Source organism: Shewanella sp. AC91-MNA-CIBAN-0169, from assembly GCF_040310165.1.
Classification (GTDB): domain Bacteria; phylum Pseudomonadota; class Gammaproteobacteria; order Enterobacterales; family Shewanellaceae; genus Shewanella.
In genome coordinates this window covers 1-170,527 of sequence record NZ_JBEOPM010000008.1, presented here as the reverse complement: position 1 = coordinate 170,527, position 170,527 = coordinate 1, and the positions used below count along the sequence as shown (strand labels likewise).

134 protein-coding genes, 1 tRNA gene, 2 pseudogenes and 2 riboswitches are annotated in these 170,527 nt (G+C 41.2%); of the genes and pseudogenes, 82 read left to right on the top strand and 55 right to left on the bottom strand.

The annotated features are described in order from the left end of the window. Positions 1-281: 281 nt before the first annotated feature. The 4 genes from AAEY98_RS09550 to AAEY98_RS09535 form a co-directional block, all read right to left on the bottom strand. On the bottom strand, positions 282-1,739 hold the full coding sequence (locus tag AAEY98_RS09550; RefSeq protein ID WP_351016545.1) for a sensor histidine kinase: 1,458 nt from the start codon (positions 1,737-1,739) through the stop codon (positions 282-284). Next, a complete protein-coding gene (locus AAEY98_RS09545; protein WP_162022223.1) occupies positions 1,739-2,473 on the bottom strand; it encodes a response regulator transcription factor in 735 nt (244 codons plus the stop codon). Before AAEY98_RS09545 ends, AAEY98_RS09550 begins: the two co-directional genes overlap by 1 nt. A 110-nt stretch (positions 2,474-2,583) precedes the next feature. After that, positions 2,584-3,303, bottom strand: a complete 720-nt coding sequence (locus tag AAEY98_RS09540; protein ID WP_162022224.1) for a spondin domain-containing protein — start codon at positions 3,301-3,303, stop codon at positions 2,584-2,586. 11 nt (positions 3,304-3,314) lie between these two features. After that, on the bottom strand, positions 3,315-4,016 hold the full coding sequence (locus AAEY98_RS09535) for a spondin domain-containing protein (RefSeq protein ID WP_351016542.1): 702 nt from the start codon (positions 4,014-4,016) through the stop codon (positions 3,315-3,317). 182 nt (positions 4,017-4,198) lie between these two features. Here AAEY98_RS09535 and AAEY98_RS09530 point away from each other — a divergent pair, with 182 nt between their 5' ends. Further along, positions 4,199-4,750: a GNAT family N-acetyltransferase gene (locus AAEY98_RS09530; protein WP_351016540.1), complete on the top strand. Its 552-nt coding sequence runs from the start codon at positions 4,199-4,201 to the stop codon at positions 4,748-4,750. Positions 4,751-4,787: 37 nt separating this feature from the next. After that, on the top strand, positions 4,788-6,128 hold the full coding sequence (locus AAEY98_RS09525) for an NAD(P)/FAD-dependent oxidoreductase (protein WP_351016537.1): 1,341 nt from the start codon (positions 4,788-4,790) through the stop codon (positions 6,126-6,128). 34 nt (positions 6,129-6,162) lie between these two features. Here AAEY98_RS09525 and nhaC read toward each other — a convergent pair whose 3' ends face one another. The 4 genes from nhaC to purH form a co-directional block, all read right to left on the bottom strand. After that, positions 6,163-7,662 carry a Na+/H+ antiporter NhaC gene (gene nhaC, locus AAEY98_RS09520; protein ID WP_351016534.1) on the bottom strand — a complete coding sequence of 500 codons (1,500 nt, stop codon included), beginning with the start codon at positions 7,660-7,662 and terminating at the stop codon, positions 6,163-6,165. A gap of 359 nt (positions 7,663-8,021) precedes the next feature. Next, positions 8,022-8,240: a hypothetical protein gene (locus AAEY98_RS09515; RefSeq protein ID WP_162022228.1), complete on the bottom strand. Its 219-nt coding sequence runs from the start codon at positions 8,238-8,240 to the stop codon at positions 8,022-8,024. A 256-nt stretch (positions 8,241-8,496) separates the two neighbouring features. Beyond that, positions 8,497-9,798, bottom strand: a complete 1,302-nt coding sequence (gene purD / locus AAEY98_RS09510) for a phosphoribosylamine--glycine ligase (protein ID WP_351016531.1) — start codon at positions 9,796-9,798, stop codon at positions 8,497-8,499. 219 nt (positions 9,799-10,017) lie between these two features. Continuing rightward, complete coding sequence (purH, locus tag AAEY98_RS09505) at positions 10,018-11,607, bottom strand: bifunctional phosphoribosylaminoimidazolecarboxamide formyltransferase/IMP cyclohydrolase (protein ID WP_182743523.1); 1,590 nt, start codon at positions 11,605-11,607, stop codon at positions 10,018-10,020. 307 nt (positions 11,608-11,914) lie between these two features. Here purH and zntR point away from each other — a divergent pair, with 307 nt between their 5' ends. After that, on the top strand, positions 11,915-12,376 hold the full coding sequence (gene zntR, locus AAEY98_RS09500) for a Zn(2+)-responsive transcriptional regulator (RefSeq protein ID WP_162022231.1): 462 nt from the start codon (positions 11,915-11,917) through the stop codon (positions 12,374-12,376). A 2-nt stretch (positions 12,377-12,378) separates the two neighbouring features. Next, a complete protein-coding gene (locus AAEY98_RS09495; protein WP_351016528.1) occupies positions 12,379-13,899 on the top strand; it encodes an SO_0444 family Cu/Zn efflux transporter in 1,521 nt (506 codons plus the stop codon). A gap of 211 nt (positions 13,900-14,110) precedes the next feature. Here the strand turns inward: AAEY98_RS09495 and AAEY98_RS09490 are convergent, their stop codons facing one another. Then, positions 14,111-14,917 (bottom strand): S1/P1 nuclease, encoded by an 807-nt coding sequence (locus tag AAEY98_RS09490; protein WP_351016525.1) that lies wholly within the window; start codon positions 14,915-14,917, stop codon positions 14,111-14,113. A gap of 286 nt (positions 14,918-15,203) precedes the next feature. Here AAEY98_RS09490 and AAEY98_RS09485 point away from each other — a divergent pair, with 286 nt between their 5' ends. Then, positions 15,204-18,377 (top strand): TonB-dependent receptor, encoded by a 3,174-nt coding sequence (locus AAEY98_RS09485; protein WP_351016522.1) that lies wholly within the window; start codon positions 15,204-15,206, stop codon positions 18,375-18,377. A gap of 142 nt (positions 18,378-18,519) precedes the next feature. On the opposite strand, the gene AAEY98_RS09480 is transcribed toward AAEY98_RS09485, so the two are convergent. Both AAEY98_RS09480 and AAEY98_RS09475 read right to left on the bottom strand, forming a co-directional pair. Continuing rightward, the gene (locus AAEY98_RS09480; RefSeq protein ID WP_011635985.1) at positions 18,520-18,642 is read right to left on the bottom strand and encodes a hypothetical protein; all 123 of its coding nucleotides are present in this window, start codon (positions 18,640-18,642) and stop codon (positions 18,520-18,522) included. 270 nt (positions 18,643-18,912) lie between these two features. Next, positions 18,913-19,851, bottom strand: coding sequence for a LysR family transcriptional regulator (locus AAEY98_RS09475; protein ID WP_351016519.1), 939 nt, complete (start codon positions 19,849-19,851; stop codon positions 18,913-18,915). 96 nt (positions 19,852-19,947) lie between these two features. Between AAEY98_RS09475 and AAEY98_RS09470 the strand changes: the two genes are divergently transcribed. From AAEY98_RS09470 to AAEY98_RS09455, 4 genes are read left to right on the top strand one after another with little or no spacing between them, the layout of a single operon-like run. Further along, on the top strand, positions 19,948-21,042 hold the full coding sequence (locus AAEY98_RS09470; RefSeq protein ID WP_101086230.1) for an HlyD family secretion protein: 1,095 nt from the start codon (positions 19,948-19,950) through the stop codon (positions 21,040-21,042). Positions 21,043-21,088: 46 nt separating this feature from the next. Beyond that, positions 21,089-22,675: a DHA2 family efflux MFS transporter permease subunit gene (locus tag AAEY98_RS09465; RefSeq protein ID WP_351016560.1), complete on the top strand. Its 1,587-nt coding sequence runs from the start codon at positions 21,089-21,091 to the stop codon at positions 22,673-22,675. A 46-nt stretch (positions 22,676-22,721) separates the two neighbouring features. Then, the gene (locus tag AAEY98_RS09460) at positions 22,722-23,180 is read left to right on the top strand and encodes a GNAT family N-acetyltransferase (protein WP_351016516.1); all 459 of its coding nucleotides are present in this window, start codon (positions 22,722-22,724) and stop codon (positions 23,178-23,180) included. Between the two features lie 14 nt (positions 23,181-23,194). Continuing rightward, on the top strand, positions 23,195-23,512 hold the full coding sequence (locus tag AAEY98_RS09455) for a putative quinol monooxygenase (protein ID WP_351016513.1): 318 nt from the start codon (positions 23,195-23,197) through the stop codon (positions 23,510-23,512). Positions 23,513-23,685: 173 nt separating this feature from the next. On the opposite strand, the gene AAEY98_RS09450 is transcribed toward AAEY98_RS09455, so the two are convergent. Continuing rightward, the gene (locus AAEY98_RS09450) at positions 23,686-24,705 is read right to left on the bottom strand and encodes a porin (protein ID WP_351016510.1); all 1,020 of its coding nucleotides are present in this window, start codon (positions 24,703-24,705) and stop codon (positions 23,686-23,688) included. Between the two features lie 828 nt (positions 24,706-25,533). Between AAEY98_RS09450 and tcdA the strand changes: the two genes are divergently transcribed. Then, entirely contained in the window at positions 25,534-26,337 is an 804-nt protein-coding gene (gene tcdA / locus AAEY98_RS09445; RefSeq protein ID WP_174839622.1) for a tRNA cyclic N6-threonylcarbamoyladenosine(37) synthase TcdA, read from the top strand. 22 nt (positions 26,338-26,359) lie between these two features. Here the strand turns inward: tcdA and AAEY98_RS09440 are convergent, their stop codons facing one another. After that, the gene (locus AAEY98_RS09440; RefSeq protein ID WP_350977141.1) at positions 26,360-27,940 is read right to left on the bottom strand and encodes a sensor histidine kinase; all 1,581 of its coding nucleotides are present in this window, start codon (positions 27,938-27,940) and stop codon (positions 26,360-26,362) included. A gap of 228 nt (positions 27,941-28,168) precedes the next feature. Here AAEY98_RS09440 and AAEY98_RS09435 point away from each other — a divergent pair, with 228 nt between their 5' ends. Next, entirely contained in the window at positions 28,169-28,780 is a 612-nt protein-coding gene (locus AAEY98_RS09435; RefSeq protein WP_101086225.1) for a superinfection exclusion B family protein, read from the top strand. Between the two features lie 435 nt (positions 28,781-29,215). Here the strand turns inward: AAEY98_RS09435 and AAEY98_RS09430 are convergent, their stop codons facing one another. Continuing rightward, positions 29,216-29,347 (bottom strand): DUF3149 domain-containing protein, encoded by a 132-nt coding sequence (locus tag AAEY98_RS09430; protein ID WP_101086224.1) that lies wholly within the window; start codon positions 29,345-29,347, stop codon positions 29,216-29,218. 373 nt (positions 29,348-29,720) lie between these two features. Between AAEY98_RS09430 and AAEY98_RS09425 the strand changes: the two genes are divergently transcribed. After that, positions 29,721-29,805, top strand: a tRNA-Leu gene (locus tag AAEY98_RS09425). A 95-nt stretch (positions 29,806-29,900) separates the two neighbouring features. Here the strand turns inward: AAEY98_RS09425 and AAEY98_RS09420 are convergent. Further along, positions 29,901-30,047: pseudogene (locus tag AAEY98_RS09420) on the bottom strand (YegP family protein); the annotation flags it as partial. A 472-nt stretch (positions 30,048-30,519) separates the two neighbouring features. Between AAEY98_RS09420 and AAEY98_RS09415 the strand changes: the two are divergent. Then, positions 30,520-31,218, top strand: coding sequence for a hypothetical protein (locus AAEY98_RS09415; RefSeq protein WP_101086223.1), 699 nt, complete (start codon positions 30,520-30,522; stop codon positions 31,216-31,218). Positions 31,219-31,319: 101 nt separating this feature from the next. Here the strand turns inward: AAEY98_RS09415 and AAEY98_RS09410 are convergent, their stop codons facing one another. From AAEY98_RS09410 to AAEY98_RS09390, 5 genes are all read right to left on the bottom strand, one after another. Then, positions 31,320-35,186 carry a S8 family serine peptidase gene (locus AAEY98_RS09410; protein ID WP_192115404.1) on the bottom strand — a complete coding sequence of 1,289 codons (3,867 nt, stop codon included), beginning with the start codon at positions 35,184-35,186 and terminating at the stop codon, positions 31,320-31,322. A 292-nt stretch (positions 35,187-35,478) separates the two neighbouring features. Next, complete coding sequence (gene asnC / locus AAEY98_RS09405; RefSeq protein ID WP_011636002.1) at positions 35,479-35,940, bottom strand: transcriptional regulator AsnC; 462 nt, start codon at positions 35,938-35,940, stop codon at positions 35,479-35,481. A gap of 100 nt (positions 35,941-36,040) precedes the next feature. Further along, positions 36,041-36,718: a bifunctional tRNA pseudouridine(32) synthase/23S rRNA pseudouridine(746) synthase RluA gene (gene rluA, locus AAEY98_RS09400; protein ID WP_351016506.1), complete on the bottom strand. Its 678-nt coding sequence runs from the start codon at positions 36,716-36,718 to the stop codon at positions 36,041-36,043. Positions 36,719-36,812: 94 nt separating this feature from the next. Continuing rightward, positions 36,813-37,103, bottom strand: a complete 291-nt coding sequence (locus AAEY98_RS09395; RefSeq protein ID WP_351016503.1) for a hypothetical protein — start codon at positions 37,101-37,103, stop codon at positions 36,813-36,815. 34 nt (positions 37,104-37,137) lie between these two features. Then, complete coding sequence (locus tag AAEY98_RS09390) at positions 37,138-37,557, bottom strand: hypothetical protein (RefSeq protein ID WP_101086219.1); 420 nt, start codon at positions 37,555-37,557, stop codon at positions 37,138-37,140. 577 nt (positions 37,558-38,134) lie between these two features. Here AAEY98_RS09390 and AAEY98_RS09385 point away from each other — a divergent pair. Then, a complete protein-coding gene (locus tag AAEY98_RS09385) occupies positions 38,135-39,124 on the top strand; it encodes a 2-hydroxyacid dehydrogenase (protein ID WP_101086218.1) in 990 nt (329 codons plus the stop codon). 100 nt (positions 39,125-39,224) lie between these two features. Then, positions 39,225-39,962 carry a dienelactone hydrolase family protein gene (locus AAEY98_RS09380; protein WP_101086217.1) on the top strand — a complete coding sequence of 246 codons (738 nt, stop codon included), beginning with the start codon at positions 39,225-39,227 and terminating at the stop codon, positions 39,960-39,962. 365 nt (positions 39,963-40,327) lie between these two features. On the opposite strand, the gene AAEY98_RS09375 is transcribed toward AAEY98_RS09380, so the two are convergent. Beyond that, the gene (locus AAEY98_RS09375; RefSeq protein WP_101086216.1) at positions 40,328-40,891 is read right to left on the bottom strand and encodes a mechanosensitive ion channel domain-containing protein; all 564 of its coding nucleotides are present in this window, start codon (positions 40,889-40,891) and stop codon (positions 40,328-40,330) included. 150 nt (positions 40,892-41,041) lie between these two features. Here AAEY98_RS09375 and AAEY98_RS09370 point away from each other — a divergent pair, with 150 nt between their 5' ends. The 9 genes from AAEY98_RS09370 (at position 41,042) to AAEY98_RS09330 (ending at position 54,939) form a co-directional block, all read left to right on the top strand. Continuing rightward, a complete protein-coding gene (locus tag AAEY98_RS09370) occupies positions 41,042-41,785 on the top strand; it encodes a spermidine synthase (RefSeq protein ID WP_101086215.1) in 744 nt (247 codons plus the stop codon). A gap of 242 nt (positions 41,786-42,027) precedes the next feature. Then, the gene (gene ahpC / locus AAEY98_RS09365; protein WP_101086214.1) at positions 42,028-42,597 is read left to right on the top strand and encodes an alkyl hydroperoxide reductase subunit C; all 570 of its coding nucleotides are present in this window, start codon (positions 42,028-42,030) and stop codon (positions 42,595-42,597) included. Between the two features lie 113 nt (positions 42,598-42,710). Then, complete coding sequence (gene ahpF, locus AAEY98_RS09360; protein ID WP_351016500.1) at positions 42,711-44,276, top strand: alkyl hydroperoxide reductase subunit F; 1,566 nt, start codon at positions 42,711-42,713, stop codon at positions 44,274-44,276. Between the two features lie 475 nt (positions 44,277-44,751). Then, positions 44,752-46,353, top strand: coding sequence for a methyl-accepting chemotaxis protein (locus tag AAEY98_RS09355; RefSeq protein WP_351016497.1), 1,602 nt, complete (start codon positions 44,752-44,754; stop codon positions 46,351-46,353). 349 nt (positions 46,354-46,702) lie between these two features. Next, the gene (locus AAEY98_RS09350; RefSeq protein WP_351016494.1) at positions 46,703-50,422 is read left to right on the top strand and encodes an ATP-binding protein; all 3,720 of its coding nucleotides are present in this window, start codon (positions 46,703-46,705) and stop codon (positions 50,420-50,422) included. Continuing rightward, positions 50,422-51,075, top strand: coding sequence for a condensin complex protein MksE (locus AAEY98_RS09345; RefSeq protein ID WP_162022246.1), 654 nt, complete (start codon positions 50,422-50,424; stop codon positions 51,073-51,075). The genes AAEY98_RS09350 and AAEY98_RS09345 overlap by 1 nt, the downstream gene beginning before the upstream one ends. After that, complete coding sequence (locus AAEY98_RS09340) at positions 51,072-52,292, top strand: phosphoenolpyruvate carboxylase (RefSeq protein ID WP_182743532.1); 1,221 nt, start codon at positions 51,072-51,074, stop codon at positions 52,290-52,292. Before AAEY98_RS09345 ends, AAEY98_RS09340 begins: the two co-directional genes overlap by 4 nt. Then, on the top strand, positions 52,280-53,272 hold the full coding sequence (locus AAEY98_RS09335; protein ID WP_351016491.1) for a DUF7281 domain-containing protein: 993 nt from the start codon (positions 52,280-52,282) through the stop codon (positions 53,270-53,272). The genes AAEY98_RS09340 and AAEY98_RS09335 overlap by 13 nt, the downstream gene beginning before the upstream one ends. 407 nt (positions 53,273-53,679) lie before the next feature. Next, complete coding sequence (locus AAEY98_RS09330; RefSeq protein WP_101086208.1) at positions 53,680-54,939, top strand: dicarboxylate/amino acid:cation symporter; 1,260 nt, start codon at positions 53,680-53,682, stop codon at positions 54,937-54,939. Between the two features lie 238 nt (positions 54,940-55,177). On the opposite strand, the gene AAEY98_RS09325 is transcribed toward AAEY98_RS09330, so the two are convergent. Next, positions 55,178-56,389 (bottom strand): hypothetical protein, encoded by a 1,212-nt coding sequence (locus AAEY98_RS09325; protein WP_351016488.1) that lies wholly within the window; start codon positions 56,387-56,389, stop codon positions 55,178-55,180. Positions 56,390-56,595: 206 nt separating this feature from the next. Continuing rightward, a complete protein-coding gene (locus tag AAEY98_RS09320) occupies positions 56,596-57,588 on the bottom strand; it encodes a class 1 fructose-bisphosphatase (protein ID WP_162022250.1) in 993 nt (330 codons plus the stop codon). A gap of 172 nt (positions 57,589-57,760) precedes the next feature. On the opposite strand from AAEY98_RS09320, the gene AAEY98_RS09315 reads away from it, so the two are divergent. Continuing rightward, positions 57,761-60,058, top strand: a complete 2,298-nt coding sequence (locus AAEY98_RS09315; protein ID WP_502959638.1) for a S9 family peptidase — start codon at positions 57,761-57,763, stop codon at positions 60,056-60,058. Between the two features lie 89 nt (positions 60,059-60,147). Here AAEY98_RS09315 and arcA read toward each other — a convergent pair whose 3' ends face one another. Next, positions 60,148-60,864 carry a two-component system response regulator ArcA gene (arcA, locus tag AAEY98_RS09310; RefSeq protein WP_011636021.1) on the bottom strand — a complete coding sequence of 239 codons (717 nt, stop codon included), beginning with the start codon at positions 60,862-60,864 and terminating at the stop codon, positions 60,148-60,150. A gap of 675 nt (positions 60,865-61,539) precedes the next feature. Between arcA and AAEY98_RS09305 the strand changes: the two genes are divergently transcribed. The 3 genes from AAEY98_RS09305 to AAEY98_RS09295 all read left to right on the top strand — a co-directional run bounded on the left by AAEY98_RS09305 (position 61,540) and on the right by AAEY98_RS09295 (position 65,071). Beyond that, positions 61,540-62,019: a DUF3293 domain-containing protein gene (locus AAEY98_RS09305; RefSeq protein WP_101086204.1), complete on the top strand. Its 480-nt coding sequence runs from the start codon at positions 61,540-61,542 to the stop codon at positions 62,017-62,019. A gap of 240 nt (positions 62,020-62,259) precedes the next feature. Then, positions 62,260-62,434, top strand: a riboswitch (Lysine riboswitch). Positions 62,435-62,568: 134 nt separating this feature from the next. Further along, entirely contained in the window at positions 62,569-63,948 is a 1,380-nt protein-coding gene (gene lysC, locus AAEY98_RS09300) for a lysine-sensitive aspartokinase 3 (protein WP_182743536.1), read from the top strand. Between the two features lie 4 nt (positions 63,949-63,952). Then, the gene (locus AAEY98_RS09295) at positions 63,953-65,071 is read left to right on the top strand and encodes a succinylglutamate desuccinylase/aspartoacylase family protein (protein ID WP_351016484.1); all 1,119 of its coding nucleotides are present in this window, start codon (positions 63,953-63,955) and stop codon (positions 65,069-65,071) included. A 71-nt stretch (positions 65,072-65,142) separates the two neighbouring features. Here the strand turns inward: AAEY98_RS09295 and AAEY98_RS09290 are convergent, their stop codons facing one another. From AAEY98_RS09290 to AAEY98_RS09245, 10 genes are all read right to left on the bottom strand, one after another. After that, on the bottom strand, positions 65,143-66,279 hold the full coding sequence (locus AAEY98_RS09290; RefSeq protein WP_101086201.1) for a site-2 protease family protein: 1,137 nt from the start codon (positions 66,277-66,279) through the stop codon (positions 65,143-65,145). A gap of 219 nt (positions 66,280-66,498) precedes the next feature. Beyond that, entirely contained in the window at positions 66,499-66,861 is a 363-nt protein-coding gene (locus AAEY98_RS09285) for a DUF4144 domain-containing protein (RefSeq protein WP_351016482.1), read from the bottom strand. A gap of 43 nt (positions 66,862-66,904) precedes the next feature. Beyond that, on the bottom strand, positions 66,905-68,572 hold the full coding sequence (locus AAEY98_RS09280; RefSeq protein ID WP_351016479.1) for a flagellar assembly protein A: 1,668 nt from the start codon (positions 68,570-68,572) through the stop codon (positions 66,905-66,907). A 177-nt stretch (positions 68,573-68,749) separates the two neighbouring features. Then, positions 68,750-69,796, bottom strand: coding sequence for a methyltransferase (locus AAEY98_RS09275; RefSeq protein WP_162022254.1), 1,047 nt, complete (start codon positions 69,794-69,796; stop codon positions 68,750-68,752). A gap of 102 nt (positions 69,797-69,898) precedes the next feature. Continuing rightward, positions 69,899-71,173 carry an alkaline phosphatase gene (locus tag AAEY98_RS09270; RefSeq protein ID WP_351016554.1) on the bottom strand — a complete coding sequence of 425 codons (1,275 nt, stop codon included), beginning with the start codon at positions 71,171-71,173 and terminating at the stop codon, positions 69,899-69,901. A gap of 101 nt (positions 71,174-71,274) precedes the next feature. Then, positions 71,275-72,228, bottom strand: coding sequence for a glutathione synthase (gshB, locus tag AAEY98_RS09265; RefSeq protein WP_101086196.1), 954 nt, complete (start codon positions 72,226-72,228; stop codon positions 71,275-71,277). A gap of 38 nt (positions 72,229-72,266) precedes the next feature. Next, on the bottom strand, positions 72,267-73,007 hold the full coding sequence (rsmE, locus tag AAEY98_RS09260) for a 16S rRNA (uracil(1498)-N(3))-methyltransferase (RefSeq protein ID WP_101086195.1): 741 nt from the start codon (positions 73,005-73,007) through the stop codon (positions 72,267-72,269). 49 nt (positions 73,008-73,056) lie between these two features. Beyond that, positions 73,057-73,758 (bottom strand): endonuclease, encoded by a 702-nt coding sequence (locus AAEY98_RS09255; protein WP_335690895.1) that lies wholly within the window; start codon positions 73,756-73,758, stop codon positions 73,057-73,059. Between the two features lie 157 nt (positions 73,759-73,915). Further along, positions 73,916-74,527, bottom strand: a complete 612-nt coding sequence (locus AAEY98_RS09250) for a SprT family zinc-dependent metalloprotease (RefSeq protein ID WP_351016477.1) — start codon at positions 74,525-74,527, stop codon at positions 73,916-73,918. A gap of 82 nt (positions 74,528-74,609) precedes the next feature. Then, positions 74,610-75,791 (bottom strand): PA0049 C-terminal domain-containing protein, encoded by a 1,182-nt coding sequence (locus AAEY98_RS09245; protein ID WP_351016475.1) that lies wholly within the window; start codon positions 75,789-75,791, stop codon positions 74,610-74,612. A gap of 571 nt (positions 75,792-76,362) precedes the next feature. Here AAEY98_RS09245 and AAEY98_RS09240 point away from each other — a divergent pair. The 6 genes from AAEY98_RS09240 to AAEY98_RS09215 all read left to right on the top strand — a co-directional run bounded on the left by AAEY98_RS09240 (position 76,363) and on the right by AAEY98_RS09215 (position 82,457). Further along, a complete protein-coding gene (locus AAEY98_RS09240; RefSeq protein WP_335690596.1) occupies positions 76,363-77,688 on the top strand; it encodes a sigma-54 dependent transcriptional regulator in 1,326 nt (441 codons plus the stop codon). Positions 77,689-77,908: 220 nt separating this feature from the next. Further along, a complete protein-coding gene (locus AAEY98_RS09235) occupies positions 77,909-78,526 on the top strand; it encodes a FapB/FapC family functional amyloid domain-containing protein (RefSeq protein WP_101086190.1) in 618 nt (205 codons plus the stop codon). Between the two features lie 25 nt (positions 78,527-78,551). Then, complete coding sequence (locus tag AAEY98_RS09230) at positions 78,552-79,622, top strand: FapB/FapC family functional amyloid domain-containing protein (protein ID WP_101086189.1); 1,071 nt, start codon at positions 78,552-78,554, stop codon at positions 79,620-79,622. A gap of 54 nt (positions 79,623-79,676) precedes the next feature. Next, the gene (locus AAEY98_RS09225) at positions 79,677-80,381 is read left to right on the top strand and encodes a C39 family peptidase (protein WP_351016472.1); all 705 of its coding nucleotides are present in this window, start codon (positions 79,677-79,679) and stop codon (positions 80,379-80,381) included. A 10-nt stretch (positions 80,382-80,391) separates the two neighbouring features. Next, complete coding sequence (locus tag AAEY98_RS09220; protein WP_101086188.1) at positions 80,392-81,105, top strand: hypothetical protein; 714 nt, start codon at positions 80,392-80,394, stop codon at positions 81,103-81,105. A 29-nt stretch (positions 81,106-81,134) separates the two neighbouring features. Continuing rightward, entirely contained in the window at positions 81,135-82,457 is a 1,323-nt protein-coding gene (locus AAEY98_RS09215; RefSeq protein ID WP_351016469.1) for a transporter, read from the top strand. A 162-nt stretch (positions 82,458-82,619) separates the two neighbouring features. Here the strand turns inward: AAEY98_RS09215 and AAEY98_RS09210 are convergent, their stop codons facing one another. Beyond that, entirely contained in the window at positions 82,620-83,531 is a 912-nt protein-coding gene (locus AAEY98_RS09210; protein WP_351016466.1) for a LysR substrate-binding domain-containing protein, read from the bottom strand. 129 nt (positions 83,532-83,660) lie between these two features. On the opposite strand from AAEY98_RS09210, the gene AAEY98_RS09205 reads away from it, so the two are divergent. From AAEY98_RS09205 to fusA, 3 genes are all read left to right on the top strand, one after another. After that, positions 83,661-88,214, top strand: coding sequence for an ATP-binding protein (locus AAEY98_RS09205; protein ID WP_162022261.1), 4,554 nt, complete (start codon positions 83,661-83,663; stop codon positions 88,212-88,214). Between the two features lie 153 nt (positions 88,215-88,367). Beyond that, positions 88,368-89,837, top strand: coding sequence for a diguanylate cyclase (locus AAEY98_RS09200; protein ID WP_351016551.1), 1,470 nt, complete (start codon positions 88,368-88,370; stop codon positions 89,835-89,837). 393 nt (positions 89,838-90,230) lie between these two features. Next, positions 90,231-92,324: an elongation factor G gene (gene fusA, locus AAEY98_RS09195; protein WP_101086185.1), complete on the top strand. Its 2,094-nt coding sequence runs from the start codon at positions 90,231-90,233 to the stop codon at positions 92,322-92,324. 106 nt (positions 92,325-92,430) lie between these two features. Here the strand turns inward: fusA and AAEY98_RS09190 are convergent, their stop codons facing one another. Beyond that, a complete protein-coding gene (locus tag AAEY98_RS09190) occupies positions 92,431-93,315 on the bottom strand; it encodes a LysR family transcriptional regulator (protein ID WP_101086184.1) in 885 nt (294 codons plus the stop codon). 94 nt (positions 93,316-93,409) lie between these two features. On the opposite strand from AAEY98_RS09190, the gene AAEY98_RS09185 reads away from it, so the two are divergent. Further along, positions 93,410-93,562, top strand: a complete 153-nt coding sequence (locus AAEY98_RS09185) for a hypothetical protein (RefSeq protein WP_174839623.1) — start codon at positions 93,410-93,412, stop codon at positions 93,560-93,562. A 134-nt stretch (positions 93,563-93,696) separates the two neighbouring features. Here AAEY98_RS09185 and AAEY98_RS09180 read toward each other — a convergent pair whose 3' ends face one another. The 7 genes from AAEY98_RS09180 to serA all read right to left on the bottom strand — a co-directional run bounded on the left by AAEY98_RS09180 (position 93,697) and on the right by serA (position 104,075). Further along, positions 93,697-94,128, bottom strand: coding sequence for a nitrate reductase cytochrome c-type subunit (locus tag AAEY98_RS09180; RefSeq protein ID WP_351016462.1), 432 nt, complete (start codon positions 94,126-94,128; stop codon positions 93,697-93,699). Positions 94,129-94,229: 101 nt separating this feature from the next. Continuing rightward, positions 94,230-96,713, bottom strand: a complete 2,484-nt coding sequence (gene napA / locus AAEY98_RS09175) for a nitrate reductase catalytic subunit NapA (RefSeq protein WP_101086182.1) — start codon at positions 96,711-96,713, stop codon at positions 94,230-94,232. A 377-nt stretch (positions 96,714-97,090) separates the two neighbouring features. Beyond that, positions 97,091-98,269: a lipocalin-like domain-containing protein gene (locus tag AAEY98_RS09170; RefSeq protein WP_351016459.1), complete on the bottom strand. Its 1,179-nt coding sequence runs from the start codon at positions 98,267-98,269 to the stop codon at positions 97,091-97,093. Next, entirely contained in the window at positions 98,266-100,863 is a 2,598-nt protein-coding gene (locus AAEY98_RS09165; protein WP_351016456.1) for an ABC transporter permease, read from the bottom strand. The genes AAEY98_RS09170 and AAEY98_RS09165 overlap by 4 nt, the downstream gene beginning before the upstream one ends. 4 nt (positions 100,864-100,867) lie before the next feature. After that, positions 100,868-101,572, bottom strand: coding sequence for an ABC transporter ATP-binding protein (locus AAEY98_RS09160; protein WP_101086180.1), 705 nt, complete (start codon positions 101,570-101,572; stop codon positions 100,868-100,870). A gap of 145 nt (positions 101,573-101,717) precedes the next feature. Further along, positions 101,718-102,680: a tRNA-modifying protein YgfZ gene (gene ygfZ, locus AAEY98_RS09155; protein ID WP_351016453.1), complete on the bottom strand. Its 963-nt coding sequence runs from the start codon at positions 102,678-102,680 to the stop codon at positions 101,718-101,720. A 165-nt stretch (positions 102,681-102,845) separates the two neighbouring features. Further along, positions 102,846-104,075 carry a phosphoglycerate dehydrogenase gene (serA, locus tag AAEY98_RS09150; RefSeq protein WP_101086178.1) on the bottom strand — a complete coding sequence of 410 codons (1,230 nt, stop codon included), beginning with the start codon at positions 104,073-104,075 and terminating at the stop codon, positions 102,846-102,848. A 192-nt stretch (positions 104,076-104,267) separates the two neighbouring features. Here serA and AAEY98_RS09145 point away from each other — a divergent pair, with 192 nt between their 5' ends. The 5 genes from AAEY98_RS09145 to katB all read left to right on the top strand — a co-directional run bounded on the left by AAEY98_RS09145 (position 104,268) and on the right by katB (position 108,810). Next, the gene (locus AAEY98_RS09145; RefSeq protein WP_162022264.1) at positions 104,268-104,891 is read left to right on the top strand and encodes a DUF2238 domain-containing protein; all 624 of its coding nucleotides are present in this window, start codon (positions 104,268-104,270) and stop codon (positions 104,889-104,891) included. Positions 104,892-105,372: 481 nt separating this feature from the next. Next, positions 105,373-106,041, top strand: a complete 669-nt coding sequence (locus AAEY98_RS09140; RefSeq protein ID WP_101086176.1) for a helix-turn-helix transcriptional regulator — start codon at positions 105,373-105,375, stop codon at positions 106,039-106,041. A gap of 145 nt (positions 106,042-106,186) precedes the next feature. After that, positions 106,187-106,624, top strand: coding sequence for a PaaI family thioesterase (locus tag AAEY98_RS09135; RefSeq protein WP_351016450.1), 438 nt, complete (start codon positions 106,187-106,189; stop codon positions 106,622-106,624). 219 nt (positions 106,625-106,843) lie between these two features. Continuing rightward, complete coding sequence (locus AAEY98_RS09130) at positions 106,844-107,086, top strand: YgjV family protein (protein ID WP_101086174.1); 243 nt, start codon at positions 106,844-106,846, stop codon at positions 107,084-107,086. Positions 107,087-107,349: 263 nt separating this feature from the next. After that, the gene (gene katB / locus AAEY98_RS09125; RefSeq protein ID WP_182743548.1) at positions 107,350-108,810 is read left to right on the top strand and encodes a catalase KatB; all 1,461 of its coding nucleotides are present in this window, start codon (positions 107,350-107,352) and stop codon (positions 108,808-108,810) included. 154 nt (positions 108,811-108,964) lie between these two features. Here katB and AAEY98_RS09120 read toward each other — a convergent pair whose 3' ends face one another. Continuing rightward, entirely contained in the window at positions 108,965-110,449 is a 1,485-nt protein-coding gene (locus AAEY98_RS09120) for a CYTH domain-containing protein (protein ID WP_182743549.1), read from the bottom strand. Between the two features lie 236 nt (positions 110,450-110,685). Between AAEY98_RS09120 and AAEY98_RS09115 the strand changes: the two genes are divergently transcribed. From AAEY98_RS09115 to putA, 4 genes are all read left to right on the top strand, one after another. Then, entirely contained in the window at positions 110,686-111,366 is a 681-nt protein-coding gene (locus AAEY98_RS09115; protein ID WP_059747637.1) for a TIGR00153 family protein, read from the top strand. A 25-nt stretch (positions 111,367-111,391) separates the two neighbouring features. Beyond that, positions 111,392-112,660, top strand: a complete 1,269-nt coding sequence (locus AAEY98_RS09110; protein WP_351016445.1) for an inorganic phosphate transporter — start codon at positions 111,392-111,394, stop codon at positions 112,658-112,660. Positions 112,661-112,800: 140 nt separating this feature from the next. After that, a complete protein-coding gene (locus tag AAEY98_RS09105; protein ID WP_101086170.1) occupies positions 112,801-113,382 on the top strand; it encodes a TIGR04211 family SH3 domain-containing protein in 582 nt (193 codons plus the stop codon). A gap of 402 nt (positions 113,383-113,784) precedes the next feature. Continuing rightward, complete coding sequence (gene putA / locus AAEY98_RS09100) at positions 113,785-116,979, top strand: bifunctional proline dehydrogenase/L-glutamate gamma-semialdehyde dehydrogenase PutA (RefSeq protein WP_351016442.1); 3,195 nt, start codon at positions 113,785-113,787, stop codon at positions 116,977-116,979. 105 nt (positions 116,980-117,084) lie between these two features. Here the strand turns inward: putA and AAEY98_RS09095 are convergent, their stop codons facing one another. Next, on the bottom strand, positions 117,085-117,369 hold the full coding sequence (locus AAEY98_RS09095; protein ID WP_101086168.1) for a hypothetical protein: 285 nt from the start codon (positions 117,367-117,369) through the stop codon (positions 117,085-117,087). A gap of 367 nt (positions 117,370-117,736) precedes the next feature. Between AAEY98_RS09095 and AAEY98_RS09090 the strand changes: the two genes are divergently transcribed. From AAEY98_RS09090 to AAEY98_RS09080, 3 genes are all read left to right on the top strand, one after another. Beyond that, positions 117,737-119,080 carry a Na+/H+ antiporter NhaC family protein gene (locus AAEY98_RS09090; RefSeq protein ID WP_101086167.1) on the top strand — a complete coding sequence of 448 codons (1,344 nt, stop codon included), beginning with the start codon at positions 117,737-117,739 and terminating at the stop codon, positions 119,078-119,080. Between the two features lie 251 nt (positions 119,081-119,331). Continuing rightward, positions 119,332-120,024 (top strand): hypothetical protein, encoded by a 693-nt coding sequence (locus AAEY98_RS09085; protein WP_351016439.1) that lies wholly within the window; start codon positions 119,332-119,334, stop codon positions 120,022-120,024. Between the two features lie 62 nt (positions 120,025-120,086). Further along, a complete protein-coding gene (locus AAEY98_RS09080; protein WP_351016548.1) occupies positions 120,087-120,794 on the top strand; it encodes a 23S rRNA pseudouridine(2604) synthase RluF in 708 nt (235 codons plus the stop codon). A 3-nt stretch (positions 120,795-120,797) separates the two neighbouring features. Here AAEY98_RS09080 and AAEY98_RS09075 read toward each other — a convergent pair whose 3' ends face one another. Beyond that, on the bottom strand, positions 120,798-122,954 hold the full coding sequence (locus AAEY98_RS09075; RefSeq protein WP_350977000.1) for a S46 family peptidase: 2,157 nt from the start codon (positions 122,952-122,954) through the stop codon (positions 120,798-120,800). Between the two features lie 215 nt (positions 122,955-123,169). After that, positions 123,170-124,372, bottom strand: a complete 1,203-nt coding sequence (locus tag AAEY98_RS09070) for an aromatic amino acid transport family protein (RefSeq protein WP_101086163.1) — start codon at positions 124,370-124,372, stop codon at positions 123,170-123,172. 258 nt (positions 124,373-124,630) lie between these two features. After that, a riboswitch (yybP-ykoY riboswitch) is annotated at positions 124,631-124,742 on the top strand. A gap of 95 nt (positions 124,743-124,837) precedes the next feature. Between AAEY98_RS09070 and AAEY98_RS09065 the strand changes: the two genes are divergently transcribed. The 3 genes from AAEY98_RS09065 to AAEY98_RS09055 all read left to right on the top strand — a co-directional run bounded on the left by AAEY98_RS09065 (position 124,838) and on the right by AAEY98_RS09055 (position 127,462). After that, complete coding sequence (locus AAEY98_RS09065; protein WP_351016436.1) at positions 124,838-125,392, top strand: TMEM165/GDT1 family protein; 555 nt, start codon at positions 124,838-124,840, stop codon at positions 125,390-125,392. A gap of 11 nt (positions 125,393-125,403) precedes the next feature. Continuing rightward, the gene (gene mdtD / locus AAEY98_RS09060) at positions 125,404-126,813 is read left to right on the top strand and encodes a multidrug transporter subunit MdtD (protein WP_162022276.1); all 1,410 of its coding nucleotides are present in this window, start codon (positions 125,404-125,406) and stop codon (positions 126,811-126,813) included. Between the two features lie 268 nt (positions 126,814-127,081). Further along, positions 127,082-127,462 (top strand): SpoIIAA family protein, encoded by a 381-nt coding sequence (locus tag AAEY98_RS09055; protein ID WP_162022277.1) that lies wholly within the window; start codon positions 127,082-127,084, stop codon positions 127,460-127,462. Positions 127,463-127,562: 100 nt separating this feature from the next. Here AAEY98_RS09055 and AAEY98_RS09050 read toward each other — a convergent pair whose 3' ends face one another. Next, positions 127,563-127,757: a cytoplasmic protein gene (locus AAEY98_RS09050; RefSeq protein WP_101086160.1), complete on the bottom strand. Its 195-nt coding sequence runs from the start codon at positions 127,755-127,757 to the stop codon at positions 127,563-127,565. Positions 127,758-127,920: 163 nt separating this feature from the next. On the opposite strand from AAEY98_RS09050, the gene ohrR reads away from it, so the two are divergent. From ohrR to lysS, 6 genes are all read left to right on the top strand, one after another. Continuing rightward, positions 127,921-128,412: a transcriptional regulator OhrR gene (ohrR, locus tag AAEY98_RS09045; RefSeq protein WP_351016432.1), complete on the top strand. Its 492-nt coding sequence runs from the start codon at positions 127,921-127,923 to the stop codon at positions 128,410-128,412. Beyond that, a complete protein-coding gene (gene rlmC / locus AAEY98_RS09040; protein ID WP_351016429.1) occupies positions 128,402-129,535 on the top strand; it encodes a 23S rRNA (uracil(747)-C(5))-methyltransferase RlmC in 1,134 nt (377 codons plus the stop codon). The genes ohrR and rlmC overlap by 11 nt, the downstream gene beginning before the upstream one ends. A 192-nt stretch (positions 129,536-129,727) precedes the next feature. Continuing rightward, positions 129,728-130,879 (top strand): chromate efflux transporter, encoded by a 1,152-nt coding sequence (chrA, locus tag AAEY98_RS09035; RefSeq protein WP_351016426.1) that lies wholly within the window; start codon positions 129,728-129,730, stop codon positions 130,877-130,879. Between the two features lie 140 nt (positions 130,880-131,019). Further along, positions 131,020-132,684: a methyl-accepting chemotaxis protein gene (locus tag AAEY98_RS09030; RefSeq protein ID WP_351016423.1), complete on the top strand. Its 1,665-nt coding sequence runs from the start codon at positions 131,020-131,022 to the stop codon at positions 132,682-132,684. Between the two features lie 299 nt (positions 132,685-132,983). After that, positions 132,984-134,082 (top strand): peptide chain release factor 2 gene (gene prfB, locus AAEY98_RS09025; protein ID WP_162022282.1). Its coding sequence is split into 2 segments (ribosomal slippage): positions 132,984-133,058 and positions 133,060-134,082, totalling 1,098 coding nucleotides; the frame shifts between segments, so codons are not numbered across the junction. A gap of 54 nt (positions 134,083-134,136) precedes the next feature. Continuing rightward, positions 134,137-135,639 carry a lysine--tRNA ligase gene (gene lysS, locus AAEY98_RS09020; protein ID WP_351016421.1) on the top strand — a complete coding sequence of 501 codons (1,503 nt, stop codon included), beginning with the start codon at positions 134,137-134,139 and terminating at the stop codon, positions 135,637-135,639. A gap of 124 nt (positions 135,640-135,763) precedes the next feature. Here lysS and AAEY98_RS09015 read toward each other — a convergent pair whose 3' ends face one another. From AAEY98_RS09015 to AAEY98_RS08995, 5 genes are all read right to left on the bottom strand, one after another. Next, positions 135,764-136,192, bottom strand: a complete 429-nt coding sequence (locus AAEY98_RS09015; RefSeq protein WP_351016419.1) for a PaaI family thioesterase — start codon at positions 136,190-136,192, stop codon at positions 135,764-135,766. Positions 136,193-136,254: 62 nt separating this feature from the next. Beyond that, on the bottom strand, positions 136,255-137,964 hold the full coding sequence (locus AAEY98_RS09010; RefSeq protein ID WP_192115438.1) for an FAD-dependent oxidoreductase: 1,710 nt from the start codon (positions 137,962-137,964) through the stop codon (positions 136,255-136,257). A gap of 39 nt (positions 137,965-138,003) precedes the next feature. After that, positions 138,004-138,447 (bottom strand): transcriptional repressor, encoded by a 444-nt coding sequence (locus tag AAEY98_RS09005; protein ID WP_351016415.1) that lies wholly within the window; start codon positions 138,445-138,447, stop codon positions 138,004-138,006. A 45-nt stretch (positions 138,448-138,492) separates the two neighbouring features. Further along, positions 138,493-138,774 (bottom strand): DUF134 domain-containing protein, encoded by a 282-nt coding sequence (locus AAEY98_RS09000; RefSeq protein ID WP_059747677.1) that lies wholly within the window; start codon positions 138,772-138,774, stop codon positions 138,493-138,495. A gap of 350 nt (positions 138,775-139,124) precedes the next feature. After that, positions 139,125-140,030 carry a WD40 repeat domain-containing protein gene (locus AAEY98_RS08995; RefSeq protein WP_351016412.1) on the bottom strand — a complete coding sequence of 302 codons (906 nt, stop codon included), beginning with the start codon at positions 140,028-140,030 and terminating at the stop codon, positions 139,125-139,127. A 316-nt stretch (positions 140,031-140,346) separates the two neighbouring features. On the opposite strand from AAEY98_RS08995, the gene pyrC reads away from it, so the two are divergent. Then, positions 140,347-141,384 carry a dihydroorotase gene (gene pyrC, locus AAEY98_RS08990; RefSeq protein WP_101086150.1) on the top strand — a complete coding sequence of 346 codons (1,038 nt, stop codon included), beginning with the start codon at positions 140,347-140,349 and terminating at the stop codon, positions 141,382-141,384. A gap of 127 nt (positions 141,385-141,511) precedes the next feature. On the opposite strand, the gene AAEY98_RS08985 is transcribed toward pyrC, so the two are convergent. Beyond that, the gene (locus AAEY98_RS08985; protein WP_351016409.1) at positions 141,512-144,946 is read right to left on the bottom strand and encodes an EAL domain-containing protein; all 3,435 of its coding nucleotides are present in this window, start codon (positions 144,944-144,946) and stop codon (positions 141,512-141,514) included. Between the two features lie 622 nt (positions 144,947-145,568). Between AAEY98_RS08985 and AAEY98_RS08980 the strand changes: the two genes are divergently transcribed. The 3 genes from AAEY98_RS08980 (at position 145,569) to AAEY98_RS08970 (ending at position 148,822) form a co-directional block, all read left to right on the top strand. After that, entirely contained in the window at positions 145,569-146,012 is a 444-nt protein-coding gene (locus AAEY98_RS08980) for a DUF2057 family protein (protein WP_157822782.1), read from the top strand. An 828-nt stretch (positions 146,013-146,840) separates the two neighbouring features. Next, positions 146,841-148,430: a S41 family peptidase gene (locus tag AAEY98_RS08975; protein WP_351016406.1), complete on the top strand. Its 1,590-nt coding sequence runs from the start codon at positions 146,841-146,843 to the stop codon at positions 148,428-148,430. Then, on the top strand, positions 148,430-148,822 hold the full coding sequence (locus AAEY98_RS08970) for a hypothetical protein (protein WP_351016404.1): 393 nt from the start codon (positions 148,430-148,432) through the stop codon (positions 148,820-148,822). The genes AAEY98_RS08975 and AAEY98_RS08970 overlap by 1 nt, the downstream gene beginning before the upstream one ends. A gap of 369 nt (positions 148,823-149,191) precedes the next feature. On the opposite strand, the gene AAEY98_RS08965 is transcribed toward AAEY98_RS08970, so the two are convergent. Then, positions 149,192-150,640, bottom strand: coding sequence for a DUF4892 domain-containing protein (locus tag AAEY98_RS08965; RefSeq protein ID WP_351011387.1), 1,449 nt, complete (start codon positions 150,638-150,640; stop codon positions 149,192-149,194). 328 nt (positions 150,641-150,968) lie between these two features. On the opposite strand from AAEY98_RS08965, the gene AAEY98_RS08960 reads away from it, so the two are divergent. The 19 genes and pseudogenes from AAEY98_RS08960 (at position 150,969) to AAEY98_RS08870 (ending at position 169,941) form a co-directional block, all read left to right on the top strand. Beyond that, positions 150,969-151,241: a Flp family type IVb pilin gene (locus AAEY98_RS08960; protein ID WP_502959438.1), complete on the top strand. Its 273-nt coding sequence runs from the start codon at positions 150,969-150,971 to the stop codon at positions 151,239-151,241. 61 nt (positions 151,242-151,302) lie between these two features. Next, positions 151,303-151,614 carry a Flp family type IVb pilin gene (locus AAEY98_RS08955; protein WP_350997814.1) on the top strand — a complete coding sequence of 104 codons (312 nt, stop codon included), beginning with the start codon at positions 151,303-151,305 and terminating at the stop codon, positions 151,612-151,614. A gap of 32 nt (positions 151,615-151,646) precedes the next feature. Further along, positions 151,647-153,029: a hypothetical protein gene (locus tag AAEY98_RS08950; RefSeq protein ID WP_350997811.1), complete on the top strand. Its 1,383-nt coding sequence runs from the start codon at positions 151,647-151,649 to the stop codon at positions 153,027-153,029. After that, entirely contained in the window at positions 153,029-153,889 is an 861-nt protein-coding gene (locus AAEY98_RS08945; protein ID WP_350997808.1) for a hypothetical protein, read from the top strand. The genes AAEY98_RS08950 and AAEY98_RS08945 overlap by 1 nt, the downstream gene beginning before the upstream one ends. A gap of 3 nt (positions 153,890-153,892) precedes the next feature. Next, positions 153,893-154,564: a hypothetical protein gene (locus AAEY98_RS08940; protein WP_350997805.1), complete on the top strand. Its 672-nt coding sequence runs from the start codon at positions 153,893-153,895 to the stop codon at positions 154,562-154,564. 1 nt (position 154,565) lies between these two features. Next, on the top strand, positions 154,566-154,760 hold the full coding sequence (locus AAEY98_RS08935; protein WP_350997802.1) for a hypothetical protein: 195 nt from the start codon (positions 154,566-154,568) through the stop codon (positions 154,758-154,760). Between the two features lie 9 nt (positions 154,761-154,769). Beyond that, complete coding sequence (gene cpaB / locus AAEY98_RS08930; protein WP_350997799.1) at positions 154,770-155,669, top strand: Flp pilus assembly protein CpaB; 900 nt, start codon at positions 154,770-154,772, stop codon at positions 155,667-155,669. Next, entirely contained in the window at positions 155,666-156,976 is a 1,311-nt protein-coding gene (locus AAEY98_RS08925) for a type II and III secretion system protein family protein (RefSeq protein WP_350997796.1), read from the top strand. Before cpaB ends, AAEY98_RS08925 begins: the two co-directional genes overlap by 4 nt. 12 nt (positions 156,977-156,988) lie before the next feature. Then, positions 156,989-158,710, top strand: a complete 1,722-nt coding sequence (locus AAEY98_RS08920) for a TadA family conjugal transfer-associated ATPase (protein WP_351016402.1) — start codon at positions 156,989-156,991, stop codon at positions 158,708-158,710. Next, positions 158,707-159,558: a type II secretion system F family protein gene (locus tag AAEY98_RS08915; RefSeq protein ID WP_351016400.1), complete on the top strand. Its 852-nt coding sequence runs from the start codon at positions 158,707-158,709 to the stop codon at positions 159,556-159,558. The genes AAEY98_RS08920 and AAEY98_RS08915 overlap by 4 nt, the downstream gene beginning before the upstream one ends. A gap of 8 nt (positions 159,559-159,566) precedes the next feature. Next, entirely contained in the window at positions 159,567-160,430 is an 864-nt protein-coding gene (locus AAEY98_RS08910; protein ID WP_351016398.1) for a type II secretion system F family protein, read from the top strand. A 1-nt stretch (position 160,431) separates the two neighbouring features. After that, entirely contained in the window at positions 160,432-160,770 is a 339-nt protein-coding gene (locus AAEY98_RS08905; protein ID WP_350997785.1) for a DUF192 domain-containing protein, read from the top strand. Beyond that, positions 160,764-161,249, top strand: a complete 486-nt coding sequence (locus tag AAEY98_RS08900) for a tetratricopeptide repeat protein (RefSeq protein WP_350997782.1) — start codon at positions 160,764-160,766, stop codon at positions 161,247-161,249. The genes AAEY98_RS08905 and AAEY98_RS08900 overlap by 7 nt, the downstream gene beginning before the upstream one ends. Then, entirely contained in the window at positions 161,249-161,935 is a 687-nt protein-coding gene (locus AAEY98_RS08895; protein WP_350997779.1) for a TadE family protein, read from the top strand. Before AAEY98_RS08900 ends, AAEY98_RS08895 begins: the two co-directional genes overlap by 1 nt. 72 nt (positions 161,936-162,007) lie before the next feature. After that, entirely contained in the window at positions 162,008-166,174 is a 4,167-nt protein-coding gene (locus AAEY98_RS08890; RefSeq protein ID WP_351016396.1) for an IPT/TIG domain-containing protein, read from the top strand. Positions 166,175-166,176: 2 nt separating this feature from the next. Continuing rightward, positions 166,177-166,605, top strand: coding sequence for a hypothetical protein (locus AAEY98_RS08885; RefSeq protein WP_351016394.1), 429 nt, complete (start codon positions 166,177-166,179; stop codon positions 166,603-166,605). A 62-nt stretch (positions 166,606-166,667) separates the two neighbouring features. Next, a complete protein-coding gene (locus tag AAEY98_RS08880; protein ID WP_351016391.1) occupies positions 166,668-167,549 on the top strand; it encodes a hypothetical protein in 882 nt (293 codons plus the stop codon). An 82-nt stretch (positions 167,550-167,631) separates the two neighbouring features. Next, entirely contained in the window at positions 167,632-168,609 is a 978-nt protein-coding gene (locus tag AAEY98_RS08875; protein WP_350997762.1) for a transposase, read from the top strand. 288 nt (positions 168,610-168,897) lie between these two features. Beyond that, positions 168,898-169,941, top strand: a pseudogene (locus AAEY98_RS08870) (IS110 family RNA-guided transposase). Positions 169,942-170,527: the final 586 nt, after the last annotated feature.

The following is a 170,527-nucleotide window of genomic DNA, read 5'->3' as shown; positions in this document are numbered from 1 at the left end:
AGGGGTGATCCAAGAGGGGATTGCTGTTGATCCCCTTTTGGCCCGTGCAGGGTGGAACCTTGCGATGTTAATCTGGTGTGGGCGAAGCGCCACGACGTTAGTGGCCGCAGGCCATATTGTTAACTCACAGTAACTCAAATTTTTGTTAGGACTTAGTTCTAATTCTTCTGTTTAGATATAATTGATTTTGTTTACTTTGAAGCTTAATGATAAACAAACCTGAGTCAGTACCAATTGAATATATGATGAAATCGCTGATCATTTGCGATTCAAAAATGAGATTAACCCTGCGTTACAAGCTCTATCTTAAATTCGCTGCCTACGCCTGGTTGGCTGTCTATTTCAATTCTGCATTTCAATAAGCCTAATAATTGCCTGACAATGGCGAGTCCGACGCCGAGTTGTGGCAGGCTTTGATTCGCTTCAAACGACAACCTTGTCATCGACAATTGCTTCAGGGCATCAACTTCATGCTTGTGCATGCCTGCGCCTGTGTCACGCACGGTTAACCATTGTTGGCCATTGTGTTGTGCATTGATGATTTGTATCTTGCCACCTGCGGGAGTGTAGCGCAGGGCGTTATCGACCAAGTTGTTGAGTATGCGGCGCATTAGTGCAGGGTCGGTATAGATTTGGCTAGCATGGTTGATGTCAAAATCTAATTGAACCCCGAGCTTTTTGGCTCGAGGAGTAAAGGTTTGTTCAATATCACTAAGCAGTTCGCTTAGGTTGACTTGTTGCAGTTGCGCATCGATTTGGCCATTTTCTAGGGCGGCCAATTCTAATAATTGTGCCAGTAGCTGCTGTAAGGTTTGGCCTGAGTTTGCAGCATATTGGATCAGCGCCTCGTCGCGCTCGTGCTCGGGTAATATTAACCAAGTATCGATATAACCTAACAATGCGGTAAGCGGGGTTTTTAAGTCATGTGATAAATGCAGTAAAAAGTCGTGTTTGGCCTGTTGTTGGCGTTTAACTTGCTGTTGTTGCAATTGGATTTCTTGCAATAAATGATTGATATGATGGCTGAGCTGGCTTATTTCTAAGCTGCCACGATAGCGCTGGGGGAGCATCAGTTCGTCAGACATCGGGGTGTTTTTAAGCTCGGTTAAGTCTTGAGCGAGTTTTTGGATTGGGCGGGTAAAATAGCGCAATAAAATCACGAATAGCACTAAAGCAAAAATAATCCAAAAACCGATTGTAGCGCCCCAGATTTTAGGTTGGTTTTCGGCGTTAATCAGTGCCTGCCAGCTGTCGTAATCTTCACCGCCAATGATCACATACAAATAACCACTGTGCAGTCCATCTTCGGTGATGAGTTTACTAGCGGAAAAAATCTTGTGGGTATCTTCGCTGCGCGGATCTGTGCCAAGCACTGGGAGGTTGTCGCCATTTAGAAACTGCTGAATGATTGTGGTATCGACTCGATGAGTTTTAATTTTTTCTTCTTTGGCGTCATAAGCAATCACTTTGCCATCTGGATCTAAGGTGTAAATTTCAAAGCTTGGCCCTAACAGCATAAAGTCGTGAAAGGCTTCTTTAAGCGCGGCGTCTGACGTGATCCCTTGCGATAACAAAGGGTTGATATGTGCCATGTGTTCAGCAAGTTGTAGGTGCAGTGATTGCTGAATTTGATTACGGCTGAATTCATGGTTAAGTTGCAACCATTGCCATAACGCCACAAACAGTAATAACACGATGATTGTGGATGCTAAAAACAACCGATTAAATAAGCGATTCATTAGTTGGTTTGCACCTCTGGTGGTGAAAATTTGTAGCCTACGCCCCACACTGTTTTGACAAGATCATGTTCAGGTGAGCACAAAGAAAGCTTGTTACGTAAACGGTTGATGTGACTGTTTACTGTGTGCTCATAGCCGTCGTAGTTATAGCCCCATACTGCTTCTAACAGTTGCATGCGGCTAAAGACTTGTTGCGGGTGTTTGGCTAAAAATAGCAGTAAATCAAATTCGCGGGCGGTGAGGGTTAACGCTTTATTAAACGCGGTAACTTCACGCGTACTGGAGTTAATGGTTACGCTGTTAAATTCAATTTGTTGGGTTTGTTCATGTTGGGCTTTGCCGCGTCTTAATAGTGCTTTTACTCGTGCGCGCAGCTCTAATACGCTAAAGGGTTTGACGAGGTAATCATCTGCCCCTGCTTCAAGGCCTAGTACCACATCTGCTTCTGAATCTTTGGCGGTTAATAGCATCAACGGGACTTCCTTACCGTCTTGGCGTAGTTGCTCACACAACATAATGCCATCACCATCGGGGAGCATGCGGTCCATTAATATGAGGTCGAGCTTTTTATGCTCGATTATGTGCATGGCTTGCTTCAAGGTGGTGGCGTGGTCGACGCTGTAGTTGAGTGCTTTGAGGTTAAGTATGATTAACTTAGCCAAGTCTTGTTCGTCTTCTACTAACAAAATATGTTGCGGACAAACATGGCCATTATGTTTCGCGTTTCCATTCATGGTGACTTCCTCAAAGCAAATCCAGTAATTGCATTAATACTTAGACCCGCTTTGAGGAGAATAAATTTCAATGTGGTTGAAATTCATTCAGTCAATACGACCGATTAAAATTATTCAGTACGCATAATGGTGACGGCTAATACTGGGTTATCAAAACGATGCGATGCACCCAGTACTGAATCAGCTAAGCCGTCGTACATTGAAATAACACCAGGATGAATATGCACAAAGTCGACATCATCACGGCTAGCGTTAAAACCTTCGCCGCCATCAGCAGGTCCTGGCATAGTACCTTTGGCTTCGCTGTTGGCTTCAGTGCCAGCATCATAAGCCATAAACTTCATCGCGGTTGTTGCATCCACTTCCATGCCGGCAATGGTGTAACTGTTAATACCAGTAAAGGCATCGTTAGTGTTAACCAACATGGTGGCCAAACTAATGCTAGCTACGTCGGCTTCATCTAAGGTCAAGGTCAATGTTTCTGACATACCAGGCATTAATAAGCCTGTGCCGTTAACGCTGCTATTGATCACGCTTAGTGCTGCTATGTCGGCAGTATCACCACCTTCAGCCATTTTCTCGAGTGCTTCGCTGGCCATTTCACCGGCGTTCCATAACATGGCATCACTAGCATGAGAGGCTAAGATAACGGGCGACATTGGTTGGTTAGCCGTCAAGTTAGTCACGGTTACCGTGAAGGTTTGCATCACTGGAGCTGGTGGGGTAACAACAACGGTATCGTCATCGTCATCACCACAGGCAGTAAGCAGTGTTGCAGCAGCCAGCATGGCGATTAAGCTGGGCTTAAGTGTAAAGTCAGTGCGTTTCATGGGCTACCTCCTTATTTTACTGTCACCACAACTTTGGCTACAGGGTTCAACCAGCGATGTACGCGACTGTCTAAGTCACTCATACCACCAGCAGGATCCATGTCACCTAAAACACCAGGGTGAGTATGTACATTGCTGTTGTCAGCATTATCCATCACGCCTGTGCCATTGGCTCCACCGTCACCACCAGGGGCTGCAGGAATACCCGGTACGCCAGACATGCCGCCGCCATTAATGATTTCATCATTGGCTTCTGTGCCTGCATCATATGCATTGACGTACATAGTATACGTGCCTGCTTCGGTAGGAATTTCCCAAGCGTCTAAGCCCATAAAGGCATCATTAGTGGGTAACACCATCGCTACGATAGATAAATGGGTGTTGTCGCCAGTATCAAGCATTACTCCACTTACATTGGCACCCGCAGCAAGCAAACCCATTGCCGGATTTGCTGATGTTACGCCTGCATTACCGGTTACAGCTGTATCTAAGTCGGCAATGTCACCGCCTTCAGCCATTTTTTGTAACGCTGCAGAAGCTTCGGTACCGACTTGAAACAGGTGGCTGTCAGCGTCGTGGGCTGCGATCAAAATAGGGGTGAAGTGATTTCCGTGAGTTAAGTTTGTCACGCTAACTTCAATATCAGCAGCGAAAGTTGGAAGGCTGAATAATCCAGCAGCCATAAGACTTGCAGTCACTAGTGTACGTTTCATAACCGAGCTCCTTTGTTTAATTGCAACCAGTATGAACAATGGATCTCACCTACTTATCGCCAAATTATCACAAAAGATTAACATCGTTAACTTACCGATAATGACGTGTGATATGGTGTGCTAAAACCAACAATAAGAGCACACCTCAAGTTGAATTAAGGTGTGAAGAAAATAGGTTAATAATGATTAGACAACTGACTCCCGCTGACTTTGATGCAGTGATAACCCTAGGTGAAATAGTCCACGGCAGTGGTTATATGGATATCGCTGAACTGACAGCGATTTATCACAAAGGCATTAAAAATGGCATTAATGCCAATTTTGTCGCGCTTGAAAATGAACAACTTATTGGCTTTCGGTTAACGTATGCCGCGGGACAATGGCCGCAAGATCAATGGTGCACGGTTAATCAGTGGGGCGTTGATTTTAACGATGTGTGTTATTTCAAATCAAACACCATTGCAGAATCTGCCCGTGGTCAAGGGCTTGGTGGGGAGCTATTAGCCGCCTCTAAAGCTGCGGTAATTGCTCAAGGGGCTAAAGCGGGGGTCAGCCATTTATGGCAGCAAAGTCCTAATAATGCTGCGGTGCGGTATTTTACTAAGGCGGGAGGGAAATTGATTGCTCAACACCCACAACGCTGGCATCAACGTTATATGGGTGATGATTACATTTGCGTAATATGCGATGAAGACTGCCATTGCGTTGCCAGTGAAATGCTACTGATTTTTTAACGACATTCTAATAATCAATAATAACAAGAAGATGAATATGTACGATCCGCTGATTAACTCTCATCCTAATAATCAAACGTTTGCCCCTAGCTATTGGGCAAGCACTCAAGTCTTACCCGCACCAACTGCTGCCTTGTCTGGCCGCCAACAAACCGATGTCGCCATTGTGGGTGGTGGCTTCACCGGCCTGTTAACTGCCTATTATTTGGCAACCGAATTCAATATAGATTGCCATGTACTAGAGGCCAACCAAGTCGGTTTTGGTGCCAGTGCCCGCAATGCCGGATTTGTATTAAAAGGTTCGGGTCGATTAGGTTATGCCGCCATGACCAAGCGTTGGGACTTAGCAACGACCAAGGGCATATACGACGAATTCACCCAAGCGGTGGCTAGAGTCGATGGGTTAATCAAACAACATAATATCGCCTGTGAACCGCAAGAAGCGGGCTACTTAAAGGTGGCCCATAATCCCAAAGCATTGGTCTCGCTGCAAAATGCCGCTAATTATATTCAACAACATTTAGCCGACAGCCAAGACTCAGGTGCCGAGTTTATTTCAAGCCAAGATTTTAGATCCCAGTATTTAGATCATCATCAAGCTTTTGGCGCGCTGCGTTTAAAAGACGGTTTTGGTCTTAATCCGCTTAAATTGTTATTAGGTTATAAGGACATGGTACAAAACCAAGGCGTGACTATTTCTGAGCAATCTTGCGTATTAGAGTGGATTGAAGAGGGCGGTAAACATCGTTTAATTACCGATAAAGGTGAGCTGATTGCCAATAAAGTCATTATGGCGGGCAATGCTTATACGCCTAAACGGTTTAACCCGCGCATAGACGATAAGTTTTTGCCGATATTAAGCAATGTGATTGTCACCGAGCCGCTTACCGCTCAAGAGCTTGCACAGGCAGGTTTGCATACTCATCAAGTGACCATGGACACCCGTATTTTAAAATACTATTACCGTTTATTACCCGACAACCGTTTATTGTTTGGTGGCCGCGGCGCGGTGTGGGGCAAAGATGCTGCGAACCCTGTTTACGGTGAGCGTTTAAAAATGGCGCTCAATAAGTGCTTTCCAAGCTTAACCAATAAAGCCGTGGCCTATAATTGGACCGGGTGGATTGCTGCTGCCATGGATGACATGCCCCATGTGTACAGTAAAGGTGGCGTGGGTTACAGCTTAGGATATTGCGGTGCTGGAGTGTCTTTTAGTAGCCAAGCTGCGTATCGCTTAGCACAAAGTATTGCCGGTGAAACCTTACCCAATTTGCCTTTGTATCAGCAACCCTTGCCTAAATTCCCCTTCACCCAAGCAAGACGGCTTGGGCAATGGGGTTATTATCATTATGGTTGGTTAAAAGACCGTTTTGGTTAATCGCCCATTTCTAGGTTAATAGACGGCTTGTTAATTAACCAACGACTTCGCCAGTGCTTATTTTAGTTTCGTCTAATGGTTCAATTTTGAAATTGAAATAAGCATAAGATGCACTAATAAACGGACAGACTAAGTTAAAGAAGGCGTAGGGCAAGTAAGCGATAGTGGCTACGCCAAGTGTACTTGCCATAAAGGCACCACAGGTATTCCAGGGTACTAACGGACTGGTTACGGTTGCTGAGTCTTCTAGCGCGCGGCTTAAATTAACAGCTGCTAATTTACGGCGGGTGTATTCCACCTTTAACATTCTGCCTGGCAGTACTATGGCAATGTATTGATCGGCAGTAATAATGTTCGCGCCAATACACACGCCCAGGGTGGTAATAATCAAGCTGGCCGTGCCGGTGACGACGGTAAGAATACTTTCTAAAATACGGTTTAATAATCCGGTGACTTCCATCACGCCGCCAAATGCCATCGCACAAAGAATAAGCCAAACGGTTGTTACCATGCTGCTCATGCCACCACGGCTTAATAAATTATCTAATACTTCATCGCCTGTGTTGGCGACATAGCCGTCAAACATGGCTATCCATAAACCTTTCACTAGCGCGACCATTGGCAATAATGTGTCGTCGTGTACAAAGGCAATCACGTTATCAAACTGAAATAATGCTGCGCACACCGCGCCAGCTAACGTACCTAATATGACCGTTGGAAACGCTGGCATTTTGCGGTTAGCTAAATACAACACCACTAATAACGGGATCAATAAATGTATTCCTGGGCTATAGGTCTTATCCAATAAAGCCAAGGTATCTGCGAGTTGGTTTTCTATCGGGGCAGCCTCTGCTGTAAGGCCTAAAAAAGTAAACCCAATGAGGGCAATGATAATGCTGGGTACTGTGGTCCATGTCATATGGCGGATATGGCTGAAAATATCAGTACCCGCAACCGCAGGGGCAAGGTTTGTGGTATCAGACATTGGTGACATTTTGTCGCCAAAATACGCGCCACTAATAATAGCGCCGGCAGTAATGTTAACGTCTAGCCCCATTGCTGACGAAATACCCACTAAGGCAATACCTAAGGTGCCTGCAACGGTCCACGAGCTACCAATACTCAGTGCAACCACCGCACACAACAAACAGCAGGCAGTATAAAAGTAGTCTGGGTTAAGGATTTGCATACCATAATAAATCATCGTCGGCACTGTACCGGCTAAAATCCACGTACCAATCAGTGAACCCACACTAAATAAAATTAATAATGCGCCCGTCGCAACCCCAATACTTTTGACGATACCGCGTTCCATTTGATTCCAGCTATAGCCATTTTTATAACCGATGATCATTGCAATACATGCCGCTAACACTAATGCGATTTGATTGGCGCCTGATGAGCTATCCGATGAAAACAGATAAACCGCTGCCGCGAGCATAAGAATAAGGGCAAAAACGGGGATTAGTGCATCAAGTAAGCTGGGTTGCTTGTGCTCCGATGAAGACGGTTTGAACGACGCCGATTGAGACATACTACTTCCTTTGTTGTTATTATTTTTGACCAATATCTCATTCGTGTGAGTTGGCTAAGTGTTATTATAATAAGTTAGTAACTTATTTGTAACAGAAGCACATCCTGACATAAAAATGCCTGTTAAGTCGAACATTGTTAGGCTTGAGTAATAATTTATAGATGGGCAGATTGCTGCAGCTTTTGAGTAGTATGCTTGGTTAATTACTTTGCGTGGTTATATATGTCAAATAGGTCGGTTAATGTGAATAAATAGCCGCTGAGGATATCTGGTGGGACCAGAAGTATCCTCATGAAAACGTGCAGATTTGATAGATTTAGATACGCAGTTTATGGCTATTAATGGCAATATTAAGCAAGTTATTTATTTAAATGTTTTAAGATGGCATTTTCGGCATCAGTTTTAGTGGCTTCACCTTCAGCAATATCAATTTTTTCTAGGGCTTTATGGCCTGTCATATCTTCTGCAATATGTAACCAATCTGGATGCCAATAGAAAGAGTTGCCCGAGAAGGTATTCCAATTATGTACGCCTGATTTTTCACCTTGATAAATTAGGTCGCTGGTATTAACTCTCATTTAATCCTCCAATAATCATTACGAGTACGTTAGCTAAAGTGCAGGAGTTTGAATAACAGCAAAGGTAATCACACTCCCTTTCAGTTACTAGCTTGCGCCTTGAACAGAGTCGTTTTTGTGATCTAAATCATAAAAATTGCGGGTTATGGATAATGTAAACAGTAATTAATCTTCAGCATTACAAGCGGATATAAAAAATCCCTGTGATGTTGTTGCCATCACAGGGATTTTTCAACGAACTAAACCCAATGTACTATTAGCTTTTAGCTTGTTCACGAGCAATAGCGCGATAAGCAATATCAGTACGGAAGTACACGTCATCCCAATGAATGGCATCTACTAATGCATAAGCTGATTGCTGTGCTTCAGTCACAGTGTTGCCTAATGCGGTGGCGCACAATACGCGGCCGCCGTTAGTGACAACATGGCCGTCTTTCATGCTAGTACCCGCATGGAACACTTTACCGTTAGTGTCGCCAAGGGTTAAGCCGTCAATAACGTCGCCTTTGTTGTACGCGTCAGGATAACCACCTGCAGCCATGACTACCCCAACAGCTGCACGAGGATCAAATTCTGCAGTGACTTTATCTAACTCACCACGAGTTGCGGCTAAGCAAAGCTCAACAATATCTGACTGCAAGCGCATCATAATTGGTTGGGTTTCAGGGTCACCAAAACGGCAGTTGTATTCAAGCACTTTGGCGCTACCGTCTGGTGAAATCATCAGGCCTGCGTATAAAAATCCAGTATAAACATTACCTTCAGCTGCCATACCATCAACCGTTGGGCGAATAACATTAGCGATAGTCCAATCGTGTACCGCTTGTGTTACCACTGGAGCTGGTGAGTAAGCACCCATTCCGCCGGTGTTAGGACCTTGGTCAGCATTGTCACGAGCTTTATGGTCTTGGCTGGTGGCCATAGCAAGAATGTTTTTGCCGTCTACCATCACGATAAAGCTGGCTTCTTCGCCTTTTAAAAACTCTTCAATCACCACGCGTGAACCGGCATCACCAAACTTATTGCCCGCGAGCATGTCATCAATCGCGGCATCCGCTTCTACTTGGTTAGCTGCGATGATGACACCTTTACCCGCTGCTAAGCCATCGGCTTTAATCACGACAGGGAAGCCCGTTTTAGCGGTTAATATTGCCGCATAAGTTTTAGCCGGTGCAATCTCAGTGAAGTTTGAGTAGTCAGCAGTAGGAATGTTGTGGCGCGCTAAAAAGTCTTTAGTAAAAGCTTTTGAAGATTCAAGCTGTGCCGCGCCTTTGGTTGGGCCAAAAATGGCTAATCCAGCTGCATTAAAGGCATCAACTACGCCTAGCGATAATGGCACTTCTGGGCCGACGATGGTTATCGCTATGGCGTTATCTTTGGCAAAGGCCACAAGTGCGTCAATTTGTTCGACATCAATCGCAACGTTTTCTAACTTAGGTTCTAAAGACGTACCAGCATTACCGGGTGCAACAAACACTTTTGTTACTTGAGCAGACTGAGCCGCTTTCCAAGCTAGAGCATGTTCACGACCGCCACCACCAATTATAAGTACCTGCATCTTTAATCCTTTTATAGCTGCGCTATGTTCTCTATTTCTGCTTCAAGCATGCTCACTTATAATTATAAGTTGCGCGTGCTTTCATTGAACTAGAAAAAATAGCTATGCTCTAATTCGTTTAAACAAAATTTAAAAAGTATCGCTTGTTATCTATTTTTGCAAAAGCATTTAGCAAAAACATGATTGATAAGCGATACCCATATTTGATATTAGCGTTTATTAGTGGCGGAAGTGACGCATGCCAGTAAACACCATTGCCATACCGTGCTCGTCTGCTGCGGCGATGATTTCTTCATCGCGAATTGAGCCACCAGGTTGGATGATACAACTAATACCTGCAGCAGCAGCAGCGTCGATACCATCACGGAATGGGAAGAAAGCGTCAGATGCCATGACTGAGTTTTCAACTACTAGGCCTTCATCGGCAGCTTTTATTCCCGCTATTTTAGCTGAATATACGCGGCTCATTTGGCCAGCACCGACACCGATAGTCATGCCGTCTTTGGCGTAAACAATGGCGTTAGATTTAACAAATTTAGCCACTTTCCAGCAGAACATTAAGTCTTTTAACTGTTCAGCGGTTGGTTGACGCTTAGACACGACTTTAACGTCTTCTAGGTTCACCATGCCTTGATCGCGATCTTGTATTAACAAGCCACCATTAACGCGTTTGTAATCAAGTGAAGTTGTTTTTGTATTCCACTCACCACATTCTAGTAAACGAACGTTTGCTTTAGCGGCAATGATGTCGCGTGCGGCTTGGCTCACTTTAGGGGCAATGATGACTTCAACAAACTGGCGGTCAACAATGGCTTGCGCCGTTTGTGCATCTAACTCTTGGTTAAAGGCAATGATGCCCCCAAACGCTGATGTTGGGTCGGTTTTAAATGCGCGGTCGTAAGCTTCTAATAAGTTAGCGCCTAATGCCACACCGCAAGGGTTGGCGTGCTTAACGATAACGCAGGCAGGGCCTTCAAATTCTTTAACGCATTCAAGTGCTGAATCTGTGTCGGCGATATTGTTGTAAGACAACGCCTTACCTTGTAGCTGAATCGCGCTGGCAACAGACGCTTCATCAATTTGCGTGTCGACATAAAACGCCGCTTTTTGATGGCTGTTTTCACCGTAACGTAAGTCTTGTTTTTTGACAAACTGACTGTTGAAAGTACGTGGGAACGTTGAATCGTCATGACATTCGTCGTTACTGTGCGCAGGCACCATAGTACCGAAGTAGTTGGCGATCATGCCGTCATAAGCAGCGGTATGTTCAAAGGCTGCAATGGCTAAGTCAAAACGCGTTTCTAAGGTGGTGCTGCCGTTGTTGGCTTGCATTTCTGCAATCACGCGGCTGTAATCTTTTGCATTAACCACAATCGTAGTGTCTTTGTGGTTTTTAGCGGTTGAACGCACCATCGTTGGGCCGCCAATGTCGATGTTCTCAACAGCATCCGCTAAGGTGCAGCCTGGTTTGGCAACGGTTTCAGCAAATGGATACAAGTTAACCGCAACCAAATCGATTGGCTTAATGGCGTTTTGTTCCATGACGATTTCGTCAATGCCGCGGCGAGCAAGAATGCCACCGTGAATTTTTGGGTGCAGGGTTTTAACACGACCATCCATAATTTCTGGGTGACCCGTGTAGTCAGACACTTCCATTACCGGGATATTATTGTCTGCAAGTAACTTTGCAGTACCGCCCGTAGACAAGAGTTCAACACCTTGTGCATGCAGCGCTTGTGCAAACTCAAGGATTCCAGTTTTATCTGATACGCTTAATAGCGCGCGACGAATTGGTCTGACATTATTCATGTAGGTACAGGTCCGCTAGTTTGATTTTAAGGAGCTTTAGTAAAACAGAGTCAATTAAAGTCTGCTTTACCAAAGTCCCTCATAGTGTTTTTTAGATTGCTTAACACCGTCGAGGCTTACTGTGTTGTGATCAGGCGGGCGTATTTTATCGTAAACCGCTTCTATTGGGTGTTTTTTCTGTGTGATTTCACAATATTGAAATAAGAACAAAGGTACGCAAAAATAATCACCCAATAACCCTTGACCTTGGATTAAACTCCAAGGTTTATACTCAGGTAAAATTCAGATGACGATGGTGAATTAACATATGTATCGAATAGGCGAACTTTCAGCCTTGTATGACATCAAAGCTGACACATTACGATTTTACGAAAAACATGGTTTGCTGTCGCCATCAAGCCGATCTGATGCCGGATATCGGTTGTATAACCACAGCGACTCCGAACGACTTAAATTTATTTTACGTGCCAAAGCGGTGGGTTTCTCACTTAAGGATATCGCCGATTTGCTATCTATTGAGGTTGATAAGTCTAATCGAGCCTGTGCCGATGTTAAAGGTTTAGTCGATACTAAGCTTGAGCAAGTAGAAACGAAATTAGCTGAGCTACAACATTTTGCGACATCGCTAAAAAGTTTATCAAATACCTGTTGTGGTGGCCCAGATAGCGCCGAGCATTGCTCGATACTCGAAGCGTTAGAGTCGTCAGACAAGCATATTATTGCTAAAAAAGAACATCATCATTTTGCTAATTTGGGTCATAAGGATTAAGTATGTTATTGACCAATTTCCTTCATTTATTTTTAGAGTCTGCCCCTTGGTTGTTACTGGGCTTAGTGCTGGCCGGTTTGTTAAAAGTATTTGTGCCGATGGCATGGATGCAAAAGCAACTCGGCGGCCATGGAATGAAAACGGTGGTGAAGGCGGCATTATTAGGTGCGCCTTTACCTTTGTGTTCGTGTGGCGTTATTCCGGCAGCAGTAGGTTTGCGTCGAGCTGGCGCCTCAAAAGCCGCGACAACCTCTTTTTTAGTGTCTACCCCAGAAACTGGCGTTGACTCAATTACCGTATCCTATGTTTTACTCGGGCCTTTTATGGCGATTGTGCGCCCGATTGCGGCGATTACCAGTGCGATAGTGGCGGGTTTATTAGTGGGCCGTGATGACGATGATGGTATTCCTGCTTCAACATCTACTAAAGTAAAAACAGCCACTGATTCATCAGCGAGTGCCAAGCCGGTATCATCATGCTGCGCAGCTAAATCAACTGCTAGCTCAGACGCCAGCTCTGAAGCGACATCAACATGTAAAACAACTGCTGGTACAATGCAAAATGCTAGCGTAAAAATGACAGCGATTAAATCAGAATCAGTTAATTCAGGATCGATATTGAGCCCGATGACAGCTGCGCAATCAATCGGTGGCAGTCGTTCGCAAGTAAAGAAAAGCAGTTGTTGTGGTAGTAAAGCTGCGGATAAACCAGCCGAGTCTGCACCTGCTGCGTGTTGCAGCACTAAAGCAAAAGATGACGTAAAAGATGAAACACCAGCTGCAACCGTTACATCAAGTTGCTGCAGTAGCAAAGCTGAGCCAAAGGTCGAAGCGATATCGACAAGCTGTTGCAGCACAGCAACGACAGTAAACCCAGCAACAAGTGAAAGTAGTGATGAAGCCAGTTGCTGCGCATCGACTCAAGATATGGCAACAGAGTTGAAACACAACAGTGTATTCAGCCGTGTGTTATCGGGTTTGCATTACGCCGCCACAGATTTAGTCAAAGACACCACCTTGTGGTTATTAGTCGGGTTATTTTTTGCCGCCATCGTGCAGACTTATGTGCCGGCTGACTTTTTAGTTAAGTGGGGTGATGGCATTCTGGCGATGTTAGTGATGGTCCTCGTGTCGATCCCAATGTATATCTGTGCCACCGCTTCAACCCCCATTGCTGCAGGATTGCTATTAGCTGGAGTATCACCAGGTGCTGTACTAGTCTTTATGATGGCAGGCCCTGCGACCAACATTGCAACTTTAGGTGTGGTAACTAAAGAGCTAGGTAAGCGTGCATTATATGGCTATCTAGGTGGTGTTATCGGTGTGGCGTTAGTATTTGGTGTATTGGTCAATTATCTAGTTGATACCTTTGGTTTTGAAGTGATGCCGCAGATTGGTGAAGAGCATGCCTTATTACCTCAAGGTGTAGTGGCGGTTTCTGGTATCGTGCTAGCGGTGTTAATGGCCAAAGTATTGTGGGACATGATCCCAAAAGGCAATAAAGAGAAAGGTTGTTGCTCGTAATAAGTTAAACCAAATGTTAACCATAGCGAGTTAACCATAGCGAGTTAACTATAGCGTGTTAGCTAAAGCGTGTTAACCATCGCGAATTAAGCACATAAAAAAGCCAGTGATAAATATCACTGGCTTTTTATTAGGCTAAAACATTATTAATTCACAATATAGTGTCAGTCGAAACGAGTACTGGTAAGCAATAACGCTAGTCAGAAAAGTGCTAGTTAAAAATAGCGTTGAGTTTTTCAGCCAATCTAATGCCAGCTTGCTGCAATCGCTGCTCGATAATGGGTTTATGGGTAAATACATAGTTAAAACGTAAATCGTCTTCACCTTGATAATTCTGTTCGAGCTGGTAAGCCCTTTGCCTTAATGCTTTCGACTCATCAGCCCATTGATAATAGCTTTGACCACTCCACATTTTGCGTTGTTGTTCGCTAATACGCGTTAAAAAATCACTGTACTCTGTAAAGCTTAACTGCTGCTGTTCAATTAGTTTGCTGTCCCACACAGTATGCAAATTTGTGTGCTCACCAAACCACTTGAGTTTAATTGTATTCCCACCTTTATCATGGCTGTGACCCACATGTAGTGGTTGATGAATGTCGCCGACAAAATGTACGTAAAATGCCAATGCTTGCCATTTCTCTTGTTGGCTGGCTTTAGGGTTTACTAATATTTTTTCAAATCGTTGCAAACTTTCGATGATATCGCCATCAGCATTGCGCTTAACCGTTTTCCACGACTCATCGTCTTCAATTGAAATGTAATGCCATGGCGCAGCGCGATCCCAAGCGTTGTCTGAGCGGATTTCATCAGCCCAAGTTGACATTTGCGCTAAGCTTTCGCCACCTGTCAGTTGGTTTATTTTCTGTTGAGCTGTCGGGGATAAATTGGCTTGAGCGATTTGGCCTACAATTCTGTGGCCTAATTGACCAAATGCTTTGGCAGGTAGGCTGAACGTTAAGGTGAACAATACACTGCCCACTAGCAATAACATGTTATTCAGTAAAACAGACGATTTCATAAAACTTCCAATTCATTGTTGTTAAGGCAATCACAGCGTCTTTAATGTGCCAGTGTATGAAATTATTGTTACGTGACACAGACTTGAGTCGCGACTATATAGCAACAATATGACATTTATGTGTTACTCCAAAGTTGTTTTGCGGTTAATTTTTTCGTTTAAAAATGACATTAAAATGCAACATATCGTCCTTAGACTTCGCCCTGAAGTTTTTGCTCTATTGATTTACTAAGCCCGATAAACGGGTAACTAAACATTAAAATATAAAAATATTCAGGGGTTTGAAATGTTGCTTAATCATAAAATCAGTCGTCTCGCGCTCGCGACATGTTTTGCTATGGGAATTGCTTTACCTGCAATGGCGGCAGATACCGCATCTGATATTCGTGGTCAGATTATAGGTCCTGCTGGTAATGCTGTTACTGATGCAAAAATTACTATTATCCATCAGCCTACCGGTACCGTTACCGAAGTTCCTGTTTCTGATAATGGGCAATTTACTGCCCGCGGTTTACGTGTCGGTGGTCCTTACATTATTAAAGTCGATTCTGATGTGTTTGCTGACACAGTTGAAGACAATGTCTACTTAGGATTAGGCGAAACATTCCGTTTTAACCGCACACTAGAAGCCACTTCTACGATTGAGCGTGTTGGTGTCGTTGGCAGTGCAAGCTTTCATCGCAGCGCCGGCGGTAACAGTGACTTTGGTGAGCAAGATATCGCTAACGCACCCGGTATTAGCCGTGATTTAAAAGATGTGTTGCGCCAAAACCCAATGGCTGTTGTGGGTACCGACGGTATTTCAATGAGCGTGGCGGGCATGAACCCACGTTTTAACACTTTTGTGGTAGACGGTATTTCTCAAAACGATGATTTTGGACTTAATTCAAATGGCTACCCAACTCAGCGTTCACCTATTTCTATCGATGCAGTGGAGAGTGTAGCGCTTAACGTATCGCCTTACTCTGCTCGTAGTGGTGGTTTTACCGGCGCACAAATTAATGCAGTAACTAAGTCGGGCACCAATGATTTATCCGGGACTGTTTTTTGGGAAACCACCAACGACAGCATGGCGGGTGATGGTAAAGACCAGGACTCTGGTGACACCTTAACCCAAGATTTTGAAGAGACCACATTCGGCGGCACGGTTGGTTTTCCTCTAATTAAAGACACTTTGTTTTTCTTTGGCTCATATGAAAACTTTGATGCACCAAAGTCGGCAGAGTGGGGGCCAAAGGGCGCTGGTTTTGCCAATGAGTCAGATGTGACTTCAGAAGATCTAATTCGAATAGAACAAATTGCTCAGTCTATATATGGTCTTGATAGCATTGGCGGTTACACCACCTCACCACAAGAAAAAGATGAAAAAATCTTAGCTAAAGTGGATTGGAATATTAACGACCAACATCGTGCCAGTTTTACTTATCAATCGACCATAGGTAATGTAACCAACAACATGTCATCAGGTGATTCGTTATTAAAATTATCAAGCACTTGGTATGACAAAGAAGAAACTTTAGAAACCTACGCGGCCAACTTATACAGCGATTGGACTGACGATTTTAGTACTGAAATCAAAATCGCTTACAAAGATACCACCACTAAATCGAAAACCATTGATGATTTAGGCATAGGTATGGTGTCGGTACAAACCTTCGAAAAGTCAGGTGACAAAGTCATTTTTGGCACTGACAGTTCTCGCCAAGCAAATGAATTAAATAACCAAAATCTTGAGCTACGTTTTGTGGGTGATTATTACCTAGGCGACCACGATATTGGCTTTGGTGCTCAGTACAATAGCGTTGAAATATTCAACTTATTTGCTCAAGATGTGTTGGGCAATTGGGAGTTTGATTCTATTGATAACTTAGCGGCAGGCGCCGTCGATAGTTTCCGTTATCAAAATGCGGCTTCGGGTAATCCAAATGATGTGAGTGCCAGTTTTAACATGGACACCTTGGCATTATTTGTTGAAGACTCATGGGATATTACGGCCGATTTAGAGCTCACGTTCGGTATGCGTTATGAAACCATTAGCATGTCAGATACTCCAGCCATTAATGAAAACTTTGTTAATCGATATGGGTTTGCTAACAACGAAACCTTAGATGGCCAAGATATTTGGTTACCTCGTGTAGGGCTTAAATACCTATTAAGTGATGATGTGACCTTATACGGTGGTGTAGGCCGTTACAGTGGTGGCTCACCATCTGTTTGGATTTCAAATAGCTTTTCAAATGATGGCAACAGCTTATTAAGCTATAACGAAGGTTGGAACCCAGCATGGGGCACTCCAGATTTTGGCAATATTCCAGCAGATGCTCAAGCGGGTTTAGTGGGTGGCGACGGTAATGTTAATGCCATCGACCCTAACTTTGAGTTACCTTCAGACTGGCGTGCAAGTATTGGTTTTGACAGTACGTGGGATTTAGGTGCCTTAGGTGATAATTGGTTTGTGGGTGGTGAGTTTTTATACATTCAAAAAGAAAACGACTTAGCGTGGGTTGATTTAGCCCGTCGCCAAGTGAAAACCGATGCCACTGGCCGTGTGGTTTATGAAACCTGGGACCCATTGGCAAATAATGGTGCTGGTGGTAATACCGAGCGTTATGACCTCATGTTAACCAATGCTGAAGATGATGGCTCCAGTAAGACGTTAAGTTTGTCGATTGCCAAAGAGTGGGATATGGGCCTTAGCATGCGTGCAGGTTATGCTTATAACTCAGTTGAAGAAGGCAACCAAGGCTCGTCGTCTACTGCAACGTCTAACTATCAATATACCCCAGTACAATATGATCGTAATGGCACCACTATGGGCACTGGCTATTATGAAACACCGCATCGATTCACCTTTAGCTTGGGTTATGACGTAGAGTTTGTTGCAGGTTACAACTCTAGCTTTAACTTATTCTACGAAGCGCGTGAAGGTAACCCATTAACGTGGACACTAGGTTCATATCGTGATGGCAATTTAGGTGACCAAAGCAAGTTTGCTGGCGCATCATATTATCTACCTTACATTCCAACAGGTGCTGATGATACTAATGTTGAGTATGCTGGTGGATTAACTTATGAGGAGTTTAAAGCGGCAATTGATGAAATAGGTTTAGGCCAATATGCCGGCGGTATAGCACCAAAAGGCACCGACAACCAACCATGGATACATCAGCTAGACTTCCGCTTTACGCAAGAATTACCAGGGTTTACTGACGAGCATAAAGGTATTTTATACTTCGATATCAAAAACGTACTTAACCTAGTTAATGAAGATTGGGGCGTGGTTGAATACCAAAGCTTTAACAGCGCTAAGTTGGTTGATCATGACTACAATGCGGCGACGGGAGTTTATACTTATTCTGTTCCATTTGGCCAAGATGGTATTGAGACTAACAATTACGATACTTATGACATCAACAAATCAGCTTGGCAGCTTAAAGTGGGCGTGAAGTACAAGTTCTAATACTTTGTTAAGTAGAGTGCTGGTGCTGTATCTAGAGTGCTAATCAATAGGTTCCAAACAAAAATACCGAGCAATTAGCTCGGTATTTTTATGTGCTCAATATGGTTACATCAAGCTATTTATTCGCTAAACGACGTATAAATTATTTGATTTTACTGGCAAAATTTTCAGGTGAATTTTTCGACTGCTTAACCGCACGTTTCTCTTTTAAAGATAATGCCGGCTTTTTCTTCGCTTCTTTTGAATTATTACGTTCTTTGCTCATTTGTATGACTCCTAGCACGCATAATGCGTAACTAATAAATGGTAATTTTTGTTGTTAGTATCGAAGGTGCTAATGAATCAGCCACTTAGTACTTACTTAGCCTTTGAACAATTTACTGAACCAAACTTATCATTGATATTGCGAATTAATGATGTGCGAGAACTTACCTCTATGATCTAAATTAATCACCTTATTAAGTTGATACTAGCACCTAGTCAGTTAAAAATATCTATTTATTCTATAGATTATTTTGTGCTTAAAAACTCATCTTTAATTATGATTGCTTTGTTGGACAAAATCGGGGATCTCAAGTACACCTTCGCCCCAATGCTCAAACAAGGCGGCGTATAAAAACTCTACAAACACTCGGTATTTACGGGGTAAATATACGCGCTGTGGAAAACTCAGGGTGACCTTGGTTTGCATCATTGGAAAGTCTTCTAATATCGGTATCAGTTGCTTACTGTCGATGGCTTCTTGTGCAATAAAAACCGGTACCGCAGTAATGCCTAGACCTTCAATAGCAGCCTCTCGGGCAAAGGTGACATTATTGACTTTTAGTTGTGCAGGGGGATCGAGATCAAGCCATTGGCTGCCATCAAAAATACGCCAGCCACCATCAATGTGGGCCGACTGTAACTTAATTGCGGTGTGGAACATTAAATCTTGCGGTATTTGTGGTGTGCCATGACGCTTAAGGTAAGTTGGGCTTGCCATTAACAACCGGCTAGCAGTGACTAACGAGTAGCTTTGCAGCTTAGGATCACGTTGTTCGGTAATTTGAAATAGAAAATCGACCCCTTCTTCAATCACATCAATTTTACGGTTAGTCAGTTCTGCATCGATGGTGATATTAGGGTAAGCCGCCAGAAACCGCGCAAGAATACGACCTAAAAATAATTGTCCTAGCTCGATAGGGCAAATCACTTTTAAATTGCCTTTGATGTCTTGCTGGCTCGCACTGAGAAGATCTTCGGCATTTTGTAAATCTTGTAGAATTTTACTAATGCGATGGTAATAACTTGAACCCGCTTCAGTGAGTTTCAATGACCTTGTGGTGCGAAACAGTAATTGCACACCGGCATCGGCTTCTAGATCTGCGATTTTACGACTCACAGTGGCTTTGGTTATTCCCAGTGCTCTGGCTGCACCGGTAAAACTACCTTGTTCTACGACTTGCGAGAATATTTGAACGCGATTGAGATCCATATTGTTACACCTGTGAAACAGTGGGTTGAATTTTTACTATCTAATAAACCTAAGGAAACAGTAGTAAACTAGAGCAGAATAAATTAGGAGTCAAATATGTCTATCAATAAGCGGTTAGTGTTAGTGCCAGGTATTATCGTTGTGTTAGTTGTTGCAGGCGTTTATTGGTGGTCGCAAGTTCGATATATCGAGTCAACGGACAATGCTTATGTTGAGGCTGATATTTCCAATATCAGTGTAAAAGTTCCCGGCTATATTGTGCAATCTGCTGTGGTTGATAATCAACACGTCAACAAAGGTGAACTGCTGGCTCAATTGGAAGACAGCCAATTTGTTGCCAAGCTAGCTCAAAGCAAAGCTGTGTTAGCGAGTACCCAAGCAAACTTGCAAACTCTAGCGGCAAAGGTTGATTTACAACAGGCATTAATTAATCAAGCGAAGGCTACCGTTGTGGCTTCACAGTCAGAGCAGTTAATTGCGCAACAACAATTGAAGCGTTCACAGAAATTAAAAATCAGTAATTACAGTTCACAAAATGATGTTGACCAACTTCAGGCAGGTTTCGATTCAGCATCGGCTCATGTCGATGAGGCGCAAGCCGCATTAGTGGCTAAACAGCGTGAATTGTCGGTATTTAATGCGCAATTATTACAAGTACAAGCGGATGTCGATCAGGCAATGGCCAGTGTCGAGTTGGCTAATATTCAATTGGTGGATACACGTGTTACTGCACCTTTTGCAGGGATTATAGGTAAGCGTGGTGCAATGGTGGGCCAGTATGTTCAACCAGGGCAAGCATTGTTTAGCTTAGTGCCAGATGCACAAGTGTGGATTACGGCTAACTTTAAAGAAACTCAAATTGAGCACATGCAAGCCGGACAAGCCGTTAAGGTGAGTTTAGATGCTTATCCTGATGATGTGTTTAGCGGATTTATCGACAGTTTAGCACCTGCATCGGGTTCTAAATTTAGCTTGTTACCCGCAGAGAATGCGACCGGTAACTTTACCAAAATTGTTCAACGTATTCCGGTGCGTATTCGTCTTGAACGTGATCAACCCTCATCTGCTATTGGGCGTATTTTACCAGGATTAAGCGCTGTGGTTGAAGTCGATACTGAGTCTGCAACCCAATCTCACGAACTCGCTAAGGCAACAGCTGGTCAAGCAATGTCTGTGACTGCAGGGCATTAATATGAGCCAGTCAGCCACTGAGGCAGATGTATCACCAGTCGGCCCTATGAGTACTGTGAGTGATAAACCGACGGGGTATCAGCGCGGTAGCAAACGTTCTTGGATAGCTGTTGCGGGCGGCTTAATCGGTGCCTTTATGGCTATTTTGGATATTCAAATCACCAATGCGTCGATGAAAGAAATTCAAGGTAGTTTAGGCGCCACTTTAGAAGAAGGCAGTTGGATTGCTACCGCTTATTTAGTCGCTGAAATGATTGCCATTCCTTTATCTGGTTGGTTAAGTACTGGGTTATCGACTCGCCGTTATTTACTGTGGACTACCGCTGCCTTTATTGTGGCCTCTATATTGTGCTCAATGTCTTGGAACCTTGAGTCAATGATCGCTTTTCGTGCCTTGCAGGGATTTTTTGGCGGGGCATTAATTCCGTTAGCATTTCGATTAATTCTTGAGTTTTTACCCGACAATAAACGCGCCATGGGTATGGCTCTGTTTGGGGTAACCGCAACATTTGCCCCTTCCATTGGACCGACGCTAGGTGGTTGGCTAACCGAACAATTTAGCTGGCATTATTTATTCTATATCAATGTTCCACCAGGCTTATTAGTGATGGCGATGTTGGCTTATGGTTTAGAGCGCAAACCAATCATTTGGGATAAGTTAAAAGACGCTGATTATTCAGGCATTGTTACCATGGCGTTGGGTATGGGCTGTTTAGAAGTTGTGCTAGAAGAGGGCAACCGTAAAGACTGGTTTGGCTCTGATCTTATTCGTAACCTCGCCATTGTTGCCGCGATCAATATCAGCTTGTTTATTTGGATCCAGTTACGTAAAGCTCAGCCATTAGTGAATATTCGTCTGCTTGCGCAGCGCGATTTTGCTTTATCCACTGTGGCGTATTTTTTACTGGGAATGGCGTTGTTTGGGGCGATTTATATGATCCCGCTGTATTTATCACAAATTCATGATTATACCCCGTTAGAAATTGGTGAAGTGATTATGTGGATGGGCTTTCCGCAGTTGCTGGTACTGCCATTAGTGCCTAAATTAATGCAGAAGTTTGATCCGCGATATTTGGCTGCACTTGGGTTTGCTTTATTTGCGACCAGTTATTATATGAATAGCCATATGACCATGGATTACGCTGGCGATCAAATGATTGCTTCGCAAATAGTACGAGCGTTAGGACAGCCGTTTATTTTAGTGCCTATTGGTATTTTGGCGACAATGCATCTTCAAGCACATGAAAATGCCTCGGCATCGACAGTGCTCAATGTGATGCGTAATTTAGGTGGGGCTTTTGGTATCGCGCTGGTGGCAACGTTAACCGATAATTTGGCTCGAGTTCATTTGGCCCATATTAAAGAGACGTTGCCAGCAGTCAGTGCCCAAGCTTATAACTATATTCAGCATACCAGTTTGATACTGCAAATTGCGGGTTCTGATGCGGTGAGTGCTAACTCACAAGCCTATGCTTTACTTGCTAAAAACATGTCACAGCAGGCATATATTCAAGCCTATAATGATGTGTTTCTTATCATGGCATGTTTTCTATTGATTGCAGTTGTTGCGGTTTTATTGATCCGTAAACCCGTGGCGAAAAGTGATTCAGATCAGCCTAATGAAATGCATTAATCATGTTAGTATTATCTTAATTGATAGCAATAAATTAAGGTGAGAGATGACATTAACGTGGCTAGATGTTGGTTTTACTGAGCTGTCTTTAGAGCAGCTTTATGGCTTATTGCAATTGCGTGTAGATGTCTTTGTGGTTGAACAAAATTGTCCTTATCCTGAATTAGATGGAAAAGATAAACATCCGCAAACCAGGCACTTATTGGGAGTGAATGAACAGGGTGATATAGAGGCTTATAGCCGCGTGTTAGCGCCCGATATTAGTTACCCTCAAGCGAGTATTGGCCGTGTTGCTGTTGCAAAATCTGCCCGTGGTCAGGGCGTGGCCAATCAATTAATGCTAAGTGCCATAGCCATTGCAAAACGGCATTGGCCAACAGACAATATTCAGATTGGGGCACAAGATTATTTACGTCATTTTTATCAACAACTTGGCTTTATTGTCAATTCAGATGTGTACCTTGAAGACGGAATTGAGCATCTTGATATGTTATTAATTTATTAATGTAAGGAAAAATAATGTCAAATTACGCAATTAACACCCAGCAAATTGTTTGTGTCGCTCAATTTGTGGCTAAAGCAGGAAAACGTGATGAGTTAGTGGCGGTATTGGCAAGCTTGATCCCTGATACTCGTCGTGAATCTGGCTGTATTCGTTATGAATTGAATGTCAGTATTGATGACGACAACAAAGTTGCCTTTGTGGAAAAGTTTGTCGATCGTGCTGCGTTTGATCAGCATTGCGCCAAAGAGGCTATTCAACATTATTTTCACCATGTGATGCCAGAACTGGTTGAGTCACATCATGTTGAAGTGTTTAATCAAGTGATCGCTTAACCGGACTCTTTTACTGCACAGTTTATTATCCCCGTTTAACATTGGCAATCATCAGTTGAGATTGCCAATACGGTATTGCGTACACAAATATTGCACACACAAAAATGCCAGTCTTCACAGACTGGCATTTTTTAACTCATTTAGGTGTTAAGCCGAAGCTAGTACCAGAATGATTAGAAGTCGTAACGTACGCCAACAGTAAAGATGTTGTCATCTTCTAAATCAATTTTTGCTAAGGCAACTTTATGATCGCCTTCATACATTGCATAGTGACCATAAAGTAACGTTGACTTAGATACACGGTAATCTGCACCCACAGTTATTTGGGTCACATTTACGTCAGTGCCAGTAACCGATCCAGCATTAGAAACACTGTTTTTGAAGTATTTACCATAACCTGCATCGTCTTGACCGTATTCAGCTTTTAGATTTACGCCGTTTAGGTTGTAAGATACATTAACTAAGAATGAATCACCTTCTTGGTCAGTTGTTTGGCTTTCAGTATTTTGGAATAAACCACCAACTTTAAAGTCACCTAATTTAACTTGTGCCACACCACGGTAAGAATCAGTACCGTTAATAGTGTTATAAGCGGCTGCTAGGTAATAAGGGTGTGCTTTAAGACCTTTATCACCAATGGTTGCACTTAATGCATATTGATCTTCATCAGAATCTTCGTAATTGCCATCCATTAAATAAGTCGCATTTAACGTTACTAAACCGCCAATCATTGGAGAGTAGTACCAAACACCATCAGCTACACGATCTTGGTCATCGACTAAACGGTCGATATCGGCATTTGAGTTACCGAATAAATCAATACCACCTTCTGACTGTTTAAATACAGTGTCATTACGACCCACTAATACAGTACCTGCGTCAGATTTCAAACCTAAGAATGTGTTACGCGCTTTAAATACTTCATCATTTTGAGTGGTGCTTTCAACTTGGAATTCCATTTGGTATAAAAGCTCAATACCGTTGCTGATTTTTTCACTACCTTTCACACCTAAGTTAGAAAAGTTGTTTTCAAATACAGTACCTTCTTTACCGTTTTGAGTCGTAGTGCCTTCATCAGAGTTAGTTACTGATAAATCTAAACGACCATAGAAACTTGGGCCTTCAGCAAGTGTAGCGAAAGAAACTAATGTAAGTACAGATGCTACCGATGCAGAGATTAAGGTTTTTTTCATCTTTCATGCTCCCTAGAACGTTATGTTCTATATTCCATTTTTCATGGTTTTAGTTAGTGAAGTTTGTCGCAGATTCAATTCTGTAACAATCTGGTGCAGATTTTTACAGATTTGATACCTTCAGAGTGTGGCCTAGATCAAATAAACAAGGCCTACTTGAAATTTTGTGTATAAATCTGTGATAACTGCGACCATTTGTATAAAAAAATCACCATATGGCGTGGATCTACCTCTTTAGGGATGTTCCTATTCGATTAAAAATAGGCTAGCGCACAACCATAAAAAGTTGCAAAATTGTATGTTAGCCCATGTTAATTTAATCATTGTGAATATTCGATGTTAATTTTTATATCTTTAGTCTAATAAGGTTATAAATTAAGCATATTTTAATGTTTGTTGTGATAGGCACATTGGCGCTAGGACATAAAGACATTTAGCTCAATCTGCCTCTGCTGAGTAATAGATTGCTATCAAACGGCTCTTTATCCTGCTATCGAGATGGTATGGTTTACCATAGATATAGGTACACTATTGACGTGTTAATCCTCCGGTCAGCTTGATCTGTTAAGCTGCAATAAACCGATTTTATTACTTTATCCCACATCCCACATCCCACATCCCACATCCCACATCCCATGTTTCATATCTCATATACCAAAACGAGTGAGCAGAATTACTCGCTATAAATACGAGCATGTGGTGCTTGTTATTAAACCAAAATGCACCCTTAACCAAATTCATCTAGAGTGAATTGTGACAAACGTTTAGCTTTGAGGATAAATCATATAAAATTGGTCGCGAAAATAGTCGTTAATTAGGGCGTAACCCATGTTGTCAGAATCTTATACTCATCGTTTTGCTGGTGTTGGCCGTTTGTATGGTCAAGCCGCACTAACGACTTTTTCGCAAGCCCATGTTGTGGTTGTTGGTATTGGCGGTGTAGGCACATGGGTTGCCGAAGCATTAGCAAGAAGTGGGATAGGGCAGATTACGCTAATTGATTTAGATGATATTTGTGTTACCAACACCAATCGCCAAATACATGCATTAATTTCGACTATTGGCCAATCAAAAGTTGAGGTTATGGCAAAACGCATTGGCGAAATTAACCCAGAGTGTGTGGTTAATGAAGTAGAAGATTTTATTACCTTAGATAATCTTGCTGAGTATTTTAAGCCGGCTTCACAAGGTGGCAATATTGATTATGTGGTTGACTGTATTGATGCTGTGAAGCCTAAAGCAGGTTTAATCGCTTGGTGTAAGCGTAATAAAATTCCGCTAGTGACCATAGGTGGTGCGGGCGGACAAACCGATCCGACTTTAATTCAAGTGACTGATTTGGCTAAAACAGTACAAGATCCATTATTGGCAAAAGTGCGCAACATATTACGCAAAGATTACAATTTCACTAAAAATATTCAGCGCCGTTTTGCTGTAGATGCGGTGTTTTCGACCCAACATCTCGTCTATCCTCAAGCTGATGGCAGTGTATGCAACACTAAAGAAAATGCAGAAGGCAGTATGCGAATGGATTGCGCCTCCGGTTTTGGCGCCATTACTATGGTAACGGGAACGTTTGCGTTTGTTGCGGTTAGTCGTGTGCTGACTAAATTAGCCGCTAAACCCGCTTAACATTGTTGTGTAAATTTGTCGGTTATCTCGGCACACTAATCACGAACATTGGCCCACCTAGTGGTGACGTAGCAACATAACAGATATTACCCTTGAGCTGAGTCACCGCGTTAAACGCTGCCGCGAGCCCTAAACCTACTCCTCCTTTGTGACGAGCTGTGGTGAAGAAGGGTTCGAAAATATGTTCGACGATGTCATTAGGAATAACCGCGCCATTATTTTGAATTTCGATTTGAATACTGTCTGGCTCAGCAACGACATTGATGTGGATTTTCGCTTGCGAAACATCCTTAAACGCATGCAAAAAGGCATTTGATACCACATTAGTGATAGCTTGGCTTAATAAACTGGCATTATTATTAAGTTGCAACTGCTTATCCAAACTGGTGGTTATTTCGACGTCTTGCGGTGAAAATATCATTAATGTTGAATCAGTAATATCACGTAATAGATTGCTCAAATTAAAGACGGTGTTTTTCTCGTGGCTTTGTTCTGCGGCAATAGATTTAAATTGTTGGATCAAATAACTGGCACGAGTGATATTACTGACGATTAACTGACTGCTTTGTTGGTATTGCTCTAAAATCCCATTAATTTGTTCTAAAGTGGCATCATCGCTATGGATTAATTTGATCAACTCTTCTATGTGAGACAATTGCGAGCTGGCAGCCGTTAAGCAAATACCGATAGGGGTATTAATTTCATGAGCTACGCCGGAAACTAACCCACCTAGTGCCGCCATTTTTTCTTTTTCAACGAGAACTTGTTGTGTTCGTTTTAACATTTGCAATGATTGTTCAAGTTCTCTGGTTTGTTCTTTTACCTGGCGCGCGAGCTCATCTTTATAGCTGCGTTCTAATAGCAGTAAGCGATCGCGATCTTCAAGTGCGTGCTGAAGATCGATTTTTGATTGGTGCAATGCTTGATAAGAGCCTCTTATTTGCCGTTGCATGGTATTAACCGCATCGGCTACCAAACTGAATTCATCATGTTGCGGCTTACGATTAAAATCCAAAGGTGTAAAGTCGTGGTCTAAGCTAATATCATCGCAATATTGGCTTAGTTGACGAAGATGTTTGGTCACATTGAACCACACCAGAAGCAAGATAAAGCCAGCCACTAAGAAGGTTTTGATCGCGTTGGATAATAAAATCAGTATTGCTTTATCATACAAACGATCATATATGACATTTAGATCAGCTTGTACGATGAGTGTCCCAACAGGAATATGTTCATTATTGGTATAAATTAATGGGTATTGTTTCTCAATAACAGCCGTTTTCTTATATTCACCAAAGTGCCATTCTTGATTAGTGTCATCACGGATAGAAATATAGTTTATGTCAGGTAATTGACTTAAACCACGGAGCTGCGTGTCGATTAAATGTTCATCTATTACCCATATACTGGCTGCCAGCACTTCTAAATTTACCGCTTCTATATTCGAAAAAACGCGATCAATTCTACTTACATCACTTTGATAATCACTTACGAGCTGATAAGCCGTCGTCACGAGGGTAATTAAAGAACTAAAGATCACGATAGAAAGCGTCAGTTTTCGAGCTATTGGACTTCGCAGTAACTGTTTTATGGATATCAGCATAGTTTCTTCATTGTGATTTATAAATAGGGAGGATCTACCGATGAAAGTATTTATTCTACAATGCATTTCGCCAGTGTTAGTTTGGGTTACATACCTTGGTTCAAGCATAGCCTGATAGGCCATATATAGTATGAAAAAATAAATAAATATCAGCTAATCAATTATTTTTTCTGGCATATATTTTGCTTTGCCTTAGTAAGCTCAAAAATCTGACACTGCGGGTAAGCTATGATGAAAATGAAAGTAGGTTCAATAAAGTTATTGAATAGTAAGCGTTTGTTCGTAAGTTCTATGTCATGGCTTATTGTAACATGTGCTAGTTTATTGTTTGCGCCTAAAGATTTATTGGCGTTTTTATCGTTAGACCAACTCGTTAATCAATATGGTCAGTTTATTGGCTTAGGGTTGATTATGGGAGTGGCATATTTTTTAAGCCAGATTTTTGCCTTTGTCGTCGATGAGGCCATCGTATATTTACGTCAAAAACGTACCGTAGAAACTATTGACGCAAAAGTGAAACTACTGGACCCTGCTGAAAGAGCCTTGCTACGGGAATTCTTTTTACAAGGACAAACTATTTTAACCTTGCCACAAAATGAATTAGCGGTTAAAAATTTAGTTAATACCAGCATACTTGAAATGCTTGGAAACGAGCGTCACTATGCGATTCAAGGGCCAACGGCTGAATACAAAATTTCGATGCAAGCACGTAATTATTTAAATCGTGATGTACTCCGTTTACCAGCGGGTGAACCCAGTGCAGAAGAAATGAGTTACCTGATTAAAACGCGACCACATTTTATTAATGGATTGATTCAATCACGTAAGCATGCAGTGTAATACCAATCTCATTAAATATCTGTTCAATTCAGAGTCTCTCAGGTTTTTCAATTCAAGGCGTATTGATGTAGAAATGGTTGTTCCCTTTTTAATCGATACAACACAGAAGTGGAATACCTGAGAGACTCCATTCTGGCGGGTTTCAAAGTCCTTTATGCTTCGTTAGATGTTTTCAAAATAGAATCACTATTCGCTTCAATCATCAGCCTTGCCTACAGCACTTTGAACTCCCGCTGAAAGATCACATATTTAATAGGATTGGTATAATAGCGCGGAAAATAGTGCTGTAGATGAATAAAAAAGATGGGGGCGTATAAAGCCCCCATTCTGGCATAAAAACACATCATGTGTTTTGTCGCCAATGTATCATTCACAAGGAAGTATCCATATTGGATATGAATAATAAGCAGTAAAAAACTTAACCTATTAAGAGACTCACTTAGTAGGTGCAGACTTCACAATAAACATCCACATTAGATAAGACATTATTCCAAAGGTACAAAAAATTACCATCATAGAAAGTAATCCTATTGCGTTACCAAACATTAAATCTAACCAAAATGCCATGATATTTATCCTTTAGGTTGTGAAGACGTGATCATCATAAAGTCAAAATAACGTCGTTATACTGATCTTGATCAATCTTCAGCCGTCATGATGTTAACTTAGTGTAAAATTGCCAATTAGCTCACAAAATAACACAATCCATCTTAATAGAGGGTGATGAATGACTTTTGACCAATTGAGTGTTTTTTATAGAAAATAATAGGTAAAGGGCTTGCCATTATTAAATGCAACGGTATAATCGCCAGCACTTAATCGTGACAATGATTGTTACGAAAAGTATTGCTTGGTTAGGATTAAATTACGAGTGTTGTTTTGCAAAGATATTTGGATTTCTCAGATTACTTTGCAAAGCTAACATAGCTACTAAGTCTTTGCCTGAGTGATGAAATTGGTATACATGGGGGATTCAAAATCCCCTGCTTCGCGGCGTGTCGGTTCGAGTCCGACCTCAGGTACCATCATTTGAAAGCCCTGTTCTTAATTGAACAGGGCTTTTTAATGCTTTAAATTCAATGATAACAGATACAAATTAACCTGCTTTGGATCAACAGCACTAAGTCTCATCTGTGAATCGGCAAGCCGTTAGATTTTTGTTTGTATCTGTATTGCCATTCTCCACAACAGAACGTATTCCAGTATCTTTGATAGACATTCTCGAATACATTTGATTAGTACAAATGACTTGATGATTAGCGGCTTTGAGGTTGAAATAGGCTTATCGTTCTTTACTGTTTCTTTAGCAAGGATATTTTGGCTGTGAGAGTTTTTATGCTGACTCAATACTATTCTTTACGCCACTTTTAACTGTTTAAAGTTCACTTGTCAGGGTGACTTCTCCTTTTCTGCCTTTGACTCAATTTGAACTATAATGATGAATCATTATAGGGTTTCTTCGCATTATCTCATTCCATTTCTGTTTAAGATAAAATGGCTTAAAAATGTGAGTTGATTCATTTATAAGCTAAATTAATATCATATAAACAAAGTTTAATATAATTGTTAATATATTTAATTTTTAATAAAGCATTATAAATCAAATTATTATGTTTATTCGGTGGTCTATCGGTATGACATTTTTTGTTTTTGCTCTTATACAGTATTGCGATTGCACATGTTGGGTATTAGTTTGACCTATCTTCGTCACTTTTTGACGCTTATAAGAAGGAGTTTCCATGCAAGCACAATTTAATGTTCAAATTGGTTCTTTTCGTAAAATCAATAAGATCCCGAATGCTTGGTCAAATGAAGACTACCTTCAGTTGATGGCTATTATGGGCTTAGATGATGGCCTAGAAGGAATGGAGGCTACTGAACTTAGAGAAATGTGCATGATGTCTCTAAATGATTTAGAGGCCAATGAAGCAGCTAAAATCATCTTGACGCATTTATTCAGTGAATTAACTGAAGGTAAAATTGATCAGTTAAGTAATGACATGATCGGTGACAGAATGTGGGAAGAATATTCTGATTGCTTGCTCCATGAAGGTTTTTTTAGCGCTTATGCCTTATTGAGAGAAGCATTTAATGGTGTTTTTGCCGAGCCTACCGGTGTTGAGTTTATGGTTAATGTCACTGCAACTGACGCTGCAGAGTTAACTATTTTTGATGCGTCATTACATGCCTCGATGGTACGTCTTCTCGCATCTGGGTTATCTCCTGATGCACTATTGCATCGATTATATGAAGACCAAATTACCGGGACACAATTTCCAGAAGCCTTAGGGATATTGTGGAAGCTAGAATTAGTATCAAATGAAGGTTTATCTCGTCAGTTTAAGATGGTGAGTTCAGACTTCTGGTTTGGACAATTGGCGAATGTAGAGCAGTTTGAAGCTTCTGCTCATGCTGATGAATCGGATGAAGATGAATAACTAAGGTTATCTAGTTTGATATTTTTACCCAATAAAAAAACCAGCTGATAACAGCTGGTTTTTTTTACATCATTTAGGCTATGCCAAATTAATGATTACTATTATGAGTGCTTACGACGACGTAATGCAGCTAATGGTAGTAATAGTGCAGTTAACCAACCCATAGAACCACCAGAAGATTGCTCTACTTCCTCGGTAACATTAATGGTTGCTGTACCTGGTGCACTTGTCAGCTCACCGTCAGATGCAGTTACTGTGAAAGTGAAGGTGTCATCACCTACTGGAGCAGTAAACAGAATTGATGGACCACCGTTAGTAAAGCTAACACTCTTACCACCAGTTTGAACCCAATTATAAGTTAAAGCATCACCATCGATGTCTTTACCATTTGCTTTTGCTGTTACTACAAATCCACCAGCGCTATTCATTCCTGAAGGCGCAACCGTTGGAGCATCATTAACGTTATTAACAGTAATAACGACTTGTGTAGGCGTGCTCAAATTCCCTTCTTCATCAGTTGATGTATAAGAGAATGTATCCGTGCCAGTGAAGTCAGCTGTTGGTGTATAAGTAAATGCACCATCTGCTGCTAACGTCAGTTCGCCATTAGTCACTTTATCAACAAGAACAACAGTGTCTAACTTTCCAGCAGGAGACACATCGATTAAGCGTTGAGCCTTAGCCGTCATGCCATCACCCGTTACTTGAGTACGAGCTACTTTTTGGTCTGGCTTAGTATCATTATCTAATACATTACCTTCCATAGAAGTATCTTCATCAAGTGAAGGGGTGTCAGTTTGGCCGAAGCTAAACTCAGTAACCATTGCTTTATAAGCAAGTTCAACACTACCTGCAGTTGTTGATCTTACTTCAACCCAGTCATCATTAGTAACAGATGTGCCTGCACCGTTAAAGTAATGAGTTGTACCTATGCTACCACTGATGTTTTCAGCGCCAATCGTTACGTTAGCTGGCATACCAGGAATATCGTAATAATTGAATGTGACTTCTTCAGTATCGCCAGTTTTTAACCACACGCTAAAGCTATACTGATCACCTGAAGGATCGCCCCAAAGTTGCGCATCATTCCATTCAACAACTAAGAATGAAGCTGTTCCAGTGCTCACGACACCAAGAGAGATTGCTCCACCACCAGTATCGCCAACTGTACCATCACTTAAATCAAAATCTGACCAGAATGGTGCAAGGATATTATTTGGATTTGAGCTATCAGGTAGTTCTTTATTAGCATAAGTGCCTGCAGTTGAACTATTACCAGGAATGACTATGCCGTTATCCGAAATAGTGATTTCTGTATAAGTTTGTCCATTGTACTTATAAGCTGGAACTGTAAATACAAATGTAGTTTCATCACAACCGTCTAAACAAGCAGGTGTTTGACTTAAGCCAAGAGCGGTAATATTAGGATATGTACCTGTGCCACTAGTCGTGACCATTTCAGGTAAATCCATTGAACCAACCCAAGTGACTACGCCAGTGTTTTCATCAACAGATAGACCATTTTGCGAGGCGCCGTTCAGGACCACAGATACATCATCTTTTGATGTAAGCTTAGTGCCTTTAGGAGCCGTAGCCGTAAGAGTTACCGTGTTTTCAAACATAGTGTTATTCACAACAGATTTTATTGTGAAAGGATCAGCAACAGAAATATCAGTGTCAGTTGTAAAAGCTGATATTAATGATGAATCACTTGACTCTTTAGCGAGTACAGCCAATGGAAGATGAGCATTTTGCTTTCCTTCAGTGCTGCTAATCATCACATTACCGAATATCCAATCACCATATTCACTAAATGTTGAATCAACAGTGACAGTGAAGGTTGCTGATGCACCCGCTTCAAGTTCAAGTGTTGATGGTGAAATCATTAGACCAGCAGTACCAGAACTTGCAGAAAGCGCCCAAGATGATTTTTCATCACTCTTGTTGTAAACCGTACGAGTAAAGGTACAGATACCGACACAAGAGTCTGCTGCAATTGAAGGCTTATCAAATGTTAATACTGCTTTTGCTGCAGCATCAAGATCCATGCGACCCGCACCCATATCAAAAGGAGTAGCCGGAGTTGATGCATCATAATCTAAAATACCATCAATTGTAGATGTGGACGTTAATGCTGTTTTAATGTCAATTGATGACCAATCTGGATGTAACTGGCTTAATAAAGCAGCAGCACCCGCCACATGTGGGCTGGCCATACTGGTACCAGTAATCATGTTAAAGTTTTCTCCACCATCGTCTGGTGAGAAAGCTGATAAAATATCTGTTCCTGGAGCTGCTAGATCAGGCTTAAGAATATTTTCATTACCATTTGGGCCACGAGAGCTAGACTGATTAATTGTATCTGCTAGGTTGCTTGCGACAATACGTTTAATTTCAGAACCAATAGTACCTTGAGTCGCTGTATCACCCATTGAATCAATAATTGCCATGGCATCATCTTGTGAGATCATAGCAGAAGGGAATGTAATGCCTGGAACTGACATAGATATTGGAGCACCAGCACGGTTGTTATAAACAACAACGGCAGTTGCGCCGGCAGCTTCAGCGTTGGTCACTTTATCGCTAAAGTTACAAGTACCACGTGAAATTAGTGCGATACCATCTTTAAATGAATCTGCAGCGAATGGATCACAACCTTCAAAGTTTTCGGCATCAATATTGAGTGCTGAAATAACTGGAGCAGTAATATCCATTTCAATAATGGTATCAGATCCTGGAATCGCTAATAAATCATCACCACCAACATTGAAGCTGTTAGCAAAATAACGGCCAGTCGTGCTGTTAGCTACAGTGATACCAGATTCAATACAACCAGGACAACCTACTGATTTAGCTGCGTTACCATCGTTACCAGCAGCACTTACTACAACAACACCAGCAGCTTCAGCAGCTTCAAACATTGTTTTATATGGGCTGCTTGCTGGATCTGCACCGGCTCCACCACCCCATGAGTTATTGATTACGTCTGCACCGTCATTAACAGCATGCTCTAATGCTTCCATCAGCATGATGTTAGAACCGCTGCCACCAGAACAATCTTCTGTAGAATACAGCGCTTTATAAGCCATTAAATATGCGGCTGGAGCAACGCCTGATAATGTAACATCAACACCTTGGAATGTTGTTTCTACCTTGTTGCCTACAGCAGTACCGGCAACGTGAGTACCATGACCACCAAACCCTAATGGGCTCATGTATTCATCTGCACATACCGCAAATGTTGGTTGTGACCAACGTGCAACAATTAATTTGTCGTTACAAAATGAACTATCAACAGTTGAACAGTAGTCATCTGTTGGCATCATCCCTGTTGGCGCTTCAAAACCTTCGCCTGAGAACATTGGGTTTTCAGGACGAATACCACCATCAATAATGGCAACACGAATACCTTTACCAGCATTTTCCATGCCCTCAACAGCATTCCACATAGCTTCACTGTTGATTATTTCATGTGAAGCATCCATGTTAGTGCTGTACATAGCTTCAGGGTATACAGAGATAACCCCTGGAATAGCCATTATTTGTTCAACAGTTAACCCTTGGCCAACAATAGTGACACCGTTAAATAATGTTGTAAATTGACGTTCAACTTTAGCATTTGAAGCAACCTTTGAAAGGGCCTTTGTAAATGCAGCTTGCTCGGCCTGCAGATGAGACACATAGCTTTTAACTGGAGCTGATTGAATGTCTAATTTGCTATTTTTATCTTTAATCGCGGTAGAAGCATAAGTTGAAATACCACCTTGATATTTTGCAATAGCAGGTGATTCTAGTTCAATAATATAACGCTGAGGAGCTTTGACATCGTTAATTTTAACCGCAGGTTTTTTGTTATGGTCAGTAGAAAGCAGTTCAATGCCTGCATGGTTAGAGCTATATTGAGTATTTGCATAAGTAGCACTTGATATTAGTGCTGCCGAAATGGCTAGGGCTAATTTTGTCTTCACAACTTCTTCCTTGTTTTTAGACACCACTCAATTTGAGGGGGATATCGCTGTAACACGATGAATATTAAGTGATGGTGTTTATAATATGTTCAGTTTTTTGCTGCACTCTATGGCACATCAGTAGCATTTGTAGCACAAAGATTTAACAAAAGTAATACTGTAACTTAAAAAAACGGCAATCAATTGTTAATAAGTATGTGCAGGTTTGTGATTGAAGTTGTGTTATTCACTAGTGGGAGTTGACAATTTAGGGGTTGATGCAGGGCTTGAGGGCTACTTAGCCCTCCATAATCTAGGGCTTTACAGATCTTACGATAGGGTTTTGTAGACTAATAAGTGTTTCAGTAGACTGGATTTCATCAATAGATTGGATACGATTAATCAGCACATGCTGCAACCCGTCGATAGATTGGCACATTACCTTTACAAATACCGAGTAATTTCCGGTGGTGTAATAGGCTTCTACCACTTCTTCTAATTCATTTAGCTTGGCAATAGCAGCCGGATAATCGCCTGCACTTTTTAAATTGATACCGATAAAGCAGCAAACATCATAACCGAGCGCTTTGGGATTTACAGTAATTTGCGCACCAGTAATAATGCCAGCTTGTTTCATTTTTTCAACGCGAACATGGATCGTCCCAGCACTGACGTTAAAACGTTTCGCCAGTTCCGCAAAAGGTGTTCTGGCGTCTTGCATAAGTGCGGTAAGTATATGATTGTCTAATTCATCACGTTGAAATGAGCTATCCACGGTATAAAGCCTAATAAACCATTAATTGGTCATAAATCTACGACTTTCATTGCATAATAGCTACTAAAATTAGCATGGTTATTAACAATGTTTAATTTTGTTATTGATCCGCCGTTGGGGCCATGAACGTGACGGGAGACTCAAAATGCATTACTTGTTGAGAGTAGGGGTGAGTTATCGATAATGCCGCGGCATGAAGGAGTAACCTAGGTGATAAGCTTTTTGCTAAAGCATCGGCATAAAATCCATCACCAAGGATAGGGTGGCCTAATGCCATCATATGGACTCGAAGCTGATGCGATCGTCCAGTAATTGGAGTGAGTTTGACTAATGTTGACTTAGCACCATAGCTCACGACTTCAACTAACGTCACCGAAGGTTTTCCAACAGTGTGGTCTACTTTTTGTTTGGGTCTATTAGGCCAATCACAAATTAGCGGTAAATCGACTTTAGTGATATTGGTTTTCATATGACCAGCCACTCGAGCAAAATAGGTTTTGGCTGTTTCTCTATCACGAAATTGACGTTTTAATTCTCGTTCAGCACTGCGTCGTAGTGCTACGACAATAACCCCAGAGGTAGCCATGTCTAATCGGTGTACAATTTGCGCATTTGGATGTTCAGCTAAAACCCGAGAATAAATACTGTCATGATAAATAGCCTCTCTTCCTGGAACCGATAGTAGTCCAGAGGGCTTGTTTGCGACCAGAATATCCTTATCTTGATACACAATATCTAGCCAAGGAGTGGTGGGTGGGTTGTAAATGAAATCAGCCATAGTTGCTCTCGTGAGTCAATTCGCGGCAAAGATACCGCTAGGGCTTATGATGTGCAAGTATAGAATGGTATTGCTGAAAGACTAAAACGACGATTTAAGAGAATGCATTGCCGTTGACGTGCATGATGGTGAATGTCCACACTACAAACGCAAGTGGGATATGTACCAATGCATAAAAGCATTGATCAAGACGACTCATACCTTTTGCTTGCCAAATTAAAAAAAGGTGCGCACCAATGACAGTCGGAAAGAGTACTAATAATGGATAAAGTGAAAATGGGCTAGCATCGGTGAAAATGGCGTGACTCATCAACGCCCAAGCCACCATAAAAGCGGTAGTCAATGGCGGCATAGCAATGCGATATTGGTCTGGGTAAGGGTACATCCAGTGTCCTTAGAGTCATCTCTGTTGTGGTGTATTAACCTTTTATTTCTTTTTTGCTCTGGATCACTTTTCGATGAACTATCGAGTAATGGCGTAATCCAGCGGGTCCATGAGATACAATAACAGATAATAAAATAATAAAGATGACTAATTCAGAATGACACTGACTTATTTGAATAAAAAATCCTAGTAGGATGACTTTTAGTAAGGTTAACACTCCTTTGAGTTGTATTAGCCAGCGCCAATCTCTAATGATCTCCCAACTCATTAGTAATACACCGGATACGATTGCAATAAGCCAATAATTAAACCACAGAGATAACTCAAGATTAAAGATAATGCCACCACCACTGCCCACTACACCAATAATGTGCAGTGCTCTGAGTGCAGTTTTGCTTATCCGTTCAATCCAAAATCGGCGGTTTGATACTGGCAAATTCTTTTTCTGATTCATAGTGTCGTTGCTAGGTTAACATAGCAGTAACATTAGCAATTTTACCCCGTTAAAACAGTGATGGGTACAGCAGTTTTTTTTATTTTCAATGTGATTATTCAATTTAATAAATGAATGCCTTAAGTAGATGTTTTTTATCATGTGTTCTAGCTTACTAGGTATCTCTTAAGAGCGTCTCTACTCTAGATTATTTGAAGTAGAGTGAAATGAGAATATGTTGATGAACAAATGAAATCGACATTCGCTATGTTTAGTTTCCGGCTGTATCAAGGCGTCACGAATGTGGCTCCAGAGAACTTGGCTAAATCCGTGTTGATATGGGCAAGAAATGGATGAGGTTTATAACGCTAAAAGGATGTTTTTTGTGGGCGTTACAAGCAAACTATACTGCAGAGTGATTATTGTTGTCGTTGCTATTAACAAGGGAGAGTCTGGATCACAATTTCATCTTTATCCCGTGTGATATTGACGACAATAACTGTTAATTCACATACAATTAGCCTCTGTTTTGAGCGTGACTATTGCATTCAATAGTAGTAAACGATCGCGATAGCGCCATTAACGCATTTGGAGCCTTATGAGAATTGGATTTTTTAGCGCAAAGCCTTACGACATTCGCCATTTCAATAGTATTAACGAAACCTTTAAGGTTGATATTGAATTCTTTGATTACCGACTTTGCATGCAAAACGTAAAATTAGCAGAAGGCTATGAAGTCGTGTGCGCGTTCGTCAACGACTCTTTATGTGAAGAAGTGTTAGTTGAGTTGGAAAAAGGCGGTACAAAAATAATCGCCATGCGTTGTGCTGGCTTTAATAATGTCGATCTGATTGCTGCCGAGCGATTAGGGATGAGAGTCGTTAACGTACCAGCATATTCACCTGAGTCAGTCGCCGAGCATTCAGTGGCCTTAATGTTGACCTTAAATCGTAAAATTCATAAAGCTTATCAACGCACTCGTGATGCCAATTTTGCGTTGTCGGGTTTAGTCGGATTTAACATGTTTGGCAAAACCGTTGGGGTGATTGGTACAGGTAAAATTGGTTTGGCGACCATTAAAATTTTATTAGGTTTTGGCTGTAAAGTGATCGCCCACGATCCTTATCCAAACCAAGCGGTAATTGATCTTGGCGTCGAATATGTCTCATTAGAAAGCCTGTATCCTCAATGCGATATCATTAGTTTGCATTGTCCGTTGACCAAAGATAACCATCATTTACTCAACAAGGTCAGTTTTAGCCAAATGAAGCAAGGTGTGATGGTGATTAACACCAGCCGCGGCGGACTATTAGACGCTTTTGATGCGATGGAAGCGTTAAAAGATGGCCAAATTGGCTCGTTAGGGCTTGATGTATATGAAAATGAAAAAGGATTATTTTTCGAAGATAAATCAAATGAGATTATTCAAGATGATATCTTCCGTCGTTTGTCTGCTTGTCATAATGTGATTTTTACCGGTCACCAAGCCTTTTTAACTGAAGAGGCATTAAATGCGATAGCCTCAACAACATTAACGAATGTGACTCAGTTGACCACAGGGCAAACCTGTAATAATGAGCTATTTTAATTCGTACGGGTTAACCGGAATATTTACGAGTACATAGACTATAATCACACTCTGCCCAGCTTGATAAATCTTAGGCGCAGTGCAAAATAAATGGAACATTATGATTACAACAACTGAAATTCACGACATTAAAACGGCTACGGGCTTAATGCGTACCACGCTTTATCGTCCAGACACTAAAGGCCAATTTGCGACCATTATTTTCTACTCAGAAATATTTCAGCAAACCGCGCCTATTGCTCGCTCAGCGGCAATCTTAGCCGGTCATGGTTTTGTTGTATTAGTACCAGAAGTGTTTCATGAGCTAAATCCTATCGGAACCGTGTTGGCTTATGATGAAGCCGGTAAAGATAAAGGTAATGCAGACAAGTGGGCCAAGCCTTTGGAACATCATGACAGTGACACTTGTGCGTTAGTTGACTTTGCACGGGCACAGTCATTTTGCAGTGATAAAGTCGGCGCTATGGGTGTTTGTATCGGTGGTCACTTAGCTTACCGCACCGCACTTAATCCAGACATCAGCGGTGCTTTTTGTTTATACCCAACCGACATTCATTCAAACACATTACCTTGCCAAGAAGGCAATGATTCATTAACCCGTACTGGTGATATAAAAGGCGAGTTAGTGATGGTGTTTGGTAAGCAAGATCCGCATGTCACTAAAGAAGGTCGTAAGCTTATTTATCAAAAGCTTGAACAGGTAAATGCAAACTTTACTTGGCTTGAAGTCAATGCACAACACGCTTTTATGCGTGATGAAGGCGAGCGTTACGATGCCGCTTTAGCATTGCAAATGTATTTACAAGCGGTGGCATTTTTTCATCGAGTATTAAACTAGTCTTATTGCATGTCTGCGTTGAGCTTAAGTACACATATACCCAAGCCACTCCAACATGCTCGCTTCAGAGCTCCCGTAGGATAACGGAACAAGGTAGTGATTGAACAGAATGGTGACGCTCTGTTTAATATCACTATTTCTAGGTTCTAGGTTCTAGGTCGCTTCGCGGCTAGATCCTATAAAATCTTAGCAGCGAAGCGGTCCCATCCCTGAGCGCAGCGTTCGCTTGTTATCTCTTGCTATCGAGTCTGAAACAGCCCGTAGGCGCGCTATTCCTAGACCCTTGAACTCTGTCACTTCTGGGCATGCACAATCTTGTATTTCGAGGTCGTTTGGGTATAAACCATCAAGTGGCTGCCTGGGGATTACTTTAACCACCGCGCTCGGTTTGCATTAATCTTCGCTTTAGTTTTGTTGCTTGTTGAAAGCGCGCTTGATGTTCGAGGTTCGGGTAATTTAATCACCGCTTTTTGTAGCATTAAGCTATTAGGGTAAGTCATTACATCGCCGATATCTCGTTTGATCAATACGTGAAACAAACTGATTTCAACAATAATGCCACTCATATCTTCTTCTTTATCAACAATTTTTATTCGATCGCCAATACGATACGGAAATGCAAAAAAGATTAATACACCAGCAGTGATGTTGCTCAATATCGACCATTGAGCAAATAGCGCCACGCCTAATACCGCAAAGGCTGAAGACACAAATAGCGACACCTCTTGATAGCCTAACCCTAATGACACCGCCATGACGGATATCGTCACAAAAAACAACAAATAAGAAATCAAACGGGTAATTAAACGGCTACGTACTTCACTGACTTGTTTCTTTTCAGCTTGCAAATGGATCCATTTATTAACCTGACGTTGGGCAAAAAAGAACACCGCCAAATAAATAAAGATCATCAATAAATGGTTAAACATGTCAATTCCCTATCTCGTAATGATAATAAAACATTGTGTTACATACGCTATTTGACGCGAACTTCGGCCAGCATTCTGGGGTATAATAGAGTTTTAAAGTAGAAAAATCTTGCTGTCGTATATTAAGCAAGACTCCTCACTGAGTGAAGTATGTCCGATTATAAAGTATTGCACGTCGACGGTGATAGATTTGGTGATTTTTGTGTACTCGACGATGGCGATTATCGGGTTTTATCATTTGGTGATAATGATGAACAAAGTAAAATGGATAAGAGCCAACCACATGTACCGCAACATACCTATGTTCAAGCCATGTTGGCTGTGTTGTTATTTTCGCAACCGAAAAGTGTCATTATTTTAGGCTTAGGAGGCGGGGCATTAGTGCATTCTCTGAGGCATTTTGATGCGGCAATTAAGATTACCGCCGTTGAATTGCGCCAACAAGTTATTGAAGTCGCTAAGCGCTTTTTTCAATTACCCTTGAGTAAAAAGCTCACTGTATTACATCAAGATGCGTATGAGTTTTTAGCCCAAGCAGAGCACAAAAAAGTGGATGTCATTTTTGCCGATATCTACAGTGACAAAGGCGTAGATAAACAACAACTGTCTACTCAATTTATTGAACAAACAAAACAGCTGCTCAAAACCGATGGTTTTTTAGTGTTAAATTGCTGGAAAGAACACAGCCGTGATTTACAGTTACGTGACACACTTCATGCACATTTTAACCAAGTCTTTGCATGTTTAACTGGCGGCGGAAATTGGGTGGTGTTTGCCACTAATAAAGCGAATTGTTTTTCTGCTGCTAATAATAAGCAGGAGCTCCAAACGCTTTCACAAAAACTTGAAATTAATGTCAGTCGCGTACTGACAAGATTTGGTCCTTGGGAATAATTCCCGCCTGTAAGTATCATTAAGCGAATACCGACCTATGTCGGTATTTGTTTTTTACGCTCTAGGATTTATCTAACCAGATAGTTCAATATGAAAAACCGATTAAGGTGATAGTTTTTATCCGTTATACTTAATTGATGTCGATCGCTATTATGACTACATCAGATGACGAGCACAGTTTGTTTGCCATCACCGAAACCATATTGGTATCGGGTTTAATGTAAATCTAAATGGAGCATGACATGACACAATCTATCATCAATAGCACTATCAAACCTTTCAAAGCAACTGCATTCCACAATGGTGCTTTCGTTGAAGTTACCGAGCAAGATTTATTAGGCAAGTGGGCAGTAGTATTTTTCTACCCAGCTGACTTTACTTTTGTATGTCCAACTGAATTGGGCGACATGGCTGACCATTATGAAAAGTTACAAGCAATGGGCGTTGAAGTTTACTCAGTATCAACTGACACTCACTTTACCCACAAAGCTTGGCATTCAAGTTCAGACACAATCGGCAAAATTACTTACCCAATGATTGGTGACCCAACTGGTGTTATCACTCGCAACTTTGGTGTAATGATTGAAGAAGATGGTTTAGCACTTCGTGGTAGTTTCGTTATCAACCCTGAAGGCCAAGTTAAAGTCGCTGAAATTCATGACCTAGGTATTGGCCGTAGCGCTTCTGAACTAGTTCGTAAAATTCAAGCTGCACAATATGTTGCAACTCACGATGGCGAAGTATGTCCAGCTAAATGGCAGCCAGGTGAAGAAACATTGGCTCCTTCAATTGACCTAGTGGGTAAAATCTAACCACTAAGTTTACCCTTAGGTTAGTAATATCATCTCCAGCTAGTCGGTGTTCCCCCCGGCACTGACTAGCACTTTTAAAATTATCGATTATTACCCATTTTTTAGGAGTTGTTATGTTAGATGCGAATGTAAAAAATCAACTGAAAACCTATCTGCAAAACCTCAAGCGCCCAGTTGAACTTGTCGTATCTGCAGATGACTCAAACAAAGGCAAAGAATTAACCAGCCTAGCCCAAGACATTATTGACTCATCAGACTTAGTTTCAGTCACGTATCAACAAGGTCAGCGTACACCAAGTATGAGTGTGATTAACCCACAAGCTGCAACCAACATTACCTTTGCTGGATTGCCAATGGGTCATGAATTTACCTCACTGGTGTTAGCGCTATTACACAGCGGCGGACATCCGATTAAGTTGGATGCGGATATCATTGAACAAATCCGCCAATTGCCTGGTGAATTCCATTTTGAAACCTATATTTCGTTAAGTTGCCAAACCTGTCCTGAAGTGATCCAAGCACTGAATATGATGGCGGCAATTAACCCAAATATTACTAACGTGATGATTGACGGTGCGCTTTTCCAACAGGAAGTGAGCGATCGCAATATCATGTCAGTGCCATCAGTATTTTTAAACGGCGAAGCCTTCTCTGTAGGTGCTATTAGCGTTGTTGAAGTACTGAATAAGTTAGATAAAAATGCTGCAGGCAGACAAGCTGAGCAGTTAAACCAAAAATCAGTTTTTGATATGTTAGTGATTGGTGGCGGCCCAGCAGGTGCTGCAGCGGCAATTTATTCTGCTCGTAAAGGGTTAAACACCGGTATCGTAGCGGAGAAATTTGGCGGCCAAGTTGCCGAAACCGTAGGTATTGAGAACTTTATTTCAGTGTCTAAAACCGAAGGCCCTAAACTAGTTGCTAACCTTGAAGCCCACGTTAAGGATTATGACGTCGACATTATGCAAAACCAACGAGCGTTGAGTTTAGCTAAAAATGGCCTGCTTGATGTGACCTTAGAAAGTGGCGCAACCCTAAGCAGTAAAACGATAATTTTGGCAACTGGTGCACGTTGGAGAGAAATGAACGTTCCTGGTGAACAAGAGTACCGTAATAAAGGCGTAGCGTATTGCCCACACTGTGACGGCCCATTATTTAAAGGTAAGCGTGTTGCGGTTATTGGTGGCGGTAACTCTGGTATTGAGGCGGCTATCGATTTAGCCAATATCGTTGAACACGTCACCGTACTTGAGTTTGACAGTAAGTTACGTGCCGATGAAGTGCTACAGCGCAAAGCTAAATCAATGGGTAACATCACCATTATTACCCAAGCGATGACCACTAAAGTAAAAGGTGATGGTACCCGTGTAACCAGTTTGATCTACACCGATCGTGCAACAGGTGAAAGCAATACCGTTGTCTTAGCCGGTATCTTTGTCCAAATTGGTTTAGTTCCTAATACTGAATGGCTAAAAGGTGTGGTTGATATGACCCCTCGCGGCGAAATTATAGTCGATGAGCGTGGCCAAACATCTATCCCTGGTGTATTCGCCGCAGGTGATGTAACCAATACCCCGTTTAAGCAAATCATTATTGCTATGGGCAGCGGCGCAACTGCATCACTGGGTGCATTTGATTATCTCATCAGACATTCAGAAGAAGAGGATGTAAAAGCTGCATAGCAGATTGTAAGATTTGTTATATGTGGTTTTATATCAACTACCGAATAAAAATAGCCTGCATTTTGCAGGCTATTTTTTTGTATTTTCATTTACAACCTTACATTGTATGGATTGGTTGTTTATCAATAACGGATAAAGAAATTGATATATTAGAAAATTTTCAAGTATATTGAACTTAGGTCGATAGCCTTTACGTACACCTTTACGTAAATATAAAAATAGATAGTCATTTACACATGAGCTTTATCTCGTTAGATAGTATTTTTATAACAATAAAATACTATCAGCTGTAGTGAATTGACTAAGGGTTGATGTTAAACGGTATCCGTCGCAACACAATAATAGCCTCAAGGATTGAGACTCGGTATCACGGTTCTCAATAGCAATATCTCTGTAGTTGTATTGATAAGCTCTACATTTGTTTTATCTTCATTTGATTATCGCTTGGGGGCGGAATATGAATTGGTTTAGTAACATGTCAATCTTCAAAAAGGTTGGATTGATTTTTGTTTTATCGGTTATTATTTTTGCCGTTAACCTTGGTATTAGCACAGTTGCGATTAATAAAAATCGCGACACCTTGTCTTTCATGGAAACCAAGGTGGCAAACCGGGTTGAACTTGCAAACCAAAACGTCATTTATGTACAACGCTTAGATGAGTTATATACCCAAGCGGTATCGTTTGCAGATGAAGATTTGCTCGAAAACGCCAATAAAACGTTTGTTTCACTTAACGATAATTTAACCGACTTATCAACTACCGATCAGCAAGAGACTGCCGCTTTATCGCAATTATCTAACAGCCTCAATGAATACAATACCATGACACTGTCATTGGCAAGAGGCATGCTTGATGGCACGATCGATATGGCAGATGTGGGACAAATCAGTCAGAAAAAAGCTAAAATTTTCGATAAACTGACCAACGGAATTACTGTTTATAAAGCCGACAAAGTGGATGAGTTTAGCTCTACCATTAAAGAGGCTGGCGACCGTTCAGAGCAAAGTTTATATCTTTCATTTAGCATCGGTATCGCATTATTGGTGTTTATGGCGCTTGCTACTATTTCGATTGCTCGTTCCATCAGTGGTTCTGCTGGTGATGTGGCAAGTTCATTGGGTGAGTTAGCAGATGGTAAAGGTAACTTGCGTCATCAATTGACGGTTGCAGGTACTGATGAACTAGGACAAGTATCAAGCAATTTTAACCGTTTTTTACGTTTATTGGCGGACTCTATACAACAAGTCGTCAGTGTTACCAGTCCATTATTAGACAGTGCGTCATCGTTAAAAGAACGTATGGCTGTTGCGACTAAGGCAACCAAGCAACAAAGCCACGATGCTAAAGCCGTGCATATGTCGATGGAAGAAATGCGCCACTCGGTGAATGACATTTCACACAGTGCCCAGCAAGCGGCAGAAGCGGCGCAAGTTGCTGAGCGAGAAGCGACCGAGGGCTTAGCTGTAGTACAACGTACAGTGAGAATTTCACAAGAACTCAACTCCGGTATTGAGCTGGCATCGAACTCAATTCATGAGTTAGCTAAAGACACTGAAAGTGTCGGCTCAATTTTGAACGTGATTACCTCTATTGCAGATCAAACAAACTTATTGGCGTTAAATGCTGCCATTGAAGCCGCTAGAGCGGGTGAGCATGGACGTGGTTTTGCTGTTGTTGCTGATGAAGTTCGCGCACTGGCGTCTAAAACGGCAGACGCGACTAAAGAAATCCGTGGCGTATTAGAAAAGCTTAAAATCGCAGCTGAATCATCGGTGAGCACCATGGATGTGGCGATTACTAAGTCATCAGAAAACGAGCGTTATGCTAAAGACACCGGTGAAGTCTTAAGCTCAATTCAATCTAAAATTGTCAGTATTAATAGTATGAATACTCATATTGCTTCAGCGACTGAACAACAATCTTTGGTTGCTGCACATGTGGCGAATAATGTGATTGAAATGAATGCATCGTTTGAACAAACACTGGGGATTCTTGCCGAAGTGCAGGGTATTTCAGAAGGGTTAGACGGTTTTGCTAATGAGCTTAACCACGCTACCTCACAGTTTAAATTGTAATATTGCTGACAATTCAGATCCAAATGTGAGTGGTACACGATAAAAAAACGCACAGAGAAATCTGTGCGTTTTTTATTTTATCCAGCACCAAAAAGCCTTCTGCTCCGCAGTGTTTATCCTCTCTGCCTGACGACATATGTTGCACATAAACAGTTTCTGGCTGTTTGCTGCATTGTTAGCCGCCATTTTTGAATTATTTAGCGTATTATAAAGCCAATTTTTGTGGGGGAAAATTGCCTCCAGCCTGCGTTTGTTTTACTTTATTTAAATTGAATAAATAGACGTTATTTTTTCATCCGTATTTTGCTTCTTTGTCACTGCAATGTGAGCTGTTTGGAAAAGGATTATCATGCCAAGCTTGATTAGAATCGTGTTAATTAATACCCACCTACCCGGTGTGGTCGAACTGTTATTAAATGGTCACACTAATATTTGTGGTACCAATGCCTCTGGTAAAACAACCTTACAACGGTTAGTGCCGGTATTTTATGGCGAGTACCCTAGCCGTGTGGTGCCGTCAACGCGTGACAGTTTCGAACGTTGGTATTTACCCCATGACTCAAGCTACATTATCTATGAATATCAAAAAGATGATGGTTTACTTTATCAAGCGGTTTTAGCATCAGCGGGTGACGGTAAAGGGGTAAATTACCGCTTTATTGGCCGTGCTTTTGAGTTAGAGCATTATATTAAGTCGCGTAATGGCGACACCATCATTTGTCATTCAATGGCAGAGTTGGGCCGTGAAGTAAAACGTGATGGCGTAGCCCATACAAACTTGTTAAACACTCGCGAGTTTCGAGCGATAATCCAGAACGATCGTAGCTTATTAAATACCGGCAGTAACCGCAATGAGCTGCGGACTTACGCGCGTCAGTTCTCTTTGTGTGACGGCGAACATAGCTTGCGTCATATCGAAAAACTCGCTAAAGCCGTGCACTCGAAAGAGGGCAAAATGGAAACGGTTAAATCAATGATCGCAGCCATTTTAGAAGAAGATGGGGTAAACCCACCGACGTCTAGACTGAATCCACAACGAGTAGAAACGTGGATCCGTGAAAGTCAGCTGGTGCAAGGTTTTGAACAAATCCGCCCCGAATACGAAAAGCTCGAACAAGAATTTAATCAGCTATTAAGCGCAGAGTTACGCTTAGCCAGTTTATCGCGCGGTTATCGCGCTGACGAAACCTTAGAAGCTGATCGCCAAGATCGTAACCAAACTCATGGTAAAGAACTAAACCTCAAGTTGCGTTTATTAGATGATGAGTGGAAAGATGTTCGTGATGAGTTAAACCAGGAATTATCTGCCGCTAAAGGTGACGCTGGCAAATTTGAAGATGAACTCAATGCCATTGAAGACCAGCATGCTGCTTTTTTAGATGCCGACATTGAACAAGCCAAAGCTGATTTAGATAATTTGCCTAATTGGCGCAGTGATGTTGAAAACCTTAACGAGCGTCATAAATTACAAACCGAAAAACACCAAGATATTGAAGCCGCCTTTAATGCCCGCCGTAGCAAAATTGCTGAGCAATTACATCGCGAACTTGAAACGCTACATCTTGAGCAAGACACCCAACGTGAAGCGCGTGATAAGCAACGTGAGCTTGCCAATGACGACATTGCTAAACTAGAGCTGCAATGGCGTGAACAAACTGATGCTGGTAAAGCTAAATTTAGCGAACAAGAATATCAACTTAAATTAACCGCTGCCGAGCTTAAGCATCAAGTTGATGGTGTGACTTACACCGAAGATGAAAAAATGCGTTTAGCGATTTTCGATGAACGCATAAGCCTAGCTGATGAAGAGCAAGAAACCTGTAATCAAAAGGTCGATCGTTTAACCACAGAAGAGCGTAAACAACGGGCCAAGCGCGACCAAGCTAACGAAGCGCTGCGTATATCCAGTATTCGCGTTAGTGATAGAGAAAATGCCAAAGAAGAACTGCACCATATGTTGTTCCCACAGTCGCATACCTTGTTGGAGTTTTTGCGTAAAGAAGCCCACGGTTGGGAGCACACCTTTGGTAAAGTTATCGCGCCAGAGTTGTTGCATCGCAGCGATCTACACCCAAGCCTAACCAAAGACAGCAGTGAAGCATTATTTGGGGTTAACCTCGATCTTAAAGCCATTGATGTTCCAGAGTATGCTGCCACAGAGCAAGATTTACGTATTCGTTTAGCTAAAGCAGAAGAAGCACTAAAAAGTGCTCAAGAAATGCATGCCGAAGCGGAAGATCAACTGGTTGCTATGAATACGGCGCTCGATAGCATCACCCGCGAACTGACCTTTGCCCGTACAGCGTACAAAAATAGCCGTGAAGATTTACGCCGTCTGTTTGACGAGAAGCGTAACGAACAACAAAAAATCAATCAAGCTGTGGCAGATCGTAAAGCCGATTCGAGCAAGCGATTAGTACAACTTGATAATGAACTTAAGCTGCTTAGCAATCAGCACCTTGGTTGGTTAAGCGAGCAAAAAGAGCAGGCGCTTGAAGCGCGCATGGAAAAAAATGCCTATTGGCAAGAAGTGGTCGGCGCCATTGATAATCAATTAGGCCAGATTAAAGCCAATATTGAACAACGCCGTGCAAATGCAAAAATCGAGCAAAAAGCAGGTGAAACCTGGTACAAAAATGAGCTTAAGTCGCGTGGTGTTGATGAAGGCACCATCTTGGCGCTTAAAAAACAGATCCGCGATCTTGAAGCCTGCATCAGTAATGCTGAACAACGCCGCAGTGAAGTGCTGCGTTTTGATGATTGGTATCAACATACCTGGCTTGTTCGAAAGCCTAAAGTGCAAACGCAATTAACTGATGTTAAGCGCGCTACGCTGGAATTGGAGCAACTGCTAAAAGCGAAAACGGCAGAAATAAAACACCGAAGAGACAGCTTAGAAACCGAACGTAAAGCCTGTGATGCAGCCCAAGTAGAGGCGTCTGAAAACCTCACTAAGCTGCGCGCCGTGATGCGCAAGTTAGCTGAGCTCAAATTGCCAGCTAATAACGATGAAGCGATGGGCAGCATTGGCGAGCGTTTGCGCCAAGGCGAAGATTTATTGCTAAAGCGTGACTACTTAATGGGTTCTGTTAAGCAATATGTTGAACACTTTGACTCGGTCATTGCCAGCAAATCTGGTTCAAATTTGGCCGAATTTTGGGAGCGGGCCCGTGATGAGTCGAGCTTTGTTAACGACAAAGGTATTCGCCTTCTCGACTATCGCAAGTTAGTCCCACAGCTTGAGCAGTTATTGAATGTGATGGTGCCGCAATCGTTAATGGCGATTCGCGAACAAGGGCGTATTTTTGGTATCGACTTAACCGCATTCTATGATGTATTAACCGATATTGACCGCCGTATTGCCAGCCAAAGCGCGCGTATTACCCGTGAAGTGGGTGAAGAGCTATTCCTCGAAGGAGTATCAGAGTCGGCAGTGCGAATTCGTTCACGTATTAGCGAACTTGAGTTTTGGCCTGAACTTGAAGTGTTTGTTAAAGCCTTTAAAGCGTGGAAAGCAGATGGTTTCAGCCAACTACCGGACGAGCATTACACTAACTCAATGCGCCGAGCATTAGACATTATTGGCCGCGCAGCATTAACCGGCGGTATTGCGAAACTGTTAGAAATAGAACTGCGTTTAAAAGAAGGTAACAGCGACTTAATTATTCGTACCGACCGTCAGTTAAACGAGTCTTCAAGTCATGGTATGGCGTACCTTATTTTATGTAAGTTCTTATTGGCCTTCACCCGTTTATTGCGCGGCAAAGCCAATGTCACGATCCATTGGCCAATTGATGAGTTAGGTACGCTACATCACACTAACGTGAAGAAAATCTTCGATGCCTGTGAGAACAACAATATCAGTGTATTAGGGGCTTTCCCAAATCCTGAATCTGAAGTGCTAAGTCTATTTGCTAACCGTTACATCATTAATAAGCAAACTAAAAAGCTGCAGGTCGTTAAACCTAAAGCCAATCCGTTAGCGGCCCGTTTATCGCAACGTAACACTAAAACCGAAATGCCTACGGCGGAAATGACTCGCGCTGAAACTGCTAAGGAGCACATCTAATGTCTGAATCGACTGAAACTATCTTAGTAGGTACTGGCGCATTAATAGAGCAATTGTTGCGTGGTGAGTTTATTTGCCGAGTGACCAATGAAGACGGTTGGCGGGCATTAAAAAACAACAGCACTCGCGACAGAGTTGAAACCTACCTAAACCAAATTAATCGCACCATTGCCAGTGCTGGTGAGGGTGAAGTCTTTTTTTGTGGTTATTTGCAGCTCGGCGAAGTTGAGCGCAAAGTTATTTCATCGCAATTTAAAGATATTTGTTCAGGCCTTATTCCATTAGTGGAGTGGCTGGTATTAGTGCAAGAAGCCAGTGGCCAAGATGCACCGCTGAGCGAAGGCGCGCCGATCCGCTTAACCGATTTACAAGCGCGTATTGAAGACACGCCAGCTTTTAGAGAGCAACTCACTAAGTTGAGCCATTACCGATTATTCGGTTCAAGCAGTACTAACGTTGACGGCCAAATTAAGTTGGTGTTTAAGCGCTTAGTGGAACTGGGTTATTTAACCAAACCCAATAGCGAAAAACAGATTTATATCGCCACGGGTAAGTTAGATTATCTATACGAAGTGATCCGCTTTATTGATGAGACCGAAGGCTTAAGTCTTGAGGCTCAGGCAGAAACCGCGACCCAAAGGGACTTGATATGAGCAGTAACTTACACCAAGCCGGGGTAAAGCTGCTCAAACAACTTGGGCGTCATGCCGATGTTGTCATGGATGCATATTTGGCAGGATCGGTTAACGACACAGCTCATGATGCTGGCGTTATCGAAAAGCTGAAAAAAAGTGGCATTTTATGGCGACCAGAACCGGATCAAGAACTGCGCTTAAAGCGTTCGGTGCGGGCATTATTGGAAGAAGCATTAAGCGACGAACGTAATCGACAGATTGATGCCAACGTCGGCTCCGCGCTAGCGACAATAAAAACCTTAGCCGATCATTATAAAGAGGCGCGCCGTGATGTGGATTTTAGTGCTGCAGAAGCCTATTTAGCCGATTTAAATGAACATGTGTATAGCTTTACCGACAGTTTACGTTATTCAATTCGGGTGCTATGGAGCCGAATTAACAACGAATTTGGTTATGTTGGGACTATAAGTGCCAAAATTCGCGAAAACGAGTTAGCCCAAAGCCAGGTGTCAGAGCTACTAAACGGCTTAGAGATGTTTCAATTTAGCGAGTTAGGTGAAATTGCTGGCGATATCCGTGAATTGCGCCGTTTATTGATGACCAGTTTGCAAGAAACCTTAAGTCAATGTACCCAAGAGTTGAGTATTGTCCAAGCGAGATTATATGAGTTACTTGGGCGATTTAGGCAAATACAAGGGCGCACCCGATTACTAAAAGGTTGGTTACTGCACACCAGCATGCATCCTGATTATCAACCTGAAAACCATGTAGTGCATAAAGCAGTACCGGTATTATTTAATTGTGCTGAGGCGCTTATAGCCCCTGCAAGTGTTGATGTGTCTAACCCTCATCACGAACTAGAACTGATGGGGTTAGTGGCACAAGTTAAAGCCATTAGTCGCGACTCATTACCAGCGGCATTGCGTGAGCATAATGTGACCTTTGAAATGGGTGACAGTGAGGATTTTGATATCCCTGAAAACCCACTTAAAATAGCCGTGGATGAATATTTTTGTGAAGTGATTGATTCCGGTTTACGTCAATCGGCATTAAGCTATTTGCAAGAGAAGCAATTAACATGGGATGCTGAAAGTTGGCTTTATCAAGTCATTGGCGGTTATGAAGGCCTAGCCGATGAGCATAAAAATTATTTTGAGCTTGAACCGATAGGAAAACCCGATCCGGTTTATAGCGGTAACTTTATCATTAACGATGTTGAGTTATGGCTAGCCTAAGCAAAAGACAGTTACAGCTAATGGAACACGCGGCAAAGCAGCGCTTGCCGCGGGTGAAGTTCACTGCCGATTGGAAAAAATTGTATCAATTGTGGCAAATAGGTGAGACCGATGGTACTGACAAATACCTGTATTTGACCGCCAACGATTATGTTTTACTGCGTAACATGGCCCAAATTGATTCGGGTTTAGATATTCTGGCCCTTGATTTTGATGTGCCCCGCCAGCAGATGTCACAACTCAGTGCTAATGAGAAATACGCTAATATCAGCCCTGAAGCTGACTATGTATTAATTAAGCTGGCACCTAACTTATCTCAAGACCAAGTGACTGATTTAGCGTCAGGTTCAGTTGCCGATTTATTATCTGTACATAATTGTTCACTGCGGTTAAAGGTCGATAGTGCAATCGCGCTTTGCCAACGACTCAATCTAACGAACCTCATCGTGGTCGAAAATCTCGACAGTTTTGATCACTTTTTTGCCAACTTATTTACCCCAGAGTTACAGGCTGTCATCAATAACTGCATGGTGTTGTATCGAGGTAGCCATGACTATTCGCCAGCAGGCCGAAAACGTTTTTTACACTTACTTGAATCACTCAATATCAATGTCATTGGCTTTACTGACCTTGATCCAGCAGGGTTAATGATTGCCAATACCCTTGAGTCTTGCTGCAGCATAATAGTGCCGCAACTTGCATTAGAGTCGCCTGATAAGTTATTAGCGTTAGCCCAGATAAATTCGACGGATGATTTTCATAAACAACACAAGCAATGGGCTTATCTTAATAATTTGTATCGAAATGCACATTCTGGCGATAAATCAGATTCTCAATTTTCCGTCCAATCAGTCATATATAATCCGCAGTGGTTAGCGTTAGTGCAATGGCTCGGACAACATTGCGTGAGCATTAAACAGCAGCACATGTTAGCCAAATCGATGTCACTGACGTTACTTAATATCCACTGTTCAGAATAAAACCACTGTGCAGAATAAAAAAACACTACACTGATTGAGCCAGCTAACCCCATTTATTAAACCGAGTTGAGCTCACTCAACCGCCAAGTAAAACCTTCAAATTGATTGTTACTCTCGCTGTCTGCTTGATTTTTATGGCTATACGCACAGATTTTAGCCGTTTCCGTCCTAAATCTATTACTGGTTATACCATCGTTAGTGATTAACTAAGTCTATAATCTATTGTTATTTTTAGCTTTTATATTGCATGCTTGTTAAGCGACGATTAAGTCATCACTTTTGTTCATAAGGTGATTGAAATATATTGCGCTATGTCTCAGTATTTCAGCGCTCGAAAAGAATAAGCACCAGGATTGGTATAACAATAATTAGCAACAGAAGTTGCCATTTCGAAGGGAAATTTATAGATGACAAAATCACTTTCAGCACGGATCTTTATCGGTCTATTTTTTGGGGTTCTGCTTGGTAGCATGGTACAGTTTTTACTGGCCGATAATGCTTTTTTTGGTGGCACGTTAGTTAGCCTAGCAAGTGGTATTGGCACCATGTTCGTCAATATGATTATGATGCTAGTAGTTCCACTGGTGTTTGTGAGTATTGTGTGTGGTGTGTGTGAGTTACAAGATTTAAAAAGCTTTGGTCGTTTAGGGGGTAAAACCTTTGGGTTTTATATCATTAATACCATGGTCGCGATTTTAGCTGCTTTTACCGTCGCAATGATATTTGAGCCCGGTAAAGGCGTGGATATGTCGAGCAACGGTTCACTGGATATTACCGCCACAGAACTGCCTGATTTAATGTCGTTAATTGTGAGTATAGTACCAAACAATCCGTTTTCAGCTTTTACCTCTGGCAATATGTTGCAAGTGATTTTTATGGCGCTATTAATGGGTGGTGTCATTAAATCAATGGGGCAATCGGTTGAGGGAGCAGTTAAAGGATTTCAAACCGCCAATAAAATAATGATGCGCTTAATTTCAGTGGTAATGAGTTTAGCGCCATACGGTGTATTCGCCTTAATGTTTAAATTAGGCGCAACCTTAGAACCTGAAATTTTTGTCAGTGTTGTTGAATATTTAGTGCTTATTTTGGCTCTGTTATTGATTTGGATTTTTATCGTATATCCATATTCGGTCAGCCTGTTCACTCCTATTTCAGCGAAGACTTTCAGAGAAAAAACTCAAGAACAAATTCTCTTTTCATTGTCTACTGCTAGCTCAAACGCCACTATTCCGGTAACCATGCGTACCCTTACTGACAAGCTAGGTGTGAGCAAAGCGGTGGCTGGTTTTGGTGTGCCACTGGGTGCAACCATGAACATGGGCGGGGTGTCGATTTATATTACTATTGCGATTTTCTTCGTTGCGAACGCCTTTGGTATGCCAATCAGTAATGATCAAATTCCATCGTTATTGTTTAGCGTATTTTTACTTTCGGTGGGTGCTGGTGGTGTTCCTGGTGGTGGAATGGTGATGATTGGGGTATTGATTTACCAATTAGGCTTACCAGCAGAAGCATTTGTGATTGTTGCTGCATTAGACCGTATTATTGATATGGTGTTAACCTCATGTAATGTGGTCGGTGATACTGCGGTATTAACCATTGTTGATCAAACTGAACAAGCGCATCAGCTTGAGGCTGCAAAAACTACCGCTGAGGAAGTGTAAGATCCGTTTAGCAGTATGAATAAAATGGCCTGCATAGCAGGCCATTTTTATGTCTAAGGTGTTTTTTTAAGGCCTCATGTCTAAGGCCTCATGTCTAAGGCCTCATGTCTAAGGCCTCATGTCTAAGGCCTCATGTCTAAGGCCTTCTGTCTAAGATCTTATGTCTAAGGCCTTATGTTTAAGGTCATATGCTTAAGGCTTTAAATTGACGAACCTGTTGTGTCGAATATAGTAGATGCTATCTATGCTGCATTTTATTTTCTATCTTAGTCATCAGCTTGAATGTCGTTTTTTCTAAATCATCTAAACCGCGATGAGCGACCTGTTCATAAGAGCGATTAATATAGCGATAAGCTTGTGGGTAGTTAAACTCAATCACCTCAAGTTCAGCCAATTCATTCAGCGCCTGTGTTTGCCCGATGGGATAGTTCATCATTTGATGATATTCAATGGCTTTTTTAAACTGCTCTCTGGCTTCATCATTGCGACTTATGCGCTGGTTTATCATGCCGGCAAGCTGTGAAATATAACCTAATGTTAGCCAGTCTTTCACTTTAGCAGCATTGGTTTTGGCAATGGTAAGTACACCTAATGCTTGTTCTATCCTGTCGGTTTCGGTATAGCTTTGCGCTAATAACAATCTTAGTCTGGCTAGCTCTCGCTCATCTTGCTGATGTGTAGCTAGATCGATTGCTGCTATCAATGTGGTATTAAGCTGTTGATATTGATGTTGCTGCAATTGGATGCTGGCTAGCAGACGTATGGCAACTAAGTTATCGGGTGTGGATTTTATGAGCTTGGATAAGTGCTGCTCAGCAGCTTTAATGTCGCTAAGTTGTAGTTGTGTCATTGCATTGAACAACAGGGGGGAACTAAGACGTGAATGGTATTGAGTTTCTGTCTTGTTATCTTGTTGATTCTGTTGTAAATTATTTTGTAAACTGTGTTGTGGATTGAGCCGCTGAGTAATCATCTTTGCTGCAGCTGATAATACTTGCTCGATGCTTGAAGCGTTAACGACTCCTGCTTCTGTATGATGCTGCTGATGTAATGTAAACGCTAATTGATATTGATTATTGGCGCCGGTAATGTTGGATTCAATCACCAGTCCCGCACCGGAGATGGCCATTAATTGCTTAATATCGGCAGCTTGGCTCAAGTGGTCATTAGCGATAAGCGAGATGATATTTATAATATCTTCGGTTTGCAGTAATGGGTAACTAATACCGACATTTAGCTGATGGATAAGCACATCCATTGCGGCATAGCGATTCCATTGCGAGTCTGTGTTGTCTGTCGCGAGTTGCACCGGAAGTACTAAAATAGTGCCAATTTCTATTGCAGGGGCTTTAGTGGACATCAGATAAGCATAAGCACTCATGCTAATAAGCAGTAAGAGTAAAATAGCCGCAATATATTTTTTTTTATTCGATGGTTTGGCGGGCGGCATCGTTATATTCCTTAATTAATATCCTGAAAATAACTTAGTGGGTATTTAAGTTATTGTAAAGAAATGATTCTTTACTGGTGCCTAATGATTCAAATTTGTATTTTGGTTAACTGTGTTTATTCGCGTCAGTGAGATCATCAATGAGCTCAACTGCAGCGCATAAATGAAAAAACCGCCAAAAGGCGGTTTTTTTACAGCATAATCAATTAATCAATTGATGGCTCTTCGCTGTAATCAATACCGTGATAGCTCAAGCAAGTATCAACTTCGTTTGCGCTACCTAAAATTACCGCAACGCGCTGATGGATTTCGGTTGGCTGAATGTCCAAAATAGTTTCATAACCTGTTGATGCTTTACCGCCAGCTTGCTCAACTAGTAATGCCATTGGGTTGGCTTCATACATTAAGCGTAACTTAAACGGTTTGGCTGGGTTTTTATTGTCTGTCGGGTAAGAGAAAATCCCACCACGACACAATACCCGATGCACATCACCTACCATTGCAGCAATCCAACGCATATTAAATGATTGCGCTCGAGGTCCTATTTCTCCGAGTAATAAATCGGCAATATAGGTTTGCATTGGTGCTTCCCAAAAACGCTGGTTTGACATATTAATGGCAAACTCGGCGGTGTCCGGGGTTATTTGCACGTTATTGTCGGTCAGAAGAAACTCTTGGCTGTCTGGAGCAAGAGTATAAAACTGAGTGCCTTGACCAGTGGTTAGCGCCATCATGGTTGATGGGCCATACAACACATAACCCGCAGCAACTTGTTTGCGGCCAGCTTGTAAAAAGCTTTGTTCGTTTAACTCTCCGGTAGGTGCTGGTAATACCGAAAAAATAGTGCCCACTAATGAGTTTATATCGATATTTGATGAGCCATCGAGTGGATCAAAACACACTAGGTATTCACCTTTAGCGTTCACCTCAACCACATAATCTTCTTCTTCAGACGCTAAACCACGTACATTGCCATCGGTTTTAAGGGCATCTTTAAGCATGTCATTGGTGATCACATCCAGTTTTTTCTGGGTTTCGCCTTGAATGTTTTCTTGCTCTGTTGCACCCAAAACACCCGCTAATGCACCGTGACGAACCGCACCACTAATGGCTTTTGAGGTGTCAGCTAAGGTTAATAGTAGTTGTGTTAAAGAGGCGTTTACGGCTTGTGCGCTAAGGGTTTGTGCCAAAGTCTGCATGATTTTTCCTATGAGATTTTGCGAGGTTAAGGTCGATGTTGTTAATTCTTATCAGTTATGTGCAAATCATACCCCACAATGGCGCTAATTTCAGCGATTGTTATCTGGGGTTTTGGTTTTACTGTAAATTGAGGCAAAATGTGGGCGGATTGAATTGCCCCAAGGATTAATAATGACAATAACATGGAAGCATCATGCTTTAGCGGCAGTGTCTGCCGTGCCACTCCTTTTTACTAGCCCGTTTTTTTCAGCAACCGCTAAAGGCAGCATCATGAACTCATCAACCACCGCAACACTGACTGCGATCAACGGTAGCACTACACCACTGACCATCGAACGTATTCATGCGTCACCAGCCTTAGCGGGTTCTAGCCCCCGCGGGTTGGCCTTATCGCCTAACGGAAAACGTGTAACTTATTTATCAAGCCGTGCTGATAATCAACATTTGTATGATTTATGGCAAATGGATATCGCGACTGGTAAGCGCAGTGTACTGATTAATGCTGATCAATTAGAGGCAGGAGAACTGTCTGATGAAGAAAAAGCTCGACGAGAGCGTCAACGTATTTACGGCCAAGGGATCATGGAGTATTTCTGGTCTGAAGACAGCCAACATATTTTAATCCCTGCAGCGGGTAAGTTGTATTTATATGACGTTGCCAGTAATAAAGTGGCTGAGCTTGCAACCGGTGACGGTTTTGCAACCGATGCGCGTTTGTCTCCGAAAGGTCACTTTGTATCGTTTGTACGCGATCAAAACTTATTTGTATTGTCATTGGATAACCAAAAAGTAACAGCACTCACCACAGACGGTAAAGGGCCGATTAAAAATGCTATGGCAGAGTTTGTCGCCCAAGAAGAAATGGACCGTATGACAGGTTATTGGTGGGCGCCCGATGAGTCTGCAATTGCCTTTACTCGTATTGATGAAACGGGTGTGGAGTTAGTGACTCGTAATGAAATTTACGCCGAGGGGATTAAATTAACCGAGCAGCGTTACCCTTATGCAGGCAAAGCCAATGTTGAGATCGCACTGGGTGTCGTGACCTTAAAAGATCGCATTATTAGCTGGATTGATTTAGGCAAACAAAAAGACATGTATTTACCTCGCGTAGATTGGCTACCCGACAGCCAGCATGTGTCGTTCCAATGGCAAAGCCGCGATCAACAAACGTTGGATTTACGCATTGCTGCAATCTCTCAGCCGACACAAGTTAAAACGGTGATTGAAGAGCGCAGCAAAGCATGGGTAAATTTAAACAATGATTTACACTTCCTAAAGCAACAAGCGGCCTTTATTTGGGGCTCTGAGCGTGATGGATTTAATCATCTGTATTTATTTGACTTACAGGGCAAACAACTTAAGCAATTAACCCAAGGTGATTGGGCTGTTGATGCGCTTGAGTATGTCGATGAAGCAACGGGTTGGGTATATTTTAGCGGTCGTAAAGACAGTGTTGTTGAACGTCATTTGTATCGGGTTAATCTCAATAAGGGCATGGATTCCATTGAGCGAATTAGCCAAGCATCGGGTATGCATGAAGCTGTATTTGCGGATAAAAAGCCCGTTTATTTAGATTACTTTAGTAGTTTACAGCAGCCGCCGCAGATAAGTTTACACAATGATTCTGGCAAGCAGTTAGCTTGGGTTGAGCAAAATGACATTGATAAAAATCATCCGCTTTATGATTATGCTGGTTTATGGCAAATGCCTGATTTTGGTCAATTAACAGCTGAAGATGGTCAAGCATTACAATACAGACTGTTTAAACCGGTGCCTTTTGATGCCGCTAAACAGTATCCGGTTGTGGTGCGCGTATATGGTGGACCGCATGCTCAGTTAGTGGTCAATAGCTGGAGCGAGGCAGATTATTTTACTCAATATTTACTGCAGCAAGGCTATGCGGTATTTCAATTAGATAATCGTGGCTCAGCGCACCGAGGCACGCAATTTGAACATGTCATTTATCAAAACATGGGTGATGCTGAAGTAAACGATCAAAAAGTTGGCGTTGATTACTTACGTAGCTTGCCGTTTATTGATGGTGACAATGTTGCTATTTATGGTCACAGTTATGGTGGTTATATGGCGTTGATGAGTCAGTTTAAGGCGCCGGGTTATTTTAAAGCGGCAATATCGGGTGCGCCAGTAACGGATTGGCGTTTGTACGACACTCATTATACTGAGCGTTATATGGGGAACCCGCAAACCAATAAAAAAGGTTACGACGCCAGCAGTATTTTACCTTATGTCAAAAATTATCAATCGGGATTATTGATGTATCACGGTATGGCTGATGATAACGTTCTGTTTGAAAACAGCACTAGAGTATATAAAGCGTTGCAAGATGAGGGTAAGTTATTCCAAATGATGGATTACCCAGGGTCTAAGCATTCAATGCGTGGCGAGAAAGTGCGTAATCATTTATATAAATCATTAGCGGCATTTTTAGATCAACAGCTGAAGTAATCACTATTGTGTTAAAGGATTAACGAAAAAGCAGATATAAAAAAACCAGGTGATTCACCTGGTTTTTTATTGCGGTTAACCTTAAAAGATTACGCTTCTAAGTCACCACAAAAACGATAGCCTTCACCGTGAATTGTCGCGATGATTTCTGGCGTATCAGGCAAGCTTTCAAAGTGCTTACGGATGCGACGTATTGTCACATCAACGGTGCGGTCATGAGGCTTTAATTCACGGCCAGTCATTTTTAACAACAAGTCAGCACGAGTTAAAATCTTACCTGGGTTTTCAACAAAGTGAAGCATCGCACGGAACTCGCTGCGTGGTAGCTTATAAGCTTCACCTTGTGGGTTAACCAAAGAACGGCTATTGATTTCTAAGCTCCAACCGTTAAAACGGTAATACTCAACAGAACCTTTTTCTTCAGTTTCTGCGGCAGCATTATTAACGCGAGTTAATAGGTTACGAGCACGGATCGTTAATTCGCGAGGGTTGAATGGTTTAGTGATGTAATCATCTGCACCAATTTCAAGACCTAGAATCTTATCAACTTCGTTATCACGGCCAGTCAAGAAAATAAGACCGATGTTATTAATTTCACGTAGCTCACGAGCTAATAATAAGCCGTTTTTGCCTGGTAAATTAATATCCATAACAACAAGATTAATCTTATTGTCTTGCATGGCTTTATGCATTTCTGCGCCGTCGTTAGCTTCAGTGACAACATAACCTTCAGCTTCAAAAATACTGCGTAATGTATTACGAGTTACAGCTTCATCTTCAACAATTAAAATGTGCGGATTTTGCATGATATTTACCTGATTTTATAAAATTCGATTCTAGCCACTGTTTGCGAACTGTGTGCTAATAGATTGCAATAGCGCTTTAGCTAATGCGCTAAGATTCCGATATTTTTTGGTGTTTATCTATGTCTACCCTGAATTAAACACTCTCTATAAACTCTATTATGTAACACTTAATACTGGTTACTGAGTCTGCTTACGTCGATTAATTACCACTACGCCAAGGCACGCGTTTGCACTTATTCATGATGGTGTAAAATTTGTTGCACTTAAGCTTACTTACTATGAATGCCATTTAGAAAGATAGTTCCTTCTATTGCAAACTTATTTAATCGTATTAATGTTTTATCAAATGTAGAACAAATTTAGTACGACTGTAAACTTTACATCAAAAAATCATCACACTCACAACAACATTTGCTGAGTTTTTGAGGTGTATGTAGCTAACTTTGCTACAGTGATTTAATAGTGCGTAATGGTTATTGTACTCGTTTTAGGCATTTGTTAACAAATTAAATGTTAAAAAATTAATATAACACTCGAGTATATGAAAGATTAACCTTGCTAAGATGATAATAATTAATGGTTTTCTAATATAGTACTGCTGATTTAGATCGTAAACCTTTTAGAAATCAAACCTATCTGCTAGACTAATTCTGGCTTAATTGACGAAAATTTATTATGGAAAATGTTATAGATACATTGTGGAATGAGTATCAAAGTACTCATTTTTTGTTTACTCAACGCCTTTCTCATGATTTCCCATTTGCTATTGTTACTGCCCATAACCCCCGTGGTTCAAGACTCTCTCCTAGTCAAAATCGCTTACTCGATCGTCAGCTTCAATTTAAAATTCAACAATATAATCGTCCCTATCGTGCGTTAATCGGTGCAGCACCTGATTTGTCACATATGGAAAAGAGCTGGGCTATTTTTATTGATAAAGAACAAGCTGTTGAGCTTGGTCGAGAATTTAATCAACATGCAATTTACTACGTTAATCAAGGTTTGCTATCTTTGATTGCATGCCTTGATAGCATCAAACCTGAAGTTGATATGGGAATTTTTAATCACCGATTAAGGATGGTGAGTGAGTTGCCAGAGATAGGTTCGTATAACTGGGTAAATAATGACGTAATTAAAACTGCACAGCTGCGATAAAATAATTAACACATTATCTTGAGACAATACTTACTAGATTGTCTCGGTAATTTGCGGTTAATTATGTTTTTTGGATATTTATGGGCATTTTTTCGTAATAGAGAACAATCATTGCTCTGAAGTCGCAGCCGCATAATATTTCACTGCAGCGATATTTTTTATCAAAACAGTGTATTTTTACTGTGTTTGCTGATTGACTTGATAGGGTATTTTTTGCTATTTTCAACTCCCTCCTTCGGGAGGAACAGAAGAGGAGCGTTAACTAGGTAGTAAGTGAGAGGATGCCAATCCGATGACCACTTATGATGGAGATTAGCGCCGAGGTATCAGTTTGTTTGGCAAACATTGATATCGGTCGATTAGGCTGAATCCTAACGATTGTCACCTATTTTTTTGGTGGAGAGCTTCTGGTGATGATTGCTGTTTCCCTTCTATAAGGGTGCGTTATCTTAGCACCAGGCTCTTCGAACGTAGTGTGTTCGGAGCGTATATCATGTTAGTAAATCACATCTTATTTTTGAGTCTTTCGCAAACAGCGGAGGCATCAGTATGAGCTTTGTTCAGTCTGAAATAGATACCCCAGAATTAGTCGTTGCCAAATTTGGCGGCACGTCAGTTGCTGATTACGCCTCTATGAGCCGTTGTGCAGATATTGTGTTGGCTAACCAAGCTACTCGCCTTGTGGTAGTAAGCGCCTCCAGCGGAGTGACCAATTTATTAGTTGAGTTAACTCAAGCTAATGTGAATGACGAGCGTCGCTTGGTATTGCTTAAGCAAATTGCTCAAATTCAATATGCGATATTAGATGAACTCGGTCGTCCGCAAGACGTGGCAGCCAGTATTGATAAAATACTCAGCCGGATGTCAGTACTCAGCGAATCGTTAGAGCTGAATCGCAGCAAAGCGGTTATGGACGAGTTACTGTCGACGGGAGAGCAATGTTCATCGATTTTATTTTCTGCGGTTATTCGGGAAAAGGGCACTGCTTCAAATCATTTTGATGTGCGTCAAGTATTACGTACCGACAGTCACTTTGGTCGCGCAGAGCCACAAATTGAAGCTATTTCAATGTTAGCAGGTGACTTTTTACAGCCATTACTTGCGCGTTACGTTATCGTTACCCAAGGCTTTATTGGTGCGGATGAAGAGGGACGAACAACAACATTAGGCCGTGGTGGTAGTGACTATTCGGCGGCATTACTTGCCGAAGCGCTTCGTGCTACAGCGGTTGAGATTTGGACCGATGTGGCCGGTATTTATACCACTGACCCACGCCTTGCCCCCAATGCCCGCCCGATTGCTGAAATTAGCTTTAATGAAGCGGCTGAGATGGCGACCTTTGGCGCTAAAGTATTGCATCCCGCCACCATCTTACCGGCAGTAAGACAAAAAATTCAGGTGTTTGTAGGTTCAAGTAAAGCGCCTGAAATGGGCGGAACTTGGATCCGTCATCAAGTTGAAGATACCCCAGTGTTTAGAGCGGTGGCGTTACGCCGTGATCAAACTTTACTTAACTTGCATAGCTTGCAAATGTTACATGCTCAGGGCTTTTTGGCTGAAACGTTCGCGACCTTAGCGCGACACAAAATATCCGTCGATTTAATCACTACCTCGGAAGTTAACGTATCGTTAACCCTAGATAAAACGGGTTCAGATTCAAGTGGCCAGGGCTTACTCAGTGAGTCGTTATTACAAGAGTTATCGCAACATTGTCGTGTAAGAGTCGAGGAAGATTTAGCGTTAATCGCCATCATCGGTAATCGCATAGCATCAACGGCTGGCATTTGTAGTAGGGTGTTTAAAGTGCTTGAAAACCATAATGTTCGGATGATTTGCCAAGGCGCCAGCCCACATAATTTATGTGTGTTGGTTGCAGAGTCGGAAGCGGCGCAAGTGGTTAATGCCTTGCACCAAAACTTGTTTGAGTAATCATATGACTAAAGCAATACAATCGTCAGTTCAAGTTGGAGAACTGGCGACAGGACACGCATTGACCGTTCCAATATATTCATTCATTGGTAGTGATAATTCTGCGCCGAGTGTCTATATTCAGGCCAATGTTCATGGTGCTGAAGTGCAAGGTAATGCGGTGATTTATCAACTGATGACCTTATTGGAAGGTTACCAGGTTTTAGGTGATATTACGCTTGCCCCCTTAGCCAATCCTTTAGGGATTAATCAAAAGAGTGGTGAGTTTACTCTAGGGCGTTTTGATCCCATTACAGGGGTTAATTGGAACCGCGAGTACTTTGATCATCAAGTCGATATTCAAACTTGGTATGCCGAGCACCAACGTTTAACCAATAGTGAGCTGTTTTGCGCCTATCATTCAATGTTGGTAGAAACTTGCCTGGCGCGCCTAACTCATTCTTTTGGGATTTCAACAGGTCATCGGTTAGCAGTAAATTTACAGGCTATGGCACATCAAGCAGACATAGTGCTTGATTTGCATACCGGCCCTAAGTCGTGCAAACACTTGTACTGCCCTGAGTATGATATTGATGCGGCGAGATTTTTCTCGATCCCGTATACCTTGGTTATCCCCAATAGTTTTGGTGGCGCGATGGATGAAGCTACCTTTTGCCCTTGGTGGCAGTTAACCGAGTATGCAGCCAGTCAAGGCCGTGAATTTTCGGTACCTGTGTCAGCATTTACCTTAGAGCTTGCAAGCCAAGAGCGGATTGATTTAGCTGACGCGTTAGAGGATGCCAAAGGCATACTGGCTTATTTAAGTCACCGTGGCGTGATTGCTGAAAAAGTTTATCCAGCCAGTATGGAAAGATTTGGGTGTTACTTGAAGGATTATAAGAAGTTTCATGCACCTAAAGCTGGCTTAATTGAATATTGTGCCAGTGTCGGTGAACCATTAACCGCAGGCAAACCTTTAGCGAACATTTTACGCATAGATTTGTATGGTACTGAACAGGCTTACCAAGCCATTAGTTTACCCATGGATTGTGTGCCTATTTTGCATTTTGCTTCTGCGTCGGTACTCCAAGGCACAGAGTTGTATAAGGTGATGACTAATGTGTTTCCATTACAGCCTAGTTGATTAACTGCTTTGGCTAAGTAAAACAAAAACGCCTGCAATTGCAGGCGTTTTTGTCGATGCGTAAATTGCAATTAACTGCCTAAAATCTGTAGCGGAATCGCTAACATTTCGTTACCAGAAGCAGCAAAATACCAAATAATGCCCACTAAACTTGCTACCGTGAGTAAATACCATACGGTAGAGAAAATTTGCCCGTAACGATCTAACGGCAATAAATGACTTTGATGGCGACCGCGCCATTCAAATACAATTTCTACACTGCCGATCAGTAACAAAAAGCCCAGCAAGGCGAGCCCTAAGCTATAGCTAATGAACACACCGATAGCGGCACCAGCAATACAAGCCACTAGACCGACAACACTATTCATTGAAAAGCTGATGCTTTTTAAAATATGACCGCCATCGAGAGGTAAAATGGGCAGTAAATTAAACAAATTTAGCAGCGCATTGAATGTTGCTAATCCGGCAAAGAATATGTTGCCTGTTAGCCAATAAAGTCCAAGTGAGATAATCGATAAAATGAGTCCAAAAGTGGGGCCCATAATCGAAATATACACATCTTGCCAGCGGGTGTTGATACGTTCATCACTTAGCGCTAAGCCGCCCACAAAAGGGATTAAATAGATCCCTTTGGTTTTCATGCCGAAATGTTTCATCGCTCGAATATGGCCATATTCATGAAACACTAAGCAGCCTATGAGGGCTAAGGCAAATTCAAATGAAAATAACCATGAATAGGCCGCAACACTGGCTCCCGCAAAAAGGACTTTAACCACCTTGGCACTTTTTAGTAGCTTAAAACCTAATGATGCCAGTCCAACAACACTGAGCTTTTGGTTTTTTACTGCTGCAATTTCAGGTGTTTGACGCTCAATATCTTCAACGGTTCGTTGACCTTGGGTTATGGATTCATCATCTATTAATAAACAATAATCCAGTTGAAACGGTTGCCAGTTAACATCGATTTCTAATCGTACCGGTAGTGAACCAATATTGGGTTTAACGGGTTCGTCGTGGTTGATATTTGTTTCAGTCGGTACCGACGTTTGAGTGGTCAGTTCAAATGAATGAATATGAAAGGCTTGGTCGCTAGCGCTTGCAGACTTTTGTGATACCAGTTGATTGTCCCAATAAAGTTGCTGCCAGCCCGCAATCGAGCCTTCTAGTCGCAGACGTTTACCTAGACATTCAATATTTAGTAATTCCATTAAGGATTCTCAGGGTTTATGGACAGTGAGCATAGAGGCATTTTGCCAGAGCTGTGTGTGTTGCTCAATGGGTTTTACCATTATATTCGTTAATCATTAGCTTAGATTTATGATTGAGTGATTAAGGTAAGTAACATGAGTCTGTTGTTGGTAAATTGAAGGTTAGTAATGCTAAAAAGGAGGTGTTATGTGCTGTTAATCTTCAGTCTGAATACGTTGTTAATACAGATGTTCTAATTCAGCCACGGTCGCAATACCTTGCTCTATGGTGGTAAAGACAATTTTTGCACTGCAGCAATGTCCTTGAAACTGACCATACTGGCGTACCAGTGGCAGTAACTGTAACACGCTCATATCCTGACTTAGCTTAACCAGTACAGGCAGTTCAGCCACGCTGGGATCCTGTGGCGGATTTTTCTGGATGCTATACACATGGCCGGCATTGTCGATGAGTTTATCTTCAGCGTGGACGGTAAATTGGTTGGCGCAAATAAAGCCCAACCAATCTTGATAGTTAACCAGATACATTAGCTCATCATCTTGATCAAACTGGAGTATGGCCGGCCAATGTATCTGTTGCATAGTTATCTGTTTGTCCACTTTTTATTGTCTTACCAACTGATTGTTATCGATTACTGTAATCGAATGATACTTCTTGATTGACGTTTTTTACAATACACGGCCCATGTTCACGTTGGCTGCGATTGAATGCCGCACCTATATGAATTTCGACGTTGGTGAAAATGTGTTTTTCAGCTTTGATGACGTAATTATTATAGTAGCCTTCAACTTCGTTAAGATGTTGAGTGTATTCTAGTTCTTCTTTCATACGTTCTTCTGCCATTTGATTTTTTTGCTCGAGCATCATTTTGACTTGCTCAATCATGCCGGCATCGCTTTGCCATTCCGTTTTGGGCGGTAATTTACGTAATCTTGCTTCTATTTCTAAGCCCGCAACAACCATGCCTTTAATACTGTCATCTAACTCTTTAAGTTCTTGCTTTAATTCACCATGATGCATGGCACAAAACAATTCCGTTTTAGTGCCGGCGGTAGCACCAAATGCAATGGCTCTAATGCCTTTTGCTGCAGTAGCAATGCCGCCGATTAAGTCACCTCGTCTTGCTTGGGCATCACTGACGGTAATAGTGTCACCTGAGGTTGAGTGACTGTGAAGTAACTGCTTGGTGACTAGAATATTGCCTAGGGCCTCTAAATGGGAATACTGCACAAACTGGGCACAAATTTGTCCGGTAGCTTTTATTTTAGTGCTGAGATCGTGCTCTTTAATTAAACGGCCAATAACACCTTTACTGACAATGACATCACCATGAGCTTCAATAGACGCGGACTCAACAAAGCCCATTACCGTTACGTCACCGCTAGCTTTTACTTCCATACCTTCGTGCACATCGCCAGTGATTAAAACACTGCCTTTAAAATTAACGTGGCCATAGCGAACGTCTACATCTTTAATTTGCAGCATATCGTCAACTTGCATACCGCTGCGATTTTCAACTGGCTGACCAGACACTGTGGCGATGAGTTTATGTTGATCTTTAGGGTGTAAGCTGGTGCCTGTGCCTGGTTCCATTGGTTTATCTTTACCAGGAATTTGTTGCAGTATATCGCCGTGAACATTAAAACCAGGGGTGCCGATGGTTGAAGGGTTTTTAACCATCAGTAAATCATTGGGCTTAACGGTAATTAGTGCGCCTAAATTACGCATGTCGACCGAGCCGTCTTCGCGTTCTTGTGGTTGTAATAAGCGCTCACGAGCTAAGGCGACTTTTCGGGTTAATATCGCATTGTCGCCGTTAACGGCTGCTTTACCGCAAGCTATGACGCCTTCACAGGTTTCTCCTGGTGGCAATATCGACAAACGCTGCATTAATGCCATGATTTTAGGTTTACTCAATCCCATTTTAATTTTTTGAGTTTTAAGGGTATTAAGTACATCTGGCAGGGTAATATCTTTGCCGCCCCAAGCTGAAGTGATTTTCATACTGGCTTGCATTTTATCGTCACTGACACTGATATTAACGATACCGTCTTTACGTTCGGCAATGGCAAAAAAGAGCTCGTGAGTTCCGGAGTTTTGACCGCATAGAGCATTAACTTCCGCTACCGCTTTAGCAATTGCAGGGGCAATAGGAAACAGCATAGCAAAAGCCGCCTGTGTGAGTAAGGCGTTAATATCCTCTGCTGACACTGGGCCGTGAGTATTGGGAATTATACGTAATTCCACTTTATTTTTATCAGCACTTAGTGCGACGATTGAGGGCTCTAACATAACATCCTTTGTTTTTATTTTTATATCAGGTCATAACAGGCAAATAGAATACCAACGAAATGAATTACAAAATGTGCGTTATTTTGCCTTTAAGCCAATTTAGCTGATATTAATCTGCATTTCCAGCAGTAAGCTTGCTTTGTCGCTTATAAGTGAAGCGGTTTCAGGTGCGGAGTATTATTGGTATGAGTGTTGATGGAAATACAATTTATACTTATTGTTTTCCGCTACCACATTCACTTTGCCAAAATGCGTCGCTATCGTCTCTGAATAAGGCAAATGGCGATTAGCGACAATCTGCCATACACCTTGTGATGTCAGCCTAATAGCACTTTGTTGGACAAATTGCGTGGCAATATCAGTCGTGCTGGTTAACCCATCATGAAATGGCGGGTTGGAGATAATACCATCGAACTTGCCTGAGATTTGATTAAACCCATCTGAAGGATAGACCTTTGCCTGCATACTATTGGCTGCTAGGGTTAATTCACATGAGAGTAACGCCATTGCATTGATATCAATGCACTCAATGGTTAACTCTGGATTGGCTTTTAGCAATGCAGCTGTAATGACCCCTGCACCACAACCAAAATCGAGTACTCTGCCGCGTAAGTTATCCGGTAAATGTGACAGCAGTAATTCGGTACCCTGATCGAGACGTTTCTCGCTGAAAACACCGACAGTATTACAAATTTGCAGTGTTCCCTGTGGGGTTTCTAGTGAATATTGGCTTACCCAATCGCTTATGGATAGCGTTGGTGCTGCTTGGGTTAAATAACTGACATACACTAGACAATGGCGGGCATTATCTTGCTTGATCGGGGTTGAGTAATAATCAGGTGTGAGTTTATCAATTGATTTAACTCCACCTTTATTTTCACCCACAATCATCAATTGGCCATCGATATTTAAATGTTGTGCAGCCAGTTGCAGTAAATAGCCCATTAAGGGTTTAGCTTTTGGAAAGTAAATAATGACGCTATCAAATTTTGCATCAGCTAATGACTCAGGCAGTTGATGGCCAAAATAGCATTGTAATTTTTCATTAGCGCAAGAGGATAATGTGAGGTGATGATTAAAGTCTAGCGCTAGGGCGGTGACATTATCGGCAAACTCAAGACATTGATGTGCAAAGGTATCAGCTTCATAATTGAGCACTAACACATTGTGTTGCTGAAAGTATTTGCTGTTTCTAATTAACGCTTGAGAAGGATTTGTTAACACGTCGGTTGCTCATAATGCTAGTGATAAGATAAACACGCTGATATTAACACAACCCCCACTTCGATAACGGGGATTGTGTTAGACATAGTCGTCAGTCAGTGATTAAGGTGTTTGCACCGATTGCGGTAGTAAGCTAAACATCTTAATCGCAATATCAATATTGTCTTGATGACCGCTAAATAATCTCGCACCTGGGCCTTCTGCAAAGACTTGAACATCCATCGCGGTATGACCGCCACTTGTCCAACCGGTATTCGATTCAATATCAATGAGTTTACGCAGTGCGATTGATAATGGCTCATTACCTTGCATGCGTGCGCTTTGTAATTGACTGTATTGCGCTTCATTTGGTGTAAAACCAAGTAGCGTCGCCGTTAAAGGTTGCCAGTTATCTTCGGCAATGGCACGGGTAGCAATAACATCAGGGCTGGCTTGAACCTTATGCAGTACTTCAGGGTGCCATTCGTATTTGTCATGTGCACCAACTGATAATCCACCGGTATTATGATCTGCTGTCACAACCATAAGGGTGTCTTTACTTTGGCGAACAAATTGTTCAACCACTTCGATAGCGGATGCAAATTCATCCATTTCACCCATCGCGGTAGCAATATCGTTACTGTGACCTGCCCAGTCAATTAAGCTGCCTTCTACCAATAACACAAAACCTTGTTCATTTTGTGATAGTAAATCTAATGCCTTTTGGGTCATATGGCTGAGTTTATGCGCTTGTTTATCATTAATCACCCAAGGCAATTGTACATCAGCAAACAGCCCCAATACTTTTGGCGTAGTCACTGATTCTAGCTCAGAGAATTCAGTGATGTGTTGGTAGCCTTTCGCGCTAAACTGCTTAAGTAATGTTGGGGTGAAATATTGCTGGCCACCACCAAGAATCACATCAGCATCAGAAGCTAAATAAGCTTCTGCAATGTCTATGTAATTACTACGGCTTTCGTTATGAGCCAAAAATGCTGCCGGTGTAGCATGGTTTACTTGGGAGGTAACCGCTACGCCAGTAGATAAGCCTAATGCTTTGGCTTTTTCCATTAAGGTTGTGAGTGGGCGTTTTTCGGTATCAACGGCAATAGCACCATTATAACTTTTAACTCCAGTTGATAATGCAGTGGCAGATGCGGCAGAGTCGGTGACATAGCCACTGATAGAAGCTGGGTAAGTGCTTGCCATACCAACGAGTAAGCGATCAAAAACCGTTTGTTCAATCTCTTCCGTTTCAGGATTATCTTTATAGTAACGATAAGCTGTGGTGTAAGCCGGTCCCATACCATCACCAATCATAATGATAATATTTTTGGGTCTTGATGGACCGACGGTTGGCACATTATTGCTTGCTGTATTAGCGACTACAGGTGACATAACGACTTCATCAGCCATTGCACCCGTTACGATCAAGCTAGATACCAATAATAATCTACCGATTATCCGTTGGTAGGTAGATAAAAAATGCATGATTAATCCTATTTTTGCTGACTAATACGGGCTTCGATGGCATCCATAAGCATGCCGGTAATATTAACGTCGAACGCTGCTTCAATTTCTTTAATGCAGGTTGGACTAGTCACATTGATTTCAGTTAACTTATCGCCAATAACGTCTAAACCGACAAAAATAAGGCCACGCTTTTTCAATTCTGGACCAATAGCACGAGCAATTTTCCAATCACTTTCCGATAATGGTTGGGCTACACCACTACCGCCAGCAGCTAAGTTGCCACGGGTTTCACCTTTCATCGGGATACGGGCTAATGCATAAGGTACCGGTTCACCGTCCACCACTAAAATACGCTTATCACCTTGAGTGATTTCTGGAATAAAGGCTTGCGCCATCGCGTATTGTTGACCATAACTGGTTAATGTTTCGATAATCACGCCAACGTTAGGGTCATCTTTTTTCACTCTAAAAATAGACGTACCGCCCATACCATCTAGCGGTTTTAAAATGATGTCTTGTTTTAGCTGGTGGAATGCTCTGATGCGTTTAGCATCGCGGGTAACAATAGTGTCTGGGGTAAATTCAGAAAACCATGCCGTAAACAGTTTTTCATTGGCATCACGTAAGCTTTGTGGCTTGTTAACAATCAATACGCCTTCTTCTTCCGCACGTTCGAGCATATAAGTCGCGTAGATGAATTCGGTATCAAATGGTGGATCTTTACGCATTAAGATCACATCAAGTTCGGCTAAGGGAGTATCAACTGACTCGCCTAAGGTAAACCATTGATCAGCATCTTGCTTAACCGACAATTCACGCATCGTGGCCATGGCTTTACCGTTGACCATTGCAAGGTCATGCATTTCCATATAAAACAATTGGTAGCCGCGTGCTTGTGCGTCCAATAACATCGCAAAGCTCGAATCTTTTTTGATGTTTATGTCGCTAATCGGGTCCATAACAATACCGAGCTTAATCATGTGTGTATCCTTTAATAATGTGCAGGGAAGATATCGGTTTACCCAATATCGCCAAATTTAACTTGTAATGCGGTAATGGCAGTTAATGACGCTGTTTCAGTTCTAAGTACCCTTGGCCCCAATAAAATGTCGGTAAAATGTTGGGTTTCGGTCATGGCAATTTCTTCGTCAGATAAACCGCCTTCTGGGCCAATTAATAATCTTACTTTGTGGTGTTGACCGGATAACTGCAAACCATTAATACCGTGTGAGGCTCTCGGGTGCAAATTCAGTTTTAAGGCTTCGGTGGATTCTTCACACCATTGTGCCAATGTCATTGCAGGACGAACAACCGGAACAATACTGCGGCCAGATTGTTCACAGGCACTGATAACAATTTTTTGCCATTGTTGCAGTTTTTTGTCTAAGCGCTCACCACTCAGTTTGACACCACAACGATCAGAAAATAACGGAGTAATGGTTGTTACACCCAACTCTACTGACTTCTGAACCGTAAACTCCATCCGGTCTCCGCGTGAAATCACCTGGCCTAAATGTAAGTCTAACGGCGATTCACTGTTGTTAGCCTCACAACTTAAGACCGTGACAGCAATCGATTTCTTACTGGTTTCAATAATTTCAGTTAAGTAATCATTGCCGTCACCGTTAAACAAGCTGATGCGATCACCCATTCCCATGCGCAATACTCGGCCAATGTGGGCGACACCATCCTCATCTAATTGAAGAGTTTGCCCTTGTTGTAAATTGTCTAGGGGCTGAAAAATGCGTGGGACTCTCATCAGTGTTGACCTTATTTAACCAATTGTTCAAGGGGAGCTTAATCGTCAATTAACGAACTAAGCCGTTATTTTGGCATTGTTTGAATACAAAATCATTATGATTACCTTGGTTAGCAGCGATTAAGGTATCACGCTTGCACTCAGTTGCCGTCACTGGCTGCATTTTGTCCCATGCATTAAACAGTTTTTGTTGGCTACTGCTAATTTGTAGACCATAGGTTTGTTGCATATAGAGGTAAGTGCGAGCGATAGGACCTCTTGCTCGTTTAGGCGGTTGTGCTTTGCGGCCTTTAAAGTCGACAATCATTTCACATTGTCCGTATTGATTCGCTTTTCCACCCCAATCACTAAACCTAAAGTTGCTGCGATCGCCATTGACCTCACCAACAGCAGGAACGAGATTATGTAAATCGGCTTCCATTTTTTTGAATTGCTTGTTGTTTTTACCACAATTTTTACGGCCGCCGTCTTGCCAACATTGCAGTTGATGACCAAATTCCCAAGCGGGAACCACATGCTCCCATTCGATACGGTTGGCTCTAATAATTTGTTTTCTAACCTGATAGCCACAGCTAGCATGATCTGCTTGCCATAATTTGCCTGCTATGGCGATGTCGCAGCCGCAATAAAAAGTACTGAGGGGGAGGTGTTGTTGGTAAATCTTTTTAGCCACTTTTTTCGCTTTACCAAAACTACTTGGATGTTCTGCAGCGATAAGTGTGGATGAAAAAATGCCGCACAGAAGCGACACCCAAAATAACCAAGAGTGTGTGGATGATAAGCGCAAAATTAAACCCTAAAATTAACAAAAACATCATTACAGCGCAGGCTTAGCCTGTCATTTTGGCTGATGTTAAGCCATCAGATGCGATGACGCAATTGATACCGTTTATTATTCCGAGCAAAGGTTATTTAGGGTTAAAAGGGGTTAATGTTTGTTGGCATCGGCGACAGCGATATTGAGTTTGGCCACGGACAATTCTGTTGTGACGTCTTATGGTTAAGTTGATACTGCCACAGCCACAAAAATATTCGAATTGTTGGCCACTGACAGACTGAGTATTGAGTTGGTGAGTGGTCTTGGGAGTAATATTAAATGTCGTCAGCATTACGCTCTGCCATTCTTTACCATGAGGTCTTACTTTACCAAAGAGATGGAAACAGACTAAATGGCTAATTTCATGTGGTACCACTTCGTTAATAAAAATATCCGGATTTTCAGCCAGTAACACCGGGTTAAAGCGTAATTTATTGGTTTGTAAATGTGCTGTGCCGGCGCTTTTTCCACGTAAGCTAAAATGCACACTAGGGCGTGGGAATTGACGTTTAAAATGTTGTTCGGCTAATAGGTAGTCCGTTTCGACTTTGGCCAAGATCTGCTGTTGTAAAGGATCACTAACGGAAGTGTTCAGCGATGGGTGGGTTAGAGAGCCCACTGATAACGAAGACTCCTTTTCGTGGATATCTTGCGTTAATACTTGGTGTGCGCGCTGAGTGAGATTAAAAATACTTTTAAACATGTTGAATTGCTTCACTTGCCTGAATGATTAATGAAAGGTTCAGGCAAGTAAAGTATCGGCCTGTTAAGTTAGTTGGTAGACATTACAGTGTGCTCGCCGCTGCAGCTATCATGGCGCGTATTTGCTCGACAATGTCTGACTCTACTTGCGAGTCGTAACCTTTAATACGTGGAGTATGAATGTGTCCTACCGGTAAATTCAAGTTAAATTGATCTCGAAGTAAAATACTGCGATAGGAAATTTCATTGGATAAATAGCCGCCACCAGAGCCTTCTACAGAAATTTCTTTTTGTAGTTCAGCCAGTGATGATGCCTTAAATTGTCCCCGAGATAAGGTGCTAATTTGATTATTGTCATTAACACTCCAATGCCCTTTCACTGCCGCCATTGCTTCAACGGGCAAAGAGAATTGGACAAACTCAGGGCCATTTAATTTGCCATCGGCAGAGGTTCCACCGTTAAATAATGGCGCTTTAGGATTGCGCTGACTGGCACCCGTTAATACATTTAAATTGTCTGGAGCTTCTGCGCTGCGATTACGTCCAGGAAAGCGTTCAATGTCGAAGTTTTCACGACCCATACTAATGGTAAACACCATGTCGACACTGTCTTCACGATAAAACGGCGTGAGTAACGATTCGATAATACCATTGTCGAAATCGCTAAACCTTACTGGAATCATTACGGTTTCGATCTGGGCTTTTTTACCATTAACCTCAAAACGATAACCATCGAGTGCTAATGCAGCTAAACCTGATGGATTGCTTTGGCCAATATTTCTATCAAGGAAAAAGGGGTCAAAACCGGTCACTAAAATATTAATTTGTGTATCGGGAGAAAACGAAATATCGCTAAAGCCGCGAGAGGACTTCTCAACTGCTTTGACTAAAATATCACGTTGCCAATCGACCATATTGAATCCAGCTTTTTCTTGCTTTAGGACGTTACGCATGCTTAAACGACTCCAGTACAAGGAGCGATCATCACTGTGTCCCGATTGTACATCTCGTACAGCTTGCTGCCATAACCTATGCCCTTGATGCGCTGCCATTTCGGTAACGGCTAACTCATCAGCTGATTGGGCTAACTTGACCTCTAAAGTATCACTGATCGCTTGATAACGATTAACCACATTAGGCATAGTTTGCCCCGCTTTTGATACACGCATCTCTTCAACATCTTTTGAGAGCGGCCCAGCATTAACTGCAGTAGATAAGGTTAATGCCAATGTACTTAACATTATAAAAGCACTGTGTTTAATCATGATGGTTCCTTTAGGACCCTAGATGTCTATCTTTGGGTTGCATTTAACGACTTTACTGCCCGTGAGGCGGCCTACGTTATAGTTATAACACAGTTGTTTAGAGGGTTTAATAGGACTTTAAGACTCGTGTCAGTAAATCGTTTTTAAATTATGGATTGAAGTTAACCTCTTTGGAGGTCGTTAAATGTTGCAGATATGGCGATTTAATTGCAGCTTTTTATATACTATTAGCGCTTCTATACCATACTAAGATCATAAGAAAGATGTAGCTGAGATAACAGATACACTAAAGTTAGTCATCGTTACGGTTAATCTGGGGTGATAAGTCGATAAAAAGATGATTAAAAATGTACCAAGTGTGGTTCTGACTATGTATTAATATTGAATCAAATAATGATACTAGCTATGAGTGACTACATTATTGATGTATTAAATTACCGAAGATATAAACGATTAGCCAATGATCAGGGTTTATATTTCAGTAATATTATCCGGTTATATCTATAGATAAGATGCACAGGCTAACCTTGTGTTAGCACTTTGGTGCTCACTGTATCGAAAGGATATCAACATGGAACCATTACTAATGGCAGGTTTTCAGTGTAATGAGCTAAATGAAGTACTTTCTCGATTAGACTTTCAGCTTCACTACATTGATAAGTATGATCAAAATAAAATTCCCATCAATTGTGCCCTGTGTTTAATCGATCTTCGAAAAGAAAATATCATAAATGAAATCAATTATCTGGTCAGAGAGTTAGACCCTAGGGTCCATATCATTGTACTCATCAATAAATCACAACTCGACATTGCAGCGATCACAACTTTTATTGCGCAATATGCTTGGGATTTTTGTACTAGCCCTATTGATCCTGAAAGATTAGCGAAATGCTTGGGTCATGGCATTGGTTTATCTAAATTAAAGCAACAGCATCATGTTCCACAGCCTGAATTAGCTGGCAAAGAAACCGATCCATCGGTGTATCCATCGGACGTCATGCAACAGTTATTTCGTCAAGTTGAGCGAGTTGCACCGACAGATATTCCGGTGCTCATTCGAGGTGAATCTGGCACTGGTAAAGAATTAGTGGCGACCAAACTACATCAATTATCTTCTAGGAAAGATGGACCTTTTATTACGGTTAACTGTGGTGCTATGGCTGCTGGCTTAATTCAATCGGACTTATTTGGTCATGAAAAAGGTGCCTTTACGGGAGCAACAAGTAACAGGAAAGGCAAAATTGCATTGGCTGACGGTGGTACATTATTTTTAGATGAAATTGGTGATTTACCCGCTGAGTTGCAAGTCAATTTATTGCGTTTTTTACAGGAGGGGTTGTACGACTCAGTGGGCGGCGGCATACCGCAATCGGCTGACGTGCGTATTTTAGCGGCGACTCATGTTGATTTGGAAAGCGCCATTGATCAAGGCCGTTTTAGGTTAGACCTTTATTACCGTTTGAATGGCATAACTATTATTACCCCAAGGTTAAAAGAAAGGCGTGATGATATTATCGGCTTAGCCAATCGATTTATTCGGGTGTATTCGAATGAATATGGACTTGTGACAAAGCCATTATCGCAATCAGCTTGCCATGCACTATTAAACTACCCATGGCCAGGAAATGTCCGCGAGTTAATTAATCGTGTTCGCCGAGCGGTGGTATTGTGCGACACGCCGCAGATAAGTGCACAAAACCTAGAGTTAGCTAATATCGATAAAAAACGCCACATTGCGCTATCGCTTAAAACCTTAAAAGACAATGCTGAAAAACAAGCCTTACAACAGGCTATTCTGATTGCAGACGGTCAAGTTGAGCTTGCTGCAAGTTATTTAGATATTTCAAGGGCAACCTTTTATCGACTCATGGACAAACATCGTTTACCGCTGATGTAATTGGTTTAATTGAGACACTATTTAGTTGCTTATTCAGTCTTAATATTAAGATTGTACCTAAAAATAGAATTAAGCTTTATATCAATAACCTAGCTATTTTTATTCTTAACTTTAAGAATTCCTCTTGATCTAAAAAACGCTATCTATATGAAATTTAATAACTTTCATATTTGGCATAAGGGTTGCTATATCCTTTTATCAAATATGGAAGGAACATCTTATGGAAATCATTAGCCAGGTACATTGCAAATTGTTGCAATTATCATTGAAGCGAGCAATACAGCTCAGTGCGCTATTGCTGGTTGCTCATTCATACGCTGATGATTCAACGGTGATTGGTTCACATGTGATGCAAGGCGCAGGTCGGGCAAGTATCAACCAAGCTGCTGGCGATTTTAATATTCAGTCTAACAGCCATGCATTAGGCCAACGCACATCTATCCAAACGATTAATTACAACCAATTACCGCAACCAACATCATTATCAGAATTTAATAAGCAACTTACTGCAGTAATAGACAGCCAAGCCTTTGCTCAATTTCAAGGCTTAGCCAGTATTAATCAAGTCAGCGGTGAGCAAAACATACAAGCTAACATAGGCAGCATTGCCATGGACTCGACCCTAGAAACCATCATAGGGCAAGGGTTGAATGATGAAGCCTTAACTCAAGTGTCGAGCCAATTGGCACCGTCATCTTATCAATTATCACACTATCAGGCCGACATCGCTCCAGACAGTTTTTTGGATGCGCAGGGCGTGATGCAGATTAATCAAATTTCTGGTGACAATAATGTTGCCATTAACCAGTTCTCGTTGCAGTTACCAAGCGGGAATTAATAATCATCGATCGGAGGAATGGAAGATGAAAAAACTCACTCTAGTGCTAAGTATTGCAGCAATAATGAGTAGTTCTGCATATGCAAATGGAATGACAGATTCAGACAGTAGTGTTGAATTAGATAAAAAAATAGATGTATCTAAAGAGCTTAAATATAAAGGTAAAGTGACCATTGAAGGCACTATCACGGCTAATGGTTTAGGCATGGCTGTAGTTGAAAATGTACAGGAAACTAGCGCAAATTTAGTTGAAAATTATTATCACGATAATGACGCTAAAATATCTGGTAATGCGTTTGAAAACTCAAGCGGTAATATTGGTGTTAACCAAGCGGCAGGTGATTTTAATGCGCAAAGTAACTCCGCTGCATTAGCTTCTATTGATGCCGGTTTTGCTTTTGGCTCTGGTGATGCTGAAATCTTCAGTACTCAAATGGGTGGTTTTAATGGTGTGTGGAACGAAGCCTCAACTAATACATCAACCATCAATGGTGCGTCGTTCATGAATGCCTCAGGTAATATTGGTGTCAATGTTGCTGCAGGTAACAACAATATTCAGGCTAATAATATGGCCGCGTCTTCATACAATGGTCGTTTAGGTGAAGCCAGTGTGTCTAATGTGCAAAGTACTGGGCATAACGGCACGATGAATATAGGGGTTGTTCAGGATAGCGTGGAATATGTCGATGTGGATCTTGTTCTTGATGCCGGAGGAACCTATGAAGGTACGTCCGCTTTAAATGATGCCTATTATCCAGAAATTATTTTAGAAGGTGACGGAGAACATAATTCAGGAACAGGAACTGTAGTGGGTCATGTTGATTTTGATACAGAAAATCCATCTGGTGCTGAAGTGATGACCTTTGATGAAGAAGGTGATTTAGCGCTTAATGGTACCGTGAGTGGTCAATTACCTTTCTTTGTTCAAACTGTGCTTCAGAAGTCTAATAACTCTTCATTATTAGCTGGAACAGCCTTCCAGAATGCATCGGGTAACATTGGGGTTAACTTGGCCAGTGGTACGGGTAATCTTCAGTCAAATAACCTTGCTTTAACAAGCATTACGGGTCCTGCAGAGATCATTTCTGGCGAGTAAAGACCTCATGATACGTTATGAATAAGGCAGGGGGGTAACCCCCTGATTCATCTTATGCGCGACATAACTAATTTAATGATTGCACTGCTGATCATGTCTAGCTTTAGTCTCACTTATTACAGTTACGCAGCGGATGTCCCATTAACGGGTGTCGTGCCGGGTATGGGAACCTATTCTAAATCTATTCAGAGTATACGTGAGCGAAAATTTGAGCATGTTATAGAGCAAAAAACCGACTTTTCATGCGGTGCCGCTAGTCTAGCTAGCTTGTTGAAATATGCCTATGACCGTCAAGATATAAATGAGCAGGAAGTGTTAATTGGCATGTTAGAGCATGCCGATCTGACATTGGTACAAGAGCAAGGATTTTCACTGCTTAATATGAAACGGTATCTGCAATCTCAAGGATTAAGGGGGCGGGGATATAAAGTCGGTGAAGCTGAAATGTTGTTGCTCAAGATACCTGCCATTGTATTACTTAATGATGGTGGCTATAGCCACTTTGTGGTTTTTCGTCGTCATGATCGCGGAGAAGTCTATTTAGGCGATCCCGCATTAGGTAATAGGATCATGACAATGGATGAGTTTACTCAAAAGTGGAATGGGGTTGTATTTGTGGTTATTGGGCAAGAGTATCGACGTGATAATCCATTACTACATCCAAGAGCAAAACTAACGTTTAAGGCACTCGATCCGCTCTCACCTATGACGGATGCTGAGTTACTTGAGTTTGGTTTTTCTTATTCAGATATGCTTTAAGGAGGAAGTTATGAAACTAAGCATGATGCTATTACTGACGATTGCAGCACCTGTGATGGCCAGCTCGCCTTCATTGACGGTATTCCAACATAGCCAAGTGCTGACAGACTTTGAATTGGAATCAATGAAAGGTAAATACACTAATAATGGCCAAGATTATTACTTTGGCTTGCAGATGCAAACGCAGTTTATTCAAGATAATGGTGTCCAGCAACAAGTTGGAATGCAAATTGAGTTTTCTCAAGTCGACAATCAGCCCTCAGTGAATATTACTATCAGCGATCCCAATGCCATTAGTAGTAACAATGGGTTTCAGTTAGATGCTTTGGGTCAAACAGCAGGATTACAACAACGAATTCAAATCGCTGGGAGTAAAAACTTAGCCGTCAATGAATTAGATATGGCTCAAGGGCGATTAACCCCGCTACTGCAAGGGATTAATGTTGCCGTCGGCACAACGCTTGTGAGTAATAATGGCAACACCACGTTTTCGGCTAACGGTAATACAGTTGGCTATCAGGTCGAACTGGCCTCAGGCAGAGCCAGTCAAGGTATTAGTTATCAAAATGGCAATGGTCAGTTAGTTCAAAGCATTTTTATTGATGGACTCAGTCATGGAGTGATAAACCAGTCTACACTAAGGTATGACGGTATGCCTGTTGGACCAATTGAGTCAAATATACTTGGTAGGCAAATCAGCGATTTAACCGCACTAGGATTTTAATTCATTTTGTACAAGCCAAGGATGTATTTATGAATAAGAAATGGACCTCAGCTGTCGCAGTGATCCTGCCTGGAATATTGGCAGTACCTGCGTATGCTGCAGATACTGATCCTCAACCAGCCTTAGAAACAACCTTATCTGAACAAGATATCGCAGTACTTAAACAGAAACTGATTCAGTTGAATCAACAAATTAAATTACAGCAACAGACCATTAATCAGATGGCTCAACAGGTGCTCAAGCAAGAGGCATTAAACAGACAAGCCAGCACGAAAGATCTCGCCTCAACGACTAAGCAACCATCAACTCCATCATCTGCAACATCGTCAGCCGAGCGACAAGATGTTCAATCAAGCCAGCAAGGCGCAATCACCAGCAACACAACAGAACGAAAAAAAGCGCCAGACAGAGCAAGAAGTACTGATGATGTATTACAAGAAGCACATAATGTCTTCTCTCGGAAATTTACCGTAGAACCCTCATTTACCTATAGTTACTACAGCCGTAAAGATCTCATTCTTAGAGGCTTTTTAGCACTTGATGCTATTTTTTTGGGTAACTTAAACCTAGATCGTATTCGCACTAATACAACACGATTGGATCTCACTACCCGCTATACATTAAATGAAAACTGGCAGTTTGAGCTCGGTTTGCCGTATCTATATCGTTGGACTCAGTATGACTCTGTGGGGGAAGGCAACTCTAGTCAACGATATGAAACGGCTAAAATTAGTGGTGGTCAAATAGGGGATGTCAGTGGTGCAGTTTATTACCGCATTAATACTGAATCTGTAGATTGGCCCGATTGGGTATGGAACTTCAGAGTTCGCGCGCCAACGGGAAAAGATCCTTTTGGGATTTTGCTTGAAACATCTGATACCGGCAATTTAACCTATCCTACAGAAATGGCAACGGGTTCAGGTGTTTGGGGGGTATCGACAGGGTTTAGCTTAGCAAAAACGTTTGATCCTGCGATTGTGTTTTTTAATTTAAATTACGGTGCTAGTTTTAAAGAAAGCTTTGATGACTTATCTGGCGCACCAGGGTTAAGCCCCGGTGAAATTGATTTAGGCAATTATCTGGATTACAGCGTGGGATTGGCCTTTGCGGTTTCCGAACGAATGAGTTTGAGTATGAGCTTTAATCAGCGATTTTACAGTAAGACCAAACAAAGACCAGAAGGTGGAGAGTGGGAGAAAATCCCTCGTACTGACACCAACACTGCAAGCTTAGGCATTGGTGCTACGTTAGCCTTATCGCCCAATCTGTCTATGGTGACATCAATGGGTGCTGGACTGACAGAAGATTCACCAGACTACCAAATTAGTTTGCGATTCCCTTATCGATTTTAGCGCTGTTCAGAAAGCTTCGCGTTATATGTTTCTCAATCGAGATAACCTCAAACGGCTTATTTAGGCCATTTGAGGTTATTATTTGAGCTAATGATTCTGGGATTGATGCGAGACCATATGCATAACAAAGACCCGATGGTGACCCGTTTGCCGGTGTATAGTTTAACTCATCATCGAATTCAGTGATTCTTGGCTGGTATATCGTTTGGTGAAAAAGTCTAAAAAAGCACTTATATTACTGGCTAGTTGACGGCGACTTGAATACACCCCATACACTTTAAACAGTTCCATTGGCCATTCTTGTAAAATGGGCACCAAGCTTCCGGTTGCAAGTTCTTGCTTGCAACTAGTATTAGAAAGCATGGCAATACCATAATCATCCAACGCTAAACGTTTCACCATACTGGCGCTATTAACTCGCACTTTACGTTTAAAGGTCGCCATTATTTTACGGTTACCTTTACCTAATGCCCAAATGGGTGCCGACAGTGTAGTGCCGAGTAAAATGCCGTTATGCTGAGTTAATTCTTGTGGTGTTGCAGGGCTGCTGAATTTTTTAATGTAACCAGGGCTTGCAACCAAAATAGGCTGGCGTTCAAATAATAACCTGGCGACAAGATCTGATGACTGTAGTGGACCATACTTAATTGCGATATCGTAACCTTCACCCACAAGCCCGACATCGTTATCGGTAAATTGAATATCGAGTTCTATATTGGGATAAAGGCGCATAAAACTAGAACATAAATGGCCGATAACATCTTGTGAAAATGATACCGGAATGGCGATACGTAACGCACCAGAAATATCATTATGGGTGTTTTCTATGGTGGCTTTGGCCGCTTCAATTTCATGACTAATAGAATCACAATGTTGAAAAAATAATGCGCCTACTTGAGTCAGACTTAAATTTCGGGTGTCTCGTTGCAGTAATCGTACCCCGAGTTGTTCTTCTAATTGAGCAACTTTACGACTAATTGTTGATTTAGGTTGTCCGATCTCTCGTGCTGCTTGAGAGAATCCTTTTGCTCTAACAACGGCTGCAAACAGCATCATACCGTTCAAATCGGGCATTCAAACCTCACTGTCTCAATTATGGAACAAAGCGTCCAAGCTAGTTTATATGGTAATTTACCCATTAACAAAGTTATATTTACGGGCTAAAAAAATTTTTCAGAGGCTATATAAGCAGAGGATCTAAGGATGACCAGCAAAAAGCAGCCCGCTAACAAGACTCAAGCACTATCGGCTGACCCACTTTTCTTACAAGCTGAACACTTGGCTAAAGACTTTTCATTATTTCCTGCTCATAACAAGCAGAGTTTATCTGAAGAAGTGAAAGGATTATTAACAGAAGATTCCATTCAATCAAACTTGAAGAGTTTGGCATCTTTAGACGTTGACGGTTATGTCAATAAAGTTATTCAACCGACTTTGGATAAAAACCGCCCAGGCGCGAAGCGTATGATCGCTGACTTAAAAGGCAAGATTATTGCCGAAAGTCATATCGGACCGTTTTACCGTGCTGAAGTGGAACTTAACTTTGGTACTCGTACTCGCCGTATCGGTTTTATTGCGCAAGAGCGCACGACCGCAAACGGTGCATGGATGCCAGAACACCATCTTGCAGCATGTAAGGCGATCCGTCACTTCGCAGAATTGTCGATGCCAATAGTATATTTAATTGATACTCCTGGTGCAGATGCTGGCGAAATTGCCAATAGCCAAAATCAAGCGCATACCATTTCTAAAGCGATTGCTGAAAGTGCTAATGTTGATGTACCGACTGTCGGTATTGTGATTGGTGCAGGCTATTCAGGTGGTGCAATTCCATTAGCTGCAGCGAACATTTTACTATCTGTACGAGATGGTATTTTTAACACCATTCAACCACAAGGTTTGCAGAGCATTGCGCGTAAGTACAACTTGTCATGGCAGGAATGTGCTAAATCGGTAGGCGTGTCACCAGAAGAGTTATATACCGCTGGGTGTATTGACGGCATTATCGATTTTACTCCATCAGATAAAGATGAGCGTCAGCATAATTTCCGTCGTGCGATTATCAGTTCTATTGAAGCCGTTGAACGTGCTGCAATGAACTTTGTGCGCGAATCTACCGATTTAAAAGAGCATTATGATCGCAGTTTACAGCGTTATTTAGCGCCGTCGGCTAATCTGCTCACACTTGAAAATAATACCCGCTTATCGGTCGCCAATAACCCAACGATGTACCACAATATTTTTGGTAGTGCATATCGTTATTTGCGTTATTTGACCTTGCGTAGCCGTATTCATTCAATCTCACAAGAACAGTATGGTCGCTTATCAAAAGTGAGCGTGCCAGAAGGTGATTTGTTAGCGCGCATTAAGCAAGAACAGGAACGCGTGTTCCAGGCGTGGTTAACCAACCCAGATAAGCTTGTTTACGATGAAGAACTGAATAAACTTTGGGGTACATTCAGCGCTAAACGTAAAGACATTTCTGCCGAACGTAACGTGATTACACGTTTTATTTTGGGTGAACCAAAAGAGAACTATAAAAAAGCACGTAAAGCATTGTTATTTAACATTGGTTGGTCGTTATATCATCGCTGGAAAAGTAACGCCGCTAACAATTTCAATGGCTTAATTAAGCATTTAGAGTCACTGCCTAAATCTACAACGCAAGCTCCATGGCCTGAACTTAGTCAGCTTACTGTGTTGGATATTGTGGTTAACGACGAATTACGAGCAGACTTTATTTGGCAGTGTCATAACGTGCTTATCTTCAATGCGCTATATGACAATGTCGTAGGCAGCTTGGCGTCAATTTCGAAAGAAGCCATGATGTCAAAAAGTTTATCTCGTGAATCAGTGGATAAATTACTCCACAAATCGATTGATAACGCATTATCGACAAGCGACAAAGCTAACGACAAGAGCAAGTTCTATAAGTGGCTTAAATACTTTATGGATCAATCGAATCGCGCTGAATTGCTTACTCGTGTAGAGCAATGGAAGAGTGTCGGTTTCCCGCAATTAAACGATTCGCTGTTTGTAATCTTAACTTATTTCTTCGAGCGTCTATTACCAGAGTACTTTGATAGTGAAGATGAACACGATAAATACACTGGGACAATTAACCCTGTACGTATTGGTCGTCGTAAGGATTTTTGGAACCGTTTAACCATGGGTTACCAAGACTTACTGATCCAAAAAATTCTTCGCGAAGAGAAAAAACAAGGCAAGATGGGCTGGGAAAATATTATCAAACAGTTCTTTACTAAGTTTGATGAAATTGATGCCGACAAAATGTCAGCTAACATGCTTAACTTCCCTGGTTTCCGTTTATCGATTGAAGATGCTATTGATAAAAAGATCCGCCCTTGTGGTTTAATTACCGGTCTGGCTGACTTTAATAATAATGGCAGTAAGTTACGTGTTGGTGTTGCCATTTCAAATACGGCATTCCAAGCGGGTGCATTTGATATGGCCAGTGCTGAAAAATTCAGTTCGCTATTAATTGAATGTGCTAAGCGTAAATTACCGGTCATTTGTTTTATCAGCTCTGGTGGTATGCAAACTAAAGAAGGTGCAGCGGCATTGTTTTCAATGGCGGTCGTGAACGACCGTATTACGCGCTTTATTCGTGATAACGAATTACCTGTATTGATGTTTGGTTTTGGTGACTGTACTGGTGGTGCTCAAGCCAGTTTTGTAACCCATCCTTTAGTGCAGACTTACTATCTTTCTGGTACCAACATGCCGTTTGCTGGTCAAATGGTAGTGCCTGCGTACTTACCATCTACAGCAACATTGTCGAACTATTTATCTAAAGTGCCAGGGGCAATGACGGGGTTAGTTCATAATCCATTTAGCGACACCTTAGACACTCAGTTGTCGGGTATTGATCCACTAATGCCATTACCGACAATTAAGATTGAAGAAGTGATCAGCAAAGCGTTGTCGACTTTAGTGCCTGAAGTGATTGAGCTAGAAGACGTTATTGTACAAGACGATCCTCGTGCATTGATGAAGCCTATCCATAAAGTACTAGTGCATGCTCGTGGTTGTACGGCAGTTAAACTGATTCGTAAAGCACACGACAACAACATTAATGTGGTGTTGGTGGCCTCAGACCCAGACATGACATCTGTTCCAGCAGATATGCTGAAAGATACTGATAAGCTTGTGTGTATTGGTGGTAATACTTCAGATGAAAGTTACCTCAATGCTTACTCAGTATTGAAAGTCGCTGAGTATGAAAACGTTGATGCGTTGCACCCAGGTATTGGTTTCTTGTCAGAAAGCCCACAGTTTGCGGCATTATGTGTTAACAATGGGGTCAACTTTGTTGGTCCTAGCGTGCATTCAATGACCACTATGGGTAACAAATCTAATGCTATCCATACTTCTCAAAAGCAAAATGTGCCGGTTGTTCCTGGTAGTCATGGTATTTTGACAAACGCAGAACAAGCCGTGAACGTAGCGTCTGAAATTGGTTATCCTGTGCTGTTAAAAGCGGTCCAAGGTGGTGGTGGTAAAGGTATTCAGGTTGTTAAACGCCCTGAGGACATGATTGGTTTCTTCCAGAAAACTGCGACAGAAGCCGCCGCTGCGTTTGGTAATGGCGATTTGTATTTAGAAAAATACGTTACATCATTGCGTCATATTGAAGTGCAGTTACTGCGTGATAAATTTGGTAATACCAAAGTATTGGGTATTCGCGACTGTTCAGTGCAACGTAATAACCAGAAAGTGATTGAAGAGTCTGGTTCGACTATGTTGCCTGAAGAGCTCAAGCAGCGCGTGATGGAATACACTCGTGCGTTAGGTGAAGCGACCGATTACATGGGCGCAGGTACCGTTGAGTTTATTTATAACTTAGATGCTAACGAAGTGTACTTCATGGAGATGAACACACGTCTTCAAGTAGAGCATCCGGTGACTGAAGCGACATCGGGTATTGATATTGTTAGCGCGCAGTTTGATATTGCTGCGGGTCGTTCAATTGAAAATCTACAGCCAGTAGACCAAGGTTACGCCATGGAAGTGCGTGTGACTGCGGAAAAAGCGGCGCTTGATAGCCACGGTATTCTTCAGCTTATTCCTAATCCTGGTAAAATCACTGAATGTGTATTGCCTCAGCGTGACGATGTAGAAATTATTTCGATTGCAGCAGCGGGTAAGGAAGTGTCGCCATACTATGACAGCTTGATCGCACAGATCATTATACGAGGTACTGACCGTGCCGACGTTGTGTCTAAAATGTATGCCTACTTAGATAGCGTAGTGATTAAAGGTATTGCGACTAACATTCCATTGTTGAAGCTTATCCTTAAAGATCCAACCTTCAACGAAGGGGTGTATGACACAAACTACTTGCCACGCTTAATGGCTGAGTTAGACATTCCAGCACTGATTGCTGAAATGGAAGCGGCAGCAGAAGCGATTGAGGTTGATACTGAATCATTACGTGTTGGCGAAAGCAACGAGTTGAAAGTACTGGCTCAGGGCGCAGGTATTTTCTATACCTCTCCAGCACCAGGTGAAGCAGACTTTGTTAAAGAAGGTGACATTGTCACGGTTGAACAAACATTGGCATTGATGGAAGCAATGAAGATGTTCTCTCAACTAACGTTAGCGGGCTTTAATCGTCAAACAGGTGTGTTATATCCTGAAGACCAAAAGTATCGTATTGAACGTATTCTTAATAGCAATGGACAGCAAGTTTCACAAGGCGACTTACTGTTTGTGATTTTGCCAATCGAAGCGTAATACCTACGATTGATTGTTGAATAAAATACCCGCTATTTAGCGGGTATTTTTTTGTCATACTTTCGTATGTTGTAATACACTTAAGAGTATATACACTTTTGGTTCAACTAATTTGTTGGACCATATTGTTGGAGCATACTATTTTGAAAAATGATGCGAACATTGAGTCGACTTGAGTTCACTAGCGTATTATTGATTACGCTGTTGATATTCATTAATTTGATTAACGCTAAGCATGCCAGTGCTTCGGTGGTTGAGAGTCAGTCTGCCATCAATTCAAAAAACCGTAATATCATCCGTTATTGTGTTGATCCAGATTGGTTACCTTATGAAGCCATTGTCGATGGCCGTCATACTGGTATTTCATCTGATTATTTAGCATTATTAACCGACTATACCGATTTGACTTTTGTGTTAGTGCCCACCTCGTCTTGGCGACAGAGTTTAGAATTACTCAAACAAGGTACATGCGAGTTAACCCCCATTTTAAATCAAACCCCCAAACGCGACGCCTATCTCTCTTTTAGCGATATTTTTTTTAAATCTCCAAACGTCTTGGTGTCATTAAAATCCCAACCTTTTTTACAAGGCTTTGAAAACATCGGTGATCGCTTATTGGCCATACCCAAAGATTATCGTCTAGTGGAATATATCCAACAATTTTACCCGACTATCAATACCGTGTTGACTGATAATGAGCGACAAGGATTGGAAAAGGTGGCTAACGGTGACGCGGATGTCTTCGTAGGGTCGATGTTTTCTGTTAACGCGTATATTCAACAACACGGGTTAACCTCGCTAAAAATAGCGGGTTGGGGTGGTCCTGAAGATGAGTTGCGTATTGGCGTTACTCATGCAAAGCAAGGTTTGCTGCCACAGATTAATGCTGGATTGGCAAAAATCACTAAGGCAGACCATATTTCAATTTATAAAAAATGGCATAATATTACTGTTATTGAAGACATTGATTACAGCCTAGTGATCCAAGTGGTGACTGCTTTAGGAATGTTTATCTTATTTCTGCTTTACCGAACAATGTGTGTGAGCAAGTACAACCTTCATTTAGAAACCAACAACAAGCAGTTGCAACAATTACAGTTAGAGCTGGAGAAGAAAAATTGCGACCTCGATTTTTTGGCTCAACATGATCCGCTGACAAAATTGTATAACCGCCAATATTTTAATCAAACCTTTTTAGATGATGCAAGGCAGCCGCTGAAAAAAATGGGTCAGAACAACAAGATAAGTTTGATCATCATGGATATTGATTTATTTAAAGCAATAAATGACCTGCATGGACATGCAATTGGAGACAAAATATTAGTTCAAGTCGCACAAGTATTACAAGCATCAGTAAGGGAGCTTGACGTTGTAGCCCGGTGGGGCGGTGAAGAGTTTGTGGTGGTTTGTCAGCATGTACAGTTACACGATGCCACTGAGCTTTGCCAACGAATTACTGATGAACTTAGTCATTTTCATTTTTATCACAATATTAACGTGACCTGTAGTTTCGGGATTGCCTTATTGGGCGAGAATGAACCTATACAAGCTTGCTTTGAACGAGCCGATGCCGCGTTATACAAAGCTAAGCAGTCTGGGCGTAATCAATATTGTAGTGCGTAGATAAAAAACCACATCTTGCTGGATGTTTGTGCCATTAGCAAAAATCGATCTTTATGTGAATAAATGCATATTTGTTGTGGTGTGATGTTGTTTCGCGACATTATGTGGCTCTAAAAATGCCGATTTAGGTATTTCATCTAAAATTTAACATTTTTCAGTCAAATTACCCCTAAGACTAAAAAATAATCTACTATATTTTAGTCAATTGTTTTATATGAAATTTATAGCATTAATTGAGCTTTTTTATGCTAAAAACAAATAAATATTGCAACAGCTATTTGCGCCCAGCAAGGTTCCAATTTACAATATGCGCCTTAATAACCTGATGTGCGGTGTGTCGGTTCTTTTTCGCATGCTCCGTCTACTTCTTAAACTAATCATTAAAGTTGAATCATGACCGAATTATCCAAATACAGAAACATTGGTATCTTCGCTCACGTTGACGCGGGTAAAACCACGACCACCGAGCGTATCCTTAAGCTAACCGGTAAGATCCATAAGATCGGTGAAGTACATGATGGTGAATCAACCACAGACTTCATGGAACAGGAAGCTGAGCGCGGTATTACCATTCAGTCTGCAGCGGTAAGCTGTTTCTGGAAAGATCACCGTTTTAACGTTATTGACACTCCTGGCCACGTTGACTTTACAGTTGAAGTTTATCGTTCGCTAAAAGTGCTTGACGGCGGTATCGGTGTATTCTGTGGTTCAGGCGGCGTTGAGCCTCAGTCAGAAACAAACTGGCGTTATGCTAACGATTCTGAAGTTGCGCGTATCATCTTCGTAAACAAGTTAGACCGTATGGGTGCTGACTTCTTACGTGTTGTTAAGCAAACTAAAGACGTATTAGCGGCTAACCCATTGGTTATGGTTTTACCAATCGGTATCGAAGACGAATTCTGTGGTGTTGTTGACCTACTAACTCGTGAAGCTCACATTTGGGATGATACTGGTTTACCAGAAAACTTCGAAATTAAGCCTGTACCAGCTGACATGGTTGACATCGTTGAAGAATACCGTGAATTGCTGATCGAAACTGCTCTTGAGCAAGACGATGCTTTATTAGAAGCTTACATGGAAGGTGTTCAACCATCTATTGAAGACGTTAAGCGTTGTATCCGTGCGGGTACTCGTACAATGGCTGTGTTCCCAACATACTGTGGTTCAGCATTCAAAAACAAAGGTATGCAGTTATTGCTAGATGCCGTTGTTGATTATTTACCTGATCCAGTTGAAGTTGATCCACAACCTCTAACTGACGAAGAAGGTAACGAAAATGGCGAATTCGCAATCGTTGATGTTGATGCACCTTTTAAAGCATTAGCGTTCAAGATTATGGATGACCGTTTTGGTGCGTTAACTTTCGTACGTATCTACTCTGGCCGTTTGAAGAAGGGTGACACCATCCTTAACTCATTCACTGGCAAAACAGAACGTATTGGCCGTATGGTTGAGATGCAAGCTAACGAACGTAACGAACTTGAATCAGCACAAGCTGGTGACATTATCGCTATCGTTGGTATGAAGAACGTGCAAACTGGTCACACTTTATGTGATCCTAAGCACCCTTGTACACTAGAAGCCATGGTATTCCCTGAGCCAGTTATCTCTATCTCTGTTACGCCAAAAGATAAAGGCGGTTCTGAGAAAATGGGTATCGCTATCGGTAAAATGATTGCAGAAGATCCATCTTTCCGTGTAGAGACTGACATTGATTCTGGTGAAACCATCCTTAAAGGTATGGGTGAACTTCACTTAGACATTAAGGTTGATATTCTTAAGCGTACTTACGGCGTTGACCTAATTGTAGGCGAGCCTCAAGTTGCTTACCGTGAAACTATCACTAAAGAAATTGAAGATAGCTACACGCACAAGAAACAGTCTGGTGGTTCTGGTCAGTTTGGTAAAATTGACTACACTATTCGCCCTGGCGAGCAAAATACTGGTTTCACTTTCACTTCTAAAGTGGTTGGTGGTAACGTACCTAAAGAATTCTGGCCTGCTGTTGAGAAAGGTTTCAAGAGCATGATGAACACAGGTACTATCGCAGGTTTCCCTGTGTTAGACGTTGAACTTGTGCTTCAAGACGGTGCTTTCCACGCAGTTGACTCGTCAGCTATCGCGTTCGAAATCGCTGCTAAAGGTGCTTTCCGTCAATCTATGCCTAAAGCCGGTGCACAACTTCTTGAGCCTATCATGAACGTTGACGTATTCAGCCCAGATGACAACGTTGGTGACGTAATTGGTGACCTTAACCGTCGTCGCGGTATGATCAAAGATCAAAACGCTGGTGTTACAGGTGTTCGTATTAAAGCTGACGTACCGTTATCAGAAATGTTCGGTTATATCGGTTCACTACGTACAATGACTTCAGGCCGTGGTCAATTCTCTATGGAATTTGCTCATTACAGCCCTTGTCCAAACAGCGTTTCTGAGAAAGTTGTTGCTCAAGTTAAAGAACGTAAGGCTGCTGAAGCTAAGAAGTAATTCTAGTTTCGACTTGCCCATAAAAACCGTTGCCTAGGCAGCGGTTTTTTTATGTCTTTTTTATGTGATTTCTACGATATTAAATGGTTATGACACAGTATTGATATTATTCATGACTGTTTCTGCTGAGCGTTAATAGCGCTTGGGCTGGTGGGGTTAACGGTAGGTTCTCTCGCCATATTAATGCCAGATCCCAGGTCATTGCCGGTTGCATAGGTTTAAATACCAGTTTGCTATTGGTTAACCGTTGGCAAATGGGTTCGGGTAAAATCGCGACGCCTAAGTTAGCTTCAACCATTGCGGCTAAAAAGTCCCACTGACCTGTTCGAAAGGCGATATTGAGGTGTACACCAACTTTACGGCTTAAATAATTAATTAACTTTGCTAATGAAAAGTCTTCGTTGTAAAGAATGAAGGGATAAGATTCAAAGTCTTGCCAGCGTATGTCTGCATTGTTAGCAAGTGGGTGGCCTTCTGGTAAGCAAGCCAGTAAGGGATATTTAGTCAGAAGTTGACTTGCTAACTCTGTTTTATGCGTTGTCGGAAGTGCAGTAAAGGCTATATCTAGACTGTTGCTCAATAGTGCTTGCTCGCAACCAAATCCGCCATACTCGTACATCTGTAATTCGATTCCGGGATATTTTCGTCGATAATCGGTCAGCAAAGGAGTGATTAAACTACTCATCATAGGGCAGACACCAAGTCGTAATCGTCCTGACTTCAAGCCACTGAGGTTGTTAATACCTTCTTGTAGTCGATGCCAATGGCCTAAAATTTCCCGTGCACTTTGCTCAAACAATTGTCCTGCTTGGGTTAATTCTACTGTTTGATTATTCCTGATAAGTAATTGCTCACCAATGTTGTCTTCTAAACGTTGAATGGTTTTTGTCAGTGTCGGTTGGGTCATAAAACATTTTTGTGCCGCCCGGGTAAAGTTTTTGGTTTCAACTATGGTGAGAAAGGTCTGTAAGGTCTTGATTGGGATGTTCATGCTTAAATGGAATCCTCTCTATGGTAATTATTCATTTTACCTATGAACCCTAAACGATTACTTTGAACTCGTTAACAAAAACGGAGCAATGGTTATGAAGTCAACATCAAGTTTATGGGTCGGTGCATTATGGCAAGCGGCGATGCCTGTGAAGCATGAGATACAATCACCTAATACGTCACAAACATCAGCAGAACCGAGTTCGCCAGTTACACAGCAGACATCTAAACCAACAAACCCAGCCTAGGCTGGGTTTTGTTTTTAGCCCTTTTGTTGTTCGGACTTGTACCGTTTTAACACTGACACTGATAAAAAAATGCCACTTCGATTGAAGTGGCATTGCTCAAATTGAGGAATGGGGGGAATTTATATCTTCACTAATTACTTTGTCGTAAATGTGTTTTCCACTAACTCCTGTTTATTATCTGCTTGTGCAACATGGCACTGTACGCAGAAGTAGTTCATGCCATTTAATGTGCCTTTGTCATCTACAACGTGTGACTTCGCCACTGGCGTTGCTTTCATTCTTTTTGCTTTATCCCAGCTATGGCATGTTAGACAGCCATTTTTGTCCGTAGTGATGCTATAGCTATCTTTATGAGGGATCAACGGCGGTTGTTCTGCAAAGCTGCGCGCGATAGCTTTTCCTCTTGTAGGGTAGGTGGCGATAGCATCAGCTGGTGAGTTGTCGGTTATGGCTACGTTACCTACACGAGACTCTACTTTTACAGGAGTATTGTCTGCTACGGCTTGTTGTCCAGAATATGCGCTAAGGCTTAATAGTATGGCCACGACGCTAAGTAATTTTTTCATTTTCATCTCCGTTACATCCTAATGAATGTAGAAATCGAGTGTCGCAGCTGTCATGGTGTAATAACCCAGTGACAGCTGCAGCAATTAATATAAAAGCAGTATTAGGCTTTAAATATTTTTACGGGACACTTTTTGAAATCAGTTTCTTTTGATAATGGGTCAGTTGCATCCAAAAGCAGCTTGTTGACTAATTGTTTAGCGTCGAAGAATGGCATAAATACCACCCCTCTAGGTGGCTTGTTGCGACCTTTGGTTTCCACTCGGGTGTTGATTTCTCCACGTGGTGATGCCACGGTAACCTCGTCCCCTTGGGCTAACCCACGTGCCTTAGCGTCAGCAGGATGCATAAAGACTTGAGCACTTGGCATTGCTTTATGCAATTCAGGTACGCGAGCGGTCATTGACCCTGTGTGCCAATGTTCCAGTACTCGTCCTGTTGACATCCACAGATCAAATTCTTCATTAGGCTCTTCTGCAGCGGGTTCATAAGGCAGTGCAAATATGACGGCTTTACCATCTGGTTTACCGTAAAAATTGAAGCCTTCACCTGCTTTGACATAAGGGTCACTGCCTTCAACGAAGCGGCGGGTAGTTTCTTTGCCATTAACGACAGGCCAGCGTAATCCTCGCGTTTGATGGTAAGTGTCAAAGTCTGCTAAATCGTGTGCATGGCCGCGACCAAATTGAGCATATTCTTCGAAAATACCTTTCTGCAGGTAAAAACCAAAGTGTTCGTTTTCATCGTTATAAGCACCTTTACAATCGCTGGTAGGGAACTTATTGATTACGCCGTTAGCAAATAACACTTCATATAACGTTTTATCGGCTAGCTCAGGTTGTTTAGCGATTAATTCAGCAGGCCAGACTTCACTCACTTTAAAACGTTTAGAAAATTCAACTAACTGCCATAAATCAGACTTAGACCCTTCAGGTGTTGGAACAAGCTGATGCCAGAAATGGGTACGGCGTTCCGCATTACCATAAGAGCCTTCTTTTTCAACCCACATTGCGGTTGGAAGAATTAAGTCTGCGGCCATTGCCGTAATAGTTGGGTAAGGATCCGAGACCACAATAAAGTTTTCTGGATTACGGAAACCTGGATAAACTTCATCATTGATATTAGGACCAGCCTGCATATTGTTAGTACACATAGTCCAATAACAGTTTAATTTACCATCTTTAAGCATACGGCTTTGCAGTACGGCATGGTATCCAGGTTTGGCTGGAATAGTGCCGGCAGGGACTTGCCAAAGTTTTTCAGTAATTTCACGATGTTTATCATTGTTCACCACCATGTCAGCAGGTAAACGATGTGAGAATGTGCCTACTTCACGAGCAGTACCACAAGCTGAAGGTTGGCCCGTCAACGAGAATGGGCTGTTGCCTGGAGTGGCTATTTTACCGGTGAGTAAGTGGATGTTATAGAGCATGTTATTTGCCCACACACCACGAGTATGCTGGTTTATACCCATGGTCCATAAGCTCATCACTTTGATGTTAGGGTCGGCGTAAGCTTTTGCCATAATCTCAAGTTTGTCAGCCGGTACGCCGCTCATTTTAGCTGCGTATTCTACAGTGTAAGTGCTAACGAATTTAGCATACTCGTCAAAGCTAATCGGTTTGGCATCACCGCTACCTGGGTTTTTAGCTTTCTTTTCCAATGGATGTTCAGGGCGCAAGCCATAACCAATGTCAGTGGTACCTAGGGCAAATTTAGTGTGCTTGCTAACAAAGTCTTTGTTTACTGCTTTGTTTTGAATAATGTAATTGGCAATATAATTTAAGATGACTAAGTCTGTTTGAGGCTTAAACACCATGGCATTATCTGCTAAGTCAAAGCTACGGTTTTCGTAAGTAGAGAGTACGTGTACGCGGGCATCTTTATGGCTTAAGCGACGGTCTGTTAAACGTGCCCATAAGATGGGATGCATTTCTGCCATGTTGGCGCCCCACAATACAAAGTGGTCAGCGGCTTCTAAGTCATCATAACAACCCATGGGTTCATCAATACCAAAGGTACGCATAAAGCCACCCACAGCTGATGCCATACAATGGCGTGCATTAGGATCGATATTGTTGGTCAGAAAACCAGCTTTATGAAGCTTAGATGCGGCGTAGCCTTCCCAAATGGTCCATTGACCAGAACCAAACATCCCTACAGAGGTTGGGCCTTTTTTGGCTATGCTGGCTTTCCATTTTTCGGCCATGGTATCAAAGGCAACGTCCCAACTTACTGGCGTAAAATCACCTTCTTTATCATATTTTCCATCTTTCATTCTGAGTAATGGCGAGGTTAATCGGTCCTTGCCATACATGATTTTAGATAAGAAATAACCTTTAATACAATTTAAGCCTTTGTTAACAGGGCTTTCAGGGTCGCCTTGAGTGGCAACAATTTTACCATTTCGAGTACCCACTAAAACACTACAACCTACACCGCAAAAGCGACATGGGGCTTTATCCCATTTTATTTCACTTTTACCTTCTGCAGCTTGAACGATATTAATTGGAATAGCGATACCCACGGCCGACGCTGCTGCGGCAGCGGCGTTGGCTTTTAAAAACTCGCGACGACTGATGCTCATGGTGTTCCTCACTCTTAGAATGTTGTACTTGGTACGTGATAGTCATTGGAGGTGACGTGATAGAGTGAGTCTAGACCTTACTAATAACATGGGTATACCTCAGAATGGGTATAGTGGTTAATAGTTGTGCAAGGTCACATTTTTCAGCGTGATGTAAATCTCATTTTAACAATTAGGTAAATGCTGTTTTAGAGATTGCTTGTAAAGCGTATTGTGCTTGAGATGCAGATTATTTGCGGATTAAAAGCCCATTGGTGCTCTGTTGCTAACATGGTACCAAGGAATGGGGAATTGAGATTTTGAGAGGTATGATCTTTGTAGGTAGGCCAAGGCTTGCTTATCTTCGAGAGCGCATTCCACTCGAATGGTAAACAAGCCTAGTAACCCGTAAGCTCCATATAACCTTGACCTTGGTGGCTGCCTTTAATCGTAATGGGGCCTTCCCAATATGAGGTTGATACTGGCATGTCGCTGTTGGGGTTAACGGCTTGAGTTGTGACGTCGATGGCTTCACTGTTAATGTTAATTCGCCATGCAATAGGATGATTGCCTAATGCCGTTTGTTGCCACTGAGTGGGTTGCATATCGATATCATTAGGGTTGTCTCGGCTATTAATATTGTGACCACTACCATCAGCGAACATCCTTCTAGCACTGTAAAAATGTGCTTGGTCATTTTCGCCGCGCAGTCTAAATGCCATTAACGTTGAGTTGTCGTCTAAACGCAGTGAAAACCAATCCCAACCTTGCTGGGCCTTGGTTAAAAATTGTGAACTCCATTCGCGGTCAAGCCAAGCTTTACCGCTGACTTTTTCAGTAACACCATGACGGGTAACTTGACCCGTTACATCAATAAAGGGTTGGCTGTAATAATAAGATGCCACGCTTTGGTCTGCACTTTTGCTGCTATAACCTTTATCGCCTTGTAATTGCAGAGGTTGCTGACTGTTTAGCTGTAATTGATAACTAAACTTATCACTAGCGACATTTAATGTGGCCGGAAACAGACTGTCAGACTGACTTAACCATTGCCAGTTTTGTAAATGTACTTCAAATGGTTGTGGTTTAACGCTTGCAAGTTGTGGGTGGCCTCGTGACCATTTTTCGGCCATTAAATGTTCAGTATTTGTGGTTACCGCGGCATGTGCCATGTAAAGCTGATTGGTCACCCAATTATTCGTTGTTGTCTCTTGAGGGCTTACTGGTGGTGTCATTCCGATACGAAATTGAGTCCATTGCACGCCTACATCTTCACCTGCAGCGGTGGTCAAGTTTGCGGTTAAATACCACCACTCAATTTTAAAGTCATCGTGAGCTAAGTGGTCTTGCGGAAAGAGTAAGGTTTTACCTTGAATTACTTCGCTATAACCTTCAGCAGAAGCTGACGACATACTGCTAATGGTAGACTGTTTTACTGCAACATTTTGCTGAGGAGAGCAAGCCACTAGCAATGCGCTAAGAGGAAAGACAATGACCATCAACCATTGCTTCTGCACTCTGTAGCTAACAGTTTTGAACGCGACGTTGAGTACGCTCTTGAAAGTGAAAGAGGTCATAGTGCTTCCTGTTGCAAGCTGGATATCAAGGGTTTTCTGGTTTGCCAATACAAAGGTAAACACACTGCAAGTAAACAACTGACCACAGCAATGATCACCACTTGAGCATATGCCGCCCAATCCCACACCATGGCGATGCTCCAGCCAAATGCTTGTAACGTGACTTTATGAATTAATAAATAACCCAGTAACGCGCCTGTCGGTAACGCGACCAAGCAGGTTAATAACACGATAAATAGCATTTGCACTAACACCATCATCCGTAATTGATTACGACTAACACCTAGAGCATACAAGCGGGCTAATGGTGCTTGCCTCGCTTGCGTTAGCATCATACTGGCACTGAATAAGCCAATGGCAGCTACCAGTAAGGTTAAGCTATTAAGCACTACAGTGATTGAGAATGTTTTATTAAATATGTTAATCGCTTCAGTTTTAATTCGCTGCTGGCTATACATGTAAGCAGAAGACAGATTGATTTGCTGGCTAATATTGTCTTGTAGTGGAGTAATATCACCTTGATAAGACACGGCTAGGCTAATGGGTTTGGCGGGTAATTGAGATTGCTGCCATAAGGACTGAGTAATAATCGCTTCGCCTTGGGGATTACCGTAATCGTAATAAATTCCGCCAATGTTCAAGCTAGCTTGACCAAGTTGCGATAGCTGAACTTTATCGCCTATATTGAGTTGGTATTTTATCGATAATGGTTCACTTATCATCAGGCTTTCACCTGCTGTGAATGTTGTCCAAAAGTCATCGGCTGTGGTTTTAAATACAGTTGTTTCGGTTAAAGACAAATGGTCACGACTGACAAGGTGGATAGCAACCTGTGTTTGCGGCGTGTCAATTCGATTAAGGTTGCTGTCGACAGTCCATTGCTCATAAATCGCTTCAACCTTGGGATCTTGTTCCAATAATATCGTTAATGTATCGATTTGGTTTGGATTGGGTCTAATGTATAAATCTGCATGCAAACGGGCATCGAGCCATTTTTTTAAGGTAATTTCAAAACTGCCCACTAAGGTGTTCATGGCAATATTGGCACACAAAGCTAGCAGCATTGCCATCATCGCCAGCGCGAGAGGAGCAATAATCTCTTTGGTTTCGGCAATCACGTATTGCCACAGTCCTTTAGGCATAAATGGACTGAGTAAGTTAACTCCCCAATGTAAAAATTGAGGTAACAATAACGGAATCGCAACCGAGAGAATACCCAGTAATACTAGGCTATGGCGATACTGTTCGGTAAAGGCGAAGGCGATAGTACACACTAAGATTAGCAATGCTGCGATGATAAATTGTCGCCAATGAATAATGCCGAATTGTTGGCTTTGTGGTTGTTTTTGAGCCCCTTGCGCAAGTGGGGTGTTAATCAGGTTTATCAGCATGGGAATACAAGCAGCAAAAGCCGCTGACAAGGTTAATATGAGTGCTTGTGCAAACCATTGCCATTGCCAGTTTCCGGGTAATAATTTGGCGCCATAAAGCTGTTCAAGAGTGATGGCGACCATAGGTTGTAGCCATTGCGATAATTGCAGTCCGACAATAAAACCTAATACACAGCCAATAAACACTAAACAGACTATTTCAATGCTTAGGGCAAGCATGATGGTGCGCCTATCGAGCCCTTGCTGCATGATTTGCACCAGCAATTTTTGACGCTTCATTAAGCTATAACGAACCCCGTTGTAGGCAATAAATAAGCCGACAACAAAGGCCAACATGCTCATGGCATCAAGATTAAGATGAAAGCTGGCAGTGAGGGCGGTAAGCGATTCGCCTTCACTCGTTTGGGTGGTGAAATTTAGCTTACTGGTATCAATACCTGCTTGGGTTAGGGTGTTCGTTAATCGAGCTATCAGTTGCTCATCTGTTTCTGATTCGTTTGCGGCTGAGATATTTGCATTTGAAGAGGGTGAATCAAATACGGCAACGTAACTTAACTTACCCTGCATATTCAGCAAGGGTTGAGCGAGTGAGATATCGGCCAAAATTGCCGAACCAAGCCCCCACGAATCATCAATGGCAACGAGTTCAACAGCCGTGTCGTTCAGTATTATGCGGTCAGTGTTATTGGTCACTTTATTCATACGTTCGCGCTGGCTTGCCGACATTAGCACTTTGGGTTTGCCTGCCAGTAATTCTGCTAGCGGAATATGCGTCGCTGTTATCGATGAGCTAGCACCTGATTTTTGCTGTTGCATGTTGCTGGTCATAGCGGCAACTACATCACTACTATTAACCCGCCATAATCGGCCTTGTTCATCGGTTGCGATGCCTTCAATGCTGGTAATGGTATTGAATCCTGCATTGGCTAATGCAAAATAAACTGCCTCATCAATACTGCTTTCTGTACGGTGGCTAATCGATAAGCGAGCTTGTTGGCTCATTAGTTCGGATACATTGCCATAGCTTTGTTTGGCGTTTTCGTTGGTGGCGTATACGCCAATCAGTAACGTTACCGCGAGCATGATGCCCAGTAAAATAGCACTGGCTTGCAGGGGGGCATGACGATAATGGCTGGCAAACAGGTGCAAGCATAACCTTAAGCGCTTAATTGAGAATAAGTATGATGAAGAGTTAGTTGTCATGGGCTTAACCTTGCAATGTCATGTCAGCAGGGTTAATCACAATCTGTTGATTTTCGACGTGCCAGCGATGCTGCATAAATGCGGCACATTGTTCGCTGTGAGTCACCATTAAAATACAACAGTTGGCTTGTTGAGCGAGTTCGGTAAGTAGTTGCATGACTTGTAATCCGGCGTGTTGATCAAGATTACCTGTCGGTTCGTCGGCTAATATGAGTTGTGGTTTGTGAGCTAATGCCCGCGCGATAGCCACTCGCTGTTGTTGCCCTCCGGATAAGTTTTCAACGTTGCGGTCTAACAATGGCGTTAATCCTAGCTGGTGGCAAAGTTCATCACACCAAGGGCTCCATGCTAACTGATTTAGCGCCAGTGAAAATTGAATGTTGTCGCGCACATTTAATGGTGTGAGTAAGTTAAATTGTTGGAATATAACCCCGAGCGACTGACGTCGATATTGGCTCCATTGCTTATCTTGCCACTTTGTCACCGATCGCATGTTATCAGCCTGACGGATTAACATGTCACCGTTGTCTATGGTTTCAAAGCCACCAATGATATTCAGTAAGGTACTTTTACCGCTGCCGCTAGGCCCGGTTAATGCGATAGTTTGACCTTGCTGCAAAGTCAGGTTGACGTGATTAAGCACCGAATGAAATGACTCGCCATCGCGGAACCCTTTACTAATATTTTCTAAGGTGACGATAGTAGTCATAGTCGCTCCATAACGAATTAGCTTAATTGAAGTTCTGAATAAACAGAGTAATATTATCAATAATATACGTGATATAGATCATTAATGTTCAAAAAATAAAAAAGCGAGCCAATGGCTCGCTTAGTGAAGATACAACATCAATTAATTAAGCATCTGCTAAAGAATATGGCAACTCGATAATAGTTAGCTGTGAGCTTTCATCTCCGGTAATACGAAGTTGAGCGTTGTTTTCGGTATCATTTGGCAACACCGCGGTAAGCAGTACCTTGTCACCATATTGGACGCATTCAATGATATTGCCACCACGACGGAAGCCGCCTTCAAGGGCAATTTCTAATTGAGTGTCAGTGCTGATGGTTTGCTTGGTAGTACCAGACAAAATATACAATGCACGTTTATTGCCACCGCGATATTTCATCCTGGCAATGGTTTCCTGGCCCATGTAACAGCCTTTGGTAAAGCTAATGCCATTAATGGCTTGCAGGTTGCACATTTGCGCAACGTACTGGCCGGAATGAGCGGCATCTATGTTTGGATAACCGGCTTTAATTTCCAATGCTTGCCATGCACTTGCAGCAAACAATGTTTGTCCCGATTGGCTGATAATGGTTTGTGCTGCTGCATTGTTAATAATGGCAATAAAACGTTCACCATCACGAATAATCACACCTTGCTCAACAAGGTTAAGTGGTTGCGATACATCGCCAAAATGTTCAGTTGCAAAGGTTTGTGCTTTTGGGCCAGCAATACCCATTATTTGATAATCATTACTGACATCGGCGAGTTCGGCTTTACTGAATACAGCGTATTTTTGTAACTGAGGTAAATCCAAGCTTAAAGTACTTTTTGGCAGTAACATGAATAAGCTATCGCCGATTGAAAACCCACGGAAACTGGCGAGCATTTTACCTTTAGGGTCGCAATGAGCACCCCATTTCCACTCGTTTGTGCCAAGGGAGGTAATATCTGTGGTGACTTGGCCATGAATGAAACTGCGCCCTTGCTCACCAGTGATTTCGATTAACCCCATATGCGTCAAACTTGATAACATTAATTCAGGAGACGTGGCGATAAAATCCCAATCTGGTTGGTTTACTGAAATGGTCATAACTATCCCTAACGTGTGAATAAGACGGTATGGTTGGAGTGTAACGGATTAATAGAATGCTCAACAGGGGGCTATGGTTTTAAAGCCAATAAAAAAGCTACCTTGTGCACAAGGTAGCTTTTTAGGAAGACAATTAACTCAAGTTAATTGCTTATAAAAGTCAGTTTAAAACAATACCCGCGCACGGATAGTGCCTTCAATAGACTTTAATTCAACCAATGCTTCTTCAGCTTGATCAGAATCGACTTCCATTACCACGTAACCAATTTCAGCAGTGGTTTGTAAGTACTGAGCAGCAATGTTAATGCCTTTTTCAGAAAACGCTTGGTTAATTTTAATCAATACACCAGGACGGTTTTGATGAATGTGCAATAAGCGTGAGGTACCGCTATGTTGCGCTAAAGACACTTCAGGGAAATTGACCGCAGACAGGGTAGAACCGTTATCTGAGTATTTCACCAGTTTGCCAGCCACTTCTACGCCGATATTCTCCTGTGCTTCAGCAGTACTACCACCAATATGCGGTGTGAGTAATACATTGTCTAAGCCACGCAGTGGAGAGATGAATTCATCATCATTCGACTTAGGTTCTACCGGGAATACGTCAATCGCAGCACCCGCAAGATGTTCTGACTTCAGGGCATCGGCTAAGTCTTCGATATCAACAACAGTTCCGCGAGAGGCATTGATAAAGAAACTGCCTTGACGCATTTGAGCAAATTCAGCTTTAGCGAACATGTCTTTAGTTTGCGGTGTTTCTGGTACATGCAGGCTAACAACGTCTGCTTGGGCCAATAACTTGTCCATAGAGTGAACTTGAGAGGCATTGCCTAGCGGTAACTTATCTTCAATATCAAAGAAAATCACTCTCATGCCCAAGGTTTCAGCCAAAATACCCAGTTGAGTACCAATATGGCCATAACCAATCACACCTAAGGTTTTACCACGGACTTCAACACTGCCATTAGCACTCTTCAACCAACCGCCACGATGTGACATGGCATTGCGCTGTGGAATGCCACGCATCAGCATGATGATTTCACCAATCACCAATTCAGCAACACTGCGGGTGTTGGAGAAAGGGGCGTTGAAAACAGGAATACCCAGTTTCTCGGCCGTGGCTAAATCGACTTGGTTGGTGCCAATACAAAAACAACCAATCGCAACCAACTTTTCTGCACGGTGCAATACTTCCGCAGTAAGCTGGGTGCGGGAGCGTAATCCAACAAAGTGAGCATCTTTAATTGATGCAATCAAAGCCTCTTCGCCTAACGAGGCTTTATGGTATTCAATGTTGGTATAACCTGCACGTTCTAGTACATCGACCGCAGTTTGGTGGACGCCCTCCAACAGCAGGATTTTGATCTTATCCTTGTCAAGCGAGTGTTTCGCCATGATATGGGTACCCTCTTATCATTAAATGGTGCTTAAGCTAATGGTTATACTAATGCTTATACTAATAGTTATGATATAAATGCGGACTTCCGGCGCATTATCAAAGTAGCACTTTTTTAAGCGCTTGTAGAGGGCTAGATGGCTAAAGTTTATATTCTAATTTGAGAACAATATCTCATGGAGAGAATTAAGATGAAGAGTAAGGTTATATGGATAGGGATTTATCTATTAGTACTGTTGTGGTCAGTTAGCGCACCTAAAGATATGTTCACTTGGTGGTTAGAAGCTATACCTGCGTTAATCGCATTACCTATTTTATTTTTTAGTCGTAAAAGCTTTCCTCTGACTACGTTAGCTTATGCACTTATTTTAGTACATTGCTGTGTGTTATTTGTCGGTGCACGTTATACCTATGCTGAAGTGCCGTTATTTGACTGGCTAGCGCAAGTGATGGGCGGCGAGCGCAATAATTACGATAAAGTCGGCCATTTTGCTCAGGGTTTTATTCCGGTAATATTAGCTCGCGAAATATTTATTCGTAAACATGTCATGCAAATAGGTGCTTGGTGTCAGTTTTTAGCAGTATGTTTTGTGTTGGCGTTTTCAGCTTTTTACGAATTAGTTGAATGGTGGGTTGCCATTGCTACCGGTGAAAATGCCGAGGCATTTTTAGGCACTCAAGGATATGTTTGGGATACTCAATCTGACATGTTTTTAGCATTAATTGGTGGGGTATGTGGCTTACTGTTGTTATCGTCTCTTCATAATAAACAAATAGCGACCAAAATGGCGCTTAACCAGCAGTCTTTATCATAAGGCTCGCTTAACTTATTTAGTTAGCTTATTTTGTCATAAAATGAGTAAATTTGGCTGCTAGCATTGATGAGAGATTGATGATGTTGAGCGAATTGAAAGTATGAGCTTATCAGTCTTGGGTTAATGATAAAGTCTACGCAAAGTCAGTCAAATTTACTATTCATACTTTAGACTTACATAATAGTCATATCAACTAACAAATTTTTACTATGCTTGCTGTATAGGAAGGTTTTTTATTATAAGAATCGTGATTGATAATGACCGACTTAACCTAATAGCCACTTTTTTGGTGAGTCGATTTATCTCGTAACGCGATTAACGAATGAAGAAAGAACATGCTCTAATATAACGACAAAAAGTAAACTATCTGCTCAGCCTAGTTTTGAAGGCTAGTAAACGTATTTCATTTACGTATAGTATATAGCCTCAGGATGTGCTCAAGGTATGTTGAGCAATAATGTACTTTTCAGGGAGAAGAGTGATGAGTTCAAATATTGATGAGTTGGTGTTTTTGCACCAAATCGCAGCACCTTGCCATTTAGCTATTTTGGCAGAATCTATCGGGTTGAAAACTCGAATTGTAAAACATGCGGCTGAGCTTGAGTTAGAAAAAAAATCCAACAACTTTTATCTTGTTTCACAAAAAGGTGCGGCCTTAGACAGTAAGGGCATCCCGTTACTGGTATCGCGTTTAGTGGAGCATGTCCCTGTAGCATTGTACCAAGTTGAACGTGGATCACTTGATCAAGAGTCAGCATTACTCTTAGGCGTAAGGGGTTTGTTATACAGTGATCAACGCATGGACTTAATGCTGACGGGTCTGCGTAAAATGGTTTCTGATGAATTGTGGTACGACCGTCCACTGATCAGTAAGATTTTTAGACGTTTAGTCCAGCAACTCGATACCAACGTTGAAATCCCTGCCGATACCGTGGCCATCCTCCAAAGATTAACCAGTCGAGAAAGAACCATTATTCAGCTTGTTTCTAGCGGTGCGCGTAATAAAGAAATTGCCCAGCGTTTGTGTATTAGTGAACATACTGTAAAAGCGCATATCTCATCTATTTTCCGTAAAACGGAGTCTCGTAACCGAGTTGAGTTATTGCGTTGGGCACAGACCTACCAAAGCCATTGCGAATTAGTGAGTTAACGTACATATAGATTTATTGAATAACTATAAAAGGAGCTTAGGCTCCTTTTTAATGGGTTAATGTTATTGATCGCGTTTTTCTTTCAAAAAGGTAAGCTAATCAGTACACTGAGTTTTCTAATAATAATAATGATGGATATTAAGAATGAGTATTTGGTTTAACACTGTCACTTTAGAAGATTGTGCTCGTTTAGATGCAGGGATGCAGGGAAAGGGCACCTTAATGCAAACATTGGGCATTAAAATTACTGAAATCGGCGACGATTATATGGTTGCCACTATGCCAGCCAATCCAGCAATACATAATCCATTAGGGATTGTTCATGGTGGTGCGAACGTCGCACTAGCAGAAACAGTAGCCAGTTATGCCGCCAACTTTGTGGTCGACTTTACCCGTTATTATTGTGTCGGCCAAGAAATCAACGCCAATCATTTAAAAGCGTCACGTAATGGTGAGTTAACGGCAACAGCTAAACCTGTGCATTTAGGTAAACGCAGTTCGGTTTGGGAAGTCCTTATTCGTAACAGTGCGGGTGAACTTTGTTGTATTTCACGAATGACGGCAGCGGTTGTAGAGCGATAAGCTATTATAGATACTATAAATCGATAGGCCTTATAATCATCGATAGATCAAGGTTTTAACCTTGTTAATAGTGTATTTTTTTATAAGGTGCTTTGCTTATTTAGTCTATCAAGTGTGCCAATAAGTGCGTTAAGCAATAACGTTTTTTCACTGACTCACGTTAGCTTAATGTTGTTACTCGCTTGCATTGGTGTAGGCATATTAATATAAGGAAAATCCATGGACAGTATTAACATCTGGGAATGGGTAGGATATTTAGCCTCTGTCGTTGTGGCTATTTCGCTGATGATGTCAGACATTAAAAAACTACGCTGGTGGAACTTAATTGGTGCAGGGTTGTTTGTGGCTTATGGCCTCGCGATTGATGCGATCCCTGTGGCGCTGGTTAACTTTTTTATTGTATTAATTGATCTCTATTATTTAGTGAAGTTATACCGTGAGCCTACTCCACCCACTGAATAGTCACATTGTGTCTCGATAAAGCCAAATAATCAGTTTGGCTTTTTTATTGCCTGCATTTTAGTTTTAATCTGTTTTTCCTATCCTTAATAAATTACATAATCGTTTTTTTAGTTTGCAATAATCTATTTTAATCGTTTTATGTAATTATGAAGTGCTTCTATTATGTGTCCATCGAATGATGAGTTGAGTGAGGAAAATCATCATGGCAACAGTTTATGACTTAATTGAGCAGTGGTTAGTAGACCGCACATAGGAGCAAAAAAATGAATCAAGGTAATTATTTAACCAGCCAAAATGGCGCCCCGGTAGCAGATGATCAAAATTCAATCTCGGCTGGTGAACGTGGTCCACTGCTTTTACAAGATTGGCATTTAATAGAGAAGCTGGCTCATTTTAACCGTGAACGTATTCCTGAGCGTGTGGTACATGCTAAAGGGACTGGTGTATATGGGACGTTTACATTAACTAAAGATTTAAGTGAATTTACCATAGCGGATCATTTTAATGGTGTCGGCAAGCAGACTGAAACATTTATGCGCTTCTCTACGGTAGGCGGAGAAATGGGGTCAGCAGATGCAGAGCGTGATCCACGCGGTTTTGGACTACGTTTTTATACTGCTCGTGGTAACCACGATATTGTCGGTAATAATACCCCGACATTCTTTATTCGTGACGGTATTAAATTCCCTGACTTTATTCACACTCAGAAACGTCACCCACAAACTAATTTAAAAGATCCCCAAGCAATGTGGGACTTTTGGGCGCTCAATCCAGAGTCGATGCATCAGGTGACCATATTAATGTCAGACCGTGGTATTCCGGCTAACTACAGACAAATGCATGGTTATGGTTCGCACACGTTCTCGTTTTGGAATGCTAAGGGTGAACGTTTTTGGGTTAAGTTCCACTTTAAATCACAGCAAGGCGTGGTAAATTTAACCGGCGAACAAGCAGATATACTAAAAGGGATAGATCCTGATTCATCACAACGCGACATGGTGGCAGCAATTAATGATGCTAACTTCCCGCGTTGGACTGTGAATGTGCAAATTATGCCAGAAGCTGATGCCAATACTTACGCCATTAATCCATTTGATTTGACTAAAGTATGGCCGCACAGTGATTATCCGTTGATTGAAGTGGGTGAACTTGAGCTAAACCGTTTACCACAAAACTACTTTGCTGAAGTTGAACAAGTGGCATTAGCACCAAGTAACTTAGTGCCTGGAGTGGGGGCGTCGCCAGACAAAATGCTGCAAGCCCGTTTGTTTTCATATGCAGATGCGCAGCGCTACCGTATAGGGACTAATTATAATCAATTACCCGTTAACTGTCCGCATGCCGCTAAAGCCAACCATCATCAACGTGCTGGTGCTATGGCAGGAACACAGTGTCCTTATCAAGGTAGCCAAACCGGTGGTGATGCCAGTGTTAATTATGGTCCTAACAGTGTTGCACCACTCACTGAGAATGCTAGTTTTGAAGAACCACCGTTACGTTTAGAAGGAGAGGTTGCCCGTTTTAGTCGTTATAACCAAGATGACTTTACCCAAGCGGGTAATCTATATCGTATCTTCAGTGAAGCAGAGAAAAATAGGTTGGTGGAAACGATTGCGGGCACACTCAGTCAAACGACATTAGATGTGCAACAAAAAATGGTCGATCATTTTACTAAAGCGGATGTTGATTACGGTCAACGTGTTAAGCAGGCTTTGGCAAAGTAACCTGTATTTTGCCAAAGAATAAGCGACGATTAAGGCCTTAACGCTAACAAAATAGTTGTTTAGTAAAACAGGAAGATAATGATTATCTTCCTGTTTTACTATTCATCACTAATACATGTGGGCGTGTAACCATTTATATGGGGAATATGCACGCTTACCAGTAAATAGGGACTTTTAAGGCACTTTTTCGCGAATGCTCCATGGCAAACAATAAACTGGTTTCTTTATTGTCTAACCAAGCTTCAATATTAAGCTGATGCTGTGCACTCAAATGCCTTAATATTTTATATGCAGATAACGTACTAATCCCTAACGCTAAGTCTTGCCATGGTGCCCGAAAAGCCTCGCGCTTTTTAGCGGGATACATTTCTCCATAAGCAAACCCAACTAAGATACTTTCATCCAAAGCATCAGCAACGTGTTGGTAATCAATACTGTTCATTTCAGCGGTTATCGGCATTGATTTTCCAATACGTTTCCATGAGGCTTGCTGTAGCTGGTTGGCAAATAAACCTAATTCGGGATAATGACGGCTTTCATTTTTGCCGCTTTCAGCGGTTAATAGCAAATCGACCAATGCCAATTGTAATTGACCATACTCAGGATGTTGCCATATTGAGCCTAATTGAGTTGATATCGACATTGAGTCGATATAGTTTTCTAGTTGTAGGCAAACAAGGGTTTTATTGTTGATGTTGGCAAGTGGTTTAGCATCGTCTTGTAATAATAAACAACAACTTTGCAGTGGGCTAACAAATGCCAGAGCCTGCTCAAGATGATCGAATAATGGGCTGGTGTGCTGATCTAATAAACCAAATTGATTTAAGGTGAGCCTGAGTAAGCGCACACAGCGGCGTAATTCGCCCCACAAGGCTGATTGTTGATGAACATCACCAGTTGGCAGCGTTAATATATTCTCAATCAATTGCCAGCGCTCAAGACCTGTTTCTAATAATGTGCTCAAGGCTTGCTGCATATTATTGTTTTTTGGTAATGAGACATAATCAATATGCTCAATGGTGAACGGTTTTGATTTGCCTGCAAGTTGATAACCGCGTTGAGCTTTACTGGCTTTACCTAAGCGAAATGGTACTGACTTAGCGACTTCTGTTGCGAGTATTAATAATGCAGACGTCTCTCCTGCGAGTAATTCAAATTCGAGTTCGCATATAGGGTCAACTTTATCATCAGCAATTATTTCACCTACATCTAGTGCAACCTCAACAAGGCTATCATTAAGGTATATATGCCAAGTTTGACGCTCAAAGTTGGTTTCAAAAATACATTTTAGCGATGTTGACACCTTGTCGAGATCATTTCCCTCTGGCCAAATTTCTTTTGGGAAACGTGACAAGATCGGTGTTTTTTGATCAATGCTGACATTATATTCAGGACGAGAATGGATCCCTCCTACGACCCTGCCTGCTGTTTTTATGGTCTGTTCGAGTTGATTGTCAAAACCTCTTACGCGTAAGCCCATATCCCAACGACGCAGTTGTAAGTCGTCGGTATCGAAATATCCGTTGGTGAGTTTTTTCTGCCCTTGTGGGCTTGAATTAGGGTAGTCATTCAATATTTTTTTTAACAAATCATGATGTTGTGATTGAATGAATAGTTTTAACTCTATTTCTGCGTCCATTGACTTTATGTTTGCCTTGTCATCAAATATTCACTAATGCGTCACATTATCTTCATAATGTCATATTGTTGTAATAAAAATCTCTTAGGATAGCATTGCTCGCATCATATATACTGAGCAACGATAACAGAGAAACTGTCGTACGAAATTAAAAAACACAGTTTCATTATGCGGACGCTTGGGTTAACATGCGCCCGCTTTTTCCAAACTGGAATTTATTAAATAGGTAAACGGCAATGCCAGTAAACTCTATTTTAGGTGTGTTTGCAAAATCACCTCTTAAGCCTTTAGAACTACATATCGACAAAGTACATGAGTGTGCATCACTTCTTGTTCCTTTCTTTGACGCAACCAACTCAGGCGACTGGGATGAAGCGATAAAGATCCGCAAACAAATTAGTTTGCTTGAAAAAGAAGCGGACTCACTCAAACGTGAAATTCGCCTGACTCTTCCTGGTGGATTATTTATGCCTGTTGAGCGAACTGACTTGCTTGAGTTATTAACTCAACAGGACAAAATCGCTAACAAAGCAAAAGATATCTCTGGCCGTATTATTGGCCGTCAGTTAGTCCTTCCTCAGCCTATGCAAGATGCCTTTGGTGCTTATCTAAAACGTTGTTTAGATGCCGTATCACTTGCGAAACGGGCTATTAACGAACTCGATGATTTACTCGAAACCGGTTTCCGTGGTCGTGAAGTTGAGTTGGTTGCCAAAATGATTAATGAATTAGATCTTATCGAAGAAGATTCTGATGATTTACAAATTCAAGTGCGTCGTCAGTTGTATGCATTAGAATCTGAATTGAATCCGATTGATGTGATGTTCACGTACAAAATTATCGAATGGGTTGGAGGTTTAGCAGATATTGCTGAGCGTGTCGGTTCCCGCCTAGAGCTAATGCTAGCTCGTAACTAATCACAAAGGTTATCAAGGAAACAACATGGTTGATGTATTAGTCACCAACGGCCCTATGCTCATTATGATAGCGGCTGCATTTGGATTTTTGATGGCATGGGGCATTGGTGCAAACGACGTAGCCAATGCAATGGGAACCTCTGTAGGTTCTAATGCCATTACCATTAAACAAGCGATTATTATTGCAATGATCTTTGAATTCGCCGGTGCTTTTTTAGCTGGTGGTGAAGTCACGAGTACAATTCGTAAAGGTATTATCGACGCGAGTTACTTTACTGATGTCCCAGAATTGTTGGTATACGGCATGATTGCCTCATTACTTGCTGCGGGTATTTGGTTAGTTGTAGCGTCAGCGTTAGGCTGGCCAGTTTCGACCACTCATTCAATTATTGGCGCTATTGTTGGCTTTGCCGCAGTGGGTGTCAGTGCAGATGCAGTTGAATGGGGTAAGGTTGGCGGTATTGTAGGCTCTTGGGTAGTGACACCTGCTATTTCGGGTTTTATTGCTTATATCATTTTCCAAAGTGTGCAAAAGCTGATTTTTAATACCGATGATCCATTAGCAAGTGCTAAGCGTTATGTGCCTTTCTACATGGCATTGGCCGGTTTTGTGATGTCACTTGTGACCATTACTAAAGGCTTATCACATGTAGGCATAAACTTTTCAACACTTGAAGCATATGCATTAGCTGCTGTGGTTGCAGCCGTAGTCGGTCTTGCAGGTAAAATTGCTATTAGTCGTTTAAAAATGAGCGATAAAGCCGATCTAAAAACCCAGTATGGGAATGTTGAAAAAGTATTTGCCATATTAATGGTTGTGACTGCATGTTGTATGGCATTTGCCCATGGCTCAAACGACGTTGCTAATGCGATTGGTCCTTTAGCTGCTGTGGTTTCTGTCGTAGAAAGCGGCGGTATTATTGGTGCTAAATCGGTTCTAGCATGGTGGATTTTACCACTTGGTGCTGTTGGTATTGTTATGGGCTTGGCCATTTTTGGACAGCGTGTGATGCAAACCATTGGTAAAAACATTACGCATTTAACCCCAAGTCGTGGTTTTGCTGCTGAATTAGCTGCCGCATCGACTGTGGTTATTGCTTCTGGTACTGGTTTACCTATTTCAACAACGCAAACGTTAGTCGGTGCTGTGTTGGGTGTGGGCATGGCGCGTGGTATTGCAGCAATTAATATTGGTGTAGTACGTAACATTGTTGTGTCTTGGGTTATTACTCTGCCAGCCGGTGCTGCACTGTCTATTTTGTTCTTCTTCATTATCAAGAACATCTTTAGTTAATTTGACTAAGACGCAATGAAGTATTAGCAGAAATGTGAACGCTGAATGTATTTAAGAAGGAAGTCATATGACTTCCTTCTTGCATTCAGAGCATTTAATAAATAGCATGACAATAAGTTTTCTGAGTTTGGATAAATACCGTGTTAAGAGTACTTTCAATCCTTATATTTTTACTTGCGCCAAGTGGCGTATTTGCAGCCCAAGCACCAACGCGATTTATTTCTGATGATGTGTTCACCTATATCCACGGTGGACCGGGTACAGAGTTTCGTATTATCGGTAGTGTTGAAGCGGGTCAGCCGATCACTTTATTGGATAATACCGAAGGTGATTTTACTCAAATCATTGATCATAAAGGTCGTGAAGGCTGGGTATTAACCAGTTTAGTTTCAGATCAGCCTAGTTTTCGTGAGCGTTTTCCTGAAATGGAAGCACAATTAAAACAGGCTAATGAGCAATTAAATAACATTACGCAAAATACTGACAATACTGAAGAATCTTTAACACTGTCTAACGAAAAGGTGTCTGAGTTAAAAGCCGCTCTTACCAAAGCGATTAAAGAACGAGATGATGCTAAGTCAAAAGTACAGCAAGCCGCGGATAACCAACGTTATGAAATGTGGCAGCAAGGTGGGTTAATTGCAGGTATTGGTGCGTTGATTGGTATTGTATTGGTGTATTTACCTCGTCCACAACGTCGTAAGAAAAGCCGTTGGATGTAACATCTCCAATAACGATGAGATTTTCGCGGATAAAGTGATACGACTAATGTCTCTCATTTGATTGTATAAAGGCCAACTATTCAAACGTTGGCCTTTTTTTTAATCTTTTTCTTGATGAAATTTATTCATATTCCATGTTGGTATAATTATTAAAAAAGTTACCAATTAACATTAACTTAAACGTTTATTGTTGTTGTGATGTTAATTAACTAGCACATTGTTTCTGTCTGTTTCAGTGACCAAAATCAAACAATTATTAGCAAGTTTTCAACTTGAGTGTCCAAGTTCACATTTTGAATGTATAATCGCCGAAAATCAGATCGTACATTGTATACAAAATAAAATATTCGTGAATACAGTGTCCATTCAACAACGATAATAACCATCCTTAACCTGACCTAGATGGAAGCGAATACTATGTTCAAAGCGAGTGAAGTACTGGACGGCCGCTATGACAATGCCACTCTTGAGGAACTGTTTACTGCAGTGACCAACAACTACATTGTCGATGAAGAGCAATACCTGTCTGAATTAATTAAGCTTGTGCCTTCGTCTGAACAAGACATTGAGCAAGTGACTCGTCGTGCCCATGAGCTCGTGAGCAAAGTTCGTCAGTTTGAGAAAAAAGGTCTGATGGTTGGTATTGATGCATTTTTGCAACAATACAGCTTAGAAACGAAAGAAGGCATTATTTTAATGTGCTTGGCTGAAGCCTTGCTGCGTATTCCTGATGCTGAAACAGCTGATGCGCTAATTAAAGATAAATTGTCTGGTGCCAAGTGGGATGAACACCTAAATATGAGTGGTTCATTGCTGGTTAATGCCTCAACGTGGGGGTTAATGTTAACCGGTAAACTGGTTAAGTTAGATCGTAATACTGACGGTTCGCCAAGCAATATACTTAAACGTCTGGTTAATCGTGTCGGTGAGCCGATGATCCGTCAAGCTATGTTAGCGGCGATGAAGATCATGGGTAAGCAATTTGTGTTAGGTCAGGACGTTAAAGAAGCGCTTAAAAATAGCGAAGCTAAACGTAAGTTAGGTTATACCCATAGCTATGACATGTTAGGTGAAGCAGCATTAACCGCCAATGATGCGCAAAAGTATTTTAACGATTACAGCAATGCTATTCGCGATTTAGGCGAACAGCAATACGATGAAGCGAACTCACCAAGACCCACCATATCAATCAAACTATCTGCTTTGCACCCTCGTTATGAAGTCGCTAACGAGGATCGTGTATTAAGTGAATTATACGACACAGTTATTAAGCTGATAGTACAAGCGCGTGAACTTAACATTGGTATTTCTATTGATGCTGAAGAAGTTGACCGTCTTGAATTGTCATTGAAGTTATTTAAGCAGCTTTATCAGTCAGAAGCCGCTAAAGGCTGGGGCTTATTAGGCATTGTGGTGCAAGCTTATTCTAAGCGTTGTTTACCGGTGTTGTGTTGGTTGACGCGTCTTGCTAAAGATCAAGGCGATGAAATTCCGCTGCGTTTAGTCAAAGGTGCTTATTGGGACAGCGAGCTAAAATGGGCGCAACAAGCAGGCGAAGCTGGCTACCCACTTTATACCCGTAAAGCCGGCACGGATGTGTCTTATTTAGCGTGTGCGCGTTATTTATTGTCTGATGCCACCCGTGGTGCTATTTATCCCCAGTTTGCTACCCACAACGCGCAAACCGTTGCCAGTATTGATGCGATGGCCGCTGATCGTTTATATGAATTCCAACGTTTGCACGGTATGGGCCAAGAGCTTTACGATACCATGCTTGCAGAAAGCGGTGCTAAAGCGGTACGTATCTATGCACCCATTGGCGCGCATAAAGACTTACTGCCGTATTTAGTTCGTCGCTTACTGGAAAACGGAGCCAATACCTCATTTGTACATAAACTGGTTGACCCTAATACCCCAATAGAAAGCTTAGTGGTTCATCCATTGGTGACGCTATTGGGTTACAAGTCGTTAGCGAATCAAAAAATTGTTAAGCCTGCTGATATTTTCGGTGCAGAACGTAAGAACTCTAAAGGATTAAACATGAACATTATTTCTGAGTCAGAGCCATTTTTTGCTGCACTGGACAAATATAGCGATACTCAATGGACAGCAGGTCCATTGGTAAACGGTAAAACCTTAACGGGTGAAGTGCAAACCGTTGTTAGCCCATACGATACTTCATTAACGGTAGGTAAAGTGGCTTTTGCTGATGCTAACGCAATTGAACAAGCCATTGCTGGTGCAGATGCTGCTTTTGGTGGTTGGGCACGTACACCTGTTGAAACTCGTGCTAATGCACTACAGAAATTAGCTGATTTATTGGAAGAAAACCGTGAAGAGCTGATTGTATTATGTACTCGTGAAGCGGGTAAGAGTATTCAAGATGGTATTGATGAAGTTCGCGAAGCAGTAGATTTTTGTCGTTATTACGCCGTACAAGCTAAGAAGATGATGGCTCAGCCTGAATTGCTTCCTGGCCCAACAGGCGAGTTAAACGAGCTGTTTCTACAAGGTCGCGGAATTTTTGTGTGTATTAGCCCATGGAACTTCCCGTTGGCGATTTTCCTTGGTCAAGTTTCTGCTGCACTTGCTGCGGGTAACACGGTTATTGCCAAGCCTGCAGAGCAAACCTGTTTGATCGGTTATCGTGCTGTGCAACTTGCGCATGAAGCCGGTATTCCTACCGACGTATTGCAGTTTTTACCAGGTACTGGCGCAGTTGTTGGTTCTGCAATCACTGCAGATGAACGTATTGGCGGTGTGTGTTTTACCGGCTCGACTGGTACTGCTAAATTAATTAACCGCACCTTGGCAAACCGTGATGGTGCAATTATTCCATTAATTGCTGAAACCGGTGGTCAAAATGCCATGCTGGTTGACTCAACATCACAACCAGAACAAGTTGTTAATGACGTGGTGTCTTCATCGTTCACCAGTGCTGGCCAGCGTTGTTCGGCATTGCGAGTCTTATTTTTACAAGAAGATATTGCCGATCGCGTAATTGAAGTCATGAAAGGCGCCATGGAGCAATTAGTGATTGGCAACCCAAGTTCAGTGAAAACCGATGTCGGCCCCGTGATTGATGCCACTGCCAAAGCTAACTTGAATGCCCACATTGATCATATCAGCCAGGTCGGCAAGTTAATTAATAAACTTGAATTACCAGCAGGTACTGAAAATGGTCATTTTGTAGCACCTACAGCCGTTGAAATTAGTTCAATTAAGCTACTCGAAAAAGAACATTTTGGGCCTATTTTGCATGTTATCCGTTATAAAGCGGCAGATTTGGCAAAAGTGGTTGATGAAATCAACAGCACAGGTTTTGGGTTAACATTGGGTATTCATAGCCGTAATGAAGGCCATGCGCTTAGCTTAGCAGACAAGGTTAACGTGGGTAACGTATACATTAACCGTAACCAAATTGGTGCAGTTGTAGGTGTACAACCATTTGGTGGCCAAGGATTATCGGGTACAGGTCCTAAAGCGGGTGGCCCACACTACTTAACTCGTTTTGTGACTGAAAAAACTCGTACCAATAACATTACCGCAATTGGTGGCAATGCGACGTTATTGTCACTAGGCGATGCTGAAGAATAAACCTGAAGTAGTTGCATTAAGCCCACTTTTTAGTGGGCTTTTTGTTATCTCGAGTTTAGGTTATGTGACCCTAATGGGTATAAGGCTATTTAATTATGAGGCAAATTAATGATGACTTTGGATATCATTGCGTTGTAAGCCACGACTGACATTTTTACACAGTTTTCCAAAGCGGCTGATATCGCCAAGTGAAGGTATAACGCCCTGGGCAATGGCTGCGTCCCAGTAATTAACTTCAGCATCAACCAAATCGAGTAACTTTTTAGGGCAGCCAACACAGTTGTTGTTGGGGCCACAGCTAAATATACCGGGTTGATCAAATGGTAAGGTATTTTTTACTTGCTCAAGGAGTCGCTTCATTGCACTCACTCTGTCTGGTTTACGTTCCATAGCCTCACCTCTATATAAGTTAGAGAATCCTTGTCAGCGTAACAAATCGGCATTAGGTTATGATTAACGTACATCAATTTTTTAGTGAATAAAGAGACCTAAATAGATAAATTGATTATGGTTATGTAAAATATTTGTAGCAGTTCTCAGGTTTTAGAATAAAAAATGCTTTGGAAGCAAAGAAGTCTAGACGTCTAGATTGACAGCGACGAACAGTTCTCTTATTCTTGGCACAACTTGTTATGATGTGACTGCAATATTTAGCACCTTTAAATCTGTTGTTAAATAATCACCGATGACCGAGATTGTGTCGTACTCGCTTTTCTCATCCAACAATCCCTATTCGTTAAGATAAAGAGAGATCATTTTGACCAAAGCTACTTCATCAGTTACCACAGCAGGAAACAGCCCGGCATCGTTTGTGGCGTTATTACCGTTATTTTTGTTTTTAGGATTATTTATTGGCGCAGGCTTATATTTTCAAAGCCAAGGTGTTGATTATGCGTTCTATCAATTACCCAGTGTGATTGCGATTCTCCCTGCCATCGTGTTGGCAGTTTTGTTGTCGAAACAGAAAATAAATAGTGCGATAGAAACCTTTATTGAAGGTATTGGCCATAGCAATATTATAGCCATGTGTTTAATTTATTTATTGGCAGGCGCATTTGCTGCAGTGGCTAAAGCCACTGGTGGCGTTGATGCCACCGTTGCGCTTGGTTTATCGTTTATCCCATCAAATTTATTATTGCCAGGTTTCTTTGTTATTGCCGCTTTTATCGCGACCTCAATGGGTACATCTATGGGCACCATCGCGGCGGTAGCACCAGTGGCACTAGGTGTCGCAGACCAAGCACAAATTGATTATGCCTTAATGGCGGGTGCGGTGATGTCTGGTGCATTATTTGGAGACAACTTATCGATTATTTCTGATACCACGATTGCGGCAACACGTACTCAAGGTTGTGAAATGAAAGACAAGTTCCGTGAAAACCTAGTATTTTCGATACCGGCGGCGATCCTCACCTTGATTGCTTTTTCGATTGTCGGTCAAGGACAAGCGGATATAGCAGCTCAGGACATCGAAATATTAAAAGTATTACCGTATTTAACCATTCTGGTGTTAGCTGTGATCGGTTTAAACGTCTTTGTAGTGTTGTCGTTAGGGATTGTACTTGCTGGCATGACAGGCGTGCTGAGCTCGGGTTATAGCGTTATTCAATTTGGTAATGATATTTATACTGGTTTTACCAATATGCAGGAAATTTTTATTCTGTCGATGTTAGTCGGTGGTTTAGCGGCGTTAATGCAGCAACAAGGCGGATTAACTTTTGTCAGTAAGCAAATTGAAGGTTTAATCAGTCGCTTTTCAAAAGCCAATGGCGAAGCATCAAGTCGTGCGGCAGAGTTAGGCATGGCAGCGATTGTTGCCGCCACTAATACCTGTGTTGCTAACAATACAGTATCGATAGTGGTCACCGGTGACATTGCTAAAGAGCTTGCTGAAAAACATGGGGTATCGCCAAAACGAGCTGCGAGTATTTTAGATATCTTTGCATGTATTATTCAGGGATTAATTCCACATGGTGCCCAAGCATTATTAATTGCTTCGGTGTTTACCATCAGCCCATTAACTGCAGTTTCTAATGCTTGGTACTGTATGATTTTGGCCGTTGTAGCGGTGATAATTGTAATATTGCGTCAACGTAATTAAATTGGCTACAGGGTAAATCACACTGTCGCTAAGGTTAACAAGATTAAGGTTAAGGTGACGATTTAGCCACTATTGCAACCAATGCCCAGTCAGTAACGATTGGGCATTTTTATTTTTGGTTTAAGTTTTTGTTTAAATTTTGGTTTAAGTTAGGGCTTAGGTTTAGTTTTTTGGTTATGTGATTATCGGCTTTTACTTTTTGGCTTTCCGCGTTAACATTCTCATCCCATTTTTGACATAAGTATCGTTCAGTGACAGATAGAGTCCGTAATTATGATTTACACCTAGTGATTGTATTTATGTCATTGGCTGCGGCTGTAATCTGCTCTTTTGGTGTAGGAAGTGCGTTAATCGTGCAAGCCGACGGCATCAATTTGGACATGTTGACGATCCGCCCCGATACGCTTGGAGATTATATGCATTCGTCGTTTGCAATCGTGTTCAATTTATCACTATTAGCAGGTGGCTCATGCTTCTTACTCGCCATGGTGGCGGTGTTTAATACTTTCCCTGATTTACTGAGCCGCTACATCGCCATTATTGGTGGCGTAGTGGGTGTGAGTATTGTGCTAATGGGTGTGTTTCCGATTAACTTTCTAGACTTACACCGTAAAGCGTCGACGCTTTATTTATTCAGTACTATTTTTTTGCATTGTATTTGCCTACTTGATTACTTTAAACCTGGCAGCACGATGACCAAGCGAATGCTTAGTTTGAGCATTATTTCACTGTGTAGTGGGTTATTATTATTAACGTTGTTCGATTGGAGTCAGCTGGATTTTACCGAATGCTCAACGGATTTACCTCAGTATTGTATGGTGTCCTCAGCCATGTGGACATTAACGCAAGCGAATATTCTATGGTGTATTTGCCTTGGGTTAAGCCTACTGACAACCATTAAAACTCAACAACATAGCGTGTATCAATTTCTCGAAACCCGTTAACGTCTATTTATTCTTGCTTGAGTACTATCTATGATATCAATACGATTAAGTCTATGACATCAATGCGATTAAGTCATTATTTGGCGGTGTGTGGTGTGGCCTCAAGACGCCAAGCTGCACGGCTTATCGACAGTGGTCGAGTGAGTATTAATCATCAATTAGCTAAACACACTGACCGAATTAACCTTTGCGAAATCGAGACAATTCTAGTAGACGATAAACCGATCCTTGCTGTGCAAGATAAACAGTATTGGCTATATCATAAGCCTGTTGGAATTGATTGCCGTTTATTAGTTGATGATCCTCACAGCTTACTGCATGTATTACCTGAGTTACCAAGGTTGTATCCTGCAGGGCGTTTGGATAAAGATTCTCGTGGTTTGCTACTACTCACTAATGATGGTCAATTAACGCAAGCGCTCATGCATCCCGATTATTATCATCCTAAGACATACGTGGTCCAAGTTGATAAGCCAATTAGTGCTAGTTTTCTATCGATGATGACAAAGGGTGTCAGTTATGGCGATGTGCAAACTCGACCATGCGAAGTTCGGTCATTGAGCCTGGTGAGTGCAGAAGACAGGTTTGAGATTGTATTAACCCAAGGATTAAATCGGCAAATACGCCGTATGTGCAAAGCATTAGGTTACAAGGTGATTGATTTAATGCGAACACAATTATTAGATATACGTATTGATGAGCTTGCAGAAAAAACAATGCGGCCATTAACGACCGCAGAGTTATTGAGTCTTAAACGTGCAGTAAACTGAACGTTATCTAACGATTTCCATTTCAGCTAATAAGTTGTCAGCATTATCTAAATACTGCATTACCCATAGCATGTAGCGGCTGTCTACTTGGATAGAACGGTTACTTTGTGCGTCGTATCCCCAGTCTCCAATGATACTTTCGTACACACCATCAAACAGTAAACCCACTAGTTCAGCACGACCGTTTAAGGTTGGTGAGCCTGAGTTACCACCCGTTGTGTCTAGGGTAGATAAGAAGTTAACCGGTACAGAGTCAACCGCTTTGACGTAGTAATCGCCGTATTGCTTTTGTTTAATCAGCTCAAGTTGTTTAGCTGGCGCATCGAAAGGATCAACACCAGTGTCTTTGGCTAAAATGCCTTCTAAGCGGGTAAAAGGCACCGCCACTAAACCATCCTGTGGAGAATAACCTTTCACGTTACCTACCGTTACACGCAGGCTTGAGTTTGCATCAGCATAAACAGGTTTTCCTAACTCGCGATTGTAGGCAATGATAGCGTCCATATATTGTGGACGTACTTTCATTAAGTCACCTTCTAATTGCTTTTTCTCTTTCTCGCGCGCCATGTCAGCATCATAAGTTTGTACTGCAAATTGAATGAATGGGTCGTTAGACGCTTTAAAGTCTGCAACCGATTTGTTCATCCATGCTAAGCGAGTTTCTTTATTGTTTAGCTTGGTGTTGGCGTACATTTTATCGAGTGTTTTAGCTAATGCTTTAGCATCGAACTTGCTGCTAATACCAAAGGCTTTATCTAAAGCGGCTAAATGCTGCTCTGCAGGTAGTGCAGCATAACGTGTCAGTAAATCGGCTAGCAGGGCTTTATCGACACTGGCAGCATAACGGCGATCAATACGTTCCATGCTTGAAGTGAAGTTGGTCATGTCACGTTGTTGGTAGCCTGGTTCACGTGCCATATCAGCTAAGGTTTTCTCATTAGCTAAGCGATACAAATCACGTGCGGTAGTGACCATAGTGGTGTAACCGATGTAACCTAATAAAATGTCACGTTGCTGATTTTGCTGACTCTTTGCCACTAACTTTTCTAAGCTTGATAGTGTTTCGCCATATTGCTGTTGGCGTTTTTTATCTTTACCAATCCAGTTTGCTAAATCGCTTTCTATTTTCTCACGATCAGCGAGCATGGTTGATTTTCCATAATACTCAATCATCGAGGTAAAGTTTTTAGCATAATTAGCTAAACCAGCAATCAAGCTTTCGTATTTAATCCGCTCGTCGCTGCCTTCAGAGGCTGTTTCTTTGATGATGCTAATCATGCGCTCTTGTAGGACTTTGCCTTCTGGATAAGCCCAATTAAACTGATTGTTAACTTCATCGGCTGTGCGATAACGGTTGGTACGGCCAGGATAACCAGCAACCATCACAAAGTCGCCATCGCTAACGCCTTTAGCTGATACTTTTAAAAAGCTTTTTGGCTCGTACGGTACGTTGTCTTTGCTAAAATCGGCAGGCTTGCCGTCTTTAGATACGTAAGCACGATAAAATGAGAAGTCTCCAGTATGACGAGGCCACATCCAGTTATCGATATCACCGCCGTATTTGCCCACGCTAGCGGCTGGGTTATAGGCTAAACGTACGTCACGAATTTCTAACTGCTTAACAAGATAATATTCTAGGCCACCATGGAAACTATACACCTGGCAACGGTAACCATCTTCTTTTTCACATTCAGCAACTAAGGTTTTTTCTTGTAGTTCTATACCTTTATAAAACTCATTACCCACTTTATCCATCTGGTTTGCTTTAACTTTATCAGTAACATTGGTTACCGCTTCAGTTACAAAAATACGTGAACCAGGTGTCGCCGGTAATTCTTCTGCGTAAGTTTTGGCTAAAAATCCGTCTTTAAGGAGGTTTTTTTCTGGGGTTGAGTTGTACTGAATTGAGCCATAGGCACAGTGATGGTTGGTAACCACTAAGCCTTTTGGCGACACAAATGATGCGGTACAACCACCCAGGCTGATAACGGCATTCATTGGGAATTCGGTTAATTTTGAAATTGAATCAGCGCTTATTTCTAAGCCTTTTGCTTTAAGTTCATCAGCCATAGCGGGAAGTTGATGTGGTTGCCACATACCTTCATCTGCCGCAGCGCCAAAGCTGGCTGCCATAGCGACAGTTAATAACCATTTTTTCATTATAATAATTCCATTTGGGGTGTTCACGGGTAATCAATATTGCCGTAAGTCGTGTCGATTTCTTGTTTAATCATCTAGGTCAATGTTGGCGGACTATAAAAACGTCGGACCATAAAAACAAAAAAGTCAGGCTAAGCCTGACTTTAACAAATGTTTTACTATCTTAACAGCGTTTGAAAAACTCGCTTACAAATCCACTTTATCAGTCATCGGATTTAGGCTAATGCCACCATCAACTGCGCCACAACAATTAATGTGCCGAGCAATCCTGCGGCGATAAGCCCCAATGTGCCACCAGACACTTGATAACCGCCCATTTTCTGCGCGCGTTGCTTTAATGCCATCGCAATGGGTAAATAGATAATCATCACCACTAATGGAATGGCTGCAAAACCAAGCACTTTGAAAAACCCGTCTGGGTAGTAAAGCGCACATAACAGCGGCGGTATAAAGGTTATCAACCATGTTTTAGCACGACCAACAGCGTCATCTTTAGCTCGGGTCAGTTCGGCGACATAATCAAATAGGCTCATGGTGACACCTAAAAATGAGGTCACCAATGCAAGGTTGGCAAACAGATCAATTGCTTGGCTGATAATGTGTGACTGGGCTAAGCCTTGCAAAGCAGCAACCAGTTTCGGCAGTGAACCACCAAAGCTATGAACTGTTTCGCCGCCTAAAGAACCTAGTGTTACGAGCAACCACAGGATGTAACAAACCAGTGGAATGGTCGATCCTATTAATAACACTTTTCTAAGTGATGCAGCATCACCTTCTAAGTAGCGCACAATGGTGGCAATACACACATGGAAACCAAATGAAGTGAATACCACTGGGATGGCTGCTAACCATAATTGTTGCAGGGCGGTGCCCGACGCTACATCGGTTGAGTAATTGTTTAGTGCACTGATTAAATTAACGTCTGGTAATAGAAATGCCACCACAATGACAAGCAGCACCACCATCGATGTAAATAATATGCGTGATACTTTATCAATCCATTTAACACCAATAGCAATCAAGCCACCAAAAATAACCGTGAACAGTATGACGGCGACTTGGTTGCTCATGTTAATGCCGATGGGTTGTAAACGGGTTTCTAATAGCGATGACCCTCCCATTAGATACACCATGGTTAATGCGAATAATAAGCTAAGGAATGAGCCACCTTGAATGAGCTGGCCGACTTTGCCCAGTGTTTTACCGGTAATGGCATGGACGTTATCGCCGACACCACTATGAAGATTAATTTCTAACATCAGTAACGAGGTGTAAGCCGATAAACCCCAAATAACCACTAATAAGATTAATGCGGGGATCATCCCCAAAGCTGCTGTTGCTAATGGTAGCGCTAGCATGCCTCCGCCAATTGCCGTTCCCGCGACAATCGAAATAGAACCTAAAGTTTTAAAATTCACAGAAAACGTCCTGTTTAATTATTATTTTATTTGTGTCGGACATTAGCAGAAGGGTGACAGAGCAGGCAAGGATCTTTGACTGTTAAAGGCTAACAGCTATGTTTATAAACAATTACACAACAATAGACCAAACTTTTTTACACGTGATTATTGCAATAGCGTAGCATTACGGCGTTACGAGTAGGGTAGGGTTATTTATATGTCGAATTTACAATGTAAAATGAGTGCGTTGAATAAAATTATTTAATCGTTATAATGCGACTTGTTTTAGGGGAGTAGCTAATCTTGTCTTGCTGTTATGGCACACAAGATGTCTGTATCAACATAATTGGCCTCACGCCATGGTGCAGACAGTAACACACTGTTAATCAGTGATTTTACCAAGCGAGACCTAAGCACAGTAACTGCATCAAGGGGTATGCGGTGGCTCGTGCTTAGTTGTCATTTACCCCTAGGAATATCACATTGGAAGCTTTATTCGCCTCAACGCTTACTGTTGCCATCGCTGAAATAGGCGACAAAACTCAATTATTAGCCTTACTGCTCGCGGTGAGATTTAGCAATAAAACCGCTATAATCTCAGGCATTTTGTTCGCCACATTATTAAATCATTTTCTTGCTGCATGGTTAGGTCAATGGGCCATAGCGTGGATTGATCCACAATGGGCGACCTATTTGGTGGCCGGGTCATTTTTTGCTATTGCACTATGGGTGCTGATACCCGATAAAATGGATGATGATGATAATCGCTTCTATAAACTCGGTGCTTTTACTGCGACGTTTATTTTGTTTTTTATTGCTGAAATAGGGGATAAAACTCAAATTGTGACAGTAGTCTTAGCGGCAAAATACCAAGCACTGACATGGGTTGTCATCGGCACGACATTGGGAATGTTAATTGCTAATGTCCCCGTTGTGCTGGCTGGGCATTTTAGTGCTAACAAATTGCCCATGAAACTGATTCATCGCGGTTGTGCTGTGTTGTTTGCACTACTTGGGGTCGCTACACTGCTGTGGTAAAAGGAGGTTCCATGTCCGATAACCAAGTTCTTGATGCAGATACTGCCCGCGGGTTGCCCTGGGTTGTTGCCATTGCTTTTTTCATGCAGTCACTCGATGGAACGATCCTGAATACTGCATTACCCGCTATGGCCAGTGATTTAAATGAAGACCCGCTGCGTATGCAAGGCGTGATTATCGCTTACATGCTCACCGTGGCATTGCTGATCCCTGCTTCTGGCTGGATCGCTGATCGCTTTGGCACCAAAAAAATCTTCTTTGGTGCGATCTTATTGTTCAGCTTTGGATCATTGCTTTGTGCATTGTCCAATTCATTAGACATGCTGATTGGTGCTCGGGTGGTACAAGGGTTAGGTGGTGCTTTAATGTTGCCAGTCGGCCGACTTGTAGTGCTGCGTGCATATCCACGTTCGGAATTGGTACGGATTATGGGCTTTATCACCATCCCCGGTTTACTGGGGCCACTGCTTGGTCCAACGATGGGCGGTTGGATGGTGCAATACTTGACATGGCATTGGATCTTTTTGATCAATCTGCCTGTCGGTGTAGTCGGTTGTTATGCGGTGTGGAAGTTCATTCCAGATCTGCGTGGTAAGGAAAAATCACGTTTCGATAGCTTCGGATTTTTGTTGTTTGGGGCTGCGATGTTATTGATCACCATCGCTATGGAAGGACTCGGCGAACTGCACTTGCCACACTTACGGGTGATGTTGCTGTTATTTGGTGGTATGGCGTGTTTGATAGCATATTGGCTGCGGGCTGGTCGTATTAGTAATCCACTGTTTTCGCCATCGCTATTCAACACCAAAACATTTGCTATTGGTCTTTTTGGTAATCTGTTTGCTCGTTTGGGCAGTGGTGCATTGCCATTCTTGGTGCCGTTGTTGCTGCAAGTTGCACTGGGTTATTCACCATCTCAGGCTGGAATGAGTATGCTGCCGCTGGCCGCTGCAGCAATAATGGCCAAATCAGTGGCTCGACCGATTATCGAACGCTTAGGTTATCGAGTAGTGCTTACCGCGAATACTTTGGCGCTTGGCGTTATGCTGGCGACCATGGGCTTGGTTAGCGAACAAACTCCTTACTGGTTGCTATTAGCTCTGTTGGCGATTCTTGGCGCGATTAACTCATTACAATTTACGGCCATGAATGCCGTGACCTTAATAGATCTTGATGATGTTAATGCCAGTAGCGGTAACAGTCTATTGTCGGTAGTAGGTCAATTATCATTAAGTTTAGGGGTTGCGTGTGCAGGTGCTTTGCTCGGTGGCTTCAGTACCGATGTCGGCAGCGGTACAGCGGGAACGGTACTTGGCGCTTTCCAACTGACGTTCGTTACCGTTGGTCTTATGACAATGTTAGCCGCAGTGATATTTTCGCAATTATCTAAAGACGATGGCCGTCGGATAACCCATTCATAACAGTGCATCATTTCGCCGATTTCGGATAAAAAAAGGTATTTTGCGATTATTTATAACGCGATATTTTTTATCAAAATGATGCTCTGAATATGACACAGATAAACCTCAATTTTAATTTCCCATTAGTTTTTTGTGCAGTCCTGCACACACTTCATTGTATGATTGGTTAAAATATAAGCATGCATAAGCTTTATGGATAGTCGTGTGCATGTAAATGTGTAAGCGGATGGTAAACGGATAGTAAGCTGATAGTTAAAGGAGTCACGATATGGATATGAAGAAACATGGTTTATCGATAGGCATAAACCGAATTGAAAATGTGTTTTTTGTGACATTAAAAGCCATTGGCACATTAACCCACGAAGACTATCTCGTCATTACCCCTATGCTAGAGGGGGCATTAAGCCAAGTTGATCAACCTAAAGTGAGTTTGTTTCTCGATGCTACCGAGCTCGACGGCTGGGATTTGCGCGCCGCGTGGGATGATTTAAAGCTGGGGTTAAAGCACAAATCTGAGTTTGAAAGAGTGGCCATTTGGGGCAATCGAGATTGGCAAGAATGGGCGGCCAAAGTCGGTAGTTGGTTTATTGCGGGCGAGATAAAATATTTCGACGATGAAGATGATGCGTTGAAATGGCTTCGATACTAATACGATGTTCAAGGTATGTTTATCTCGAATGATGCCTAGATCTTTACCGTTGTGATGGCATGATTAACCCTAGGAACAGATTCTCTAGGGCTATAAGCATTTACGCCGTGGTATTAACATTGTGACCACTGTTGCCAACGGGCTGCGGCGCAGGTGGTTGCGCTGCTTCAATGAGCTGCAATGCCATTTGACCTTCAATCTTTTGCTGTTCTTTAGCCATTACGGCCACTTTTAAGCTGCTGCCAGAATCAATCGTTGTTGGCATTGAAGACGGTGAATTAACACTAATTGACATGGTTAACCTTAATATAAAGTCGGATGGTAATAGTATATCGGCTGAAAATCGAAGTGCTTGACACATTTTTGCTAAAAAGCATTCGTTGAGCTTTTTTTGATTATAGGTTGCGCACAACCAATGTTATAATTAACTCATATTATTGGTTAGTGGAGTGAAGCCTATGTCTAATAAAGCGCTTACTGAGTCTCAATTACCTTCAGCGCAAAACCCGCTAGCACTTGAAAATCAAGTGTGTTTTTCATTGTATAGTGCGACTAATGCGATGATCCGCGCATATCGACCATTATTAGATGAGTTATCGCTGACTTATCCTCAGTATTTAGTGATGATGGTACTTTGGAAAGAGCCGGGGATTAGTGTTAAAACCTTAGGTGAAAAATTACATCTAGATTCTGGAACGTTAACGCCCTTGCTAAAGCGTTTAGAAGGCAAGGGCTTAGTGAGCCGTGGTCGCAGTGAGTTAGATGAACGCGTGCGAGTGTTACATGTTACTGAGCAAGGCCAGCAATTACATCAGCAAGCGTTGAGTATTCCTGAACAGATGCGTTGTAAAGTGGGTGGCACTATTGAAGACTTACAACAATTAAAGCAACTGTGTGATCAAGCATTTACCATGTTAAATTCCGGAGAGGCGAGCAGCTGTGAAATGTGATTATTTTGAGCGTGGCGATTGTCTGTCATGCCGCAATATTCAACTATCTATGGTTGAGCAAGTGAGTGTAAAGCAACAACAATTAACCGATTTGTTTCGCGGCATCTCAGTTAAACAATGGTTAGCGCCAATATTAAGCGCAGAATCAGGTTTTCGTAATAAAGCCAAAATGGTCGTTTTAGGTGCAGCTCACAAACCTATTTTAGGTTTGGTTAATCCTAAAGGGGAGCCGGTCAGTTTATGTGACTGCTCGTTATACCCTAAAGATATGCAATTATTGCTACACCGTTTAGAGCGATTTGTGCAGCAAGCAGGCATACCACCTTATCGGGTCGATAAGAGCAAAGGCGAGCTAAAATTTATTTTACTGACTCGCAGCCAAAGTAGTGGCCAGTTTATGCTGCGTTTTGTATTACGTAGTGACCAAGCCATCGTGAGAATTGAACGAGAATTACCCCAATTATTACAAGAGTTTCCCGAAATCACCTTAGTATCGGCCAATATTCAGCCAATCCACATGGCTATTCTAGAAGGCGAAAGGGAAATATTTTTAACGGAAACAACACGATTAGAAGAACAACTTAATAATGTACCGTTGTTCATACGGCCAAAAAGCTTTTTTCAAACTAATCCGGAGGTTGCCGCCCAGTTGTATCAAATAGCGAGGGAGTGGGTTACTGAATTCAAACCGAACTATATTTGGGACTTATTTTGTGGTGTCGGTGGATTTGGACTGCATTGCGCTAACAGCAATACCCGTTTAACTGGAATTGAGATCGAATCTGAAGCAATAGAATGTGCCATCTTGTCAGCAACCAAACTAGGGCTTACACAAGTGGATTTTAGTGCACTCGATTCAACTCATTTTGCTAAAGGACAATCTGCTCAAGATAAACCGGATCTTATTATTGTCAATCCACCTCGGCGTGGATTAGGTAAATCATTATGCGATTTATTGAGTGAGTTTGCGCCTAAAGCAATCGTGTACTCTAGTTGTAATCCACACACCTTAATGAGCGATTTAGAGTGCATTACGGGTTATCAAATCACCAAAGTTCAAATGTTTGATATGTTTCCTCATACCGATCATTTTGAAGTACTGGTTATGCTAGAACAGCTGTAATAGTCTTTGCTATCAATTAAGGTGTTTTATAATCGAAATTAAGTACTCGTTTGGTGTCGCTAAATTATAGGTTATATCGAACAAAGGTAGCTGTTAGGTTGTGGTATATGTTGTCATCATAAAAATATCATCATAAAAATGTCATCTCAATGTCATAACATTGTTTATTAACATAAAAAAGGTACTAGGACGATGTGGCAAATTTTCAGTCGCTTTTTAGCGTTAGGGTTAATCAGTTTCGGTGGCCCTGCGGCTCACATAGGCTATTTTAGAAAAGCATTTGTTGACGACTTACAATGGCTAGACGGTAAACAATATTCAAGTTTTATCGCCCTGAGTCAGTTTATGCCTGGGCCAGGCTCAAGCCAGATAGGGTTTGCAATTGGGTATCACCGAGGTGGTTTATTGGGCGGATTAGCCGCCTTTTTAGGTTTTACCTTGCCGTCTTTTTTACTGATGTTTTTATTTGCTGTGACCAGTGCTCAATGGTTGGAGATAACGGCCGTAGAGGGGGCTATTCATGGCTTAAAGCTACTGGCAGTAGTGGTCGTAGCGGATGCGACTTTGTCAATGTTCAATCAATTCTGTCAACGAAAAACCGCTAAAATACTCATGGCTGCCACCGCCGTTGCTATCATATTAATGCCTTCATTATTAATGCAAATTGGCGTACTAGTTGTGGCCGCTATTGTTGGAGTCATGTTGATGACTCGGGGTGAGCGTATTACGCCAGACACACCTGCTATCGAGCTTAATTATGCTTGGTTAGCGTTATTTATTATAGGCATCGCAGCATCTTTATATTTGATCAATCAACCTGACAGTCTTGGACAGATTTTTGCGCAATTCTTCCAAGTGGGCAGTTTAGTATTTGGCGGTGGGCATGTGGTATTACCCTTGCTTGAAACCAGTGTCGGTGAATACATTACCCCTGATCGATTTTTAACTGGCTATGCACTTGCGCAAGCCATTCCTGGCCCTATGTTTACCTTAGCAACCTTTTTAGGGGCAGATTTATGGTTAGAATCTCCTATTTTGGGCGCGTTAGTGGCGACGTTAGCTATTTTCCTTCCAGGTTTTTTATTGATGCTGGTGGGCTTAAAAAGTTGGTATTCTATTAGCCAGCATCCTGCCATAGCCGGTGCGTTAGCGGGGGTAAATGCAGCCGTTGTTGGTTTATTGCTTTCGGCGCTATATCAACCTGTGTTTACTAGTGCGGTGATCATGCCGCTAGACATGGCATTAGTGATCATTGGTTTTAGTGTATTAAAAGTCTTTAAGCCCGGTCTTGTATGGTTGGTAATAGGATTTGCAGCAATGGGCAGTGGATTGACAATGTTGTAAAACGGTTATTATATTGGATGATTTTGCGATAGGTCTCACTTTATTGAGTTGCAATAGTTTGTTAGCTTAACCATCTATAATAAATAGACTATTATATTGATAGACTATTACCTTAAAAGACCTTCAAAAGGCTGGCCACTATGCTGAGATCTTCCCTACGCAATAAACTACTGGGGTTATCGCTAATTCCGCTTTCGTTGATCCTCATCGTACTACTGAGTATTTTTTATGTGAATGAAGAATCGTCTCTAACCAAGGATATTGATAATTTTCGCAGTGAGTTAATTTCAGAACGTAAAAATCAACTAAAAGAATCGGTTCAAATTGCCCAAGGTGTTGTGGAGTATGAGCTTGCTTTGGGTAGCAGTGGTAATGTCAATGGAGCATTACGAGATCTACGTTTTGGAACTGCAGGGTACTTTTTTATATATGATGATGCTGGCGTCAATATTTTTCACCCGACTATGCCTGAACTTGAAGGTCAAAACAAAATTGACATGGCCGATCCTAATGGTACCAAGATTATTGTTGGGTTATTAGATGCGGCTAAATCGGGTACTGGTAATTTTTCTTATTATTATAAAAAGCCCGGTAGCGAACAGCTTGTAGAAAAGCTCGGTTTCGCGGTAATGATCCCTAATACCAATTGGATGTTAGGCTCGGGCGCTTATATTGATGATATTGAAGAGTCTATTGGCGGTTATGAAACTTATAAAACTGAAGAGATGAATCAAAAAGCATTAATGTTTCTATTAATTGCTTTAGGTCTTACGGGGATGACTGCTTTTGGCGTGGTGCTGATGGCCCATAAAATGGTGGTGCCAATTCAAAATATGGCGTCATCGCTTAATGATATCGCTAAAGGTGAAGGTGATTTAACCAAACGTTTAGATATCACCAGTGAGGATGAGATTGGCCAATTAGGCAGCGCATTCAATCTGTTCATCGACAAATTACAACATATTATGGGTGATGTGGCTGGTGCGACCGACAGGGTTAAGCATGCGGCTCAGAGTATCAGTGGCCAAACAGTGTCAATGACAGAGCAACTCTACAATCACAATAATGAAATTGACCAAATTGTCACCGCAATCACCGAAATGTCGGCGACGGCGCATGACGTGGCCCACAATACTAATATGGTAGCTGAAGCCACGCATGCTGCCTCTGATAACGTCACGAAAGCGCAAGATTGTGTCGATACCTCATTAACGGAAGTGTCTAATTTAATGAACCAAATTGACAACGCTGCGGCCAACGTCAAATCATTAAGTGAACAATCTAAGAAAATTAATTCAGTGCTGAGTGTGATAGGTGGGATTGCTGACCAAACTAATTTACTGGCACTCAATGCGGCAATCGAAGCAGCCCGAGCGGGCGAGCAAGGTCGGGGTTTTGCGGTTGTTGCTGATGAAGTGAGAAACTTGGCTAGTCGAACCCAAGCCAGTACGGTTGAAATTAATGAAATGCTGGCAGAACTGAATAAGCTAGTGACTCAAACGGTACAAACTATGGAAGAAAGTCAGGTGAGTTGTTTGAGTTCTGTGGAGTCTTCTAGAGCGATTTCTGAAAGTTTAGGTGCCGTGACATCATCAGTAACCAGCATTAATGACATGAGTACTCAAATTGCCACAGCGGCTACTGAACAAAGCTCAGTGACCGAAGAAATCAATCGCAATATCAATTCAGTGCAAGAGATTGTTAATACGTTATTGGTGGCCAGTCAAGATGCGTCCGGTATGAGTAAAACCGTTGCTGATGATGGTCAGACGTTAGCGGAATTAGTGGGTCAATTTAAAATATAATGTTTACTTGGTAGGTAATTAAAAATGAACCCGAAGCGGTTCATTTTTTTTAGTCCAATTTTTAATCTACACCAGAGCCTAAATTTGAACCTATATTTGTTGAAGCAAACTTTAACATTATAAGCGGTCCATTTATTCTATTCATTCGTGGGTAAGTGTTTTTCCAGATGTTGATTTGATGAAATATATTCGTCATTTGTTTATTAATAATCGGCCTTCCGGTCTAGGTTTAGTGCCTATCATGGGGTAAAATGCGCCGTTGCACCTTTTGTTAACCGCCAAATTTAAGTTGAATATTCATGTTTGAAGTTAATCCGGTAAAATTCAAAATTAAAGAGCTAGCCGAACGTACTGAGTTACTTCGGGGGTATCTTTGACTACGCTGCCAAAAGTGAGCGTTTAGAAGAAGTCAGTCGCGAGCTTGAAAGCCCTGAAGTGTGGAATGAGCCTGAACGTGCTCAAGCATTAGGTAAAGAGCGTGCTGCGTTAGTGGTTGTGGTCAAAACCATTGATGATATGGACACGGGTCTAGAAGACATCCAAGGGTTACTTGAGCTTGCCATTGAAGAAGATGACGAAGAAACCTTTAATGATGCTGCCGCAGAACTTGAGGAGTTAGACACTCGTCTGGCTGATCTCGAATTCCGCCGTATGTTTTCTGGTAAGAGTGATGCTTCAAACTGTTATCTTGATATTCAATCTGGTTCAGGCGGTACCGAAGCACAAGACTGGGCCAACATGGTTCTGCGCATGTATTTACGCTGGGGTGACGCGCATGGTTATAGCCCAGAGTTAATGGAAGTGACCGACGGCGATGTGGCAGGTATTAAAGGTGCTACGATTAAGTTCACTGGTGAGTACGCTTTTGGTTGGATGCGAACAGAGACGGGTGTGCACCGTTTAGTACGTAAATCGCCATTTGATTCATCAGGTAAACGTCATACTTCTTTCTGTTCTGTTTTCGTTTACCCTGAAATTGATGATGATATTGAAATCGATATCAATCCGTCAGATTTACGTATCGACACTTACCGTGCTTCTGGCGCGGGTGGTCAACACGTCAACAAAACCGATTCTGCGATACGTATTACACATTTACCAACAAACACTGTGGTGCAATGTCAAAACGATCGCTCGCAACATAAAAACCGTGACTCTGCTTTTAAGCAATTAAAGGCGAAGTTGTACGAGTTAGAAATGCATAAACAAAATGCCGATAAACAAGCTGCTGAAGATGCAAAATCAGATATCGGCTGGGGCAGCCAAATTCGTTCATACGTATTAGATGACGCCCGTATCAAAGATTTACGTACAGGGGTTGAGAACCGCAACACTCAAACTGTGCTGGATGGTGATTTAGATAAGTTTATTGAAGCCAGCCTAAAATCAGGACTTTAATTAAATTAACTTTTTCCGCCATGTAAGTGTGGCGAGTAAACGCGAGAATATAATATGACTGAACACGTACAAGATGAAAACAAACTGATTGCTGAACGTCGCGCTAAATTAGACCACATCCGCACCAACTGTCCTGCGAATGCTCATCCAAATACATGGCAGCGTAGTCATAAAGCGGCTGAGTTACAGGCTCAATATGGCGAGCAAACCAAAGAAGTGCTAGAAGAGTTAGCTTTTCAAACCAGTATTGCTGGCCGTGTTATGGCCAAGCGTGGTCCGTTTTTAGTAATTCAAGACGTGTCTGGCCGTATTCAAGCTTATGCTGGTAAGCCAGTACAAGGCGACTTGAAAGAGCGTTATCAAGGTTTAGACATCGGTGACATTATCGGTGTTAAAGGTCAGCTGCATTTATCTGGCAAAGGCGACTTGTACGTTAATATGGAAGAATACCAGTTACTGACCAAAGCATTGCGTCCATTACCTGAAAAATTCCATGGTTTAACCGACCAAGAAACTCGCTACCGCCAGCGCTATGTTGACTTGATTGTTAACGAAGACTCACGTAATGCCTTTATTATGCGTTCTAAAGTGGTTTCTGCTATTCGTAACTTCATGATCAAAAAAGAGTTCATGGAAGTTGAAACCCCAATGATGCACGTTATTCCTGGTGGCGCTTCAGCACGTCCATTTGTGACTCATCATAATGCATTAGACATGGCGATGTACTTACGTATCGCGCCTGAGCTATACCTTAAGCGTTTAGTGGTTGGTGGTTTTGAGCGTGTGTTCGAAATTAACCGTAACTTCCGTAACGAAGGTTTGTCACCACGTCATAACCCAGAATTCACCATGATGGAATTCTATATGGCATATGCTGATTACAAAGACCTAATGGACTTAACCGAAGAAATGCTGGGGTCAATTGCTCAAGAATTATTAGGCAGTACTAGCATGCCTTATGGTGAAGAAACTGTTGAGTTTGGTGGCGCTTATGCACGTTTAAGCATGTTAGAAGCGATTCAGAAATATAATCCTGACAATGCGACTATTCAAGCTATGACCTACGAGCAAGTTAAAGACGTAGAGTTTATGCGCGATTTAGCATCGAGCCTAGGCATCAAGCTAGAAAAATTCTGGACGTGTGGTCAGTTACTTGAAGAAATATTCGGTGAAACGGCTGAAACTAAGTTAATGCAACCTACGTTCATTACTGGTTACCCAGCGGATATTTCACCTTTGGCGCGTCGCAATGATAACAATGACTTCATTACCGATCGTTTTGAGTTCTTTATCGGTGGCCGCGAAGTGGCTAACGGCTTTAGTGAGCTCAACGATGCTGAAGATCAAGACAACCGCTTTAAAGCGCAAGTTGATGCTAAAGATGCAGGCGATGACGAAGCAATGTTCTATGACGCTGACTACATCACAGCACTAGAGCACGGTTTACCACCAACAGCAGGTCAAGGTATTGGTATCGACCGTTTAGTGATGCTATTCACTAACACGCATACTATTCGCGACGTGATTTTATTCCCAGCGATGCGCCCACAAGCGTAATGGCATAGGTTGGCAGTAGCTGACACTGAGGAATAATCAAAACCAGCTTTCGGGCTGGTTTTTTTTGACTAAAATTAACTGGAAATTTGTCTCGTACTGGTTAATTTGCTGCTTGCAAAAAACGCTAGCCGATGACGCCACTTTTAGGTTGGATAAACTTTGCCGATGCTGTCACGAAAGCTTTATTGTTAACAAAGAGCGCAGCTTCTAATTGGTACATCCCTAAACGTTGGCTCACCAATCGACCGACAATTTTGATGGCATCACCAACCTTTATGGGGGCAATAAAGCGGATGGTCATTTCGGCGGTTAAGGCCTTAATACCTTGCATCAGCAAACAATGAGTCATCGCCGCATCGACTAAGGCACTAGCAACGCCGCCATGCAAGAAGCTGTTGTAGCCTTGAAGCTGCGGACTCACTTTATGATAACCAACCACTTGATTGTCACCGTCAGCAAAAAATTTACACTGTAACGACAATGGATTTTGTTTAGCGTCGCCACAGACAACACATTGACTGTGGCTTTGTTTACAATCTTGATAATGGTTCACACAAGACCTTGTTTGTTCATTGTTATAGATGGCTTTAAGGTTCCCCTAAAGCCTGTTATAGACTAAAAGCGCGCATTAACCATTTGGTAGGTTTTATAACCACCAGTGAGGTTACGCACTTTAAAACCATGCTGTATTAACATGCGATAAGCGACATGACCTCGTAAACCCACCTGGCAAAATACCAGTAACTCTTTGTCTTTAGGGAGTTCGTTTAGTCGGTCTCGAAGCTCTGGCAGTGGAATATTCATTGCGCCTGCAATTGATCCCACGGCCGTGAGTTCTCCAGGGTTTCGAACATCGACAATGATTTGTTCTGCGGTCAAAGCGTGTAAATCTTGACTGTGACATATGGCTTCATCACCTAATAATACATTGGCTGCGACCATACCTGCTTGATTGACCACATCTCTTGCAGAACCAAATGGAGGCGCGTATGTGAGTTCAAGATCGGCTAAGTCATGCACCGTCATACCAGCGCGTTGCGCCACGGCTAATACGTCCATACGTTTATCAACGCCGTCAATCCCTGCTGCCTGCGCGCCTAAAATACGGCCAGAACTAGGGCAGAACAATAGCTTTAAGCTAATAGGGTGAGCCCCAGGATAATAGCTGGCGTGGCTTGCTGTGTGGACATAGATTTTTTCAAATGGGATATTTTGCTTGAGTAAACTTTTCTCATTTAATCCTGTTGAAGCAATGGCCATATCAAACAACTTACAAATAGCTGTGCCTTGAGTGGCACGATATTTTTTATCACCACCAAGCATGTTATCGGCAGCTAATCGTCCTTGGCGGTTGGCAGGGCCCGCAAGGGGGATGAGTGTCGGATTACCAGTAACAAAATCTGCAGTTTCGATGGCATCGCCCACAGCATAAATATCTGCATCGGAGGTTCGCATGCCTTCGTCAACCCGAATACCACCGAGTGGGCCTAATACTAAACCGCACTCAGACGCCAAGCTGGTCTCAGGTTTAACACCAATGGCGAGGATGACTAAATCGGTTGCTAAGGTGTTGTTATCACTCAATGCTAGTTGCAGATGGTAGTGAGGTAATATTGGCTTATCATAATCACCGGTATTATCGGCTTCAGCCAGTTGTATCGGGTATTCATCAACAGCGGTTAAGCCGGTTTTTAAGCGTAAATCAACCCCATTATCGACGAGCTTTTGATGCAGCATATTGGCCATTTCAAGATCAACAGGCCCCATCACTTGGTCTGCTAGTTCGAGTAAGGTGACGTCTAACCCAAGGTGGCGCAGCGCTTCTACCATTTCTAAGCCAATAAACCCACCGCCTACTACCGTGGCATGTTTAGGTTTATGCAGTAGAAGATTCGACAGGATTTTATCCATATCAGGAATATTACGCAGGCTATGGACGAAATGGTTATTGATGCCGCTAATGGGTGGTTTGATTGGTGATGCACCGGGGCTGAGTAATAGCTTTTCATATGACTCTTGATACATTTCATTGGTCATAAGGTTACGTACGGTTAATTGCTTGGCTTGTCTATCAATCGCCACGACTTCATTATGTACCCTTACATCGACATTAAAACGCGACTTAAAGCTTTCGGGTGTTTGCAGTAATAGTGCGTCTCGGGATTCAATTTCACCACTAATATGGTAAGGCAAACCACAGTTGGCAAATGAAACAAATTCGCCCCTTTCAAGGATGATTATTTCAGCGGTTTCAGATACGCGTCTTGCTCTTGCTGCTGCCGATGCACCACCAGCAACACCACCAATAATGACTATTTTGGTCATGCTATTCTCCAATAAAATTAACGATTAACCTAGCGACTATCAATCAGACTTTTTGTTTTCTGATTTGCTATTAAGTGCTTTTTGGCAAGCAAAGCAGTGACCGTACATATTGAGGCTGTGGTGGTGAATACTCATGCCGTGATGTTCTGCCGCTAATCCTAAGCGTAGCTCAATCAAGGGGTCGATAAAATCGATTAACTTGCCACAGATTAAACAAATTAGATGATCATGCCGTGGTTTATTACTGAGCTCATAAACAGTATTTTTAGATTCAAATAATCGACCTACAACGAGGCCTGCTTGTTCAAAATGCGCCATAATTTGGTATACAGTATGAAGGCTAATGGTCTCTCCCTGTGCATTTAACCCTTGATAGATATTTTCTACCGTTAAATGCTGTTCATCGGTTTGAGTAAGAAACTCAAGTAACTTACACTTTTGAGTGGTTATTTTGAGACCAGATTCTTTCAATACTGCTTGCATTAGATTGACCTAAACACGTCGATACGTGTTAACTGTGTTTAATCTTCAGCTGATATTATTTGTCATCAACGCTTTGCCATTAATAAGACTATCAACCACCTTATGCCTAGCTCCTTTAACCAAGTTCGCCAACGTTTGACGAGAAATATTCATTGATTTAGCTGCTTCTTGTTGTTGCATCCCCAGTAAATCAACTAAGCGTAAAGCCTCCATTTCATCCTCTGCAAGTGGTACCTGTTCTAACTGCGTCATCGGAATACCATTGGGCTTAAAACAGATGTTGGCAGCTTGGCCGCATATAGTTCGGGGGATTTTAGGTCTTGCCATGTAACACCTCGTTTGTAGCATATGCCATATATACTGAATGTAGTTCACACATGCAAGCTCTATTCTTTATTGAGTATGAGATACAAACAGATCTTTGATCTAGCCCATAAAACTGACTATTCAACGATACTGATTTTATCACCGTGCTAAATCCAGCCGGCTTTGGAATTGTTAGTGACTGTTTAGTGATGCTATTGATTCATACGGTTACTATCCGAGAGATTATTGATTACCAGTGATACGCCCAACAGTGCCAGTATCTATGAGGTGCCAATTGCCAGTCAATCACACGAACAATGCAAATCAAATAACGCTGTTATGATTTTTTATTATCTCTGGTGGAGATAAACTTATAAGCTCCAGGTCTCAAGTGCGCCATCTGAGCTTAAGGTCAATAGCTTACCATTAGGTTTCATTACCATTGAAAATACCGTGGTGCCAGCGTTATAGGCGGTGATATCCCAATGAGAAAGCTCTTTTCCAGATGAGGCATCCCAATAGATAACACTTTGTTTTGACGTTGCGGTAATTAAGTTTTTGCCGTGATTGACGAATAACGCCTGCCGAAAATAGCGATAGCGCTCAAGGTAATCCAGATGACTTACTGGCCGCGTTGTTTGGGTATCGATAATGACATTGTTATCGAGTGCATCGGCAATAAATAAGCGCCGATTAGCGTCATCAAAACTCACGCTGGTGATTTGTTGAGGACGTGAGAAACTGCTGATCAACTCACCGCTATAAGCAGCCCAAATATGGACATCACCATCAAGTCCTGTCGATAAAACCTGTTGTTCAAAGCCTGATAGCTCAACATGATTAACGGCGGCGCTGTGTTGTTTAAACAATGACATTGTCATGCTACTTCGTTGTATCACTGTGATTGAACCATCATTCATCCCCACCAAAATAGTGCTGCCTGTTTGGCTCAGAAAAAGGCTCGAAATGCTGGCATCGGGATTAAATCCGTGGGCGGGCCAACGTATATCTAATTTGCCTGTCTCAAGGTTAAAAACGGATATTTTTTGTTTGCCAGCCGTCGCAAGGAATTGTTTGTTACCAGACAACGCCAGCAGATAATTGGTTTCATCAAAGTCATCGTCAGACCATTGGCGTAATAGTTGGCTTGTTGCCACATCCCAAATTGATAATGTACGGCTTCTGCCTAATGTGACAGCCATACTGGCATCGTTAGACAGTACGCCATCAATTAGCGTTTCTTGTACGAGTGGTTGAATATTATCGGGGGTTTTCATCACCTCAGCTTGATTGCAGCCAGAGACAGCTATCATTATCGTGATGACGCTAATAAGGTGCACACTTATCTGTAATCTAAATCCGGCATTAGCTAACAATTTAATTCCCCTATAAAAAGATGCTTTCAACATAATAGCATAGAGCGTTACCGCCGGTTTTATGGGCTTGCAACTGCATGAATCGTGAAATATTTACTATAAATGGCATGACTTTTTGCTATAGCAAAGTCAGCGTTCAAATTATGCATCTATTAAGAAAAAGTGAATTCAGGCACAATAACGGCTAACAATCTGTTATTTAAGCCAAGGAACCCACATGACGCAAATTACCTTAACCACTCCCGATGATTGGCATCTTCATTTTCGAGATGGGGATATGCTAGGTGAAACGGTTCCTGCAACGGCTCGATTGTTTCAACGCGCGATTGTGATGCCTAATTTAGTCCCACCAGTAACGACCGCTACAATGGCTTTAGCTTATCGAGATCGTATCTTGGCGGCGCGCCCAGCCGGAAGTAGTTTTCAGCCGTTAATGACGCTATTTTTAACTAATAATACCAGCGCTCAAGATATTATCGATGCCAAAGCGGCAGGGGTAGTGGCTGGAAAGTTATACCCAGCAGGTGCGACCACAAATTCAGATGCAGCAGTTAAAGCCTTGGATGAGTTGTTTCCGATATTTGAGGTTATGGCGCAACAAGGCATGTTGTTATTAGTACATGGTGAAGTAACAGAATCGCATATTGATATTTTTGATCGCGAAAAGATGTTTATCGATCGCTATTTATCGCGCATTGTCGAAGCCATTCCTAGCCTTAAAGTGGTGTTTGAACATATCACCACTAAAGAAGCGGCTGAGTTTGTCGCAGAGGCTTCAGCTAATGTTGCAGCAACCATTACCCCACAGCATTTATTGTTAAATCGTAATGATTTACTCGTCGGTGGTGTTCGTCCGCATAACTTTTGCTTACCCGTATTAAAACGCAACATTCACCAGCATGCATTGCAAGCTGCTGTGGCGACAGGCTCAAGTAAATTCTTTTTAGGTACTGATTCTGCCCCGCATGAAAAACACCGCAAAGAGTCAGCCTGTGGCTGCGCAGGTTGTTACAGTGCCTGGAGTGCATTAGAACTCTATGCACAAGTATTTGATAACTTAGGGGCATTAGATAAGTTAGAAGGTTTTGCCAGCTTACATGGCGCAGACTTTTATGGCTTACCACGCAACAGCGGCACTGTGACGCTAGTGAAACAAGAATGGACGGTACCAGAAGAGATTATTCTGCCAAACGGTAATCCTATCGTGCCATTTTTTGCAGGACAAAAAGTGAATTGGAAAGTGAAAACGGCTTAAGTTAATCACTAAGTTATCTAGGTAATTAACGCAGCATGCTGTTTTTATCACGGGTAGCTAAGTGGAAATAGCTTAATAACCAAATAGATTTATTAATGCCTGTCAGTTTGCTGACAGGCATTTTTGATCAGCGTCTTATTAAAGATCTCTTATTGGCTTTTTCATTTGTTGCCTGCGCCTGTAAAAGTGCTTCAAATGCTGCTTGGGGTAATGGTTTACTAAATAAGTAACCTTGGCCGTAATCACATTTCAATGCATTAAGCAGATGATACTGCTCTTCTGTTTCAACGCCTTCTGCCACGACCGTTAAATTGAGACCGTGCCCCATAGCGATTGCCGCACCAACAAGTTCTAGATCGCCCGGATCGACGGTTATATCGTTAATAAAGCTTTTATCTACTTTTAAGGTATTGAATGGGTAACTGCGCAGGTAACTGAGCGACGAATATCCGGTACCAAAATCGTCCATTGAGATACTGACACCAATGTCGTTAATGGATATCAAGTTACTGTCGATGACGGCGTCGCCACTGAGTAAGACTCCTTCGGTGATTTCCAGTTCAATAGTGCTAGGATTAATCTGATGTTTATCTAGCTGGATATTAAGCATATCAACAAAGGTATTTTCCCTGAATTGTTTTGGGGACACGTTAATGGCAATTTTAAAATGAGGATTATAGGTTTGTTGCCATTTTTTGGCTGTAGCAAATGCAACCTCGATAACATATTGACCGATTGTGACAATGAGTCCCGTTTGTTCAGCAATAGGGATAAACTCATCAGGAGTGACTTGACCGAGCAAAGCATTATTCCAGCGTAAAAGGGCTTCCGCGCCGATAATTTTGCGGTTCTTGATATCTACAAAAGGTTGAAAGTAAACCTCGAGCTCTTTTTGCTTCAATGCACTGCGTAATTGCTCTTCAACTTTCAAGCGCCGATTCATATCGTGGTTCATTTGATGTGTATAGAAATTATAGGTATTTCTGCCGCGATCCTTTGAATGGTACATGGCTGAATCTGCTTGTCTTAGCAATTCTTTGGGGTCTTCACTATCTAGCGGGTAAAGGGCAATACCAATACTGATGGTTGACACTAGCTCACGATTTTCGAGCCTAAAAGGCTGGTAAAATTGCTCGAGTAGCTTACGGGCAATAATTTCAACTTCAGTGGGTTCATTAATATTGCTCAATATAATGATAAATTCATCACCTCCCAACCTACCCACAACATCACTTTCTCTAATGGTATTTTTTAACCGAACCGCCGCTTGGATCAACAGTTCATCACCAACAGAGTGACCCATGGTGTCATTAACCTTTTTAAAATCGTCTAAATCAATAAACAATACTGCCACATTATTTTTGGCTCGATGGGCGTCTTTAAGCATTTGCGACAATCTATCAAGTGACAGTAGTCTATTAGGCAGGCCTGTTAAGCTATCGTAATGGGCTTGATGAAGAATTTTTTCTTCTTGTTGTTTGTATTGAGTGACATCTTGTTTTAGGGCTAGATAGTGTTTAGTGACGCCAACGTTATCAAAAATAGGTGCAATATGAGCATGTTCCCAAAAAATATCGCCGTTTTTCTTTTTGTTTTGCAGCTCGCCTTGCCATGCATGTCCGGTAGAAATAGCATTCCATAATTCTTTATAAAGTGATTTTGGGGTTAATCCCGACTTTAGCATGCTGGCCGATTGGCCAATGACTTCACTCGCGGCGTAGCCAGAAATTTTTTCAAAGGCACTATTCACATATTCAATTTTGCTGTCGATATTAGTTAATATCATTGATATTGGGCTTTGTTCTATTGCTTGTGACAATGTAAGAGCTTGTTCTTCAGCCTTTTTTTGGGCGCTTAAATCGATATCGATGCAGTACATTTCTGCTTCATTATCGGTATTGTTGATTAACGTATGGGATGAATAAACCGCTACATTACTACCATCTGCACGTTGCAGGAGTAATTCTTCAGCGAGAATAGGAACCCCTTCATTAATCCATGCATTGACGTTATTGATCACATGTTCTCGGTAAGGAGGGGGAATAATGAGGTCTTCTAATTGCTTCCCTAATGCTTGCTCTTTGGTATATCCATAAAGCTTTTCACTGGCTTGGTTCCAAAAAATGACCGAACGGTTTTTATCATAACCTTGGACCGAAATTGAGGGTATTTGTTCGAAAATATGTCTAAACTTAGATTCACTCAGAAGCAGTTTTTGTTCGGCATTAATGCGCTGTGAAATATCTTTAACAAAGCAGAATAACATCCCATCATCACCATCCCAAAAGCTGATGCTCACCTCAACATGAAACAAATGACCTAACTTATGTCGGTGTTGAGAGGTGTAATTAATAGACTTTGTTTGCTTAACTTTAATGACATTTTGAGTAGAATACTGGTGTTTTTCACTGGTTTCGATCTCTCCAATCGGTTTATTGCTAAGCTCGTCGAGAGTATAACCGGTCATATTAGCGAAACTCTGATTCGACTCAATTATTTTGCCGTCCACCGACACAATAACAAAACCATCTTGCGCGGTACTGATAATATTACGATAAGTACTTTCACTGCGGCGTAACTGTTCTTCAATGAGTTTTCGGTCGGCCATATCTCGACTTACGCCCACAATCCCCTCAATTTCCCCAGACGAATTAGTAAAAGGCGTTTTATGGGTTTTAAAAATATGGGCGATTCCATCGGGGGTTGTGACCCATTCTTCATTCATCCATGGCTTGTTTTCTCGTAATACAAAGCGATCGGCTTTGATAAAGCTGTCTGCCTGCTGACGATCAAATAAGTCATAGTCTGTCTGATGCTTAATATCCTCGGGTTTAAGGTGTAACGCTTCAGAGAATGCCTTGTTACAACCTAAATAAATCCCGTCGACCGATTTGTAAAAAATGATATCGGGAATGCCATCAATAATGCTTTGTAACAGGTTTTTCTCGGTTTCGAGGAGGCTTTTGTGATGATGTAACTCTTGATATATTTGTTGCCTTTGTTGATGCTGTTTTAGCAATAACCCCACTAGCATGGTGCCACATGTATATACCGTTAATAATGTCGGACCAATTGTAAGAATAATGTCGTATTTATCTACCACCGGCATGAGTAATAAACACAGCAAAATGCCAATCTCCACCACAAACCCCATGGCCAGTAAGTTTTGCCAATTGGGTTGTTTGTTTGCAGACTTCATCCAGTATCGCCAGCCTAACCCAATGGCAGAGCTGATAATAATAATTAAGGTTCCAACGTATAAACCGGCGCCGCCTTGATAAATACGGAAACAAGCAGCGAGTAACGCGGCAATCAATGTCGGGATAAAACCAAAAAATAGCCCACTTAAACTTAACAGTACCCAACGAGTATCAAAAAATATCCCCGGCCTTAACTCCCAAGGATTATTCATGACACAAATTGCAATCATTCCGATAAAAACCCCACTCAAGACATTTCCATATTTCTTGGAGGCTATCTTTTGTAATTTTATGGCATCATAAATAACGACAAGTGCCAGTAACAATACGGTGTTACTCATCAAACTGAAAAAACTATCCATTCTTTCCCCGCATAAAAAGAGCATTGCCTTCTTTTACTGTAGTTCAAATCTGATAATAATAAAAAAATAAACTATTTTTATCATTACGTTAATAAGATTTTTACCATTATTATCTAACGCCTGTGACCATTGAAATCTGAGCAAAGGTTCAAATAAATGGCATGATCAAGTTTAGTCGTTAAACGGTATTTTTGTGTACTAAATCTTCATCCGTTGACGAGTTCTGTGAAACACCGCGCTTCATTTTTATCGGCTGTAAATGTAGGGGGAAAACGCAATCTAGCTAAAACGATAGAATGATGACTTATCTAAGGATGAATGGCTGAATATTGAACGATTATTCAGCTATTCAATAGCTTGAGTTTCTGTCGAATGACAGGGTGTTTAATGATCTGTCATTGGCGTGTGTTAATTCATTTCGGGGCTATGCATTATAAAGCCGATTACATTTATAAAATGCTAACTATCAATAATACAATAAGATAAAGCTTAACGAGTGACACTAATTTGTATTAAGTCATCTTTAATATAAAAAGTTGAAATTTATTTGTATATATCGAGGTCTTTTACATTAATACCAACATACTTAATCGTTAAGTATGAAATATGGATGAATATTATTATGACGACTTCATTTTCTGTAAAAATGTTACTCACCTCAACCACCGTAGGCTTAACGCTATTATTTGGCATGCCAGCTCAAGCATCGAGTATTACAGTACCGGACTCAATGATAGTTGAAACCGTGAATGGTCAGAACGTCAGTATAAAAAATACGATTGGACTTAGCCGTGGGCAACAATTGGTTGAAATTAACTATCGCGACTTATTTCAAGATAATGCTGATGATTCAGGCCATTGGGTACGTTCTGAATCCTTGTACCTCACATTAGAAGTTGCTGAAAATCAACGTTATGAGCTTGCTACACCTGATATTTATAGTGCAGAAGCTGCTCGTGATTTTTTAGATAACCCACAAGTCACGCTGAGTATTAATGGTCAACAACACAAAAGTGTCGCATTATTGACTCAGTCGCAGTTATTAACTCAATTAGTGTTGAGGTAAGTTTAAAAGTGGTTAGCAAGTCTTATCATCAGAAGCGGCTTGCTAAAAATTATTTTAAGACACTGCTACTTTCGTAATACGGATTCTATATCGCCGATTCTATAACTTGTTATTGTGTAAATATTAATTTAAGTAATAATATTTCTAGTTGTTAGTTTATTTGTTAATTTATTTGTTTTTTTGATAACTTCAGCTCAGTAATTTTATTGAGTTGATATTATTGAGTTGATATTATTGCGTTGGTATTGTCGATTAATGTTGTTTGGATTATTTTGTTAATGATATCTATAGGTTGATTTATAGTTTTTGTCGTGTTTTTAGATATTTATTGAAAATAGTAGATTCAGTTTCATCATTAATGTGTATTTAGTTTCCTCCATTCAAATTTTCAACACGCCAACTAGCTTTTATACTATGTTGTCGAACATATTTGCCATTTTTCTGGGGTATTGAGTTGTAGAATACAGCTGCCCAACGCTTATTGCTCATGAGTGTTTGCTTTAAATAATAGATACCGAGTCAATGACTTTTATCAATGGATTATATCGTAAATTATTGATAAATATGGGCTATTATGGCATATAAAAATGGAGTTGATTTTGTTGTGTTCATCCTACGATGAACACAACTTACCAAAGCAGTCCTTAAACAATATCGTTGGTAAGCAAAGCATTGGTTCTTGTAAGATGAACTCGCGGCGCGATAATCAATTCATTTATTGATCATTCTCTGTATTTTAGTAAATCATTTGCGTTAATATACTGTTGCATTCTAGAGCAGTTATTTGTAATACAAATGGCTAACATAAAGTAAAATAAAGGAATATTAATGCAGTTACTTTTTAGGAAAGCTATCACTCCGTTATTGGTTACCGCCAGTTTAACCGTTGCAGGTTGCAGTGGTGGGGGAAGCGAGTCAGCCAGTAATAATGTCACACCTCCGGTGACAGACAGCAGTAGCATCACTTGGACCAAAGGCCAGTTTACTCCATACGCGGATGTCGCATTACAGTGCAAGGCCGATCAAACTGGATCTGAACTCACCGAAAAGCTTTGGCTTCGCTCATGGAGTAACGACACTTACCTTTGGTATGATGAAATTTTCGATCGCGATCCAGCTCCTTATACCGTAGCGCAATACTTTGATTTATTAATCACAGATGAACTGTCTGAAACCGGTAATGTAAAAGATAAGTTTCATTTCTCAATGCCGACTGATGAATGGGAGCAATTAAATCAATCTGGCGCATCATTCGGTTACGGATTTAACCTGTCACTTCGCAATGCATCTGCGGGGGTAACTCGTCAGGTCACCATTACTTATAGCGAACCTAATTCACCGGCAGTGGCCGCGGAAATAAATCGCGGCGCTATTATTGTTGCTGTAGATGGCGTCAATGTGGCGAATGCTAACGATAGTGCAAGCATAGATACATTAAATGCAGGGTTGTTCCCAACTCAAAGTGGCAAACAAACGACATTTACCGTGCGAGATCTCAATGCCAGTGTCGATCGCAATGTCATATTGTCGGCCACCACAGTTATCTCTACCCCGGTACAAAATACCCAAGTAATCCAAACCGCAAGCGGCAAGATTGGATACTTACAATTTAACTCTCATATAGCGACTGCTGAGCGAGGGTTGTTTGATGCTATCACCACGTTAAGCGAAGCGGATGTAGAAGATTTAGTCCTAGATTTACGCTACAACGGTGGTGGTTTACTCGCCTTAGCGAGTCAGTTGGGTTACATGATAGCAGGTGATACCGCGACCAATAATCGCATTTTTGAACGCACCAGTTTTAATGATAAATATCGAACTATTGATCCCGTAACTAGAGCAATACTCGAGCCAACGCCGTTTATTCCGGAAACAATAGGCTTTAATACTGGGTTGCTGCGTGCAGGGATTACACTGCCTTCACTAAACCTCAAGCGGCTTTATGTATTAACAACAGCAGATACTTGCTCGGCCAGTGAAGCATTGATGAATAGTCTGCGTGGTATTGATATTGAAGTGATTCAAATTGGTGGTACAACGTGCGGAAAGCCTTATGGATTTTACCCAACACCAAACTGCGGCACCACTTACTTTAGCATTCAATTTAAAGGCGTGAACGATAAAGGTTTTGGTGATTATTCAGATGGTTTTGTACCCACTTCAAGTCCAACACTCGACAGTGAAATTGAAGGTTGTGCGCTAAGCGATGATTTAAACCATGCGCTTGGTGATACCAATGAGCGACTCTTAAGCGCCGCATTGTATTACCGTGATAATAACCAGTGTCCAGCGCTGACGTCATCAGCGGCTAAAGTGTCAGCGGCCCCAACAATGATGGATAAAGGCTTTATGTTGAAAGATGACCGTCACTCAACATTGCTTAAAAATAATCGGATAATGTCGACAGGAGCCATGTAATGTCCCGTTTATCTTCTGGTTTACTTATCGCTGTAGTGATGTTTTCCACGGCTTTTATGGGATGTGGTACTTCAACTGCCGGAAACGATAGTGCGGTTCCTGCGCTAATCGCGTCCCCAAATAGTGCCAGTGTGGATGAACTACAAGCGGCTATTGCCAGTTTGTTGAATACAGACCATGTGATGATTGCTCAAAGCGCGTTTACAGACACCAGTGTCTTGTCTATTGAACCTGCAATGCACAAAGACACTAATGGTCGTTTATTAATGGGGCGCTCAATCGTGATGCCAGAGAGTGTGCAGCTGCTTATTCATGGCGATACATGCTTGCTTGAGCACGCCAAAAGCGGCCAACGTAAAATATTGCAAATAACCACCTGCCGAGCCGAGTAACACTGGCTAACTTATGGCGTAGTTACCTGTTAATTCAGGCTTGGACTCAGTCGTACCAATGACGAAATATTGTCATTGGTACTACTGGGATATTGCTGGTTTATTACCGGAGTTTTATTGTCAATCTGATGGATATTATTGTGGTTATTTAACGCTTCAGCGTTAATCACAATAATGAGTTAAGAGTTAAGGATTGAGTTAAGAGTTAAGGCCTGAGTTAAGAACTAAATTCAGGACTAAATACAGACTACGTATTAACCTTGTGTCTGGTAAGTAAAATGTTCTTAGTTAATAGAAAGGTAGCCTAGGCTACCTTTCTATTATTACTTCTCCACTACAGAGATAATTATCTATTATCCGTAGCAGAGGTTATTTATTATCTGAACGTATCACTAACTCAACGCGGCGGTTTTGTTTCTGGCCCGCTTCATCAAGATTATTGGCAATAGGCGAGTACTCACCAACCCCTTTGGCTTCAACTTGTTGTGCAGAAATAGAGAACTGTTTGATCAAACGGGTTTTAATTGCAGTCGCGCGTTTTTCTGACAAGGTTTGGTTATAAGCTTGCGAGCCCTGGTCGTCTGAGTGTCCTACAACATAAAACAGCTGTTTAGGGTGTGTTTGTAGGTATTGAGCGACAACTTCAACAATCGCATAAGCTTCTGGCAGTAATTCATCGCTATCATATTTAAACAACAAACCGTCTAGTGCCACATGGCCCGTTTTGGCTATCTCGTCGGTTAAGCCCTGCAAATCAATTCCCACACGATTATTGTTTAACGTGGTTTCTTCAATGATTCTGATTTCAGCAGCGAGATTGCCAACAAAGCCAATCACATACACCATAACGTAAACATTTCCCTCGGGCCGATCTAACTTATACAATCGATAAAATTGACTGTCATCACGACCATTGGACATGAGTAATTTTAAAGCGTTATACATTTCTGTTTTTCGACCACATAGCTCACCTGTACAAGCATAAACTTCCTTAAAGCCAAGCCTAGTTAACGCGTTTTGGTAATTAGCATTAATCTCGTATTCAGAATAAGTTCGAGGTAAGTTATAGCCAATATCGGTTATTTTTCCGTCTAACATCTTAGTCTCAAATTTCTTGCCGTTTTTACCTATTAATACGGCGATTTGTCCAAAACTATGGGTGGTATATTCATCAATATAAGCACCAGGTATACGAGTTAACATTGGATGATCGGCAGAGTTTTTTTCATCTTTTTTGCTATTGTCTGTTACTGCTATTTCACTCACCTCTTGTGATAAATAGCTCTGGTTAGTGGTCACCAAATCTAATGGTTCATCGATTACTTCTATAATATCGATCTCTACGTTGGTGGCGCGCTGCCAGCCAGCCGCATATATGGACACATGTACTTGTTTTTTAGGAAGGGTGATATAAGCAGTAATTAACGAGGGTGAACTTTTTGAAATTGTATATAGCGGTTTTATAAATTTGCCTAATTTCTCCTCACTACCACAACTTGCTTGCTCGCATTCAAAAATGATCTCGGCATTTAGCGCTTTTAGCTGATTTTTATAGTTATTGATTAAATGAGCAGGTGTATAAGACGGCGGTAGCTCATAGTTGGTTCTAGTTAGTTTTCCTTTCACTTCTTTTGATTGAATATTTTTATCGTCAATTGCCGTGATCAATTGCACAGGCGTGAAGTGCCTTAATTCATTTTTTGTTTCTTTTACCTCTTTAGGCTCAGAAAATAATTCTTGTGATGTTGCCGAATAGGCATTCATCGCTGGCATCGCCGAAATGATGATTGCCAATGACATTAGCGCGGATTTTAACATATCAACTCCCTGTTGTGTATGTTGATGGTGGTAATATGAAATTAAATCAAACAGCAAGACGTAATATTTCAATTTATGCATAATATTACCAGATAATGATTTTTTATGAATAAATTTGAATCTATAGCGTAAATTTAAGTGATATTAATTCCAACATTTTTGTTCCTTATTATTAAGTTAATTAGCATTGCTACATTACATGGTATAGGTTTTTGTATTTTTATAGTGCCAAGTGATAATTGATTTGTTTTATTTTTGTGAAATAATTTGCAGGTTGTAAATATTGATTTTTAGATAAACAATTAACTTTAACATTGGAGGTTCGAAGGTGAACAAATTGAAACAAAAAGGTCAAGGTATGACCGAATATATTATTATTGTAGCGTTAATTGCCGTTTCTGCAATTGGTGTTTATAGCTTTTTTGGTCAAACTATCCGTAACCAAGTTGCTGGGTTATCAGCTGAAATGTCGGGTCAAGATTCAAGTGGTCAAATAGGTAAAGCTGTTGCATCTGCAGGGAAAGCAGATACTGTGGCAGATAAAGAATATAACTTAGGTAATTACGATAAAGCAGCAAACTCGAGTGCTAAAGGTAATTAATGCTTAGCCGATGTAGCCAGATATTGGGCTATGTCGGCTTTTTTATCAAAGGGATTCTGATATGAAAAAAAGTCAATTAGGTCAAGGTATGACCGAATACATCATCATTGTGGCATTAATCGCTGTTTCGGCAATTGGTGTATATAGCTTTTTTGGACAAACTATCCGTAATCAAGTTGCTGGTCTTTCCGCCGAAATGTCAGGACAAGATTCAAGCACACAGATTACAGCTGCGCAAACTTCTGCCGCTGCTGCGAATACAACAGCTAATAAAGATTATAACTTGGGCAATTATAATGAAGGAGCAAATTCGGCTGCAGGAGGAAGCAGTTCAGGTGGTGGAAGTACTGGCGGGGGTACTGTAGTAGATTAATACCTTAAAATAACTCATGGATGAATTTACTAATGCAACCTAAAACCAAATTTTTAAAGCAAAAAGGTCAGTCTTTAGTCCTGTCTTTAATATTAATGTCTTTTGCTGCGATGACAGTTTTATACAGCTACAACACGGCTCAATTAAATATAAAGTCAACAAAACTACAGCATACAGCTGATAACGCAGCTTATAGTATCGCAACCATCGCAGTGAGAGATTTTAATTTTAAAGCGTACACAAATAGAGCTTCTGTTGCCAATCAAGTTGCGGTAGCCCAAATGGTTGGTTTATCTTCATGGTTTAATATGACCGAGCGTTTTACTGAAAATGCATGTACTGCTCTTTGTTGGGTTCCTTATTTAGGGCAGGTCATTAGTGCAATACGAAGTGGCGTCGGTTATGCAAATCAAGTAGTACAACCATTTACAGAAATAATGATTACTGCTGAAAATGTAATATTGGGTATTCTTCGTTTTTCTCAAAATGCAATTCATTATGCAAGTGCAGGCGCTTCATTTACTACAGCAAGAAAAATCGTGAATGCAAACGATGACAAAGCTGAATTAAGTTTTGCGCAAAACCCTCAGCTTATCGAAAATATACACAATGTTTGGTTTACCTTTCAAAAGGAACACAATCGTGATCTTCAAAACAGAAATAATACACAGTTTACTGATTTTAAAGCCGTTATTATGGATTCAAGAGACCCCTTTAGTGAAAATAGATCTTATAAGTTAAGTTCTATTTGGAGCCAAACAATTTGGCCGTTACGCTGGAAAACGCAAAAAGCTGGTGGAAGCGAACTTATCTCAAACAGGAATGATGCTGAAACTTGGACTTCAATGGATACAATTGGATTTCATTTATCTAAATATCGATGTAGCTGGTCAGGGTGTCGTTGGCGTGGCTTCAGTGAAACTCCAATTGGTTGGGGGGCAACTCGTTCTGATGACAGAGCCAATATTACCCGCTTAGGTAGCTCATCACTTTGGGGACGTAGCAGGGATGTTAACAAAACATCTTCTAAATATGCAGCGAATAATCAGCAGACATCAGGAAGTTATAGTGGTGTCCAACCTTTTTATGGCTTATCAAATTCCGCAGTTAAAAAGAATCATACAGATAATATTGTCGTTGTTGTTTCAAAAGAACAGAACGATGCAAGGACAACAAGCTCTGTTGATTTAGCCGGAAACAATATAGACCCAGCAACAGCAGAAAAAATGTTAGGTGATAGATTAAATTCTATATCAGCATCACAGGCCTATTACTCTAGACCAACTGATTTATGGACTCGAGCAGATGGTAAGCATGAATATGGAAATTTATATAATCCATTTTGGCAAGCTCGATTAACAGACACCACGAATTTAGAACGAACTATGTCCTTAGCATTAACGAGGTTGCTTTAATGGTTGCTGTGGAACAGAAAGGACAAGCATTGGTTGAAGGCGCAATTGCACTTACCTTTGTCATTATTCCTTTATTAATTCTACTGCCTTACATGTCTAAAATGACAGAGGTACAGCATCGAGTATCAGAGGCTGCACAGTATACTTCTTGGGAACGAACAGTGTGGAAGAATAGTCGTCCCAGTTTGTTGCCAAATAATAGCTCTCATCATTCGGCAATTATGCCAGAAAATGATATTGCAATGCGTATTCCTTGGCGATTTTATCAGAAAAATGGGCTGTTAATTAGTAGTGAAAATCGAAATGAATGGGATTGGGACGAGAACGTTCATCCATTACTAAAATCTCAAACTACACAGAACTCATCAAATGACAATTTATTATCCTTAACGGATGAGAATATTGCTGACGGTGAGTTTTCTCGATTTGAACGAACAGAGCGAAGTGGTAAAACACCTGGAAGTATAGGGAGTACGATAGATAATGCGGTTGGATTATTATCTTTTACAGGATTAAATTTAGAAAGATCGCCATATTACGAAACAGAAGTTAGCATTAAATTACAAAATCACTATTTAGAACCCTTTGATCAATTAAATTTAAGTTTTAAAGGGAATAGTGCATTAATGGCTTCAGGGTGGAATGCTGGAGGTGCTGTTCATGCAGATAAGAGAGTGAATAAACTAGTGTTAACCTCAGTTTTAGATAACAGTCTTGTAGGCCTTGTTCAAACAATTGGTGGTTTTATTCCGTTTGGCAAAGAACTTAAAACTAACTCTTTAAAATTTGGTCATGTAGATTCTGATGTCTTACCGGAAAATAGGTTATGTCGTTATGGTACTGAAAATTGTGGTGGTTAAATTATGAATAAGTTATTCACTCTCCTTCTATTATGCATACCTTCTATATGCATCAGTGTTGAATGGCCTGATATCGAGTTTCCGGAAGGCGCGGTTGTAGAAATTGTTGCAGAAGACATTAAAATGTATGGGTATCCAACTAAAACTTGGATTGTTAAAGATAATGCGAGTCAAATGTTAACCGCAGCATTTTTTAAAAAGCAATGGAAGAGTAAAAGCGATAAGTTTGACGAGCAAAAACTAGGCAGTGATTATGTCATTAATAGTCTGCAAGATCCTTTTTTACTGACAGCTCGAATTAAGAAGGAATATGATGGTGTGACTGTTTTAGTTGGCATAACACAAAATATTGAAGCAAGTTCCAATAATATTAGCGCTGATCAATTTCCATCACCACTTAACTCGAATATAATTTCTGATATTAAGTCGAAAGATTTATTTAAAAACGGTAGAACAGTAATTTTACAAAACAAAAGGAGCATTTCAGAAAATTACCATTACTATCGAAGATATTTTCAACGACTTGGTTGGAGCGAAAATACTGGCATTCTAGATGTTAATTCAGGAAAAGCGGTTTTAATGATGAGTAATGGAGCTAATACGGTTGATATCAGTTTTAACAAAAAAAGTGAAAATGTAAATGTAGTGTTCAACCAAGTCATGGATGGACTATGAAATGACAAGATATACATATAATAAAGGACAATCGAGTGTTGAATATTTAATTGTATGTGCAGCATTAGTCGCTGCATTATTTACTCCATTAGAAAATGATAAAAGTGTAATCGATAATTGTGCTGAATCATTAAAAGAGTGGTATAGCGCATTTGCATACAATAAATCAATGTCAACATTACCAGATTATAACTAGGGATAGGAAATGCGATTTAAATCTATAGATTTCAACTGGATTTTACTGATTATAGCTATTGTGCTAGGTGGTGTTTCAGCTTGGGCAACAAAAAATTACTTTATTACTAAAGAACAGCAGCTTAGAGATGAGCTTTCGAATGATAATATCGTAATGGCTGACGTAGTTGTCGCAACGCAAGAATTACGAAAAGGTGATGTTGTATCGCAAGACAATATGTCAGTAAGAAGAGTTCGGGCAGATATTTTACCTTTAGACGCCGTGCATCCTTCACAGTTTGATTTAGTGGTAGGACAAATGTTATTGGCACCTATGAGTGAGGGAAGGCCTCTAATATCGACATATTTGCCAGGTATGCACGCAAAACAATTTTCGGATTTACTTAAAGAAGGTGAGCGTGCGGTTACAATTAATATAGATGAAATTAACTCAACAGCAGGAATGTTAGTACCGGCTGACCACATCGATTTATTATTAGCCTTTAAAGACGATAAAGATGAGCAAGAAACAGAAAAACTGCAATTGCTTATTGAAAATGTGGTTGTGCTAGCAGCTGGTCGTAGAAGCTTAGACATCAACCCTGAATTAGTCGATACGTTTTATGATAACCCGAATGCTTACAATACTGTAACACTGGCATTATCGGTAGAAGATGCTGCGAGAGTTTCTTTAGCGAGAAATAAAGGCAAGTTTGTGACTTTGCTGCGTAATCAAGTAGAAGATAAGCCTTTAGAGTTTGTTTCATTAAAGGAAAGTCAAATATTTAATGTTGTTAATAATGATACTGCTGAAAATAATGTTGAAATGATTATTGGCGGTAGCGGAATTAAAACAACGACTCAAAGCTATCCTCTTCCTAAAGAAATGCTTGAGCAATTAAATCAATATAAGAATAATTTATCACTATGAAATCATTAAATTTAATTTTTGTTTTTTTTATTTGTATTTTTACATCACCGTTAGCGTCTGCGCATAACAATACCCCATTTAAGTTATATGTAGGTGCCGTAGAATTATATAAAGCCAAAAATATTGAAAGGATAGTGGTCGGTAATGGTAGCGTGATTAGCACTAAAGTTGTCGATAATAACGGTCTTATTATTATTGGTGAGTCAGCTGGAGACACTGATTTACAAATATGGCAAAAGTCCGGTAATGTTATTAAATTAAGTGTCACGGTAACGCCTGACAACTCATTAAAAACGTCAGCGACTATCAAGAAAATGTTAGCGGCTTTTCCTGCTTTGCAAGTTAGTGAAAATGATGGCTTGATTATTGTTCAAGGTGAAGCCGATCTTAATCAAAAGGAACAGTTAGAGAAAATATTTGAGGCAAGCCCGAATATAGTCTCACTAGTCAAGTATGCAAAATATGCCACTGCAATTGCTCCTATGGTGAGAATGCAAGTCAAAATTGTTGAATTTAACAAATCGACCTTGAATAATATCGGCATAAAATGGGATTCAGTTATGGCTGGTCCTGCATATGGTGCCGCAAAAGCTTTTACAGCGAATCCAATTTTTAGTGTTGCCTCTTCTGGTCAGTTCGTTGATCAAATCTCAAGTGCTGTCACAGAAAGTATTGGAGTACTAGATAATCGTAGTTGGAGTTATTTTGGGGTAGTGACAGGTATAAGCTCGCAAATTCAATTATTAGCACAAAAAGGTGATGCAAGAATGCTTGCTGAACCTAATCTCACTACTCGCAGCGGTGAAACTGCATCATTTTTAGCCGGGGGGGAGTTTCCTATTCAAAGTGTGAGTGGACTTGGTGCCGTAGATGTTGAGTTTAAAGAGTATGGTATCAAGTTAGATATCGAACCCGTGGTAGACGAGAACCAAAATATTGTGAGTAGAGTAATGGCCGAGGTCAGCTCAATTGATCCTTCTGTATCAATTGGGAGCATCCCTGGCTTACTCACCCGTAAGACTGAATCGGTCATTAATGTCAAAAATAATGAAACGATTGTGATCTCTGGTTTAGTGAGTAGTGAAATGTCAAAATCAGTCAGTAAATTTCCTTTTCTGGGTGAAATCCCTATCCTCGGTGAATTATTTAAATCGAGAGATTTTAGAGAAAAGAAAAGTGAACTAGTTATTTTTGTTACACCCACGATAGTGTATCCAGGTGAAGAAAGTCATGACGCACAGTTAGCCAGAGGTGTGGAGTTAACTGATGAAGCGTCCAAACTTGAAGCGTTTTATATCTTAGATTAAAAGGATTTACAGATGTTTAACGTAATAGTGAGTACAACTAAAGGTACTAAAGTTGGTGAGTTTCAATGCATACATTCAGAATGTCATGTGGGCAAAGATAATGGACAACTGATACAACTCCGTGGGTTTAAAGTATCAAAGCATCATGCCACGCTATCGCAGAATGAGATTGGTATATTTGTCTCTGATAATCAAAGCCGCACAGGCTTAAAAGTAAATGATGAAAAGCAAAAAGAATTTGGCCCTTTATCTCTAATCGACAAAGTACAAATTGGTGATTATATCATTAGAGTGCAATCATCTGATCCTAAAACAATTACATCTGAAACTTATCATAATGAAGACCTAAGCCTAACGGATAGCAGTATTATAGATTCCGAAATAGCTCAAGTTAACGAGTTAGATAAACAAACTACACTTAATCGTGAGGCTATTGCGTCAGATGAATTAATTCAAAGAATTAAAGTTAGAAATGAATGCAGACGTAAAGTTCATCGAGAACTACTAAAATTGATGGATTTAAGGCGCGTGAATGTCAACGAAATGAGTGACGATGAATTAAGAATCCAAAGTTCCAAATTGATAGAGCAGATTATTGCATCTATGACTCTTCCTGACGAAATAGAAGTCGACTCGCTGATTAAGGAAGTCTTAGACGAGACCATCGGTTTAGGGCCATTAGAGAGTTTAATTGCCGATCCCGATGTTACCGAGATTATGGTTAACAGCCATGATCAAATTTTTTATGAAAAAGCAGGTAATTTATTTTTATCTGATATTTCTTTTTCAGATGATCAGGCGGTTTTAGGAGCAATAGAAAGAATCGTAACACCTATTGGGCGTCGAATTGATGAAAGTTCACCAATGGTTGATGCAAGGTTAAAGGATGGCTCTCGTGTTAATGCGGTAATACCTCCATTAGCCCTAAAAGGTCCATGTATTACCATTCGTAAATTTATGCAGAAAAGACTTAGCTGCAATGATTTAGTTAACTTTGGTTCAATGAACCAGCCGATGGCTGCATTTTTAGAAATGGCCGTTAAGCAAAAAAGAAATATTGTTATTTCTGGTGGTACTGGTTCAGGTAAAACAACGTTGTTGAACGTTTTATCTAACTTTATCCCCGATAATGAGCGGATTGTAACGGTAGAAGATGCCGCTGAACTGCAACTATATCAGCCAAACCTTGTTTCATTAGAAGCCCGTCCACCCAACCAAGAAGGGAAAGGAGCGGTAGAAATTAGGGATTTAGTTAAAAACTGCTTACGTATGCGTCCAGACAGAGTGGTTATTGGGGAATGTCGAGGTGGTGAAGCTCTCGATATGCTTCAGGCAATGAACACTGGCCATGATGGTTCATTGACCACAGCACACTCTAACTCTCCTCGTGACTGTGTTTCACGATTAGAGGTTATGGTGATGATGGCCGGTATGGATTTACCTATATTAGCGATTCGTGAGCAAATTACCTCAGCTGTTAATATTATTGTACAGCAATCTCGTTTTTCTGATGGCTCAAGAAGAGTGACAAGCATATGCGAATTAACAGGACTAGAAGGAAGTGTTGTTCAGTTATCTGAAATTTTTAAATTTCAGCAAACAGGTTTTAATACTGAAGGTAAAATTGAAGGTTTTTATACTGCAACAGGCACAGTGCCAGAGTTTTATGAGCAGCTACAAAAACGAGGTGTAAAGATTAAATTGGATATTTTTGATACCGGAGGCCGTAAATGACAATAATTATACTTGCAGCTTCTTTAGCATTTATTTCAATCGCCTTATTGGTTTGGTCTTTAAAGCATTTATCCGAAAGATTTGCATTGAACTATCACCAGACATTTACCTCGTCTGCAAAAACGAATCTGACAGAAATGTTTTTATTCATTGAACCTAAACAGCTGTTTATCGTGAATATGATAACCCTTTTATCGCTGCCTATTCTGTTTAGGCTTTTTCTGGGTACATGGGTTTTAGGCCTTTTATTAAGTATATCTCTGGCTCTGTTACCCCGGTTTGCTTATAAGTATCTACATAAAAGACGTCGTAGAAAGTTTGTACACCAACTACCTGACTCGCTCAATATGGTTGCTACCTCCATGCAATCTGGGGCTAACGTTACTAGCGCAATTGAATTTATGGCTGAAGAAATGGAGTCACCATCAAAGCAAGAGTTTCAGTTGTTTCTTCGTGAGCAAAGGCTTGGTGTTGAGTTTAATAAAGCGTTAGACAATATGCTGGTGAGAATTCCTGAAGATGAATTTCAACTTGTTACAGCAGGTATGCAAATATCAAGAGAGATTGGTGGCAACTTAGCTGAAGTTTTACTCAGACTTTCAGATACCCTGCGAAGAAAAATTGAGATGGAAGGTAAAATTGATGCATTAACCTCACAAGGTAAAATGCAAGGTGTGGTAATGACGTTATTACCTGTCTTTATTGGCTTAGTGCTATATCAAATGGAACCATCATCAATGGGGCGTATATTAACAGAGCCAATGGGGTGGGCGTTAATTGCGCTTATCACCATCATGTTATTTGCTGGTTATATGTCAATCCGAAAGATTGTTACAATAGATGTATAGGGAATATTATGGTTAATATTATTGTAGCGTGTTACACAATAGCCATTATTTTTTTGGTCGTTAGTTGTATTCGAATTTATCGAAAAGTGCCCAACGATAATCGTGAATTTATGGATCCACTATCACCAGGGCTAAAATTGATTTGGCCTTTGGTGAAAATTTTCGCTTTTTATATAAGTGAAAATTTAAGTGTTGATTATCTAGAGCGTGTTTCAAAAAAACTGCAAATCTCTGGGCTGTCATACATAATGACCGCTGAACAATATTTTGCCATAAGGGTATTAAGTACACTTTTTTCTCTCGGGTTAACAATATTTTGCGGTATATTATTGGAGAGTTTGGAAACTAATTACTTAATTTTTTCTGTTGTTTTTGGTTACTTTTTACCTGTATTAACCTTAAATGATTTACGGAAAAAGCGTCAAGGCCTGATCGTCAAATCGCTGCCTGTTTATTTAGATTATTTGACCATGGCTATTGAGGCAGGGTTAAATATGACTGGGGCGTTGTCACAAGCCGTAGACCGTGGTCCAGCCGGACCGTTACGTATAGAATTAGAGAAAGTGATCCGCGATATGCGTGCAGGTATGTCAAGAGCGCAATCTTTTAGAAACATGGCCGAGCGTGTACAAATTACCGAAGTAAATAGCCTTGTGAGCGCACTTGCTCAAGCAGAAAGAACCGGTGCAAGTTTAGGTCACACATTACGCATTCAATCAGATCAACGACGTGTTGAGCGTTTTCAGCGTGCCGAGAAGAAGGCTCTTGAAGCGCCGGTTAAGTTAGTGTTTCCTCTAGTCATATTTATTTTCCCCGTCACTTTCATGATACTAGCTTTTCCAATCGCCATGAAATTTATGTATGAGCTATAAAATGGATTTTATTAGTATTAAAAGCGACAAAGGCAGCATTATTGATAGTGTTGCTTTGGCAGATAAAACCCTTAACAGATTAAAAGGCCTTTTAGGTAAAAAAGGGCTAACGATGCAACAAGGTTTACTGATTAGCCCTTGTAACTCAGTACATACCGTAGGGATGAAGTTTGATATTGATGTCATTTTTTTAAACAAACAAAATCAAGTTATCAAAATTAAACCATCAGTAAAGCCAACTAGAATGGTCAGCTGTTTTCGGTCAAAAAAAGTACTAGAACTGGCGTCGGGAAGTGCTCAATACAACAATATTTCAATAGGAGATTCATTGTCATGGTAAGACAACTATCATTCATTGTAGCTTTATTATTTTTGGGTTTAAGTGGTTGTACAACTACAAAAACAGATGTACCAGAAGGTAATCAGCAAATAATGCAAATTCAAGCGAATGCGGAACGTGCTTATAAAATGGCGATGTTAGACAAAGCAGAAAGTCTGTACTTTGAAGTATTAGCTAGTGTGCCTAACTATGCTCCAGCATGGTTCCGTTTAGGTAATATTTATACTCGAACTGGTCGTCATGACGCAGCAATAGCAGCTTATTCAAAAAGTTTAGAGTTTGAACCTGATAATCAAAAAGCATTTTATAATATAAGTCTGGTTAGAATTAAGCAGTCAACCGAAGCGTTATCGGCAGCAACCAAACATGGTGATATTAACTCGCCGATTGGCAAACAAATACAAGCATTATTAAATGCGCTTAATCAATTACAGAGAGAGCCTCGCAAACCCGATCAGCAAATCGAAGCGTCGTTATAATGAAACGCATAATTTTTCAAAATCAGAAAGGTCAAAGTATGGTTGAGTTTAGCCTTGCTGTGCCTTTTTTAATGCCAATCGTTTTAGTCACCATGATGCTAATTGTACAATGGGCCTTTATATATTCAGCCAAAAGTACCCTAAATGCGGCCACAATTAATGCTGTTAGGGCAGGCACGCTGCACAACGGTAATATCAATGAAATTCGTAATGGGCTTGCTCAGGGGATGATGCCTTTATTTGCCCATGGGACTGATATTTCTGACACTCTAGAGGCTGTTGCAAAATCAAAAGTGGCAGTAGCATTACAAAGCGATATTACTATTTTAAGCCCAGATAGAACCGCTTTTGATGAGTTTAAAGTGAGGGTGAGATATCCCCAAGGCAATCTTTATGAAATACCTAATAATAATTTAATGTACCGAAATCCGGCATTAAAAGATTTAGGGCAAGGTAGAAAGTTAAATGTACAAGATGCCAATTTATTACAGATAGAAGTCAGATGGTGTCAAAAATTGATAGTCCCATTTGCTAATTATGTTATTGAAGAAATTATAACGTCGGCACTGTACTTACCCGGTCCAGAACAACTTGTTTGCAACGCGCTTGGGCAAGCAACAGGTGATAGTTATTTAGCAATGGTTTCGCAAGGGTTAATGCGAATGCAAACACCTTTTAGATTGTAATTGAAATAAAGATGAACTTGACATAACAGTCAATAAAAATTGAAAAAATGGATTTATATAGGGATATATTCAATGAAACATAATGCACTTTGGTTAGCTATTTTATTAGCTGCCAGCGTAGGAATGAGTGGTTGTAATAGTGAGCTAGAGGAAGGGGAAGGCGTTGGCGTTGTGGTGCCCACTCCGGTAGATCCGGTTGATCCAACAGATCCTATCGACCCAACGGATCCGGTTGATCCTACTGATCCTGTCGAGTTTGTCGGTACCTGGGAAAACAAGGATGAAGATGGTGATGGCGTGCCAGATGAGCAAGATGATTATCCGTTTGATGCGAGTCGATCTGAATACGAATTGGTTTATGAGGAAGAGTTTAATAATAATGTTGCTCAAGCAAATCTAGCAGGTCGTATTCCATTTCGGATTCAAGGATCCATAAGTGATTCACGTGATATCGATGATTTTAAGTTCACCGTATCAAGTGAGGATATTGTCGCAGAAAATATTTTTAGTTTTATGCTTTATAAAGATGAGCCTAAATTCAAACCAAGAATAGTTATCATAAATGATGATGGTATTGTTCTTCAAGCGCCAAGTTTAGCTATTGATGTGGTTGGCCGAATAGGTTACGCAATATCTTTTAAACCTGAAGGTGCTGGGAATTATAATATAAGTGTGACTGACTATAATGGGAATAGTGATGTAGGTTTTACATATTTATTAGAGTCATTCGTTGATCAAGATAGTGATGGCGTTGCTGATGAATTAGAAGTTGCCTTAGCTATGAATCCTAATATACAAGATACAGATAAAGATAATATTCTTGATGGTAATGAATATCATGTCTTTAAAAATCAATATTTACGTGATATCGATGTCGACTCGGATAATATTCCTAACTGGTTAGATAGTGATTCTGATGATGATGGTATTTTGGATTTATTAGAATCTACAACGAATTTTGATGGAGATAATTATCCAAATTTTGTAGATTTAGATAGTGATAATAATAATGTTTATGATAAAGATGATTTTGATGATTCTATAGGGTACCTGCAAGATACCGATGGAGATAATATACCCGACTATGCTGATATCGATGATGATGGTGATCTGCTTTTAGATATAAATGATATAGAAAGTAAAATCGCTTTGTTAACATTTGATAGAGAAAGTGCTACTTCACCAAAAATACTAAATGTCCAATTAAATATTAATGGTAGCTATGCAATAAACAAAATCTCTGCATTTAACCCTGTAGTTATTAATGGCGAAAACTTAAATTTATCAAGTGAAGCTTTTGTTGTTTTAAGTAAGGATGATGCAAATGGGAAAATGTCAAATATAAAGGTTAACGTTGCTTCAGAAAATAAAATTGAATTTGTTGTACCTGATTATGGTGATATTGCGTTTGGCGGGGAATATGTAGAATTATTTCTTGTTATTGATGGTAAGAGAACAGAAAAAATACGTGTTAGATTGCTGGATCCACTAAACCCACAGTTGTATACGTTTACCCCAACTTCTACAGAATCAGGGCAAGTTATTAGTATCGTTGGTGAGAATTTATCGGCAGGCACAAATGTAGTTATTAATGATCAAGAAATCCAACTGAGTATACTTAGCTCAAACTCTGCACAGTTTATAATACCTGAGTTAGCTTTAACGTCTAATATTTATCTAAAGAATCAATATGGTACAAGTGAACCGAGCTTATTGATTATAACTAAAAATCAAAATGTTGTAATTGATATACCGGCACAATATCAAAATGTAGTTGGACCGTTTCGCTTATCAATGGTTGATAAATCATTTGTTGAACTAAGTAATATTCAAGGTTATGCATATCCATTTAATAGTGCGCAACCCGATACTTTGCTGATAACAAATTCTAATGGCATCAGTATATTGCGTACTATAATGTTACCTTCTGAATCGCAAATTAATGTTAGTTTAGATTCAACTATTAAGGCTATGGCTTTGACTAGCTTTATTCAGGATAAAACAGAAGCACAAGTCATTGAAGCGTTAGAGTTACTTCCACAGTTGTCAAGTTATCATTCTCTTGAAGAGTATGTGTTGGCTGGTATAAGTACAGATATAGATGCTACATTAGATTTAGGTAATATGGCTATAGCGGCTAAAATTTATGATGTAAATGAAGAATTAAAACAATTATTAACACAGACATCCAATTCACCAGAACACAAAAGCAGTTTTAAGAATTATATAGAAAGCGCGATAGTTGGTAAGTCTTCAGCTTCTGATCCTCAAAGACCTGTAATCACACCCGCAGAGTCACAAGACGGTATCAAAGTTGAACCCACAAGAAAGGGTATTACAGATTTTTTCGATTATGATGGCTATACAGAATTGCAAAATAGCACTCAGATGTATTTGAGTGCAGCTGTATATAAAATTAATAGTAATTTAGACGTTCAAACCTCGCCAGCAGTTGGTATAGATCCGTCAAATAACAAAACAAGTAAGACTTATAGTCATATTGATTCTTTTCTTGACCGCGATATGATTGCTCCTGTCAACTATACTGCATTTTCAATTGCTTATTGGTCGAAAGATACTGACTTAGATGTGTGTAAATACCAAGACTGTTTAATTGAAGTAATTACTCCAGGACCTAATGGTGAAGAATTAACTGATGCAACAAAAAAAAATGTTGCAAAGAATTTATTTATTAGAAATTTAATCGATAGAGCAATTTGGCCTACTTTTAAGTCAATTTCAGAGATTATTACTAAAGCAACATCTAAAGATAGTAATAAGCAAGGAATTGGCTCGGATGGATACGTTCGAGATCCATCCAAGCCTGAAATGGCTAAACATATAACCGAAATATTTATATCTGTACTTCCTAATGTAATGGACTCTATACATGATGCATTTAAAGATGGAAAAGTTACTCCTGCAGAAGAAAAAGATATTATTAATGAACTAACTAAGGTTATGGATGCAGAAACTAATGCTTTAAAATCACTAAAGTTAGGACCTGTTTTTACTGCAATTTATTCAGCAGCAGGTTTTGATTTAGCCGATTTACTTAAAGATATTTCAACAGCCATAAGGGATAAGATTCTTGAAAGTTTTATTCCATATTATGGTCAAGCCATTAGAGTTATTGAGGTTTTAGAATTAATTAATAATGGGGCTGATGCTGCAGAGGCTTGGTATCATTTATTTACATTAAATCAAAAGTATGAATATAGAGTTACTTGGGGATTACGTATTGTAGCCATGGATCCAGGAGTGATTCAAATAAAAGAAAATGATTTGGTTGAGTTAAAGATAATAGGTATTGGTATTTGTCCTGTTACGGATTGGGCTGGAGATCCTACTTATCCGGTGATAAAGTTTCATGATAAAACGACAGGTGAAATGACAACATTAGTTATTGAGAATCGAGGGGAACTATATAATTCTTATCGAGTGAATAACCTATGTACTGAAGCGAAAATATATATGCCACCAACATATTTATCTAAAATGACAATTGATTCCAAAGTGACAGTAGAACTTGAATTTTCAGGGGATATCGCGAATAGTGAAGTTCAACAGTCGAAACCACAATTTCTTACTTTTGGTGATGGTTTAAAAATCGATAAGATAACACCGCAACCAGCATTTATTAATAGTGAAGTGATTATTACAGGCTTAGGTTTTTCAGATACACCTAGTAACAATGAGGTTTATTTTGTTGATAAATTGAATAATAAGATATCTGCTAGGATAGTAAAATCAACAGCGAATAAGCTTACTGTATTGGTACCTTCTAGCGCTGTTTCTGGTAATGTCTATGTTTTGGTTGATAATAAAGAGGTAGTTAGTAATATTGTCATAAGCTCTACTGAGATGATATTTACTTTTGGTGATAATGGTAACGAAACAGACGATAGCTTTCAAGTTCTGGTAAATAACGTTGCGGTTGATGAATCAACAGCAGGTCAAACTAAACGTACAAAGAAATTAACTTTACCACCAGGAGAGGTAGACTTCGAGCTTGTAGGTATTACAGTTCCCGACTCTCGGGCGACATATTATGTTTGTTTTTCAAATAATGTAGATGTGGTTAGTGGTATTACATCTGCTAAAGTAGATTTCGAACCTGGAAGCCAGTTTTCTACTAAACTTAGATTAAATGTTAAGTCAGAGTCAGCTTCTAATCCGGTGAATTGTAGGTACTTCGATCCAACAACCAGCCAAACAATTGTAATGTGGGAAGAATAATCATGAATATTGTAGTTAAGTCGCTAATATTGGCTTTGCTCGTTAGCTTGTCATATGAATCGTATGCAGATGATAATAATTATAATTTTGTTGCGAACAGTAATACCGATAATATTTTTCTTGATAAATGTAAGATTTATAGGGAAATACTAAAAACCAACGATATTGAGTTATTCAAAACTTTTATCGATCCGTCATTGCATGAGCATCCTCGTTTAGCTAAAGGTTTCTCTACTTACGTAAAGAACTATGAGCGAGAAGTCGGTGAAGAGGCTTATACATTGGAAAGCATTGTCATAGTGAACTTAGAAGACCAAAACTTTGCTGGTGTCGATTACATATATTCATTTAATAATGGCAAAGGCCATGGTAACTCAGGTTGTACATTTACCCGTTTAGAAGGTAATCATTGGAAACTACGACCTCGTTAATATTAAGTATATTAATAAGATCTACAGCAAAATGAAAAAGTGTAAGTCGATTAAGGAATAGGATGTTTAACAAGTTAACAGGGACGTTATTGATTACCGCGTCATCATTTTCAATTGTGTCAGCTGTTGAAAAAATAAAGTGGATTTTTATATGCTTTAATCTGATTTATGTGGTGTTGGCGGTAAGTGTTTTTTCTTTTTCGGCTGAAACTGTCGGGCGTTTAATGCTCAGTATATTGTCGATGTTGGTAGCGTTTAGTTATCAATGTCGATGGTGTTTTGATGCCTCACGCAATGTGTTAATACAGTTCCATGGTTTCAAGTTAGGGAGGAAATCCATTTATTCCCTTCAACAACAAGATGTTGATTACTCAATAATAAAAAATATTGAGTTAAAAGAAGTGCATAATACTTATAAAGTGATTTTGCATGTTAAAGAGAGTCAACAAGCTCCATTTCCTGAACCGATATCGATATTGTTAAAAGTGAAGCAACATAAGTTGCCCACATTGGTGCAACAATGTCGAAAAGAGTTAATGTCGCAGGGGATTAATGTTGTCGGTCAATTTGATAGCGTTAGCCGTAAAGATTGGCCAACCTTTAGTTCAGTTCCGCTCGACCAAGATACCGTAAAAGCCTTTATTGGGATTAAGCTATTTAACGACCCGATAAAATTACAATACCCCGTCACACTGTTTATGCTGCCTTTACCTCGGCAATACTTTCATCAAGTCTGGGCTTCAAGTTATATTAGTTTTATGGCCGCCCTGTTTATCCTTTATTCCAGCCATAATATCGTAGCGGGCATAGTGGTTGCATTATTTGGGGTAGCTGTGTCTGCTGTAAGGCGAAAGCTCATTTGCGATAAGCATTATACACAGGGGATATCGAATCCTAATGAGATTGTTATCAGCGAGAATTCACTTGTTATTCCAAGAGTGTGAATAACATGGCCACCCAAAATTGTTGGCTAAATATTAAACACTCAACTACGCTTTATTTACCCTTCCTAAATGGTATTTGAAGATGGCCAGACCAAGACAAACTATCGTTAGCTTAGAAGATACACCTTACTATCACTGTTGTTCACGTGTGGTACGTAAGGCTTTTTTGTGCGGTTTTGATAGCTCAACAGGTGAAAACTTTGAGCATCGACGAGAATGGGTTGATGCCCGTATTATTGAATTAGCGACAATTTTCGCCATTGATATTTGTGCGTATGTTGTCATGAGCAATCACTTGCATGTAGTGATTAAAGTGGACGCAGATAAAGCAAAAAACTGGTCAGATAAAGACGTACTGATTCAGTGGCACAAAGGCTTTAAAGGTACCTTACTGACACATAAGTTCGTAAAAGGTGAAGACCTGAATGAATTTGAATTAAAGACGGTAAATGACAGTATCATCCAATATCGCAAACGTTTGATTGATATCAGCTGGTTTATGCGCTCGCTTAGTGAGCCAATAGCCAGACAGGCCAATAAAGAAGATAAATGCACCGGAAGATTCTGGGAAGGCAGGTTTAAATCTCAAGCGTTGCTTGATGAAGCCGCAGTGTTAGCTTGTATGGCCTATGTCGATTTGAATCCTATTCGCGCTCAAATGGCCACCACACCCGAAAGCTCAGACTATACCAGTATTCAGCGTCGAATAAATTCAGCGATAAAAGGTGAGCAACCAACAGCGTTATTGCCTTTTGTGGGTAATGAGCGCTTAAACATACCTAATGGGTTAATGTTCAGTGTAAAAGACTACATCGTACTGGTTGAAGATACTGGTAGGATTATTCGACAAGATAAGCGCGGTGCCATTAGTTCAAGCAGCCAAGATATTCTTAATAGACTCAACATCCCTGCTGAGAACTGGCTAAAAATTACTACCGAGTTTGGCGCGTTATTCAAAGGCGCAGTAGGGGCTTTACCTGCATTAACTGACTATTGTGAACATTTAGACCGAAAGCGACGACAAGGCGCTTCAAATTGCCAGCGCTGGCTGTGTGCTTAAGGCTTAATATCGAGAAAACTATAATGTATTTTACACTTTGGTTGGTATCAATCTGCTAGTGTTGCCTTCATTTTGGCCTATAAGCTGATTATCAAGTTTAAAAACTTATTTACTGTTTAAAAGGATATATTTTGGTTTTTGTATAGTCATAAAAGGCTATCGTAATTCAAGTGAAAAGGCAGTAAGTTATTTCATTATAAAAATGGGTGATGAGATGGACGCTCCCTAATACGGCGTCAATGCGCCAAACTGATGTTGAACCATACAGTTACTTAAGGAGCGTCCACCATGAAAGTTACCACTATTGCGATTGATTTGGCAAAAAATGTTTTCCAAGTTTTAGGAATGGATAGCCATGCAAAGCAAGTCTTCAATAAACGTTTAAATCGCACTCAACTGATTGAGTTTATGTTGCAACAACCCCATTGCGATGTGGTCTTTGAGGCTTGTTATTCATCCCATTACTGGGGGCGTAAGTTTCTCGCTATGGGGCATAACGTTAAACTCATTCCTGCCCAACATGTCACCCCGTTCGTGCGAGGCAGTAAAAATGACAACAATGACACAATGGCGATTTTTGAAGCCAGCTTTAGGCCAAACATTCGTTTCGTGCCAGTGAAAACCGAAGAGCAGCAAGAAATATTGATGTTACACTGAGTCAGAGAACGTTTAGTAAAGGAGAAAACCGCCTGTACTAATCAAATTAGGGGTGTATTAGTTGATTTTGGGATTTACTTTGCCCAGGGCTATAAAGCATTTGAAGTGGCTATGTGGGACATCATTAACGATGCGTCACAACGCCCTATTATTAAACTGATGGCTAATGACTTCTGGGATGAATATCAAAGTGTTAATAAACGTTTAGACAGAATTAATACCTTGATAAAAAAGCTTGTCGAGCGTGACCCTAATGGCAAAATCTTATTAAGTATTCCTGGTATCGGCCCCATTATCGCATCAGCGTTTGTTGCATCAATTGGCAAAGGCCAGGCGTTTAATACTGCTAAAGAACTGGGGGTGTGGCTGGGGTTAACCCCTAAGCAATTTGCCTCTGGCCATCGAAGTGTTAATGGCAGTATTACAAAACGTGGCAACGGATATTTACGAAAACAGCTTATTCATGGCGCCAGAACCGTCGTCAGCCATGCGAGTAAAAAACAAGATGATTTAAACCGTTGGATAACACAGTTAAGAAGCCGAAAAAGCATCTGCAGTACGGTGGTTGCCACGGCTCATAGACTCGCCAGACTGATATGGATTTTATTACAAAAACAAGTGCCTTATGCTCCGCAATATGCAGCAAATCAAGGTGTAAACCATGTTACTTGTTAACACTGTTGTCGCTATCTTGCAGAGCTCGGTCTGGCCAAGGACTCCGAGTCCGACTGGGTGATAAGAGCCGCAAGATAGCACATTAAATACTCACCAGGGTTGTTGTGAACGATGAAGAAATGGCTCAGTCCAACCAGTGCTAGCCCGAATAGGCCAAGGATAGGAAAGCCTAATCCGCATGGGTGTTTCAATTGACAGGCGCAGTGGTACGGATTTCATTAGGGGCGCAGCTTGGCTGTTAAGCCCGTATATATGGCAGTACAACAGCTTCTAGCGGTAAATGAGCACATCAAAAGCAACGATAAGAGTGAGAATGTTGTATAGAAAACTAAGGCCAAAAAGCCTTCGGTGAGCAGAGTATTATCTTGACTCACCGGGAGCGTCCATATATGGCATTGTTAATGTTCATTGTTAATGTTGGCATTGTTAATGTTGATATATATATTGAACTAATACATATAAAAATGGGTGGCATTGTTAATGTTGTTAATGTTCATTGTTAATGTTGGCATTGTTAATGTTGGCATTGTTAATGTTGATATATATATTGAACTAATACATATAAAAATGGGTGGCATTGTTAATG

Coding starts and splice junctions, on each gene's coding strand:
- AAEY98_RS09455 (WP_351016513.1), top strand. CDS start 23,195: ATGTCAAATTACGCAATTAACACCCAGCAAATTGTTTGTGTCGCTCAA.
- AAEY98_RS09545 (WP_162022223.1), bottom strand. CDS start 2,473: ATGAATGGAAACGCGAAACATAATGGCCATGTTTGTCCGCAACATATT.
- AAEY98_RS09130 (WP_101086174.1), top strand. CDS start 106,844: ATGGACAGTATTAACATCTGGGAATGGGTAGGATATTTAGCCTCTGTC.
- AAEY98_RS08900 (WP_350997782.1), top strand. CDS start 160,764: ATGGTAAGACAACTATCATTCATTGTAGCTTTATTATTTTTGGGTTTA.
- AAEY98_RS08925 (WP_350997796.1), top strand. CDS start 155,666: ATGAAATCATTAAATTTAATTTTTGTTTTTTTTATTTGTATTTTTACA.
- AAEY98_RS09530 (WP_351016540.1), top strand. CDS start 4,199: ATGATTAGACAACTGACTCCCGCTGACTTTGATGCAGTGATAACCCTA.
- rluA (WP_351016506.1), bottom strand. CDS start 36,718: ATGGCTGATTTCATTTACAACCCACCCACCACTCCTTGGCTAGATATT.
- AAEY98_RS09435 (WP_101086225.1), top strand. CDS start 28,169: ATGATGAAAATGAAAGTAGGTTCAATAAAGTTATTGAATAGTAAGCGT.
- AAEY98_RS09205 (WP_162022261.1), top strand. CDS start 83,661: ATGACCAGCAAAAAGCAGCCCGCTAACAAGACTCAAGCACTATCGGCT.
- AAEY98_RS09185 (WP_174839623.1), top strand. CDS start 93,410: ATGAAGTCAACATCAAGTTTATGGGTCGGTGCATTATGGCAAGCGGCG.
- AAEY98_RS09240 (WP_335690596.1), top strand. CDS start 76,363: ATGGAACCATTACTAATGGCAGGTTTTCAGTGTAATGAGCTAAATGAA.
- AAEY98_RS09460 (WP_351016516.1), top strand. CDS start 22,722: ATGACATTAACGTGGCTAGATGTTGGTTTTACTGAGCTGTCTTTAGAG.
- purH (WP_182743523.1), bottom strand. CDS start 11,607: ATGAATAATGTCAGACCAATTCGTCGCGCGCTATTAAGCGTATCAGAT.
- AAEY98_RS09540 (WP_162022224.1), bottom strand. CDS start 3,303: ATGAAACGCACTGACTTTACACTTAAGCCCAGCTTAATCGCCATGCTG.
- ohrR (WP_351016432.1), top strand. CDS start 127,921: ATGTCTAATAAAGCGCTTACTGAGTCTCAATTACCTTCAGCGCAAAAC.
- AAEY98_RS09250 (WP_351016477.1), bottom strand. CDS start 74,527: ATGTTTAAAAGTATTTTTAATCTCACTCAGCGCGCACACCAAGTATTA.
- AAEY98_RS09375 (WP_101086216.1), bottom strand. CDS start 40,891: ATGTTTAACCATTTATTGATGATCTTTATTTATTTGGCGGTGTTCTTT.
- AAEY98_RS09320 (WP_162022250.1), bottom strand. CDS start 57,588: ATGCAGACTTTGGCACAAACCCTTAGCGCACAAGCCGTAAACGCCTCT.
- AAEY98_RS09010 (WP_192115438.1), bottom strand. CDS start 137,964: ATGACCAAAATAGTCATTATTGGTGGTGTTGCTGGTGGTGCATCGGCA.
- AAEY98_RS08885 (WP_351016394.1), top strand. CDS start 166,177: ATGAATATTGTAGTTAAGTCGCTAATATTGGCTTTGCTCGTTAGCTTG.
- AAEY98_RS09215 (WP_351016469.1), top strand. CDS start 81,135: ATGAATAAGAAATGGACCTCAGCTGTCGCAGTGATCCTGCCTGGAATA.
- napA (WP_101086182.1), bottom strand. CDS start 96,713: ATGAGCATCAGTCGTCGCGAGTTTTTAAAAGCCAACGCCGCTGCCGCA.
- AAEY98_RS09075 (WP_350977000.1), bottom strand. CDS start 122,954: ATGAAAAAATGGTTATTAACTGTCGCTATGGCAGCCAGCTTTGGCGCT.
- katB (WP_182743548.1), top strand. CDS start 107,350: ATGAATCAAGGTAATTATTTAACCAGCCAAAATGGCGCCCCGGTAGCA.
- AAEY98_RS09385 (WP_101086218.1), top strand. CDS start 38,135: ATGAGAATTGGATTTTTTAGCGCAAAGCCTTACGACATTCGCCATTTC.
- AAEY98_RS08875 (WP_350997762.1), top strand. CDS start 167,632: ATGGCCAGACCAAGACAAACTATCGTTAGCTTAGAAGATACACCTTAC.
- AAEY98_RS09055 (WP_162022277.1), top strand. CDS start 127,082: ATGGATATGAAGAAACATGGTTTATCGATAGGCATAAACCGAATTGAA.
- serA (WP_101086178.1), bottom strand. CDS start 104,075: ATGGCGAAACACTCGCTTGACAAGGATAAGATCAAAATCCTGCTGTTG.
- AAEY98_RS09535 (WP_351016542.1), bottom strand. CDS start 4,016: ATGAAACGTACACTAGTGACTGCAAGTCTTATGGCTGCTGGATTATTC.
- AAEY98_RS09170 (WP_351016459.1), bottom strand. CDS start 98,269: ATGACCTCTTTCACTTTCAAGAGCGTACTCAACGTCGCGTTCAAAACT.
- pyrC (WP_101086150.1), top strand. CDS start 140,347: ATGACGCAAATTACCTTAACCACTCCCGATGATTGGCATCTTCATTTT.
- AAEY98_RS08905 (WP_350997785.1), top strand. CDS start 160,432: ATGGATTTTATTAGTATTAAAAGCGACAAAGGCAGCATTATTGATAGT.
- AAEY98_RS09480 (WP_011635985.1), bottom strand. CDS start 18,642: ATGAGCAAAGAACGTAATAATTCAAAAGAAGCGAAGAAAAAGCCGGCA.
- AAEY98_RS09440 (WP_350977141.1), bottom strand. CDS start 27,940: ATGCTGATATCCATAAAACAGTTACTGCGAAGTCCAATAGCTCGAAAA.
- AAEY98_RS09295 (WP_351016484.1), top strand. CDS start 63,953: ATGACTAAAGCAATACAATCGTCAGTTCAAGTTGGAGAACTGGCGACA.
- AAEY98_RS09165 (WP_351016456.1), bottom strand. CDS start 100,863: ATGACAACTAACTCTTCATCATACTTATTCTCAATTAAGCGCTTAAGG.
- AAEY98_RS09325 (WP_351016488.1), bottom strand. CDS start 56,389: ATGCCGCCCGCCAAACCATCGAATAAAAAAAAATATATTGCGGCTATT.
- AAEY98_RS08940 (WP_350997805.1), top strand. CDS start 153,893: ATGAATAAGTTATTCACTCTCCTTCTATTATGCATACCTTCTATATGC.
- ahpF (WP_351016500.1), top strand. CDS start 42,711: ATGTTAGATGCGAATGTAAAAAATCAACTGAAAACCTATCTGCAAAAC.
- AAEY98_RS09120 (WP_182743549.1), bottom strand. CDS start 110,449: ATGGACGCAGAAATAGAGTTAAAACTATTCATTCAATCACAACATCAT.
- lysC (WP_182743536.1), top strand. CDS start 62,569: ATGAGCTTTGTTCAGTCTGAAATAGATACCCCAGAATTAGTCGTTGCC.
- tcdA (WP_174839622.1), top strand. CDS start 25,534: ATGTTGTCAGAATCTTATACTCATCGTTTTGCTGGTGTTGGCCGTTTG.
- AAEY98_RS08890 (WP_351016396.1), top strand. CDS start 162,008: ATGAAACATAATGCACTTTGGTTAGCTATTTTATTAGCTGCCAGCGTA.
- AAEY98_RS09495 (WP_351016528.1), top strand. CDS start 12,379: ATGTTATTGACCAATTTCCTTCATTTATTTTTAGAGTCTGCCCCTTGG.
- AAEY98_RS09005 (WP_351016415.1), bottom strand. CDS start 138,447: ATGCAAGCAGTATTGAAAGAATCTGGTCTCAAAATAACCACTCAAAAG.
- AAEY98_RS09225 (WP_351016472.1), top strand. CDS start 79,677: ATGCGCGACATAACTAATTTAATGATTGCACTGCTGATCATGTCTAGC.
- AAEY98_RS09450 (WP_351016510.1), bottom strand. CDS start 24,705: ATGAAAAAAACCTTAATCTCTGCATCGGTAGCATCTGTACTTACATTA.
- AAEY98_RS09050 (WP_101086160.1), bottom strand. CDS start 127,757: ATGTCAATTAGTGTTAATTCACCGTCTTCAATGCCAACAACGATTGAT.
- AAEY98_RS08910 (WP_351016398.1), top strand. CDS start 159,567: ATGGTTAATATTATTGTAGCGTGTTACACAATAGCCATTATTTTTTTG.
- putA (WP_351016442.1), top strand. CDS start 113,785: ATGGAAGCGAATACTATGTTCAAAGCGAGTGAAGTACTGGACGGCCGC.
- AAEY98_RS09350 (WP_351016494.1), top strand. CDS start 46,703: ATGCCAAGCTTGATTAGAATCGTGTTAATTAATACCCACCTACCCGGT.
- AAEY98_RS09465 (WP_351016560.1), top strand. CDS start 21,089: ATGAGTACTGTGAGTGATAAACCGACGGGGTATCAGCGCGGTAGCAAA.
- AAEY98_RS09180 (WP_351016462.1), bottom strand. CDS start 94,128: ATGAAAAAATTACTTAGCGTCGTGGCCATACTATTAAGCCTTAGCGCA.
- AAEY98_RS09290 (WP_101086201.1), bottom strand. CDS start 66,279: ATGGAATTACTAAATATTGAATGTCTAGGTAAACGTCTGCGACTAGAA.
- AAEY98_RS09550 (WP_351016545.1), bottom strand. CDS start 1,739: ATGAATCGCTTATTTAATCGGTTGTTTTTAGCATCCACAATCATCGTG.
- AAEY98_RS08935 (WP_350997802.1), top strand. CDS start 154,566: ATGACAAGATATACATATAATAAAGGACAATCGAGTGTTGAATATTTA.
- AAEY98_RS09135 (WP_351016450.1), top strand. CDS start 106,187: ATGAGTATTTGGTTTAACACTGTCACTTTAGAAGATTGTGCTCGTTTA.
- AAEY98_RS09305 (WP_101086204.1), top strand. CDS start 61,540: ATGGAAAATGTTATAGATACATTGTGGAATGAGTATCAAAGTACTCAT.
- AAEY98_RS09110 (WP_351016445.1), top strand. CDS start 111,392: ATGGTTGATGTATTAGTCACCAACGGCCCTATGCTCATTATGATAGCG.
- AAEY98_RS09430 (WP_101086224.1), bottom strand. CDS start 29,347: ATGGCATTTTGGTTAGATTTAATGTTTGGTAACGCAATAGGATTACTT.
- AAEY98_RS09390 (WP_101086219.1), bottom strand. CDS start 37,557: ATGAATCAGAAAAAGAATTTGCCAGTATCAAACCGCCGATTTTGGATT.
- AAEY98_RS09115 (WP_059747637.1), top strand. CDS start 110,686: ATGCCAGTAAACTCTATTTTAGGTGTGTTTGCAAAATCACCTCTTAAG.
- AAEY98_RS08970 (WP_351016404.1), top strand. CDS start 148,430: ATGTCCCGTTTATCTTCTGGTTTACTTATCGCTGTAGTGATGTTTTCC.
- AAEY98_RS09470 (WP_101086230.1), top strand. CDS start 19,948: ATGTCTATCAATAAGCGGTTAGTGTTAGTGCCAGGTATTATCGTTGTG.
- AAEY98_RS08945 (WP_350997808.1), top strand. CDS start 153,029: ATGGTTGCTGTGGAACAGAAAGGACAAGCATTGGTTGAAGGCGCAATT.
- AAEY98_RS08955 (WP_350997814.1), top strand. CDS start 151,303: ATGAAAAAAAGTCAATTAGGTCAAGGTATGACCGAATACATCATCATT.
- AAEY98_RS09095 (WP_101086168.1), bottom strand. CDS start 117,369: ATGGAACGTAAACCAGACAGAGTGAGTGCAATGAAGCGACTCCTTGAG.
- AAEY98_RS09395 (WP_351016503.1), bottom strand. CDS start 37,103: ATGTACCCTTACCCAGACCAATATCGCATTGCTATGCCGCCATTGACT.
- AAEY98_RS09210 (WP_351016466.1), bottom strand. CDS start 83,531: ATGCCCGATTTGAACGGTATGATGCTGTTTGCAGCCGTTGTTAGAGCA.
- AAEY98_RS08895 (WP_350997779.1), top strand. CDS start 161,249: ATGAAACGCATAATTTTTCAAAATCAGAAAGGTCAAAGTATGGTTGAG.
- AAEY98_RS09245 (WP_351016475.1), bottom strand. CDS start 75,791: ATGATTAAACACAGTGCTTTTATAATGTTAAGTACATTGGCATTAACC.
- AAEY98_RS08980 (WP_157822782.1), top strand. CDS start 145,569: ATGACGACTTCATTTTCTGTAAAAATGTTACTCACCTCAACCACCGTA.
- AAEY98_RS09475 (WP_351016519.1), bottom strand. CDS start 19,851: ATGGATCTCAATCGCGTTCAAATATTCTCGCAAGTCGTAGAACAAGGT.
- rsmE (WP_101086195.1), bottom strand. CDS start 73,007: ATGAGAGTCCCACGCATTTTTCAGCCCCTAGACAATTTACAACAAGGG.
- gshB (WP_101086196.1), bottom strand. CDS start 72,228: ATGATTAAGCTCGGTATTGTTATGGACCCGATTAGCGACATAAACATC.
- AAEY98_RS09235 (WP_101086190.1), top strand. CDS start 77,909: ATGGAAATCATTAGCCAGGTACATTGCAAATTGTTGCAATTATCATTG.
- AAEY98_RS08950 (WP_350997811.1), top strand. CDS start 151,647: ATGCAACCTAAAACCAAATTTTTAAAGCAAAAAGGTCAGTCTTTAGTC.
- AAEY98_RS09485 (WP_351016522.1), top strand. CDS start 15,204: ATGTTGCTTAATCATAAAATCAGTCGTCTCGCGCTCGCGACATGTTTT.
- AAEY98_RS08975 (WP_351016406.1), top strand. CDS start 146,841: ATGCAGTTACTTTTTAGGAAAGCTATCACTCCGTTATTGGTTACCGCC.
- AAEY98_RS09200 (WP_351016551.1), top strand. CDS start 88,368: ATGCGAACATTGAGTCGACTTGAGTTCACTAGCGTATTATTGATTACG.
- arcA (WP_011636021.1), bottom strand. CDS start 60,864: ATGCAAAATCCGCACATTTTAATTGTTGAAGATGAAGCTGTAACTCGT.
- AAEY98_RS09370 (WP_101086215.1), top strand. CDS start 41,042: ATGTCCGATTATAAAGTATTGCACGTCGACGGTGATAGATTTGGTGAT.
- AAEY98_RS08985 (WP_351016409.1), bottom strand. CDS start 144,946: ATGGATAGTTTTTTCAGTTTGATGAGTAACACCGTATTGTTACTGGCA.
- zntR (WP_162022231.1), top strand. CDS start 11,915: ATGTATCGAATAGGCGAACTTTCAGCCTTGTATGACATCAAAGCTGAC.
- AAEY98_RS09355 (WP_351016497.1), top strand. CDS start 44,752: ATGTCAATCTTCAAAAAGGTTGGATTGATTTTTGTTTTATCGGTTATT.
- AAEY98_RS09340 (WP_182743532.1), top strand. CDS start 51,072: ATGAGCAGTAACTTACACCAAGCCGGGGTAAAGCTGCTCAAACAACTT.
- mdtD (WP_162022276.1), top strand. CDS start 125,404: ATGTCCGATAACCAAGTTCTTGATGCAGATACTGCCCGCGGGTTGCCC.
- AAEY98_RS08920 (WP_351016402.1), top strand. CDS start 156,989: ATGTTTAACGTAATAGTGAGTACAACTAAAGGTACTAAAGTTGGTGAG.
- AAEY98_RS09080 (WP_351016548.1), top strand. CDS start 120,087: ATGCGATTAAGTCATTATTTGGCGGTGTGTGGTGTGGCCTCAAGACGC.
- AAEY98_RS09415 (WP_101086223.1), top strand. CDS start 30,520: ATGCAAGCACAATTTAATGTTCAAATTGGTTCTTTTCGTAAAATCAAT.
- AAEY98_RS09000 (WP_059747677.1), bottom strand. CDS start 138,774: ATGGCAAGACCTAAAATCCCCCGAACTATATGCGGCCAAGCTGCCAAC.
- fusA (WP_101086185.1), top strand. CDS start 90,231: ATGACCGAATTATCCAAATACAGAAACATTGGTATCTTCGCTCACGTT.
- AAEY98_RS09490 (WP_351016525.1), bottom strand. CDS start 14,917: ATGAAATCGTCTGTTTTACTGAATAACATGTTATTGCTAGTGGGCAGT.
- lysS (WP_351016421.1), top strand. CDS start 134,137: ATGACTGAACACGTACAAGATGAAAACAAACTGATTGCTGAACGTCGC.
- AAEY98_RS09335 (WP_351016491.1), top strand. CDS start 52,280: ATGGCTAGCCTAAGCAAAAGACAGTTACAGCTAATGGAACACGCGGCA.
- AAEY98_RS09315 (WP_502959638.1), top strand. CDS start 57,761: ATGACAATAACATGGAAGCATCATGCTTTAGCGGCAGTGTCTGCCGTG.
- ygfZ (WP_351016453.1), bottom strand. CDS start 102,680: ATGACCATTTCAGTAAACCAACCAGATTGGGATTTTATCGCCACGTCT.
- AAEY98_RS09330 (WP_101086208.1), top strand. CDS start 53,680: ATGACAAAATCACTTTCAGCACGGATCTTTATCGGTCTATTTTTTGGG.
- AAEY98_RS08995 (WP_351016412.1), bottom strand. CDS start 140,030: ATGAAAACCCCCGATAATATTCAACCACTCGTACAAGAAACGCTAATT.
- AAEY98_RS09270 (WP_351016554.1), bottom strand. CDS start 71,173: ATGTCACCTGTAGTCGCTAATACAGCAAGCAATAATGTGCCAACCGTC.
- AAEY98_RS09145 (WP_162022264.1), top strand. CDS start 104,268: ATGAAGAGTAAGGTTATATGGATAGGGATTTATCTATTAGTACTGTTG.
- chrA (WP_351016426.1), top strand. CDS start 129,728: ATGTGGCAAATTTTCAGTCGCTTTTTAGCGTTAGGGTTAATCAGTTTC.
- AAEY98_RS09230 (WP_101086189.1), top strand. CDS start 78,552: ATGAAAAAACTCACTCTAGTGCTAAGTATTGCAGCAATAATGAGTAGT.
- AAEY98_RS08915 (WP_351016400.1), top strand. CDS start 158,707: ATGACAATAATTATACTTGCAGCTTCTTTAGCATTTATTTCAATCGCC.
- purD (WP_351016531.1), bottom strand. CDS start 9,798: ATGCAGGTACTTATAATTGGTGGTGGCGGTCGTGAACATGCTCTAGCT.
- AAEY98_RS08880 (WP_351016391.1), top strand. CDS start 166,668: ATGTTTAACAAGTTAACAGGGACGTTATTGATTACCGCGTCATCATTT.
- ahpC (WP_101086214.1), top strand. CDS start 42,028: ATGACACAATCTATCATCAATAGCACTATCAAACCTTTCAAAGCAACT.
- nhaC (WP_351016534.1), bottom strand. CDS start 7,662: ATGTCTCAATCGGCGTCGTTCAAACCGTCTTCATCGGAGCACAAGCAA.
- AAEY98_RS09030 (WP_351016423.1), top strand. CDS start 131,020: ATGCTGAGATCTTCCCTACGCAATAAACTACTGGGGTTATCGCTAATT.
- AAEY98_RS09280 (WP_351016479.1), bottom strand. CDS start 68,572: ATGTTAGAGCCCTCAATCGTCGCACTAAGTGCTGATAAAAATAAAGTG.
- AAEY98_RS09525 (WP_351016537.1), top strand. CDS start 4,788: ATGTACGATCCGCTGATTAACTCTCATCCTAATAATCAAACGTTTGCC.
- AAEY98_RS09140 (WP_101086176.1), top strand. CDS start 105,373: ATGAGTTCAAATATTGATGAGTTGGTGTTTTTGCACCAAATCGCAGCA.
- AAEY98_RS09220 (WP_101086188.1), top strand. CDS start 80,392: ATGAAACTAAGCATGATGCTATTACTGACGATTGCAGCACCTGTGATG.
- AAEY98_RS09190 (WP_101086184.1), bottom strand. CDS start 93,315: ATGAACATCCCAATCAAGACCTTACAGACCTTTCTCACCATAGTTGAA.
- AAEY98_RS09160 (WP_101086180.1), bottom strand. CDS start 101,572: ATGACTACTATCGTCACCTTAGAAAATATTAGTAAAGGGTTCCGCGAT.
- AAEY98_RS09285 (WP_351016482.1), bottom strand. CDS start 66,861: ATGCAACAGATACATTGGCCGGCCATACTCCAGTTTGATCAAGATGAT.
- AAEY98_RS09515 (WP_162022228.1), bottom strand. CDS start 8,240: ATGAGAGTTAATACCAGCGACCTAATTTATCAAGGTGAAAAATCAGGC.
- AAEY98_RS09345 (WP_162022246.1), top strand. CDS start 50,422: ATGTCTGAATCGACTGAAACTATCTTAGTAGGTACTGGCGCATTAATA.
- AAEY98_RS09380 (WP_101086217.1), top strand. CDS start 39,225: ATGATTACAACAACTGAAATTCACGACATTAAAACGGCTACGGGCTTA.
- cpaB (WP_350997799.1), top strand. CDS start 154,770: ATGCGATTTAAATCTATAGATTTCAACTGGATTTTACTGATTATAGCT.
- AAEY98_RS08965 (WP_351011387.1), bottom strand. CDS start 150,640: ATGTTAAAATCCGCGCTAATGTCATTGGCAATCATCATTTCGGCGATG.